The sequence below is a fragment of the Lacinutrix cladophorae genome, from assembly GCF_053604645.1.
In genome coordinates, this window is record NZ_JBSHNR010000110.1 from 1 (window position 1) to 230,686 (window position 230,686).

Annotated in this window: 185 protein-coding genes and 2 tRNA genes (1 of these 187 cut by a window edge); 56 read left to right on the forward strand and 131 right to left on the reverse strand. The window is 31.6% G+C overall.

From position 1 onward, the window contains the following. The 3 genes from ACVC3Y_RS07445 to ACVC3Y_RS07455 form a co-directional block, all read left to right on the forward strand. On the forward strand, positions 1–4,089 hold a 4,089-nt coding region (locus ACVC3Y_RS07445), incomplete at its 5' end, for a T9SS type B sorting domain-containing protein (protein WP_452226533.1). A 49-nt stretch (positions 4,090–4,138) separates the two neighbouring features. Continuing rightward, entirely contained in the window at positions 4,139–5,083 is a 945-nt protein-coding gene (locus tag ACVC3Y_RS07450) for a PorP/SprF family type IX secretion system membrane protein (protein WP_303423189.1), read from the forward strand. Beyond that, the gene (locus tag ACVC3Y_RS07455) at positions 5,034–7,034 is read left to right on the forward strand and encodes an OmpA family protein (RefSeq protein WP_452226534.1); all 2,001 of its coding nucleotides are present in this window, start codon (positions 5,034–5,036) and stop codon (positions 7,032–7,034) included. The genes ACVC3Y_RS07450 and ACVC3Y_RS07455 overlap by 50 nt, the downstream gene beginning before the upstream one ends. Positions 7,035–7,090: 56 nt before the next feature. Here ACVC3Y_RS07455 and ACVC3Y_RS07460 read toward each other — a convergent pair whose 3' ends face one another. Both ACVC3Y_RS07460 and ACVC3Y_RS07465 read right to left on the reverse strand, forming a co-directional pair. Beyond that, a complete protein-coding gene (locus tag ACVC3Y_RS07460; protein ID WP_303423185.1) occupies positions 7,091–7,789 on the reverse strand; it encodes a hypothetical protein in 699 nt (232 codons plus the stop codon). 62 nt (positions 7,790–7,851) lie between these two features. Then, the gene (locus ACVC3Y_RS07465; protein ID WP_452226535.1) at positions 7,852–10,155 is read right to left on the reverse strand and encodes a M28 family peptidase; all 2,304 of its coding nucleotides are present in this window, start codon (positions 10,153–10,155) and stop codon (positions 7,852–7,854) included. Between the two features lie 110 nt (positions 10,156–10,265). Between ACVC3Y_RS07465 and ACVC3Y_RS07470 the strand changes: the two genes are divergently transcribed. Next, a complete protein-coding gene (locus ACVC3Y_RS07470; RefSeq protein ID WP_303423181.1) occupies positions 10,266–10,730 on the forward strand; it encodes a CBS domain-containing protein in 465 nt (154 codons plus the stop codon). 5 nt (positions 10,731–10,735) lie between these two features. Here the strand turns inward: ACVC3Y_RS07470 and ACVC3Y_RS07475 are convergent, their stop codons facing one another. Genes ACVC3Y_RS07475 through ACVC3Y_RS07490 form a run of 4 tightly spaced genes read right to left on the reverse strand, consistent with a single transcriptional unit; the run spans position 10,736 to position 12,687 of the window. After that, entirely contained in the window at positions 10,736–11,086 is a 351-nt protein-coding gene (locus tag ACVC3Y_RS07475; RefSeq protein WP_452226536.1) for a hypothetical protein, read from the reverse strand. A gap of 2 nt (positions 11,087–11,088) precedes the next feature. Then, a complete protein-coding gene (locus tag ACVC3Y_RS07480; RefSeq protein WP_452226537.1) occupies positions 11,089–11,619 on the reverse strand; it encodes a GNAT family N-acetyltransferase in 531 nt (176 codons plus the stop codon). Beyond that, the gene (locus tag ACVC3Y_RS07485; protein ID WP_452226538.1) at positions 11,620–12,114 is read right to left on the reverse strand and encodes a DUF6265 family protein; all 495 of its coding nucleotides are present in this window, start codon (positions 12,112–12,114) and stop codon (positions 11,620–11,622) included. A 12-nt stretch (positions 12,115–12,126) separates the two neighbouring features. Then, entirely contained in the window at positions 12,127–12,687 is a 561-nt protein-coding gene (locus ACVC3Y_RS07490) for an HNH endonuclease (protein WP_303423173.1), read from the reverse strand. Positions 12,688–12,857: 170 nt separating this feature from the next. Between ACVC3Y_RS07490 and ACVC3Y_RS07495 the strand changes: the two genes are divergently transcribed. Together ACVC3Y_RS07495 and ACVC3Y_RS07500 are read left to right on the forward strand one after the other, a co-directional pair. After that, a complete protein-coding gene (locus ACVC3Y_RS07495; RefSeq protein WP_452226539.1) occupies positions 12,858–13,190 on the forward strand; it encodes a single-stranded DNA-binding protein in 333 nt (110 codons plus the stop codon). A gap of 121 nt (positions 13,191–13,311) precedes the next feature. Beyond that, positions 13,312–16,047, forward strand: coding sequence for a T9SS type A sorting domain-containing protein (locus ACVC3Y_RS07500; protein ID WP_452226540.1), 2,736 nt, complete (start codon positions 13,312–13,314; stop codon positions 16,045–16,047). A gap of 66 nt (positions 16,048–16,113) precedes the next feature. Here the strand turns inward: ACVC3Y_RS07500 and ACVC3Y_RS07505 are convergent, their stop codons facing one another. From ACVC3Y_RS07505 to ACVC3Y_RS07605, 21 genes are all read right to left on the reverse strand, one after another. Further along, positions 16,114–16,977, reverse strand: a complete 864-nt coding sequence (locus tag ACVC3Y_RS07505; RefSeq protein ID WP_452226541.1) for a DMT family transporter — start codon at positions 16,975–16,977, stop codon at positions 16,114–16,116. A gap of 19 nt (positions 16,978–16,996) precedes the next feature. Further along, entirely contained in the window at positions 16,997–17,524 is a 528-nt protein-coding gene (locus ACVC3Y_RS07510; RefSeq protein WP_303423166.1) for a LacI family DNA-binding transcriptional regulator, read from the reverse strand. 9 nt (positions 17,525–17,533) lie between these two features. After that, positions 17,534–18,199: a bifunctional 4-hydroxy-2-oxoglutarate aldolase/2-dehydro-3-deoxy-phosphogluconate aldolase gene (locus ACVC3Y_RS07515; protein WP_303423164.1), complete on the reverse strand. Its 666-nt coding sequence runs from the start codon at positions 18,197–18,199 to the stop codon at positions 17,534–17,536. A gap of 11 nt (positions 18,200–18,210) precedes the next feature. Further along, complete coding sequence (locus ACVC3Y_RS07520; RefSeq protein ID WP_303423162.1) at positions 18,211–19,233, reverse strand: sugar kinase; 1,023 nt, start codon at positions 19,231–19,233, stop codon at positions 18,211–18,213. A gap of 316 nt (positions 19,234–19,549) precedes the next feature. Beyond that, complete coding sequence (locus ACVC3Y_RS07525; RefSeq protein WP_303423160.1) at positions 19,550–20,314, reverse strand: SDR family NAD(P)-dependent oxidoreductase; 765 nt, start codon at positions 20,312–20,314, stop codon at positions 19,550–19,552. A gap of 34 nt (positions 20,315–20,348) precedes the next feature. Beyond that, entirely contained in the window at positions 20,349–21,632 is a 1,284-nt protein-coding gene (locus ACVC3Y_RS07530) for an MFS transporter (RefSeq protein WP_303423158.1), read from the reverse strand. A gap of 35 nt (positions 21,633–21,667) precedes the next feature. Then, positions 21,668–22,369, reverse strand: a complete 702-nt coding sequence (locus tag ACVC3Y_RS07535) for a FadR/GntR family transcriptional regulator (RefSeq protein ID WP_303423156.1) — start codon at positions 22,367–22,369, stop codon at positions 21,668–21,670. A gap of 144 nt (positions 22,370–22,513) precedes the next feature. Next, positions 22,514–23,410, reverse strand: coding sequence for a polysaccharide lyase family 7 protein (locus ACVC3Y_RS07540; RefSeq protein WP_303423154.1), 897 nt, complete (start codon positions 23,408–23,410; stop codon positions 22,514–22,516). Between the two features lie 17 nt (positions 23,411–23,427). Further along, the gene (locus tag ACVC3Y_RS07545; RefSeq protein WP_303423152.1) at positions 23,428–24,300 is read right to left on the reverse strand and encodes a PKD domain-containing protein; all 873 of its coding nucleotides are present in this window, start codon (positions 24,298–24,300) and stop codon (positions 23,428–23,430) included. An 18-nt stretch (positions 24,301–24,318) separates the two neighbouring features. After that, positions 24,319–25,767 (reverse strand): RagB/SusD family nutrient uptake outer membrane protein, encoded by a 1,449-nt coding sequence (locus tag ACVC3Y_RS07550; protein ID WP_303423150.1) that lies wholly within the window; start codon positions 25,765–25,767, stop codon positions 24,319–24,321. A gap of 18 nt (positions 25,768–25,785) precedes the next feature. Next, positions 25,786–28,893, reverse strand: coding sequence for a SusC/RagA family TonB-linked outer membrane protein (locus ACVC3Y_RS07555; protein WP_303423148.1), 3,108 nt, complete (start codon positions 28,891–28,893; stop codon positions 25,786–25,788). Between the two features lie 373 nt (positions 28,894–29,266). Then, on the reverse strand, positions 29,267–29,638 hold the full coding sequence (locus ACVC3Y_RS07560; protein WP_303423146.1) for a cupin domain-containing protein: 372 nt from the start codon (positions 29,636–29,638) through the stop codon (positions 29,267–29,269). 23 nt (positions 29,639–29,661) lie between these two features. Then, positions 29,662–31,941 carry an alginate lyase family protein gene (locus tag ACVC3Y_RS07565; protein ID WP_452226542.1) on the reverse strand — a complete coding sequence of 760 codons (2,280 nt, stop codon included), beginning with the start codon at positions 31,939–31,941 and terminating at the stop codon, positions 29,662–29,664. Between the two features lie 2 nt (positions 31,942–31,943). Further along, complete coding sequence (locus ACVC3Y_RS07570; protein WP_452226543.1) at positions 31,944–34,286, reverse strand: polysaccharide lyase 6 family protein; 2,343 nt, start codon at positions 34,284–34,286, stop codon at positions 31,944–31,946. A gap of 165 nt (positions 34,287–34,451) precedes the next feature. Then, positions 34,452–35,219 (reverse strand): SDR family NAD(P)-dependent oxidoreductase, encoded by a 768-nt coding sequence (locus tag ACVC3Y_RS07575; protein WP_452226544.1) that lies wholly within the window; start codon positions 35,217–35,219, stop codon positions 34,452–34,454. A 67-nt stretch (positions 35,220–35,286) separates the two neighbouring features. Beyond that, on the reverse strand, positions 35,287–36,561 hold the full coding sequence (locus tag ACVC3Y_RS07580) for an Nramp family divalent metal transporter (protein WP_452226545.1): 1,275 nt from the start codon (positions 36,559–36,561) through the stop codon (positions 35,287–35,289). A 32-nt stretch (positions 36,562–36,593) separates the two neighbouring features. Then, a complete protein-coding gene (gene gndA / locus ACVC3Y_RS07585; protein WP_452226546.1) occupies positions 36,594–38,477 on the reverse strand; it encodes an NADP-dependent phosphogluconate dehydrogenase in 1,884 nt (627 codons plus the stop codon). 11 nt (positions 38,478–38,488) lie between these two features. Continuing rightward, positions 38,489–39,514 (reverse strand): polysaccharide lyase family 7 protein, encoded by a 1,026-nt coding sequence (locus tag ACVC3Y_RS07590; protein ID WP_452226547.1) that lies wholly within the window; start codon positions 39,512–39,514, stop codon positions 38,489–38,491. A 12-nt stretch (positions 39,515–39,526) separates the two neighbouring features. After that, positions 39,527–41,749: a heparinase II/III family protein gene (locus ACVC3Y_RS07595; protein ID WP_452226548.1), complete on the reverse strand. Its 2,223-nt coding sequence runs from the start codon at positions 41,747–41,749 to the stop codon at positions 39,527–39,529. A 1-nt stretch (position 41,750) separates the two neighbouring features. Further along, entirely contained in the window at positions 41,751–44,057 is a 2,307-nt protein-coding gene (locus tag ACVC3Y_RS07600; RefSeq protein ID WP_452226549.1) for a chondroitinase-B domain-containing protein, read from the reverse strand. 90 nt (positions 44,058–44,147) lie between these two features. Beyond that, positions 44,148–45,083 carry a polysaccharide lyase family 7 protein gene (locus tag ACVC3Y_RS07605; protein ID WP_452226550.1) on the reverse strand — a complete coding sequence of 312 codons (936 nt, stop codon included), beginning with the start codon at positions 45,081–45,083 and terminating at the stop codon, positions 44,148–44,150. A 197-nt stretch (positions 45,084–45,280) separates the two neighbouring features. Between ACVC3Y_RS07605 and ACVC3Y_RS07610 the strand changes: the two genes are divergently transcribed. Continuing rightward, the gene (locus tag ACVC3Y_RS07610; protein WP_452226551.1) at positions 45,281–45,949 is read left to right on the forward strand and encodes a C40 family peptidase; all 669 of its coding nucleotides are present in this window, start codon (positions 45,281–45,283) and stop codon (positions 45,947–45,949) included. A gap of 3 nt (positions 45,950–45,952) precedes the next feature. On the opposite strand, the gene ACVC3Y_RS07615 is transcribed toward ACVC3Y_RS07610, so the two are convergent. The 16 genes from ACVC3Y_RS07615 to metG all read right to left on the reverse strand — a co-directional run bounded on the left by ACVC3Y_RS07615 (position 45,953) and on the right by metG (position 75,101). Continuing rightward, a complete protein-coding gene (locus tag ACVC3Y_RS07615) occupies positions 45,953–46,942 on the reverse strand; it encodes a LacI family DNA-binding transcriptional regulator (RefSeq protein ID WP_452226552.1) in 990 nt (329 codons plus the stop codon). 76 nt (positions 46,943–47,018) lie between these two features. Then, the gene (locus tag ACVC3Y_RS07620) at positions 47,019–48,782 is read right to left on the reverse strand and encodes a T9SS type A sorting domain-containing protein (RefSeq protein WP_452226553.1); all 1,764 of its coding nucleotides are present in this window, start codon (positions 48,780–48,782) and stop codon (positions 47,019–47,021) included. A 516-nt stretch (positions 48,783–49,298) separates the two neighbouring features. After that, on the reverse strand, positions 49,299–50,738 hold the full coding sequence (locus ACVC3Y_RS07625; protein ID WP_452226554.1) for an MFS transporter: 1,440 nt from the start codon (positions 50,736–50,738) through the stop codon (positions 49,299–49,301). A 60-nt stretch (positions 50,739–50,798) separates the two neighbouring features. Next, entirely contained in the window at positions 50,799–52,304 is a 1,506-nt protein-coding gene (locus tag ACVC3Y_RS07630) for a glycoside hydrolase family 30 protein (RefSeq protein WP_303423117.1), read from the reverse strand. 11 nt (positions 52,305–52,315) lie between these two features. After that, the gene (locus ACVC3Y_RS07635) at positions 52,316–53,335 is read right to left on the reverse strand and encodes a glycoside hydrolase family 2 TIM barrel-domain containing protein (protein ID WP_452226555.1); all 1,020 of its coding nucleotides are present in this window, start codon (positions 53,333–53,335) and stop codon (positions 52,316–52,318) included. A gap of 3 nt (positions 53,336–53,338) precedes the next feature. Then, on the reverse strand, positions 53,339–54,607 hold the full coding sequence (locus ACVC3Y_RS07640; RefSeq protein WP_452226556.1) for a glycosyl hydrolase family 17: 1,269 nt from the start codon (positions 54,605–54,607) through the stop codon (positions 53,339–53,341). Positions 54,608–54,619: 12 nt separating this feature from the next. Next, positions 54,620–58,078 carry a hypothetical protein gene (locus tag ACVC3Y_RS07645; RefSeq protein ID WP_303423110.1) on the reverse strand — a complete coding sequence of 1,153 codons (3,459 nt, stop codon included), beginning with the start codon at positions 58,076–58,078 and terminating at the stop codon, positions 54,620–54,622. A 158-nt stretch (positions 58,079–58,236) separates the two neighbouring features. Continuing rightward, complete coding sequence (locus ACVC3Y_RS07650) at positions 58,237–59,850, reverse strand: glycoside hydrolase family 16 protein (protein ID WP_452226557.1); 1,614 nt, start codon at positions 59,848–59,850, stop codon at positions 58,237–58,239. 10 nt (positions 59,851–59,860) lie between these two features. Beyond that, the gene (locus ACVC3Y_RS07655; protein ID WP_452226558.1) at positions 59,861–61,951 is read right to left on the reverse strand and encodes a PKD domain-containing protein; all 2,091 of its coding nucleotides are present in this window, start codon (positions 61,949–61,951) and stop codon (positions 59,861–59,863) included. 11 nt (positions 61,952–61,962) lie between these two features. After that, entirely contained in the window at positions 61,963–63,408 is a 1,446-nt protein-coding gene (locus ACVC3Y_RS07660) for a RagB/SusD family nutrient uptake outer membrane protein (protein ID WP_303423100.1), read from the reverse strand. Positions 63,409–63,421: 13 nt separating this feature from the next. Next, a complete protein-coding gene (locus ACVC3Y_RS07665) occupies positions 63,422–66,502 on the reverse strand; it encodes a SusC/RagA family TonB-linked outer membrane protein (RefSeq protein ID WP_452226559.1) in 3,081 nt (1,026 codons plus the stop codon). A 242-nt stretch (positions 66,503–66,744) separates the two neighbouring features. Next, positions 66,745–69,552, reverse strand: coding sequence for a helix-turn-helix and ligand-binding sensor domain-containing protein (locus ACVC3Y_RS07670; RefSeq protein ID WP_303423094.1), 2,808 nt, complete (start codon positions 69,550–69,552; stop codon positions 66,745–66,747). Positions 69,553–69,659: 107 nt separating this feature from the next. Then, positions 69,660–70,127, reverse strand: coding sequence for a hypothetical protein (locus ACVC3Y_RS07675; RefSeq protein ID WP_303423092.1), 468 nt, complete (start codon positions 70,125–70,127; stop codon positions 69,660–69,662). Positions 70,128–70,374: 247 nt separating this feature from the next. Further along, complete coding sequence (locus tag ACVC3Y_RS07680) at positions 70,375–72,492, reverse strand: Tex family protein (RefSeq protein WP_452226560.1); 2,118 nt, start codon at positions 72,490–72,492, stop codon at positions 70,375–70,377. 79 nt (positions 72,493–72,571) lie between these two features. Then, the gene (locus ACVC3Y_RS07685; protein WP_303423086.1) at positions 72,572–73,039 is read right to left on the reverse strand and encodes a hypothetical protein; all 468 of its coding nucleotides are present in this window, start codon (positions 73,037–73,039) and stop codon (positions 72,572–72,574) included. Between the two features lies 1 nt (position 73,040). Beyond that, complete coding sequence (metG, locus tag ACVC3Y_RS07690) at positions 73,041–75,101, reverse strand: methionine--tRNA ligase (RefSeq protein WP_452226561.1); 2,061 nt, start codon at positions 75,099–75,101, stop codon at positions 73,041–73,043. Positions 75,102–75,175: 74 nt separating this feature from the next. Here metG and ACVC3Y_RS07695 point away from each other — a divergent pair, with 74 nt between their 5' ends. The 3 genes from ACVC3Y_RS07695 to ACVC3Y_RS07705 all read left to right on the forward strand — a co-directional run bounded on the left by ACVC3Y_RS07695 (position 75,176) and on the right by ACVC3Y_RS07705 (position 76,968). Beyond that, complete coding sequence (locus ACVC3Y_RS07695; RefSeq protein WP_452226562.1) at positions 75,176–76,192, forward strand: S66 peptidase family protein; 1,017 nt, start codon at positions 75,176–75,178, stop codon at positions 76,190–76,192. Further along, positions 76,182–76,478 (forward strand): hypothetical protein, encoded by a 297-nt coding sequence (locus ACVC3Y_RS07700; protein WP_452226563.1) that lies wholly within the window; start codon positions 76,182–76,184, stop codon positions 76,476–76,478. Before ACVC3Y_RS07695 ends, ACVC3Y_RS07700 begins: the two co-directional genes overlap by 11 nt. A 130-nt stretch (positions 76,479–76,608) precedes the next feature. After that, on the forward strand, positions 76,609–76,968 hold the full coding sequence (locus tag ACVC3Y_RS07705; RefSeq protein ID WP_452226564.1) for a YraN family protein: 360 nt from the start codon (positions 76,609–76,611) through the stop codon (positions 76,966–76,968). A gap of 6 nt (positions 76,969–76,974) precedes the next feature. On the opposite strand, the gene ACVC3Y_RS07710 is transcribed toward ACVC3Y_RS07705, so the two are convergent. From ACVC3Y_RS07710 to ACVC3Y_RS07725, 4 genes are all read right to left on the reverse strand, one after another. Continuing rightward, on the reverse strand, positions 76,975–77,640 hold the full coding sequence (locus tag ACVC3Y_RS07710; protein ID WP_452226565.1) for a peroxiredoxin-like family protein: 666 nt from the start codon (positions 77,638–77,640) through the stop codon (positions 76,975–76,977). A 14-nt stretch (positions 77,641–77,654) separates the two neighbouring features. Then, entirely contained in the window at positions 77,655–78,299 is a 645-nt protein-coding gene (locus ACVC3Y_RS07715) for a DsbA family oxidoreductase (RefSeq protein ID WP_303423071.1), read from the reverse strand. A 76-nt stretch (positions 78,300–78,375) separates the two neighbouring features. Further along, positions 78,376–78,939: a carboxymuconolactone decarboxylase family protein gene (locus ACVC3Y_RS07720; protein ID WP_303423068.1), complete on the reverse strand. Its 564-nt coding sequence runs from the start codon at positions 78,937–78,939 to the stop codon at positions 78,376–78,378. Positions 78,940–79,004: 65 nt separating this feature from the next. Next, on the reverse strand, positions 79,005–79,568 hold the full coding sequence (locus ACVC3Y_RS07725; protein ID WP_303423065.1) for a TetR/AcrR family transcriptional regulator: 564 nt from the start codon (positions 79,566–79,568) through the stop codon (positions 79,005–79,007). A 160-nt stretch (positions 79,569–79,728) separates the two neighbouring features. Here ACVC3Y_RS07725 and ACVC3Y_RS07730 point away from each other — a divergent pair, with 160 nt between their 5' ends. After that, complete coding sequence (locus ACVC3Y_RS07730; RefSeq protein ID WP_452226566.1) at positions 79,729–80,406, forward strand: class I SAM-dependent methyltransferase; 678 nt, start codon at positions 79,729–79,731, stop codon at positions 80,404–80,406. 16 nt (positions 80,407–80,422) lie between these two features. On the opposite strand, the gene ACVC3Y_RS07735 is transcribed toward ACVC3Y_RS07730, so the two are convergent. Both ACVC3Y_RS07735 and mfd read right to left on the reverse strand, forming a co-directional pair. Further along, positions 80,423–81,805 carry a TlpA family protein disulfide reductase gene (locus ACVC3Y_RS07735; RefSeq protein ID WP_452226567.1) on the reverse strand — a complete coding sequence of 461 codons (1,383 nt, stop codon included), beginning with the start codon at positions 81,803–81,805 and terminating at the stop codon, positions 80,423–80,425. A gap of 32 nt (positions 81,806–81,837) precedes the next feature. Continuing rightward, positions 81,838–85,188, reverse strand: a complete 3,351-nt coding sequence (gene mfd / locus ACVC3Y_RS07740) for a transcription-repair coupling factor (protein ID WP_303423057.1) — start codon at positions 85,186–85,188, stop codon at positions 81,838–81,840. A 303-nt stretch (positions 85,189–85,491) separates the two neighbouring features. Here mfd and ACVC3Y_RS07745 point away from each other — a divergent pair, with 303 nt between their 5' ends. After that, positions 85,492–85,923 (forward strand): tellurite resistance TerB family protein, encoded by a 432-nt coding sequence (locus ACVC3Y_RS07745; protein ID WP_452226568.1) that lies wholly within the window; start codon positions 85,492–85,494, stop codon positions 85,921–85,923. A gap of 51 nt (positions 85,924–85,974) precedes the next feature. Here ACVC3Y_RS07745 and ACVC3Y_RS07750 read toward each other — a convergent pair whose 3' ends face one another. From ACVC3Y_RS07750 to fbp, 5 genes are all read right to left on the reverse strand, one after another. Further along, positions 85,975–87,489, reverse strand: coding sequence for an ATP-binding protein (locus ACVC3Y_RS07750; protein WP_452226569.1), 1,515 nt, complete (start codon positions 87,487–87,489; stop codon positions 85,975–85,977). 4 nt (positions 87,490–87,493) lie between these two features. Next, positions 87,494–87,988, reverse strand: coding sequence for a Rab family GTPase (locus tag ACVC3Y_RS07755; RefSeq protein WP_452226570.1), 495 nt, complete (start codon positions 87,986–87,988; stop codon positions 87,494–87,496). Continuing rightward, positions 87,975–88,793, reverse strand: coding sequence for a cell envelope biogenesis protein OmpA (locus ACVC3Y_RS07760; RefSeq protein WP_452226571.1), 819 nt, complete (start codon positions 88,791–88,793; stop codon positions 87,975–87,977). Before ACVC3Y_RS07760 ends, ACVC3Y_RS07755 begins: the two co-directional genes overlap by 14 nt. An 18-nt stretch (positions 88,794–88,811) precedes the next feature. Next, positions 88,812–89,174 (reverse strand): fructose 1,6-bisphosphatase, encoded by a 363-nt coding sequence (locus tag ACVC3Y_RS07765; protein WP_303423043.1) that lies wholly within the window; start codon positions 89,172–89,174, stop codon positions 88,812–88,814. A gap of 72 nt (positions 89,175–89,246) precedes the next feature. Further along, positions 89,247–90,251 (reverse strand): class 1 fructose-bisphosphatase, encoded by a 1,005-nt coding sequence (fbp, locus tag ACVC3Y_RS07770; RefSeq protein WP_303423040.1) that lies wholly within the window; start codon positions 90,249–90,251, stop codon positions 89,247–89,249. Between the two features lie 119 nt (positions 90,252–90,370). Here fbp and ACVC3Y_RS07775 point away from each other — a divergent pair, with 119 nt between their 5' ends. The 3 genes from ACVC3Y_RS07775 (at position 90,371) to ACVC3Y_RS07785 (ending at position 93,995) form a co-directional block, all read left to right on the forward strand. Beyond that, the gene (locus ACVC3Y_RS07775) at positions 90,371–90,850 is read left to right on the forward strand and encodes a GNAT family N-acetyltransferase (RefSeq protein ID WP_303423037.1); all 480 of its coding nucleotides are present in this window, start codon (positions 90,371–90,373) and stop codon (positions 90,848–90,850) included. Continuing rightward, complete coding sequence (locus ACVC3Y_RS07780) at positions 90,847–92,097, forward strand: aspartate kinase (RefSeq protein ID WP_303423035.1); 1,251 nt, start codon at positions 90,847–90,849, stop codon at positions 92,095–92,097. The genes ACVC3Y_RS07775 and ACVC3Y_RS07780 overlap by 4 nt, the downstream gene beginning before the upstream one ends. Positions 92,098–92,171: 74 nt before the next feature. Further along, positions 92,172–93,995: a GNAT family N-acyltransferase gene (locus ACVC3Y_RS07785; protein ID WP_452226572.1), complete on the forward strand. Its 1,824-nt coding sequence runs from the start codon at positions 92,172–92,174 to the stop codon at positions 93,993–93,995. Positions 93,996–94,028: 33 nt separating this feature from the next. Here ACVC3Y_RS07785 and ACVC3Y_RS07790 read toward each other — a convergent pair whose 3' ends face one another. The 16 genes from ACVC3Y_RS07790 to ACVC3Y_RS07865 all read right to left on the reverse strand — a co-directional run bounded on the left by ACVC3Y_RS07790 (position 94,029) and on the right by ACVC3Y_RS07865 (position 109,337). Next, positions 94,029–94,361: an ArsR/SmtB family transcription factor gene (locus ACVC3Y_RS07790; RefSeq protein ID WP_303423030.1), complete on the reverse strand. Its 333-nt coding sequence runs from the start codon at positions 94,359–94,361 to the stop codon at positions 94,029–94,031. Positions 94,362–94,467: 106 nt separating this feature from the next. Next, the gene (locus ACVC3Y_RS07795; RefSeq protein WP_303423027.1) at positions 94,468–94,926 is read right to left on the reverse strand and encodes a YtxH domain-containing protein; all 459 of its coding nucleotides are present in this window, start codon (positions 94,924–94,926) and stop codon (positions 94,468–94,470) included. Positions 94,927–95,013: 87 nt separating this feature from the next. Then, positions 95,014–95,607, reverse strand: coding sequence for a hypothetical protein (locus tag ACVC3Y_RS07800; protein WP_452226573.1), 594 nt, complete (start codon positions 95,605–95,607; stop codon positions 95,014–95,016). 1 nt (position 95,608) lies between these two features. Further along, positions 95,609–95,995 (reverse strand): VOC family protein, encoded by a 387-nt coding sequence (locus ACVC3Y_RS07805; protein WP_303423021.1) that lies wholly within the window; start codon positions 95,993–95,995, stop codon positions 95,609–95,611. Between the two features lie 55 nt (positions 95,996–96,050). Beyond that, a complete protein-coding gene (locus ACVC3Y_RS07810; protein WP_452226574.1) occupies positions 96,051–96,509 on the reverse strand; it encodes a DUF1801 domain-containing protein in 459 nt (152 codons plus the stop codon). Then, a complete protein-coding gene (locus tag ACVC3Y_RS07815; protein ID WP_452226575.1) occupies positions 96,499–96,924 on the reverse strand; it encodes a hypothetical protein in 426 nt (141 codons plus the stop codon). Before ACVC3Y_RS07815 ends, ACVC3Y_RS07810 begins: the two co-directional genes overlap by 11 nt. A 57-nt stretch (positions 96,925–96,981) precedes the next feature. After that, positions 96,982–97,941: a 2-hydroxyacid dehydrogenase gene (locus tag ACVC3Y_RS07820; RefSeq protein ID WP_452226576.1), complete on the reverse strand. Its 960-nt coding sequence runs from the start codon at positions 97,939–97,941 to the stop codon at positions 96,982–96,984. A 192-nt stretch (positions 97,942–98,133) separates the two neighbouring features. Continuing rightward, positions 98,134–99,504, reverse strand: coding sequence for a magnesium transporter (gene mgtE / locus ACVC3Y_RS07825; RefSeq protein WP_452226577.1), 1,371 nt, complete (start codon positions 99,502–99,504; stop codon positions 98,134–98,136). 34 nt (positions 99,505–99,538) lie between these two features. Continuing rightward, entirely contained in the window at positions 99,539–100,327 is a 789-nt protein-coding gene (gene rsmA / locus ACVC3Y_RS07830; RefSeq protein WP_452226578.1) for a 16S rRNA (adenine(1518)-N(6)/adenine(1519)-N(6))-dimethyltransferase RsmA, read from the reverse strand. A 57-nt stretch (positions 100,328–100,384) separates the two neighbouring features. Further along, the gene (locus ACVC3Y_RS07835) at positions 100,385–100,720 is read right to left on the reverse strand and encodes a DUF4286 family protein (RefSeq protein WP_303423002.1); all 336 of its coding nucleotides are present in this window, start codon (positions 100,718–100,720) and stop codon (positions 100,385–100,387) included. Then, on the reverse strand, positions 100,721–101,236 hold the full coding sequence (locus ACVC3Y_RS07840) for a GNAT family N-acetyltransferase (RefSeq protein WP_303422999.1): 516 nt from the start codon (positions 101,234–101,236) through the stop codon (positions 100,721–100,723). A 70-nt stretch (positions 101,237–101,306) separates the two neighbouring features. Continuing rightward, the gene (locus ACVC3Y_RS07845; protein WP_303422997.1) at positions 101,307–103,076 is read right to left on the reverse strand and encodes a tetratricopeptide repeat protein; all 1,770 of its coding nucleotides are present in this window, start codon (positions 103,074–103,076) and stop codon (positions 101,307–101,309) included. Positions 103,077–103,404: 328 nt separating this feature from the next. Beyond that, a complete protein-coding gene (serS, locus tag ACVC3Y_RS07850; protein WP_303422994.1) occupies positions 103,405–104,676 on the reverse strand; it encodes a serine--tRNA ligase in 1,272 nt (423 codons plus the stop codon). A gap of 88 nt (positions 104,677–104,764) precedes the next feature. Beyond that, positions 104,765–106,081 carry an HTTM domain-containing protein gene (locus ACVC3Y_RS07855; protein ID WP_452226803.1) on the reverse strand — a complete coding sequence of 439 codons (1,317 nt, stop codon included), beginning with the start codon at positions 106,079–106,081 and terminating at the stop codon, positions 104,765–104,767. Continuing rightward, on the reverse strand, positions 106,071–107,009 hold the full coding sequence (locus ACVC3Y_RS07860; protein ID WP_303422991.1) for a bifunctional riboflavin kinase/FAD synthetase: 939 nt from the start codon (positions 107,007–107,009) through the stop codon (positions 106,071–106,073). Before ACVC3Y_RS07860 ends, ACVC3Y_RS07855 begins: the two co-directional genes overlap by 11 nt. 81 nt (positions 107,010–107,090) lie before the next feature. After that, positions 107,091–109,337 carry a M43 family zinc metalloprotease gene (locus ACVC3Y_RS07865; RefSeq protein ID WP_303422989.1) on the reverse strand — a complete coding sequence of 749 codons (2,247 nt, stop codon included), beginning with the start codon at positions 109,335–109,337 and terminating at the stop codon, positions 107,091–107,093. Between the two features lie 214 nt (positions 109,338–109,551). Here ACVC3Y_RS07865 and ACVC3Y_RS07870 point away from each other — a divergent pair, with 214 nt between their 5' ends. Further along, positions 109,552–112,557: a reprolysin-like metallopeptidase gene (locus ACVC3Y_RS07870; RefSeq protein ID WP_452226579.1), complete on the forward strand. Its 3,006-nt coding sequence runs from the start codon at positions 109,552–109,554 to the stop codon at positions 112,555–112,557. A 51-nt stretch (positions 112,558–112,608) separates the two neighbouring features. Here the strand turns inward: ACVC3Y_RS07870 and pth are convergent, their stop codons facing one another. The 3 genes from pth to ACVC3Y_RS07885 form a co-directional block, all read right to left on the reverse strand. Beyond that, positions 112,609–113,244 carry an aminoacyl-tRNA hydrolase gene (gene pth, locus ACVC3Y_RS07875; RefSeq protein WP_303422981.1) on the reverse strand — a complete coding sequence of 212 codons (636 nt, stop codon included), beginning with the start codon at positions 113,242–113,244 and terminating at the stop codon, positions 112,609–112,611. Between the two features lie 81 nt (positions 113,245–113,325). Then, a complete protein-coding gene (locus ACVC3Y_RS07880) occupies positions 113,326–113,946 on the reverse strand; it encodes a 50S ribosomal protein L25/general stress protein Ctc (protein WP_452226580.1) in 621 nt (206 codons plus the stop codon). Positions 113,947–113,972: 26 nt separating this feature from the next. Beyond that, positions 113,973–114,914: a ribose-phosphate pyrophosphokinase gene (locus tag ACVC3Y_RS07885; RefSeq protein ID WP_303422975.1), complete on the reverse strand. Its 942-nt coding sequence runs from the start codon at positions 114,912–114,914 to the stop codon at positions 113,973–113,975. A 144-nt stretch (positions 114,915–115,058) separates the two neighbouring features. Between ACVC3Y_RS07885 and ACVC3Y_RS07890 the strand changes: the two genes are divergently transcribed. The 4 genes from ACVC3Y_RS07890 to ACVC3Y_RS07905 all read left to right on the forward strand — a co-directional run bounded on the left by ACVC3Y_RS07890 (position 115,059) and on the right by ACVC3Y_RS07905 (position 117,999). Next, positions 115,059–115,140 (forward strand) — tRNA-Leu (locus ACVC3Y_RS07890). A 72-nt stretch (positions 115,141–115,212) separates the two neighbouring features. Beyond that, positions 115,213–115,803: a HupE/UreJ family protein gene (locus ACVC3Y_RS07895; protein WP_303422972.1), complete on the forward strand. Its 591-nt coding sequence runs from the start codon at positions 115,213–115,215 to the stop codon at positions 115,801–115,803. 175 nt (positions 115,804–115,978) lie between these two features. After that, positions 115,979–116,410 (forward strand): deoxycytidylate deaminase, encoded by a 432-nt coding sequence (locus ACVC3Y_RS07900; RefSeq protein WP_303422969.1) that lies wholly within the window; start codon positions 115,979–115,981, stop codon positions 116,408–116,410. Beyond that, positions 116,410–117,999, forward strand: a complete 1,590-nt coding sequence (locus ACVC3Y_RS07905) for a S41 family peptidase (protein WP_452226581.1) — start codon at positions 116,410–116,412, stop codon at positions 117,997–117,999. The genes ACVC3Y_RS07900 and ACVC3Y_RS07905 overlap by 1 nt, the downstream gene beginning before the upstream one ends. Here ACVC3Y_RS07905 and ACVC3Y_RS07910 read toward each other — a convergent pair whose 3' ends face one another. The 3 genes from ACVC3Y_RS07910 to ACVC3Y_RS07920 all read right to left on the reverse strand — a co-directional run bounded on the left by ACVC3Y_RS07910 (position 118,000) and on the right by ACVC3Y_RS07920 (position 119,466). Further along, entirely contained in the window at positions 118,000–118,602 is a 603-nt protein-coding gene (locus ACVC3Y_RS07910; RefSeq protein ID WP_452226582.1) for an FAD-dependent oxidoreductase, read from the reverse strand. It lies immediately after the preceding gene. Next, complete coding sequence (locus ACVC3Y_RS07915) at positions 118,602–118,805, reverse strand: hypothetical protein (RefSeq protein WP_452226583.1); 204 nt, start codon at positions 118,803–118,805, stop codon at positions 118,602–118,604. The genes ACVC3Y_RS07910 and ACVC3Y_RS07915 overlap by 1 nt, the downstream gene beginning before the upstream one ends. 79 nt (positions 118,806–118,884) lie before the next feature. Then, the gene (locus ACVC3Y_RS07920) at positions 118,885–119,466 is read right to left on the reverse strand and encodes a MarC family protein (protein WP_303422957.1); all 582 of its coding nucleotides are present in this window, start codon (positions 119,464–119,466) and stop codon (positions 118,885–118,887) included. Between the two features lie 126 nt (positions 119,467–119,592). On the opposite strand from ACVC3Y_RS07920, the gene ACVC3Y_RS07925 reads away from it, so the two are divergent. Further along, positions 119,593–120,162: a DUF3109 family protein gene (locus ACVC3Y_RS07925; RefSeq protein ID WP_303422954.1), complete on the forward strand. Its 570-nt coding sequence runs from the start codon at positions 119,593–119,595 to the stop codon at positions 120,160–120,162. 3 nt (positions 120,163–120,165) lie between these two features. On the opposite strand, the gene ACVC3Y_RS07930 is transcribed toward ACVC3Y_RS07925, so the two are convergent. Both ACVC3Y_RS07930 and ACVC3Y_RS07935 read right to left on the reverse strand, forming a co-directional pair. Next, positions 120,166–122,133, reverse strand: a complete 1,968-nt coding sequence (locus ACVC3Y_RS07930) for a tetratricopeptide repeat protein (protein WP_303422951.1) — start codon at positions 122,131–122,133, stop codon at positions 120,166–120,168. Between the two features lie 4 nt (positions 122,134–122,137). Beyond that, positions 122,138–122,878 (reverse strand): LytR/AlgR family response regulator transcription factor, encoded by a 741-nt coding sequence (locus tag ACVC3Y_RS07935; protein WP_303422948.1) that lies wholly within the window; start codon positions 122,876–122,878, stop codon positions 122,138–122,140. A gap of 742 nt (positions 122,879–123,620) precedes the next feature. On the opposite strand from ACVC3Y_RS07935, the gene ACVC3Y_RS07940 reads away from it, so the two are divergent. After that, positions 123,621–124,895: a ribonucleotide-diphosphate reductase subunit beta gene (locus ACVC3Y_RS07940; protein WP_303422946.1), complete on the forward strand. Its 1,275-nt coding sequence runs from the start codon at positions 123,621–123,623 to the stop codon at positions 124,893–124,895. A 1-nt stretch (position 124,896) separates the two neighbouring features. Continuing rightward, the gene (locus ACVC3Y_RS07945) at positions 124,897–126,690 is read left to right on the forward strand and encodes a ribonucleoside-diphosphate reductase subunit alpha (protein ID WP_303422943.1); all 1,794 of its coding nucleotides are present in this window, start codon (positions 124,897–124,899) and stop codon (positions 126,688–126,690) included. Positions 126,691–126,910: 220 nt separating this feature from the next. Here the strand turns inward: ACVC3Y_RS07945 and ACVC3Y_RS07950 are convergent, their stop codons facing one another. Next, complete coding sequence (locus ACVC3Y_RS07950; protein ID WP_303422940.1) at positions 126,911–129,217, reverse strand: inorganic phosphate transporter; 2,307 nt, start codon at positions 129,215–129,217, stop codon at positions 126,911–126,913. Positions 129,218–129,490: 273 nt separating this feature from the next. On the opposite strand from ACVC3Y_RS07950, the gene ACVC3Y_RS07955 reads away from it, so the two are divergent. Next, complete coding sequence (locus ACVC3Y_RS07955) at positions 129,491–129,847, forward strand: toxin-antitoxin system YwqK family antitoxin (RefSeq protein WP_303422938.1); 357 nt, start codon at positions 129,491–129,493, stop codon at positions 129,845–129,847. 75 nt (positions 129,848–129,922) lie between these two features. Here ACVC3Y_RS07955 and ACVC3Y_RS07960 read toward each other — a convergent pair whose 3' ends face one another. Then, positions 129,923–132,766, reverse strand: a complete 2,844-nt coding sequence (locus ACVC3Y_RS07960; protein ID WP_303422935.1) for a TonB-dependent receptor — start codon at positions 132,764–132,766, stop codon at positions 129,923–129,925. Between the two features lie 133 nt (positions 132,767–132,899). Then, complete coding sequence (locus ACVC3Y_RS07965) at positions 132,900–134,177, reverse strand: autotransporter outer membrane beta-barrel domain-containing protein (RefSeq protein ID WP_303422932.1); 1,278 nt, start codon at positions 134,175–134,177, stop codon at positions 132,900–132,902. Between the two features lie 205 nt (positions 134,178–134,382). Here ACVC3Y_RS07965 and ACVC3Y_RS07970 point away from each other — a divergent pair, with 205 nt between their 5' ends. The 3 genes from ACVC3Y_RS07970 to ACVC3Y_RS07980 all read left to right on the forward strand — a co-directional run bounded on the left by ACVC3Y_RS07970 (position 134,383) and on the right by ACVC3Y_RS07980 (position 139,348). Next, complete coding sequence (locus tag ACVC3Y_RS07970) at positions 134,383–135,729, forward strand: deoxyguanosinetriphosphate triphosphohydrolase (RefSeq protein ID WP_303422929.1); 1,347 nt, start codon at positions 134,383–134,385, stop codon at positions 135,727–135,729. Between the two features lie 58 nt (positions 135,730–135,787). Beyond that, positions 135,788–138,994: a PA domain-containing protein gene (locus tag ACVC3Y_RS07975; protein ID WP_303422926.1), complete on the forward strand. Its 3,207-nt coding sequence runs from the start codon at positions 135,788–135,790 to the stop codon at positions 138,992–138,994. A gap of 225 nt (positions 138,995–139,219) precedes the next feature. Further along, positions 139,220–139,348: a hypothetical protein gene (locus ACVC3Y_RS07980; RefSeq protein WP_303422923.1), complete on the forward strand. Its 129-nt coding sequence runs from the start codon at positions 139,220–139,222 to the stop codon at positions 139,346–139,348. Here ACVC3Y_RS07980 and dxs read toward each other — a convergent pair. Beyond that, on the reverse strand, positions 139,333–141,111 hold the full coding sequence (gene dxs, locus ACVC3Y_RS07985) for a 1-deoxy-D-xylulose-5-phosphate synthase (RefSeq protein ID WP_452226584.1): 1,779 nt from the start codon (positions 141,109–141,111) through the stop codon (positions 139,333–139,335). The genes ACVC3Y_RS07980 and dxs overlap by 16 nt on opposite strands. A 92-nt stretch (positions 141,112–141,203) precedes the next feature. Here dxs and ACVC3Y_RS07990 point away from each other — a divergent pair, with 92 nt between their 5' ends. Beyond that, positions 141,204–141,653 (forward strand): nucleoside deaminase, encoded by a 450-nt coding sequence (locus ACVC3Y_RS07990; protein WP_303422917.1) that lies wholly within the window; start codon positions 141,204–141,206, stop codon positions 141,651–141,653. A 138-nt stretch (positions 141,654–141,791) separates the two neighbouring features. On the opposite strand, the gene ACVC3Y_RS07995 is transcribed toward ACVC3Y_RS07990, so the two are convergent. From ACVC3Y_RS07995 to aspS, 3 genes are read right to left on the reverse strand one after another with little or no spacing between them, the layout of a single operon-like run. After that, the gene (locus ACVC3Y_RS07995) at positions 141,792–142,031 is read right to left on the reverse strand and encodes a hypothetical protein (RefSeq protein ID WP_303422915.1); all 240 of its coding nucleotides are present in this window, start codon (positions 142,029–142,031) and stop codon (positions 141,792–141,794) included. 55 nt (positions 142,032–142,086) lie between these two features. Next, on the reverse strand, positions 142,087–143,865 hold the full coding sequence (locus tag ACVC3Y_RS08000; RefSeq protein WP_452226585.1) for a chloride channel protein: 1,779 nt from the start codon (positions 143,863–143,865) through the stop codon (positions 142,087–142,089). A gap of 45 nt (positions 143,866–143,910) precedes the next feature. After that, entirely contained in the window at positions 143,911–145,665 is a 1,755-nt protein-coding gene (gene aspS, locus ACVC3Y_RS08005) for an aspartate--tRNA ligase (RefSeq protein WP_303422912.1), read from the reverse strand. Between the two features lie 190 nt (positions 145,666–145,855). Here aspS and ACVC3Y_RS08010 point away from each other — a divergent pair, with 190 nt between their 5' ends. Then, a complete protein-coding gene (locus tag ACVC3Y_RS08010; RefSeq protein ID WP_452226586.1) occupies positions 145,856–148,480 on the forward strand; it encodes a TonB-dependent receptor in 2,625 nt (874 codons plus the stop codon). A 61-nt stretch (positions 148,481–148,541) separates the two neighbouring features. Here the strand turns inward: ACVC3Y_RS08010 and ACVC3Y_RS08015 are convergent, their stop codons facing one another. Genes ACVC3Y_RS08015 through ACVC3Y_RS08030 form a run of 4 tightly spaced genes read right to left on the reverse strand, consistent with a single transcriptional unit; the run spans position 148,542 to position 155,241 of the window. Beyond that, positions 148,542–152,066: an efflux RND transporter permease subunit gene (locus ACVC3Y_RS08015; protein ID WP_303422907.1), complete on the reverse strand. Its 3,525-nt coding sequence runs from the start codon at positions 152,064–152,066 to the stop codon at positions 148,542–148,544. A 10-nt stretch (positions 152,067–152,076) separates the two neighbouring features. Beyond that, positions 152,077–153,249 carry an efflux RND transporter periplasmic adaptor subunit gene (locus tag ACVC3Y_RS08020; RefSeq protein ID WP_452226587.1) on the reverse strand — a complete coding sequence of 391 codons (1,173 nt, stop codon included), beginning with the start codon at positions 153,247–153,249 and terminating at the stop codon, positions 152,077–152,079. Positions 153,250–153,271: 22 nt separating this feature from the next. Next, positions 153,272–154,615 (reverse strand): TolC family protein, encoded by a 1,344-nt coding sequence (locus ACVC3Y_RS08025; RefSeq protein ID WP_452226588.1) that lies wholly within the window; start codon positions 154,613–154,615, stop codon positions 153,272–153,274. A gap of 20 nt (positions 154,616–154,635) precedes the next feature. After that, positions 154,636–155,241, reverse strand: coding sequence for a TetR/AcrR family transcriptional regulator (locus tag ACVC3Y_RS08030; RefSeq protein ID WP_452226589.1), 606 nt, complete (start codon positions 155,239–155,241; stop codon positions 154,636–154,638). Between the two features lie 123 nt (positions 155,242–155,364). Here ACVC3Y_RS08030 and ACVC3Y_RS08035 point away from each other — a divergent pair, with 123 nt between their 5' ends. Together ACVC3Y_RS08035 and ACVC3Y_RS08040 are read left to right on the forward strand one after the other, a co-directional pair. Beyond that, on the forward strand, positions 155,365–156,339 hold the full coding sequence (locus tag ACVC3Y_RS08035) for a polyprenyl synthetase family protein (RefSeq protein ID WP_303422893.1): 975 nt from the start codon (positions 155,365–155,367) through the stop codon (positions 156,337–156,339). 78 nt (positions 156,340–156,417) lie between these two features. After that, on the forward strand, positions 156,418–156,768 hold the full coding sequence (locus tag ACVC3Y_RS08040; protein ID WP_303422890.1) for a hypothetical protein: 351 nt from the start codon (positions 156,418–156,420) through the stop codon (positions 156,766–156,768). On the opposite strand, the gene ACVC3Y_RS08045 is transcribed toward ACVC3Y_RS08040, so the two are convergent. Beyond that, positions 156,765–157,310 (reverse strand): alpha-ketoglutarate decarboxylase, encoded by a 546-nt coding sequence (locus tag ACVC3Y_RS08045; protein WP_452226590.1) that lies wholly within the window; start codon positions 157,308–157,310, stop codon positions 156,765–156,767. The two genes, ACVC3Y_RS08040 and ACVC3Y_RS08045, sit on opposite strands and share 4 nt — an antisense overlap. Positions 157,311–157,426: 116 nt before the next feature. Here ACVC3Y_RS08045 and ACVC3Y_RS08050 point away from each other — a divergent pair, with 116 nt between their 5' ends. Together ACVC3Y_RS08050 and odhB are read left to right on the forward strand one after the other, a co-directional pair. Continuing rightward, a complete protein-coding gene (locus ACVC3Y_RS08050) occupies positions 157,427–160,183 on the forward strand; it encodes a 2-oxoglutarate dehydrogenase E1 component (RefSeq protein ID WP_303422884.1) in 2,757 nt (918 codons plus the stop codon). A 21-nt stretch (positions 160,184–160,204) separates the two neighbouring features. Continuing rightward, positions 160,205–161,416 (forward strand): 2-oxoglutarate dehydrogenase complex dihydrolipoyllysine-residue succinyltransferase, encoded by a 1,212-nt coding sequence (odhB, locus tag ACVC3Y_RS08055; RefSeq protein WP_303422881.1) that lies wholly within the window; start codon positions 160,205–160,207, stop codon positions 161,414–161,416. A 1,054-nt stretch (positions 161,417–162,470) separates the two neighbouring features. On the opposite strand, the gene ACVC3Y_RS08060 is transcribed toward odhB, so the two are convergent. The 6 genes from ACVC3Y_RS08060 to ACVC3Y_RS08085 all read right to left on the reverse strand — a co-directional run bounded on the left by ACVC3Y_RS08060 (position 162,471) and on the right by ACVC3Y_RS08085 (position 169,947). Beyond that, positions 162,471–163,103: a response regulator gene (locus ACVC3Y_RS08060; RefSeq protein WP_452226591.1), complete on the reverse strand. Its 633-nt coding sequence runs from the start codon at positions 163,101–163,103 to the stop codon at positions 162,471–162,473. Positions 163,104–163,162: 59 nt separating this feature from the next. Continuing rightward, complete coding sequence (locus tag ACVC3Y_RS08065) at positions 163,163–163,606, reverse strand: retropepsin-like aspartic protease (RefSeq protein ID WP_303422876.1); 444 nt, start codon at positions 163,604–163,606, stop codon at positions 163,163–163,165. Beyond that, positions 163,603–166,176, reverse strand: coding sequence for a CHAT domain-containing protein (locus ACVC3Y_RS08070; protein WP_452226592.1), 2,574 nt, complete (start codon positions 166,174–166,176; stop codon positions 163,603–163,605). The genes ACVC3Y_RS08065 and ACVC3Y_RS08070 overlap by 4 nt, the downstream gene beginning before the upstream one ends. Positions 166,177–166,215: 39 nt before the next feature. Continuing rightward, the gene (locus tag ACVC3Y_RS08075; protein ID WP_452226593.1) at positions 166,216–168,177 is read right to left on the reverse strand and encodes a DUF7849 domain-containing protein; all 1,962 of its coding nucleotides are present in this window, start codon (positions 168,175–168,177) and stop codon (positions 166,216–166,218) included. Between the two features lie 223 nt (positions 168,178–168,400). Beyond that, positions 168,401–169,426 carry a hypothetical protein gene (locus ACVC3Y_RS08080; RefSeq protein WP_303422868.1) on the reverse strand — a complete coding sequence of 342 codons (1,026 nt, stop codon included), beginning with the start codon at positions 169,424–169,426 and terminating at the stop codon, positions 168,401–168,403. Between the two features lie 80 nt (positions 169,427–169,506). After that, positions 169,507–169,947, reverse strand: coding sequence for a hypothetical protein (locus ACVC3Y_RS08085; RefSeq protein ID WP_303422866.1), 441 nt, complete (start codon positions 169,945–169,947; stop codon positions 169,507–169,509). Between the two features lie 152 nt (positions 169,948–170,099). Between ACVC3Y_RS08085 and ACVC3Y_RS08090 the strand changes: the two genes are divergently transcribed. From ACVC3Y_RS08090 to ACVC3Y_RS08135, 10 genes are all read left to right on the forward strand, one after another. Then, a complete protein-coding gene (locus tag ACVC3Y_RS08090) occupies positions 170,100–170,681 on the forward strand; it encodes an RNA polymerase sigma factor (RefSeq protein ID WP_303422863.1) in 582 nt (193 codons plus the stop codon). Positions 170,682–170,685: 4 nt separating this feature from the next. Beyond that, on the forward strand, positions 170,686–171,426 hold the full coding sequence (locus tag ACVC3Y_RS08095) for a tetratricopeptide repeat protein (RefSeq protein WP_452226594.1): 741 nt from the start codon (positions 170,686–170,688) through the stop codon (positions 171,424–171,426). A 41-nt stretch (positions 171,427–171,467) separates the two neighbouring features. Next, entirely contained in the window at positions 171,468–172,235 is a 768-nt protein-coding gene (locus ACVC3Y_RS08100) for a TatD family hydrolase (RefSeq protein ID WP_452226595.1), read from the forward strand. Positions 172,236–172,238: 3 nt separating this feature from the next. Then, positions 172,239–173,270: an asparaginase gene (locus ACVC3Y_RS08105; RefSeq protein WP_452226596.1), complete on the forward strand. Its 1,032-nt coding sequence runs from the start codon at positions 172,239–172,241 to the stop codon at positions 173,268–173,270. 75 nt (positions 173,271–173,345) lie between these two features. Beyond that, positions 173,346–173,433 (forward strand) — tRNA-Ser (locus ACVC3Y_RS08110). A gap of 161 nt (positions 173,434–173,594) precedes the next feature. Then, positions 173,595–174,365 (forward strand): MotA/TolQ/ExbB proton channel family protein, encoded by a 771-nt coding sequence (locus ACVC3Y_RS08115; protein WP_303422852.1) that lies wholly within the window; start codon positions 173,595–173,597, stop codon positions 174,363–174,365. A 30-nt stretch (positions 174,366–174,395) separates the two neighbouring features. Further along, entirely contained in the window at positions 174,396–174,833 is a 438-nt protein-coding gene (locus tag ACVC3Y_RS08120; RefSeq protein WP_303422850.1) for a hypothetical protein, read from the forward strand. A gap of 1 nt (position 174,834) precedes the next feature. Then, on the forward strand, positions 174,835–175,467 hold the full coding sequence (locus ACVC3Y_RS08125; RefSeq protein ID WP_303422848.1) for an ExbD/TolR family protein: 633 nt from the start codon (positions 174,835–174,837) through the stop codon (positions 175,465–175,467). A 15-nt stretch (positions 175,468–175,482) separates the two neighbouring features. Continuing rightward, on the forward strand, positions 175,483–175,968 hold the full coding sequence (locus tag ACVC3Y_RS08130) for an ExbD/TolR family protein (RefSeq protein WP_303422845.1): 486 nt from the start codon (positions 175,483–175,485) through the stop codon (positions 175,966–175,968). Positions 175,969–176,031: 63 nt separating this feature from the next. Beyond that, positions 176,032–176,730 carry a porin family protein gene (locus ACVC3Y_RS08135; RefSeq protein ID WP_303422842.1) on the forward strand — a complete coding sequence of 233 codons (699 nt, stop codon included), beginning with the start codon at positions 176,032–176,034 and terminating at the stop codon, positions 176,728–176,730. Positions 176,731–176,735: 5 nt separating this feature from the next. Here the strand turns inward: ACVC3Y_RS08135 and ACVC3Y_RS08140 are convergent, their stop codons facing one another. The 12 genes from ACVC3Y_RS08140 to rplM all read right to left on the reverse strand — a co-directional run bounded on the left by ACVC3Y_RS08140 (position 176,736) and on the right by rplM (position 189,460). After that, the gene (locus ACVC3Y_RS08140) at positions 176,736–177,344 is read right to left on the reverse strand and encodes a hypothetical protein (RefSeq protein ID WP_452226597.1); all 609 of its coding nucleotides are present in this window, start codon (positions 177,342–177,344) and stop codon (positions 176,736–176,738) included. Next, entirely contained in the window at positions 177,344–178,804 is a 1,461-nt protein-coding gene (gene rpoN, locus ACVC3Y_RS08145; protein WP_303422835.1) for an RNA polymerase factor sigma-54, read from the reverse strand. The genes ACVC3Y_RS08140 and rpoN overlap by 1 nt, the downstream gene beginning before the upstream one ends. 120 nt (positions 178,805–178,924) lie before the next feature. Continuing rightward, complete coding sequence (asnS, locus tag ACVC3Y_RS08150; RefSeq protein WP_452226598.1) at positions 178,925–180,358, reverse strand: asparagine--tRNA ligase; 1,434 nt, start codon at positions 180,356–180,358, stop codon at positions 178,925–178,927. A 28-nt stretch (positions 180,359–180,386) separates the two neighbouring features. Then, complete coding sequence (locus ACVC3Y_RS08155; RefSeq protein WP_452226599.1) at positions 180,387–182,810, reverse strand: efflux RND transporter permease subunit; 2,424 nt, start codon at positions 182,808–182,810, stop codon at positions 180,387–180,389. Positions 182,811–182,930: 120 nt separating this feature from the next. Continuing rightward, positions 182,931–184,208 carry a hypothetical protein gene (locus ACVC3Y_RS08160; protein WP_303422827.1) on the reverse strand — a complete coding sequence of 426 codons (1,278 nt, stop codon included), beginning with the start codon at positions 184,206–184,208 and terminating at the stop codon, positions 182,931–182,933. Continuing rightward, positions 184,208–184,954: a peroxiredoxin family protein gene (locus tag ACVC3Y_RS08165; protein ID WP_303422824.1), complete on the reverse strand. Its 747-nt coding sequence runs from the start codon at positions 184,952–184,954 to the stop codon at positions 184,208–184,210. The genes ACVC3Y_RS08160 and ACVC3Y_RS08165 overlap by 1 nt, the downstream gene beginning before the upstream one ends. Positions 184,955–185,018: 64 nt before the next feature. Further along, complete coding sequence (frr, locus tag ACVC3Y_RS08170) at positions 185,019–185,576, reverse strand: ribosome recycling factor (protein ID WP_303422821.1); 558 nt, start codon at positions 185,574–185,576, stop codon at positions 185,019–185,021. Positions 185,577–185,688: 112 nt separating this feature from the next. Next, entirely contained in the window at positions 185,689–186,396 is a 708-nt protein-coding gene (gene pyrH, locus ACVC3Y_RS08175) for a UMP kinase (RefSeq protein ID WP_303422818.1), read from the reverse strand. Positions 186,397–186,593: 197 nt separating this feature from the next. Then, positions 186,594–187,556 (reverse strand): translation elongation factor Ts, encoded by a 963-nt coding sequence (gene tsf / locus ACVC3Y_RS08180; protein WP_407941802.1) that lies wholly within the window; start codon positions 187,554–187,556, stop codon positions 186,594–186,596. Positions 187,557–187,651: 95 nt separating this feature from the next. After that, positions 187,652–188,425: a 30S ribosomal protein S2 gene (gene rpsB, locus ACVC3Y_RS08185; protein ID WP_303422813.1), complete on the reverse strand. Its 774-nt coding sequence runs from the start codon at positions 188,423–188,425 to the stop codon at positions 187,652–187,654. Positions 188,426–188,616: 191 nt separating this feature from the next. Further along, a complete protein-coding gene (rpsI, locus tag ACVC3Y_RS08190; RefSeq protein ID WP_303422811.1) occupies positions 188,617–189,003 on the reverse strand; it encodes a 30S ribosomal protein S9 in 387 nt (128 codons plus the stop codon). Position 189,004: 1 nt separating this feature from the next. Next, positions 189,005–189,460 (reverse strand): 50S ribosomal protein L13, encoded by a 456-nt coding sequence (gene rplM, locus ACVC3Y_RS08195; RefSeq protein ID WP_452226600.1) that lies wholly within the window; start codon positions 189,458–189,460, stop codon positions 189,005–189,007. A 242-nt stretch (positions 189,461–189,702) separates the two neighbouring features. Between rplM and ACVC3Y_RS08200 the strand changes: the two genes are divergently transcribed. The 8 genes from ACVC3Y_RS08200 to ACVC3Y_RS08235 all read left to right on the forward strand — a co-directional run bounded on the left by ACVC3Y_RS08200 (position 189,703) and on the right by ACVC3Y_RS08235 (position 200,151). Further along, positions 189,703–191,334 carry an ABC-F family ATP-binding cassette domain-containing protein gene (locus tag ACVC3Y_RS08200; protein WP_303422805.1) on the forward strand — a complete coding sequence of 544 codons (1,632 nt, stop codon included), beginning with the start codon at positions 189,703–189,705 and terminating at the stop codon, positions 191,332–191,334. A gap of 111 nt (positions 191,335–191,445) precedes the next feature. Then, positions 191,446–193,152, forward strand: coding sequence for an SBBP repeat-containing protein (locus tag ACVC3Y_RS08205; RefSeq protein ID WP_452226601.1), 1,707 nt, complete (start codon positions 191,446–191,448; stop codon positions 193,150–193,152). A gap of 319 nt (positions 193,153–193,471) precedes the next feature. After that, positions 193,472–194,641, forward strand: coding sequence for a lipase family protein (locus tag ACVC3Y_RS08210; RefSeq protein ID WP_452226602.1), 1,170 nt, complete (start codon positions 193,472–193,474; stop codon positions 194,639–194,641). 166 nt (positions 194,642–194,807) lie between these two features. After that, positions 194,808–196,760, forward strand: coding sequence for a YgiQ family radical SAM protein (locus ACVC3Y_RS08215; RefSeq protein ID WP_452226603.1), 1,953 nt, complete (start codon positions 194,808–194,810; stop codon positions 196,758–196,760). A 75-nt stretch (positions 196,761–196,835) separates the two neighbouring features. Continuing rightward, positions 196,836–198,587, forward strand: coding sequence for a carbamoyltransferase family protein (locus tag ACVC3Y_RS08220; protein ID WP_303422793.1), 1,752 nt, complete (start codon positions 196,836–196,838; stop codon positions 198,585–198,587). Next, a complete protein-coding gene (locus ACVC3Y_RS08225) occupies positions 198,574–198,984 on the forward strand; it encodes an SxtJ family membrane protein (RefSeq protein WP_303422790.1) in 411 nt (136 codons plus the stop codon). The genes ACVC3Y_RS08220 and ACVC3Y_RS08225 overlap by 14 nt, the downstream gene beginning before the upstream one ends. A gap of 2 nt (positions 198,985–198,986) precedes the next feature. Continuing rightward, positions 198,987–199,145: a DUF5989 family protein gene (locus tag ACVC3Y_RS08230; protein ID WP_303422788.1), complete on the forward strand. Its 159-nt coding sequence runs from the start codon at positions 198,987–198,989 to the stop codon at positions 199,143–199,145. An 82-nt stretch (positions 199,146–199,227) separates the two neighbouring features. Next, a complete protein-coding gene (locus tag ACVC3Y_RS08235; RefSeq protein ID WP_452226604.1) occupies positions 199,228–200,151 on the forward strand; it encodes a hypothetical protein in 924 nt (307 codons plus the stop codon). An 18-nt stretch (positions 200,152–200,169) separates the two neighbouring features. Here ACVC3Y_RS08235 and ACVC3Y_RS08240 read toward each other — a convergent pair whose 3' ends face one another. The 7 genes from ACVC3Y_RS08240 to ACVC3Y_RS08270 form a co-directional block, all read right to left on the reverse strand. Beyond that, positions 200,170–201,306, reverse strand: coding sequence for a hypothetical protein (locus tag ACVC3Y_RS08240; protein WP_452226605.1), 1,137 nt, complete (start codon positions 201,304–201,306; stop codon positions 200,170–200,172). A 54-nt stretch (positions 201,307–201,360) separates the two neighbouring features. Continuing rightward, positions 201,361–202,323 (reverse strand): acyltransferase family protein, encoded by a 963-nt coding sequence (locus ACVC3Y_RS08245; RefSeq protein WP_452226606.1) that lies wholly within the window; start codon positions 202,321–202,323, stop codon positions 201,361–201,363. A 2-nt stretch (positions 202,324–202,325) separates the two neighbouring features. Continuing rightward, positions 202,326–202,985: a methyltransferase gene (locus tag ACVC3Y_RS08250; RefSeq protein WP_452226607.1), complete on the reverse strand. Its 660-nt coding sequence runs from the start codon at positions 202,983–202,985 to the stop codon at positions 202,326–202,328. Between the two features lie 11 nt (positions 202,986–202,996). After that, entirely contained in the window at positions 202,997–204,517 is a 1,521-nt protein-coding gene (locus tag ACVC3Y_RS08255; RefSeq protein ID WP_452226608.1) for a B12-binding domain-containing radical SAM protein, read from the reverse strand. After that, entirely contained in the window at positions 204,517–205,227 is a 711-nt protein-coding gene (locus ACVC3Y_RS08260; protein WP_452226609.1) for a class I SAM-dependent methyltransferase, read from the reverse strand. The genes ACVC3Y_RS08255 and ACVC3Y_RS08260 overlap by 1 nt, the downstream gene beginning before the upstream one ends. A gap of 108 nt (positions 205,228–205,335) precedes the next feature. Next, complete coding sequence (locus ACVC3Y_RS08265; protein ID WP_303422767.1) at positions 205,336–206,298, reverse strand: SGNH/GDSL hydrolase family protein; 963 nt, start codon at positions 206,296–206,298, stop codon at positions 205,336–205,338. 2 nt (positions 206,299–206,300) lie between these two features. Then, entirely contained in the window at positions 206,301–207,380 is a 1,080-nt protein-coding gene (locus ACVC3Y_RS08270) for a radical SAM/SPASM domain-containing protein (RefSeq protein ID WP_452226610.1), read from the reverse strand. A gap of 232 nt (positions 207,381–207,612) precedes the next feature. Between ACVC3Y_RS08270 and ACVC3Y_RS08275 the strand changes: the two genes are divergently transcribed. Continuing rightward, positions 207,613–208,701: a hypothetical protein gene (locus tag ACVC3Y_RS08275; RefSeq protein ID WP_452226611.1), complete on the forward strand. Its 1,089-nt coding sequence runs from the start codon at positions 207,613–207,615 to the stop codon at positions 208,699–208,701. Then, complete coding sequence (locus ACVC3Y_RS08280; protein ID WP_452226612.1) at positions 208,698–210,317, forward strand: glycosyltransferase family 39 protein; 1,620 nt, start codon at positions 208,698–208,700, stop codon at positions 210,315–210,317. Before ACVC3Y_RS08275 ends, ACVC3Y_RS08280 begins: the two co-directional genes overlap by 4 nt. 13 nt (positions 210,318–210,330) lie before the next feature. On the opposite strand, the gene ACVC3Y_RS08285 is transcribed toward ACVC3Y_RS08280, so the two are convergent. Continuing rightward, a complete protein-coding gene (locus tag ACVC3Y_RS08285) occupies positions 210,331–211,386 on the reverse strand; it encodes an SGNH/GDSL hydrolase family protein (RefSeq protein ID WP_452226613.1) in 1,056 nt (351 codons plus the stop codon). A gap of 133 nt (positions 211,387–211,519) precedes the next feature. Between ACVC3Y_RS08285 and ACVC3Y_RS08290 the strand changes: the two genes are divergently transcribed. Beyond that, positions 211,520–212,356 carry a 2OG-Fe(II) oxygenase gene (locus tag ACVC3Y_RS08290; protein ID WP_452226614.1) on the forward strand — a complete coding sequence of 279 codons (837 nt, stop codon included), beginning with the start codon at positions 211,520–211,522 and terminating at the stop codon, positions 212,354–212,356. Between the two features lie 3 nt (positions 212,357–212,359). Here ACVC3Y_RS08290 and ACVC3Y_RS08295 read toward each other — a convergent pair whose 3' ends face one another. From ACVC3Y_RS08295 to ACVC3Y_RS08320, 6 genes are read right to left on the reverse strand one after another with little or no spacing between them, the layout of a single operon-like run. Continuing rightward, positions 212,360–213,505: a lipopolysaccharide biosynthesis protein gene (locus ACVC3Y_RS08295; protein ID WP_452226615.1), complete on the reverse strand. Its 1,146-nt coding sequence runs from the start codon at positions 213,503–213,505 to the stop codon at positions 212,360–212,362. After that, positions 213,498–214,547 carry a glycosyltransferase gene (locus ACVC3Y_RS08300; protein WP_303422747.1) on the reverse strand — a complete coding sequence of 350 codons (1,050 nt, stop codon included), beginning with the start codon at positions 214,545–214,547 and terminating at the stop codon, positions 213,498–213,500. Before ACVC3Y_RS08300 ends, ACVC3Y_RS08295 begins: the two co-directional genes overlap by 8 nt. Before the next feature lie 25 nt (positions 214,548–214,572). Next, complete coding sequence (locus ACVC3Y_RS08305) at positions 214,573–215,427, reverse strand: FkbM family methyltransferase (protein WP_452226616.1); 855 nt, start codon at positions 215,425–215,427, stop codon at positions 214,573–214,575. 1 nt (position 215,428) lies between these two features. Then, entirely contained in the window at positions 215,429–216,355 is a 927-nt protein-coding gene (locus tag ACVC3Y_RS08310; RefSeq protein WP_452226617.1) for a GNAT family N-acetyltransferase, read from the reverse strand. 3 nt (positions 216,356–216,358) lie between these two features. Beyond that, on the reverse strand, positions 216,359–217,297 hold the full coding sequence (locus ACVC3Y_RS08315; RefSeq protein ID WP_452226618.1) for a polysaccharide deacetylase family protein: 939 nt from the start codon (positions 217,295–217,297) through the stop codon (positions 216,359–216,361). A 54-nt stretch (positions 217,298–217,351) separates the two neighbouring features. Further along, positions 217,352–218,794, reverse strand: coding sequence for an ArnT family glycosyltransferase (locus tag ACVC3Y_RS08320; protein WP_452226619.1), 1,443 nt, complete (start codon positions 218,792–218,794; stop codon positions 217,352–217,354). 90 nt (positions 218,795–218,884) lie between these two features. Between ACVC3Y_RS08320 and ACVC3Y_RS08325 the strand changes: the two genes are divergently transcribed. Continuing rightward, on the forward strand, positions 218,885–219,625 hold the full coding sequence (locus tag ACVC3Y_RS08325) for a glycosyltransferase family 2 protein (RefSeq protein ID WP_303422733.1): 741 nt from the start codon (positions 218,885–218,887) through the stop codon (positions 219,623–219,625). Between the two features lie 34 nt (positions 219,626–219,659). Beyond that, positions 219,660–221,078 carry a B12-binding domain-containing radical SAM protein gene (locus ACVC3Y_RS08330; protein ID WP_452226620.1) on the forward strand — a complete coding sequence of 473 codons (1,419 nt, stop codon included), beginning with the start codon at positions 219,660–219,662 and terminating at the stop codon, positions 221,076–221,078. A gap of 20 nt (positions 221,079–221,098) precedes the next feature. On the opposite strand, the gene ACVC3Y_RS08335 is transcribed toward ACVC3Y_RS08330, so the two are convergent. The 9 genes from ACVC3Y_RS08335 to polA form a co-directional block, all read right to left on the reverse strand. After that, positions 221,099–222,211: an SGNH/GDSL hydrolase family protein gene (locus ACVC3Y_RS08335; protein ID WP_303422727.1), complete on the reverse strand. Its 1,113-nt coding sequence runs from the start codon at positions 222,209–222,211 to the stop codon at positions 221,099–221,101. A gap of 3 nt (positions 222,212–222,214) precedes the next feature. Further along, complete coding sequence (locus ACVC3Y_RS08340; RefSeq protein ID WP_452226621.1) at positions 222,215–223,300, reverse strand: SGNH/GDSL hydrolase family protein; 1,086 nt, start codon at positions 223,298–223,300, stop codon at positions 222,215–222,217. An 8-nt stretch (positions 223,301–223,308) separates the two neighbouring features. After that, a complete protein-coding gene (locus ACVC3Y_RS08345; RefSeq protein ID WP_452226622.1) occupies positions 223,309–224,067 on the reverse strand; it encodes a methyltransferase domain-containing protein in 759 nt (252 codons plus the stop codon). Positions 224,068–224,069: 2 nt separating this feature from the next. Continuing rightward, positions 224,070–225,455 (reverse strand): B12-binding domain-containing radical SAM protein, encoded by a 1,386-nt coding sequence (locus ACVC3Y_RS08350; protein ID WP_452226623.1) that lies wholly within the window; start codon positions 225,453–225,455, stop codon positions 224,070–224,072. Continuing rightward, positions 225,455–226,255: a class I SAM-dependent methyltransferase gene (locus ACVC3Y_RS08355; protein ID WP_452226624.1), complete on the reverse strand. Its 801-nt coding sequence runs from the start codon at positions 226,253–226,255 to the stop codon at positions 225,455–225,457. Before ACVC3Y_RS08355 ends, ACVC3Y_RS08350 begins: the two co-directional genes overlap by 1 nt. Positions 226,256–226,258: 3 nt before the next feature. After that, positions 226,259–227,197, reverse strand: coding sequence for a hypothetical protein (locus ACVC3Y_RS08360; RefSeq protein ID WP_452226625.1), 939 nt, complete (start codon positions 227,195–227,197; stop codon positions 226,259–226,261). Positions 227,198–227,203: 6 nt separating this feature from the next. Next, the gene (locus tag ACVC3Y_RS08365; RefSeq protein WP_452226626.1) at positions 227,204–228,637 is read right to left on the reverse strand and encodes a B12-binding domain-containing radical SAM protein; all 1,434 of its coding nucleotides are present in this window, start codon (positions 228,635–228,637) and stop codon (positions 227,204–227,206) included. Further along, the gene (locus ACVC3Y_RS08370; protein WP_303422707.1) at positions 228,630–229,535 is read right to left on the reverse strand and encodes a nucleotidyltransferase domain-containing protein; all 906 of its coding nucleotides are present in this window, start codon (positions 229,533–229,535) and stop codon (positions 228,630–228,632) included. The genes ACVC3Y_RS08365 and ACVC3Y_RS08370 overlap by 8 nt, the downstream gene beginning before the upstream one ends. 413 nt (positions 229,536–229,948) lie before the next feature. After that, on the reverse strand, positions 229,949–230,686 hold the 3' end of the coding sequence (gene polA, locus ACVC3Y_RS08375; protein WP_452226627.1) for a DNA polymerase I. 2,112 nt of this gene lie beyond the right edge of the window; 738 of the gene's 2,850 nt are visible here — the last part of the coding sequence; its start codon lies beyond the right edge, outside the window; the stop codon is at positions 229,949–229,951.

A 230,686-nucleotide genomic window follows, 5' to 3' on the forward strand; every position in this document is an offset into this window, starting at 1 on the left:
GATACAGATATCGTAACTATTCCAGATCCTGCAGATCCAAACTATTCTGTTTGGGCAGCAGCAGATTGTGATGGCGATGGTGAAACTAATGGAGACGATCCAGCACCATATGATCCATGTGTAGGAGGAGAATTAGCTAATGTTGATTTATCAGACAATAATACAGACTGGTATAATGCAGATTGTGATGGCGACGGAGTACCAAACGGAACGGAAGTAGATCCTGATATGGACGGTACAGCTGGTCCTGATGGAACAGATCCAAACGATCCTTGTGAATACAATGAAGACGATGTTAGTTTACCACAAGGTGGAGATTGGTCATTAGCAGATTGTGATGGTGATGGAGAACCAAACAGTACAGACACAGATCCATTTGATCCATGTGCAGGCGATACAGATATCGTAAACAATCCAATGCCAGGCGATGAGAACTATGATGTATGGGCAGCAGCAGATTGTGATGGTGATGGTGAAACTAATGGAGACGATCCAGAACCATATGATCCATGTGTAGGAGGAGAATTAGCTAATGTTGATTTATCAGACAATAATACAGACTGGTATAATGCAGATTGTGATGGCGATGGTGTACCAAACGGAACGGAAGTAGATCCTGATATGGATGGTACAGCTGGTCCTGATGGAACAGATCCAAACGATCCTTGTGAATACAATGAAGAGGATGTTAGTTTACCACAAGGTGGAGACTGGTCATTAGCAGATTGTGATGGTGATGGAGAACCAAATAGTACAGATACAGATCCATTTGATCCATGTGCAGGCGATACAGATATCGTAACTATTCCAGATCCTGCAGATCCAAACTATGATGTATGGGCAGCAGCAGATTGTGATGGTGATGGACAAATAAATGGATTAGATACTGAACCATATGATCCATGTGTAGGAGGAAATTTAGCAAACGTAGATTTATCTGATAATACTTCAGATTGGTATACAGCTGATTGTGATGGAGACGGAGTAATCAACGGAACAGAAGTAGATCCAGATATGGATGGTACCGCAGGACCTGATGGAACAGACCCAACTGATCCATGTGATTATAACGTATCGGATGTTACAGTAACTCCAAGTGGAGATTGGTTAACAGCAGATTGTGATGGAGATGGAAATCCAAATGGAACAGATTCTAATCCTTTAGATCCATGTGTTGATGCAGATATTACTATGATCGATCTTAATGATACAACATCAGATTGGTACACCGCGGATTGTGATGGAGATGGCGTAATCAATGGTACAGAGGTGGACCCTGACGGTGATGGTATTGTTGGACCTAATGATACAGACCCTAATGATCCATGTGATTATGATGGTTCTATTCAGGATATTAATAATACAAGTACTGCTTGGTTAGGAATAGATTGTGATGGCGATGGTGTTTCAAATGGTACAGAAATTAATGATGGAACAGATCCTTTAGATACATGTAGTTATTTAGAATCTAGTCAAGATATTTCTACTGTTACTTCAGAATGGGAAGATGCAGATTGTGATGGCGATGGGGAACCAAATGGAACTGATACAGATCCATTCGATCCATGCGCAGGAGATATGGACATTACTACAAACCCACAACCAAGTGATCCAAACTATGAGGTATGGGCAGCAGCAGATTGTGATGGTGATGGACAAATAAATGGATTAGATACTGAACCATATGATCCATGTGTAGGAGGAAATTTAGCCAACGTAGATTTATCTGTTAATACTTCAGATTGGTATACAGCTGATTGTGATGGAGACGGAGTAATCAATGGAACAGAAATAGATCCAGATATGGATGGTATAGCAGGACCAAATGGAACTGATATCAATGATCCATGCGATTACAACGCAGAAGATGTAACTGAAACCCAAACAGGAGATTGGTTATTAGAAGATTGTGATAGCGATGGTAATCCTAATGGAACAGATACAGACCCATTAGATCCTTGTGTGGACGCAGATATTACTATGGTCGATTTACTCGATACAACTAGCGATTGGTATACAGCGGATTGTGATGGTGATGGCGTAATCAATGGAAACGAGGTAGACCCTGATGGTGATGGTATCTTAGGGCCAAATGATACCGACTCAACAGATCCATGTGATTATGATGCCTCTATTCAGGATATCAGTACTACTAGCACAGCTTGGTTAGGCGCTGATTGTGATGGTGATGGAGTTTCAAATGGAACGGAAATTAATGATGGAACAGATCCTCTTGATCCATGTAATTATTTACTAAACAGTCAAGATATAACTATTGTTACTCCAGAATGGGAAGCTTTAGATTGTGATGGTGATGGTGTAACTAATGGAATGGAAGTATTAGATGATACAGATTTATTAGACCCTTGTGATTTTAATATTTTAAGTCAAGACATAACAATAGTTACTTCAGAATGGAATGCTCTTGATTGTGACGGTGATGGTGTTACAAACGGAACGGAAGTAGTAGATAATACAGATGTTTTAGACCCTTGTGATTTCATTGTAACGAGCCAGGATACAACACCAACCACAACTTGGATTAATGCTGATTGTGATGGAGATGGTGTAACTAATGGCGATGAAGTTATTGATGGAACTAACCCTCTAGATCCATGTGAATTTATGCTAGAAAATACAACAGTACCACAAACACCAGAATGGGAAACACTTGATTGTGATGGAGATGGTGTTACAAACGGAATGGAAGTTATTGACGGTACAGATCCATTAGATACATGTGATTTAATTGCTGTTAATCAAGATACTACACCTAGTGTAGCTTGGTTAGATGCTGATTGTGATGGAGACGGCGTAACAAATGGTACCGAAGTATTAGATGGAACCGATCCAACAGATCCATGTGACTTTATTGTAAGCAGTCAAACATCTGGAACAACTGGAATGTGGATGGATGCAGATTGTGATGGCGATGGTGTAACAAATGGTACAGAAGTAACAGATGGTACAGATCCATTGGATTCTTGTGATTTCATTAGCGGAAACCAAACAACAGAACCAACAGTTGAGTGGAATGCTATTGATTGTGATGGAGATGGTGTAATAAATGGACAAGAAATATTGGATAATACAGATCCATTAGATCCTTGTGATTTTGATCCAAGTAGTCAAGATATTACAATAATTACAATGAATTGGGATGAATTAGATTGTGATGGAGATGGTGTTATTAATATTCTTGAAGTGGAAGATGGAACTAATCCTAATGATTCTTGTGACTTTATTTTAGATAGTCAAACGGAAACTCCTTCAAGTGAATGGAATAATGACGATTGTGATGGAGATGGTGTTACTAATGGAGATGAAGTATTAGACGGAACTAATCCATTAGATCAATGTAGTTTAGTAATATCTAGTCAAACACTGCAACCTTCTCCAAGATGGAATTCTACAGATTGTGATGGTGATGGTGTAACCAACGGTGATGAAGTATTAGATGGTTCTAATCCTTTTGATAACTGTGATTATATTTTTACTAGTCAGACTCTAATACCTTCTGATGTATGGAATTCTACAGACTGTGATGGAGATGGTGTTACTAATGGCGATGAAGTTATAGATGGAACAGATCCTACAGACGCTTGTGATTTTGATTTCAATAGTCAAGATATTACAACTGTAAGTGAAAACTGGTTATTAGCAGATTGTGACTGTGATGGTGATGGTGATGGATTTGCTAATGGTTCGGAATTAGCTGATAATAATGCTAATGGAATTCCAGATTATGCAGAATGTAATAATGGGGATCCAGACGCAGAAGACGGTATTAACATCTTTGATATAATGACTCCAAATGAAAATGGATTAAATGATGTATTTGTTATTAGTGGAATTGAAAATTTCCCTAATAATACATTAGAAATTTATAACCGTTGGGGAGTTAAAGTTTATGAAACCGAAGGTTATGGTCAAGGAGATAATTTCTTTAGAGGAGTTTCAGATGGTAGAGTAACTATAAGTAAAGGAGATAAACTTCCTGTAGGTACTTATTATTATGTACTTACTTATGTTAACAACCAAGGAAAGACTGTTAAGAAAGCAGGTCCATTATATATCAATAGAAAATAAAAAAAACACCTAGCGAATTTTCGTTCGCTAGGTTAAATACAATTATCAAATGAAAAATTATTGCATTGTTATTTTTACCCTAATAGTATTTGGAGTAGGTTTTAATAAAACGTACGCTCAACAAGATGCACAGTACACGCAGTATATGTATAATACTCTAAGTATTAATCCAGCTTATGCAGGATCAAGAGACGTACTTAGTTTTGTGGGCTTATACAGAACGCAATGGGTTGGTTTAGATGGAGCACCAGAATCTTTTACAGGTTCTGTGCATTCACCAATTGGTAAAAAAATGGGATTAGGTGTTAATATTACTAATGATCAAATTTTTATTACAAATGAAACCTATATAGATATAGATTTTAGTTACACTTTAGATTTTTCAAATAATTCTAAACTAGCTCTTGGTTTAAAAGCTGGAGGGCATTTTTTAACTATTGATACGAATAGGTTAAATACGGGTGCATTTAATACTGGAGATTCGGAAGCCGAAATTAATATAGATAATAAATTCTCACCTCAGTTTGGTATAGGAGCTTACTATTATACAGATAAATTTTATTTAGGGTTAAGTGTACCTAACATGTTAGAAACAAAACATTTTGATGAAAATTCAGCAAATACAAATTCATTTTCAACAGCAAAAGAACGTGTTAATTTTTATTTGATGACAGGTTATGTTTTTGATATTAATGAAGACTTAAAGTTTAAACCTTCCGGTTTGGTTAAGTTAGTTGATGGAGCTCCATTACAAGTAGATTTATCAGCTAATTTTTTAATAATGGATAAATTTACAGTAGGAGCAGCTTACAGATGGAGTGCTGCTTTAAGTGCTATGGTAGGTTTTCAGATATCAGACAGGTTAATGCTTGGTTTTGCTTATGATAGAGAAACAACAGAAATACAGCAATATAATGATGGCTCTTATGAGGTGTTTTTAAGATATGAATTGTTTAAAAGAAAAGACTCCATGGTATCTCCAAGATTCTTCTAATAAATTAACTAGTACTATTATGAAAAACGTATATAATATATTAATTCTTACTTTGTTTTTTTCTTCAAGCATATTGTTTGCCCAAGAAAAAGTGATTAAAAAAGCCAATAAAGATTATGAAGAATTTGCTTATGTTGATGCAAGAAACAATTATCTAAAAGCAAATAGTGATGGTTTTCAATCGCTAGAACTACTTAAAAAATTAGGAGACTCTTATTACTTTAATGCAGATTATATAAATGCTGTTAAATGGTATGCACAAGTTTTTGAATCTACAGATGATTTAGATCCAGAATATATTCATAGATACGCTTTATCTCTTAAAAGTTTAGAACAGTATGTTGCTTCAGATAAAGTAATGGAAGCTTTTTATGAAGCAAAAGGAGAAGATTATAGAGCAAATTTATTTGTTAATGAAAGAAATTATTTAGAAGAAATAGAATTACAATCTGGTCGATTTGAATTAATTAAAGTGGATTTTAACTCTAAACTTTCAGATTTTGCTCCTGCATTTAATATCGGTAATGTTACTTTTGCTTCTAATAGAAATAATAGAGGAGTTACAAAAATGGTCCATGATTGGAATGAACAACCATTTTTAGATTTATATTCTTTAAATAATGAAAACGGTATTACTAAATTAAGTAACGAGATTAATACGATTTATCACGAATCTACAGCGGTATATACCAAAGATGGTTTAACGATGTATTTTACTAGAAATAACTTTACAGATAAAGATTATAAAAACGATAAAGAAGGGGTTAATCGCTTAAAACTTTATAGCGCAAAACGTACAGAAGAATCTAATGAATGGACTGTAAAAGAATTGCCTTTTAATAGTGATGAATACTCTACTGCTCATCCAGCTTTAAGTGTGGATGAAAAAACACTTTATTTTGCTAGTGATATGCCAGGAACGAAAGGACTTTCTGATTTATATCAAGTTCCAATCTTAGAAACAGGTTTTGGTACTATTACCAGTTTAGGAGATGGTATTAATACCGAAGGAAGAGAAACATTTCCTTTTGTTAGTAAAGACAATAAATTATATTTTGCTTCCGATGGACATGTTGGATTAGGTGGATTAGATGTTTTTGTTTCAGAAATCAGTACAGATTCTTTTGGAGATGTTTTTAATCTTGGTAAACCCGTTAATGGACCATTTGATGACTTTACATTCATTATCAATAGTAGAACAGGTTCTGGTTATTTTGCTTCTAATAGAGATGGAGGAAAAGGAGATGATGATATTTATTCTTTTAAAAGTATACAACCGTTAATTACTAAATGCCAACAGGCAATTGAAGGTGTTGTATTAAATAAAGTAACAGATGCTCCTTTAGCATATGCAGAAGTAACGTTGTTAAATGACAAAAATGAAGTTATTGATGAAATGACATCTAGAGCAGACGGTAGTTTTAAATTCACTTTAGATTGTTCTACATCGTATTCTATTAGAGCACAAAAAGAAACTTATAGTCCTGCTGAAAAAGTATTTAATACTCCAAATAAAACAGGTCTTGTAGAACGTACTTTGTTCTTGAAAAAAGAAGAGTATACGCCTCCTTTACCTTTAGGAACAGATATTGCTCCTTTATTAGGAATTAATATTATCTATTTTGATTTAGATAAAGACTTTATTAGACAAGATGCAGAAGTAGAATTACGTAAAATTATTGATTTTATGAATGTATATTCCAATGTAAATATAGACGTAAGATCTCATACAGATAGTCGTAATACTAGTGAGTATAATATTGATTTATCTAACAGGAGAGCGATTTCTACAATAGATTATCTTGTTAATGTTGGAGGAATAAATAGGGCTAGATTAACAGGTCAAGGTTATGGAGAAACACAATTACGAAATAGATGTAAAGATGGTGTTCCATGTAGCGAGTCAGAACATCAATTAAATAGACGTAGTGAGTTTATTATTGTAAAGTAAAAACTTAAAACAAAAAAAAGGCAACTCTATGAGTTGCCTTTTTTTTATAACTAAAATTAATTCTTCTTATCGTTTTGTGTTTTTTGAGCTAGTAAAGCATTTTTACTTATTAATGCTAAATTGAAATTAGGATTTAAAGCAATAGCTTCCTCTAAAATAGTAACAGCAGCATCTAAATTTGTAGCCTTATTTTCATTAAATTTTAGCATTGCTTTTAAATATAAAAAAGCAGCTTTTAAAGAAACTTGGTAAGGTGTTTTTGTTTCATAATATGCATGTTGCATTTCGCTAGTAGCATTTGTTATTCCATAGGTTATATGCTTGTTTGCTTCAGCAAATTTTTGAGTAGATAAATTAAGTTCTGCTAATTCGTATGCTATATTTACATTTGGAGTACGTTTAAACATTTCATTAAAATGTTGTATAGCAAGCTCTGGCTGGCTGATAGATTTTAAAGAAATAGCTTTTACTTCTAAAGCCATATCCGAATCTGAAGGAACAAAATCTACACCAATGGTATTTAAAGCTTGCATGTATTTGTTTTCACTCATGTATATATAAGCTAAAGTGTCATTTCTAGCAGTAGATGGATCTATTATGTTTAAATGCGTTAAACCATTAATAACACCTTGCACATCACCTTGCAATTTCATTTGTTCGTAATATGCTTCGTAGTGTTTTTTTAATTCGGAATTATTCTGTGCACTTAAAGAATAGCTTGCAGATAAAAATGCGATAAAAAGTAATTTTTTCATTGGTTTTGTTTTTTCTGAGGCTAAAACTAAATAAATTATACAGTTATACTCTTAAAACTATGCTAATTATTTAACGTAATAGTTGTTTTAGTTACGACTGCATCATTTAGAACAAATGGTTTAGGTATCATATTTTCTTCTCTTGGAAGAATATTAAGAGCTTGGTTAGTTAATAAATCATAAGTAGCCTCATAGATTGTGAATGTTGTTTTTTGCGAAACAGGAACGCTTAAAATCATATCTAAAGGTTCATTGTCTGCAACGTAATAACTAAACAATCGATTGTTTTCTCTTTCTTGAAAAGCTTTATTCGAAACTTTGTCTTTTTGGGCCGATATACCATTTATTAAAAAAGCATTAAAAACATTTGTAGTATCTGAAAATACCTCAAAACGGGCAGCATTTCGTTGCGATGTTATGCAAATTGCAATTTGTCTTTCGCCGTTAATTATGGTGTCGTTAGAAATTTCAATTTTTGGTTTCGTAATGTTTTTTACAGCAGCATTTTTGGTAAATGTAAAACTGGATTTGTATTTACTACCAATGGTGTTTTTTGAAAGAGTAGTAGCTGGATCTGGATTATCTGTTAAATAATGTTCTGTCCAAGTATCTAGCATATCATCATACGTTGCCCAAACAGCAGTATTTTCATTAGTGTCTAAAACATATAAAAGACTGTTTGGTTTAGGAGTTTCTTTTGTGAATTTAGAATTGAAATGTGCTTGGATAAGAAATATAATTCCGAAGCATAAAAACAAATACGACCAACGTTTTTTATGTTTTAAAAAACCGAATATAGTAACCAGTAATCCAAAAATTAGGACCACAAATATGGAAGAAACAAACAAGATTTTCAAGCCTAAACCAACCGGAAACATTTTTACCAGAGGCGATATAATAAACAATACCGGAATAGCTAAAATAGCTAAAAGGGTGAGACTAGGCTTTTGCTGTCTTATCATTAAAAATAAGCTACATAAGCCAAAGTATACAGGAATAATAAAAAAGCTAGCTCCTTCTAGTTTTAATGCTACAATTACACAAATAAGTAACCAGAAAAATAATGGAGCAATTAATAAATTCACAGGTTTTTTTGAAGCTTTAAATAAATGATAACTATAAAAGCAGATGGCTACAGTTAAGCAGGTAAATGCAGCAATGTAAGTGTGACCATTATAAGTGAAACCATGAAGCATTTCTTGGTAATTAGGATATAAAAATTTTAAGAATTCCCAACCTAAAAAAGTAATTATACCGCCAAACACAAGACTTGTAAAAAAAGGTACAAACCCTTTAACGATATCTTTATGGTTTAATGCTTTTTGTTTAAATCCGTAGAAAACTAAAGCTATAAATACAATAACAGCAATAACTAGCATAGGCCAAATCCATGAAAAAGGATAAATAACCGTCTTAAATAGAGGAACATTAAAATAGATATAATCTTCGTTGCTTTTTACATTATTAAGATTTGCATTACTAAAATGATGGAGTAAAGGCATAAGGTAAGTGCCTTGGTGTTCAAGTGTGTTTCTGTCTAAACGTTCGTAGGTATCTAGTGCGGTGTGATAATCAAAATGGTCATCAATAAAAGCAAAATTGAAACCATCAATATTTTTGTCTGCTCTAAATCGAGTTAAGTCTGTATCATTAGGCAACATTTTATAAATACTATATGCAAGAGAGTTTGCCACAGGGTATTGGGGGTTAGCTTTTACAAACTCTTTCATTAAGTTGGCATTTCCTTGATTGGTTTCAATAAGCATATAACTTGGTCCACCAGAACCACGAGCTTCAAAATTTAAAACAAGTCCTACATCTTTAGCCCAAGGATGTTTATTTACAAAAATATCAGCGCCATTTAAACCAAGTTCTTCACCATCAGAAATTAGAATAATAATATCATTTTTTGGTGTTTTATTTTCTGCTAAAAAAGCACGAATCCCTTCTAAAATTGTCACTACTCCAGATCCTGCATCACTTGCTCCAAGAGAGGAATGCGGATTGCTATCATAATGCGAAAGTAGGAGTAAAGCTTTACTATTATCATTTCCTTTTATTCTAGTTACTATATTTTTAGGTTTCGATAGGTTACCCCATTGACTCATAGAATAGTCTTCTTGAATTTGAGTTTCTAAACCTAGCTTTTCTAATTCGTTTACAATATAATTTCTAATTTTTTGATGGTTTTTATTCCCTAGAAAATGTGGTTCTTTAGATATTTCTTTTAGTGGTATTAAAGCACGTTGGGTAGAAAACGATGTCTCGGGAGCATCTATAGTAGAAATATTGTTTGGTAATAAAGCATCGAAACTAAAATATATAGCCAAACATATAATGAGTAAAGCAAGAAGTTTTTTAAACATATCTAAAAGGTGTCTTATTTTGTATAAAAATAGGAAATAATAATTAGCCGTTTCTGTTTAGGATAAATCATTTATAATCAGTATATTTAAGTTTACTAAACGCTATTATTATGGGAATAAAAAGTTTTCAAGGAGCTAGGAAACAACAACAAGTTGTAGACCAAACGCAATTAAAGGTAAGTGATTATATGACTAGAAGTTTAATTACTTTTAGACCCGAACAGTCTGTAGAAGAAGTTATAGAAACGCTAATTACAAATAAAATTTCTGGTGGGCCAGTTGTTAATGAAAACAACGAATTGGTAGGTATAATTAGTGAAGGAGATTGTTTAAAGCAAGTAAGTGATAGCAGATATTATAACATGCCAATGGCACAAGATAATGTAGAAAAGCGAATGGCTAAAAATGTAGAAACCATTGATGGAAACATGAATGTGTTTGATGCAGCTAATAAATTTTTAGAGTCTAAAAGGCGTCGTTTCCCTATTGTAGAAGAAGGAAAATTGATTGGTCAAATTAGCCAAAAAGATATACTAAAAGCAGCATTACAATTAAAAGGACAGAGTTGGAAGTAATTATTTTAACTCTCTCGTTTCACTAACGCATAATAATCGCCCTCTAAAGGTAAATAACCTTGATCGTACACAAAGTAATATATGGTTCCTGCTTTTGTGGTGTATATACTTGTAAAGTAATTAAAATCGAAACCTTTTTCTATCAGTTTTGCTCTAGATGTTTTTGTTTTTTGTTCTGGATTGAGCACTTCTAAAATTCTATAATTTTTACGAAGTCTATTATTCGTATTGCGAATTAAATTTTTACTATCCTTATTTACATTGTTGTTATATGCATTTCTGCAAGCATCACTACAAAATTTCTTATCTATTCTGCCAACAATTTTATCGCCACATTCTGGGCATTTTTTTTGCATAGTTATTTGTTTTCCAGTTTATACCATCGTAAGTTCATTTGTTCTTGTTCAAAATAAAAATCTTCTATATAGTGTAATCCAATTTTTAAAAGCGCGTTGTGCGAAGCTTGGTTTCCTATTTCTGTAGTAGCATAAATTTCTGAAAGTTTTAAAACTTTAAAGGCATAATCTATAGCCGCTTTTCCAGATTCGGTTGCATAGCCTTTTCCCCAATATTGTTTAATAAGTCTGTAACCAACATCATAATATTTAGTAAAGCCATTCATGTTGTATTCTGTATTTAAACGCAAACCAGACCAGCCAACAAAATCTCCTGAAGCTTTTTCGATAACTGCAAACCTACCAATACCTCTTTCTTTATATTGAGCGAGTACACTTTCTAGTATTTTTTTAGACTCATCTATTGTTTTAACAGGTTTGTTCCCTAAGTATTTGTGTACATCTGGGTCCGAATCTAAAGCAAACATACCATCTAAATCTGTTAGCCTAAGTTCCCTTAAAAGAAGTCTTTTTGTTTCTATATGAAATTGCATTTAGTGTTTTTTGTACTTAAATTTCACTTCTTCGGTTTCTCCTTTTTCTTCAATAACCACATAAATATTTATTTCTTGATCATTTACTTTTTCGAAAGTGAATTGGTCAAAGTATGCGCGATTATTTTCTATTTTAATCAATTTAGCATCTACGGTTACGTCTTTTTCTTCCCAACCTTTAAAATCATTTCCAAAATGTTTGAATTGTAAAACTAGCGTGTTTTCAACTTGTCTTATTCCTCCAAATTCATAAAAAACAACACGATTATCTATAACTAGTTTAAAAGAAAACATCATCGAATCTCCAAGTGGAGGACTCCAAATTTCTTCAGCAATTCCCCCAAAAGCTTCCCCTTTCCAATGTCCTTCCATCCAATAAATTTGACTTAAATTTGCTTTTGGAGATTGCATTCCATCTTCAAATTTTAACGTGTTAACTTGCGCATTACAAGTAGTAAATATTAATATAAGTACTAATAGATATAGCTGTTTCATTGTTTAAAGAAGTTAAAATTCTGTCACGTGCCCCCAATTTTCTCCAGATTTAATTCTGTATAACTGCATTTCAGAAATACCAAATTGTTTTGCTATTAAACGCATTCTAGTTTTACGATTAGGGTCGAATAATTTTCGTTTAATCATTTTTACTTTACCTTCAGAAAGTTTAAAATGTTTATGGTTTTCTTTTCGTTTTATTTTGCTTTTAATAACTAATGGATTTTTTAAATTATGAGTTGTCACTTCTTGCCGAGTTGCCCAGGCCAAATTAGAAACCACATTGTTTTTCTTATTAAAATCCTTATGAATTACAAAAGGTTTGTTTTCTGGGTTTTCAATAAATAATTCAGCCATAATACGATGTACGTATACTAAATTTGTTTTTTTATTCTTTTTAATTGCTGAAAATGCTTCGTAACCATTAATTTCAGAACATTTAAAGTTTAATTTTAATTGTTGGTGTTTTTCACTATAAATCCTTCCAAGTGAAGATATATGGTACTTCTCATTAGTACGCCAAGTATCTTTTGAAATCGTTTGCCAGTGTTCACCAGATAATTTGGTCAACATATTATTTGTTTTTAGGAGTTTTAAATATACGAAATTTTCCGTTTACAAACGACTACAAGCATTTACAAACGATTTTAAATGTGTAACAACCGAATAGCACTTGTATGTTGTTTCATCTTTGCAGTGTTGAATGGAACTAATGAAATTCAATATAATAAAAACCTTATCTTATGAATACGTTAAGAAACAAAGTACAGTTAATTGGAAACTTAGGAAACGATCCAGAAATCATTAATTTAGAATCTGGTAAAATGCTTGCCAAATTTTCAATAGCTACCAATGAAAGCTATAAAAACGCACAAGGCGAAAAAGTAACAGATACGCAATGGCATAATGTTGTGGCTTGGGGAAAAACAGCAGAAATAGTAGAAAAGTTTGTTACTAAAGGAAAAGAAGTGGCAATAGAAGGAAAGCTTACCACTAGATCATGGGAAGACAAAGAAGGAACCAAACGTTACACAACTGAAGTAGTCTGTAATGAGTTATTACTATTAGGGAAGTAATTTTATTAATTTATTTAAAGAAAAGTGACTTTTGTCGCTTTTTTTTATTGTTTAAAGTGAATAATTGTTAATTGATTAAAAAAAACGTAGTATTAAAAACTATTAATTAATCCATAACTTTATGAAAACAATTGCACACCCAAAGTCTTGCTATTTTTGGTTTTTAGCAGTTTTGTTGCTAACGACCAATGTGATGGCTCAAAAACCCACATTAAAGAAAAATTTTGAAATTGATTTGCCCAAACTGGAGCAAGATTATGAATTTAAAGACAATATAAGGGTAGATAAAAACACTGGTTTTCCCATTGCTATTTATGGAATTGCATACGCATTAGAATCTAATAGTCCAGAGAATATGGCGAAGGCCTACTTACTAAACTTTAAGGAAACCTTTGGTCTTAACAAAGAACAAATAGAACAACTAAAACTTCACGCAGTTCGAACTAGTGTTTCTGGAACAACAGTTAGACTTAGGCAATACGCTTATGGATTACCAGTTAATTCTTCTGAAATTACAATAAACATTAACTCTAAAAACGAGGTTACTTATGTAATGAATGCATTTAATTATAATGTGAAACTGAATAGGACTAATCCATCCCTTTCTTTAAGCCAGGCACAAAATATTGCATATAGATATTTAGGAGTTAATGGTGCTTTTCAATATACAAACAATGCACTGTTTATTTATCACGATACCTCTTCTAGGTTAGCGTATAGAATTAATTTTATCTCTAAAGATATAATTGGAGAATGGGATGTTTTTGTAGATGCAAATAGTGGAGAAATTTTTAAAGCACTTGATATTTCATTTTATTGTAATGATGGAAACGGGAATAAAAACTTAGAAAAAGATAATAATGAAACCTGTAAGGAGGAAAGTATAAGCTACCCATTTGCTACAGGTACAGGTAATGTATTTGATCCAGACCCATTATCTTCTGCAATGGTAGCCTATGGTAGTGGCGGAATTACAGATGGTAGCGATGCAAATTCTACTGCATTAACAGCACAAACATTTAATGTATCTCTTTTAGATATTGAATTTTCGGGTGGAAATTATCATTTAAAAGGGCCTTATGCAGAAGTTGTGGATAGCGAGTCACCTTATAATGGGCTATTCTCACAAGCTAGTTCTAGTTATAATTATCAAAGAGCGGATGATGCGTTTGAAGCGGTAAATGTATATTATCATATAGATGCTTCTATGCGTTATATAAACACTGTATTAAATATTAATTTATTGCCATATCAATATACTACAGGAGTGCGTGTAGATCCACATGGTTTAAGTGGCAGTGATAATTCACACTATTCTAGTGGATCTGGAGAGCTTGCTTTTGGTGAAGGTGGTGTCGATGATGCTGAAGATTCTGATGTGGTACATCATGAGTTGGGTCATGGTCTTCATGACTGGGTAACTAACGGAGGTCTTTCGCAAGTTAATGGACTTAGTGAAGGTAGTGGTGATTATTGGGCGCAATCTTATAATAGAAGTTTAGGGAATTGGAGTGCATCAGATGCTGCATATAATTATGTTTTTAATTGGGATGGACATAATGAATATTGGAATGGAAGAACAACAGATTATGGTGCATCTTACCCAGGAGGGTTAACAGGAGGGATTCATGCCGATGGTCAAATATGGTCTACATGTTTAATGAAAATATATGATATAATTGGTCGTGCAAAAACAGACAAAATATTTTTAGAAGGTCTTGGGATGACTAATGGATCTTCTAGCCAAGATGATGCTGCAAACGCTGCATATCAAGCAGCTATTAATATGGGATATACTGCAAGTGAGTTAACTACAATCCATACCGAATTTACAGACTGTGGTTATACTTTACCTGCTTTAGCTGCTCCACCAGTTGCAGACTTTACAGCAGATAATATTAGCATTTGTTTAGATACCAATAATACCGTTAATTTCACAGATACGTCTACAGGAGTACCAACGTCTTTAGCTTGGACTTTTGAAGGTGGAACTCCAGCAACATCGACAGCAGAAAATCCAACAGTGACTTATGCTGCCCCTGGAACATATAATGTGACATTAGTAGCTACAAATTCTTTTGGTTCAGATACGGAAATTAAAACAGGTTATATAACTACCTTATCAGGTTCTGCTTGCCCAATAATTACTTGTGCTACAAAAGCTAGTACGAATGTTCCATTAGACATTCCGATTACAGGAACAATGGGAACTACAACTTCTACGGTAGCTATTTCTGGAGCCGATGTAATAACAGATGTTAATGTTTTAAATTTAATTGGTACACATACGTATTTAGGTGATTTAGAGGTAACTTTAACGAGTCCTAGTAATACGGTAGTTTCTTTATTTAGTAGTATTTGTGGTACAGATGAGGATTTTGATATTCATTTTGATGATGCTGCAAGTAGCGGAACACTACCTTGTCCATTAACAGGAGGTGGAACCTATCAGCCAACAGGAACTTTGGCAGATTTTAATGGTGAAGATCCTAATGGTACTTGGACTCTAACTATTGTTGATATTTATAATGGAGATAGTGGTCAATTAGCTTCATGGTCTTTAGAAGTTTGTTCAGAATCTACGTTGTCTGTAACAGATACATTAGATGTAGATAGTTTTGTTATCTATCCTAACCCAAATACTGGAACCTTTAATATTAAGATGAATACTATTTTAGACGAGGATATTAATCTTTCGGTATATGATGTTAGAGGAAGAGTAGTCTATGATAAAAAATTCATGAATACTTCTAGTTTTAATGAAACAATAACATTAGATCATGTACAATCGGGATTGTATTTAGTAAAAATTAAATCTGGAAATAAATCTATTATTAAGAAATTAATTATTGAATAATTTTAAAAAAGATTTTATAGGTTAAAAATAAAAGCGGCTTTGGTCGCTTTTATTTTTATAAATAACTTATTTGAGCTCTTTTTTAGTAGAAAAAACTTTTGACTGCTTTACTACTACATTTAATACCAAACCAGTAATAATTAAAAAGATACCAAAAATACTTAGAAGCGAGTAGGTTTCCTGTAACCAAATAGCTCCAATTAGCATCGTGAAAATAACTTCAATATATTTTAATGGAGCAACTAGATTAATTTCGCCAGTTTGTAATGCTTTGGTCATGTAAAGTTGTCCAAAATACCCATAGACGCCAAGACTTAATAGTAATAACCATTCTAATCCTTTTGGGCTCGTCCAATGATTAATACATAAAACGCCACCAATAATAGCAGAGATAATCATAAAATAATTTACAATTACAATAGGATGATCTTTGGCACCAATTTTTCTTATAAAAATATATACTAATCCTGTAAACACAGCAGAAATAATGGCGTAAACTAATCCGATATTATTGATTTGATTATCAAAGCCTTTTAAAATAACAACACCAATAAAAGCGACACCAAAACATAACCATTGTAAATGTTTTATTTTTTCTTTAAGTAAAAACAAAGCGAAGAAAGCAGCAAAAATAGGAGAGATGTATCTAATAGAAACAGCTGTTCCCATAGATAGGTGTTTAATAGACATAAAAAACAATGTCATTGCAATACAGCCAACAATTCCTCTAGAGATAAGTAAAAGTTTTTTGTTTCCTAGAAATGAAATTTTATTTTTAATTAAAAAAGGAATTGTGAAAAACAAGGTTCCAATTGACCTAAAAAAAACAATTTGGTACACATTAAAATAACCGAGTTTTTTTACAAATACATTTAGTAGTGCGAAGGCTAATGCACTAATAGACATATAAAATATAGTTTTTTTGTGCATGAACTAAATTGAATTTACGCTAACTAATTAGATTTTTTAAAGATTTTTTAAAACTCAAAATTACTTCTTCTTTTAGTTTTTTTCTACTTTGAAGATTAGAAATTTCAATATATTCAATAGGTAATTGATTATTAATAAATATGGAAGAATTATTTTGTTTAAAATTAGAAAGCATGATTGCAGCATCTACACTACCATCATTGATGTTTTTTAAACATTCTTCTTCTTTTTCCTTAGATGAAAAAGATTGAAACAATAGCAATCGATAGCCATGTTTAAATGAAAATTTTTGTATTTCAGAGATAATACAACTATAACAAGAGTCTGTTATTTCTGGAACTATTATAGCCAAAGTTTTGGTTCTTTGTTTTCTTAAAGATAAAGCTGTAAAGTTAGGTACATAATTGTTTTCTAAAGCAATATTTTTTATTAACTCTTTAGTTTTAGAACTAATATCGCTTTTGCCATTTAAAGCTTTAGATACTGTAGAAACAGAAAATCCAGATAGATTAGATATACTTTTTAGTGTTATTGTAGATTGATACATTAACAGTCGTTATTTTAACTTTTGAATAATAGTTATTGCAGTTTTGGTAAGCTCTTCAATTTTACTATAATCGTAGTTGCCATCTTTATTTTTAGCAATAAGCTTAGATCCTATTCCTACACAAGTAACACCAGCATTAAACCAAGACTCTAAACTTTCTTGTGTTGGCTCAACACCTCCAGTAGGCATGATACTTGTCCATTTACAAGGGCCTTTTATTGCTTTTACATAGCTTGGGTTATATGCATTACCAGGAAATAATTTAACTATTTCGCAACCTAGTTCTTCAGCTTTAGATATTTCAGTTAACGTTGCACAACCAGGAGACCAAAGTACTTTTCTTCTATTACAAACAATTGCAATATCTTCTCGTAAAACAGGTGTTACAATAAAATTTGCACCTAATTGCATATAAAGAGATGCAGCAGCAGCATCTGTAATAGAACCAACTCCCATTATCATTCCAGGTAGCTCTGCTATTACATATTTATTAAGAGCTGCAAAAACTTCAAAAGCAAAATCACCTCTGCTCGTAAATTCTAGAAGCCTTGCACCACCATCATAGCACGCTTTTATTATTTTTTTGCTTACTTCTATATCTTCATTATAAAACAAAGGAACTAAGCCTGTTTTTTGCATTACTGTTGCAACTTCAATTCTTGAGTATTGTGACATTTTGTGTTTTTTTATCTGGAAACCTTTCCTGAGGCATCACCATTTAATAATTTTTCGATTTCATCTAGTGTAATTAAATTACAATCACCAGAAATAGTGTGTTTTAAGCAGCAAGCGGCAACCGCTATATTTAATGCTTTTTGTTTATTGGTAGCATTGTTTACTAATCCATAAATTAAGCCACCCATAAAAGCGTCTCCACTACCAACTCTATCTACTACAGGAGTAACCTCCTTTACATCTGCGTTGTAAATAGTTTTTCCATCGTATAATATACCTCCAATTCGTTGATGCGATGCACTAACAGAATACCTTAATGTAGTTGCTGTAGTATTTAAATTAGGACATAATTTAAATATTTGATCGTATAAAGAAGGTAAGGATTTTTCGTCTTGGTAGTTAGGATTTACTTTATCTTTTCCTAACATAAAAAATGCGGTATCAATATCTCCTAAAATAACATTACTATACTTTAAAAGTTCTGGCATTACTTGGTTTGGTTCTTTTCCGTATTGCCATAATTTTGACCTATAGTTTAAGTCGGAAGAAATAGTAACCCCCAATTTATGTGCAACTTTAATTGCTTCTAAACATTCGTCTGCAGCAGATTGTGAAATTGCAGGAGTAATACCGCTCCAATGAAACCATGTAGCGTCTTTTAAAACCGATTCCCAATCTATGGAACCTTTTTCTATGGTAGCCATAGAGCTGTTTGCTCTATCATAGACTACATTACTACCACGGGTTCCAGCTCCAGTTTCTAAGTAATAGATACCCAGTCTGTCTCCACCGTAAATAACATTTTTAGATTCTACATTAAATTTGCGCATCTCTTTTAATGCACAAGCTCCCATTTCATTTTTTGGTAGTCTAGTAACAAATTCGGCTGGAATACCATAATTTGCTAAAGATACTGCTACATTAAATTCTCCACCACCATAAGAGGCTGCAAACTTTTTTGCTTGAGAAAATCTTAAATGACGCTCTGTTGAGAGTCTTAACATAATTTCTCCAAATGTGACAATCTTACTCATTATTATTTATTTAATTACAAAACTTCATCTTTTAGAATGATAAATAGTTTTATTCTTAAACATTATCTTAAACGTTGTGTTTAAAAAGGGTTGTGTTTAAAAATAAAACTATTTAGTTTCTGTTAAAAATTTAAATTTATCTAAATGCTAATTCTTCATTAATGTTATTGTTAACTCGTTTTATAAAAGAGGTCTTATAAGAAATTATATATGTTACTAAATCTGTAACTTAACTTCAGTTGCTTGACTTTTCTTTTAATGATGTTATACCAATAACTTCTCTTTTAAATTTAGATATTTATTTTTCGTTTTTAAGTTATATACCTAATGCTTGACCACCACCAATTTGAATAGTTTCAGCCGTTATGAAAGAAGCATCTTTACTTGCTAAGAAAGAAACAACTCCAGCTACATCTTCTGGTTGGCCTAATCTACCTAACATAATATTGTTTGCCCAAGAAGCAAATACTTCTGGTTTTGTTGCTTTAATTTGTGCGTGAAAAGGTGTGTCTATAGTACCTGGAGATACTGCATTTGCTCTAATACCATATTCGGCAAGATCTTTAGCTAAGGCTCTAGTGATAGCATGTACTCCAGCTTTAGATGTTCCGTAGATACCAGCTCCTGGTCCTCCAGCTGTCCATCCTGCATTTGAGGTATAGTTAATTATAGAAGGATGTTCTCCTTTTTTAAGAAACGGTATTGCTGCTCTTGATGCAAAAAATACAGAATCTAAGTTTAATGCCATTACAAATCTATAAAAGTCTGTAGTCATTTCTTCAAATCTAGAACGACCTCCTAAACCACCTGCATTATTTACAAGTACGTCAATTCTACCATATTTTTCACCAATTTTAGTGATGTTATCTGTTACTTGATCTTCTTTAGTAACATCAAATCCATAATATTCTGCACTGATTCCTTCATCGGTTAACTCTTTTAATCTTTTAGCTCCCGCTTCATCATCAATACCATTTAATACTACAGTATATCCATCTTGACCTAATCTTTTTGCTACTTCAAATCCTATTCCTCCAGTTGCTCCTGTAACTATGGCTAATTTTCCTTTGTTTTTACTCATTTTTTTTTTTTTCTATGATGTTATGATAAATATTTTAGTTTTTTGTGTTATCTACTAGCCTTACTTTTTTAATAAAAAAGAAAATGGATAGTACTGCAAGTATAACAGATACTGTAATTGCTATAAATGCTGGTGTATAAGATCCTCCTTTGGTAATTGAACCAATAAACCAGTTCATAATAATAGGAGATACTGCAGCTATTGTACCAGCTAATCCTGCTAATGTGCCAACAGAAGGTCCTTTAAACAAGTCACTAGATAAAGTTTGGATATTACCTATAGCAAATTGGAATCCAAAAAGTGCAATTCCTGCTAAGTATATAAATGTCATATAGTTAGAGTCGGTTACAAATAATATAATAGAAACAAATCCTATTATTATTAAAAGACTTCCTAATACTATACTTGCTTTTCTACCAGTATTTACGTTGGTACGTTTTATTAATTCTTCAGTAAATAAGCCGCCTAGTATCCCTCCAGCTGCAGCCATTAGATAAGATATCCACATGGTTTTCCCAATTTCTTCTATACTAAGTCCAAATTTAGAATTTAAATATATTGGCATCCAACCAGCAAAGAACCACCAAATTGGTTCTATAAAAAATCTGCATAATAAAACACCCCAAGGTTGTTTGTAACTTAGTATTTTACCAACGCTTAAGCTTTTAGATCCTTTAACTGCAACGTCATTGTTTTCAATTCTATCATTCAGGATTAAGTTTTTTTCATCTTCTGTAATCCAAGGATGATCTTCTGGTTTAGATTTGTTTAAAATATACCAAGGAATTACCCATAATAAACCTAATGCGCCTAGTATTAAGTAGGTTGATTTCCATCCAAAATGTGCATATAGAAAAACGATAATAACTGGCGCTATTACATTACCAATAGAAGCACCGGAATTAAAAATACCTTGCGCTAAAGCTCTTTGTTTAACAGGAAACCATTCTCCATTACTTTTTACAGCACCAGGCCATAAACCAGCTTCCCCTAGACCAAGTAAACCACGAACTAAAGATAAGGAAACGACACCTCTTGCAAGTGCATGAAATGCAGCAGCAGCAGACCATACAACAATGGATACAATAAATCCTAAACGAGTTCCTATTTGATCGTATAACCTCCCTGATAAAAATTTACTTGCAGCATAGGTAATCATGAAGATATTAAGCATTAAAGCATAATCGGAATTATCCATGCCAAGGTCTTCACCCATTTGCGGCCAAAGTAATGCAAATGCAGTTCTATCAATATAGTTTATAACAGTGGCTATAAAAATTAATCCTATAATCCACCATCTTAATCCTTTTAGTTTCATGTATATTTTTTAATGTGTTAGTTAGTAATTACAGTTTAATCATTATAACAATATTGGTATAATTCACTAAAATGATCTTTCATTTTTTGTTTGGCTAACTGTGGATTTTTACTTTTAATGGCATTGTAAATTTCTTGGTGTTCTGCAATACCTTGTTTTGCTAAGTCTTTATCACAAACATGATATTTCTCGAAATTTGTAATAATTTCAGGAGTAATAATCAACATGAATGTGTTCATAGTACTATTTCCACTTGCTTTTGCTATTGCTAGATGAAAAAGTAAATCTTCTTGAACAGCATCTTCATTATTTATTACTTTATTTGAGTACGCATCTAGTGCTTCTTTCATTTTTTGCAAATCTTCTTCGGTTCTTCTTAATGCTGCTAGTCGTACCGTTTTTAATTCTAATAAAATTCTAGTTTCAACTAAGGATTTAAATTCTGGCGATTCTAACCTTAGTATATCTTCAATCATCCCATTCATTGCTATTACACCAATATTAGCTACAAATGTTCCACTTTGCGGAATAGATTCTAATAATCCATAAAATTCTAATTTTTGAATTGCTTCTCTTACATTACTTCTAGATACTTCAAATTTTTCTGAAAGAGTTCTTTCTGCTGGTAGTTTATCTCCAGGTTCCAGATTCTTTAAATTTATTAAATCACGAATACTAGCAATGATGTGTTTTTGTATATCAAAATTTTCAGTTTTCGTAAGTATCTCTAATTTCATAAATCAATAATTATATAATGTCTGTTTATATGATAAATGTAATAAATTTCATTTAGAAAGAACTTTATAGTTTAGTTAAACTTAAAGGCCTAATTAAGACCTTCTAAGTTTAACTTAATCACAATAAGACTAATCAAAATATTTTTAATGTGTGACTTCTAATTTATAGTATCTAACTTTTGCATAAGCGCCTTCATCTCTACTTTGAAAATAGTTCCCTGCTTTAAAATAATTTTCAAAGATTCCCCATTTTGCCATATGAATATTTTTATATACTTTATAATCTGTTTTATTTAAAATAATAACCATTTTGCCACTGGATATTTCTACTTCGAGTGTGAATTTTTTAAATCCAACTTCTTGTTCAAAAGTGTAACCATCGTCATTCCCCCAAGCATCTTTATGTAGCATTTCTTCTTGAGTAGCATTTAGGTTTTTTAGTTCTTTGGTTTTTACTCTAATTTTACCTTTATCCCAATAAATTTTTAATATTGGAGGTGCATTATTGTCTTTTTGACCAATTAGATCTCTTTGTTCATTTGTTAATCGACCATGAATTTGCATGATGATTACTTTATGATATTTACCTTCACTATCTTTAGTAACCTTATCCATTGCCAATTCGCCTTTCATATAGGCGCCATCGGCAAAGGTCCAGTTGGTATTATTATCGCCAGGAACCATTTGCTCTCTTAGCTCAGACCTAGAATATTTAGTGTTAGCTGTTGTAGCATTACTAGGATAAGCATAGAAAACTAAAGCTCCTTTAGTGGAGTCGTTATACATATATTTTGTTAAACGCTCGTCTGTTGCATAATTTAAAATTTCAGGTGGTTCAATATTCATCGCTCCACCTTTTGCGTTTAGCTCTGGAGTGGTTACACTCCAGTGACTTAAATCTATCTCAGGAAGTTTGTATTTTTTCTTCTTTTTTTTCCTCTTTTTAACTTCTTTCGTTACAGTATTTTTTTGTGCTTGACAATTGGCACTAACAGAAGAAACTAGAAAAATAAACAAACCAATCTTGAGATATCTAAACATTTATTTAATTTATAGATTTATTGTACATCGATAGTTACATTATCTATCCAAGTGTTATCTGTATTTCCATCATGATCAAAAACAATAGCGATGTCACCATTAGCTCCTGTTTCAAAGGCTAATACATAGTCATCATAATTATCTACACCTAATGCATTTGTTCCTGATCCTTGCGCTAACAAAGTTGCACTTGCAAATTCACTAAAATTGGATAATTGACCATCAACAATACTTGCTCTAATACTATCCCCAGAACCAATAGCTCGGATAGAATATCTAAATCTTAAAACATAACTTGTATTAGGAGATACGGTTATTGCTTGGTATGAAACTCTATTGTCTGCGCTTCCAGCTGTGTATTTAGCAGATCGAGTACCACCATCTCCATTACTTGATGTTTGATGTATAGATGCTCCACTAATTCTCCAACAATCTCTACTGTCTTCACAAAGAGGATCTCCGCTACTTTCAAATTCCCAACCTCCAATTACAGGAACAATAGCTTCTGGTTCTTCTGGTTCTGATACGACAACATCTAAAGTAATAGAATCAGATGCGCCATTAGCGTCACTTGTTGTAAATGTTACAGGGTAAGTTCCTTCAGCATCAAATGTGTATGTTGGATCTTGATCTGTAGAAGTATCACCGTTTCCAAAATTCCAAGAATAGAAAGCGGATTGCGTTGAAAGATCTGTGAAACTTATTAGTCTAAAATTATCTACATCTGCTGAATAAGAAAAATCAGCTGTAGGTAAAATAGTATCTTCCTGAGAATTTGAGTCAGGTAAATCGTCTCTAAAGGCATCTTCACAACTAATAGTAAAACTAGCTGCTACTATACTTAAGAGGAATAATGTTGAATTACGGAAAATATTTACTTTATTTTTCATAGTTTAATTTTTTAAGTATTAATATCCTGGATTTTGAGTTAAAAGACCACCACTAAGATTTATTTCTCTTGCGGGGATTGGTAATAATAAAGCTTTTCTTGGATCATATACATATCCCATTTCATCGGAATGCGCACTAAGTACAGCATCTAAAACACCAAATCTAACTAAATCGAAGTAACGTTGATTTTCGAAAGCAAATTCTACACGTCTTTCACGTAAAAGTTCTTCTTTTGTTACACTTGTAACGATGTTTGGAGCCGTATCTGGAAAAGCTCTATCTCTTACTTCTTTAAAAGAGTTAAGTGCGTTTGAGTTACTTGTTTCAGAACTTTGTCCCATAATAGCCTCTACATGCATTAAAAGCACATCTGCATAACGAATTGCGATATAATCATTACCCGCATTTCTTGCATTAGGACCATAAGGAGTTGGTGAAGCATTAGCATCAAAACCATCTGGTAAGAATTTTGCAACTTCATTAGAACCTAGAACGGTTGTATATGAAATATCTGTTCTTATACCTCCATACATATTAAAATCTGCTATAAGATTATCATTAACAATATTTTGTCCATCTTCTCTACCTGCACGAACTCCTGAAGTAAATTCTGAAGAAAAACTCTGACTTTCATTAGCATCACCCGACAGGTATTGAATTGCAAAGATAATCTCGTTATTTAGTTCGTTATAAAAGACATCATAATAGTTAGATTGTAAAGAATATTGTCCACCAATAATCGATTCGCATAATTGTTGCGCAGCAACATAGTTTGTTCCTTGTGTTAAGTAAACTTTTGCTAATAGCGCTTGTGCTGCAGCTTGTGACGCTCTAGATTTGTACGTGTTATCTAAAGTGTTAGCAGCTTCTAATAAATCTTCTATAATCTGTTCGTATATTAAATCAGAATCAATACGTGTAAAAAGAGCTTGGTCTTCTTCAGGTCCTAAAACAGTGGTTACTAATGGTACATCACCAAATAATCTTACTAAGTTAAAATATGCATAAGCTCTTAAGAATTTAACTTCCGCTGTATATTTGGCACGATTACTATCATCTGCAACATCCATAAAGTTTAAGACATTATTTACTCTAAAAATAACTTCATACATAGATTGATAATAATCTTCAGATTCTACATTGTTTGCAGTAACTACATATCTATGAAAATCGGATTTAGATCCTTCTAGTGTTGCATTTCTTGTATTATCTGTACGGTGTTCTGTTAAAAGGTGTTCAAACTGCACTCCTCTGTTAAAATCCCCTATGTTTGTTTCTGTATTTTCATTCACCCCTTGAAGGGCATCATACACTCCTATTACTCCAGCTAATACATCTGCATCTGTTTCAAAAAACGTATCAACTACAACTACAGTATCTGGTAATGGGTTTAAAAACTCTTCTGTATCACAGGAAATAAAAATACTTCCTGCTAGAGCTACTATTAAAAATTTTATGTTTTTCATAATTTGATGTGTTTATAATTAAAAATCAACGTTTAGACCGAAAGATATTGTACTATATATTGGCGTACCAGCTCTTTGAGAACCATATGCTCTAGGATCTGTACCATCTATATGCTCAGGGTTAAAACCATGGTAATCATCTGCTGTAATATAAATTAAATTCTGACCAGTTGCATAAAGTCTAAGTCCTGATAAACCTAATTTTGATGTTAAATCATCTGGGAAATTATACCCAAGGCTTACATTACGTAATGAAAAGTAGTCTGCACTTGCAATTACTTCACTAGTTAAAACTTTTTCTTGAATAAAAGATTCATGAGGTACTACACCATCTGAAACTGCTTGTGCTTCTCCACCAGCTCTAGTTCTATTACCAAACCAGTTATAGAAGTATTGATCTCCAATGTTATTTACTTGTGCACCTAAGCTACCTTGTAACATGAAAGAAAAATCAAAGTCACCATATTTAAATTCATTAGTAAAACTATATACTAAGTCTGGATAAGGATCACCTAAAATAGTTTTATCCTCATCAGTAATAATACCATCACCATTTAAATCTTTTACGATAGTATCATCAGCTTGACCATTAATTCTGTTCCAAGGGTTGTCTACATAATTAGTTCTAAATTCTGTTTCGTTATATGCTTCTTCGTCTACAACATAACCCCAGAAAGAAGAAATTGGCTCTCCAATTCTATTAATCCATTGTGAATTTCTACCATAGGTATCTTCAATTAATGCATTGTTTGAATCTCCAAAACTAAGTAGTTCGTTTTTATTCGTAGAAGCAATTATAGTAGAGTTCCAAGAAAATTTCTCACTACTAATATTTTTAGTTCTTAATTCAAATTCCCAACCTCTGTTTTGTACTTTTCCTAAGTTTACTATACCTCCAGAAAATCCAGTTACATAAGAAACAGGGTTTTCTAATAGTAATTCATCACTAGTTCTTTGGTAATAATCTACCGATCCAGAAATTTTATTGTTGAATAATCCAAAATCTACAGCAGGGTTAAACTCTTCAGAAGCTTCCCATTGTAATAATGCATTAGCAATATTAAGTGGAGATACACCAGGAGAAATACTGCCATCACTAACCGCATTAGAGTTTTGTAATAAAGCTAAGTAAGGCCATGCATTTACCACTTCGTCACCAACATTAAAGTTTTCAGAACCTGTAAGACCATAACTAACTCTAAATTTTAGTTTGCTTACAACATCACTATCACTTAAAAAATCTTCGTTATGAGCATTCCAACCTATAGAAGCTGCAGGGAAATTACCCCATTTAGTATCAATTCCAAAAACAGAACTACCATCACGTCTAAAAGAAGCAGATAATAAATATTTGTCTGCATACGCATAAGTAACTCTACCAAAGTAACCTACTTTTTGTAGTACGGTGTTGATTTCTTCAAATTCAGAAATACTTGTTGCACCTTGTAAATTTTTAAGTCTATCACTAGTATACCCTGTACCAGTTACATCACTAGTGCTACTTTTTCTTTGTTGTATTGTTGCACCTGCTAATATATTAAGTTCATGGTTTTCACCTATTGTAGTAGAATAATTTAATGTGTTATCTGAAATTAATCTAGTACGAAATCTGTTTTGTAAGTTATATAATGCTCTACTATTCCCAGATGCATGATATTTTGTTCCATCCCATCTTTCTCTTTTTCTTTGGTCTAAAGTTAAACCTAAAGAAGTTTTTGCTGTAAGCCCTTCAATAATGTCATAACTTAAATAAGTAGATCCATATAGTTTTGTATTGTATTCATAATGTTCTCTTTCTACGTATTGTGCATAAGGGTTTGAATCTCCTGAAGTACGTGGTCTTTCTGTATTACCATCATTATCTAAATCTAAATTCATTAAATGATTTTCGTAGAAATAATCACCTGCTTGTACATCTGGGTAAGCCGAAGTATTAACAAACTGAAGTGTTTCTTCTGTATGGTAAATTGGCAACCATGGCGATTGACGTGTTGGGTTATGAATTGAAGTAGGTAATCTTCTTTGTTTTGTATAAGAAGGAGTTGCACTAATTCCAAATTTTAGTTTGTCACTTAATTCAGTGTCAATTTTTATTTTCCCAGTCATTAATTTATAATCATCTGTTATAACAACACCTTCATCATGAAGATATCTTAAAGATGTACTAAATTTTGTTTTTTCAGAACCACCTCTAGCTGCAAAAGAGTGACTTGTAACTGTACCTCCATCAAAAAATACATCTTGCCAATCTCTGTCTACACCTGTAGTTGCAACTAATAACTGCGCGTATAATGTTTCACCAGAAAGTGTTCCAGTTGCAGCTTGCTCTTTTTTAGCCCAATCTGCTACACTTTTTCTATAATCATCACTTCCATGAGCTTCTTTAAATCCAGTGTACGTTTGGTAACTAAATTTAGTTTTTCCAGATTTACCACTTTTAGTAGTAATCATAATTACACCATTAGAACCTTCACTACCATAAATAGCTGCAGATGCTGCATCTTTTAATACTTCAAAAGATTCTACATCATTCATGTCTAAATTTCCAAGAAAATCAGAACTTACAACTATACCATCTACTACTACAGCAGGACCAGAGTCTGCGGTTATAGAACCAACACCTCTAATGGTAATTGTAGGTGCTCCACCAGCTTCTGCATTTGTTGCTTGAATATTTACACCAGATACTTGACCTACTAAAGCGTCATCTACTCTTGAAACAGCAATTTGATCCAGTGTTTCATTTTTTACTTTCGATATAGCACCAGTTAAGTGACTTTTCTTTTGTGTACCATAACCAACTACTACTACTTCATCTAAGCTATTAGCATCTGCTGCTAAAGAAATATCGATAGAGCTTTGGTTATTAACAATCACTGTTTGCGATAGGTAACCAATGTAAGAGAATTGAATTACATCTCCGTTTTTTACTTGTAATTGGTAGTTACCATCAAAATCTGTACTAGTTCCTGTACTAGTACCAACAATAATTACATTTACACTTGGTAATGGCATATTGTCATTTGCATCTACCACTAGCCCTTTTACTGTTACGTTTTCTTGGGCAAAGGCAGAAATGCACATGAAGAGTAATGCAAATAATGCCGATTTAGCTTTTAAATTCATAATTGATTTTTAATTTTTAGTTAATTAATTTGTTTTACTAAAAACACAATCATTAGGCAAGTATCAATATGTTTGTTACTTTTGTAATGTTATGTTTTATTACATAATTACTTCCCGTCAAAGAAGTTTTTTAAAAAAGGATAGGTTATTTTACTTGTCCTTTTTTTGTTTTTTTAAGCCCAAAATTAAATTGGTTTACCAGATTGGTTTACCAAATATATATAAAATTTTGTTAATTCCAACGTTTTCGTAATTTTTATATGTTAAAATAGGTGATATTTAAGTTAAAATAGCAAACATTGGTATTTTGCTTAAGCGCTTTATTTTGTTTTTTTATAAAACTCTCTTTTATAATGTAATTGTCTTTTTGAGTCTATTTATCTCCAAAATAAGAAACAGAATCACCACTTAAGAAATCTTCTCTTACTGGGCTAAATGTATCAATTAGTTCCCCTTCTTCTAGACAAACTGCGCTATGTAATAAATTTGGTTCAATGTAAACGCCATCTCCAGCTTCTACAATTTGCTTTACACCATCAATTTCAAATTCAAATTTTCCAGAAACACAATAGGTAGCTTGTGTATGAAAATGTTGATGCGGTGCGCCTAATGCTCCTTTATCAAATTTGACTCTTACCATCATGATTTGGTTATCGTAACCTAAAAATTTTCTAGATACTCCTCCTCCAAGAACTTCCCAGTCCATGTTTTTTGTGATTACATATTTTTCACTAAATCTTTTCATAATTTTAATTTAAGTTGGTTTATTTATTTGAAATAATAAGAACCAGACCACTCATAATTCTTATTGTTAATTTTTATACTATGTTTTGTCTCTTTTGAAGTGTTTGTATTTGCTGTAATAAATATTTTTGTATTATTATTTATAGTTGTTATCGCAATTGCAGTATAATCTGTTGTGTCTAAAATTACTTGTAAAGCTGCAATAGTACTATTTGAATTTAAAGCAGATTCAGAAATTGGGCTATAACTACCATGCGTTTCTATTGTGGAAACAAAAGTGGTGTTTTTTGTGTTTTTTCTTCTTAAAATTACTGCAGGATCTCTTCTTAGATTAAATTCTGGGTCGTTTGCACCAATTCTGGTAAACAATAATGCATCATTGGCATTAGTTACAGTAGTTAAGGTATAGAATTTATTTTTATTTAGCCATGAGAATTTAGAATTATCTGTATTTGCTTTTGCAGTAGCTTCGACAAATAAATGTTGATACCCATTTTTAGTTCCTAGTGGTTTTAATGTTTCGGATGTTTGGAAATCGAAATTTGTTTGTAAAACTTGTCCGAAATAGTAATACGGAAAATCGTATTGGTTCGCTGAAGCTGAAGTTATCTTCATGATATCTAGCATAAATGGTTTTTCGAAATCTTTTTCTTTAATGATAGCCATTGTGCGAAGCATTTCGGTTCCTGGATATGCGTTTGTTTCTTTAGCGCTCACGATTTGTACGTTTTCATTTTCTGAAGAGAAATAATGTAAATCGGAATGATGTAAACTTCCAATATCATATTTTCCTGTAAAATGAGAGGTTTCATTTTGCGTAACAGTATTATGTGCAATAGTTTGTTTTGCCCAAGTTTTATTTTCTTTAAGATAATTTCCTCCACCTTTTTGTTCAATATTTACAAATCGTGCTAGACCATAATCTTGAATCACTTCTTCTCCTTTTTCATATAACGAATAGGATAACTTATCATAGTGCCCATGGCTGGATCCTTGTGCAGCATATTTAAAAACAAGTTCGATATCTTCGTTTCTTAAAATACCAACACCGCCTTGTGTTCCTTCTGGGCCGTCGGATAAGTTAATGGATTTTTTAAGAAACGGTTTTTCTTTGCCATTTTTTATACCCAGTGCTACTGCCAAACCAGAATCATCTAATAGGACTGTATTTTGTTCTTTTGCAATAGATAGTAAACCAGGATCTTGTTTTCCAAAATGATACGAAATATCTACTGCAGTAACTAAAGCACTATTATAATATGACATACCTTTTTGTCCATCGTTAAGTGGAAAAAATTCCCCATCTGCATCCGATAAATTTAAAAGTGCATTTATAGATTTTAGTAGTACTCCTTCTTTATATTCAAAAATCTTCAATTCTGGCTTTACATTATAAAGACCCTCTGCAAAAATTAAAAAAGGATACATAGCATAACGCTGGTAATATGGCCCTTCATTATAATAGCCATCTGGAGAAAAAGGTTCTTCAATATTTGCTAAAAAGCCAGCTTTTCCATCTTTATTTAAAAATCCACCATCATCATCTTTAGCTTTTGTGTCTAAATCGACACCTTTAATTCCGTATAAAGCACGATCTATTAATTCTTGGTCATTCATTACCAAACCAATCATACCAACAGCTGCATTACCCCAAGTACTGTGGTTGTGAACTCTTTGGTAAAATTGCGGGCTATCTATAGAAATATGATCTGCAAATGGCTTAAATAAATTGTTTTCTAGTTTGTTGCGTTCTTCTTCGGTTAAATAATTGTAGATGCAATCGTACGCTTGACTTACATAAACCAACCAGTTAGAATCGTTTAAGCATTGCCAGAATAATTTCCCTCTAGCATAAGATCTAGTTTTTGGGTGTAGTGGAAGTGTTTTGTATAGTTTTTCGTATTGCATCAACATGTCTTTAACATATTGCGCATATTTTTCATCGTCTAATATTTGATATAAAACACCAGCTTTTTGTAGTACTACCCAATTGCGTTTATGTCTTACGTGTGTATAACCACCGGAATAATCTTTAGGAATTGGAACTTCTATACCTGCTTTAATTTCTGCATCAATTTCTTCTTTAACTGCTTGAAGTGAATTATCGAAAATTGGAATGGACCCTAATTGTTCTCTAATGTTTTTTACACCCTGAGCGGTAAGAATTAATTTTGGATGCTCTTGTGAAATGGATGTTTCTGATTTAGAATTTGTACCAGCTGTATTTTCTTTTTTACAAGAAAATACAGTGAATACAATTGCGACTAAAGCAAATTTAAATATAAAATTTTTAGATTGTGTCATGTTTAGTTATTAGAAATAGGTCCTATGTTTTTATGGTCAGTTCCTTTTCCTCTTAATGAAGAATCCTTTGATAGTTCAAAGGTTCCTTTTTTAAAAGTTGGAGCTATGTTATATAGGTTTTCTATAGTATGTTTTTGATTTCCGGTAACTTCAATTTTTCCAGATTTGTAATAGTTGTTATTTAATACATTTACAATTGGTTCACCTACTACTAAGTGCATGTTTAAACCAGCTGTATTGTTAAAGTTGTTGTTTTCAATATCGTTAACTTGAACGCCATATAAAGACATAGCAGATTTATATTTATTCTTTTTGCCAAAACCTACATTATTAAATACGTTGTGGTCTACTTCTAAAAATGGACCGAAAGTACTTTCGTCTTTTCCGCCTCTATATAAACGTAAAGCAGCACCTTGTAAATCGGTTACTGTATTGTTTTTCATAATAAAGTATTCTACATTATATGCGCCAATGTCATCCGTTTCTTTATCTAATGCAGCAATATGACCAGAGATGTTTTTGAATTTAGAATTTTGAATACTAATAGTATCTGCGAAAGTGCCTTTAGAGACTCTTAGTACATCAAACGAATGGTTAACAACCATATCTTTAAATTCGCAATTGTCAATAAATAGTTTGTAATTATCTAGCATGGAATTTTTACTAGTACTAATTACAGAATTTCCTGCGTAGTCTGGAGATTTAGTGCCATCAAAAGTGATGTTTTCTAGTGACAAACTTCCGCCATTTTGAATTTCTAAAGCCATCATACGTTCAAATAAAATAACAGGCTTTTCTTTTCCTGATGATTTTATAGTTAATGGGTGATTAATTTTTGCTGCTTTAGTTATTAAATAAGTTTTGCTAGATTCTAATACTAAAATATCTCCTGCTTCTGAGTTTTTTGTTGCTTCATATAATGTATTAATTCCTGGAGCAACTTTTGTTGTTTTTCCTGAATTAAAAGCAATGTTTGTGTCTTTTTTGGAATACCAAGTTGTACCAGTATTTTCTTTTGTAGCAATTTCTGGACTGATGTTGATTGCCCTTTTAATTTTATCTGACTTCGGGATGAAGTATCCTTGTTTATTTTTTACTAAGGAGATCTCGGCATTTTCAAAACCTTCATTAATAGAAGTTTTGCCGTTTTTGCTAAGAAGATTATTCTTAAATGTAATGCCGCTAATATCGGCATCGATAGTAAAAATGTCACTTTCGTTTTTATTGTAAATAATATTACCTGAAAATTCTGAAGTTTTTGGAGCTTGACTTCTTTCGGCATCATTACCAGCACCAAAAAGAATATGATTGCAATCAATAAATATATTATTGTTTGCTTTTGAATTTATAACAGGAACATAACGATTTGGTGGTGAATTTGGTACGCCATTCATCATTACAAATGCACCTCTAAAACGGTAACCGGTTAAACCAATATGATAATTATTAATAACCGTTTGTGTTTCGTTAATAATACGAACACCTCCTGTACTTGGTTTGTTGTTTCCAATAAACATATTTCCATCAACTAAGGTTTCATTTCCATGACGCATAGTTAATGTACCAGTACACTCAAAAAAAGTATTGTATTTAAAGGTGTTTTGACAAGCTTTGTTTGAAATAATTTCATGTTCGCCATTTGTTCTGTCAAAATAATTAGACGCTACTAAAGTGTTTGAGTTTTCTAGTGCATGATGACTTGTCCCAATACGTAAAGTTTCTCCTCCATTATTTCCGTAAGTTGGTCTTGGGCCAAAATAGTTGTGATCAATTTTATGGTTGTTTGCTCTACTCGATTTAGTGTCTAATCCAACAATCATAGTTACACCAAGGTTCTTTTTACCAACAATATGGTTGTGGTCTATACGGTTATTTTTTCCGTAAATAGTAATCCAATAATCTTGTACTTGACGCTCTGGATTATTGTAGTTGTCTATAACACATTCGGTTAAACGACTATTGTTTGCTATTTCTTCTCTGTTTTTTCTGAAAGAAATTACTGCGTTAGTAGGAGTGAAACCATTTTTAAAAACCAGACCTTCAACAATTAAATGTTCACCAGCTAATTGCAAGTTTGAATTTCCTTCTAAAGTTACTTTTCCTTTTTCTTCAACGTTAAGTGTAATAGGATCTTCTGCTGTCCCTTTTCCTTCAAATACCAATTCTGCATCTTTCCAAACACCGTTAGCTAGTGTGATAATATCTCCTGGATTTGCGTTTTTTACAGCCTTGTTAAATTCGGATAAATCATTTACTAATAAAGCATTAGTTTCACTTTCATTACATGAAAATACTAGTAAAAAAAGAAAAATTATAGTAGTAAAATGCTTTAGTTGGTTTGTCATAAACAATTGGTTTACCAGATTGGTTTACCAATATACGTGATTTTTATAGTTTTCCAAATAATATATAGACTTTTAACTCAAACCTGTGCTATTTTGATTACAAGATAAAAAATAAGCCATTAAAAAAACACATTAGTATTTTGTTAATGGCTCTGTAATAAACAACTACATGTTGTAAACACCTCCGTTGATGTCAAGTGTAGCTCCAGTAATAAAACCGTCATATTCAGATGCTAGAAATAAAACAGCTCTAGCAACATCTGCAGCATTACCTGCTCGTTGAATTGGGATACCAGCTGTAGTTTCGGCTGCCGATTCTTTTGTAGTATGTGTGTTATGAAAAGAAGTTCCAAGAATAAGACCAGGAGAAACTGCATTAACTCGAATACCTTGACCTCCTAATTCTGTGGAAAGTGCTCTTGTAAATGTTAAAATAGCTCCTTTACTTGTTGCATATACTAGAGATCCTGGGTGTCCACCTTTACGACCTGCTAGTGATGCTAAATTAACAATACTACTGTTTTCGTTTTTTGCTAAATAAGGCGCAGCTGCTCTTGTAACAAACATCATGGAGGTTAGGTTAATGTCCATTACTTTGTGCCAGAATTCTGTTTCTATATCGCCTAGCAATCTACGTGCAACAAGGGAACCTGCATTATTGATTAGTATATCTAAACTTCCAAGTGCATCTACTGTTGTTTTTAACATTGCATTAGCATCTGCCTCTTTGGTTAGATCGCCACTTATAGCTATTGCTTTTTGCCCTTTGCTAGTTGCATATTCTGTCAATTGGTTTGCTGTATCTGCACTAGAAAAATAATGAATTGCCACATTGGCTCCATTATCAATAAAGTGTTTTGTTATAGATTCTCCAATCCCTTGTGCTCCAGCGGTTATTAGAACGTTTTTTCCTGTTAATTTATTCGTATTCATATTGCGTATGTATTGATAGAGTTGATGTTTTTATTGTTGATGTATTTATTTTTTGCGAATTGTTTTATTAAAAATATTCTGTTAGTGCAAGAATCCCGTTGTATGAAATTACTAACGAAAAGAATAAAGCGGCAAATAGCCCAATGTTTACTCCAAGATTGGTTTTGTAATCTTTCATTACTTTCTTATTATTTATCATTAGAATAATTCCTAATACTACTGCAGGTAAAATAAATACATTAAATACTTGGGAAAGAATTTGAACTTCTATAGGATTTGCGCCAAAAGCAGGGCCTATTAAAGCAACTAGGCAAGCTATAAAGGTTATAATTCTAAACTGTTTAGAGTTTGTATCTAATTCGCCAGATTGGTAATCGGCAAGTAATAAAGGAGCAATTAATAGACAAGGGAAAATAGAAGATAAACCAGCACTTAAAGCTCCAAAAAAGAAAATAGTAACGGCCCATTTACCAGCAACAGGTTCTAATGTATTTGCCATATCTAAAACTTGTGTTACTTCTTTTCCTTCATAAAATAAAGCTCCAGCAGACACAGCCATAATAGTTGCACTAATTAAAAAGATTAAAACTGCAGCTGTTATAGAATCCTTTTTTTGTTGTTCTAAGTTTTTAATAGTCCATCCTTTTCCTTTTACAAATAAAGGTCTAGATAAAAATGTAGCCGAAGCCATGGTAGTACCAACAAATGCGGCAACTAACATTTTGCCTCCTGGTACATCTGGAATTGTTGGTATTAATCCTTTAACTACATCTATAGGAAGTGGTTGTACAAAACATAGGGATAGTATAAAGGAGAATCCCATTAAGGTTACAAAAATGACTAGTATTTTTTCAAAAAAAGTGTACTTACCAACTAGCATTAATAAGTAAAATGTTACGATGATGATGATAGCGGTTATTAATACAGTTTCATATTTAAAATCACTTAGTCCATCAAAATTAACAGCCAAAATTTCGTAAATGATATTAGAAGATATCCCTAAAATTCCCATTAAAGAATTCCATTGTCCAAATGTGATTCCTATAATAATTAATATAGCTAAAGCTTTACCGTATTTTAAGTGTTTTTTAAATCCGAAGAGTGCAGTTTCACCAGTTATCAATCCGTAATTTCCATAAGCAAACATCAATACACCAGAGAAGATACAACTTAGTAATAGTACCCAGAGTAATTGCATGTTAAACTTGCTTCCTGCTACAATCATAGAAGTTACACTACCTGTACCAATGGTATAACCAATAGCAAAAATTCCAGGACCAAATCCTAATATAATAGCAATAATTTTTTTAAGAAATGATTTATTAGGTGTTGTTGCATCCATAATATGAGATCGTTTTTATTGTTTTATTTGTTTTAATTCCAGTTCGTGTGATGGCTCTTTCCAGATGCATCATCTAATCTTTGATAGGTGTGTGCTCCAAAGTAATCACGTTGTGCTTGTATTATATTTGCAGAGGTATATGCTGTTGTAATTCCGTTTAAAAATTGGATAGCTTCTGCCAGAGCTGGTGTTGCAACATCATTAAGTATGCATTGTGACACTACTTTTTTTGCAGCTGGTTTGTATTTAATAACCGTGTTTATTAATTCTGTATTGGTTAAAATATTTGATGTCTGTTTAAACACTACAACCAATTCTTCCATTAAAGTAGATCTAATTATACAGCCATTAGTCCATATTCTTGCTATTTCACTTAGGTTTAGATCCCAATCCATTTTGTTTGAAGCTTCAGCAATTAATTTAAAACCTTGATAGTGATTAATAATTCTTGCAAACTGGTAAGCCTCTAAAATTTCGTTAGTTGTTAGGTTTAATTGCGAAGTATTTCCTTTTTCAAAAAGTTTGTTTAATTGTAATCTCTCTTCTTTATAAAACGAAATATATCTTGAAAATAGGGCAGAAGCGATTAATGTGCTAGGGACACCAAGTTCGGCTGAAGCTATGGTTGTCCAGTTTCCTGTGCCTTTATTACCAGCTTTATCTAATATTTTATTTACTAACCAATCGTCTCCTTCTTTTTTTTGAAAAATTGCAGTTGTAATTTCTAACAAATAACTATCTGCAGTTGCTTTCCAGTTATTTAAAGTGTTAGCAATAGCATCTGGATTTTGACCTAAAGATTCTAAAATCGTTGCAACTTCTGCTAGTAATTGCATTTCTACATACTCCACGCCATTATGCACCATTTTAATAAATTGCCCGCTTCCTTCTGGTCCAACGTAGGTACAACAAGGTAGGCCGTTTTTGTCTTTTGCAGATATAGTTTCTAAAAAAGGAGCTATTTTTTTGTAGGCTTCTTTATCTCCGCTGGGCATTATGGATGGTCCTTTTAAAGCACCTTCTTCACCTCCAGAAACTCCAGTTCCAATAAAGTGAATTCCTTTAGTTTTTAAATATTCGTTACGTTGTTTCGTTTTTTTATAATTAGAATTTCCACCATCAATAATGATGTCATTTTTTGACAGATGAGGCAGTAAATCTTCAATAACATAATCTATTGTTTTTCCAGCATTAACCATTAACATAATGCGCCTTGGTTGTTGCAATGAATTAACAAAAGCAGCAATATCATCGTAAGCTTCTGCTTGTGCTAATTCGGGATGTTCTGCTTTAAAGTTTTTAGCAACATCTACCTCAACATCATTAACATGTCTGTTAAACATAGAAATTTTAAATCCGTTATTGGCTAAATTTCTACATAGGCTTTTTCCCATAACGCCTAAACCAAATAATCCAAATTCTGAGGTTTTCATTAATTCTTGTTTTATTTTTTTAATAATATTTTCTGGTGTTATCTTAATGTCTATTTTCATGGCTTCATCTGGTGTTTCTAAGGTTTCAAATTGTGACTTTAGTAACTCGGCAGGCATGAAATGTCCCTCTCTGTTATTTAATCTTTTTAAAACCTGTTCGAAAGAACCAGATAGATGTACCCATTTTGTTTTCTCTTTAATAGTATGACTTAACGTTTCACGATACTTTTGTTTTAAAGCAGAGCAAACAATAACACAACTGTTTTTTGTGAGTTGCTTTATGGCTAAATTGTTTAATGTTTGTAACCAACCTTGTCTGTCTTCATCATTTAAAGCTTGACCGCTAGACATTTTTTTAATATTACTTTCAGGGTGGAAATCATCACCATCAAAAAAAGGAATGTCTAATTCTCGGGCAAGTAATTTTCCTATTGTGCTTTTTCCACAACCAGAAACTCCCATTACAAATATTACTTTATTCAATGATTTTCGTTTTAATAGTTAGGTACTGTTGCTTTACCAACAGTAGCTTCTTTAAACCAAACTTCGGTATAAGCTCCATTTGCATATTGTTTTTCTATATTGCCATCAAATGTTTTAGATCCTGTTTTGCTGTTAGCTTGGTTATAAGCGCCTTGTTTAAAGTAGTTTATTTCTCCTGCATAGGCAATTTCACGTTCTACATTCACTGTTCTTCTGGATGCATATACGTCTATAATTTGTTGCGGAATATCTTCTTTTGTTGAGAAATCTGATTTTAGCAAGTTTTTGGTGAACGTTATCGTTTTGTGACCTTTACTTGAAAATGTTAGATACATAACACCTTTATAAACATTTACTTCGTAGCTAAATTCTTCACCCAATTCAATACCATCTTTTGGTTCTTCGGGCGCTGTAGATGCATCTTTGCCAACAACGGAAAAGTCGTAACCCCAAACCGCTGTTGAGTAATCCCATCTTCCAGAATTATCCTCGCCAACAGTATTTATTTCATAGTTCCAAAATACAGATCCTTTAGTATGACCTGGGAATTTCTTGTAGTATATTTTTAATGGTTCGTTTTCATGACCTTCGTCACTATGAATTTGTCCGATAACTACAGCATATGAGGAAGGTATATTTGCATTTCCTGTTGTAGAAACATGTTGTACTTTTAGTGTGCCAGTTAGTTTTCCTCCAGTTTCAGGAATCCAATGTGCTTTTTCACCTAGTTCGGTTCTTGTATTGCTTGAAGTTCTTGAGGTAATACCAGAATTAGGTGTTTTGTAAACTACCCAGTTTGTTTCTCCGTCATTTTCAACATAAAAGAAATCGTCTTTTTTATAATTTACTAAATCGTCTTTATATGTGCCATCTCCTAAAAGGATTTTCCATTTTTCCATAAAAGGAATCACATCGCTTGGGTATTTTGTAGCATCTTCCGTTTTTCCAGAAGCATCTGTGTTTGTAGTTGTTTTAGAATTGTTTTTACAAGCAACTATTGTTAAAAACGTAACTAATGTAAATATTGCTTTTTTCATTTTCTATTTATTTTAATTATTCTCGAAAGCGCAATTAATAGTTTGAGTAACTCCATTTTTTTCTATAATCGCTTTTCCTTCTTTTTTGTTAAGTAGTTGAAGTATTAAGTCTTCATTTTTAAAATTAACAAGAACATCCACCTCTTTTTCAAAAGTGATTTTGGTGTTTTCAAATTTTAATGTTTTCACCGAAAAGAATATGGAAACATCTTCTTTTGTTAAAGAAATAGCTTCAGGATTGTTTGTTTTCCATTTGGAAGCGTTTAGTTTCCAGCCATTAAATTCTTTTTCTTTTGAAGTTTCGTCTATTCGTTTATCATAGGTTTCAAAAGGAAATAAAACGGTTATAAAGTTAAAGTTTTTCGTGTCTTTTTTTGAAACTACAGCCCATTGTTTTCCTCTTGCTCCATCGGTTAAAACATTGTCTGTTTTGTGCAATTGAAAAATATCTAAACCAGAACCGTTAATAAAAGAAGCGCGTAATAAGTCTGAACCATTTTCTAAACTATAATGACCTTGCCAAACTTGTTTGTATTCGTGATTTGTTTTAGAGGTGAAATTATCTTTTACAATCCAAAAACTATTATCTATAGAAATAACCTGTCTACTATATTGTACACCAATATTTTCAAACCCGTTATGACTTCCTGCGAAAACCTCTAAATTTCCATTAGTTAGAAACGTGATGTTTTTTGTTTCTGGAAGGTTTTTAAATTTACCAAAACCACTTCCTCCTTTGTTACTTGTGTATTGTTTTCCTTGTAATTCATTATCTACTAAAGCAACATTTTTAGTCATAGAGTTTTTAAACAACTCTAAATCTTTAAGGGAATAGCGTACTTGGTAATTAGGTAAAATTACTTGACCATTAGCCATTGCTTGTATGCCTAATATGTCACCATGTTGATGGTCTGGTTTTAGTTCGTCTACATCTGCCGAAATTACTAACATGTTGTCTTTTTTGTTCCAACCTTCACGCATAATATAATAGCCTGTGTCTGGAAAAACGTAGGATAATTCTTTTGGCGGAACAGCTTGTATGTTTTTTAATTTATCTAATTGTGAAGCACTTGCATTCCAATAGAATTTTGTGCTTAATTTATTATTTGCAAAATATCCTATTTCGGGATCTTCAAATAGTAGATATCCTAAAGTCATAGCTCCAGAAATATCATTTTTTTCTGCCCAAGGTGTGTCTGTATCATCAGATAAAACAGGTGCAGATTTATCTGGATAAGCAATTTTTACAAGTGTTCTGAAAAGAGACTCTAATTTGTTTTTCCAAACAGGAAGGATAGGAGTGTTGCTTTTTTTAGCTAATTGATATACATAAAAGTAGGTGCCAATATCACTCATGTGGTAGTGAATTGTGCGTTCAAATTGAAAGCCATCAGGGTTTATTTCTTTATCTAAATGTTCTCCTAAAAGTTTCATGGCATGGTTGTACCAAAGCTCTGTTCCTTCAAAATCTTGCAACATAATAGAAAGCATTGCTAAAGCACATAATCCTCGTGTTTGGTGATTACCAGATTTGAATTCTTGGTTGCGTTGGTACAAATGTTGAGCGTGTTGTAAAAATGTAGCAATAGTAACTAATTGTTCTTTGTCTGAGTAACCAGATTCTCCTAAAAACAAATTATGTAATTGTAACCAATTGATAATGCGGTATCCAGAACGAAAGGCTTCATAAACGCCATTTCCATCTTCAATACTTTCATATTTATTATTGGCTAAAGCAGTATTTAAAGATGCCATTTGATTGGTAAAATAATCTAAATACTGTTCGTCTTTGTTTTGATAGAAATAATAATAACCGATATCTATCATTTTATGTTGCCTTGCTAAATGACGTAAAGCATAAGCGTTTACAGGTACTCCGTTTTGGTAATTAAAAGGCAGTTTCCATTGTGCCTCTGCTGGAAATTTTGCCAAGTGATCTAGTGCTCTTGCTGTATGTTTTGCTTTAGATTCTGGGTATAGCTTTGTGTATTCTTGGAATCGTTTATTGTTATTTTTCCAATTATAGAAATAACGTTCACTAAATTTTGTGCGAAAGTATTTCGCTAGATCTACTTGAGAAGTTGCTCCATTAGATATTAAACTATTTTGGACTGTTTTAGTTAAATAAGAAAATAATTTATCATTATCTATTATTTCATTAGATGGTATTGTTTGTGCATCAACATTTTGAAACCAGACAAGAAAAAACAAAAAAAATAGCGTTAGATTTTTCATATTAATACATGAGTTTCATTACTAAATTTTCTTCGGTTTTTATTTGTCCAGAATCCATTAAGTTGTTTTCTGATGCTACATTATTTTTGGCTCCCCAAAGAATAGATACAAATTGTACTTTATTATTTTTAAATGTGTTCTTCGTAATATTTACATTTACAATACCATTATGATTTAATAGCCTTTTGTTTTTCTCTTTTGCACCACAATTGGTAAATGTGCTATTTGTAACTAAAAGGTTTCCGCCAATGGTAGACTCATCGTATCCGCCTCTATAATAATCTATAACATTTTGTTTTACATTCGTAAATTGACAATTATCGATGGTTAAGTACTCTGTGTTGTAATCTCCTCTATCGTTTGTTTCTTCAGATAATTCAATTCCGTTTTCGCAATTAGAAATCGAGGTGTTTTTAAAGGCAATTTCTTCAGAAAAAGATTGTTTATATACTCTTAACGCATAGTTGAAATTACTGATTTCTGAATCTAGAACATCTAACCCAAAGTGATTAGACATGTTCTTTTTTAAACTTGCAAAAGCATAGTTTGTATTGTTTCCTTTTAGTTTAATTCCTTTTAAGGTTAGCTTTCCGTAAGGTTGCAATGAAAAAGCTGGAGTTTCTGCTGCTCCTGAATAAACAATTTCAGCTTTATTTTTAGATTGAATAGTAATTGTTTTGTTTATTACTAAAGAATTTGAAACTTGAAATACTCCTTCTGTTAAATCAATAATATCTCCACTTTCTGCTTCTTTTAGTTTGGTATTTAATTCCGCAGAATTAGCTACTGTATGTGTTTTTGGGTTTTTTGCTTCCACTTCGTTTGAAAACCAATCTGCACCATATTTAGTTTTATCCAAAAGATCTAAACTAATATTTCCTGTATTTAAAATTGCGCCAATTTGATTTGATTTACTTCTGGAGTTTCCTATTAAATCCTCTGTAATTGTTTCAAAATCAAATCCATTATAAATTTCAATATCATCAAAACCAGATGTTGGTACAGCAAGTGCTGTTCCTATATCTGTTAACGTTAGTTCTTTAGAAATTAAACCATGATTGTTTTCAATTTCGACACCATTATTATCGATAATGTTACTTGCAAAGGTTACGCCATCAGCTTTATCATGTTCTACAATTGGATTAGCATTACCAACAGAATTATATATTATATTATTTACAACTTCTGTTCTTAATGCTCTAGCAGATCTAATTTCTGATTTAGGCAAAACATCTGCTTGCGAAAGGTTTTGTCCAACACCAAATTGCCATGGAGAGTCTGAATCAACAAAGGTATTGTATGCAACTACAACATCTGTAACTTGGTTATATCTGTTTAATGGTGACTTTGGAATTCCGTTCATAATTGCAATAGGACTTCTAAAATTCTTACCTTTTATTTTATAAAACAAGTTGTTTGTAATCCAATGTCCTGTGTTAATAATTCTAATTCCTCCAAATTGATCATTCTCACCATCTCCAATAAAATAGTTTCCATCTACTGCAACATAATTTCCGTGACGCGTTACTACAGATCCTTCACTTTTATAAAAAACATTGTTTTTAATAATATTAAAATTGGTTTTACTTGAAATTATTTCAACTTCACCATTACACTCTTCAAATAAATTATTTGCAATTAAAGTATTACTTGGTGACATGGATGTAAAGCTACTTCCTAACTGAATAGTTTCACCTCTTGCACCACCTTTTCTTGGCCTTGGTCCAAAATGGTTATTTATGATTTTATGATAGTTTCTAATACTTTGATTTCCTTTTAAATCCACTCTTAATGTAGGTCCTCCATTTGTTTTTCCAGCGATATAGCAGTTACTTAACTCGTTATGCTTTCCGTAAAGTTGCACCCAAAGATTATCTTGATCACGTTCTAGATTATTAAAGTCTAGAATCACACAATTTGTAACTTTACAATGGTTTGCTACCTCTTTAGGACTCGTTCTAAATGCTATTACATTTTGAGATGGAGCATGTCCATTTCTAAAAAACAAACCACTTACTTCTAAATAATCTCCACTAATAGCTAGATTAGAAACCCCTTCTATAAAAACTTTTCCAGCTGTTTCGGCCGATAAAGTAATAGGATTTTCTTTTGTTCCTTTTCCTGTAAATTTTATTTCAACATCTTTCCAAATACCATTTGTTAAAACAATGTTGTCTCCTGCTTCACTATTTTTAATGGCAGTATTTAGTTCGTCGATATTGGAGACTCTAGTAGAATTGGTAACTTCTAGATTACTACAGGTCATTAGTAAGAAGCATAAATTGAAACTTAATATTATTTTTTTCATTGCATTGTAATGTGTTAGATGTCTTTAAAATATAAAAGCCTTTTTAAAAATACAAAAGGCTTTTTGATTTGACTACATTCAAATCATTCTTTAGTGAGTAATAGATAAATTATAGTATTTTATATAAGAAAAAGCGTCTGCATGTGTTGAGTTTAAATAATTCCCTGCCTTAAAGTAGTTTTCATAAGGCCATTTGTTTAGACTTACGTCTTGATATACGTGTGCTGCATTGTTATTTAATTGTACTTCTATTTTAGCATCGCTTGCAGTAATTCTAAAATCAAAAGCTTCAAACCCAACATATCCTAAGTTTAATTTAATGTCTGTCCAGGTATTGCTAGAGGTTTCAAGTAAATCATCTCCATCTGTAGATTCGTCTATAAGTGATTTTTTATGCGACCATATATAACCATCTTTCCAATAGATTTTTATAAGTGGAGGGCCATTGTTAGATGAAAAACCATGTATATCCATATCTTCTTGAGAAAGGACACCATGAATTTGCATAACGATTACTTTATGATAGTCATCACTAGATGTAGCATTTGCAGAAACAGCATCTACTTTTAAGCGACCTGTCATTTCACCACCTTCTAATAATGTCCAGTTTTCTCTAGAATTACTTGGGTTTATTAGTTCTCTCAATTCTGTTCTAGAGTACGAGCTATTTGTGGTGGAAACATTTGGAAAAGTATAGAAGACTAAGGAACCATCTGTTATGTCATCATACATATATGGTTGTACCGGTTCTAATGTTTGGTATCCAAGATTTATTAATTGCAAAGGTTGATATTCATCTGGACCACCATTATTATCATTATCTACAGGTAGTGTAACTTTCCAATTAGAGAAATCAATATCTGCATATTCTATAGTTTCTTCTTCTTCTTCTTCTTGATTATCAATAATTTCATCTATTATTTCAGCGTTATCTGATGCATCTTCATTATTCGTACAACTAAAAAAAAGGACCACACATAGAATTGTAGCTAGTTGTAAGGTATAGAATTTGTCTGCTATTCTCATGAAAAATAAATAAATAATAAAAAATTGGTTAACCAGATTGGTTTACCAAAAATATAAATATTTATTTAATTCGCAAGTTTTTATCAAATTAAATTGACATATAGCATTAATTGATATATATTTTTGCTAAATTTATTTCCAGTATTTCTTCCCTAATAGATTTAATAGCATCATATTAATTTTTAATTTTAATAATTATGTTAGGTGATACTTTAAAAATAGCTTTTGGTGAATTAGGCCAAAAAGAAATTAGTGGTTCTGCACACAATGAACGTATTTTAGAATACCAGGAAATGACTGGTTTAGATTTTGGTAATGATGAGGTTGCTTGGTGTAGCATTTTTGCTAATTGGGTTGCTTTGCAGGCTAATTTAGAAATGTCTAATAGTGCAATGGCTAGAAGTTGGTTAAAGGTTGGAAAAAAAACCGATTGGCCGCAGCCTGGAGATATCGTTGTTTTTTGGCGTACAGATATTAATAGTCTTTTTGGACATGTTGGATTTTTTTTAGGATATACTAAAAGTGGAAAATCTATTTATTGTCTTGGAGGAAATCAAAATGATGAGGTGAATATTCAAACCTTTACGTTAGATCGAATTATTGAATTTAGAAGTTTAACAGATGATTTAGAAGAAGACATAGAAATCCCTACTGGTTATTTACGAAAAGGAGATAGTAGTGAAAATGTAAAGCTATTACAGAAAATACTTATTAAACTAAATTACTTAACTGGAAGTGCAGATGGTGTTTTTGGACCTAAAACCGAAACAGCTCTTATTGCATTTCAGAAGGAGAGTAATATTGATGTAGATGGTATTTATGGTAGTCAGTCTAGAGCAACATTTGAAAAAATATTAAATCCATAACAATTAAAAAGATTCTTGTTTTGCAAAAGTTGTTATGATTTTCTCTGTTATAAACTCTTTAGTAATTGTTTTATCTTTTAATCTATTTATCATCAAGTGTATTGCTCTTTTTCCTATTTGTTGTGCATTTTGATTTAAATAGGAAAGTTTTGGTACAGAGAGATTTGAAATTTGCTCATCTGCGAAGCCTATTATAGATAATTCTTTAGGTATTTTATAACCTAAATGATTTGCTACACTTATTACTATAGTACCAGAAATGTTATCTGCAGCTATTATAGCATCTACATGTTTATTGTTTACAAGAAATGTTTTTATTTGTTGTTGTATATCTTTATTAGTGTCAATAAATAGTAAATTAATGTTTTCTTTCATAGCGTTTTCATAGCCTTCTCTTCTTAAGTTTCCAACATTTAGATCGTTAATTGTAGAAATAAACGCAATATTTTTTTTGCCTTGTTTTAATAGTTTTAATGTTAGTTTTTTTGCTTCTTCAAAATCATCAATAATTACCTTGTCGCAATTAAATTCATCAATAACTCTATCAAACATAACAATTGGAATTTTTGCTAATTGCGTTGCTTTAAAATGTGAATAATCTTTGGTTTTTTGAGTTTCTTCAGAAACCGCAATTATAAAACCATCTACACTACCATTGCTTAATAATTGGATGCATTCTTTTTCTTTATCTAATTTTTCATTAGACATACAAGTAATAATATTATATCCTTTTTCTCTGGCTTCTTTTTCAATACCAAATAACACTTTAGCAAAAAATCGGTTCAAAAGGCTTGGTATTATTACACCAAATGTTTTTGTTTGATTTGCTTTTAGGCTTTGCGCTATTTTATTAGGTTGGTAATTATAAAGTTTTGCTACTTCTTTTACACGTTTAATAGTATCTGCACTTATCTCTGGATTATCGTGCAACGCCTTAGAGACTGTAGAAACAGAAACGTTTAATTTTTCGGCTAAATCTTTAAGTGTTATCATAATATAAAGATATAAAAAAAAGTATGCCAACAATTGCAGCATACTCTTTTAAATTAGTTAGATTTCAAATAAGAAATTATTTTCTTACTAGTTTTACTGTTTTAGTGCTAGAACTTGAATTTAATTTAGCAAAATATAAACCACTGTTTAAAGAAGTTGCATCTAGTGCTACTTTCTTTGCATTAGGATTAAGAATTATTACTTGTTTTCCTAAAACGTCATATACTTGAACAGAAGTAATAATTTGATTACTATTAACATTCCAAATGTTCTGCGTAGGATTTGGATATACATTAAATCCTAAATTTTCAATAGAATCCACACTTAATGGCATATTAAAACTTACATCATCAAAGTAATACGTTTTTTCTACACGACGTGCATCTGCACCTGTTGTTCCAAAGTTAAAAAATATAGAGGCTTTGTTGAAAGTGTAAGAAGGGTTTAATGCAGCAGTTCCTGGCGCTTCGTTATTGAAATCAAATTCAATAGTTTCCCATCCTGAAGCAACGGTAGTATTTGTTTCTGTTTCTACAGATCTTGTTGGGTCTGAAGCATCTTCTATTTTTAATCGAATTGGAGTTGCAGCGTCAGGAGACCATACTTTTACATACATTTTTGAAGCTGTAGCTGTAACAGGAATTGCAGTTGCAAAACCAGAAGCAGTTCCAATTGTTGTACCAGCCCATAATTCTGCTCCAGCAGTTTTTATAACTTGAATAACAGTATTATTTGGGTTTGTTGGATCTGCCATTATGGAAGAAGCATTACCTCCAAAATCTGTCATTGTGTAATTTACAGTAGTAGCTTCAAAATCTACAGGAAGATCAATTTGTGATAATCCACCTGTAACATCTATTTGTTCAATATCATCAAAAAGAAATGTAGAACTAGCTGTGCCATCTCCTAAATTACCAAAATCAAACATGAAGACTAAAGTGTTAAAGTTTGCTGGTTGACCAGTAAAATCCCATGTTAATGTTTCCCAAGCACCAGAAACTGTTGTGTAAGTATCTATTTCTGTTTCACCAATACCTTCTAATTTAAATTTAACGGTTGTTCCAATTGGAGCTGTTGTGAACACTTTCATAGAAATACCACCAAGGGTTGAAAAATCAAGATTGTTGGATAAAATTACTTTGCTTCCTCCCCAAATTTGGCCACCATTTCTAACTATTTGGGCTACTGTTGCACTTGTGTTTGAAGCTACAGATTGCGGGTTGCTTATTACGGTTGCAGTTCCTCCATCAAAGTCAATAAAATCGCTTGTTACTGGCTCGGTTTCAAAGTCCATAGGAAGTGATAGAGTAGGTGTAGTTATACCATTATCGTATAAAGTAATATCATCTAAGTAATATGTGAAGTCAGGAGTACCATCTCCCATGGTTCCTAAGTCAAAAATCACAACAATTTTATCATACGTATTAGCTGCGTTAATTGTTGAAAAATCAAAAACTAAAGTTTCCCAAGCATTTACCATGGTCATGGTAACTTCTTGTTCGTAATTAATATTACCATCAGCAGCGTTTTCTACTTTCATTAAGACTTTAGTTCCAGGTTTAATGGAGTAGGCTTTCATTGAAAATGTGTTATTTGCTGTAAAATCCATTGCAGAATTAAGTACTAATGAGCTTCCTCCCCAAACTTGGCCAGCACTTTTAACCATTTGACCAACATTTGCAGAATTGTTATCTGTATTGTTTTGTGGATTTGATATTGTAGTTACAACACCACCATCAAAATCTCCCCAAGTATTTGTTGTTTCAAAATCTATTGGTAGTGTTTGTGAAAAGCCCAAAGAGTAGATTAATAGGGTTAGTAGTAATGTAATTTTTTTCATAATATAAAGAGTTTAATTAATTTTAATTACCAAGTCTAATTTTGCTTATTTGTTAATTTTTTAGCAAAAATTATTTGATATTTATAAATATATAGCATCTTTTTTATGTTTTTGGTATTTATAGCACTACAAGAAACATACAGTATTGAATTGGTTGATAAGCCTAGTGAAATCAGTGTTTTTAGCAGGTTTTATAATTAAATAATTATTAGCATAATTAATTTGTTGTGTTGATGTTGTGGTACTTATAACGCTTGTAGAGCTTTAAGTTTTTTTAATTTTAGCTTTAGAGTAGTTTTGCTAACTTTTTTGTGTTGTTTGAGGTGTTATTTATTAGGGTTTTAAAATTAAGAGGAGGTTTTAATAGTGTTTTTTTGGGAATGAATAACTGTTTGAAAATAGTTATTATATGAATAATGATTAATTAGGGAAGCAATTAAATTAAAATAATGGGAGAAATAGATGAAAGTAATAAACCTAGAGATACATTAGCACAATAATTTTACTGTGGTTAAGCTATGAAGCAACTTCAAGATTTTTTTTGTTTTTCTCTATATTTATTTTTTTTGTTTTTTTCTTTTTGTCTAGTTCTGCACGAATTTCACCAGCACGTTCTTCAGTAATATCATAATCACTCATTACATATATTGCGATTAAAGTTCCAAGAATTGGTAAGCCAGAGAAGAATAATCTTAATCCAATTAGCGCCTCTTCGGTTTGTGTAGGAGCTCCAGATTGAAATCCTATAATTGAAAAAATAAGTCCAGTTAAACCACCAGCTATTCCAAAACCAAATTTTACCATCCACCAATAAATAGCTCCAAAAACACCTTCACGTCTTTTACCTGTGTTTAACTCATCTAAATCGATAACATCTGCTGTCATAGACATCATGATTGTAAATAAACCTCCAATACCAAAAGAGAAAAAGGGAAGCGCAAATAAAAACATGTACGGTTTACCTGGAATAAATAAAAACCATAACATAACATAACCAATAACAGATATGGATTGGGATACAATAAATGCTTTCTTTTTACCCATTTTTTTTGACATTTTAGTAACTAATGGAATTACTAAAAAGGAAGTCACTAATGCGCCAACGCTTCCAAAAAGAGTAGGCCACCACCAAGCTCCATCTGGACCTGTAACTCCATCAAACAAATAATAAACAATAATAAAATAAGTAAAAGCTGCTACAGTATTAAATGCATTAAAAATTAAGAACGTAGCGACACATAACTTTCTAAAAGGTTTCATACTAAGCGCTTGAACAAAATTAACAACAAAAATGGTGTGTAAGTTTTTTAAAACGCTGTTAAAAGTTATACTTTCGTAATCCTCATGTGTAGTAGGTTTTCCTTTAATAAATATAGCAGGAATCATTGCAAAAATAGTGCAAACTACAGCAACCCAAATGGCTAATTCTCGTACTGCTACTTCGCTAGAAGGAAACCAATCTTTATCATCCATTAAAACCCAAAACCAGGGAGCAATTACCCAAGCCCATTGTCCAATAAATTGAGCTATTCCCATAATATTTGTTCGTTCATGAAAGTCTTCACTCATTTCGTAACCCATTGCTACATAGGGCACGCTAAAAATAGTTAAGCCTAAATAAAACACTAAAGACGAAGAAAGAAAGTAGTAAAAATTATAATCAAGACTGTTTTCTTTAAATAATTGCCACATAGTTATAAATGAAATACACATAATTATGGCTCCTATAAAAACATACTGTCTTCTTCTTCCCCATTTTGATTTTGTATTATCGGAGATAAAACCCATAATAGGATCTGTAATAGCATCAAAAAGTCGTGGTACTAATGAAACAACTCCCCACATCCAACCAGGAAACCCCAAACTCTGTACAAGAACCACAATGAAAATACTAATAATAGCAGGAAACATTTGATTGGCAAGCATACCAAAACCAAATGCAACTTTTTGTGACATAGGTACTCTGTTTTTTAAAACTATTTTTTGGTTTGACATCTTGTTATTGGTTGTTATATGTTATTTACCAGAATTTGGTATAACTATAGTTTGAATAGCTTGTGCATTTATTTTTATTGTAATGTTTTTCTCATGTAAAGAAAGGTTGAAGTTTTTGGTTTCTTTCCCTTCGTTAAAAGCTACAATTGCTATAGAACCTTCTGGATTTTTTGCGGCTGTAACTAGTAATGAAGGATCGGAATTTTCAACTCCTAAAACAACAGCTCCTGGTCTAATATATTTGCTAAAATGAGACATAGTATAATACAATGGAGTAAAATAAACCTCATCAGCTTCAGGGTCTACAATTACTGGAGCAACACACCAGTTTTCGAACCAATTAGGGCCACCTTGTTTATCTAAAACCATGTTCCAATCTACCCAGCCATCTACCCAATTATTTAGGCAACCAATAATATCTCTAGCATATCGATTTACTGGAGCATATTTTGGGTGTAAGTATTTCTTTTCTGGTTCTCTCCAGTCGTATCCCCAATCTGTAGCTTCTTTGCTCCAATACCAAACATCATCTTGCCATTTAGGTATTTCAGAATCTATACAACCTTCGGTTTCTATTAAATATTTTTTTGGTGCTTTGTTGTGTGCATATTGTAGTTCTTCTGGAAAAACTTCATACGTACTTTCGTACCAATGTATTGCTAAACCATCATAATATTTAGAGGATGCTTCGTCATTATACATGACATCTACCCATTCTTTTACTCCTTGTCTATTTTGGTCATATCCTAGAATTTTCACGTTTTCAAAGCCGTCTTTTTCTAGTTTTGGACCTAAATGGTTTTGTACAAAATTGGTTTCTTCTTCTGGTGAAAAATGCATGCTTTCCCAGTTGTTTCCATTTCCATGCGGTTCGTTAACAGGAGTAAGTCCCCAAATATCTATTCCTTCTTTTTTATATGCATTTAAGTATTTAGAAAAGTATAAGGCAAAGGCGTCATTATATTTTGGAAGCAATTTTCCGCCAACATATTTTTTGTTGTCTTTCATCCATGGTGGAGATGTCCATGGTGATGCAATAATATTAAAGCCATCTTTTGATATATTCATAGCATCTTTAATCATAGGAATTAAATCCTCTCTATCTTCTTCGATTGTGAAGTTTTTTAATTCCATATCATCAACTACAGGAGCATAGGTATAGTTGTTTAATGAAAAATCACAGGAAGCAATATGTGTTCTTGTTAAAGTATAATTTGCACCTTCTTCAGAAAAATAAGCATTCAGAATTTTTGTTCTGTTTTCTTTGCTTAATTTGTTTATTAGGTATGCTGAAGATTCTGTAAAAGAGCCACCAAAACCAGTTATGGTTTGAAGTTTTTGTTCTGGTATAATGGTAACTGTTGCTGTACTATCTTCTATTTGCGATGGGAATTCTGTAATTTGTGTTAATTTGTTTCCGTTTACAGAAGTTTCAAAAACAGCTACTTCTAAGCTTTCTTTTTTTTGAGTACAGCTCATTAATGTAATAATTAATAAGATAGATAAACTGTAGTTAGGTGTTTTCATAATCTATATTTTTAATGTTCTTGCTTGTTTAAACTCGCATATTTTTCTTTTACTATTGCAAATACTTCTTTTTTCTTTCTGTTTATATCTACAATTCCCCAAAACTCTTCATTTGGTGCACCATCATAAGGAATCCCTGTACTGTTAGGAGCCCAGCCACCAATATCTTGAGTGTCATTATTTCCAGCTTTCCACCAGCCATCCGTAAAAGAAAAAAGGGTCACACCTGAGCAAATTTGTTGGTTGTTAAAGGTTTTTTCTAATATGTTTTTTGTGGCTTCGGCCTGTGCTTTTTGGTTTACCCCTTCGTTATAACCATTTTTAGTGATTTTCATATAACTGTCTGATCCAGTTTCTGATAAATACATTGGTTTGTTGCTAACCGCTTGCCATTCGTTAAAAATTGGTTCCGGATTGTCCCATCGATATACATTCATTCCCCAAACATCTATATTAGGGCACATTGATAGTGCTAATGTATCTGGTAAATCTCCATGTGCAGTAGATACAGGGTGCGTTGTGTCATTTTCATGAATTAAAGTAGCTGCAACATTCATTGCTTTGTACCAGTTTTTGATGTCGTCTTGAAACCATTGTGGGTGATAGTTATATTCGTTACCAAGTTCCCAAAGTAGAATTGCTTTGTGGTTTTTGTATTTATTTATGTAGTTGATAAAAGTGCCAGAATAAATATCATTTTTACCATCTTGTTTATAACCAAAACCGATAATTACTTTTAATCCAGCTTCATGAATCTCATCTAAAACTTTTATATTATCAATTGGTTCATAAACTCTAATCGTGTTTATTCCTGCTTCTACCATTAATGCTAAATCTTGGGTTAGCGTTTTAAAACTTCTATTATTACCACTACCTTTTGGTACTGGATGATAACAAATACCTTTTATTAAATAAGGGTTGTTGTTTACCAGTATTTTTTGATTAGATACAGTTACAATATCATTATTTATTTTGCTTTTACAGGAAACAAAAACAAGCAGAAAAAGGGTTATGTATAGTATTTTTTTCATTTCTTATTTAGAGTAGTTTGTGTTTGGTACGAATACATCTTTCATTAAGGAATCTAATTTCCCATTATAGCTTTTCGTAATTGGGTTTCCATTTCTAGATACATTTTTAAATACTCCTTTATCTACTAGGTTCCAAAGAGGATATTTTGCTTTTCCGTTAATGGTTAATAAACCGAAATGATTTTCTGAGCCTTTTTCGTTTTCAGCATCTTTCCATTGTTCATCAAAAGCTTCAAAATAGAAACAAGAAATATTTTCTTTGTTAGTCCATTCTCGCAAATGGCTGTAGTATAATCCTTGTTTGTACTCGTCTGTTGCACGAGATCCATTTTCGCCATAAAAACCATTAGATGTTGTTGCCCAACCGGTTTCGCCAATATGAATTGGTTTGTTAGCACCAATACTTTTCATATAATTAGAAACGGTATCGTATTGTTTTTTAGCAAAATTTAATGCACGAAGCATTGCTGCATCTACTTTTTCTTTATCTGTTAAAGTGTTTTCGTTTTCTGGAATTTCCCAGAAATCGGAATTGTAATGCGAATTATGAAAAGGGTAGGTATGCATAGAAATATAATCTACTGTATGTATTAATTTTTCTAAATCTTTGGTGTGATAAACGCTATCTCCTCCTCCCCAAGAGGTATAATCATCCGAACTAGTTATCCATAAATCAGCAGGTAAACCCTTCGATTTTTTTAAATCTTGTAAATGAGTTACCCATTTTAATATAACGCTTGGTTGCACATAATAGCTAGCTGCCCATTTAACCATTGCTTCGTTACCAACCGCGATAATTTTTACAATTTCAGGGTATTTGTTGGCCAATGTAACTGCTGTATTAATTTCTACTGTATTTCTCTCGCTTTCAAGATTATGATCTGGCTCTATGTTTTGCTTATTAAAAGCGTTTTTACAATCTATCCAAGCGCCTAACATAACATACATGTTAAAGTTTGGATCTTCTTTTTTTAATTGTTGAATTGCCTCTAACAAGTTGGATGCTTGTTCAAGATGTACATTATAAGTTCTAAGAATTTTAATTCCCATGGCAGACAATATTTTCATATCCTCTTTTAGCTCTTCTAGTGTAGGTTGCACTTCTCTCGATTTTTCTCTATAACCACCATAAGAAATTGCTAGAAAATCGGGATTGCCTAAAATTTCTTTAGCAGAAATCACTTTATTTACTTTCGTTTCACTTTTTTTATTACATGAAAACAAAACAATTACAGTGAGAATACTGAAAATGAGAACTGTTATTTTTTTCATGTTATTCATAAATTATCTTTTAATCGAAACTGTTATTGTATTGATTTTTCCGTTTCTTTCAAACAAAGATTTACTTGTTTCAATATCTAATTGTAACTCGTTAAAGCTTTTTCTTTCATTATTAGATAAAGTGACTTCAACACTATTTTTATTTTCCAATCTATAGATTATAGGTACTTGACAATAGGTGAAACACAAAGCGTTTTTGTTAATTGTAATAACTTTTTCTTCTTTATTGATATTTGTGTATTTGAAAGTTTTGTTATCTGTAAGAAACTCTTCTTGTCGTAACAATCTTGGGTTGAATTGAAGCATTCCGTTTTTAACAAAAACACCTAATTCACCAAATCTACATAACACATCTTCTTTTACTTGTCCCGTCATTCCTGGTTGTTGTGCCCCTTTTCCACCTGGTGTATGTGAATATGGATCTGTTGGAAATGCACCATATAATTTTGGAGATTTATTAACACCAATACCTTCGTTAATTTCGTAATAATGATCTAATATGCCACCAATAACTTTCTCAGAATCTTTATTGTTTATTGCTAATAAAGCATTTTCTTGAACAGCAAGAAGTAGTTTAGAAACCATGTGCCAATAAATAGAACCTAAGCCTTCGTAACCAAAGAATGTTCCTGATCTTCCTGTGAATGCTTTATGGTTAAAAAGGTCTTCAAAGGTTGCCATTAAAAGACTTTTTTCGTCTTTAATTAGTGTGCCGTATTTTTCTTCAGACAAGTTGGATAGTGCTTCTTTTAAACTGTTTGCATTATTAAAGTTTCCGTTAAAATGATAGTTTCCTAAAACATCTTTTTGAATTATTTGTGCGTTACCATCTGCAAGTAATTGTTGTAAAAGTTTTGAGTTTTTAACAGCTTTTTCAGGAATATTGTTTTTGTCTGTAAAGCGAGGTAATACCTTGTTAGGATACAATATATAGCTGTATTGGTCCGGTCTAAATAAGGCGCTGGCTTTTAGTGCGTTTAGCGTTTCTAGAGCAGATTTTGGAGTTAGATATCCAGAACTTAAAACTGCAACTTGACCTTCTAACATTTCTGGTAAATAGGAAATAGAAATTGAGTTGTCACTAGTTACAGTCATTAAATTATAAGCATGATATAAATTATCTGCTCTTTTGTTTGCATTAATAGAATGCTCTAAATAACTGTTAGAAATTTTAATAAATGCTAATAAATCTGCTTTGGTAATTGTTTCTCTATTGCTAGTAAATGCATTGTTGTAAATAGTTTCTCTAAAATTGCTTCCAGCAGAACCAAGTCCGTCTAAAACTGTTTTTCTATCTATATCTGAAATTTTTCCAGAAAGAATATGTTTGTTTGTATTAAAAGTAGCTACTACTTTATTAAAAAACTGTGATAATTCTTCAGAAATTTCAAATTCTTCCGTTTCTAAATTTGTTGTAACAACTTCAAAAAAGTCTAAAAAACGTTTTAAATAATACAGTGTAACCATAGAAACACCATTACCAACTAAAGCATTATTTGCATCGTTCCATTCTGGTCTTTGTGTATTTAACCATATTCCTCCTTCAGGAATAAAATTAGAAAGTTTAGCTAAAACCGTTGCTAATAACTTTTCTACCATATTTACTTTAAGGATAAAGAAGTTTTCGTCTCTTAATAAAGCACCATCTACACCTAATTCTGTTCTTTTTTGACGAATATTAGCATCTAATTCTTCATCAAAATCTATGGTATCTTTTGGATTTGCAAGCAGCTCTTTGTAGCTTTTAATTTTATAAGGCACATTTGCGTAAACAAAAATGTCTTGGTTAAAATAAGCTGCTAATTTATTTGGGTAATGCTTTTCAATAAACTCCAAAAACTTAAGTAAGTAAATAATTTGATGATCTCCCCAATATCCTATATAGGACCAAGGATCGTCTGGTTCAATAGTTTCCCAGTCAAAACCACCTTTGGTAACACGATATGGATTGTAACCATCAAACGTAGATGCGTTTAAAAACTTATGAATCATGTTTTCAATAAACTCAGGGTAGGAATGCGCAAGTGCTTCCCAGTTTTGAAAGATATCTCTCCAGTTACCTTCGTAGTCTAAAATTTTAGATCCATCAATTTCATTTCTTGTATTGATAGAAAATTTGTTCCAAGGTCTACTTGGATCTCCATGTCTTCTACTAAATTTTAATGGTAAATATTCAAAACAAAGGCGTTTAAAATTTTTGTCTACCTCTTTTTCGGCAATCTCTTTTATAGTATTTAGTTGAAAAACTTCAGGTAGTTTGGATAGTAGTTCCTTTTTTTTCTGGAATACTTTTTTATTAGCATTTGCAATATATTTTACAAAATCTTCTTTTTCAATAGTATAATTATTATCAAAAATACCACCTCTCATAATATTGAAAAGCGTGTTTGCAAAATGTCTTGTGTTTCTAAGTGAGCTGTCACTTAGTTGTAAAGCGTCTGCACTTCCTGCTAAAGCAATTAACTGTTTGGTTCCAGCTTCAATATCTTCTTGAATTAATGAAGCAATATTAGTATTGTTTATTTTTTCTGAAATAGCACAAATGTCACTCATAGATTGGTTAACATCTGCAATAAGCATCCAGTTTTTTTCTTTATTAGCTTTTAATTGAATTGTAGAAGAAACAAAATAAGCCCCTTTTTCGGCTTTAATATCAACTTCTTGTTTCAGTTCTTTTCCTTGTCTAAAAGGATCCAATTGTAATGAAGAAAGTAAGTATTTAGGATTATCAATTCCTAAAGACCAAACAATATTAGATTTTAATGCTTCACTAGGTTCTGCTTTATCAACAATAATTGCACTTAAAGCGAAAATACCTAAGCCAGTATCTGCTTCTAATTCACTCTTTTTGTATGCATCAACTAAATTGCTGCTTGCGTTTTGTAAATCGGAACTAACACCATAAGGCATTAAATTTTGTAAACCATCTAAAACATCAATGGTTACCTCTGTATTATTGTTGTTGCTTATGGTGGATTTTTTAATAAAGCCGTATTTATCACTTGAGTTCCATTGGTATCTAAAAGTAAGGTTTAGATCTTCGTTTACTTCTTCAAAAATGACCTTATTACCAAATGCATTTTTATACAGATTCCTTTTAGTAGTGTAAACTCCTTGATATTTATTAGAAAAAGGTTCCCATAAAAAAGTTTTGTCTTCTTTGTTTACTAAAAGAATGGTTTTACTTCCAGTAATTTCAGCAAGTTCTGTTAATTTATCATCTGTGTAATATGGAAATAGCGCATATTCTGCGTTTTTTCTACCAGCAGACAAACCGCCATTACTTGAAATAAACATCCAGTGATTAGAATTGCTAACAATACTCATAAAAAACGGGCGCATTTTATGATTGTTAGAGATTTTATAGTAAACCTCGTTTTCGAAAAGTACTTGTTCTCCTTTAACTTGGTTGTCTTCAAATGAAGCTTTATTGCTTCCTATATATATAGGGTTTTTACTCATTTTAATATTTATAACTATGGTGTCTATAGTATGTTTTAAATAGGTTATTGGTTTAATTTATTCTGGAATCAAAAAATTTACTAAAAAGGTCGAGTAGTGTGCTCGACCTTTAATTTTAAAATTACTAATTCAAAATAATTATAAACTACTTTTATGTTTTATTGATATACTCTTACATAATCAATTTCCATGGTGTCTTCTGTAAATGCAGGGTCAATATCTCCACCAAGAGTTCCTCCCATTGCTATATTAAGTATAAAGAAGAAGTCTGCATTAAATGGTAAATTAGAACTATTAGTTAATGTCATAAATGGAACATCGTCTACCGAAATTTTAACCGATTGTTCACTCCAATCTAGAGAATATACATGAAATTCTGTTGCAGCATTTGCTATAGCTGTGGTTTCTCCATAACTAGCGTTAGTTCCGCTTCCGCTATCTAACCAATGGCAAGTGCCTAAGGAAATATTTTTATCCCAACCTGTTTGTTCCATAATGTCTATTTCACCACAAGTAGGCCAACCTACTGTGCTAAAATTAGAACCTAACATCCAAATAGCTGGCCAAGTACCTTGGGAAGCTGGTAATTTTGCTCTAATTTCCATTTTACCATAGGTGAAACTTTGTAATCCTTCGGATTTTAATCTTGCGGAAGTATAACCACTACCATTTGCTTTAGCGGTTATTATAAGTGAGCCATTATCTACTATTACATTTTCGGCGTTGTCTGTATATGTTTGTAATTCTTGATTTCCCCATCCTCCAGCACCAAGGTCGTAGGTCCAGTTTGCAGGGTTAGGAGTACCATTCGTATCAAATTCATCAGACCAAACTAATTCTAGTTCTGTTCCAGTTTCCTCTTCTTCAGAAGTTATAATAAACCACCAGTCAAAACCATTATTACCATCGGTAGTTCTAAGAAGTAGTTCATTTGCCACTGAACGATCATAAATTTCATAACTATGAGAACCTCCTGTGTAGTAACCAATAAATCCTAATCCACTTAAATTAATAGTTTCGTTACCACCTGGAGCTGTTAAAGTCCAGTTTTCGGAATAGTCACTATACGGATAGTTTTCTATATCATCTCCATTTGGAGTTTCGTTGTGTGGTCCTAATTCTTCAACTAAACCAACACGTCCAAAAATAGTACCAGTAACATCTTCTGTTGGATCGTCATTTACGCTATTTGTGACATGGGTAAATGTTCCATCAGAATGGAAAACATAACGATCATCATACATTCCTGTTGCTGCTTTTTCACTTGGGCCAGCGGCATACCATTCGGTAGGAGCTCCACCAACTGGTCCCAAACCAAAATGACCAGCTTTTTCCGATTTAACTCTCCAAGTTTTTGATTCATTTCCATGAAGTATTGCTAATAAATCTGCAGGAGCAGAGTAGGTTGCTAATACTTCTACTTCAATAGTTGCAGAAGTAGAATTACCTCCTGGGCCTATTGCAATAACTGTAACTGTGTAGGTGTTGATACCTAAATTAGAAAAAGCATATGCAAGTTCACCGTTAGGAGCTATTTCCTGATCTCCATTATATGAATATCTATAGGTAATAGCATTATCTGCAGTAGCTGTAAAATTCACATTACCAGATCCATCACCAAATGGGTTTGCTGTATCCTGACCTATTATTTCAGCCGAAACTTGAAGGTTGGTTGGTGCAGTTAAGTCTCCAAATTGGTAGTTTTCTTCTTCACAGCTTACTAAAAACACAAGGGAGAAGAAAAGAGTTATAATATATTTTATATTTTTCATCTTTTTTTATTTATTGTTTAATCAATTTATAATACCAATACTCTGTACCTCCATTAAATCCAGAAATAGTAATATCTAATGTGTTACCATCTGTTGACAATACATAATCATAGGTAATAGTATCATTATCAGGCATTCCATTTTCACCTGTATTATGCACCTTAGGTAATCCTAGATATGCACCTAAGCCATTTACAGTTACAGTACTTGCTGTGCTTGTATACGATGCTGTATTTGTACCATTATGAGGTGCAATTGGAGCTCCACATCCATCAGCAGCTACTCCTTGCCATGTTTCTAGCCATGTTTCTGTACCTAATACATTTTGAAATGATCCATCTGCATTGAAAATATATGCATCATCAAAATAACAAGCTCTTGCTGCAAGATCAGCATCTGGAATCGACCACCATACCGTTCCAGCTCCATCTCCAACTTCAAGAGCACCTTCTTCAGAAGCTACTTTCCATGTACCAATTAAAGGGGAAACTGGAGCAGAATCTTTAATTAATTTATAGTACCAATACTCTGTACCTCCATTAAACCCTGAAATTGTTATTTCTAAAGTATTACCATCTGGTGCTATTACATAATCATAAGTAATAGTATCATTTACTGGCATACCATCTTCACCTGTATTATGCACTTTAGGTATTCCTAAATAAGCACCAACACCTGAAATGGTTAAAGAATTACCATTATCGATATATGTTGCTGGACTTGATCCGTTATGAGGTGCGATTGGTGCTCCACATCCATCAGCGGCTACTCCTTGCCATGTTTCTAACCATGTTTCTGTACCTAGTACATTTTGGAAGGATCCATCTGCATTAAAAATATATTCATCATCAAAATAACAAGCTCTGGTTGCTACATCAGCAGCTGGAATTGCCCACCATATAGTTCCAGCACCATCTCCAACTTCAAGGGCACCTTCTTCTGGTGCTATTTTCCATGTGCCTACTATTGGAGAAGGACCAGTAGATTCTTTCCAGAAGTAAATATTATCAATAAATACAGTTCCAGCAGCCCAAGGTGTGCCAACAAATTTTAATTGAAAAATTTCATTTACACTTAATCCTTGATCTGTATAGTCGGAAATTGGAATATCTATACTTGTCCAATCGTTTGGATTTAAATTATTTGTTACTGGAGCTTCCGAAGACCCAGCCGGATTATTAATTAATGATGTTTCTATTTGTGTTGTAACATCTGCAGTCCATACATCTATGTGTAGAAACTCCATTGCAGATACATCTGCACTAGTTCCGTCTTCTAGAGCTACCCCTTGGTAACTAAGGTTAATGTATTGAAGCATTTGATCACCAGCTAAATCAAACATAGCCCAAGAACTACCTTGTCCGCCTTGTCCCCAATCTGGGAAGAAATTTGTGTTTTCTAAATCTGTATATGCTGCACTAAATACAGATATAACATCTTGAGCAGCTCTTGCAGGAGGTGTTGGCGCTGAAGCTAAAGGTTGAAGAATCGCAGTAACTTCAAAATCTTCAATTATAAATTGTGTGGTTTCAATAGCAGCTCCCATCGCCACAACAGTTATATTATAAGTTCCTGCGTCTGCATAGATATGAGAAATTATTTCCCCTATGTTTCCAGTTAGTATTTCACTTCCATCTCCAAAATCAACATCGTAACTTACTGCATCATCAGCAGTAGCTAAAACATTTACTTGTTTAGATATGGCAACATCATTTTCTGCGGTTGCAACTAAATTTGAAGGAGCATTAAAAGATACAGCCAATTCTTTTGTGATTTCTGTTTCTAATCCTGTAACTCCAACTGCAACAATTCTTACGGTGTAAGTACCTTCTTCGTATGTGTGCATCGCATTTTCTCCTTGCATGATATTTGCTGGTTCTTCTGTTGCATCACCATAAAAAATATTAAAATTAATTGCATTTTCTGCTGTAGGTGTTATCGTAACCAATCCTGTATTGTCTTGTGTTACATTAAATAATGCCATAACGTTAGTTGGAGCGACAGCAGTATTCACAAAGTCTGTATTATCATCATCATTTACACAACTAATAATTAGTAGTGTAATAATGCACATACTGAATATGTATTTTATTGTTTTCATATAGTTATTTTTTAATATCCTTCGTTTTGAGTTATACCTGAAATATCTCTTTCTAGTTGAGGAATAGGGAATACTTCGTGTTTATTTGTTGTAAAACCATTTATGGTTGATGCAGCTTCACCAGTTCTTACTAAATCGAAGAAGCGGTGCCCTTCCATTGCTAATTCTAGTTTTCTTTCGTTCCAAATTGCTTGAACTAATGTGTTACCTGAAGAGGTTATATCATGATCTAAATCACCAAAAGCTCTTCTTCTAACTTCATTTAAGTATTGTTGTGCTAAACCATCACTAATATTTCCTCTAGCATTTGCTTCTGCAGCCATTAATAAAACATCTGCATAACGAATAGCTCTATAATTATTCAAATAATTAAGTTCTGTTTGGGCGCCACTTTCACCAGCTCTTGGTATGTATTTATGGTTAAAATATCCCGTTTGTTCATAACCAGCTAAGCTACTTGCATCGCCAGAATATGTTAGTATAGTAGCCTCTCTTCTTGTGTCTTCACTATCATAAGCATCATATAAGTCTTGTGTTGGAACATTAAAAGCCCAGCCTCTAGCATAGCCAGCAATGTCTGCTCTTGGACCATTGTGTATTATTCCAAAATTACCTTCTGTCCCTTGCGGTACATAATCCCAATCATACCACTCTGACGTATTTGTGTATTGTACTTCAAAAACAGATTCTATACCATTTTCTCCAGATTTTAAAAACTGGCTTTCAAAGTCATCTACTAAAGTAAAAGCACCAATTACATTATTTAAAGTTGTTGCAGCTTCAGGAAATTTTTCTTGATACAAATATGCTTTACCTAATAATGCTTGTGCGGCATATTTTGTTACTCTTCCTGATTGCGATTGTGTAGTTGGTAACACAGCAATTGCATCTCTTAGGTCTGTTTCTATTTGTGTATAAACATCTGCTTTTGGACTTCTAGGTATGTTTCCTGAATCTGAAGCATCTAATCTTCTATCCACAAATACTGGTACATCTCCAAAAAATTTAACCAATTCAAAATAATAATAAGCTCTTAAAAAATAAACTTCACCATATAAAGCTTCTTTACCATCAAAATCTAATTTGGTTTTGTTTTCTTCTAAATAATTAGCACGATTTACGCCTTCATAACACCATTTCCATAAATTGGTTAAGTTGTCATTATTAGGGTTGTGTGTCATGTCGTCAATTTGTTGTAACCCAATTACATCTGTTGCGCTTTCGCCACCACATAAAGAGTTGTCTGATGCGATATCCCCAATAAGTGTATTTAAATACATCCATTGTAAAGGGTCATAGGTTCCTATAACTGCAGCTTGATAATCTGCTTCTTGTTGAAAATAAACACTATCTTCTATTTCGTGTGTATCTGTTGGTTCTACATCTAAATAATCGGAACAGCCTAATGCTAAAAAGATTAGCATAAAAGGTAAAACGGAGTTTTTAAGTATTTTCATAATTCTTTTTTTTTTAAAAGTTTACATTTAATCCAACAGACCAAATTCTTGGGATAGGATAGGTTCCTCTGTCAACACCTGTATCACTAACACTACCAGAAGATATTTCTGGGTCGTAACCTGAATATTTGGTAAATGTATATACGTTTTTAACTTGTGCGTATAAACGTAGTTTGCTTATACCTGGAACATTTGGTATGGTATAACCAAGCTGTAAGTTTTTAATTTTGAAAAAGCTGCCATCTTCAATATATCTATCTGAAGCTCTTGTGTTGTTGTTGGTGTCTTCAAAAGTAACTCTAGGTTCTGAATCACTAGTTCCTGGACCTGTCCATCTGTCTAAAGTAGAAGCAAAACGGTTTGTGTAGGTGGAGTTTCTTTCATAAGCTCTATAAATATCATTTCCAATAGAAGCATAAGTTCCAATATTAAAATCTACATTTTTATAGTTAATAGAGGCATTCCAACCAAAAGTAAAATCAGGGAAAGGATTTCCTATATTTGTTCTATCTTCATCATTAATTACTCCATCACCATTTATATCTGCAAATCTAATATCTCCTGGTTGTGCACCAGTTTGCGTTGCATGTGTATCAATCTCTTCTTGAGTTTGAAAAATGCCATCGGTTTGATAACCATAAAAATACCAAGGTGTTTCCCCTTCTTCAAAACGACTTATAATGGTATAAGGAATTCCGTATCCAGCTCCTAGAACAAAATCGGCACCTCCATTATCTACTTTGGTAACTTCTGTATTTACGGTGGTAAAGTTAATGTTTGTACTAAAGCTAAAGTCATCTGAAAATTCATTATTATAACCTAATGAAATATCTACACCGTTTGTTTTTGAAGCACCTACATTTCCAGATGGAGCAGCAATATCACCAAGATATAAGCTAGGTGAAGGTCTAAAGATTAAATCTACTACATCCTTTTGGTAATAGTCTGCAGACATGGATATTTTGTTTGTAAACATTCTAATATCAAAACCAGCATTTAATTGTTTTTGTGTTTCCCATGATAAGTCTGGGTTTGGTATAGAACCTAATGTTGAACCACTTACAATATTACCATCGAAGGTGTATTGTGGAAATGTATTAATGGAAGAAAATTGTGCATCTGCATTATCTCCTAGATTATCACTTCCGGTTGCGCCATAACTACCTCTAATTTTTAGGAAATCAATAATTTCAGAATTGAAAAAGTCTTCGTTTGAAGCTACCCAACCTAAAGATGCAGCATAGAATAAACCGTATCTATTGTTATCACCAAATGTTGAAGAACCATCATACCTTCCTAAAATAGAAACTAGGTATTTATTGTTAAAATCATAATTTAATCTTCCAAAGTAGGACATGTTTTTATTAAGATATTGCCATGAACCAGAGGTTTGTGAGGCGTTATCTCCAGTTGCAGCACTTACATCTGCATAACTCCATGAATTAAAAGGTATGTCTTGTGCATTAGCTGTTATGTTTTCTCCAGAATTTCTACTAAGAGATAATCCCAATACTGTTTCAAAATTATGATTTTCGTTTATAAGATTAAAGTCATAATTTCCAAACAATTCATAGGTGTAAGAAAAGTAATTTGTGTTAGACTCTGATACTCTATTGTGTGTAGATGTTTCCTCTCCTGTTTCTGCATCTGTGGTTATTATTGGAGATAAATCTGGATTTGCAGTTGTACCATTATGACCAACACCATAATACACTAAAGGAGTAAAGTTTTTAGTATAAACGTCTACATAATTATAGCCAAAGCGTGAAGTTAATTTTACATTATCTAATATTTTGTATTGTAATTCTAATTTACCAGTGATTTTATTCGTATTCCCTTCGTTATAAGTGTTGTCTAATTGCGTTAACGGGTTAATTATTTCTTGTGTGATAGTTTCACTAATACCAAAACTTCCATCGGAATTATATGGATTTACCATTGGATCGAAATTTAAAGCATTAGATAAAACACTTCCTATATTATTTTCAGACAAAGATTTGTCTTTAATATTTGCATAATTTGTGTTTACTATTAGTTTAAACTTATCGGATAAATCTGCGTTTATTCTACCAGAAAGCGATGTTCTATCAAAATACGATTTATCATTGCCGCCAACAACACCATCTTGTCCTAAAAATCCTCCAGAGAAAAAGTAACTTATTTTTTCTGATCCTCCAGAAACCGAAATGTTATGCGATTGTATAGCTGCAGTTTCGATTACTTCATCTTGCCAATTTGTACCTTTACCTATAGTAGAGAGGTCTGGAAATATAATATCTCCTCCAGAAGCTACACTTGCTTCGTTTAGTATGGCAGCATATTCACTAGCATTTAAAACATCAACCTGTCTTATTACTTCTTGAACACCATAAGAGGAGTCAAAATTAACAGTAACTTTTTGGTTTTTCTTACCAGATTTTGTCGTAACTACAATAACACCATTTCCTCCTTTTACACCATATATTGCAGTTAATGCTGCATCTTTTAAAACATTAATAGATTCCACATCTGATGGGTTTAAGGTATTTAAATCGTCTATACCTTGTATTACGCCATCTACAACTACTAAAGGAGAGCTACCTTGCGCAGACACAACACCTCTGATAGATATTGCTGGTGATTTACCAGGGGAACCATTAGAGACTACATTGATACCAGTTGCAGAACTTTGAAGGGCTTCTTCAACCCTTACTGGTTTTAGAGTTTCAATACTTTCTGAATCTACTTTAGATACAGAACCTGAAACCTTACTAAGTTTTTGAGAACCGTAACCAATTACAACAACTTCGTCTAGGCTTGCTACATCTGTTTCTAATTGAATATTTAGAGTAGTTGATTTATTTATTACAACTTCATAAGTAACAAAGCCAACATAACTAAATTGTAGCGTAGCTCCATTAGGTACTTCATTAATAGTAAAAAGGCCATCAAAATCGGAAACGACTCCATTGTTGGTGTTTTTAACTATTATGTTAGCACCAGGAATAGGCATGCCATTATCTTTCTCTATAATGGTTCCAGAAATAGTATGGTTCTGTGCACTTGCTGTTGTAAACAATAGTAGTGCTAAAAATGTGTAGAGTGTGAGTCTCATAAATATTAGTTTGATTTCTTGATGTTAAAACTATCTATAATAAATGTGAAATTTTTAAAATACACCGCAACAAAAAATATACATAACAAAAAAACAACCATTTTTTTGTTGAATTAGCATTGTATGGTCTTTAAAATAAGGAAAAATATAATATTTTGTTAATAATGTAAATGCTATAAAAAAAAGCATGAATTTAACAATGTTGTGGTAATGTATGGTTAAAAAACCCTCATGTTTGGTAGTTATAGATCTAAAATGTAGCTTGTTAAGCTTGCTTCGTGTGGTAATTCTATTTTTTTACGCAAACGATACCGTTTTACTTCGACGCTTCTTGGGGAGATGTTTAATAAAGGAGCTATTTCTTTTGAAGATAAGTTTAGTCTTAAATAAGCACATAAACGTAAATCATTTGGAGTTAATGAAGGATGAATAGCTTTAATCTTTTTCAAGAAATCTTTATCTGCATTATTAAAAGCTTCTTGAAATAATTTCCAATCATTTGTGTTGTTTAGGTTATTGTCAATAATTTTTATTACTGATTTTAAATTTTTGTTTTCATCTGCATTTTTAAGTTCGTTTTTAATATTGTTTAAAAATTCATTCTTCTTAATTAAGCTCATTGTAGAGATAGCCAGTTCTCTGTTTTTACTATTTACATCTTGTTGTAGTTTTTCGTTTTTAAAACTCATGAGCTGTTGCTCATTTTCTAATTTTTTAAGATCTAATTCTCGTTGTGTATTTTGAAGTAATTTTTCTCTTTGTTTTCTGTAATACCTTTTATATATAGTATGCATCATAAACGAGAAAACTAAAAGTCCAAGAATATATAATGCAATCATTAGATTACTTAAATACCAAGGTTTAGCAATGTTGAAATTGTAGGTGGCAATATTATTAGATTTGCTATTAGCTATTTTGGCTCTAACGTTAAAGGTGTAATCGCCAAAAGGTAAGTTGTTAAAAGATATACTTGAATTAGAAGACCAATTACTCCAGGTGTTATATAAACCTAATAGTTGGTATTGGTATTGTGTTTCGTGAAATTTTTCAAATTCTGTAACGTTATAACTAAATTCAATGTTGTTTTCATTGTTGTTAAAACTAGTGTTTTCGTCGATTTTTACGCGAATAGCAGGTTTATTTATTTCTTGTTTTGTTATTGTGTTTATGTGTATGGTATATTGTTTTTCTTTTAATTTATCTAAATCTATTATGATGTAACCTGTTGAGGTTCCAAATAAATATTTTTCATTTTCTAAATGTAAAATATTTTCATAGCCCGACATTCCTTTTTTAATTGAGTTTGGTAATGAGATTTTACTAATATTAGGTTCGTTACTAAGCTTTCCTGGTGAAATATAGTTAATACTGTTATTTGTAAAACCCCAAAGTTTAGTAGATTTTGTATCGGTTATTAATTTACCAGAAATGTATTGACTACTATCTAGTAATTTACTGTAAACAGTATCTATTTTAAAAGTTTTTGTTGCGGTATTGTATTTGAAAACACCATTTTTATAAGAGTAAAATAAGTTGTCGTTATACTTAATAAGACTTGAACGTAGTCCTTTTTTAATGGTTGTGTCTTTGGTTACTTGAATCGCTTTTGTGAAATCTTCATTAATTATAATTTTAAATACCCCTTTGTATTCGTGGTTTACAAATATTTCATTAGTATTTATTCGTTCAAAGTATTTGGATGAACTATTAAAGCCTTCAATTTTATTTCGAAATTGCCATTTGTTGTTCTTTTTTTCAAGAATGTTTAAGCCATTATAATTTCCTTGTAATAGTAGGTTTTCATGCGAGTCGATGGTTTTTATGTTCCAAGTACCTTGTATGTTTGCTATTTTTTCAACTTGATTGTTATTTACAATAAACGTCCCACTATCATGACCACAAAATAAAATATTATTTATATTTACTAAGGACCAAACTTGCCCTTTAGTGCCTTCAATAAATTTATACGGTTCTTTCGAGTTTTGATTTCTATAAAATAAGCCTTGATTAGTACCTAGATATATGTAGTTGTTTTTTAAAGCAGAAGTGTATATGGTTCCTAGTTCGCCTTTTATGTCATCAAATATACTAAAAGGAGAGGTTATGTTTATGCAGTTAATTCCATTGTCTAAACCCAGCCAAATATTACTGTCTTGATCTTGAAAAAGGGATAATATGGTGTTGTTGCTTAATCCTTTTTCATGATTTATTTGTTGTTTAATGTTTCCTTTTTGATCTATAAGTAAAATACCATTAGAAATAGTGCCAAAAGCAAAGCTGTCATCTTTTAGTTTGATGCTACTATAAACACTTTTGTTAGCTAAAAAGTTATTTATAGGGTTATCCCATTTTATTAATTTGTTATTAGTGAATTGATATAAGCCTTTTTCTTGGGTTTGTATAAGTAGTTCGTCTTTATTGTTAAAGATGTTGACTACTATGTTGTTTTTAACAATTTCTTGATTTGTAACTAACTTTGGTGATCCATTTTCTATTTTATAAATACCATCTTGTAGTTTTTGAAAATAAATTGTCTCATTTACTTTAAATATTTTTGTTAAAGTGGTTTTAGAATCTATAACTTTATAAGAAGCATTGGTTACATCGTAGATAATAATTCTATTTAAGGATTGAAATAATATCCAGTTGTCTAGACTAATTATATTCCAAAAATGCTCGTCTTCAATAACGGGCACCTCTAACTCATTGGATAAAGAAGTGTAAGTTAATGTGCCTTGTTCGTTTCTTTTCCAAAAACCAAACTCCATATAGCATCCAGTATAAATCAAATTATCTACAACATGTACAGTACGAAATATAGTTTCGTTTGGGGAAGGGTATAGGGTCCAGCTAGCACCATTAAACTCTAAAAGACCTTTATTATTAGCAATATATATATGCTTGTCTTTAGATTGTGATATAGACCAATTTTGATTTTCTGCACCAAAATCTTTTGGTGAATAGGTTTCAATAGGAGGGATTTCTTGTGCTATAACTAAACCACACATTAACCCAAACAATAAGAAAATGATGATTTTGTTTTTTTGCATAATAATCACTTAAACGTTAAGTATAATATGCAATATACAAATTTTAGAAGTTTTTTAGCTGTCTTTTTGTTAACTATACAATTTGTGCAAAATGAGTAATGTAGTTCTTATTTTTTTACAAAATTCATCTTTATAGTGTATGGTCTTTTGTTTATCCAGGTAGTGTAGTTCCACTGCATCGAATTGTCTGTAATTTCCGTGATTTTCACTTTAAATTTATCGGCAAGACCATTTTCTTTCTGTATTTTTAAAACAACGTCATACAATCCAGATTTTTTAATCGATTTAGTGACATCAAAAGAAATGTTTCTTTTTCCGAAAGAACAATAAAGGTCATTTATTGCGTAAGTTCCTGTATTATTTAATTCACTAAATCTCCAAAGGCTTTGTTCAAAACAAAAGTTAGTTACATCGTTAAAAAGTGTGATTCTTTCATGCATGTCTGGCTCAACGTAAGATACTTTGTTTAGTAGCCAAAAGTCTTTTAGAATTTTCTCAGAAGAAATATCGTTAGCGCTTTTAAATCCGAATAATAGAATACATGCTAAGGGTACAAGTACAAGTTTTTTAATCATTTTGCTATTAATGTTGCTAGCAATACATTATTCAGATTCAAAAAAATCAGTCCCCTTTTCTGGTAATTTTGTATTCTAATTAATGTTTTAATAATATTCAATAAAAATTAAATTTCATTAAATATATTATTGCTATTGTTAGGGTTTTTAGGGTGTTTTGTCAAACATTTAATCGACAAAGTACGAATATAGCATATTAACGGTAAGTTTTCCAAAATAAAAGTGGTTTTTTTTCGATTTTTTACAATTACTTCTCCAGTTTTAGTTGAATACGTTTTCTAATGATATCTACCTCTAATACTTTTACTATAATTTGTTGGTGTAAATGTACGTGTTCATTAACATCTTTTACAAAACTATCTGCTAAGTTAGAAACATGAATTAAGCCACTTTCTTTAATACCAACATCTACAAAACAACCAAAATTGGTAATGTTATTTACTATCCCTGGAAGTAATTGCCCTACTTTAAGGTCATTAATCGTTTTAATATTTTGATTAAAAGTAAAAACCTTAGCCACCTCTCTAATATCTAAACCTGGTTTTTCTAATTCTTTAATAATATCTTCTAGTGTAAGTAAACCAATAGTTTCTGTGGTGTAGTTTTTAATATTTATTTTTTGAAGTATGGATGCGTTTCCAATTAACTCGTTTAAAGATACCTTTAAATCTTTAGCCATTTTTTCTACTATTTTGTAGCTTTCTGGGTGAACAGCAGAATTATCTAAAGGGTTTTTGCCCTCTTTAATTCTTAAAAAAGCAGCACCTTGCTCAAAAGCTTTTCCACCTAATCGAGGCACTTTTTTAATTTCATTTCGGTTAGTAAAAACACCAATTTCGTTTCTGTAATTAAAAATATTTTCAGCTAGTTTTGGGCCAATTCCAGAGACATAACTAAGTAAGCTTTTACTAGCTGTATTAATATTTACGCCAACGGCGTTCACACAGTTCTCTACTACAACATCTAGTTGTTTTTGAAGCTTGCTTTGGTCTACATCATGTTGGTATTGCCCAACACCAATAGATTTAGCATCTATTTTAACCAGTTCTGCTAAAGGATCTTGAAGGCGTCTCCCAATAGAAACAGAGCCCCTTACAGTAACATCATAATTTGGAAATTCTTCACGAGCTATCTTAGAAGCCGAGTAAATACTAGCTCCAGCTTCACTTACAACAAATACTTGTATGTCTTTTTTAAAATGAATTTTACGTATTAAAGCTTCTGTTTCTCTTGAAGCTGTTCCGTTACCTATTGCAATAGCTTCAATTTTATAAGCATCCGTTAAAGAGCTAATCTTTTTCATAGCTCCAATATTATCGTTTTTGGGAGCATGCGGATAAATGGTTTCGTTGTATTTAAGCTGTCCTTGCGCATCTAGACATACTACTTTACAACCAGATCTAAACCCAGGATCTATTGCTAATACTCTTTTTTCCCCTAATGGAGAACCTAATAGTAGTTGTTTCAAGTTTTTTGCAAAAACAGTAATTGCAGATTCGTCTGCTTTGTTTTTCGCATTTTGTAATGCCTCATTAGATAGTGAAGGAAAGAGCAAACGTTTATAAGTGTCTGCAATTGCAAGTTCTATTTGATACGCACATGCATTTTGCGATCTAATTATTCTGCTTTCTATTTTTTGTAAGGCTCGATCATTATCGATACCAATTTTTACGCGAATATACCCTTCGGTTTCAGCCCTTAAAATAGCGAGTAATCTGTGCGATGGAATTCTGTTTAAAGATTCTTCCCAATCAAAATAATCTCTAAATTTTTGTGCTTTTTCATCATCTTTCATTGATTTTATCACTTTCGTGGAAATCATCGCGAAACGCGCTAGTTGGTTTCTAATCTGGTTTCTAATATCTGTTCGCTCATTAATCCATTCTGCGATAATATGTCTAGCACCTTCTATAGCTGATTCTACAGAAGTAATTTCACCTTTAACATATTTAAAAGCTATCGATTTTATATCATTTGTATTTTGGCTCATGATAATCTTAGCCAAAGGTTCTAAACCATTTTTACGTGCATTTTCTGCCTTGGTTTTTCGCTTTTTCTTAAAAGGTAAATAAATATCTTCTAGCGTGATTAAGTCTTTTGTTTTTTTTATTTTATCTTTTAATTCTTCGGTTAAAAGTTCTTGTTCTTCCATTGCTTTTAAAATAGCAATTTTACGTTTTTCTAACGTTTCATATGCTTCTTTATATTTTACAATTTCACCTATTTGAACTTCATCTAAATTTCCTGTTCGTTCTTTTCTGTAACGCGATATAAACGGAATTGTACAGTCTTCATTTAAAAGTATTATGGTGTTTTTTACAGAAGTTTCTGGTAATTTGGTTTTCGATATTATAAAAGAAATCATAAGGAGAATTTAATTTTAGAAAAGTAACAAAAAAACCTTGTAGTGCTAAATTACAAGGTTTAATATAATGAGTAAATAATTATGCTTTCTCAAATTGCAGGTTAATGGTATGTCTTTTGTTTTTAATGTATACAACATATTGCCATTGCATTGTATTATGAGAAAACGCTGTTATTTTTATTCTATAATGTTTCCACTTTCCTGCTTTATTTTTAGTCTTTAAAACAATATCTGAGTAGCCTGTTTTTTCTTCCGTTTTTAAAAAACGATAAGAGATTTCACGTTTTCCAATTGTGCAATAAAGGTCGTTTATAGAGTATGTACCATCGTTATTTGTGGTGTTAAATTGCCATCGACTATCTTTAAAACATTGGTTTGTAGCATCATTAAAAAGAATGGTTTTATCATGAAAATTAGCCTCTAGGTAAGACACCTTGTTAAGTATCCAACTATCTGAAAGTAAGAAAGTATTGGTCTTTTTTTGAGGTACTTTTGTTTTACAAGAAAACACACTAATGAAAATAAATACTAGAACTAGTTTTTTCATTCTAGCTTATTTGCAACCCATTGCTAATATTTGCATCATCTGGATTTACAAATACTAATTTGCCTTCTGGAGTTTCTGTCATTAAAATCATGCCTTCACTTTCTACACCACGAAGTGCTCTAGGCGCAAGGTTTACTAAAACCGTTACTTTTTTACCAACTACTTCTTCTGCGGTAAAACTTTCTGCAATACCAGAAACAATGGTTCTTACGTCTATTCCGGTGTCTACTTTAAGAACTAAAAGTTTTTTTGCTTTTGGCATTTTTTCGGCTTCCAAAATAGTACCAACACGAATGTCTAGTTTTGTAAAATCTTCGAAAGCAATTGTTTCTTTTTGTGGCTCGACAACTGCATTTGCTATTTCGTTTGCTTTTTTACTAGCTTCTAATTTGTCTAATTGTTTTTGAATGGCTTCGTCTTCTATTTTTGAAAAAAGTAATTCTGCTTTTCCTATTTGGTGATTTGCAGACAGTAAAACTTCTTTGGTAGAAACTTCTTCCCAAGTGGTTTCCGCATCGAGTGTAGAATGCGAAAGAATAGATTTTAATTTTGTAGAAGTAAACGGTAAAAAGGGTTCACTTAATGTAGCTAAAGCCGAAGCAATCTGTAATGCGACATACATGATTGTTTTAGTACGAGACTCATCTAGTTTAATCACTTTCCAAGGCTCTTCGTCTGCTAAATATTTATTTCCTAATCTGGCAAGATTTATTAATTCTTGTCCTGCTTCTCTAAAACGATATCTTTCAATAGAGCTAGAAATCACGTTTGGATATGCTTTTATTGCAGCAAGAGTTTCTTCGTCTATTTTAGAAAAAGTAGCAGGTTCAGGAACAATTCCGTTGTAATATTTATTAGTTAAAACAACTACACGATTGATGAAGTTTCCAAAAATGGCTACTAATTCGTTGTTGTTTCTTGCCTGAAAATCTTTCCAAGTAAAATCGTTATCCTTACTTTCTGGTGCATTTGCTGTTAAAGCATAACGTAAAACATCTTGTTGGTTTGGGAAATCTTCTAAATATTCTGGTAACCAAACAGCCCAGTTTTTTGAGGTAGAAAGTTTTTTACCTTCTAGATTTAAAAACTCGTTTGCAGGCACATTATCTGGTAAAATATAAGAACCTTCTGCTTTAAGCATCGCTGGGAAAATAATGCAATGAAACACAATATTGTCTTTACCAATAAAGTGTACCAATTTGGTATCTTTGTCTTTCCAGTAAGGTTCCCAATCTTTACCAACGCGATCTGCCCATTCTTTGGTTGAAGAGATATAGCCAATTGGTGCATCAAACCATACGTAAAGAACTTTTCCTTCGGCTCCTTCAAGAGGTACCGGGATTCCCCAGTCTAAATCTCTGGTTACAGCACGAGGACGTAAACCATCGTCAATCCAAGATTTAACTTGTCCATAAACATTAGGTTTCCAATCTTTTTTATGGCCTTTTAAAATCCATTCTCTTAAAAATTCTTCATGTTTATTTAAAGGTAAAAACCAATGTTTTGTTTGCTTTAAAGTGGGAACGTTTCCTGTTATTGCAGATTTAGGATTTATTAAATCTGTGGCATTATGGCTTGTTCCGCAGTTTTCACATTGGTCTCCATAACTTTCTTCGTTTCCACATTTTGGACACGTACCAACAACAAACCTATCTGCTAAAAATTGGTTTGCTTCTGCATCATATAATTGTTCGGAAACTTCTTCAACAAATTCATTTTTATTATAAAGTGTTGTAAAAAATTCGGAAGCAGTATCGTGATGAATTTTAGCAGAAGTACGTGAGTAGTTATCGAAAGTAATTCCGAAGTCCTCAAAAGATTTTTTAATAATTGCGTGATATTTATCTACAATGTCTTGCGGGGTTACACCTTCTTTTTTTGCTTTAATAGTAATAGGAACTCCATGCTCGTCACTACCACAAATAAAAGCAACATCGTTTCCTGTTAAACGCATAAAACGCGCATAAATATCTGCAGGAACATAAACACCCGCTAAATGACCAATATGAATTGGTCCATTGGTGTATGGTAAAGCTGCAGTAATTGTATATCTTTTTGACATTATAAATTTCTTTTTTGAAGACACAAAAGTACACATTTTAAGAGGGATTTAGAAAAAAAATGTACATTTACATTATGACTAAAAAACGAATCTTTTTGCAACTATTTTGCGTGGTTTTTTTCTTTGGAAACCTAACACTTTTAGCACAAGATAATAGCATAAAAAACACGACTACTTTGATACAACCAGATTATTTAAAAGCAGGAGATACTGTTGCTATTGTTGCTCCTTCCGGAATACTTAAAAATAGAAATGATGAAGTAGAACAGGCAATAGCATTACTTAAAAGCTGGAATTTAAATGTAGTTGTAGGGGATCATGTTTTTAGTACCGATAACCATTTTGCAGGAACAGATGCAGAGCGTTGTGAAGATTTTCAGAAAGCATTAGACGATCCTAGTATTAGTGCTATTTGGAGTGCAAGAGGAGGTTATGGAACCGTAAGGATATTAGATAATTTGGATTATTCAAAATTCAAGCAAAAACCGAAATGGGTTATAGGTTACAGCGATATAACAGCACTTCACAACCAAATACATAATGAAGGTGTGGAGTCTATTCATGCATTAATGTGTGTGAGTTTAACGAAAGATTTAAGCGAAATAAAAGAAAGTATAGCCACTTTTAGAGATGCTATTTTTGGAGAACTAATTACGTATACTTTAAAAGGCTCTAATTATAATAGAGTAGGAGAAGTAACAGGTCCTGTAGTTGGAGGGAACTTGACAATACTTCATACTATGTTAGGCTCTAATACAAGTATTGATACTTCTGGTAAAATTTTATTTATTGAAGAAATAGGGGAATACAAATACCATATTGATAGAATGTTGCAAAGCCTTAAACGTGCTGGTTATTTTGAAAACTGTAAAGGTGTTATGGTTGGAGATATGAGTAAAATGCGAAAAAATACAACACCTTGGGGTACTTCTGTAGAGCAACTTATTTTAGATGTTTTAGCCGAATACGATTTCCCTATAGTTTTTAATGTTCCTGTTGGTCATGAAAAAGATAATCGTGCATTAATTCTTGGTAGAAATGCTAAAATCAATGTAGGAAAGGATAGGAGTACTGTTGTTTTTGAAGAATAAAGAACTTTACGGGAATGATTTCAATAATCACCTATATATTCAAAATGTAAGATACTTAGCGGTAAATAAGGGTTATGTTGATGATAATGGTACTATTTTAACTTATCAAGGTATAGATTATTTAGAAGATTGGCTTAAATCATTTGAGAACTTAACTGAAGATGAAACTGAAAATCTAAACAAAAAATTACCTAAACCGATATTTGATTTCTTTAAGTTTACAAAAGAAACAACAACTGTATTAAGTTTTGTCAACCAAATACTTAAACTTGCTGAACGATTATAAAAATATTCGTGTATTCGTTGCAAAAATAAAGGAGTAATTAAGGATTCCCGCTTTCCTGTCAGCCGACAGGCTGGCGTGTGGATAAAAATTTAGGTAGACAGGATAAGATTCCTGCCTACGCAAGAACAAGATGGCACAACACAATGAGCTTGGTGAAAAAGGAGAACAGCTTGCAGTAGATTTTCTATTGCAAAATGGGTATCAAATTATGGAACGTAATTATCGATTTCAAAAAGCAGAAGTAGATATTATAGCCAAACAAAAAGAAATTCTTGCTATTGTAGAAGTGAAAACCAGATCGACAAAAGATTTTGGAAATCCCCAAGATTTTTTAAAGCCGAAGCAAATACAACGAATAGTAAAAGCAGTGGATCAATATGTAACCACGAATAAACTAGATGTGGAAGTGCGTTTCGATATTATTGCAATAGTTAAAACAGGGAATACCTTTGAAATAGAGCATTTAGAAAATGCTTTTTATCATTTCTAGTTCCTATTAGTTTAACTTATTTAAGGCAGTTAATATATCTGTTGCTTCTGCTCTTTCTCTATAGTCTGCATCTAAAAATGCATATTGAATAATGCCCTTGGTATCTATAACATAGGTTGCAGCCAAAGGTAATTGGTTGCTGTGATTTCCATTCTTTTCACTTAATCCAAATCCAGCTTCGTAAATAGAAGCAACCTCGTCTGTTAATGTGAATACCACACCATATTTTTTTCCAATGGTGTTACCTACATCACTTAAAACCGTGAATTCTAATTTGTTTTTTTCTGAAGTGCTTAAAGAATTATCTGGTAACTCGGGAGTTAATGCAATAAGTGTAGCACCTGCTTTTTGAAATTCAGGTAGTTTTTCTTGTAAATAGTGTAGCGTTATATTGCAATACGGACACCATCCGCCTCTATACCAAGTTAAAACTACAGGTCCGTTTTGAAGGTTGTTGTATAAAGAAACGGATTTGTTTAGCGCATTTTTAAGTGTAAAATTTGGAGCTTTATCCCCAACGTTTAATGCCTTTTCTAGTATTCCAGAACTTGCTACGCTCGTGATACCGTCTGCGTAAATACGACTTTTTTCTTCGGTGAATTTTCCAGCACCTTCTTTACGTTTTACATCTAGCAATGCATCTAGTTCACCCTTATTTTTATTTGTTGCCATGTTTTGTTTTTATGTTATTCCGCAATTAATTCCGATAGAACTTGTTTAAATACATCTACAGGTTGTGCACCAGTTACCGCATTTTTTCTATTAAAAACTATTGTTGGTACAGCACTTACACCTAGTTGTTGCCAATATTTTTCTTTTGTTTTTACTTCCTTGCGTATTTCTTGATTATCTAATTTAGATAATGCTTCTTCTGCATTTAAGCCAACATCTGTTAATGCTTGTTTTAAAATATTTCTATTAGAAACATCTTTTCGTTCGCTAAAAAAAGCAGTAGTTAATCGCATTTTTAATTCGGTTTGTTTTCCAAAATATTTAGCATATTCTAATAAGATATGTGCTTCAAAAGTGTTAGCCATACGCATTTTGTCAAAATAATCAAAAGTAAAACCAACCGCTTCTCCAGCTTCTATCATTTGTTGTTGCGATTTTTTTTGCTGTTCTAAAGTAGCACCATATTTTTCTGTAATATGTTCTTGTAGATCTTGTCCCTGTGAAGGCATATTAGGGTTCAATTCAAAAGGTTGCCATTCTATTTCTACTTGGTCTTGTAGACCGAGATCTAAAATTGCTTTTTCTAACCTTTTGAAGCCAATGGTGCACCAAGGGCAAACCACATCGGAAACAATATCTATTTTCATTTTTTCTTTCATAATGTTAGATTAAAATAAACCTTCCACATACATGGAAGGCTTATTATTAATAATTAAAAATCTGTGGTTTTAGGGATTATGAAACCACATTCTCTTTAGACCAAGCAAATTTTTCAAATGGCGCATCCACAGGTGTATTTGCAATATGGTTTGTATAGTTACTTATTACTTTTTGCGAAAGCCCTAAAATAATTTCTAGCACTTGTTGTTCTCCATATCCTGCTGCATAAAAAGCATCTAAATCTGCTTGAGTAACATTACCTCTATTTTTAACAATAGTTAAAGTCATTGTACGTAAAGCTTCTAGTTTTGTGTCTTCTAAAGGCGTTTCATTACGTAAGGCTTCTGTAATGCTGTCATCTACTTTCATCATTTTTGCAATTCCTGTATGTGCAGGAACACAGTAATGACAAGCGTGTTCTACATTTATGGTTTGCCATACTACTGTTAATTCTTTTTCATTAAAAGAAGTTTCTGTAAATAACTGATGTAAGGTTTGGTATGCTTCTAATATTTTTGGAGCTCCTGCTAAAACACCGTGTAAACCAGGTATCATTCCGAAAGCTTTTTGAGAATTTTCTAATAGTGATTTGCTTCCTTCTGGAGCTGTTTCAATGTTGTGAATTTTTAAAGTTGTCATAATTTTATTTTTTATTAATGTTTATTATTTCTAAACAATCGTTTAGTTATTGTGTAAAAAAAAGTTTAAAGGTTTTTAAAGGTCATTTCAATATAATCTTCTATTTCTTGTTTTGTGTTTACTCTTGCTGCTGCAGCTAAGCCATGTTTTGCTAGCATTAAGTAATTAGCTTGTTTAGCTATTGTTTCTTTATCTTTTGTAGCATTCATTTGTAATTTTTCTATGATAATTTGTTTTAAGTTATTCATAAAAGAATGCATCTGCTCTTTAATTAATTCGTCTTCATTTTCTGAAAACTCATTATAGGTGTTCGTTATAAAACAACCTTTAATATGGTCGGTTTTATAATTAGAACTTACAGAATTATAGAAAAACTGTTTAATGTCTTCTATGCCATTGGATGCTTTTTTAAAATCTTCAAAAAGGGTTTTAGATTTTGCTTTATAGTATTTTAAACTTTCTAAAAACAAACCATGTTTATTGCCAAAACTAGAATATATAGAAAATTTATTAATTCCCATTTCTTTTTCAAGCATTTGCATAGATGTGTTTTCATAACCATTACGCCAAAACAAATGCATTGCTTTATCAATAACTTCTTCTTCTATATATTGTTTTTTTCTAGCCATTTTATTTTCCGTTAAAACGAAAATATTTTTAATTCCACAACAAATCTAACTAATCGTTTAGAAATGAAAAAAGTTTTAACATTTATTTCTGTTTTGCTTGCGAATAGGATTATATTAGTTTTGTATTAATTATAGTCTGTCGCAGACTTTTTAATGACTTATGCAGAAAGAAAAAAATAAGGGCATCCAAAAAGCTAAAAAACCTTGGCCAACTAAAGCCGCTATGGAACAGGTTTATGAAAAGAAACTTTGGGGAAATAATACGGCCACTTTTTATTCTGGTGAAGGATCTCATCATCCAGAATTAGTACTTCCATATATAGATGTAGTAACTTCATTTTTAAAATCTTTTAATAAACCACTTTCTGTTTGCGATTTAGGTTGTGGAGATTTTAATATTGGCAAACAATTGGTAAAGCATACTAAAAAGTATGTTGCTATAGATATAGTAGACGAACTAATAATATATAATAAAGAAAACTTTATAGTTGAAAATTTAGAATTTCAATGTTTAGATATTGCTGTAGATAATTTGCCAGATGCCGATTGTGTTATAGTAAGACAAGTGTTGCAACATTTATCGAATGCAGAAGTGTTAAGTGTTTTAAATAAATTAAAAAAGTATCCGTTTGTTATATTAACGGAGCACCTACCTAAAGGGGAGTTTATTCCAAATAAAGACATTATTTCTGGTCAAGGAATAAGATTAAAAAAACAAAGTGGGATACAAATATTAGCTGCTCCGTTTTATTTTAAGGTGAGTAAACAAAAGGAATTGGTGTCTATTACATTACATAATAATAAAGGTGTAATTGTAACTACGCTTTATGAGATTTAAAAAGAATTAAATTTTCTTAATCCATATTTATTATTTCACTATCCTCTTCTTCATTTTCTTTCTTTTCTAAAACTATAGGATTTTCTTTATAGAACGCTTGTAAAGCTGGGAAATCATCTGGTTTTTCTATAATATTTTTGTTTGCATCTAGAATGAAATAGGTTGGAGTAGCTGTTACACCATAAGCATCACCAATTGGATTTTCCCATTTACCTTCGCCAAACACATGAATGAATTCTGGAAAATCATAGGTTTTGTCTTTCCATCTATAAATATCGTTTTCTAGTGCAACAGCAATTACTTTTATTTTTCCTTCTTCTAAGTTTTTAATATAAGCGTGTAGTTTAGGTAATTCTTCTAAACAATGCGAACAAGTACTACTCCAAAAAACGACAACATATTGTGAAGCTTCTTTATAGTCGTATAGTTTAACTAGTTCTATTTTTTCGTCTATAGGGATTTCTATGGTAAAATTAGGAGCAAGTTCTCCAATAGAAGTATTTTTGTATACTGTAAGTTTTTGAATTAAAGCATTATCTTTTTTTGCAGTGGCTATTGGTAATAAATAATTGTCTGCGATATGGTTTGCTACTTCTTCTTTTTTAGAGTCTGCAAACTGATTAAAAAGTACTTCTGTAATAATTTCTTTAATTGTAGCATTGTTTCCTATTGCAGCTACTACAGTGTCAATATTCTTTTTATAGCCTAAATTTTCGTCTATAGGATTTGTAAATGTAAATACATAATTTAAAACGGTTTCAATTAAAAAACTAGAGCTTTGTAAGGTAGGATTGCTGAAGTCGATATTTGAAAAATAATTAGCTTTTACGTTTTTTGAAAACGTTTGAGCATCTTCCATTTCTGTTGGGATATATGGCTTACTTGCCTTGATAAAGTGAGAAGCTAGCATACCTTCTGAAGCTTTTTCGAATTCGTTTTGTGTTTCTGCTAACACATCAAAAACTTTATGAAATTCTTTTTTAGTTTGTTTTCCACCGTAGTAAGCATTTATGTTTTTGCTAACTATTTGTAAGCTTTCTGTATATGCATTAAGTAGTTTGTTTTCTTCCGATTTAATAAATTTGGCACCTTCCTCTAAATTAAAAGTAAGTTCAATATCTTCTTTTGCATTATAGATAAGATCAAAATTATACTCGTCTTGGGGAAGCGCATAAACTATTCTGTACATGCCTTTTGTTATTGTAGTATCTAGTTTAAATTGAAAATTACCAATGCTATCAATTTCTGCATTATTTACATATATAGAGGTTGTAGGTGTTACTTTATATAAAATTGCGAATTTAAAGTCGTCGGCAGGAGTAAATTTTCCTTTAATAGTGTGTTGCGCCAATACAATACTTGGCAAAAATGCGATTAAAAATAGTAGTTTTTTAGTCATTATAATTGGTTTTTCTTTAACTATTTCAAAGGTTATGCCAAAATAGGGTTTAATGCGTTTAATGCTTTGTCTACAGTGTTAATTTTATCAAAAGTAAGCAATAATCTTAAACCTGTTCTGGTTTGTTTTTCTTTCATTTTACAAGCTTGTGGATTCGCTTGAATGTATTGCAAGACTTTTGTAAAGCCTTGGCTTTGGTAAAAGGCGCTTTGTTGATCGTTAATAAAATAACCAATTAGTTTGCCTTTTTTCATTATTATTTTTTCTAAACCTAACTTAGTAGCAATCCATTTTATTCTAACCGAATTTAATAAGTCTACAACTTGTGTTGGTAATTCTCCAAATCTATCGATAAGTTGTGTTTCGAATAGGATTAGTTCTTCTTCGGTTTTTATATTGTTTAATTGGGTGTATAGGTTTAATCTTTCGGCTATATTGTTTACATAATCGTCTGGAAATAGTAGCGAGAAATCACTATCAATAGTAATATCTTTTACATATTCTTTTTCTTTTCCATCGTCTTCATAAAGATCTTTAAACTCATTTTCTTTAAGCTCTTCGATGGCTTCATTTAGAATTTTCTGATACGTATCAAACCCAATATCATTAATAAATCCGCTTTGTTCACCACCAAGTAAATCTCCAGCTCCACGAATTTCTAGATCTTTCATTGCAATATTAAAACCACTACCAAGCTCTGTAAATTGCTCTAACGCAGTAATACGTTTTCTTGCGTCTGTGGTCATTGCAGAGTATTCTGGAGTTATAAAATAACAAAATGCTTTTTTATTGCTTCGACCAACACGACCACGCATTTGGTGTAAATCACTAAGTCCGAAATTATTTGCATTATTAATAAAAATGGTATTTGCATTTGGTACATCGAGACCACTTTCTATAATGGTTGTGCTTACAAGAACATCAAAATCACCATTCATAAAAGCGAGCATAAGTTGCTCTAGTTTTTTTCCATCTAGTTGCCCATGACCTATACCAATTTTAGCATCAGGAACAAGTCGTTGTATCATTCCTGCCACTTCTTTAATGTTTTCTATTCTGTTATGAATGAAGAAAATTTGGCCACCTCGTTGAATCTCATAACTAATAGCATCGCGAATCCTTTCTTCACTAAAACGAATTACATTACTCTCAATAGGATAACGATTTGGAGGAGCAGTTGTAATTACAGACATATCTCTTGCAGCCATTAAACTAAACTGAAGCGTTCTAGGTATTGGTGTTGCTGTTAAAGTTAAAACATCTACATTATGTTTTAGTGTTTTTAGTTTTTCTTTTACAGCGACACCAAATTTTTGTTCCTCATCTACAATGAGCAATCCTAAATCTTTAAATTTCACATTTTTATTTACCAGTTGATGTGTTCCGATGATGATGTCTACATGTCCTTTTTCAAGCTTCTCTATGGTTTCCCGTTTTTCTTTTGCTGTTCTAAAGCGGTTTAGATAATCTACAGTTACTGGAAATTCTTTTAAACGCTCTGCAAAAGTTCTAGAATGTTGGTATGCTAAAATGGTAGTTGGTACTAAAACAGCAACTTGTTTCCCATTATCAACTGCTTTAAAAGCGGCACGAATAGCAACTTCTGTTTTACCAAACCCAACATCACCACAAATTAGTCGATCCATTGGTCTTTCGCTTTCCATGTCTGCTTTAATATCTGCAGTTGCTGTGCTTTGGTCTGGAGTATCTTCGTAAATAAATGAAGCTTCTAGTTCGTGTTGTAAATAAGAATCTGGATTATATTGGTATCCTTTTTCTAGTTTTCGTTTTGCATAAACTTTAATAAGGTTGAATGCAATTTCTTTAACTCTAGATTTTGTTTTTTGTTTTAAAACCTTCCAAGCTTTACTGCCTAATTTATATACTTTTGGAGGCTTTCCATCTTTACCATTAAATTTGGTGATTTTATGTAAAGAATGAATGCTTAAATATAATATATCACGTTCCCCATAAACCAATTTTATGGCTTCTTGTTTTTTGCCTTCTACATCAATTTTTTGCAGACCGCCAAATTTACCAATACCATGATCTATATGTGTAACATAATCTCCAATATCTAAGTTTGTAAGTTCTTTTAAGGTAATTGATTGCTTTTTTGCATAGCCATTTTTAAGATGAAATTTATGGTAGCGTTCAAATATTTGATGGTCTGTATAACAAATTATTTTATTGTCATGATCTACAAAACCCTGAAAAAGGGAAAGTACTATGGTTTTATATTTTACCTCTTGATCTACGTCTTCAAAAATATCATGGAAACGTTTTGCTTGTTGTTCGCTAGCACAAGCGATATAATTGGTAAAGCCTTTGTTGTGGTTACTGTTAAGGTTTTCGATTAAAAGCTCAAAATTTTTATTAAAAGCTGGTTGTGGTGTTGTTTTAAACGCTATAAGTTGCGATGTATCGTTGGTTTTAGAGAGGATTGCAGATGTGCCAAATTCGATTACATTAAACTCTAAAAGTTGTTTTTTTAATAGTGTTGCACTACAAAATAGTTCTTTAGGTGCAGCATGTTTGATTTCTGAAGAAAGTGCATCGAAAGCTTCTACTGCTTTTTCAAAAAGCGAATCTACTCTAGAAAAAATAAGATCTGTGTTTTTAGTAAACACCACTGTTTTTTGTGCGATATATTTTAAAAAACTTTGTCTGCTTTCTTCTAGAAATTTATTAGCAACATTAGGAATGATACTTATTTTTTTAATCTGTTCTGTCGAGAGTTGTGTTTCTACATCGAAGGTACGAATGCTGTCTACCTCGTCACCAAAAAACTCAATTCTATAGGGCTCGTCATTACTAAAGGAGAATACATCTACAATACCACCACGCACTGAAAACTCTCCAGGTTCTGTAACAAAATCTACACGTTTAAATTTGTATGTAAATAGTATTTCGTTTACAAAGTCTATAGAAAGGTCATCGTTTACCGAGATTTTTAATGTGTTTTTTTCGAGTTCTCTACGCGTTACTACTTTTTCGAAAAGTGCATCTGGATAGGTAACAATTATAGCAGGTTTTTTACGCGAGTTTATTCTGTTTAAAACTTCGGCGCGAAGCAATACGTTTGCATTATCTGTTTCTTCTATTTGGTATGGTCTTCTGTAGCTTCCAGGATAAAAGAGTACATCTTTTGTATTTAGTAATAGTTCTAAATCATTAAGATAAAATGCAGCTTCTTCTTTATCGTTAAAAATAAGTAGAAACGGTTTGTCTGCTTGTTTAAAAGTTTGTGAAACTATAAAGGAAAGCGAAGAGCCAACAAGTTCTTTAATATGTGTTTTTGTTTCGGTTTGGGCAATAGCATTTTGCAGTTTTTGCGTTTGCAAAGACTGTGCGTAGGTTTGCGAGAGAAGTGTTTTACTCACCTAAATAATTTTTTTGTAAATATACTACTTCCATTTTTTTTTGTTAAGAATTGATGTCTGTTTTTTTCTTCTTTTATATCGTTTGTTTTTTTTATTAGAATCCCTTAACGAAGCGATACATTTTGCATTAGGGATTGTAGTGGTTAGCTTTTGGCGCGTGTGCGCTTTAAGCCAAAACTATTAACGGAAAGCGCGACGTTACGTAGCTTAAGCGAAGTAGCGTAATGCCATAAAAAAAGCTATTAATAATCTTTTAAAAAGTGTTTAGTTTAATTATCTTTGTCGCACTTAAAAAAAGAATATATGTCAATTTCAGATTTATTTGATAGTGGGTTTAAAAAGCGTAATGAAGATCATTTTGCATCAATAGTTAGAGTTGCAATGGATGATGGTGTTATTACTGATGAGGAGAAGGCGTTTTTAGATCGTTTAGCTAGAAATTTAGATATTAGCGAAGGGGATTATGCCACGATTTTAAAGGATTATGCTTCTCATAATATCAATCCTCCAACTTCTTACGATAGACGTTTAGAGCGTTTGTTTGATTTGGCTAGAATGGTACATGTAGATCATATTAAAGGAGATCATGAAGAGATTGTTTTACGCAAAATAGCTGTTGGTTTAGGGTTTTCTGCTGTAAACGTAAAATATGTAGTAGATAAAGCACTTACTTTAGTTAGTAATAAAGTAGATTTAGATACTTTTATGGAAGAAATTAAAACGATGAATAAATAATTTGTTATTGAAGTTTATACAAAAAAGGCGAACTAATTAGTTCGCCTTTTTTTATTTTAAATATTTTGTGATGGTTTCTAGTAAGCTTTTTTCGTCGAAAGGTTTGCTAATAACATCGTTTATTTTTGCTTTTTTATAGCGTTTTAAATCTTCGGGAAATACTTTACCTGTTAATGCTATAATTGGTGTTTTTTTGATTTCTTTTTCTGGAAGCTGTCTAATTTCTCTAGCAAGCAGGTCGCCAGATGTATTAGGTAAATTAATATCCATTAAAATTAGATCTGCATGTTGGTTTTTTAAGCTTTCTATTAAATTTTCTGGGTTAGAAACTATGTCTAAATAAAACCTTCTTTGTGCTGCTAGAATTTTAAGTACAGAGAGTTGTGTTATTTCAGAGTTTTCTACTAAAATTATATGGTATTTATCTTTTTCTAGTTTTTCTTGCGTAGGAGTTTGTACTTTTTTAGATTTCTTTGTATTATCTAATTTAAAGCTTAAGTTTAATGCTAAAGTAGTGCCTTTTTTAAAAGTACTATTAATAGAGATGTTACCTTCCATTAATTTTACTAGGTTTTTAACTATTGCTAAACCTAATCCTGTACCTTTATTTTGTTGACCTTGTTCTATTTGTGTGAAACTATTGAATACTTTTTCTAGGTTTTCTTCTTCAATACCTATTCCTGTATCTGTAATTGCAAAATGAATAGATGCTTTGTTCGCTCTTATTTGATTTAAGGAAATATCTAAATTGATGCTTCCTTTAGTTGTATATTTAATAGCGTTGTCTAGTAAATTGCCAAGTATTTGTTTTAATCTGTATGGATCACCAATAAGTCTTTCTGGTAATTTACTGCCTATGTTATTAAAAAACTCAAGTCCTTTTTCTTCTGCTTTTATTTTATAGGTAAAAATTATTTCTTCTAAAAACTCATTTACATTAAAAGTATCTTCTATTAGATTAAGTTTTCCAACTTCAATTTTAGAGATATCTAAAATGTCTTCAATCATATGTTTTAAATGATTGGAGGATGTATTAATAATGTTTAAGTAATCTTTTTGTTGGGAATCTAGATTTGTTTTACTTAAAATATCTACAAAAGTTCCAATACCAGAAAGAGGTTCTCTAATTTCGTGACTAAAATTTGCAATAAAAGTGTTTTTAAATTCTTCTTTCTCTATTAAATATTTGTTTTTTAATTCAAGTATTTGAGAATTTATAACAGATTCGTTTCTCTTTTGTGCAGTTAGTTGGTAGTTGTTATAATGTGTTGTAAGATCTTGTATTATTAATAAGGGGTTTTTATCTTGAAAAGTTTTAAGTGTAACATCTGCAATAATATCTTTGTTTTCAGTATTTAAATGAATACATGAAAATATAAATTCTTTATCCTTTTTAGTTTCTAATAAGGTAGTAGTACTTTCAAAAAAAGGGTGTAAACTCGTTATGTTTTTTTTTATTATTTTTGAAAAGAACGCATCGTCAGACTCTAAGATATTACCTTTTGTATCTAAAATTAGATATTGAATAATAGCTTTTTCGTGAGCTATTTTGTGTTCTGCAAGCATTATTCTATAGTTTAAGTAGTTGTTTAGCTAAAGTAGAGAATAGATCATTAACTTTAGTATTTGCTTTTGCACTTGTATAAAAATCGACAAACGGTTTAAAAATACCGCTGTTCTGTTTAATAAAGTCTTTTGTAACTAAGTCGTTTTTGTTTCCAACAACTTTTATAGGAATATTTGGGTAGTTTGTTTTAATAAAGTTTAAATCACTTTCTAATTGCTGATAAGTTGCAGGTCTTGTTAGGTCGAAAACGTAAATAATACCACTAGTACCTAACATGTAGGAAGCTCTAGTGTTTGTAATATCGTCGTTACCTTCTAAATCCCAAATGATCAAGGAAACAGTTTCTTTTTCAGAAATTACGACTTCTTTTTTTAATATATGTACACCAATAGTCACTTTATAATTGTCTGTAAAAGTGTCTTCTACAAAACGTCTAATAAGCGAAGATTTACCAACGCCAAAATGACCTAGTAAAACAATTTTTTTAGAGATATTCATTAGCAAAATATGCTTTTAATTTTTTAGTTAAAGATTCTTTATTATTTAAATCTGTTTTGTTAATAATGTTTTGAGCAAAATCTAGAAGTTTATCTTCTAATTCACTTTTATGAGTAGCATTAAATATGCCAGAAATTACAACTGCTATATAATAAGACGAAAAATTTTGAAGATATATAGTATAGGTTTCATACTCAATAAGTTCAAGGTTTTGGTCGTTTTTTTTAAAAGCATCCTCTACAAAACTTTTAATTGCTGTTAGCATACCTGCAACCATATCTTCGTCTATATCATCTGTTTTAGAGTATTTAGAGATAAGTAAACCAGATCCTTTTTCAATAACCATAAACTGGTTTAATCTAGGAGCAAATTGCTGGGCAACAATTAAATCTGCTTCGCTAACCCCTGAAGCTTTAGCTTTAAATTTTCGTTTAAAGCCTTTAAAAGAAAAAGTATTGTCTATTTGTTGGTTTATTTTTTCGGATAAAAGTTTAAATTCATTTTGAATATATTTTTTTATCATTCTACCTAAAATAGGGTACAATACTTCAACTACTGCGTCTTGAGAGTTCTTTATCTCGGTTTTTAAAGCTTCTGTAATCGTTGGTCCTAAGGTGTCTGGTATTTCAAGAACAAATTTATTTAGTTTGTCTTCTATAATAGGGTCTACCTTTTCCGATAAGTTATTTTTTTTATTTAATGTTTCTTCAAGAATTTTAATTTTTTCATGAATAGATAAAGCATATTCTCTTTCATCTGTTAGTAAGATGTCTTTAAGAACTTTAAGTTTATCTTCTTGATTCATAGGTGCTAGTAATTGGTATTACTTGCTTATTTTTTCGCCAAGATTTATTAATAAATCACCAAACAATTTTCTGTCTAATTTTTTATCGTCAAGGCTATCTGCTTTGTCATTAAAAGAATCTTCAATTTCTGTAATTCTAATATTAATGTCGGTACTTAAATTGTCGATGTTTTGAAGTAATTCTTTTCGAACATCATCCATCAAGTTTTCTAACTCTTGTTTCTTGGAAAGAATATCCTTTTTAACGGCTTCAAACTCAATTTCGTAAGCTTGCATATTCTCTCCAAAAATGAGCTGTTTTATTGCGTCAATTTTAGAAGAAGCTTCCACATTAGAATCTTGCGTTGAGGTATTATTATTTTCGTGTTTATCTTTAGCCATGATGGTTTAGCTTTAGTTTAAAAAAGTAATGTACAAAAATAATAAAAAAGGAAGGACTTAAACTAGTATTTTTTAAGCGTTTTGCATAAATTCTTCTGCTTTTTCAACCATATTCTTACTTCCACATAAAAAAGGCACTCTTTGGTGTAATTCTGTAGGTTTAATTTCCATGATTCTGGTAAAACCATCACTAGCTTTTCCGTTAGCTTGTTCTGCTAGAAATGCCATTGGATTACACTCATACAATAAGCGTAATTTCCCTTCCGAATTTTTAGAGCTTTTTGGATACATGTAGATTCCACCCTTAATCATATTCCTATGAAAATCGGAAACTAAAGAACCAATATATCTGCTTGTATATGGTCTGTCTCCTTCTTCCATTTGGCAATATTTGATGTAGTTTTTTACACCTTGAGGAAAATGTACGTAGTTACCTTCATTAACAGAATAAATTTTTCCATCTACAGGGAATTGCATGTCTGGATGCGATAAGTAAAACGTTCCAATAGCTGGGTTAAGAGTAAAACCATTAACACCATCTCCAGTGGTATAAACAATCATTGTTGATGTACCATAAACGATATATCCGGCAGCTACTTGCTCACTTCCTTTTTGTAAAAAATCTTCTAAAGTTACAGGAGTTCCAATTGGTGTTACACGTCTGTAAATAGAAAAAATAGTTCCTACAGAAACATTTACATCTATGTTAGAAGAGCCATCTAGAGGATCTATTAATACAATATATTTGTTTTGGTTGTTTTCGTCTTGGCTATTAATTGCAATAAAATCATCTTCTTCTTCACTTGCAATACCACATACTATATTTCTTTTTGTAAGTGTTTGAATAAATTTCTCATTGGCATAAACATCTAGTTTTTGCTGATCTTCTCCTTGAATGTTTGTATCGCCAGCTGCACCAATAATATCTACTAAACCAGCTTTGTTTACTTCGTGATTAACCACTTTTGCTGCTAAACGAATGGAGTTTATAAGTCTAGATAACTCACCAGAAGTATATTTAAAAGATGTTTGGTTTTCTATAATAAATTCTCCTAATGTTTGTTTTTTTCTAGACATAATAGCTTTATTGTTGTTTTTACAAATATCGTATTTTTTAACAAACTATAACGTTATCGTTTTATAATAATGCATAAAAATTAGTGTCTTTAAACTATATTTGATAATAAAATAAACAAATGAACTATATTATAAGAGACGCTATAAAAAGTGATGTAAAACAAATATTAGATTTAATAGTAGAACTAGCAGTTTTTGAAAAAGAACCAAATGCAGTAGAAGTTACTATTAAAGATTTAGAAGAAGATGGTTTTGGAGACACCCCAGTTTTTAAATGTTTTGTAGCAGAATTTAATAATGAAATTGCTGGAATTGCTTTAGTATATAATAGATACTCCACCTGGAAAGGTAAAATAATTCATCTTGAAGACCTTATTGTAAGTGAAAAACACAGAGGTAAAGGTCTTGGTACTTTACTTTTAAATCAAGTAGTTATTTATGGAAACCAACTAGGTGTTAAAAGAATTAATTGGGAAGTAATTGATTGGAATCAACCTGCTATCGATTTTTATGAACAAAAAGGAGCAAAAGTACTTCGTGATTGGGATGTTGTGCAACTGGATGAAAATGGAATAAAAAACTATTTATTAAATATATGAGGGTTTTTAAATTTGGAGGTGCATCTATTAAAGATGCTCAAGGTGTAAAAAACTTAGTAAAAACATTACAAACAGTTGGATTTAATAATACCTTAATTGTAGTTTCAGCAATGGGTAAAATCACCAATGCTTTAGAACAAGTTATAGATAAATATTATAAGGATAAAACTGCATTACAAAGTGCTATTCAAGAAATTAAAAAATTTCATAATGCCATATTGTTAGATCTTTTTAGTGACGAAAATCATGTTATATATGCTAAAGTTAGTGGTTTGTTAGACGAATTAAATAGCTTTTTTCAAACTAATAAATCACCAGATTATAATTATGTATATGATCAAACTATTTGTTATGGAGAACTAGTTTCTACTACTATTATTAGCGAATATTTTAAAGAAATTGGCATTAAAAATAGCTGGTTAGATGTTAGAGAATATATTAAGACAGACAATTATTATAGAAGAGCAAACGTAAATTGGCAAATTACACAAGAACAAATAAGTAAAAATTTTAATACCAACACTTTAAATATTACTCAAGGTTTTATTGGTAGTGATGCTAATAATTTTACAACCACTTTAGGAAGAGAGGGAAGCGATTATACTGCAGCAATTTTTGCTTATTGTTTAAATGCCGAAAGTGTAACCATCTGGAAAGATGTTCCAGGTGTGTTAAATGCAGATCCTCGTTATTTTGAAAATGCACAATTATTAAGCAAAATATCGTATAAAGAAGCCATCGAGTTAGCTTTTTATGGCGCTTCAGTAATACATCCAAAAACATTACAGCCTTTACAGCAAAAAGAAATACCGTTATTTGTTAAATCTTTTTTAAATCCAGAAGCTGCAGGAACTAAGGTAAGTAAAGGAGTAGATTTAGATCCAGAAATACCTTGTTTTATTGTAAAGAAAAATCAAATACTAATTTCACTTTCTTCTTTAGATTTCTCCTATATCGTAGAAGAAAACATAAGCGAAATATTTAATTTACTTCATTTATATAAAATGAAAGTAGATGTAATACAAAACTCTGCAATTAGTTTTTCTGTTTGTATTGAAAATAATTATGGTAATTTAGGAGAGTTAATACAACATCTTAAAGCAAAATTTAAAGTGAAATATAATGAAAACGTTTCGTTATATACTATTAGACATAGTAATGAGCAGGTTGTTAAACAATTAGAAAAGGATAAAAATGTGTTATTAAAACAAGTAACACAGTCCACCACACAGATTGTTACTAAGTAAACATTTATTACATTTGCGTTTGCCAGTAGATTTTTTCTGTAAGTAAAAAAATAATTTAGTCTAAATAACCAATCATGAGTCTAGTAACAGCAAAAGAAGTAGCAAAAGCCATACATGTTGATAAATATGGTTTTGTTGGTACCTTTTTTGGTTGGCTATTAATGAAAGTTCTAAAAATATCTACTTTAAACCGAATTTATAATAGGAACAAACATCTAGAAGGGTTGCCTTTTTTAGAAGCTATTTTAGATGAATTTCAAATTAAATTTGAAATTCCGGAAGAAGATTTAAAGCGTTTGCCAAAAGACGGAGCCTATATAACTGTATCTAATCATCCACTTGGTGGAATTGATGGAATCTTACTTTTAAAGCTGATGCTAGAGCAAAGAGAAGACTTTAAAATTATAGCAAATTTCTTGCTTCATCGTATTGAGCCAATGAAACCATATATCATGCCTGTTAACCCTTTTGAAGACAGAAAAGATGTAAAGTCTAGCATTGCAGGATTTAAAAATGCAATTACGCATTTACGAGATGGTCATCCACTTGGTGTATTTCCAGCTGGAGAAGTTTCTACCTATAAAGATGGAAAGTTAATGGTCGATAAGCCATGGGAAGAAACTGCCATTAAGCTTATTAAAAAAGCAGAAGTACCTGTTGTACCTATTTATTTTCACGCTAAAAATTCGAAGTTGTTTTACAAGCTTTCTAAAATTAGTGATACGTTTAGAACAGCCAAATTACCATCAGAGCTTTTAACGCAAAAACGTAGAATTATTAAAGTTAGAATAGGAAAACCAATTAGTGTAAACGACCAAAAAGAACACGAAACAATTGAAGGTTTTTCTGAGTTTTTAAGAAAGAAAACGTACATGTTATCGCATGCATTTGAAGATAAACCAAAGATGCTAGATAATCTTTCTAACACTTTAAAAACACCTCCAAAACCACCAAAACGTATAGCAACTCCAGGAAATGCAGAGTCTATGCTAGAAGAAGTTGAAGCATTACGAAATGAAGATTTAAGACTTTTACAAAGTAAGAATTATGAAGTGTTTTTAACTCCAGCTAGTAAAATACCTAATATTCTTCATGAGATAGGGCGTCTACGTGAAATTACATTTAGAGAGGTTGGTGAAGGAACTAATGAAGCGATTGATTTAGATAGCTTTGATAATTATTATCACCATATGTTTCTTTGGGATAACGATGCCAATACTTTAGCTGGAGCCTATCGAATGGGTTTAGGTTCTCAAATATTTGAAAAATATGGGATTGATGGTTTTTACCTTCAAGATTTATTTAGGTTTGAACCGGAGTTATACAAAATGATGAGCCAGTCTATTGAAATGGGAAGAGCCTTCATTATTAAAAGCTACCAACTAAAACCTATGCCTTTATTTTTACTTTGGAAAGGCATTGTACATACTACACTACGCTACCCAGAACATAAATATCTAATTGGAGGTGTTAGTATTAGTAATCAGTTTTCAAATTTCTCCAAATCTTTAATGATTGAGTTTATGAAATCTAATTATTATGATCCTTATGTAGCGCAATATGTGCATCCAAAAAAAGAATTTAAAGTCGTTTTAAAAGATGCTGATAAAGACTTTGTTTTTGATGAAGCGGAAGCAGATTTAAACAAGTTTGATAAAATTATTGATGAAGTAGAACCTGGAGCATTACGACTTCCTGTATTGCTAAAAAAGTACATTAAACAAAATGCTAAATTGGTTGCTTTTAATGTTGATCCTTTATTTAATAATGCAGTAGATGGTTTGATGTATATAAAAATTGCTGACTTACCAGAAAGCACTGTTCGTCCTGTTATGGAAGAGTTTCAAGCTGAATTAGAACGTAAATTTGCTAATGGAGAGAATACAGAAAGCGAATAGTTTATCCTCGTATTTATATATTAAAAAACCAATTTATTTAACGCTACTATTTACTTGAGTCTTTACAAAAAAGTCGTTAATAAGTCTTCTACATGCATTTAGTTTTTCGGTATTAATAGAATAACTTAAACTTTTCCCACTTGCAGATTGATCTAGCAAACCAATTTTTTTTATTTCGCTTAAATGTTGTGATATGGTTGGTTGTGCTAAACCAATTTCTTTTACAATATCATTGCAAATACAACCAGATTGGCTACTGCTAATATATTTTATTATCGCAACTCTAGCAGGATGACTAAAGACTTTAGCGACTTTAGCTAAGTAATTATTATCTGCATCATGAATGTTTGATTTAGTAGATCCCATAAGTGTAATTTATAATTCTATTACAAATATAATAGTAATATTGCAATATTACGATATTGAGTCTCATAAAAAAAGCCAAAATATTAATTTTGGCTTTTTTTATATTTTAAAGCGATTTAAACCAATCTTGAAACATCGCTCCAACAACAGGAGTTGGTTTCTTTTCTCCACTTAATGCGCCTATTAAACTCATAATCCATAATACTAATAATACGATACCAAAAATGCCACCTACAAAAACAGAAACAAAATTTAGCACATAACTAGCAAGTGATAATATTAATAAGCCTAACATTTGTCTAATATAAAATGAACCATATTCCGATTTTTTCTCACCACTATTCATGATTAAGGCTATAATCCATCCAATCCACCAAAAATGTGCAATAATAGCTACGTTTTTACCATCGCTTAATACTTCTTTCGCATCATTTGCAAAGTCTTTCGCTGCTTCTTTTGCGTCATCGGCAAAATCTTCAGCTTTATCTGCTGCTTTTTTTGCACCTTCTTTAGCACTTCCTATCATATCATCAAGGTCGTCGCTTAAATTTTTGTCATCTGACATAATTTCTTGTTTTTAATTAGTTGACTTCTAATTTAATAAAAAAAAGCTAGATTTTCGTCTAGCTTTTTTTTAATCTGATTTAGTTTTTTATTTAGAACCAAAAAGTCTTTGAAAAAAGCTCTTTGTTTTTACTTTCGTTTCTTCCAGTGTTTCTTTTGCAACTTCGGTTAAATCTTCTAGTTTTTCGTTAGCTTCGTTTGCAAACTCTGTGGTTTTATCTGTTACACTATCAAAAGCTTCTTTAGCGTCTTCTGCTAGTTCATTTGCTTTTGCTTTAGCAGCATCTATAGTTTCTTTAGCATCTCCTTCTATAAATTCGTTTGCTTTATCTTTTGCTTTAGAAAAAACTTCTTTAGCGTCTTCTGCTAGTTCACTTGCTTTTACTTTAGCAGCATCTATAGTTTCTTTAGCATCTCCTTCTATAAATTCGTTTGCCTTGTCTTTTGCTTTAGAAAAAACTTCTTTTGCATCCTCGGCTAAGTCTTCTAATTTATTGCTCGCTTCATTTGCAAACGCACTTGCTTTTTCTTTTGCAGCATCTAATGTTTCACTTGCGTTCGTTTTATCTGCAGTTACATCTACAGAATTATTTATTGTTTGTTGCGTATTTTCAGTAGTATCTTTAAGAGTATCTTCTATGTTTTTATTTTCTTCAGACATTGTATTATTTATTAAGTTCATTTTATAGGAAAGGTTGGTCTATAGGTTCCCAAAGTTCAATTTTATTCCCATCGTTATCTAAAATCCAACCAAATTTTCCGTATTCGTATTCCTCCATTTCACCAACAATCGTTACGCCTTCTTCTTTTAATGTAGCTAATAATTCTACTAAGTTTTCTACACGATAGTTAAACATAAAATCTTTTTTAGAAGGCTCGTAATATTTTGTGTCTTCGGCAAACGGACTCCATTGTGTAGTGCAATCTTTTCCGTCTATATCCTTCCACTTAAAAGTACAACCATAATCGTCTGTATTAAAACCAAGATGTTTTTTATACCAATCTTTTGCTGCTTTTGGATCTTTTGTTTTAAAGAATAGACCTCCAATTCCAGTAACTCTTTTTTTCATCAAAATAATTCTTTTGTTCCCTTGAAAAAGGGTGTCTAGTTAAACTTTATTTAATTTACTTCTTTTTAATATTCGTTTCGTAAATATTAATCCACTCCTTAACTGTAAGTTTTGTGCATAGTTCTGCAATTAAATCGAAAGGTATTTCTTCTATCTTTTTAAAGCGAATGCAGCTTTTCCCCATGTCTAATTTGCGTTTACTATGTTTTGGGTATGTAGAAACAAACCAATCGTGAATTTCTTTTTTTGCATAAATACCACTGTGATATAAATTTATGGAATTTTTTTGAGAGGCAAAACTCATAAAAGGCAGTGGTGTTTCTGGATTACAATGGTAGCCATCTGGATATATAGAGTGCGGTACTACATAACCAATCATGCCATACGCAATTCCTTCTTGAAAGCCTTTTGGTAAATTGTCTTTAATGGTTTTACGCAATTTTTTTAAAACCGCTTTTCTTTCTTCAGGTACTTGATTTATGTATTCTTCTGGCGTATCTGCTTTATATTGCATTTTTTTTAGATGTATTAATTACAATTTTCCCTCCTAACCAAGCCATTGGTAGGTATGCTAAAACAATATCGGTAATAGTAAACCACGTAGGTCCTGGTAGCATATAATTTACGGTAATGCCGCCCAATAAAAATAAAAAACCAACAGCTAAAGCAAATTTCATTTTATGATTAAAAGCGATATATCCAGCAATTATTGCACCTACAAAAGTGCCTAAAGCGTGTGCTAGAAAAGGAAAAATAAAAAATTGCGGTTCTAAAGTTGGTATTACTTTTGCTAGTGCATCCATATTATTTGGCTCTACTCCAGGTATAGGTAGTAGCTTGTTACCTAATTGAATAAGTGACATGTTAACTATACTACCAGCAAACCAGCCAAATACTACAGCTAAAATATTTCTAATAATTGGATGCATTGTTGTTTGTTTTATAGATTTAAAAATAGTGATTTTTTTTCTAATATAGAAGCTTCATTAAAGCTTATAAAAATGCTTGATTTTATCTACAATTGTTTGCGCTAATTTTTCTTTACTTTCTATGGTCCAACCAGCTACATGAGGCGAAAGTAGTACATTTTCGGCTTGTATTAAATGTTGGAATGCTTCTGGCATCATGACTGCACTCGATGAGATCTCTTTTTTAAAGAGATTTTCGAACGAAGCTTTTTCATATTCTAAAACATCTAATCCAGCTCCTAATATTTTGCCAGATTTTAAAGCAGAAACTAAATCTTTAGTAACTACACTTTTACCTCGAGCTGTATTTATTAACCAAAAAGGTTTTGTAAATTGACTGATAAAATTAGAATTAATCATATTAATGGTTAGTGGCGTTTCTGGTGTATGTAAACTTAAAACATCTGCTTGTTTTTGTAGTTCTTGTAATGTTACTTGTTTTGCGTTTTTATCGCCAAGATTTTCTTTTACATCGTAACACAAAACAGTTACATCAAAACCACGGAGTTTTTTAGCGAATGCTTTTCCCATGTTGCCATAACCAATTAAACCTATGGTTTTTCCGTCTAGTTCGATTCCTCGATTTTCTTCGCGTAGCCATTTGCCAGATCGTACTTCTTGGTCTGCTTTGTTTAGTTTGTTAAATAGGCTTAGTAACATGGCTAGACTATGTTCGCCAACGGCATTTCGGTTTCCTTCTGGTGCAGAAATTAAATGTATATTTTTGCTTTTTGCATACTCGCAATCTATGTTTTCTAAGCCAGCACCTACACGACCTATAAATTTTAGATTTGTTGCTGCATCTAAAAAGGTTTTATCGATACTAAAACGACTTCTAATAATAAAGCCATCGTAGTTTGCAATTTTATTTTGAATGTCTGCTTTTGAAGCGGTGTAATCTTCATGATTGGTAAAGCCTAAGTTGTTTAATTGATTTATTAAAAGCGAATGGTTGGAATCTATGTGAAGGATTTTCATGAGCCGTTTTTTTTTGAGAAAAAGATAAATTCTAGTTAGTTGCAAAAATGCGTTTTGCAGGACAAAGATAGTCTTTTGTTTGCGTTAGGGATTGTAGTGAAAATCCTTTTGCTTTTTTTGCAAAAGATTGTAGTGAAAAGCGCGACCCTTGTGGTAACGCCCAAGGAGTAAATATAATTACTGGATTGGTAATTAAATATTAAGAATAAGTTTGGCTATCCAGAAGTAAATTAAGATACCAAAAATATCGTTACTCGTGGTAATAAATGGTCCTGTTGCAATGGCTGGATCGATACCTCTTTTGTCTAAAAATAATGGAATGAATGTACCAATAAGTCCTGCAATAATAATAACTGCTACAAGTGAAACGGAAATAGCGAGTGCTATTTTATAGTCTTGATTATAGATCCAAACGAAGAGAAATAGAAAGAGTGCTAAAATGATTCCGTTAAGTGCTGCCAGAAACATTTCTTTAATTAAACGTTTGTTAACGCTTCCTTTTACATCGTCGTTTGCAAGTCCTTGTACTATAATTGCACTAGATTGAACTCCTACGTTTCCTGCCATTGCTGCGATTAATGGTGTGAAAAAGAATAGTTCTTTGTATTTCGCGAATACTCCTTGAAAGCCTTCCATGATTAAAAATGCACCAACACCGCCAACCAGGCCAAGAAATAGCCATGGTAATCGTGCTCTTGTAAGTTGTATAATGCTATCGTCTGCTTCTACATCTTGTGTAATACCTGCTGCTAATTGGTAATCTTTTTCGGCCTCTTCTTTTATTACATCTACAATATCGTCTATGGTAATTCGGCCAAGTAATGTTTTGTTTGCATCTACTACAGGAATTGCTTCGAGGTCGTATTTTTGCATGATTTTTGCGACTTCTTCTACATCTTCATGCACATCTACATAATCTACTTTTGGTATGTAAACGTCTGAGATATGTGCTTTCGTAGAAGCTATTAAGAGGTCTTTTAAAGAAAGTCGACCAATTAGTTTTCCGTCGTTATCTACTACGTAAATAGAGTGCACACGTGTAACATCTTCAGCTTGCGCGCGCATTTCTTTCACACATTTATTTATGGTCCAGTTTTCGTTTACTTTTACTAACTCTTTAGCCATTAGTCCACCTGCAGAGTCTTCGTCGTAGGTTAAAAGTTCTTGAATATCTGCTGCGTGTTCTACGTCTAAAATTTCTGCAATAACGTGTTCTTTACGTGCTTCTGGAAGTTCGGAAATAATATCTGCGGCATCATCTGTATCCAGTTCTTCTAATTCTTCGGCAATTTCTTTTACAGAAAGTGTAGCTAATATTTTTTCTCGATTGTCGTCGTCGAGTTCTAAAAGAATTTCGGAGGTTTTATCGCTATCTAAAAGTTTAAAAATATAGGTGGCTTGTTCTAGATTAATTTCGTCTAGAATTTCGGCAATATCTGCATGGTGGAATTCATTTAATAGATTAGAAAGATCGTCATCACTTCTAGCATCTACTAATTGTGCCACTTGCTCAATAAGTTCTTGACTTATTTTAAACTGAATATTTTCGTTGTTTTCTTCCACTTATAAACTCTTCGATTACGCATCGCGTGCCATTTTAATTGATGTCGTTTTCAATTTTTAAGGTAAGTGCTATAAATGCTTCTACGCTTAATTGTTCTGGACGTTTGCCAAATATAACATCTTCTCTTAAATTATCGGATAAATTAAAAGTTTTTAAACTGTTACGAAGTGTTTTTCTGCGTTGCTGAAAAGCTGCTTTTACTACTTTAAATAGCATTTTTTCATTGCATGGCAACGAGTAATCTTGTTTTCTGGTAAGTCGAAGTACTCCAGATTCTACTCTTGGTGGTGGATTGAAAACTTCTGGAGGAACTGTAAATAAATATTCGGCATCATAGAAAGCTTGTGTTAATACCGAAAGAATGCCGTATACTTTAGATCCTTCTTTAGAGCAAATACGCTGTGCTACTTCTTTTTGAAACATACCAGAAAATTCTGGTATTTGGTCTCGCATTTCTATTGTTTTAAAAACGATTTGTGTAGAAATGTTATAAGGGAAGTTACCAATTATAGCAAAAGATTCTCCTTTAAAAACTTCGTTTAAATCGTACTTTAAAAAATCTTTTTCTATAACTCTAGATGCAAGATTTAAATAGTTATTTTTTAAATATTCTACAGATTCTGTGTCTATTTCTATAACGTGTGTTGTAACTTCTTTTTTAAGTAAATACTTTGTTAAAACACCCATTCCTGGACCAATCTCTAAAACGGTTTTATAGTTTTTTAGGCTTAGTGTATCTGCAATTTTTTGCGCAATGGTTTCATCGTTTAAAAAATGCTGACCTAAATGTTTTTTTGCTTTTACTTGATGATTGTTTGACACGTAATTCGTTTTTTAGGATTAAAGACTCTTCGACTGTGCAGAGCGTTAAAAAATAGTCTATTTAAAAGTTACTGCATATTCGTCTACAATTTGAAGTTCGGTTCTAAAGGCTAGCATTTTGTTTGCGAATTTTTTTAGTCCTTCAGTTCTTAATCGATCTGCATCTTCTTTATAATAGGCATCTAATGCATCTCTAGAATAGCTTGTGTATTGAATAGAATAGGTGTGTCCTTCAATTTTATCTTCTACAAGCACTTTTGTTAGTGTTGCTTTTTCAAATTTACCAGTTCCTAATACTTGTGGAATATGTTCTTTAATCCAGATTAGCCATTCGTCATGAATTTCTTCTTCAAAATTTACGGTTACGTTATAGATGTACTTTTGTTGGCTCATTTATTTGTTTAAAGTTTTTGCAAATAACAGAAGTTCTTCATCATCTTCAAAGGGTTTTACCTTTTTTTGATAAGATAGTCCTAATTTTTCTAATAATTTAATAGAAGGTGTATTTGTTGGTAAGGTTATGGCTACTATTTTTTTTAATTTAAACGTTTCTTTGGCTAGTTTTAAAACTGCTAGAGAAGCTTCATAGCCAAAGCCTTTTTTTTCGTAATCTGGAAGCATTGCAAAACCAATATCTACATGGTCGAGCGTTTCACGTTTAATTAGTCCGCAAGTGCCAATTGGTGTATTGCTTTCATTTAGTCTAAGTACATAGAAACCAAAACCATTGGTATTATAGCTTTTTAAATGGCCTTCTTTAATACGGTTTTCTGCGTCTTGAATGGTTTTTGTATTTCTATCTCCAATATATTTTAACCAATGTGGTGTATTTACTAATTCTAAAAAAAAAGCAGCATCCTCTAGTGTGAATTTAGATAGGGTTAATCTTTGTGTTTTTGCTACCATCATTTTTATATTTGGTTAGAGATTGAATGGAATGATTTCTCGATTTTTCTCGAAATGGCCCATGTTTAAGTGATTAGTTAATAGCATCACCACGAAGCATTCTAAAGTTTTTTCTGGCATCAATAAAATAGATACTATCTTGATGATTAAATATAATTTGTTCGTATAGTTCTTTTGCTTTTTCAGGTTGTGCTAATTGGTCACTGTATAATTTTGCTAGATAAAAAAGCGCATCGTCTGCAAGAATTTCTTCTTTATAATTTTTTATGATTAACAGATAGTTGTCTGCTGCATTTTGATATTGTTTTTTGTTTTCAAAAAGTTGTGCTTGTTTAAATAAGGCTTGATCTATTATGGTTTCTGTTTTATGAGCTTCCAGAATTTTGCCTAATAGATTAATAGCCTCGTCTGTTTTATTTTGAAAGGCAAATAAATCTGCTTTGGCATATAATTTTAAAGCGGTTTGGGTTGAGTCTTCGTATTTATTATCGGAAATAAGTAGTTTTAAATCTAAAGCATCATTTGCTATAAGTTGCGAAGTAGAAGATTTTAAAATTTTTAATTGCGATTCTGCCCATTTAAAATCACCTTTATAGTAACTTGTTTTTGCTACTTTATATCGTGCTTCTTGTGAAATAGTACTGTTTTTTAGACTTCGCTGAATCTGTGTGTAATAAATTAAAGCTTCATTAAATTTTTCTTGAAATACTAAAATATCTGCTAGTTCTAGTTTTACTTTTGCTTCTTGATAGGAGGATAAGCGAAGTTTTAAGCTTTCTTTTAAAAATGTGGATGCTTGTTCTGTATTATTTAAATTAAAGGCAAGGAAGTGTCCATATGCTACTTGTAAATCTATTGTGCCTGGAAATTTACCATAGGTTTCTAATAGATTTATATATTTCTTGTTTAAATCTGCATAGTCTTTTGGTGTTGCGTTTTTTGTTTTAATTTGTAGAATGTTGTTTTCTGCTTCCAATGTAATTTCTGGATCTTGTGCAGTTTTTACAATGTATTCGAAAATTTCAATAGCAATATCGTGTTGGTTTTCATTTGCAGCAATGGATGCTACATTTTCTATTCTACTTAGACTTTCTGGGTTTCTTTTAAATATTGCTTTTTCTTGTGTAAAAGCCTTATAATATTCTTTTTGTTGAATGAATAGCCAACTTAATAAATTATTAAATAGTAAGTCTGGAGTTTCTTGAATCTTTTTTAAAAGTATTTTTTTTAGGAGGATATTATTCTGGTTGTTTTTATCTTCACTAATAAATTCATTAAATGCTCTTTTTATGGTGTTTACATAATTTTCGTTGGTTTGAATAAAATTTATATAGCTGCTAAACATTTTTTCTACATCTCCTTGCTCTCCATAAATTCTAGCTAATTGTATATTAAAATTATATTCCGGTTTTAGCTTCATTGCTTTTTCATAAGTAATGATTGCTTGATCTAGTAGAGAGTGTTCTTCAAAAGCGCGAGCAATAGAGTAGGCTGCATTTACATCAAGATCTATAGTTTCAATAGCTTTATTGTAGTTAATGTTTGTGTTAACTAGATCCTTTTTTAATTGGTAATTATAACCAAGTTCTACATATAATGCTGGGTATTTTAAAATGGATGCTTGAAGTAACTCTTGTGCTTGATCTAATTGTTCAAGTTGTTGGTGTGTTTTTACTAATTGTATTAGATGAAGGTAATTGTTAGGACTTTTGTTGTAAAGTTTATTGTATAGTACTTGTGCTTTTTCAAATTCTCCATTTTTATAATATTCTTTAGCTAAAATTTCTTCTTGAGCGAAAGTAAGAATACTAAAAAGAAAACATATTATATATAAAAGCTTCATAAGGTTATTGCGTGTACTTTGGGTAAATATAAGAAATGTAACTAGTAGATATTGTAAATATTATGATAAAAAAATGCCTGAAATTTTATTTCAGGCATTTACCAATCTTAATAAATGTGCTATTAATCTATGTCAATTTAACAAGATTCAAATATTGGATTGGGGCATTTTTATATTTATAGTCTTTGTTTAAGTGTTGTAAAATTGAGATTTTTTTTTAAAACGGCCTTGTAATTCATCGTAAATTCGTTAAACAGCACAAAATTTTAGCATTTCATCGGTAAAAAATAAGAAAACACTTCTTATTTATAGGAAAAAAACTACAAAGCTAATTAATAATATTAAATCCTGTGTAAGGTACTAATGCCTCAGGAATTACAATACCATCCTCTGTTTGGTAGTTTTCAAGAATCCCGGCTAATACTCTTGGTAATGCTAATGAGCTTCCGTTAAGGGTGTGAGCTAGTTCGTTTTTACCTTCGCTATTTTTAAAACGTAGTTTTAATCGGTTGGCTTGATAGTTTTCAAAGTTAGAAACACTGGATATTTCTAACCATCTGTCCTGTGCAGTAGAAAACACTTCAAAATCGTAAGTCATTGCAGAAGGGAAACCTGTATCTCCTCCACAAAGTCTCAATATTCTGTAGGGTAGATTAAGTTCTCGTAAAATATTTTGAACGTGTTCTATCATACCATTAAAAGCATTGTAAGAATTGTCTGGGTGTTCTACACGAATAATTTCTACTTTATCAAATTGGTGTAATCTGTTAAGTCCTCTAACGTGTGCACCATAGCTACCTGCTTCTCTACGAAAGCAGGGCGTGTAGCCAGTAATGCCAATAGGTAATTCGTTTTCATTTAAAATAACATCTCTAAAAATGTTCGTTCCAGGAACTTCTGCAGTTGGTATTAAGTATAAATCGTCACGAGAATCGTGGTACATTTGTCCTTCTTTATCTGGTAATTGTCCAGTTCCATAGCAAGATGCTTCGTTTACCAAATGTGGTAATTGGTATTCTGTATATCCTGCTTCTGTGTTTTTATCTAAAAAATAAGCAATTAAAGCACGTTGTAATCTAGCTCCTTTTCCTTTATAAACCGGAAATCCAGCTCCAGTAATTTTGTTGCCTAGCTCAAAATCTATGATATCGTATTTTTTTGCAAGTTCCCAATGTGGCATTGCTCCTTCGTGTAAAGTTGGAATGGTTCCTTCTTTAAAAATTTCTTCGTTGTCTTCGTCAGAATTTCCTTTAGGAACAGATTCATGTGGTACGTTAGGAATTTTATATAACAAATCTGTTAAAGCTTCTGTTTTGGCGTTTAGTTTTTCGCTTAATTCTTTAGAAGTCTCTTTTAAATCTGAAGTTTTCGCTTTTAAAACATTTGCTTTTTCTGCTTGCCCAGACTTATATAGCATACCTATTTCTTTAGAGATCGCATTGGATTCTGCAAGCGTATTGTCTAATTCGGTTTGAATTTGTTTACGTGCTTCATCAAAAGTGATTACTTCTTCAATTATTTGTGAAGCATCAAAATTTCTTTTTGCTAAACGTGTAATTACTAAGTCTTTGTTTTCTCTAATAAATGGTACTTGTAACATGTTTTATTTTTTATGTTCTGAAATGTATTCCTTTAGGAAAGCGCAAAAATAAGAAATAGTTTAGATTGCACGTTATGTTTGTTTGGTATTAATCTAGTTTAGAAGGCAAAATCCATTCGCTATGCTTAAAAGTGTTCCATGGAACCGCAGCGATATCTACTTCCGAATTAATGAGTTTCTCATAAGGCCTTCCGTTAACACTAACATTACAAGTTATAAAAACACTAATGTCTTTGCCTTTTTTGGTATATTCTTTTTTTAGTTTTTGTGCAAATTGCCACATTACATCTGGGTGGGTGCTAATTAGACGTTTTTGCTTTCTACTTAAATAATCATCTAATTTTACAAATACGGTTTTGTTTTCTTCTTTATCTCTTACTTTAAAACTTATGTGTGCTTTTTTAGAGCGAAGCATCATACGCCAAGACATTTTGTGTCCTTCTTCGGTCCAGAGTACATTGTCTTTTATAAAATGTTGGCGTAGTGGCAGTGCTAATTGAAATATAAAATAAATGCTAAATACGGCAATTAATGATTTTTTAAATTTTGGTTCTATAATTTCGGCATCCTCATAAAATTCTTTTTTCTTAAAAAAGATATTTTTAATGGTTTTAGGATTGAAAAAGAATAAACTAAAACCTAATGCTAAATATGGAAAAATACCAACTTGAAATACAATGGAATTAAATAGGTGAAAAAATATGGAGCCAAGAAAGGCAATTCTTCGTGTTGGTTTATATAATAAAAAAGGGACAACCAAGCCATCATACAAAATACCTCCATAAGCAAGGAAATAATGCAGCCATTTTTGTTGTAAAAAATCACCAATAATGTGGTAATGTTTTTTTCCTGACATAAAGATTTCCATAACCGAAGCATCTAGCCAATCTGGATATATTTTAGCAATAGAACCGTATGTATACACAATAAACATTTGTAAAATGAACACCCAACTACACCATTGTGGCATGGAGTTACTTTGTATTTCAGGGTTTTGTTTTGCATCTATTGAGTAGTATTTATTTGCCGGAAGAAATGCCATTATTGCACTTAATAAAATCAATAAATAATAATGATTGTTATAGGATGCTTTTTGCATTAAATAAGTAGTTGTCCACATTAAAGTAAACATAATTACACTAAACCTATATTTATAACCAATCATGATTAAAAAACCAAAAAGTCCCATGATTAAATAATAGAAGTACATGCCATTTCCTGGTAACGGCTGTAGCCATTCGAAACCTATGAATGTAAATGTAAATTTAGGTTCAATAAAGGCTCTGTTTACCCAACCGGTAAAAATTGCACCAACAGATTCTAAAAAGCATAATAATCCAAAAATAATTCGGAAGACTATTAATGGGCTATTGTCTATATGTTTAAATAAAAAGCTATTCAATATGTTTTTGGTTTAGAAATTTTTGAGCAACTATTTTATCTTTTTTGATTTGATTTTTTAATGCTTCTAGAGATTCGAATTTTTGTTCATTTCTAATTCTGTTTAAAATTTCTATGGTAAGATTTTCGTTGTAAATATCTTCATTAAAATGAAAGAAGTGTACTTCAATAGTTAGTTTCGTGTTGTTACTAATTGTTGGGTTAGTTCCAATATTCATCATACCATAAAGATCTTGGTTTTTATATTTAGAATGTACCACATAAACCCCTTGTTTTGGTATTAGTTTATAGTCTTCCGAAAGCGAAATGTTAGCAGTAGGAAAGCTAATGGTTTTTCCTAATCCTTTACCTTTGGTGACTTTTCCGTTTAGCATAAAATGATATCCTAAAAATGCGTTTGCAGTTTTAATATCCCCCTCATTAAGTGCTTTTCTTATTTTTGTAGAACTTACTGCTACATCATTTATATCTTGGGCAGAAATTTCTTCGACTTCAAAATTATAAGCTTCACCAAATTTTTTTAAATCCTCAATATTGGCCGATCTATTTCTTCCAAAATGATGATCATAACCAATAATTATTTTTTTAATATTAAGTTGTTTTACTAAAATATCTTTTACAAAGTTTTCTGCTGTTATGCGAGAAAATTCTTTAGTAAAGGTTTTTATGCATAAATAATCAATACCTAATTGGTTCAAAATTTTGGATCTTTCCTCAATGGTATTAATAAGTTTAATATTAGCATCTTTTTGTAAAACCATTCTAGGATGTGGAAAGAAAGTTAATACAACGGATTTTAAATTTTCTTTTTTTGCAGTTTTTGAAAGACGTTCAATTATTTTTTGATGACCAATATGTACACCGTCAAAAGTACCAATAGTAGCAATGGTCTTATGTGATTCTAAATCTTGAAATGATTGAATTATTTTCAACTGTATTTATGTTTTATACAAAAATAAAAAAGAGGATTGATAAAGTATCAATCCTCTTTGTTTAATTATAGTATTACTGTATTATTTTTTTATAAAAGGTAAAGAAATTGTATTTCCTTCTTTTGCTATTTGAATAAAGTACATACCGTTACTTAATGCCGAGGTGTTAATTGATAAATCGGCATTACTTGAAACTGTATTATTCATAATGACTTGACCTAGCATGTTATGAATTTTATAACCGTCAGGTAAATCGTTATTAGATAACGAAATGTTTAAAGTGTTTGTAGTAGGGTTAGGGTATAGGCTTATGCTATTTAGTGCATATTCGTCTATACTTAAACTAGTAAGAACATTTATAGTATAATCTTCAACCTCACCGTCTAAACCTATTTCGCAAGATGTTGGAAATTGATTTTCATCCGGATCTGTATATTTAGTTGTTACTCGCATAGTTGTATTACCAAGAAGAGCTTCGTTAGGAATAGTGACAGTTAATGGAGAATTAGCAGAAAGTAAACTTGTTAATGTTGTATCTCCAGGGTTAGTCCCTAAATTATATTGCTCTCCTGGGTCGTCAAAACTACAGTTTTGATTCCAATCAATCCATACATAAGTTATTGTTTGATAATTGCCATCAGGATTGTAATAAACAGATAAATCATAGTCGCTTTCACGGTTCACATTTGTAGATAAATTAGTAAAATCACTATAGCCAACATCACCAAAAGGGTTATTATTTAAGTTATCAATGGTATTAAAAGTAACTCCAGTTGTACTTGTAAGGTAATTATCTGTTGCATCTCCAGAAGAAGCACAAGCAGAACCTGTAATCGTAAAGTTACCACTATCTGAATTGTTACCCAATTGATCATCCGTAGCACCATTAGGGTTGCTAAGTGTTACATTGAAAACATGTGTGCCAATTGCTGCAGTAATTTGTGGAACATAAATAATTTCCGATTCGTTTAAGTCTAAAGAACCCGTCCAGTTTATTGTTGTGTTTGTACCACTGTCTAAATTATAGTTAATAGTAGCAGATGTTAATGTAATGTTCCCTTTGTTAGTAATAGTTAATTCTGGAGTAATTGAGTAATCAGAGCAGTTAGCTACGTTTAAATTTTCAATTTCAATTTGGCCATCTAAGTCTTCAATTTGTGCTGGTGCACAAGCATTAGATGAATTTAATTCCATTCTGCGAGGAGAAACACTCATTACTGTTTGTATTCTATCCATTTGATCTTGTGTAAAAGTATCCATACAATAATCATAGGAATAATCCATATAGTTTTGGTATTGATCTGCCGAACCACAACTTGTTACTGCAGCACAATCGTAATTTGCGCTATCTGAAGCTGGAGTGTCGTCACAATAGTCATCAGCAGTACATCCGCCATCTCCCCAAATATGACGTAACCCTAGCCAGTGACCAACTTCGTGAGTCATAGTTCTTCCTAAGTTATATTGTGCATTTAAAATAAAAGAACCATCATCTAAATCAATAGTTCCCATTGCGTTATAACCTGCAACAACACCATCGGTATCAGCACCTCCTCCTGAAGTGTTTAGTCCAGCTAATCCTGAATTACTTGGAAATTGAGCATAACCTAAAAGACCGTTTAATCCTCCGTTTTGTAGGCTTAGTCCTCCTGGACGAATTACCCACATATTTAAATATTTTGTAGGGTCCCATTGTGTGTTTGCTTTCATGATTTCTACGTCTGCGGTAGTTTCCCAGTCAGGACCACTCAAAAAACCATCCGTTACATTGTTGCTGTAAGGCGTAATAACATGTCTTACGATTCCTGTGGTTGCAACACCATTTTCATCTTGTACTGCCATACAAAAGTTGATTTCTGTATCTACAGCTAAACCTGTTGTATTAGCACCACCACGAGTACCAGTTAGTTTTCTATAATCTTCATTCATTACTGTGATTTGAGACATTGCTTGCGCATCTGTAATGTTCTCACCAGTACCTAAGGCATCACCATCATGAATAATATGAATTACTACAGGAATGTTGTATACTGTTCTATTGGTTGCTCTATTTGCTTTTGTTTCTAAAATTTTTGGAGCTAACCAAGCTTCAAATTCTTCTGTAGATAAACGTTCTGGGTATTTTTGTTTTAATAAAGCTTCATTTTCTACCGTTAAACATCTTGCAAAACCAGTTTGGCTTAAAGATTCTAGTGTTTCAGGGGTAGGATCAAATACTTGAGATGATCTATTGCTTGCTGTGCTTTTTGATTTTTCTTGAGCATATCCAGTAACAGTAACCTGAAATGTTAAGAACAAAACAAAAAGTTTAAAAGTAATTTTTTTCATTTTTTATTATTAAATAGTTGAATTAAATATCAAGAGATAAAAATAGTGATTTTTTTTTAAGCATGATTATTTCTTCGTGGAAAGTGTGTTTTTTAGTGATTAAAAGTTGTTACGATAAGCCAAAGCATGAATCTTTTTTTTGTTAAAAAAGGGGTATTAATAAAATATATTCCTATTTTTATTCCTTATAGTAATCATTAATTCATTCTTAATCATGAAAATAAAACTACATTATGTATTCTTTCTAGCAATACTTTTTAGTTATTCTTTAAGTTTTGGTCAAAACAACTTTTGGTCCAAAGTTTCTAAAGAAAGCTTAAATAATTCTGAAAAGGTAGACAGAGCATCACAACCAAAAGAATATGAAGTATTCCATTTAGATTTAAATAGTTTAAAAAATGCATTAATAAATGCACCTTTAGCTGAGTCTGTAAGTGGAAGGTCTAACTTAGTTATAGAATTTCCTATGGAAGGAGGGAATTTCGAAAAGTTTAGTGTATCCGAGTCTCCTATAATGGAAGCAGGCCTTGCTGCACGCTATCCAATGATAAAAACATATAAAGCAATAGGGGTAGATGACCCTACAGCTACTATGCGATTTAGTGTAACCCAATTTGGATTACATGCCATGTCATTGTCTGGTAGTAGAAGTTCTGTTTATATTGACCCTTACACGGAAGACAGAGCAACCTATATTGCATATGACAGAGTTTCTTTAGGTCAAGATACACAAAGTTTTGAATGCTTAGTAGAGGAAAATATAGATTTATCATCTTTAAAAATGGATAGAGGTTCAAGTAGAAATGATATCGATGATCGAAAATTAAGAACCTATCGTTTAGCACAGTCATGTAATGGGGAGTATGCACAAATATTTGCTGGAACTGGTACTGAAGCGCAACAAAAAGCAAATGTTCAAGCTCAAATGGCTGTCACAATGAATAGAGTTAATGAAATTTATGAACGTGACTTAGCAATTCGTTTAGTTTTTGTAGCTAATAATGATGAGGTTATTTATTTAAACCCTTTAACAGATCCATGGGGTGGAGAGTTTAATACAACAACTGCACAAACATTAGATAATGTTATAGGAGTAAGTAATTATGATATTGGGCATAATTTTAATACCACTGGAGGTGGGAGTGCAGGTTGTTTAGGCTGTGTATGCGCTAGTACTTCTCAAAGTAGTTTTCATAAAGGGAGAGGATATACAGGAAGGTCTAATCCTACAGGAGATGCTTTTGATATAGACTATGTTGCACACGAAATGGGACATCAATTTGATGGTTGGCATTCTATGAATACGTGTAGTCGTTCTGGAAACGGTACTACAGAAGTAGAACCTGCTTCAGGAAGTTCTATAATGGGCTATGCAGGAATTTGTGCAACCAATGTTCAATCTAATAGTGATGCACATTTTAATTACGTAAATATTAGAGATATTTCTACTAATATCCAAACTGGAGTTAGTAGTTCTTGTGATGTAGAAACGAGCTTAGCTAATCAACCACCTGTTGCAGATGCTGGAGCAGATTATTCTATTCCACCTAGTACGGCTTATGTTTTGCGTGGTGCTGCGACAGATCCTGATGGGACAGCTTCTTTAACATATAACTGGTCACAAAATGACCCAGACAGAGCTCCTGGAGATGGAAGTCCAGAATCTACATGGACAGTTGGTCCTTTATATAGATCTATATTGCCTACCACATCGCCAGATCGTTACATGCCTAGTTGGAGTGATGTTGTTGCAGGTAATTTAACACCAACTTGGGAGGTAACTCCAAGTGTTGGAAGAGAAATGAATTTTTCTTTTATTGTTCGAGATAATGGAAGCGGTTTGGCAGAAGGTATTGGTCAAACAGATGCAGATTTAATGGTTGTTAATGTACAAGACGGACAGCCTTTTACTGTTGTTTCTCCTCCGGCTTGGGGTTCAGGAAGTGCACAAACACTAACATGGAATGTTGCTGGTACTAATACAGCACCTATTAATTGTCAAACTGTAAATATTAAATTCTCTACAGATGGAGGGTTAACTTTTCCAACAACATTAGCTTCAGGGGTTGCAAATGATGGTTCTGAAATAATTAATGTGCCTGCAATTGCTGATACCGATTCTGCAAGGGTAATGGTTGAAGCTGCCGATAATATCTTTTATGCGCTATCCGATACTTTTTCCATATCTAGTGCGCCATCATTTGCAATGAGTAGTCCTGTTGTTAACCAATCTGCGTGTAATATAGATATGGTATCTTACAATGTAGACTTTTTTGTAGTTAATGGGTTTAACGAAACAACAACTTTTAGTGCTGTTGGAAATCCAGCAGGATCTATAGTGACTTTTACTCCAGAAACTTTAAATGCTAACGGGCAAACAGTTATGGAGGTGTCTAATTTATTAGGAGCAGCTGAAGGAGAATATACAATTACGGTTACTGGAACTTCTACTTCAGAAACAAAAACAGTAGAGGTGGTTTTAGATGTTGTAGATGGTTTATGTACTTCTGTTGGTAATATGACAGATAATTATCTTACCAGTACAACAGGTGTTATTTTTAATACCATTAATAATTTAGACAATAATCCGGGAGGAGATGTTGGATATACTGACTTTACAGGATTATCCACCGATGTAAATAGAGATAGTACTTATGATTTGACTGTTAACATGAATACAGATGGAGCGTATACTTGTTATTCTGTAGCATGGATTGATTGGAACCAAAATTGTTTATTTGAAGCTAATGAAGCGTACGATTTAGGTTCTGCATATAATACAGCAAATGGCCCTGCAGGGAATTCTCCTTTAGCAATTACTGTTCCTTCAGATGCTGTTCTTGGTAGTACCACAATGCGTGTAACTACTAAATGGAATGGAGCTGCTACTTCATGTGAAAATAATCATGATGCTGAAGTGGAGGATTATAGTGTTAACGTAATGACTTCTTTAAGTGTTTCTGAATTTACAAGTGATGCTATTCAAGTATTTCCTAATCCTAATAACGGAGCGTTTACAATAAAACTAAACTCTAATTCAGGTAACGCTATTGGTGTTGTTGTTTATGATATTAGAGGAAGAAAAGTGTATAATAATAGTTTTATAAATCATTCTAGTTTTAATCAAACTATTGAATTAGGTAATGTGCAATCTGGTGTGTATTTATTAAATATTACAGATGGTGATAGACGAATTACGAAAAAAGTAATCGTGGAATGATAATTACTGAGGATTTAAAATAAAAAAAGGAAGCCAATTGGCTTCCTTTTTTTATTTTCCGTTAAAAGCATTCATGGTATTATTTATTCCTGCTGTACCAAAGGATTTGATGATTTCATAACCTTTTTCTAAGCGTTCACGAAGTTTGGCGTTTTCTTCATCTGTCCATTCTCCTAGAACATAATCGACTTGTTTTCCTTTGCTAAAGGCATCACTTATACCAAATCTAAATCTGTTATACTTTGTAGTGTTTAATTTGTCTTGTGTGTCTTTTAATCCATTATGACCTCCATCACTTCCTTTGGTTTTAATTCTAATACTTCCAAAAGGTAAGTTTAAATCGTCTGTAATAACCAATAAATTTTCTAAAGGTATTTTTTCTTTTGTTAGCCAATATAATATAGCTTTTCCGCTCAAATTCATATAGGTACTTGGCTTGAGTAAAATAAAGGTTCTTCCTTTAAATTTATAAGTGGTTATATCTCCAAGTTTTTGAGTCTCAAATAATAAATCTTCTTTTTCTGCTAAAAAATCTAATATTTTAAAACCAATATTATGTCTGGTATTGGCGTATTTTTCTCCTATATTACCTAGTCCAACAATTAGAAATTTTTTCATATAATCTATTTCTTCTACTTTATGTGTAGTCGTCTTTTTTTTGAAAAGAGCTTTTAAGAAATTACACATAGTAGTTTTTAGTTTTTTGTAAAAATAAAAAAAGCATTCTGAATACACAGAATGCTTTTAAAATTGTATAAATAAATAAATTTATTCTTGAGCAGTTTCTTCTGCTGGAGCTGCTGCTGCATCCTCATCATCTTCATCTTCATCGTCAACAACTGCAGTTCTAGAAGTCTTAACTTGACAGATAACTGTGTTTTCAGAATGTAATAAAGTGTATTTTTCTTGATTTAAATCTCTTACAGATACTTTATCTCCAATTTTTAAAGGAGTAATATCTATTTCGATTAAATCTGGTAAGTTAGCAGGCAATGCTTTAACACGTAATTTACGGTTGTTTTTTCTTAAAACACCACCATTTTTAACACCTTTAGAATTTCCTATTAAACTTACAGGGATATTTAATGCAATTTCTTTATCATCAAATAATTGGTAGAAATCTATGTGTAAAATTCTATCTGTTACTGGGTGAAATTGAATGTCTTGTAATACCGCATTAAATGTTGTTCCGTTAGCAAGCTCAATCACAACTGTATGCGCATTTGGCGTGTATACTAATTTAGAGAAAGCTAATTCTGGTGCAGAGAAATGCACTGGTTTATCTCCTCCGTATAATACGCAAGGAACCTGACCAGCATTACGTAAGGCTTTTGTTGCTTTTTTGCCTACGCTTTCTCTTTGAGATCCGTTGATTGTAATTGATTTCATTGTTTTGTTTTTATATTAATTATTAATTACATTAAAAATTTGGAGCTAATCGATTTGTTGTGATGTACGTTTTGCATCACTTCGGCAAATAAATTAGCTGCGCCTAATACTTTAATTTTAGAACTTTCTTTTTGAATAGGAATAGAATCTGTTACTATTAATTCTTCAAGTTTAGAGTTTTCAAGCTTTTCGTATGCATTACCAGATAAAATAGGATGTGTACAAATTGCTCTAACGCTTAATGCACCTCTTTCCATCATTAAATCTGCAGCTTTTGTTAAAGTTCCAGCGGTATCTACCATATCATCCACTAATACTACATTTTTTCCAGTAACATCTCCAATGAGTTCCATGTGAGAAATTACGTTCGCTTTAGCGCGTTGTTTGTAACAAATTACAACATCACTTTCTAAAGCTTTAGAATATGCATATGCTCTTTTAGAACCTCCCATGTCTGGAGAAGCAATAGTAAGATTTTTTAAGTTTAGTTCTTTTAAATATGGTAAAAATATGGTGGAAGCAAACAGGTGATCAACAGGTTTTTCAAAGAAACCTTGTATTTGATCTGCATGCAAATCCATAGTGATTATTCTAGTCGCTCCAGCAGTTTCTAGCATTTTTGCCACTAATTTAGCAGCAATAGGCACTCTAGGTTTGTCTTTTCTGTCTTGTCTAGCCCAACCAAAATAAGGAATAACTGCTGTAATGTGTCTTGCAGATGCACGTTTTGCAGCATCTAACATTAATAACATTTCCATTAAGTTTTCTGGACCAGGGTTTGTAGAACCAATAATAAAAACACGAGTTCCACGAATAGATTCTTCATAAGATGGTTGAAATTCTCCATCACTATAGGTGGATGTAATTACATTACCTAAATGTGTACCATAAGCATCAGCGATTTTCTGAGCTAAAACTTTACTTTGCATACAAGAAAAAATCTTAGCTTCAGTAATGGTGTTTGACATGATTAATCTATTATTAATTAGGCTTTTAAATGCCCTGTTTTTTATTGAGGTGCAAATTTAGAGTTTTTTTTCATTCTATAAAGCATTTCTGTGCTATTTTTAAAGGTTTTATAGAAAAATAAATTAGTTTTGCAATTCAAGATTGCTCAAGTGGCGGAATTGGTAGACGCGCTGGATTCAAAATCCAGTTCTTTCGAGAGTGTGGGTTCGATTCCCACCTTGAGTACAAACCTTAACAGAAATGTTAAGGTTTTTTATTTTAAATTGTATATTTACCCACAACCCAAATACTTAATTTATGCTAGATGAATTCTGGTTTAACGTTCAATATGGTGTAAACCATGTGTTAGACATTAATGCTTACGATCATGTACTTTTTTTAATAGTTCTTGCTGTCCCTTATATTTTTAAAGATTGGAAACGAGTATTAATGCTGGTCTCTGTTTTTACTTTAGGACATACATTATCTTTAATTTTGGCTGCCTATAATGTGGTTGCTGTAAATGGTAAGTTAGTAGAGTTTTTAATTCCAATTACAATATTAATAATGGCTATTTTTAATGTGTTTACAGCTGGTAAAACAGCTAAAAGTGATAAGGTTGGTGTTTTGTTTTTCTCTACACTCTTTTTTGGTTTAGTGCATGGTCTTGGTTTTGCAAGAGAGTTTAAAATCATGGTGGGTAAAACAGAAAATAAATTGGTAACACTTTTAGAGTTTGCTCTAGGTATAGAGTTAGCTCAAATAATTATAGTTTTTGTTGTACTCTTTTTAGGCTTTTTAATGCAAACCATTTTTAGGTTTTCTAAGCGCGATTGGGTTATGGTAGTCTCTGCTATCGTAATTGGTTTAGTAATACCAATGATAATTGCAAGTGATCTACTTAGCTAATTACTAAAGTTTTGGTAAAACTTTAACTTACAAGTGTTGTAATTAAAATACATAGCAAGTATCTTCGTTATACGACTTTGCGTGAAGGATTGAGGTATTGTTGGAGCTCATTTTAATAGCGACTACCGAAAGCCTGACCTGAAGTATGCGAAAGGACACGCCCAAAAAATAATATATGTCAGAAAAAAAGAAGCTTAAGTATGATAAAGCGTATTTAAGAATAGCAACAGAATGGGGGAAATTATCTGCTTGCGAACGTAAACAAGTTGGTGCATTAATAGTTAAAGACAGAATGATTATTTCTGATGGATTTAATGGAACACCAACTGGTTTTGAAAACTTTTGTGAAGATGAAGAAGGTTATACAAAATGGTATGTGTTGCATGCTGAAGCTAACGCTATTTTAAAAGTAGCATCTTCTACACAATCCTGTAAAGGAGCTACTTTATATATTACCTTGTCTCCATGTAAGGAGTGCAGCAAGCTAATACATCAAGCTGGAATTGTAAGAGTGGTTTATAACCAAACATATAAAGATGATTCTGGATTGCGCTTTTTAGAAAAAGCAGGAATAGAATTACAATTATTAGAAGATTTAAAAGCATAATGAATAACACAAAAAAATACCTACCATTAATTCTTGGAGTTGCAATTGCGATAGGTATTTTTATTGGTGGAAAATTAAACTTTACAGATTCTTCGGATAGATTATTTACCTCTAATAGCAAAAAAGATAAATTAAACAGACTTATAGATTATATAGATTATGAGTATGTAGACGATGTAAATACAGATAGCATAGTAGATGTAACTGTAAATGGAATTCTTGAAAACCTAGACCCACATTCTATATACATTCCTAAAGAAGACATGCAGCGCGTTAGCGAAAACATGAAAGGAGATTTTGTTGGTATTGGTGTTAGTTTTTACCCTTATAAAGATTCTATAGCAGTTATAAGAGCTGTAAAAGGAGGTCCTAGCGAAAAAATTGGTATTCAAGGAGGAGATAGAATACTCTTTGCAAATGCCGATACTTTGTTTGGGAATAATTTTTCAAATACTGAAATTGTTTCTAAATTAAAAGGAAAAATAAATACAGAAGTAAATTTAAAAGTATTTAGGAAAGGAGAAGAGGAATTACTTGATTTTAAAGTAAAAAGAAGTCATGTGCCAATTGTTAGTGTAGATGCTGCATATATGTTGACAAATACTTTAGGTTATGTAAAAATAAACCGATTTGCAGAGTCTACTTTTAAAGAGTTTAAAACAGAGTTAAGGAAGCTTAAAAACCTTGGGGCTACACAAATTGCTCTAGATTTAAGAAATAACCCTGGAGGTTTTTTAAATATTGCAGAACAAATTGTAGATGAATTTTTAGAAGATGATAAACTCATTTTGTTTACAAAAAACAAACGCGGCACTATAGAAAAAAGTTTTGCAACAAAAAAAGGAGACTTTGAAAAAGCAGATGTTTTTGTGCTTATAGATGAAAACTCTGCATCTGCAAGCGAGATTGTTGCTGGAGCATTACAAGATAACGATAAAGGAATCATTGTTGGTAGACGTTCTTATGGGAAAGGTTTGGTGCAACGCGAAATGCAACTTGGTGATGGTAGTGCAGTACGTCTAACCGTTTCTCGCTATTACACGCCAACTGGTAGGTCGATACAGCGTTCTTATGAAAAAGGGAATAAAGATTATTACGACGAATATTTTTCACGTTTAGATAGTGGAGAATTACTAGATCCAGAAAAAATTGAAGTTGCCGATTCTCTAAAGTTTACTACACCAAAAGGGAAAATAGTGTATGGAGGTGGTGGTATTATTCCAGATGTATTCGTGCCATTAGATTTAAGCATGCAAAATGATACATTTTTATATTTACAGCAAACCGGTTTTTTAAATTATTTTGTTTTCGAGCAATTAGATAAGCAAAGAGAAGCCTACGATAATTTAACACAAGAAGATTATGTAAATGATTTTATTATTACCGAAGATGTTGTGCAAGATTTCCAAGAATATTTAAGAGAACGCTTAAATAGAAATATTACCTTTTTAACGTTTAAAGAAGAAATAAAATTACTTATTAAAGCTGCTTTAGGCGAGCAGTTATTTGGAAAAGGTACTTATCAAGAAGTAATAAACCAACAAGATATTATGATTGAAGAAGTTGTTAAATTAAGCGAAGAAAACTAATTAAATTTTATCATGTACTTTGGTGTGTGTGCCATTGTTCCAAATGGTTAAAATGTCTGTAGCAACATGTGCTCCACTTCCAGAAGCAATAGCAAATTGACTTCTCCATCCAGCTAAAGTTCCTGCAACATATAAATTGTCTTCTATTTTATGGTCTATACTTTTTAGCCAAACTCTGTCTTTTTCTTTTACTGCTCTTGGGTGAGGCTCAATATAGTCTTCTAATCCTTTTATGTTTATTAAATTGGTGTAACCAACAGCAATTACAGCTAACTTCGTTTGATAGGTTTCTTTATTAGTATATATAGTATAGCCAGTTTCAGTTTTTCTAATTTCGCAAACTTTCTCGTTTTCTATTTGTGTGACGTGAGGGTATTGTGAAGTTAGTTGTTTTAAGCCATCTTCTAAAATAGAAGCTCCATTGGTTCCTGGTTTTAAACCTAGTACATTATTAAATAATGCATTTTGTAAATGCGATGTTTTTTGGTGTGTAAAAACACCAATACGCTTGTTATTCGCAAAGGGTTTGTTTTTAGCCGAACCTAAAACTAATGCACAAGACATTCCTGCCGCTCCACCACCAACAATAAGTACGTCAAACATTATTTTCTGTTATTTAGTTGGTTGTTTACTTTTTTAGAAAGTCTTAAAACTTGCAGTAATGCAATTGCACATAATGAAGCAAAAATAGTAATTAGCGCAACTACACTTTGTCCTTCAAATAGGTTGTTAAAATCTATTTGTGTAATATTAAAAATAATTAAGCCAATAGCTATAATGGTGAATATAATGGTAAATACTTTCATGTACTTTTATTTGTTAATAGGCACTATAATATCTGTGATTTTGTTTTTCAGATTAAACTTTTTAACCCTAACATTTCCTCTATATAAAAAGTGCTTTAATATTGTGTGCAAATAACTTTACTGCAATAGCTAAAAGGATAACTCCAAAAACTTTTCTAATAATGCTAATCCCGTTTTGGCCAATTAGTTTTTCAATTCTAGCAGAAGTTTTTAATACAATAAAGATAATTAAAACATTGAATAAAACGGCAACTATAATATTTTCTATTCTGTATTCGGCACGTAAAGATAGTAAAGTGGTTAAACTTCCTGGTCCAGCAATTAATGGAAATGCTAACGGAAAAACAGAAGCTGTCATTGCACTGTTTTCTTCTTCCTTATATAAAGTAATCCCAAGAATCATTTCTAGAGCAATAAAAAATAAGATAAAAGAGCCTGCTACTGCAAAACTATTAACGCCTACACCAATTAGGGAGAGTATATTTTGTCCTAAAAACAAAAAAATAATCATTATTACACCAGCAATAATAGATGCTTTTTCACTTTGGATGTGGCCTACTTTTTTTCGTAAATCAATAATTATTGGAATGTTTCCTATAATATCAATTACAGCAAATAGTATCATAAATGCTGTAAATATTTCTTTAAAATCAAGTTGCATTGTTTTCGCTTTTAAATTTCGGTGCAAATGTCGGTATAAAAAAAGGATTCATAACATTAAATAATCGTAAATTTTATGTGCTTTAATTGTTCGTTTTTTTAGTGTAATATCTAGTATATTTGTAACATGTTTCAACTAGGAAAAACAATTATATCTGAAGATATTGTACAAAAAGATTTTGTATGTAACTTATCTGCCTGCAAAGGTGCTTGTTGTATAGATGGAGATGCTGGTGCACCTTTAGATAAAGAGGAGGTTAAAATACTTGCAGATATTTATTCGAAAGTAAAACCATATTTACGTAAAGAAGGTATTGCTGCTATTGAGGCCCAAGGTACTTCTATTGTTACTGATTTTGGCGATTTAGAAACACCGTTAATTAATGGGGCAGATTGCGCATATGTGATTTTTGATGATAAAAAAACTGCACTTTGTGGAATTGAAGAGGCCTATAATCAAGGAGATATAGATTGGAAAAAACCAGTGTCCTGTCATTTGTATCCAATTCGAGTGAAAGAGTATTCCGAGTTTTCTGCTGTAAATTATGATAAATGGGAAATTTGCGATGATGCATGTACGCTTGGTGCAGAACTTCAGGTGCCAGTTTATAAATTTGTTAAACAGGCTTTGATTAGGAAGTTTGGTGAAGATTGGTATGCCGAATTAGAAAAGGTTGCAGCAACCATGAAAAAATAAGTATTAAGCTGTTCTTAGTTTAATTTCTTCCGTAGGGATTTCTATTATTACTTTTGTTCCGCTAGCTTGATTATTTGCATTGTATAAATCTATTATTTCAAGTGTATAGTCGTTTGTGAATTGTTTCGAGAAATTTTCTAATCGTTCTTTAGTGATAGAGATACCAACAGATTTTCGTTTTAGTGTTTTTTGTTTGTTGATTTTTTCGGAAGCAACTCTACCTATGCCATTATCTGTTATGTAGATAGAAACGGCATTATGTTTTGGTTTTTCAATATGTACATGAATCTCTTTGTTTTTTGTTTTAGAAGATAAACCATGCCACAAGGCATTTTCTAAAAATGGTTGTAAAATAAGAGATGGTACTTTGATGGTTTCGGTATTTACATTTTTATCAATATCTACTTTGTATTTAATTTCATTATCAAATCGTATGTTTTCAATGTTCATGTAAAGTGTCATTGTTTCTATTTCTTCTGCTAAAGAAATCTCTTTTTCTGTAGATGCGACTAAAATTTTTCGAATTAGTTTAGAAAACTTGTTTAAATAGTAAACGGCGTTTTCCTTTTCATTATTTATAATATATAATTTAATAGAGTTGAGAGTATTGAAAATAAAATGTGGATTCATTTGATTGCGCAACATATCTTGCTCCAACATGATGATTTGTTTTTCGCTTTTTAACCTTTTCTGTCTATTTAAAACAAATAAAATTCCTAAGGTTAATACAGCTCCAAATACACTTAATAAAAGGATTCTTCTATTTTGTGCTAAGCGCAGTTTTACTATTTCATTTTCACTGGCTAACTCTTTTATTTGATTGTTTTTCTTTTCGCTTTCATATTTAATTACCAAATCATTTACATATTGTAAATTTCTTTCGTTAGTTACTGTTTGGTCTAGGGCTACATGTGCTTTGTAATATTCGTTAGATTTTTTATAGTCTCTTTTTAATTCGTATACTTTAGAAAGATATTTGTAAGCATCAATTTTTGATGACACTAAATTGTAATCATTCGATGTTTTTAATCCTTTTGTTAAGTTCTTTTCCGAAATTTCAAATTTGTTTTGTTTTAATTGTAGCCATCCTAAATTAATGTAAACTGGTGCAATGTGATATTGATCATTTAATTGTAATGCTTTTTGTAAAGCAAAGTTAAGTGTGGTTTCTGCTTCTTTAAATTTTTCTTGTTTTATATAAATTACACCAATACTGTTGTAGCATATTACACGACCAATATCAGAATTTATCTGACTGTTATAATCTAAAGATGTTTTGTAGTCTGCAAGCGCATCTTCTAGTAAGCCTTTGCTTTCTTTTACGTATCCAATGTTTTGATAGTTAATGGCTAATCCTAGTTTATTGTCTAAAGATTTTTCAATTTCTAAAGATTGGTTAAATTGAATTAGCGCTAAATCATATTGTTTTAATGCTAAATAAATGTTTCCCATACTATTTCTGGAAACAGCAATACTTCGTTTTAAGTTTATGGAAGGTTGTTTTTCGGTTTCAGCAAGATCTAAAGCTTGTTTGTGAAAATCTAACGCATAACGAATTAAGTCTAGCCTTCTGTTTACTACACCAAGCATGTTTAAGCTTATTACTTGTAATTCTAAATTATTCGCTTGTATTGCTAATTCTTGCGCTTGTTTATGAAGCGCTAAAGCTTCATTGTATTTAGAGGTGTTTCTATAAAAAATACCTATCATGTTTAAGGCATAACTTTCCCCTTCTAAGTATTTTGCTTCTTTACTTTTAATAGACAAGTAACGCATTTTAATGGTGTCGTTACTAATGGGGTTAAAAAGAGAATAAAGCTCTTGATAACTACTCGGTTTTCTTTCTAAAAGTTCTTCTATTTGTGCATTAAAATTGGTGTCTACAGGTTGTTGTGCATGTAGATTGTTTGCTAACCAGAAAACTATAATTAGTTTTAAGCACTTTAATATCGTCTTTTTTAGTTTTTGCATGTGCTTAAAGTCTGTCTAAAAAATCTAGTTTACGTTGTCTAGCAACAGGTATTTTATGGTTTGATTGCATAACAACATAACCTTCTGTTTTAATAAATTCTTTAACCTTGTTTAGGTTTATTATATAAGAGTTGTGAATTCTAAAAAACATTCTTTCTGGCAGTAAAGCATTTACTTCTTTTAGTTTTTTTGTAACTACTAGTTTTTGGTTGTCTTTTAAAATAAGTGTGCTATAATTACCATCAGATTCAATAAAAAGTATGTCATCTACATTTAAAAAAATAAGCTTCCCGTCTGTGTTAATAGTAATTTTTTGCTTACTGTTTTCTTCATTAAACTTATAGAATAATTCTTCTAACTTGTCGTAATTGATGTCTTTAGTTTGTAGATTTTTTAATTTGCTAATAGTACTACTTAAGTCATCAGAATCTATAGGTTTTAATAAGTAATCTATAGCTTCATGTTTTATGGCTTTAATAGCATATTCATCATAAGCAGTGGTAATAATTACAGCAAAATCTTTATTGGTTATTTTTGCTAAAAACTGAAACCCATCCATGGTAGGCATTTGTATATCTAAAAACAGGCAGTCTGGTGTGTTTGCTGTTTTATTTAAAAATGTAATAGCCTTTTCAGGGCTAGAAAAAGTTTCTATAACTTCTATGTCTTTGTTAAAATGACCTAGTTCCCAACTTAGACTTTGGATTGCTTTAGGTTCATCATCTACAATTACTGCTTTTATCATAATATCAAATATAATAATATAAAGTGAAGCTTTAACTTTATTATGTATAGCTGGTAACTTTTTTTGTATAATAAGTATCGTTTACTATTTTCTTAGGTTTCAAAAGTATTATAGTTACCAACTATACAAAATAGCTTACCAACTATACATTTGTGTGTGTGTTTTTTGAGAAAAACCTAGATATTAGCATTGCTATTAATTGTAAAAAATAATCAATATCTATTTGCTATTAGTAGACATACATTATTTTGAAATACAAAAATATTGTAAAGATATTGATTGATTTTTTTAGTTATTTCAGTTAGTTATTTTAGGGAGAAAAACGAGTGTTATAAACGCTCGTTTTTTTTGTTTTATAAAATTAACAAATCCTTATTTTACTGCTGTTAACAAAGTGTAGATGTGTTCAACGTATTGGTAGTTAGTTGGTTGTTGTAATTGCTGAAAATCCTTTGAAAAACAACGTGAATACTAGGTTGTTAAAAACTTGTTGACAACGTTTACAAAATACCCTTTCATTTTTAAGCACAATTGTCAATCTTTGTTCAAGGCAAAAAAACAAAATAGATTTTCTGTTTTCTTTAATAAAAAAAAGTAATGGAAAATCAATTTTTTTTAATGAATACGCCCTTTTTTATTCCTTTAAAAGGAAAATATAACAACGTTTTTACAGATTTACTAATACGTTTTTAAATGATGCAAATCATTCTAAATAACTAGCTAGCTATTTAATAAAGAGATTATGGAGATTACGCAAATTATTAAAAGAGATTATGAAACAAGTCCTTTTGTTTTAAATAAAATTTCTAATGCCATTGAAAAGGCGATGCTTTCTGTTGGTAATGGAACTAAAGAAGATGCGAATACCATTTCTATAAATGTTCTTAAAGCGCTTTTAGATCGAAAAGAAAAAGACTACAGATATGTACCAACAGTAGAACAAGTACAAGATCTTGTAGAAGAGAAATTAATGGGAAGCGAATTCCCTAATGTTGCTAAAGCCTATATCTTATATAGAGACGAGCAAACTAGAAATAGAAAAACTAATATTTTTGAAAAACGTATAAATCTTAAGCCTTATGAATATCCAGCGCTTAATGATTATGTGGATGCCATTAGACATTCGTATTGGATTCACTCTGAATTTAACTTTACTAGCGATATACAAGATTTTAAAACAAGACTTACTGTAGTAGAGCAAAATGCAATAAAAAATACCATGCTAGCAATTTCTCAAATTGAAGTTGCAGTAAAGAATTTTTGGGGAGAGATTTATAATAAAATGCCAAAGCCAGAAATTGGTTCTGTAGGAGCAACTTTTGCAGAAAGTGAAGTGCGACATCAAGACGCTTATTCGCATTTGTTAGAAATATTAGGATTGAACAACGAGTTTAAAAACATAAAGAAAAAGCCAGTAATTATGCGTCGTGTGCATTATTTAGAAATGGCTTTAAAAAATTCTAAGAGTGAAGACAATAAAGAGTATGCAGAATCTATTTTGCTATTCTCTTTATTTATAGAACACGTATCTCTGTTTTCTCAGTTTTTAATAATTATGGCATTCAATAAGCATAAAAATATGCTTAAAGGAGTTTCTAATGTTGTAGAAGCAACCTCTAAAGAAGAACAAATTCATGGTGACTTCGGAATTGACATTATTAAAATTATTAAAGCCGAAAACCCAACATGGTTTGACGAAGCACATGCAGCATCTGTACAAGAATTATGTAAAGAAGCATTCGAATCGGAAAGTAAAATTATAGACTGGATTTTTGAAGCAGGGGAATTAGATTTCTTACCAAAAGATGTTATTAACGAGTTTATTAAAAACCGTTTTAATAACTCTTTAGAGAGTATAGGAATTGATAAAGTATTTGAAGTAAACGAAAAATTAATTGCGCAAACCGAATGGTTTGACGACGAGATTATAGGAACAAAACATGGAGATTTCTTCGTGAAACGATCTATAAACTATAGCAAAAGAACAAAAAGTATAACTAGCGACGACCTATTTTAAGATGAACAACCAAACAAAACAAAACACCGAAGCAAACATAAGCCAAGAGGCAAAAGCTTCAAACTATGATGAATTAATTAACGCTAGAAAAGAAGCCAGAAAAGAAGCCAATAAACAACCAGAAATTAAATGGTTAACAGAAAACAGTCGCAAGTTTTTAGCTTCAGGTTACTTAACAGAGAATACAACTCCAGAAGAAAGAATTAGAGAAATAGCCGAAAGAGCCGAAACTATTTTAAAAATAGATGGTTTTGCAGATAAGTTTTATGGGTATATGGCAGAAGGCTATTACTCATTAGCTTCACCGGTTTGGTCTAACTTTGGTAAAAGAAGAGGGCTTCCTATTAGCTGTTTTGGTTCCCATATATCAGATGATATGGGGGATATTCTTTATACACAATCGGAAGTAGGGATGATGTCTAAACTTGGAGGTGGTACCTCTGGTTATTTTGGTAAACTTCGTCATCGTGGTGCTCCAGTTAAAAATAATGGAGAATCTTCAGGAGCAGTACATATCATGCAACTTTTTGAAAAAATGGTGGATGTTGTAAGTCAAGGTTCGGTAAGAAGAGGTCGTTTTTCACCATATTTACCAATAGATCATCCAGATATTCATGAGTTTTTAGAAATTGGAACAGAAGGGAATCCGATTCAAGAATTAACACATGGTGTAACCGTTGGAAATGATTGGATGCAAGAGATGATCGATGGGGATTCCGATAAAAGAGCAATTTGGGCAAAAGTATTACAACGTAGAGGAGAAATAGGATATCCATATATCTTCTTTAAAGATAATGCTAATAATACAGCACCAGATGTATATCAAGATAAGAATCATGAAATTTATGCAAGTAACTTGTGCTCGGAAATCATGTTGCCAACTAACGATAAATGGTCTTTTGTATGCGTACTTTCTTCTATTAACTTATTACATTATGATAAGTGGAAAGATACCGATGCTGTAGAAACGATGGTATACTTTTTAGATGCTGTTTTAGAAGAGTTTGTTACCAAATTAGAAGACTATAGAGACTCTACAAATAGAGACGATAAGCAAACGTTTATGTTTATGGAAAAAGCATATAACTTTGCAAAAGAAAATAGAGCTTTAGGAATGGGAGCATTAGGATGGCACTCGTTACTACAATCTAAAATGTTGTCTTTTGATAGTCAAGAAGCATTTAACTTAAATAGTGAAATATTTAAAACTATTGGTGAAAAGTCTAAAAAAGCATCCGAAGAATTAGCAGGATTATTTGGGGAACCAGAAGTGTTAAAAGGATACGGAAGACGTAATACAACATTAAATGCTGTTGCACCAACAACATCTTCTGCTTTCATTTTAGGACAAGTATCTCAAGGTATTGAGCCAATTTGGTCTAACAGTTATGTAAAAGATATTGCTAAAATTAAAACGACTATTAAAAATCCGTTTTTAGTAGATCTTTTAGAAGAAAAAGGGTTGAACAATATTGATACTTGGAAGAGTATTCGTGATTTTGATGGTTCTGTACAACATTTAGAAGGTCTTACAGAGCATGAAAAAGATGTGTTTAAAACCTATTCTGAAATAGACCAGATGACTATAATCTATCAAGCTGCTAACAGACAAAATCATATAGATCAAGGACAATCTTTAAATATTATGGTGCATCCAGATATGCCTGTAAAAGATATTAATAATATATACGTTACTGCTTGGAAATTAGGAGTTAAATCTTTGTATTACCAACACAGTATGAACGCTGCTCAAAAATTTAAGCAGAAGAAAGAGTGTGCTAGTTGCGAAGGCTAATTAGTGAAATTTAATTAAGTGTTATAAAACCACCTTGAAAGAGGTGGTTTTTTTGTTTTTAAAGATAAAATGAACACTCCTATCATTATTTTTATAGCCAATTTGGCTTCCTAGCAGTAATTGTTTTGTAGTTAAAGTACATCTATAATTATATGTTTGTATACAAAAAACCACTTCATTAGAAGTGGTTTTTTGTGATATAGAAAGCTGTAATTACTATTTACTCTTCTTCTACTTCTCCAATAATAGTAGCAGGTTTTATACTACTATCGTGTGCACCATGATATTCTTCTAGTAAATTCATAGTAGCATTTAATAAATCTTTAGTTTCTAATAACAACCCAAAATAAAGCGTTGTATTCTTCGGGCTTGATTCTTCGGTACGTGTACGTGCAACTTGTGCTTGGATCTTTTGTTTTACTAAATCGTATACTTCTGTTTTTTCATTTAAAATAGCACCAATTTTTTCAAAAGAACCAGAATCGAAAGCTTCTTTAATATCATTAAATAAAATCTCTAACTTATCATCTACTTGTTTTAACTCTTTAATTTGGTTAAATTTAAGTTTCTTGTGGTTATTGTTAATGTGTTTATGGCTTACTCTAGATATATATTCTAAAGACTGTGTCATGTCCTGTAGATAACCTAAAATATTAATGTAAAAATTACTTGCTCCAACACTAGATTCGTCTAAATTTTTAATAAAATAAAAGATGTTGTCTCGTAATTCATCAATTTCATCTGATAGCTTAATAACTTGTTTTTTATTCTTTTTAAGTAAAGTTAAATCTTGTTTTGCAAGACCTCTTACTGCATTCGTGTAAATTCTGTTACCACGTTTTACGACACTTGCTATATTGCTTGCGCTTTCGTGTATCACCCCTTGCACAGAGCTGCTTTCTGCTTTTGTTAAACTATCTTCAGCTTTTTCTTCTTTGCTTTTTTTGTTGTGTGCTAAATAGTTTCTTAGTAATAAACCAAATGCTGCAAAAAGCAAAATAGGAAACATTACCTGTAGGTTTAAGTTTAATAAATAAGCAACTAAAGCAGCGGCAAGAAATGCACTAAAAGCAGTAAAGAACCAACCTCCAATTACATTTATAACACCAGCTACTCGATACACAGCACTTTCTGCTCCCCAAGCTCTATCTGCTAAAGATGTTCCCATGGCAACCATAAAAGTTACATAGGTTGTAGATAAAGGAAGTTTATAGGAAGTGGCTAAAGAGATTAATACAGCAGCAACCATTAAGTTAACAGCCGCACGCACTAAATCGAAAGCAGGTAATTCGTGTATTTTATCTTTAGATACTTTTATTACAGGAGCTTCAAATTGTTTTTCAATTTTTTCTTGCCAAGATTCTGGTAAAATGTACGAGGACATTTGAGACATTCCCATGGCAACTCGTACAAATCCACGAGATAAAAAGTTTGGTTGAAAGCGTTCTTTTGTTGCGCTTTGACTAGATAAGTCTAAAGAGGTTTTTACTACTTTTTTAGCTTTAGTTGAAAACCATATGGTTAATACCATAATTAGTCCCGCAATAAAAAGGAGTAAGTTATTTGTTGGTACTTTTTCGGCCAATACATCCATAGGAAATGCTTCTGCTGCTAATCCAGAGGCAGTCCATTCTGTAAATGCATTATAGGCTGCGATAGGTACACCTATAAAATTCACTAAATCATTTCCAGCAAAAGCAAGAGCTAAAGCAAATGTACCTACTACAATAATTAGTTTGTAAATGTTTGTTTTAAAAAGAATTATTGCTAGATAAGATAATACAGACCAGATTATAGAACTTACTATGATAATATAGAATACTTGGTGTTCTAAAAAGTCCTTCATGGTTTCACCTCCTAAAAGATCAAAAGGTTGGCTAGCGTATGATGTGCCTTTTAAGCCTTTCATGAAAATAAAGTAAGTAATTGCTGTAAGTGCTAATCCACCAAATAAAGCGCCAACCCATTTTGCTTTCTTTTCAAAATTATAAGATAATAATAATCTAGAAACCCATTGTACTAGTGCGCCAATAGAAAAGGCGACAACTACCGAGAGTATGATTCCAAAAATAATTTGAGAAGCCTTAGAAGTGTTTATGTAGTTTACTAAATCATTAAAGCTTCCGCCATCATGACCAATTTTTATTAGCGCCATGGCAACAGCAGCACCTAGTAATTCGAATACAATAGAGACTGTTGTAGAAGTAGGCATTCCTATCGTATTAAAGAAATCTAATAGCAGAATATCTGTTATCATTACTGCCATGAAAATAATCATGATTTCATTAAACATAAATTCTCCAGGATTAAAGATTCCTTTTCTTGCAACTTCCATCATTCCGCTAGAGAATACAGCACCAACTGCTACACCAACACTAGCGACAATCATAATCGTTTTAAACGAAATGGCTTTAGAGCCAATAGCTGAATTTAAAAAATTTACAGCATCGTTACTTACACCAACCACTAAATCGGCAATAGCCAAAATAGCAAGCGCAATAATCATATACAAATAGATATTCTCCATCAAATAATTGGTAAAATTAAAGCAACAAATTTCTTGTTTTAAATTGAACACAATGTTACGAAAATGTTATGTTCTTTAAAGGAAGTTGCTTTCAGTATTATTAAAACCTCTTTTAGTAGCTTTTTTTGTTAAGATTAATAAAATATAATCTTGTAAACTATTGCTAATCAAATAAATAACGCTTCAATGTTAATTTAATGTTACCAAATAGTTTCATAATTGTAAAAATAATTATATATTTGTTACAGAATCATTAATTAAATAAATATACAAATGAAAAAGATAATAACTGTAGCAATCCTATTATTTACAATGGTAAGTTTTGCACAAAATGAAAAAAGTATAAAATTTAACGAAGACACAAGTTTATATGAAGCAACATACTTTCACGATAATGGAACTGTGAGTCAAACCGGTTTTTTCACAAAAGAGGGTAAGCTTCAAGGAGAATGGTTAAGTTATGATACAAAAGGAGTAAAAACAGCTTCTGCTAAATACAATGTTGGTATTAAAGTAGGAAAATGGTTTTTTTGGAACAATAATGTTTTAAAAGAAGTTGATTATAGTAATAATTTAATTACTAGTGTTAACGAATGGTCTAATAAATCTACTTTAGCAATAAGAGATTAATTAGACTGGTAATAGTTTAAATAAAAAAAGCATCCTTTTTTTTAAGGATGCTTTTTTTTATTTCTAAAAATGAAATTAGAATTTATACGAATAGCCTAAAGAAATTTCAGTTCCAGGAGAACGTAATTGATATACTTGGTCGGCTGCTTGATAAGATTCGTAAACACTTTCTCTATCTGAGCCTAAAATGTTTGTCACTTTAAAATCGATAGCAGAGTTTTTGTCTTCACCAAAAGCTTTATTAAATGTAAAGTTTAAACTATGAAAAGGTTTTGAATATACATCTGTAACGTAACCAGTACCTACAACTTCTAGCGTTTTTCCTTGTACGTTATAGAATATACCAGCTCTAAAACCTTTGTCGTCATTACCATAATCTAATCCAGCATTGATTAAATAAGGTGCTTGCCCTTGCATATTTCTAGAGTCTTTAATGTTTTCTCCATTTCTAGCAGCTGCAAGTCTAGTACCATATTCATTATCTGTCATTTTTAAATCTGAATCTATAATAGATACATTTGTTGTAAGGCGTAAGTTTTCAAGGGAATTAGCTATAAAACCTAATGCTTGTCTAAATTCAATTTCTGCTCCAATTACACGAGCATTACCTGTATTGGTAACCGTAATTTGGTTAGAAGCTTGTGGGAAAGATACTAGCTCAATAGGGTCTTTAAAATCTTTATAGAAACCACTTACAGCTATCATTTGTCCTTTTTCTCTAAATACTTCATAACGTAAATCAAAGTTGTTTACATAAGATGGTTTTACGTTGTCAAAAGTATTATTATCTAAACCACCAATAAAGAATCTATTTGTAGTAGGATCGTAAACTTGTGCTGTAGATGCTTCTTTAAAAGAAGGTCTAGCTGTTGTTCTAGAATAAGAACCTCTAAAATTAGTTTTATCGGAAGCGGCATAAATTAAATTTGCTGAAGGGAAAAAGTCAAATTCACTAATTGTGTTTTCACCAACAACAGCACCAGCATTAGTTACCCCTGTATAGTAAAGATCAAAGTTTTCTGTTCTTAACCCAATGATAGCTTTTAATTTTTCGGTAGGATTAAATTCATTAGAAATATATAAAGAACCAACTGTGTATTTTCCTTCGTAAGCATTTTTAGGATCAAAAGCATTGTTAGGATCTAAAAAAGTACCAGATTGTGTGTCTGGTGTCCATAAATTTTCTTCAGCTAATAATGTATTTACATCTCCATTTGCAACATTTTGAGAAGTTACATCAAAGATATATTGGTCGGTACTAAAATCTCGATACTTAAAGGTGTATCCACCACCAACTTTTAATTTAGCAGGTCTATTAAATAATTCGTATTTTTTACTAAAGTTAACATTACCAACCCAGCTTTCTTCAGATAAAGTTCTCCAAACTCTAAGCGGACTTCCAACAGAACTAGCATCAATTTGATATTCTGTTACACCATTATTTTCTAGAATTCTTAAAGGAGTAGTTCTATGGTCTTTATCTAAAACTCTAGAGAATGAAGGAGAGAATACCCATTCTAATTTTGTGTCCGAATTCGAGTCTAACGCGTGATCACCAGAAATTGCAAAGTTTGTAATAGATCTTTCAGTATATAAAAGTACATCATTAGTACCATCTAATAAACCAGAACCATTTTGAGCTTCACTAATTACTTGATTAAATTGACCGGCAGTAGATTCGCCATTTTGAATATGCAAAGCAGTTAATTTGTATTTTGAATTATCTGTTTTATATGCTAACCCAATCAAACCGTTTAATAATACTTCGTTTACACCAATACTTCCTTCAACAGTACGATCTATAACTAACTCATTTAAATCTGCATTAGAGTTTCTAGTATAAGAACCATCTTTAGCATCATCATATAAAGTAGTGTTGTTTTTGTAAGAAAGCGATGCTTGATACCCAAGTTTATTATTACCTACTTCGAATTGATTACCTAAGGTAAAGCCAAAGTCGTAATTTACACCACTGTTTTCTACATCTGCTCCTAATTGAGAGTCAAAACGACTAGTAAGACTTGTAAGCAATTGTCTGTTTTCAAACGTACCTGGAATTGGTTGGTATCTATTAATAGGTCTATTACGAGCTCCATTATCATATCCTAAGAAATCAGATTTACTACCATCGTAGCTTAAATAATTATCTTTAAGGTGCATATTAGGATTGTAAGACATACCAAGAGATACTGAGTATTCCTCTTTTGTTGGAAAATCTTTAGTAACCACATTAACAATTCCACCAGTAAAATCTGCTGGATATTCTGCTGCTGCAGATTTAATAACAATGACATTATCTATTATGTTCGTTGGAAAAATATCCATTGGAATCGTATTTCTATCTGGATCTAATCCAGGAATATCTACACCATTTAATATAGATTTAGTGTAACGATCACCAAGACCACGAACATACACATATTTACCGCCTTCTACAGATACTCCTGGCACACTTTTAACCGCTGAAGCAATATTACTTGCGCCAGTTTTTTTAATGGTTTGTGCAGAAAGACCATCTAATAAGTTAGCCGATTTTTTTTGAAAATTTAATACTGCATTTTCTGTGTTTCTTTTAACAGATGTTGATATAACAACGGTTTCTAACGTATTAGCCGAAAGCGTAACATCTAGAGTTACAACTTCTCCTGCTTTTATTACTACATCTGTAATCTCTTGTGTGTTATACCCAACAAAAGAAAAAATTAAAGTATGCGTTCCTTCACCTAATTCAATATCATACTTACCATCAAAATCGGAAGCAGTACCGGTAGTTGTTCCTTTTACTAAAACATTTGCAAAGGCAAGTGGTTCTGTAAAATCTCCATCAATTACAGTACCAGCAACATGACCTGTTTGCGCTAATGTAATACAGGATATAAAAAAGGTTAGTATGCAGAAAAGATATTTTGAGTATTTCATTTTTGTTTCTATAAAAGCAACTGCTCTATTTTGAGCAGTTGCTATATTTATGTTTTTAATTGTTAAAACAAATTTTTGTTTAATTGTAACAACTAATTAGTTTAGTTATTACTAATTAATACTAAGAAGTAGATTATAGACTTACTCCTCCAGTAGAAATTGCAAATGTCCAGCTTAAAACAGATGCATCTGCACCAACAGTGTTAGCTCCAGCAGAAACAGCTGTTGCTTCAGAACCAAAACCAGTTACGGTTACAGTAGTTGCTTTATTTACAAAAATATCTTCCACAGCAGTAACTCCAGTAGGAAGTACAATTTGCCAATCACTAAAAGTAATAAGACCATTGTTGTAGTTGGTAGCAATACCATCGTTGTCTAATTCAACATCAGAATCATCACCAAAATCAAAAGCATATACATTGTTTGTTGCTATTTGTGCATTGTCTCTATAATCTGCGTATTCAGAGTTTATAGATCCATTACCAATTAAAGTTAAGTCTTGTAAAATACAAGCACCATTAATAGAACCTGCAGGACCATCAATTTCTAATGCGTGATCCGAATTAACTCCTAAAGCTACAACAGCGTTTGTTATTGTTCCAGAGTATGCTTCGTCTATATCTAAACCGTCATCACCTTGTGCCCAAACTAATAAGTTTGAAGCGCTTACTGTACCACCAAAGAATTCAATTCCGTCATCTTTGTTAGCGATAACTTCTATATGATCTAAAGTTGTACCAGAACCAACACCACCTAATGTTAATCCGTTAATTTCATTTCCTTCTCCTAATAAAGAACCACCATGACGAATAGAAACATATCGTATAATACCAGAGTTTTGATCATCAATTGCTCCAGCATCACCAGGACCATATAAACCAAAAGTATCACTAGCAGGAATACCTTCAATTTGTTTTTCAGTAACATCACCAGAAAGAGAACATGTTGCATTCCCTAATACAATGATTCCTCCCCAAAGACCAATATTGTTTTCGTCTAAGTTTGTACCAGCAGTTTCACCAATAGAGATATTATCTGCTTCTGAAGTAAAAATAATTGGTTGAGAAGCTGTTCCTTCTGCGATAAGTACACCACCTCTAGCTACAATTAATGCAGAAGATAAAGATCCAGTTCCTGCACGACCTTTAATAATAGTTCCTGGCTCAATTGTTAAAGTAACACCTTCTTGAACTACTACTTTTCTGTCTAAGATGTAGCAATTGTCAGCTGTCCAAGTTTCATTTACAGCGATACCACCAGCTTTCACTATACATGAATCATCATCACTACTTCCGCTGTTATCGTAATTGTTAGTAACCTCTTCAATTATAATAGGAGTATCATCATCTTCTATACAAGAAGTGAAACCTAAAGCTAATACTGCTACAGCAGATACGAATAATTTTTTCATTAGAATTTGTTTTTAAATTGTAATTATTTTGAGTTAAATATTTTGAGCAAAGAAAGTCCAAGTGTGTAAAGTTGGTGTTAACCAAAGATTAAACAAGCGTAATAAAACGGTTAGCTTAATGTTATGAGATTTACATATTATTTTTATTTGGAAATAATTTCTTAACATTCAAAAATGCTATCTTGCAAAAGATTAAATATATACTATGAACTGGGAGCAATTACTTTCTTTAAAGCGCTTTGGCGATACAAATAAAAGGTTACGAAAAGAACAAGACGAAACACGGTTAGGCTTCGAAGTAGATTATGATCGTATCATATTTTCTTCAGAATTTAGGAGTCTACAAGATAAAACACAGGTGATACCTCTTTCGCAAACAGATTTTGTACACACTCGTTTAACGCATAGTTTAGAAGTAAGTGTAGTTGCAAGATCTTTAGGTAGAAAAGTAGGGTTGAAACTATTAGAGAAGTATCCTCATCTGCAAAATATTCATGGTTATCAAGCAAATGATTTTGGAGCTATAGTAGCATCAGCTGCACTTGCACATGATATTGGTAATCCGCCTTTTGGGCATTCTGGAGAGAAGGCCATAGGAGAATTTTTTAAAACAGGAGAAGGTAAAAAATATAAAGAAGAGCTTACAGCCAAAGAATACCAGGATTTATGTGATTTTGAAGGAAATGCTAACGGTTTTAAAATAGTTACAGAAAATAGAGTTGGTAGACAAGGTGGTTTGCGCTTAAGTTATGCAACTCTTGGTGCATTCATGAAATACCCTAAAGAGTCGTTACCAAAAAAACCAACGAAACATATTGCAGATAAAAAATATGGTTTTTTTCAAAGTGAAAAAGAAGCTTTTTTAGATGTAGCAAATGAATTAGGTTTAATAAGCAGAAGTAAAACAGATATCAGTTTTTCTCGTCACCCTTTAGCTTTTTTAGTAGAAGCGGCAGATGATATTTGTTACACTATTATTGATTTTGAAGACGGAATTAATCTGGGCTTAATTCAAGAAGAATATGCTTTAGAATATTTAATTAATTTGGTTAGAGAAACCATAAACACAAAAAAATACCACCAATTAAGTAATACGCAAGATAGAGTAAGTTATCTAAGAGCTTTAGCAATTAATACACTAATTAATGAAGCGGTAGATGTTTTTATTGCTAATGAGGAAGCAATATTAAAAGACACATTTCATATTGCATTATTAGATAAAAGTAAATATGAAGCACAAATAAACGATATTATTAAAATAAGTGTGGATAATGTATACCAATCTAAAGAAGTTATAGATAAAGAAATTTCAGGCTACCAGGTGTTAAATACACTATTAAAAGTGTATACAAGTGCAATTAATAATAATTATAAGGAAACCCCTACTAATTATGATAAGCTCATACTTAAAAGATTACCTCAAACAATTAATATTAATGAAGACAATTTGTATTTGAGATTGCTAAGTATTTGTAATTATGTTTCCTTGCTTTCCGATAGCAAAGCTATTATGGTTTATAAGAAAATTAAAGGCCTAAGCTTTAACATTTAAGATTTTTTTTTATACCCCTAGTTTTGTTATATTTGCTATTCTACTAAAAAATAATACTATGAAAAAAATTACCTATTTATTAAGCGTGTTTTTTGTTTTCGTGTTAGTTGGATGTAATTCTAACGAAGAAACAAAAAAAGATGTAACACAATTAGATGTAACACAATTAAAAGAATTACATGCTGAAAATTTAAAGAAAAGCCCTTTTACAGAGCAACTTAAGTTAAACAAAAAAGAAAGAAAAGCAGCAGGATTACCTCCTAACAAATACTACGAGGAAATGTGGGAATTAACCATGAATCCAGAATTAGGAAGACCGACCCCAGAAAAAGTATCGGAATTACAAAAAGAACTTTATGAGCAAAGAGCAAATGATTTTGCTTCAAATAGAGTTCCTGGTGATGCTATGGATAATGGATGGATTTCTCGTGGACCTAATAATGTAGGAGGAAGAACTAGAGGAGTAATGTTCGATCCAAATGACGCATCTAGCAATACCGTATTTGCAGGAGGTGTTAGTGGAGGTTTATGGAAAAACTCAAATATATCTAGCGCAAGTACCGTATGGGAAAGAGTAGGAATTCCTGAAAACATTGCAGTTTCAGTAATTACATACGATCCCAATAATACAAATATATTTTATGTAGGAACAGGAGAGTCTTACACATCAGGTGATGCAACAGGAGATGGTGTATGGAAATCTACGGATGGAGGTGCTACTTGGGCTAAGATTTTTGGTGGAAGCACTGGAGATAGCTATTTTGTTTCTGCATCTAATATTACTGTAAACTCACCAGCAAGTATTGCTGGAAATTACCAATCTTTTCCGACAACTAATTTTGGTCCAGAAATTACTGCTGTAATTACAGGGGATTTAATTTTAGCTAATGATACAGCTAGTGATCCTGTAACCGAAGGATGTAATACTTTTGGTCCAAGTGCAACAGGTAAAATAGCATTAATTCGTAGAGGAGATTGTAACTTTACTGAAAAAATAAAACATGCTCAAGATAATGGTGCTATTGGTGCAATAATGATGAACAATGTTTCTGGAGAACCAATTCCAATGGGAGGAGAAGATGCTACTATTACTATTCCTTCTGTAATGATATCTAAAGAAAATGGAGATATTTTAGAAGCAGCTTTAGCTTCAGGAACTGTAAACGCTTCATTAAATCCTGCTGTAGGAGACTTCACAGCAACAGTTGTTCCTGGTGTGCAACTTATTAATGATATTATTGTGGTAGATAATGGAGGGACTTCAGATGTGTATGTTGCCGCTGGAGAAGGTACGTATGCCGATTCTAATGCTGGAACTAGTGTTGGAGGAGAAACTTATGGTTTATATAAATCTTCAGATGCTGGAGCAAACTGGGCAGAAATAGATTTACCTTTAACTGCAGATGGAAATAAACACGAACCTAACGATTTAGATTATGATGTAAATGGAGATGTATGGTTAGCTACAACTGCAAGTGCACTATATGGTGATGGTGGTGGAATTATATTTAAATCAGAAGATAACGGTGCTACTTTTGTTCAAAAATATGCTGTTTCTGACGGATTAAGAACGCAAATAGCAACTTCAAAATTAACCGCAGGTAGAGTTTATGTATTAGCCCAATTAGGTGCTGGTGGAGTTACAATTAAGTATTCGCCAAATGGTTTTAACCTTACTTTCTTAACACAAACAAAACCTTTACCAAACGATATAGATTCTGGTATTCCTGCTACAGATTTTACTAGAGGACAAGCGTTTTACGACTTAACTCTTGCATTAGATCCTACAAATGATAATATAGTATATACTGGTGGAATTGATATATTTAAAACTACTAATGGAACAGGAAGCGCATCGGCAACAACATGGAATCAGCTTTCTCTTTGGTATTCAGGTTCTATTCAATATGTTCATGCAGATCAACACGCCGTAGCATTTTCACCAAATGATCCTACCAAAATGTTATTTGGTAATGATGGAGGGGTTTACTATTCAAGCGATAATGGTACTACAATAGAAGATAGAAATAATGGTTTTGTAACTTCTCAATTCTACACGGTTGGAGTAGGGCCAACAACGGCATTTACAGGAGACACTTTTGCAGGTGGTTTACAAGATAATGGAACACAACTTTTAGAAAATGCTAACCCTACAGGAACAGATAGTGCTACAGAACCTTATGGAGGTGACGGTGCATATACTTTCTTTGATCAAGACGGTACAGATAGATATTTTATAAGAAATTATGTGTATAATGATGCCATTAACCTTTATAATTTTGATGGACCAAATGTTACCATAAATAGTGAAAACTCTAGTATAGGTTCATTTATTAATCCACAAGCATTAGATTCTAACTTAGATATTTTATATTCTAATTATTCTTCGACTGCAGGTGGTGTTATCATTAAAAGATATTCTGGTATTAAATCTACTGCTACATTAACAAAAACAGATTTAACAGATGCAGAAGAATTAACTGCAACGCCTACTGCTTTTACTGTCTCTCCTCATACTACTACATCTTCTAAGTTGTTAGTTGGTACTGTTTTAGGAGATATTATTTTAGTTGAAAATGCGAATACGGCTTCGCCAACTTGGACGAATTTAGATCAAAGACTTATTGTTGGTAGTATTTCGGATGTAGAATACGGACAATCAGAAAATGAAATATTTGTTACTGTACATAATTACGGAGTTAACAACGTTTGGTACTCTGGTGATGCTGGTGTTAGCTGGGAACAAAAAGATGGTAACTTACCAGATTTACCAGTAAAAACGATACTTCAAAACCCTTTAAACTTAGAAGAGGTAGTTATTGGTACTGAGTTAGGTGCTTGGTATACTACTAATTTTTCAGCAGCATCTCCTACATGGACACAAGCATATAATGGTATGAGTAATGTAAGAGTATTGGATCTTGATTTAAGAGATGATAATATGGTTTTTGCTGCAACTTATGGAAGAGGAGTTTTCTCTGGACAATTTACTCCAGATTCATTAAGTATCGAAGAGAACACAGAAAATACATTTAGTATTTTTCCTAACCCTTCTAATGGAAACATAAATATTAAAGTGGCTCAAAATTATGGAAAAGCTATAGCAACTATTTATGATATGAATGGTAGAAACGTATTTTCTTCAGAAATATCTTTAAGCCAACAATCTACAATAAATGCTAATCATTTAGCTACTGGAATGTATATACTAAAAATTCAAGGAACTAATTTTTCACACTCAGAAAAGTTAGTTATCAAGAAATAATTAAAAGATACTTTTAAAAAAATGCCACTTATATTATAAGTGGCATTTTTTTTATGCAATAAATTTCAAAGTAATAAAAACCTTACATATAGCTTCCTGATTTCCTTTTTATAGGTATTTTAAAGGATATAATTGCTTTTTATCGATATTTTTATTAAGTTTGATTTCTATAACATTTTAGTTTAAAGAAATTACTTGCTTGCAATATATTTTAAAACTCAAATTATGAAAAAGAACCTACTTGGAGCACTTGTTATATTTTTTGTAACATTTGCATGTTTATTGGTAATTAATGAAGTATCTAATAACAATGCTTCTGAAGTTGAAAACGATCAATATTACGTTACAGAGTAATTTATTTCCTCTATTTTTTTAGCTAGACTTTTTGCATCTAGTGCTAATAAGTTTTGAAGTTCTAAAATTTTTCCTTGCTCAATAAAATGATCTGGAATTCCTAAAATAGTTATGTTATTTTTATAGTTGTTTTTTGCTATAAACTCTAGAATTTCATTCCCAAAACCGCCTTTTACTGTTCCGTCTTCTATTGTAATTATGTTTTTATATGTAGTACATATATTATGTAATAACGTTTCATCAATAGGTTTAATAAAACGCATATCGTAATGTGCGACTTCGATTTCAGAATGTATTAAATTAATTGCTTCATCAACAGTGTTCGCCATTGTGCCAATGCTTAAAATAGCTATGTCTCTTCCTTTTTTTAAGCAAATGCCTTTACCTATTTCAATTTTAGAGAAAGTTTGTTTCCATTTGGTTATTTTACCTCTTCCTCTTGGGAATCGAATTGCAATTGGAGAATCTAAACCAAGCTGTGCTGTGTACATAATATTACGTAATTCGATTTCGTTTCTTGGAGCAAAAAGAATGAGATTTGGTATACACCTTAAATATGCTAAATCGAAAACACCATGATGTGTTGCTCCATCTTCGCCAACTAAACCTGCGCGATCTAAACAGAAAATTACTGGTAGTTTTTGTAAAGCTACATCATGTATTATTTGGTCGTAAGCGCGCTGTAAAAAAGTAGAATATATATTACAAAAAGGAATATATCCTTGTGTTGCCATTCCTGCTGCTAGGGTTACTGCATGTTGCTCTGCAATACCAACATCTAATGCACGATCAGGAAACTCTTGCATCATATACTTTAAAGAACTTCCAGTTGGCATTGCTGGAGTTATGCCTATTATTTTGTTGTTTAATCTGGCGAGTTCTACGATGGTATGTCCAAAAACATCTTGAAATTTTGGAGGTTGTATTTGATTTGATTTTTTATATAAATCACCCGTTTCTGCATTAAATTTTCCTGGCGCATGATAGGTTACTTGGTTTTCTTCCGCTTGTTTTAACCCTTTTCCTTTTGTAGTTATTACATGTAAAAATTTTGGGCCTTTAATTTTTTTTAGCCGCTCTAACTCTAAAACTAAAGCAGGTAAATCATGACCATCAATTGGGCCAGAATAGTTAAAGTTTAATGCTTCAAAAATATTATCTTGTTTTTGGGTCCCTTTTTTAACGTTGGTTAAATATTGTTTTAAGGCACCAACACTTGGGTCAATACCAATAGCATTGTCATTTAAAATAACAAGAAGGTTTGCCTTGGTAACTCCAGCATGATTTAAACCTTCAAAAGCCATACCGCTAGCAATTGAAGCGTCACCAATTACCGCAATATGTTGTTTGTTAAATTCTTCTTTTAATTGCGACACTAAAGCCATTCCTAAAGCTGCAGAAATAGAAGTGGAAGAATGTCCAACACCAAAAGTGTCATATTCGCTTTCCTCTCGTTTTGGGAAACCAGAAATGCCACCCAGTCTCCTGTTAGTATGAAAAACATTTTTTCTGCCAGTAAGTAATTTATGTACATAAGCTTGATGGCCAACATCCCAAACCAATAAATCTTCAGGAGTATTAAAAACATAATGTAAAGCAATAGTAAGTTCTACAACGCCTAAACTTGCTCCTAAATGGCCTTCTTTGGTTGCAACCGCATGAATAACCGAAGCGCGCAATTCTTTTGCAAGTTCTGGGAGTTGCTCTTGCTTTAAAAGTCGTACATCTTTTGGGTAATTAATATGGTCTAAAATGGTATTCATCTATTGCAAATGTAATATTTGAAAACGATACAATACTAATATCATTTGAAATTGTATTTTTACCATAATTATTTATTTTTAATAATATAACGATGATTAATCCGTACGATGCTACTTATTTTATGAAAAAAGCGCTTCAAGAAGCAGAGGCAGCTTTAGAAAAAGGGGAAGTCCCTGTTGGAGCTGTTATTGTTGTAGAAGATAGAATAATTGCTAGAGCACATAATTTAACCGAGTTGTTAAACGATGTTACTGCACATGCAGAAATGCAAGCTATTACTGCTGCTGCTAATTTTTTAGGTGGAAAATATCTTAAAAATTGCACCTTGTATGTAACCTTAGAGCCTTGCCAAATGTGTGCTGGGGCATTGTATTGGAGTCAGATTTCTAAAATTGTTTTTGGTGCATCAGACGCGCATAGAGGTTGTGGTGTAATGGGAACAAAATTACACCCTAAAACAAAAATTGAGGGTGGTGTTTTAGCAGAAGAAGCTTCGGCAATTATGAAACGTTTTTTTATTGAAAAACGCAATTTAAATTAAACTGCATTGTACTTTTTTATAATGAAATTTGGATGTTAAGCGCATTAGCGATAGCAACGGCATCCTTTTTGTTTTTACAAAAAGATATAGTGTATAGCGCGACGCTTTGTAGTTTTACGGAAAAGGGGAATGCCCTGATTATAACTTTCTATTGTCTCCTTCTCGTTTACGCATTTTTTCTAAATTTTCTTTGGTGAGCATGTAGTCTTTAATGTCTTTGTTTTTCCAGCTATAATAGGTGAAAAGAGGAAAGAAAATTAGAAAAAGCCCTAAAACGCCGAATCCAATAAGTTTTTCGGAATAGTTTATTTCTAAAATGTAGCCAGCAATGATACTGGATATACAAGTGAAAAATAAAATATATAAGAAGTATTTCATGAATTGATTATTTGTTTTTAAAGGTTATATACGATCTCAATCCTATTAGATGAGACTATTTGGTATAGTTAATTAATTGCCGTCTGTAGGCTGTAAGTAGCTTAGATTTTGAAACAAAACCATAATATTTTCCGTTTTTTATTACTGGTAAATTCCATGCGCTGGAGTTTTGAAATTTATCCATAACTTCTTGCATATTGTCTTTATCATAATTTATTATTTCTGGAGCATTATGCATATAATCCTCTACAATAGTAGTATCGTAAAGTTTCTGGTTGAACATAAATTCGCGAATATCATCTAACAAAATAACACCTAAAAATTCTTTTTCTTTATTAATTACAGGGAACAAATTTCGAGTTGATTTGGAAACGCCTTCATGTAGCATTTCGCCTAAAGTCATAGAAGGTTTTAGGGGTTTAAAATTTTTTTCTATTACCGAATCTAGCTTCATTAAAGTAAGTACACTTTGGTCTTTGTCATGTGTTAATAGTGCTCCTTTTGCAGCTAATTCCCTAGTGTAAATATTATGTTCAATGGTGTTTTTAGTAATAATAAACGAAATGGCAACGGTAATCATTAGCGGTACAAAAAGCTCGTAGCCTCCTGTAATTTCAGCGATTAAGAAGATGGCAGTTAATGGAGCATGAATTACTCCAGCAATTAATCCTGCCATACCTATGAGTGTGAAATTGGTTTCGGATACCTGAAAACCTAAACCTATATTATTGATCATTTTTGCAACCACGTTACCTAAAGCACTTCCCATTACCATGGTTGGAATGAATATTCCTCCAACACCACCAGCAGCAAAAGTAGTTGTCATAGCTACAGCTTTAAAAATAGTGATACCTATTAGTAATGCAATGATTACCCAAATATTTTTATTGTACGCATCAAAAGGAGTTGTGCCAAGTGCTTGAAGGTGGTTTCCTGCAAGTAGATTGTTTATAAAGCCAAAGCCTTCTCCATAAAGTGGCGGAATAAAATAAAGCATAACGCCTATTGCAAGTCCACCAATGATTAGTCTTTGAAATTGGTTTTTAAAGTTATCAAAAAACTTCAAAATTGCGAAATACATTTTGGTGAAATATATAGAAGCTATAGCTGTAGAAATACCTAGTAATACATAAAAAAACGTATCTTTTATTTCAAATTTATCCGAAAAATTAAAGTTAAAAAGAAGATCGTCACCTAGAAAGAAATAAGAGGTAATAACAGAAGAAACCGAGGCTAGTAATAATGGTAATAAAGAAGCAAAGGTTAGGTCTAAGCTAAAAACTTCTACTGCAAAAATTATAGCAGCAACAGGAGATTTAAAAATAGATGATATTGCCCCAGCTGCAGCACAACCAATTAATAATGTTTTTGTTTTACTATCTATATGAAGTAGTTTTCCTAAGTTTGAGCTTAAGGCAGCACCCGAGGCTACTGCTGGGCCAAGTAAACCAACAGATCCACCAAAACCTACAGTTAGTGGGGCTGCTATTAAAGGATAGTATATTTTAGTTCTGGCCAATATTCCTCCTTTTTTTGAAAGGGAGAATAATATGGATGGAATTGCGTGTTCTAAAGGTTTTTTAGTAATATATTTAGTAAATAAGTAAACCAATAATAAACCAATTACAGGAAGAATAAAATAGAGTTGGTTTTGTGAAAAAATGATTCCTTTTTCTAAAACAGCTTCAATGGTATAAGTAATATTTTTTATGGTTACCGAAACTAACCCAGCCAGTAAACCAACGAACAAACTTAATATAAAAACAAAGTTTTTTTGAGAGATATGTTTGTATCTCCATTTTAAAAACCGTTTTATTACATGTTGTTTTGGCATGAATTAAAGCTACTAAAAAATCCTGCAATTTGCAGGATTTTTTATTTATGATTTTAAGTTTAATTTTAAACTTAGTTCTGTTAGTTGTTCATCATCAATGGGAGCAGGAGCATCTATCATGACATCACGTCCAGAATTGTTTTTTGGAAAAGCAATAAAATCTCTAATAGTTTCTTGCCCGCCTAAAATAGAAACTAATCTATCAAGTCCAAAAGCAAGTCCGCCATGTGGAGGTGCACCATACTCAAAGGCATCCATTAAGAATCCAAACTGCGCTTTTGCTTCTTCTTCGCTAAAACCTAAATGTTTTAACATGATAGCTTGCGTCTTTTTATCGTGAATTCTAATAGATCCTCCACCAATTTCATTTCCGTTTAAAACCAAATCGTAAGCATTTGCTTTTACCTCTCCGGGATTGGTGTCTAATAATTCTATTTGTCCTGGTTTAGGTGAAGTAAAAGGATGGTGCATAGCATGATAATGCCCAGTTTCTTCATCTAATTCTAATAAAGGAAAATCCATTACCCAAAGTGGAGCAAATACTTTAGGGTCACGTAAACCTAAGCGTTCTGCAAGCTCCATGCGTAATGCACTTAGTTGTGCTCTTACTTTATTTGTTTCTCCAGATAAGATACAAATTAAATCTCCAGGTTTTGCACCTGTAACTTCAGCCCATTTTGCTAAATCTTCTTGGTTGTAAAATTTATCTACAGAAGATTTGAAAGTTCCATCGTCATTAACACGGCAATAAACCATTCCTAAAGCACCAACTTGTGGGCGTTTTACCCAGTCGATTAATTTATCTATTTCTTTTCTTGTGTATACATTTCCGCCAGGAACAGCAATACCTACAACTAATTCTGCATTATTAAAAACGCCAAAATCTTTGTGTTGTGTTGCGGCATTAAGTTCTCCAAATTCCATTCCAAATCTAATGTCAGGTTTATCGTTTCCGTACAAACGCATGGCATCATCATAAAGCATTCTTGGGAATTTTTCAATCTCTACTCCATTTACTTCTTTTAATAAATGACGTGTTAACCCTTCAAAAGCATTTAAAATATCTTCTTGTTCAATAAAAGCCATTTCACAGTCTATCTGAGTAAATTCTGGCTGTCTGTCTGCGCGTAAATCTTCGTCTCTAAAGCACTTTACAATTTGAAAATACTTATCCATTCCACCAACCATTAGCAATTGCTTAAAAGTTTGTGGCGATTGCGGTAATGCGTAAAATTGCCCTTCGTTCATTCTGCTTGGAACCACAAAATCACGAGCGCCTTCTGGAGTAGATTTTATTAAGTAAGGGGTTTCTACTTCTATAAATCCTTCATTAGACAAATAATTTCTAACTGCTTGTGTAACTTTTGCTCTAAAAATCAGATTGTTTTTTACAGGATTACGTCTTATATCTAAATAGCGATATTTCATACGCAATTCTTCACCACCATCTGTTGTGTCTTCAATAGTGAAAGGAGGAACTAATGCTTCGTTTAAAATGTTTAATTCAGAAACAAGAATTTCAATATTTCCTGTAGGCATTTTAGGGTTTTTAGATGCACGCTCAATAACGGTTCCTTTAACTTGTATAACAAATTCACGGCCTAATTTTTGCGCTTGTTCCATCATTGTTTTTGAAGTTCTTTCTTCATCAAACACCAATTGTGTTATTCCATATCTATCCCGCAAATCTACCCAGACAATAAATCCTTTATCTCTAGACTTTTGAACCCAGCCTGCTAGTGTTACCTCTGTGTTTATATGTGATGCATTTAACTCACCACAATTATGACTTCTGTACATAAAATTTTATTTGAAGTGCAAATTTAACATTTATATTTTGACTATAATTGGTATTATGTAAACTAATTCAAAAAGGTGGTATGTTTATTTTTGCGGGCTTTTTATTATTATATTTTCATAAAAACATTTAAAAATTTACATATTTGATAATTTTGTTGTTTTTTTGTTTAAATAAATAAAATTATAAATTATGGTAAAAAGCTACTTTATGTTGTTGTTTCTATTGTTAGGAACATCAAGTTTTATTAATGCACAACAGGTTTCGGGAAATGTTTCTGATGATTCAGGTCCAATACCAGGAGTTTCTGTTGTTGTAAAAGGAACCACAAATGGAACAACCACAGATTTTGATGGTAATTATTCCATAGAAGCCAGTAATGGAGATGTTTTATTATATTCTTATGTTGGCTATGAGTCACAAGAGGCTACTGTTAGTGGTAGTGTTTTAAATATTACTTTACAATCTGGTGTTGCATTAGATGAAGTAATACTAGTAGGTAATAGAGCGAAACCTAGATCTATTTTAGATTCACCTGTTCCAATTGATAATATTGGTGTTGCAGAGTTGAAGAATACTGGTCAACCTACTGTAGATAAAATGTTAACGTATAAAGTACCATCTTTTAATTCTACTACTCAAGCTATTTCAGATGGAACAGCTCATTTTGATCCTGCAGATTTGAGAGGATTAGGCCCAAGTAGGACATTGGTTTTAGTAAACGGGAAACGTAAAAATCAAAGTGCATTAGTGTATATTAATGATACACCAGGTAAAGGTGAAGTTGGAGTAGATTTAAAAAGTATACCAGCAGCTGCTATTGAACGGATTGAAGTTTTAAGAGATGGAGCATCTGCTCAATATGGTTCTGATGCTATTGCAGGAGTAATAAACATGGTCTTGAAAAAGGATGTTGAATTCACTTCAGTAAGTGCTAAAGCAGGAGTTACTACAGAAGGAGATGGATTTAATTTTGGTGTAGATTTAAATACATCTTTGAATCTAGGTAAGGAAGGTAGTTATTTAAATTTCACAGTTGGCTATTACCAACAAGAAGAGACTAATAGAGCAGGGGAACCTGGTAAAGATGATTTGTTTGGTGTAGCAGCAGATGACCCAACTTTTGGAGCTTGGTTAGCAGATAATCCGGATTTAGGTATGACTATTGGTCAACCAGAAATGAAAATAATGGATATTTTTGTAAATGCAGGGGTGCCAATTGGAGATAAAGGAGCTGAGTTTTACACCTTTGGCGGATTAACCTATAGAACAGGAAAGAGTTTTGCTTTATATCGCACACCATACTGGGTTACAGATCCACACAATCTATTACATGAAGCAGGAACAGAATATCAAGGTTTTCAACCAACATTTGAAACAGATGTTAGGGATAATAATATGACTGCAGGTGTTAAATGGGACGTATTAGGTTTTAAAGTAGATTTAAGTGGTACGTATGGAAGAAATGCAGTAGACTATGAGGTGAATAATACATTAAATATAGATTTAGGAGCAAATAGCCAAACAAGTTTTGATGTAGGAGCTTATACTTTTAGTAACACGCTTGCTAATCTAGATTTAAGTAGAGAGCTTGGATCTTTTGTGGTTTCTTTTGGTGCTGAAATAAAAGGAGAACGCTTTACTGCTGAAGCTGGAGATCCAGCATCTTATTTCAATCCTTCTGGATCTGGAGGAGCACAGTCTTTTCCTGGATTGCAACCTAGTAATGCTGTAGAAGCAAAAAGGGATAATTATGGTGTTTATGGAGCTTTAGATTGGGAGCCGACTGAAAAAATTTTAATAGGTGGTGCAGTTCGTTATGAGGATTTTAGCGACTTTGGAGACAATACGTCATGGAAAGTTAATGGGCGTTATTCTTTAGGGGATAAAGGGGCAATTAGAGCGTCGTATAGTACAGGTTTTAGAGCGCCTTCATTACATCAAATATATTTAAGTAATGTGCAGACACTTGTATCTGGAGGGACAATTTCAAACCAAGGTACATTTAATAATGTAGACCCAATAATTAGAGACGGTTTAGGAGTGCCTCAATTAACAGCAGAAACTTCAAAAAATATTTCTGCAGGAATCACCTTTAAACCAGTTAACAACTTATCATTATCCTTAGATTTCTATAATGTAAAAGTAGATAACCGCGTTTTGTTTACCAATGAAATCGGTTTTGATGCCGATGATACAAGTACGAATCCCGTAGAACAGATTCTAGTAGATAATTCTATTACAAGTTTAAAATTCTTTGTTAACGCTGTTACTACTAATACTACAGGTTTAGATTTAGTTGCAAATTACAGAAACATAGAGTTAGGAAATGGTAAGTTGTCGGCAACCTTGGCTGCAAACTTTAACAATACAGATATTGATGGAAAGATTGATACACCTACTTTGCTTGAAGATAACGGTTATGATATTTTTAATAGAAAGGAACAATCTAGAATAACATCTTCTAGACCAAAAACTAAAATTTTATTAGGCCTAGATTATGAGTTAAACAAATGGAGTTTCGCATTAAATAACACTTATTTTGGTGAAGTGACTTGGCAACATGCAACAGATGCAAACAATGACCAAACATTTGGTGGAAAAATTATTACCGATTTAATTTTTGGTTATGAATTTAGTGATCGCCTTTCTGCATCTTTATCTGTAAATAATTTATTAGATGTTTATCCTGATGAAATTGAAACAGGAGGAGATGTTGTTACTGATCTTGGAGGAAGGTTTAAGTATCCTTGGGAAGTAAATCAATTTGGTACTAACGGAACAACTATTAGTGGAGGGTTGAATTTTAAATTTTAATCATGAAAGTTGTTTTAATAAAAAATCCGAAGCATTTGCTTCGGATTTTTTATTCTATAATTTATTCTTCTATATGCTTGTTTGCAATTAAAACTTCTGAATTCATTATATCTTTTGAAGTTGTTTTCTTTCTTAACCACATTTTAAACTTCATAATTAAGAAGAATAAAATTGGCACTGCAATTAAAGTTAAAAATGTTGCAATTATTAAACCGTAAATTACGGTCCATGCTAATGGCCCCCAAAACACAACGTTGTCTCCGCCCATATATATTTTTGGGTCAAAATCTGCAAATAAGGTAAAGAAGTTAATATTAAAGCCAATTGCTAATGGAATTAAACCAAGAATAGTGGTGATGGCTGTTAATAAAACTGGTCTTAAACGTGCTTTACCTGCTTTAACAATTGCTTCAAATAAATCGTTAGTTTCTAGGTAGTCCGTTTGTTCTAAACCTAAGTCGTTTTTCTTTCTATCTATTAAAAGTTGGGCATAATCTAGAAGTACTACACCGTTGTTTACAACAATTCCTGCTAATGAGATAATCCCCATCATAGTCATCATAATTACAAAAGAAGACCCTGTAATTACCATACCACCAAATACACCTATTAAACTTAATAGAATAGAAATCATGATAATAGTAGGTTTAGATATTGAGTTGAATTGAAAGATTAGTATGAAGAAAATTAATCCCAAACCAGTCAGTAAAGCTCCCATTAAAAAAGCCATTTGCTTGTTTTGCTCTTCAATTTGACCAGTATAATCTATTTTGATGTTTTTAGGCATATTTTCAAAAGCTTTCATTTCGTTTTGTACTTGAGCAACAATTGCTCCTGCATCTGTAAACCCTGGAGATAATTGAGAGTATACAGTTACCACACGTTTTACATCTTTGTGTTTAATTGCACTAAACCCAGAATTGTTACTGTGTTCTGCAATTGCAGAAACAGGAACCTCTTTTAAATTACCAGTATTATCTCTAAACGTTATTTTTTGATTAAAAACAGCATTAGGATTGTACCTGTTGGCCTTATTAAAACGAACATAAATATCATAATCTTCACCGTCTTCTTTATAGATTCCTGCTTTAGCTCCAAAGATAGAATTACGAATTTGTTGACCAACTTGTGATGTATTAATACCTAACTCCCCAGCTTTTTTACGGTCTACAACAACCTGCATTCCAGGTTTGTCTTTGTTTACATCAATCTTAATTTCATCTACTCCAGGAATATTCTTTGAGTTAATAAAATCTCTCATTCTTTCTGCAGTAACAATTAACTCACTATAATCATTACCTTCAATTTCAATGTTAATTGGAGCTCCTGCTGGTGGTCCGTTAGCATCTTTTTCTACCGAAATTAAAACTCCTGGATAAATGCCAACCAATGCCGCTTGTACTTTCTGGCGTAATAATTCACTGTCTTCACCACGTCTGTATTTATATTCACGCATAGAAGCAGTAATTTTTCCTTTGTGTGGTAATTCGCCTCCAGAACCTGCGTCTACAGTTGGATTACCTGCTCCTTCTCCAACTTGCGAAACAGCACTTTCTACCATAAAATTGTAGTCGCCATCTGTGTATTGCGATTCGTTTAATACAACATATACTTTCTTTTCAATTTCTTTAGTAATTGTATTCGTTTTTTCGATATCTGTTCCTTGCGGATACTCTATATAAACAATAATTTGATTAGGCTTATTGTCAGGAAAGAATTCTACTTTAGTACGTTGTGAAGCCAATGAAGCTCCAAAAGCAATAAAAGAAATAATTAACAATAGAAAGGTTCCACCTATTAGCCAGTAAGGTCTAGATTTAGATAACGCTTTACGTAATTGACGTTCGTACCAATTTTCTAAACGTGGTAGTACTTTGGTTTGAAAAGCATTTGCCCATTTGCGTAAAAAGAGTCTATACGCCCAAAGCATGATAGCAGTAAAAATCATTAATGACCCTAATGCTCTATTAGTACCGCCAACTAGGTATATTAATACCCCAAGAATTGCCATAATAGTTGTTACTATAATAATTTGTTTTAATGGCATATTTTCATCTTCGGTACTCATAAAGTTAGAGACTAAAACCGAGTTGAAAAAGATAGCTACTATTAATGAAGAACTTAAAACAATAGCTAAAGTAATAGGTAAAAGTTTCATAAACTCTCCCATTACCCCTGGCCATAAACCTAACGGTATAAATGCTGCAACTGTTGTTGCTGTAGAGATAATTATTGGAAAAGCAATTTCACCAATCCCTTTTTTTGCAGCATCTATTCTGTTCATGCCTTCTTCGTCCATAAGGCGATACACATTTTCTACAACCACAATTCCATTATCTACTAACATCCCTAAGCCCATAATTAAACCAAAGAGTATCATTGTATTTAAAGTATAGCCTAACATGTTTAATATCATGAGCGACATAAACATAGACATTGGTATTGCAAAGCCTACAAATATGGCATTTTTAAACCCTAAAAAGAACATTAACACAGTAACTACTAGTATAACACCAAAAAGGATGTTGTTTACTAAATCGTCAACAGCAGCAATCGTTACAGAAGATTGATCGTTAGCAATGGTTACTTCTAAATCTGGAGGAAAAACATTGTCTATTGCATCCTGTACCATAACTTGTATTTGCTCGGCAGCAGCAACCATGTTAGATCCAGCGCGTTTTTTGACATCTAACATTACAACCTGCTCTCCATATTGTCTAGCAAATGTTGTAATGTCTTTTTCTTTAAAGGAAACATCAGCTACATCTTTTAAGTATATAGGGTTTCCGTTTTCTGCTTTTACTACAAAGTTTTCTAATTCGGAAGGCTTTTCTATTTCACCTAAAATACGAATGGTACGTCGTTGACCGCTAGTTATTAAATTACCAGCAGACATGGTAGAATTCCCGCCATTAATAGTGTTAATTATATCGTTAAAGCTAACTTTTGCAGCTTGCATTTTGTAAATATCTACTGCAACTTCTACTTCTTTGTCTTGTACACCGCGAATGTCTACTTGTTTAATTTCTCGAAGGCTTTCAATTTCATCTTGGAGGTATTCACCAAATTCTTTTAATTTTCCAACAGTGTAATCTCCAGAAATGTTAATGTTAAGTATTGGCATTTCTTCACTCATGCTCAATGCAAAAACATTAGGTTCAACTTTTGCTCCATTAAAAGTTGGCCAATCTTCACTAGAGGTTTCTCCTTCTATTTCATCTTTTACTTTTTGCTTGGCTTCTTCAACTTCCAGATGCTCATCAAACTCGACAATTACCATAGAATAATCTTCTTGTGATGTTGAGGTGATTTCTACAACATTACTAACGGTTTTAAGTTTTTCTTCTAGTGGATCTGTTATTAGTTTCTCGATGTCTTCGGCAGTATTACCAAAAAATGGTGTGCTTATGTAAATTTTAGTTTCTTTAATTTCTGGGAAACTTTCACGCGGCATTTCAAAAAAAGCAGAAACACCTAAATAAAAGATAACTGCCATAACTACATACATGGTAGTTTTGTTGTTAATTGCCCAAGAGGATAATCCGAATTCTTTATCGACTTGGTTGTTTTTTTTCTTTTTAATCATGAGGTCTAAATTACTGGTTGATTACTTTAACGGTTTGTCCGTTTTTCACACTACGTGCTCCTTCTTGAATAATTTCAGCACCATCATTAATACCTTTTAAAACTTCAATTACATCACCTTGTGTTTTTCCTGTTTCAATAATTACACGTTCGGCAACTCCTTCTTCGTTTTCATTTTTATCTTTTACTACATAAATGTATTGTTTTCCTTCTGCATTTTCCGAAATAATACTTTGCGGAATTAACAGAGCTTCTTTATTTGTATAGTCGTTAATTTTAAGTTTTGCTGTTAAGTTAGGTTTAATGGTTTTGTCTTTATTAGGAACAGCAACTTCTACCTTAAAGGTTCTATTTGCAGGATTGATGAAATTGCCAGCCTGTCTTATTTTAGCGTCTAAAGTTTTTCCTAAAATTGGAAATTCTACTTCTACATTTTTATTTACAGTTACATTAGAGATATATCGCTCTGGCACATCTGTCTCAATATACATATTGTCTAAATTTACTATACGCATCAATTGCGATTGTCCTGCAGCAACTACACTTCCTTGGTCTGTAATAACATCATCAATAGTTCCTGTGAACGGTGCTTTAACTACCGTTTTTTTAATTTGTTGTTGTATTTGGTTTACTGCTTGTTCTTGAGCTTCGTAACTAGATTTTGCTTGTAGGTATTGAATTTCACTTCCAATTTTTTGGTTCCATAAACGTTCTTGACGTTCAAAAGTAGTTTTAGCAAGGTTTGCTTGAATTTGCACTTGTGCTAATTGCTGACTCATGCCCCCATCATCAATTTTGGCTAAAATTTGACCTTTAGAAACTTTTTGTCCTTCTTTTACGTATACACGAGTAAGAATACCAGAGTATTCTGGAAAAATTAATAGGTTGTTTTTAGTACTTACACTTCCTTGTAATTCTAAAAAGTGATTAAAAATAGTTTGTTTAGCTTTAAAAGTCGTTATTAATGGTACTTTTTTAGTGGTGTCTAATTTTGCGATTTTTGAATCTAATTGCTTTAGTTGTTCTGCAATTTCTTGTTGTTGTGCAACGATTTCTCCACGTTTTATTCTAATGGTTTCTAGGTTATTGCTTTCTAGAACTTTTTCAATAGTATTTTTTTTCTTTTCACCACCACAGGAAGCTAAAAGGAATGCTGCAAGTATTATTGGATATATGTTTTTCATTTTAAAATGGTTTCTGGTTGTTTTAGTTTTTAGGTATTTCGTTTAAAGCAGTTTCAAGTTCTGCTTTGGTATTAATAACATCTAGCATTGCTTGTAATAATTCTTGCTGTGCTGCGTATAACTGTGTTTGTGCTTGACGTAAATCGAAACTAGATGCGATGCCTTCAAAAAATTTAGTTTGATTTTTTTGTTCGATACGCTCTGCAAGATTTAAGTTTTGTTTTTTGTTTTCGTAATCTTCCATAGCAAACTGGTAATCGCTTTTGGCAGCTGCTATTTGTAGTTTTAATTGTTGTTGGGTTTCTGTTAAATCCTCTTCCGCTTTTTCGAGATTTACTTTTGCTCTTTGGGTAGATGCACTACGCATTCCTGAGCTAAATATTGGTATATTTAAACTCATACCAAACATAGAAGAGCCAAACCATTTTTGATTGCTATTTGCAAAATGAAATGTTTCGTTATAAGCAGAATACCCTCCATTTATAAAAGCATTTAATGTTGGTAATGCTTTGCTTTTTTCAAGTTTAAGTAATAGTTCTTTTGCTACTTTATCATTTTCAGCTATTTTGAAATCTATAGTGTTTTCTACATTTTCTTCAGCATTTAATAGGTGTAATGCCGAATTATAATTAGCCAAGCCACTTAAACTATCTGTTAATTTAGAGTTGATGCTTAAGTCTAGACCTAGTGTTATATTAAACATTTGGTATGCTAGTTTTTTTAGCCTCTCAGTATTTTTTAATTGGCTTTTTATTCCAGAAAGAGTAATTTGTAATTGTTCTACACTTTCTTCTTCTTCTAAGCCATTCTCATAAATTTTTGTGGTTTCGAAAATATTTTTTTCTAAAACACTAATATTTCTGTTTAAAACCGCCAGACTTTCTTCTGCAAGTAAAACATTGCCATAAGCATTAATAACAGCTTTGCGCACCTCTAAATCTGTTTTCTCTTTTGCATTTTTAGATATTTCTAGAAATACTTTAGCAGACTGTAATCCTACTAGATAGGAGCCGTCAAATAATTTTTGTGTTAAAGTGGCAGTTGCAGTTGTGCTTTGTTTTGTGCTAAAATTAACAGGTATAAATGTCCCTGGTGTTCCTCCAGTTAGCTCAGCAGGAAGTAATGTAACTTGTTGTTTTAACCAGTTTTGGTAATCTACCGTTGCATTTATTTGAGGTAAACCAGTTGCAGTGGTTTCCCATTTTTGTAATTCTGCTGCTTTAATATCTCGTGCTGCATTTTTTGCAGTCCTGTTGTTTTTTAAAGCATAGTTTATTGCTTCTTGTAAGCTAAAACTCGAAGTGCTTTCTTGCGAAAAAACTACAGAGGTAATTACAAAGAATAGCAGTGTGATACTTTTTTTCATTAGATTGATTTATGATTGATTTATGATTGATTGTTGTTTATAAATTTGTTTAAAGTTTGTAGCCCTTTTTCGCTACAAATTGCTCTTAAATGGTATTCTAGGTAGCTTTCCATTAGATATTCCATGGTGAATTTATTGGAAGGAAAAATACTTTCATCTTTAATTCCCGACATTCCATTAAAGTACATTCTTGAAATAAAATCAACATCTATATTTTTTCTGAATAAATGGGTGTCTACTCCTTTTTGAATACTATCTTTAACCGATTCATGCATTTTTTCAAATTGTTTCATCTGTAAACTTTGATAAATTTGCGGATAGTATTTCTTCAATTGATATTGTGGTGATGTTTTTTCATTTTTTAAATAATTCATCACAAACATTTTAATGTCGTACAATTCTTCAATTGGGTTCTGCGAATCATTACAAATACAATCTATTCCGCCACAAATGTTTTCAAAAACATTTAATGTAGTAGCTTCTATTAATTTGGTTTTATTCTCAAAATGTTGATATATAGTTTTTTTGGATATGCCTAAAGCATTCGCTATATCGTCCATAGTGACACTCTTAAAACCTAAGGTTAAGAATAATTCGGCCGATTTATGTATAATTTTTTCTCTCATAATTTGATGCAAAGATAGTACAGGAAACTTTAAGTACAAAAAAAGTTTCCAAAGTTTTAATCATTTTTTAACTTTTACTTAAAGAATCGCTTTATTATTTTATAAATCCCTTATTTTTGCAGGATGCAAAACATTCTATTTTACCAAGAAGCATTTGTTTCCTATTTAGAGAAATTTGTTTCCAAGAGAGAGCCAGAAACATTATATGATCCGATACATTATATATTAAATATAGGAGGTAAAAGATTACGTCCTGTTTTAACTTTAATGACAGCAGAGATTTTTAATACGGATTATAAAAAAGCTTTAGATGCAGCTTTAAGTATAGAGGTATTTCATAATTTCTCGCTTGTGCATGATGACATTATGGACGATGCACCTTTGCGAAGAGGACAAGAAACAGTTCATGAAAAATGGAATATAAACACAGGTATTCTTTCTGGTGATGCGATGCTTATTTTAGCATATCAACTTTTTGAAAATTATAATCCAGAAACCTTTCAAGCGTTAGCTAAATTATTTAGCAAAACAGCATTAGAAGTTTGTGAAGGCCAACAATATGATGTTGATTTTGAAACACGTGAGGATGTTACAATTACCGAGTATTTAAAAATGATAGAATACAAAACTGCAGTTTTGGTTGGTGCAGCTATGCAAATGGGAGCAATTATTGCAGGAGCAACAAAGGAAGATCAAAATACAATTTATCAATTTGGAAAGAATCTAGGAATTGCTTTTCAATTGCAAGATGATTATTTAGACGTATTTGGAGATCCAGAAACCTTTGGTAAACAGGTTGGTGGTGATATTATTGAAAACAAAAAAACGTATTTATATTTAAAAGCTTTGGAGTTTTCTTCGGAAGCAGACCAGCTTCAATTACAACATTTATTTAGTATAAACCCTACAGATGCTTCTGATAAAATTGAAGCTACAAAAGAAGTTTTTATTACTAGTGGTTCTGCCGAAGCAACAAAGCGAGCTATTGAAACATATACAAATAAAGCATTTCTTGTTTTAGAAACTTTACAGATTTCAGAAGAAAATAAAACAGCATTAAAACAGTTTGGTAAACAATTAATGAACAGAACCGTATAATGCTATTTCTTTGAAATAAGGTAAAGTAGTATAAAAACTAAATTTAAATAGATTTCTGCATTTGCTGGAAGAATAAAAATGAATTCACCTATAACTTTTAACGATTTAATTGAAGAGGCAAATAGTCTTCAGCTTTATAAAAAATTAATAAAACAACTTAATAAAGATTTTTTGTTTGCTAACATTGATTTAGATTTTGACGAAGAAATTTTACCTACAAGTTTAAAGCTGTTACTTCATGAAACGGTTTATAAACTCATACAAGAAAAGTTTGCAGAGTATTTAAATCTTCTTTACATAATAGATGTGCCAGAAAAACAAGTTAAAGAATTAAACGGAGACGATACGGTTCAGTTAGCCGAAGATGTTTCGTTTTTAATTTTAAAACGCGAATGGCAAAAAGTATGGTTTAAAAATAAGTATTCTTAAAAATAAACTCTAACAAAAGGAATCCAGGCACTACCATATACACTTTTGTCGTCATCATATAACACATCGTATCTTATACCAATAGTAAAGTTTTGAGACCTGTAACCAGCACCTAAGAATAATGCGGGTGACCAATATGTTTCATCTAAATTACTAACATAGCTAGAATCAAAATCCCTATTTACGTGTAACTGCTCGAACTCTCCAGAGAGTTGTATTTCTGGAATAGGATTATACAAACCAATAATACCACCACCTAAAATAGTTGATTTGTAAGCATTTTTACGTTTGTTATACGTAGCATTAAGAGTTATACCTAAAGCAAATTGATCGTCAAATTGGTAAATAGCACTTGGCGCTAAAGTCCCACTAAAAAACCCATCACCAAAACCTAATCCAATTCCACCTCCAACACGAACTTTTTGCCAAAAAGCACTCTTTTGTTTTACATTATTTTCTTGTGCTTTTGCAGATATAATAACAAAACAAGAAAAGACTAAAAAAGCAATAATTTTTTTGGTGAAAGGAGCAGATATATTCATAATTGTATAAAATGTTAAAATAGAATGTTATAAATATAATAAAACTACATCTAATTTTAGTAAAAGTTGTATTTTTGAATAAATTTTGTTGAAGCTAGATTCTCTCAAAAAAAATAATGGATAAATATTCCTTTTTAAACGCAGCACATACAGCATACTTTGCTGATCTTTACGACCAATATATAAAAAACCCAGACTCCGTTGAGCCTAGTTGGAGAGCCTTTTTTCAAGGTTACGATTTTGGTTCCGAAACTTTTGGAACAAATGGAGAAATAGTTGAAGGTGTTTCAACTCAAATTCCAGAACATGTTCAAAAAGAGTTTCAGGTAGTAAAACTTATAGATGGTTATAGAACCAGAGGTCATTTGTTTACCGCAACAAACCCAGTTCGGGCAAGACGTAAATACGCACCAACTCTAGAAATTGAAAACTTTGGCCTGTCTCAAGCAGACCTAGACACCGTTTTTAATGCTGGAGATATTTTAGATTTAGGCCCGCAAACACTTCGTGAAATACGTAAACATTTAGAAGCTATTTATTGTAGTTCTATAGGTGTAGAGTATATGTACATTAGAAATGTTGAACGTAAACAATGGGTTCAAAATAAATTGAACTTTAATGATAATCAACCAAGTTTTTCTGCTGAAGAAAAAAAGCACATACTTAAAAAATTAAACGAAGCAGTTTCGTTTGAAAGTTTTTTACATACTAAATATGTTGGACAAAAACGTTTTTCTCTTGAAGGAGGTGAATCTTTAATTCCTGCATTAGATGCACTTATTGAAAAAGCATCTGAATATGATGTAAAAGAATTTGTAATGGGAATGGCACATCGTGGTCGTTTAAGTACACTTACTAATATTTTTGGTAAATCTGCAAAAGATATCTTTAGTGAGTTTGATGGTAAAGATTACGAACAAGAAGTATTTGATGGAGATGTAAAATATCACTTAGGTTGGACTAGTGATAGAGTTACAGACACCGGAAAAAAAATAAATCTAAACATTGCACCAAATCCGTCGCATTTAGAAACGGTTGGCGCTGTAGTAGAAGGTATAACAAGAGCCAAACAAGACGATAAATACCCAGAAAACCCATCGCAAGTACTACCTATTGTAGTTCATGGTGATGCTGCAATAGCTGGACAAGGTTTAGTGTATGAAATTGTACAAATGGCACAATTAGATGGTTACAAAACAAACGGAACCATTCATATAGTAGTAAACAACCAAATAGGTTTTACAACAAATTATTTAGATGCAAGATCAAGTACCTATTGTACCGATGTTGGAAAAGTAACACTTTCGCCAGTATTACACGTAAATGCAGATGATGCAGAAGCAGTAGTTCATGCCGTTTTATTCGCTCTACATTTTAGAATGAAATTTAAACGTGATGTCTTTATTGACTTATTAGGATACAGAAAATATGGACATAATGAAGGAGATGAACCAAAGTTCACGCAACCTTTATTATATAAAGCAATAGCAAAACATAAAAATCCTAGAGATATTTATGCGGAGAAATTAATAGCTGAAGGAGTTATAGATAATAATTATGTTTCTAAATTAGAACAAGATTATAAAAATGCATTAGAAGAGAAATTAGAAGATTCTCGAAAAATTAAAACAACAGAAATCACACCATTTATGAGTAATGAATGGATAGATTTTACTACTGCTCAAGAAGACGGGATGATGCAGCCAGTGGACACTTCGTATGCTGCTGAAGGATTAGCGAAAATAACGAAAGTACTTTCTAATCTTCCTGAAGATAAAAAGTTTATTCGAAAAATTTCTCGCCTTATTGAATCTAGACAAACCATGTTTGATGAAAACAGATTAGATTGGGCAATGGCAGAACATTTAGCATATGGAACCCTTTTAGAAGAAGGTTACGATGTTAGAATTTCTGGTCAAGATGTAGAAAGAGGAACCTTTTCACACAGACATGCTGTTGTAAAAGTAGAAGATAGCGAAGAAGAAATTGTATTACATAATAACATAAGTGATACTCAAGGAAACTTCTATATTTTTAACTCCTTATTATCAGAGTATGGTGTTGTAGGATTCGATTATGGTTATGCTATGGCAAGTCCAAAAACTCTAACCATTTGGGAAGCGCAATTTGGAGACTTTAGTAATGGAGCGCAAATTATGTTAGATCAATATATCACTGCAGCTGAAGATAAATGGAAATTACAAAATGGTTTAGTGATGTTATTACCACATGGTTATGAAGGCCAAGGGGCAGAGCATTCTTCTGCTCGTATGGAGCGATATCTTCAAATGTGTGCTAAAGATAATATGTTTGTAGTAGATTGTACTACACCTGCAAATATGTACCATTTGTTACGTAAGCAAATGAAAGCAAATTTCAGAAAACCACTAATTGTGTTTACACCAAAGAGTTTACTACGTCATCCATTAGTTGTTTCTAGTGTTGATGAAATAGCTAACGGAAGCTTCCAAATGCTAATTGATGATGCAAAAGCAACAGCAGATAACGTAAAGACGTTAGTGTTTGTAACCGGAAAGTTCTACTATGATTTACTAGAAGAGCAACAAAAATTAGAAAGAGAAGATGTTGCATTAGTTAGAATAGAGCAATTATTCCCATTACCAATAGAAGATATTCGAAAAGTATTAAGTAAATATACAAATGCAGACGATATAGTTTGGGCACAAGAAGAACCAAGAAATATGGGAGCTTACAGCCATATGTTAATGCATTTAGAGGAAGCTAAAACTTTTAGAGCAGCAAGTAGAAGACCTTATGGAGCACCAGCAGCTGGTAGTTCTGTACGATCTAAAAAACGTCATCAAGAAGTAATTGATTTCGTGTTTGACAAAACAAAAAACAATCAACGATAATATAAAGTAAAATTATAGAGCATGATTTTAGAAATGAAAGTTCCTTCACCAGGAGAATCTATTACAGAAGTAGAAATAGCAACATGGTTAGTTGAAGAAGGTGATTATGTAGAAAAAGACCAAGCTATTGCAGAAGTAGATAGTGATAAAGCAACATTAGAACTCCCTGCTGAAGCTAGTGGAACAATTACTTTTAAAGCAGAAGAAGGAGATGCTGTTGCCGTTGGAGCAGTGGTATGTTTAATTGATACAAGTGCAGCTAAACCAGAAGGAGGTGAAGCTCCAAAAACAGAAGCTAAAGTAGAAGCACCTAAAGCAGAAGCTCCAAAAGCAGAAACACCTAAAACTGAGACTTACGCAACAGGAACAGCAAGTCCTGCAGCAAAAAAGATTCTAGCAGAAAAAGGAATGCAAGCATCTGCTGTTAAAGGAACAGGAAAAGATGGTAGAGTAACTAAAGAGGATGCTGTACAAGCAGTACCTTCAATGGGGACACCAACAGGTGGAAATAGAGGTTCTTCTAGAAGTAAAATGTCTATGCTTCGACGTAAAGTAGCAGAGCGTTTAGTAGAAGCTAAAAACACAACAGCAATGTTAACTACGTTTAACGAAGTTAATATGACTCCAATTTTTGAATTACGTACTCAATATAAAGAAGACTTTAAAGCAAAGCATGGTGTAGGTTTAGGATTCATGAGTTTCTTTTCTCTTGCAGTAGTAAGAGCATTACAAATGTATCCTGCTGTAAACTCTATGATAGACGGAAAAGAAATGTTAACCTACGATTTTGTAGATATTTCGATTGCAGTATCAGGACCAAAAGGACTTATGGTTCCAGTAATAAGAAATGCAGAAAACTTATCTTTTAGAGGTGTTGAATCTGAAGTAAAACGTTTAGCCCTTCGTGCAAGAGACGGTCAAATTACTGTAGATGAAATGACAGGTGGTACATTTACTATTACTAATGGAGGTGTTTTTGGAAGTATGTTATCTACACCAATTATAAATCCACCACAAAGTGGGATTTTAGGTATGCATAATATTATTCAAAGACCAATAGCTGTAGATGGTAAGGTAGAAATTCACCCAATGATGTATGTGGCATTATCTTATGATCACAGAATTATTGATGGTAAAGAATCTGTAGGATTCTTAGTGGCTGTTAAAGAGGCCCTAGAAAACCCAGTAGAATTGTTAATGAATAACGATATTAAGAAAGCTTTAGAAATGTAACATTTTAAAAGTTTATAAATAAAAAAGCGCGATATCCCTAAAATCGCGCTTTTTTTGTTTAATTAACTAAAATAAAACTAAAAGAAATTTACATAAATGTTAACTAGTATAATTGTAATAACTAAAATAACTAAACCAGCAATAAGTAGTTTGTGTGTGAAATTTAGGTTGTTTTCCATTTCTAGAGTATTTTCCATTTTTTCCTAATTTAAACTCTTTAGATTATGTTATTCTAAAAAGTGATTATAAGTAATTGATTAATAGCACTGTAAATATAAAACAGATAAAGCACAAATGAAATACGTAGATATACGTATTTTTTAGATTTTATTTTTTGAGTAAAAACACTTTAATCTGTTGTTTTTGTAATGGTTAGGTCGTTTTTGGTTAAATAAGTGTAAAAATTAAGTTTAGTAGATGTATGCGTTAAGAGATATAAAAAAGGAAATTTATAGTATCTAAATACGAGAGCTTATATTATTCGCTTTTGTTAAAAAAGCGAAAACTCCACATTATAATAATGTAGAGTTTTCTTGCAAAAATAATTTTCCCTAAAAACTAATTAATAGCATACAGTAAAGATATGTTATGTTATCGATATAAAAAATACGTAGTTCTACGTATTTTTTAATAAAAATAGGCTGTAAAAAATAAAAGGCTCTAGCTTAAAAAACTAGAGCCTTTAACAATTCTCCCTAAGAACTGATTAATAGCAGTGTAAAGGTATGTTATGTTATTGACATGTGAAATACGTAGTTCTACGTATTTTTTAATAAAAAGAGCTGTAAAAAATAAAAGGCTCTAGCTTAAAAAACTAGAGCCTTTAACAATTCTCCCTAAAGAACCGATTAATAGCAGTGTAAAGATATGTTATGTTATCGATATAAAAAATACGTAGTTCTACGTATTTTTTAATAAAAATAGGCTATAAAAAATAAAAGGCTCTAGCTTAAAAAAACTAGAGCCTTTAACAATTCTCCCTAAGAACTGAATTAATAGCAGTGTAAAGGTATGTTATGTTATTGACATGTGAAATACGTAGTTCTACGTATTTTTAAAACTTATCTTTATTTAAATTAGCCCATATAGATAGCGCTGTTGGTTTATTGTCAAGTTTTAGTTTAGCAACAATGTTAGAGCGATGTTTTTCTATTGTTCTAACAGAAATAAAAAGCTTATCAGCTATTTGCTGACTAGTCATGTTTTCGGAGATAAGCAATACAATCTTTCTTTCCGATTTAGTAAGGTTTTCTAATACACTTGTACTATTTACTGTTTCCGATTTGTTGAGGTAGTCTGCAATTTCTTCACTAAAATAAGGTTCATCCATTTCTACATGTGCAATACATGTTTCAATTTCTTCAATAGCAAACTCTTTTAATATATAACCGTAAATACCAAGTGCTTTTGCTTTATCAAAAATTTCTTCCTCTTTATCAAAAGTGATTAAAATGATTTTAGTATCTAGATTGTTTTTTTTGCATTCTGCTGCAACTTCTAATCCCGTCATATATGGCATTCGAATATCTAAAAGCGCAATATCTGGTTTTTCTTTTATAATAAGATTATAAGCTGCTTGTCCATCTGGAGCACTTCCTAATATATTAAAGCCTTTAGAAGCTAAAAAATCTTGAATGCCACGAAGCATTAATGGATGATCGTCTGCTATGATTATAGAAGTGTTCATTAATTTTGAGGGAGTAATAGTTGCTATTACTGGTAAATGTAAGAAAATAGTTTAGTTATTTAGGCCTTTTTTAGATACAAATATTTCTTTTCATAATCAATAATTGCTTTCCCTTTTTTTAATATATCTGCACCAATAATACCATCTACTGGTTTTGCGTTATGGTTGGTAAGTGCCGTATTAACATGTGTGAGATTAAATAGGATAAGCGCTGTTTTTTCGTTTTTCCATCTCCCAATTTTTAATTTGTTTTTTTTAGAAATTTGAGTCAGCATATCTGTTGCTCCAGCTCCAGCTGCTTTTATTTCAGAATCTTTAACTTTAAGCTTAAAGGTTTCTATAGCTTCAAAACCAACACAAGAACTAGAAGCTCCAGTGTCTAAAATAAAAAGCCCTTTCACTCCATTTATTGAGGCCTTAATTTCAAAATGATTTGTTTTAGTGAGTTTCAGTTTTATTTTTAAATACTCTTGTTTTAGTAAAAACTCTTGTAAAGTTTTCATGTGTTCTTTCTATTAAATTTAAGGAATAAAAATACAAGTAATATTAGAGATAGTATAGTTATTAACACATATAATGAAAAAGAGCTTTCTGTTTTTGGTGTTACATTTCCATAATAAACAAAAGCGCTCCAATAATAGGGGGATTTTTTTATATTATTTATTTCATTATTATTTAGGTATTCAATTTTTGAAATATTGTTTGCTATAAATTCGGATTTGTGTTTGCTATAATTTTGGTAAAAGGACGTCATAATTTGCGAAGTAGCTAAATCATTAATTTGCCAAAGTGAAAATAATACATTATTTGCTCCTGCATATTGAAACCCTCTAGCTATACTTAATGCGCCTTCTCCTTTTTGTAATGCACCAACTCCAGTTTCGCAGGCGCTTAAAACAACAAGATTTGCTTCTATTTTAAGGCCATATAGTTCGTTTAAACTTAAGGTTTCATCATAAAAATCAATACTTGCAGGTTCTTTAAAATTACCACTTTTTGCATGTGTAGATAAATGAATAATACTATATTTTGATGCTTTTTCAATAAACTTATTTTTTGTTGCCTCTGCTTGTAAAAGAAAATCTCCATGCAAAATGTCTTCTATGTTTTCAGCTTCTGTTTTAGAATATATTAATTCTAGGTTTGTTCCTTCAAATACTGGAAAAATACCTAGTAGACTTTCTTTTTTCTTTGTTTTGTTTTGATTTAAATATAAGTAAGCATTAGCATTGTAAATCAGTTTGTGTTTTTTAACTAAAAACGGCATCTTTGAAAAGGAGGTGCTTTCTGTTTTTGCAGTTAATAATGCGTCAAATGGAATAAAACTCAATCTACTATCAGGAATAATAATGACATTTTCTTTATCTGTTATTTCATCTAATAATAGCGTTTTATAAGTTGTATATGCATCTTCTGTAAATTTTGAAATATTATTATTTATGATTGCACTCGAATTAAAATAATTAATGAAATTAGAAATATTGTTTTTGTTTTCAGCGTTCAATTTTATACGATTAAAACGAGCTGCTTTGTCTGAAAAAATAAATTGATAGATGTAATGTATTCCATAAAAATACTCAACAAGAACAGCTTGGTCTTCTTGTAGTTTTGCTTTTAAACTTTCCAATCGAATTTTCTCTATTTGTTCAGAAATAGCATACTTTTTATGAACTTTAATATTTACTTCTTTTAAAGCAATACTAATTGCGTTAAGTTCTTCTCTTAATATGTTTTTTTCTGTTGCAGAAGCATTATTAATAGGAGTGTTTATTAATTGGTTGGTGAGTTGTTCTTCTTTTTTAATAAGCAGGTTTTGCTTAATTAGTACGCTGTCTTCTGGGTGTTGATCTAGAAGTGTTTTTTTAGTCTTGATATCTTTTAATATACTTGCTTTTTGATTTTCGGCATAATAAAAAGCACGTTCGGTATATTGAGTGTTGTCTGTATTTTGTTGAAGCTGATAAAGAATATTAAGACATTTTTCGCTACGAATTCTATTGGCATAAAGATTAAAAAGTTGCCCTTTTTGGGAAGTGATATTTTGTTCTATTAAAGACGAAGCATAAAAACTTAAATCATAGCAAGCCAATGCTTTTTCTGGATTGGTTTGCATTTCTGCAAGTAAATCAAAAATATCAATAAAAGTGTTTTCTGGATATAATTGATTTTTGTTTGGAAGCTTTTTTTCTTCTAAACCCGGAAGCAAAATTTTTAATGCATAGTTTACATATTTGTTTGCTTGTAAGGAGTCTTTTAATAAGTAATACAGTTGTCCTTCTTGAAAAGCTAATTTCGCATATTCACGACCGGATTGTAGATTGTTTATGTTGCGGTTTTTAAGTTTGTTGAAGTTTTTTTGTGCTTCTTTATAGTCTTTGTTTTTTAGAGCTTGTTCATATTTTAATGTAATATCTATTTCAGATTCTTTAGTGTGAAATCCAGGAGTAATTACCTTATCTATAATAGTAACTTTGTTTTTTATAAAAAGGGAACTTCTAGATTGTATGGTCTTAAGTGTTTTTTGTTGATAAGGTTTTAGGTTTTTAAAAAGCAACCCTTTACTTGCTGTTGCATATGCTAACTGGTAGCTTCCTATAGATTGATACAGAGTTGCCAAATTAATGGATGCTGTTATTTTTTGACTTGTGTTGTTTTGCTTTTCAGCAAGAAAAAGATATTGTTTAATAATATTTTCAGCATTGGTGTAATCTTTTGTTTTATGGTATAATGTACCCAATGGAATTAAACAATATTCTGTAATATCATAACTAACTACATTTTGTTTTTTGTACAGCGTCCATGCTTTTTCATAGGTAGCAATGGCTTGTTGTTGTTTATTTGAAGCATCTAAATAAAATGCTTTATTTGCTAGAAGATTTATGAAAGCAAAATATTCATCTTCGGTAGTTAAGTTATTTTCAAATGCACTTATTTTTTTATCAAGTGTGCTAAGAGTGGCTTCGCTTTTACTTGCATTAAAAGCTTCTGTTGCTTCATAAATGGCATTTTCTAAATCTTGAGAAAAACCCAATCTAAGAATAAAAAAGCAGAGAATAAATAAGTGTTTTTTCATTAAATACAAGATTGGTTTAGGGATTTCTTATACTTCGTTTTAAAATTTCCAGATGGCATATAATTGCAAGTAATTAAAGTCTTCTTTAAAATTAATAACATATCTAGCTCCTACACTTGGCCCAATTCGTGCAAAACCAGCAGTAGCTTCAAATAATAAACCTGTTCTAAAATTATGGAAAGAATTGCTGGTTTTGTTTGAAGACTCGTTAATAGTAGTGTATGGCCCAAAGTCAATGCCATTAATATTTTCTGCTTGTTCTATTTTTGTGCTGTTTTCTGTTTTTGAACTTAAAGAAAAAGCGCCTTGTAAACCAGCTCCTAAGCCAATGAAATTATTGATGTTATATCTCGCTAAAATGGGGATTTCCCAATCTACATTGTCATAGCTATTATACGTTGTGGTTCGTTCTCTTCCAATAAAAGCAGGAGAATCTATTTCATTTACGGTTACTGTTTTGTTACTATCATAGCTATGAAAACTATTTAGTAATTCTACTTGCCAATACCATCTGTATGATTTGTAAGGAGAAAGTGTGGCTCCAACAAAATAGCTTTTAGAGTTTTCTAAATTAGCATATATGTTATATCCTGCTTTTATTCCTATAGAGTTTCCAGGTAAAAATCTAGTAGTAGAATAATTTGTAATTATTGGATCGTTTTTGTCAAAAATTATTGCCGTTTTACTTTTGGTTTTTTGTTTGTGAAAATCCTTACCAAACTTGATACTGTATTTTACAAATCCTTTCGTAGAATCATATTCTTTTACATTTTTTTGTTCGCTACCAGGAAGGTAAATGTTTTTAAACGTGAATATTGCTTGTTTTTCGGTGAAAGTAGTGTCTAGACAGCTATATTCTACTTCTCGTTTCGGACAAATTTCGCATTTAGGATACATGTCTTCTACTAAAATGGAAGATTTATCAAACATATCTGGAATATCTGTTTCCAATCGAATCGTTCGAGCGGGACCTTCGCCATTATTTTGAAACTTTATTTTAAATTTAGGACGTTTAAAACGAACCAATCTATAATTTAAAAACGTTGCTGAAGTAGACATTTTGTTTGGGTCATGCGAAGTTACAATTTCCATTTCCATGTCTTTTACATTATGGTTGTCAAAATTATCATCAGGAATATATACACCACGTACAGAAATAATAGCGCTTGTGTCTTTAAGCATTTCTGGTGTTGTTTTTAAAGTGTAAAAAACATTTCTTTCTTCGTTTGGTTTCATATTATCAAATTCTAAAACACTAGCATTTTTATAATATGCTTTAGAGGTTTCTAAAGTAAGCGGTAAATTGCTTTTTTCTGTACTGTCTTGAAACTTTAATCGTAATTTAGCGATGTTATCTTCAATGGATGCTACAACACTTTCATGGTCGTCATAATCATAAGTGTATACAAAATCTGTAGCAATGCTTTCTCTTTCGTTATGGTAAGTTCTAGTGTCTGTTAGTTCGAAATTATTGGCTTGGTATTTTTGTTCATTATAAAACAAATGTAGTTTTCCGCTAGTAGCATAATCTTTAGCGTTTTTATAACTCATAATAACCACAATTTCTTCTTCTGGCATTGGTTCGGTATTACGTTGCAGTTCTAGGTTTGCACTCATACTTGCCGTTTCTGTATAGCTTTCAGGATTTGCATCCTTGGTCATACTTAATTTTTTAGGTCTAGAAACTGGAGGTTTTCCGGTGTCGTAATTATTAGTAGACCAGAGTTTAACTTCATAATCTCCAGCTTTTTTATAGGTGTGTTTTGGGTTTGTTTCTTTACTGTATTCTCCATCTCCAAACTCCCAATAGTGCGTGTAAAAAGCTTTTGGTGCTCCTGCTATTTGGTTTAATTCAGGTGCATTAGGAGTAAAGTTTACTTCGTTTCCGTTAGTATTATATTCAATGGTAGCTACTCGTCTTAATGTGTCTATGGTTTGCGTTTGTTGTGCGAACGAATACCAAGAAAAAATTAGGCAAATTAATAATGTAGTAAATTTCATATAAGTTAGATTAAAGCTTTTAAAGATACAAAATAGGATAATTTAATATAACGACCAATATACTTTAAAAAGAGCTATTAAAAATTTATGTTTTTATGAAATGGGAGTTTCAGTCTATTAAAGGCTTTGTCGGTAGTCTAAAAGTGATATTGTTTTTATTGTAAATAATAAAAAGAGCAGAAAATATGTTTTCTGCTCTTTTATTAATGTTTACAATCTTGTTTTATGGTAATGCATTTATTAATGCAGTTAAACTGTTTTCTGTACCTGTATTAGTTTCGCCTAATGTAAATGTAATTATATGGTTAGCAACTATGGTTACAGGTTTTATTGCATATCTCCAAACCCCATTATCTTCGGTAACAAAAATAACATGACATTCTAAGCCAATAGGTATTTGCCCATAATGTTCACTAAAGATATTAGTATTATTATCAAAAGTATCTAGATTTGCTAAAGCTGGAGCTTCACCATCGTACGATAAATATACAGCACTATTTAAATTTGTATAGTTTGCAGGAGGTTGCACTTGAATTTGAGTTTTTGGTCTAGGATCACTATAAAAACGATCTACATTCGTCCATCCAAAATCTAGAAAAGCATAATAGGAATTCTCTTCTACAAAAACATCTTCGTTATTAACAGCGGGGTCTATTTCATTCCAAGTTAAAAGATCTTCATTGTCTATTTCACCTTCCCATAAAGTCATTACTGGATCTGGATCACCAGTTAAATTAGTAGGAATAATAAGTTGTAAACCACAGTTTGTTTCTAATTGGTTTCCGTTTTGTGTAGCTTCTACAAAAAATTCACCGCCTGAAATTAATAAAGCTTTGTCTCCATTTGGTAATTGGCCCATGGTAGGTTTGTTTGTAGTTAGCATGTTTCCTTTTTCAAATAACTCTACAAATTCTAGATCTACCTGTCCTGTTACTGTATTCCCGTTTAAGGTTAAACAATCCCCATTAATGTTTATTTGTACTCCGGCTTCCGAGGTAAGTGATATGTTACCATCGTCTGCATTAAACTGAAAGGTTTGTGTTGCATTTCCTAATGCTTGATCTTTTAATTCTGAAAAAGCTTCTGCATCTGGCACATAATTTTCTGTATTCGAATTGCCATCGTCATCAGGATTACAGCTTGTAAATAAAATGGTAGCCAAAAATAGGCTTCCAAACACTCGCTTTAAAGTGTTATTTACTAAGTTTATAATGTTTAATTGTGAATTGAAATTTCTTGAATTATTCATAATTTATAGATTTATTTGTTATACATGTTTATAAAACTGGGCACAGATTTTGTTACCCAGTTTTTAGATTTGTTTAATTTTTATTTAGGACTGCTAGCAATAATTCTGTAATTGATTATATCTCCTTTTGTAACTAATTGAATCATTCTTTTAGCTGTAAACTCTGAAGAAGCAAATCCTTGAGCTTTTGCATTTTTACTGTCTGCTTCCCAGTAATAAAGTCTTGCTTCTTTTTGGTTTAATTCGCTTGCTAGCATGTAATAACTATTAATTTGTCTTTCTAAAACAACTTCTGCTTGTCCAACAATATTTGCCATTCTTTTTGCATCAAATAAGGTTAATGCGGTTCCAGAAAATTCTCCATTTGTAGTTTTTACTGTCCAATCGTACACCTGAATTAAATCGTCTTTTGCAATTTCTACGTTTTCCATTGTAGTGTTTGGGTTTGTATTACTTGTTGTAGCGTTCATGTTTAATAAGCTAAATACTACTGTTGCGATAATTAAAATTGAATTTCTCATAATTTCTAAATGTTTATTGTTTTATAATTTGTTTTTTAATGTTTGCCATTTTGGCTTTTACAACCTTATATCAAAAGCATTTAAAATTTGTTACCCTTATTTTGTAAAGTTTTTTTAAATTCGTTGGCAACCAACCGAAAACAAAAGGGTTTATGAGTGCAAAAAAAATACACGAAGACCAAAAATATATAGAAGGATTACTTGAAAACAACTCCTTTATTATACAAGCCATCTACGACACCTTTGTACCAAAGGTTATTAATTACATAAAGCAGAATAGTGGAGATGCAGATCAAGCACAAGATGTAATTCAAGAAACACTTATTACTATATATAATCAGGCTAGTCAAAAAAAACTACAATTAACTTGTCCTTTTGATGCTTATTTTTTTCTGTTGTGTAAACGGAAATGGCTAAACGAATTAAAAAAGAAGACTAATAAAGAGGTAACAATAAATGAAGAAGTGCTATCTAAAGATGACGACTCACAAGAATTGGCTTTCGAAACCTCATTATTTGGAGAAAAGCAAGCGTTATTTAATACCATGTTTCAACAATTAGGAACAGCATGTAAAGATTTAATTAAAGCAACTTTTAAAATAAAATCGATGGAAGAAGTTGCTGCAAGTTTAGGTGTAACTTATGCGTATGCTAGAAAAAAGAAATCGCTTTGTATTGGTAAATTAACCAAGATGGTTCAAGAGTCACCACAATTTAACCAACTTAATTATTAGCAAAATGAAAGAAGAAGATTATATATTATTTGAAAACTATTTGGCAGGCGAACTTGCCGTAGAAGAAAAAGCACTTTTTGAAGATCGATTAGAAACAGATGCTGCTTTTCAGGAAAGTTTCAAAACGTACAAAGCAGTCTCCGGGTTTTTAGAACATAAATTTGAAAATGAAGCAACAACAAATGCTTTTAAATCTAATTTAAAGTCTATTTCTAATGCTCATTTTAATGTTACCAAAAATACTTCCGAAGAAAACAAAAAAACAAACCCATTTCGTATTTTAAAATATGCCATTGCAGCATGTGTTGTTTTAATGTTTAGCATTTTTACTTTTAACCAATTTAACAATCCAACATATTCCGACTATAACTCGCATGAACCAATGACGGTTGTTCGAGGTAATGTAAAAGATTTAATAGAAGCTACAAAAGCATTTAATAATGAGGAGTATGAAAAAGCAAATTCATTATTAAAAAAAGTGCTTGAAAACGATCCAGAAAACACAGAGATACAACTATATTACGCAATTACAAATATAGAGTTAGATAATTTTAATGTAGCAGATACCGAATTAAATAAAATTATTACTGGAAAATCGGCCTACAAAGATAAAGCGTTTTGGTATGCAGCTTTAAGCAGATTAAAACAGCGTAAAATTGATGCTACTATAGTTTTATTAAAACAAGTGTCTGAGGAATCGGATGATTATAAAGAAGCTCAAAAACTTTTAAATAAATTAGAATAAAAGCGAAAGTATTAGGCTATTAATTTACTTATTTTTGCTAAATGATAATTACAGACACACATACCCATTTATATAGCGAAGCTTTTGATGTAGATAGAAAAGAAATGATCCAACGTGCTATAGCAGCAAATGTTAGTCGTTTTTTTATTCCTGCAATCGACTCTACATATACAGAGTCTATGTTGCAATTAGAAGCAGATTTCCCAGATAATGTCCATTTAATGATGGGCTTGCACCCTACACACGTAAAAGAAAACTATAAAGAAGAACTTGCACATGTAGAAGAAATGTTAGCTAAAAGAACATTTGTTGCTATAGGTGAAATTGGTATTGATTTGTATTGGGATAAAACTACTTTAGGTATACAGCAAGACGCTTTTAGGTATCAAATTAAATTAGCAAAAAAATATAAATTACCAATTGTTATACATTGTAGAGATGCATTTCATGAAATCTTTGAAATTTTAGAAGAAGAAAAAGACGATACACTCTTCGGGATTTTTCATTGTTTCACAGGGAATTTAGAACAAGCCCGTCAAGCTATTTCCTATAATATGAAGTTAGGAATAGGAGGTGTGGTTACTTTTAAAAACGGTAAAATAGATCAGTTTTTAAATCAAATAGATATAAAACATATTGTTTTAGAAACCGATTCGCCTTATTTAGCACCAAAACCATTTAGAGGAAAGCGTAATGAAAGTAGCTATATTATAAAGGTGTTAGAAAAACTTTCTGCCATTTATGAAGTTTCTGAAGAAGAAATAGCTAAAATTACAACTCAAAACTCGAAAGAAATATTTAGACAATAACGTATGTCAACTAAAAAACCCAACATATTATTAGTTTACACAGGAGGTACTATCGGGATGATAAAAGATTCTAAAACAGGAGCTTTAAGAGCTTTCGATTTTAATAATTTGTCTAAAAGAATTCCAGAACTTAATTTGTTAGATTGTGTTATTGAAACCATATCTTTTGAAGAGCCTATAGATTCTAGTAATATGAATCTAAAATATTGGACGCAAATAGCAAAGATTATAGAAGAAAATTATAACCCGTTTGATGGATTTGTTGTTTTACATGGTAGTGATACTATGAGTTATACAGCATCAGCCTTAAGTTTTATGTTAGAAAACTTAAGTAAACCAGTGATTTTTACGGGATCACAATTACCCATTGGTGATTTACGTACAGATGCCAAAGAAAATTTAATAACTTCTATTCAAATAGCATCCTTACAAAAAAATAATAAACCAGTTATTCAAGAAGTAGGCTTGTATTTTGAATACAAATTATATAGAGCAAACAGGACTACAAAAATAAATGCAGAACACTTTGAAGCTTTTGCATCGCTAAACTATCCAGATTTAGCAGAATCTGGTGTACACTTAAAAGTAAATAACGAGTATTTATTAAAGCCTAAAAAAGCAACGAAGCTAAAAGTCTTTAAAAAATTTAATGAAAATATTGCACTAGTAAAACTATTCCCTAGTATTTCGAAAACCTTACTAGAATGTATTTTTAATACTCCTCATTTAAAAGGAATCATTATTGAAACATATGGAGCAGGAAATTGTTCGACAGAAAATTGGTTTATAGAATTATTAGAAAACACAATTAAAAAAGGGGTGCATATTATTAATGTAACACAGTGTTCTGGAGGAAGTGTTGCGATGGGGCAATATGAAACTAGTGAAAAGTTAAAAAAAATAGGAGTGATTTCAGGAAAAGACATCACAACAGAAGCAGCTATTTGTAAACTTATGTATTTATTAGGACAAAAAATTATTCCTAAAACATTCAAAATCACCTTCGAAACATCTTTGCGAGGAGAAATGGCTTAAAATTAACCTTCAAAATTTTAGCATCTAAACTTTTTTTTGTTATTTGACCCACCGTAATTAAAGATTAAAAATTACAGAGAGGTGGCCGAGTGGTCGAAGGCGCACGCCTGGAAAGTGTGTATACCTCAAAAGGGTATCGAGGGTTCGAATCCCTTCCTCTCTGCAAATGAGTTTTTATAATTAAATTTAAAACTCTTTTGTAATAATAGAATATAGGAACAATTAATAATATTATTTCCTAGTCTATAACTAGTTTTTTATTTTTTAATTGCAATTTTTTTATATCTTTAACACTTTAACTAATAAAATTAAGATCAAGAACTAATGAAAAGATTATTTTCAATTCTAGCCATAGTATGTTTTATGGCATTCGGAACAGCAAATGCAACAACTAATGCAAGTGCTATTGCAACTACAGTTGTAACAACTCAAGATGATGCAGCAGATGCAGCAACAGTTGAATCAGAAGGATTTCACCAAGAACTTAAAAGACGATTTATAGAAGGTGGACCAGGATTCATGGGAATCGTATTATTATGTTTAATTCTTGGATTAGCAATTGCTATTGAAAGAATTATCTTTTTAAACTTATCAACAACAAACACAAAAAAATTAACTCAAAATGTGGAAGACGCATTACAATCTGGTGGTTTAGAAGCTGCTAAAGAAGTATGTAGAAACACAAAAGGACCTGTTGCATCTATTTTCTACCAAGGATTAGATAGAGCAGATGGCGATTTAGAATCTGCTGAAAAAGCTGTTGTAGCTTATGGTGGTGTACAAATGGGTCAATTAGAGAAAAACGTTTCTTGGATTTCTTTATTTATCGCATTAGCACCAATGTTAGGTTTCATGGGAACAGTAATTGGTATGATTCAAGCATTCGATAGAATTGAAGCAGCTGGAGATATGCAGCCTTCACTTGTTGCAGGTGGTATTAAAGTAGCACTTTTAACAACAGTATTTGGACTTGTTGTTGCAATTATTCTTCAAATTTTTTACAATTATATCATTTCAAAAATTGATAGTATCGTTAATGACATGGAAGATTCTTCTATCAACTTAATGGATATGTTATCTAGATATAAGAAGTAATACTAATAATTCTAATTTTTAAATAATATTATGAATTCACAAAAAATAATTACCATAATAGCAGGAGTAGTTGGTGTAATAGCCATGTTCTTCCTAATTAGAATTATTGGAGTAGGTGATGAAGCTATTAAAGCTGGTGAGTCTGATGGTATCGTAAATACATTTATGTATATAGCGTATATTATATTAGGTTTAATACTAGTTTTGGTTGTACTATTTACATTAAAAAACATTTTCACTAACAAAGATACCTTAAAGAGTACTTTAATGGGAGTTGGTGCATTTTTAATAGTAGGTTTAATTTGTTACTTTTTAGCTACAGGAGTAGAGACACCAATGAAAGAAGGTGAAATACTTTCTGCTGGCGATTCTAAATTAGTAGGAGCTGGATTATACATGTTCTATGCACTTGCTATTATAGCGATAGGAACTATGTTACTATCTGGAATTAAAAAAATGATTAAATAAGATGGCAAAAAGAGCAGCACCAGAAGTAAATGCAGGATCGATGGCTGATATCGCTTTCTTACTCCTTATTTTCTTCTTAGTAACAACAACGATCGAAACAGATTCTGGTTTAAACAGAAAGTTGCCTCCAATGGAGGAGTCTGATGAAGATGTTATTATTAAAGAAAAAAATATTTTTCAGTTAGAAGTTAATAGAAAAAATCAATTATTTCTAAAAACTGGAGGAGAAGAAAAGATAATTGAAATTAAAGATTTACGAGAGTCTGCAGTAACTTTTCTTGATAATGGAGGAGGTACTGGAGATAGTGCTTGTAAATACTGCCAAGGTAAAAAGAACCCAAGGTCGTCTGATAATTTTGATAAAGCTATTATTTCTTTACAAAATGACAGAGCGACGGAGTATGACACATACATAGCAGTACAAAATGAAATTATTGCTGCTTATAATGAGTTAAGAAATAGAGAATTTAAAAGAGCATTTCCTACTTTAGATATGAACTTTGTTGAAGCGGAAAACGCTTATGGTGATGCAAGAACAACGCCAGCAACTAAAGCAAAACTTAAAGAGAAATTAGAGCAAATAAAAACTTTAGTACCTCAAAAATTCTCTGAAGCAGAGCCGAAGTCTAATTAGATAAAAAATTTAAATATGTCTAAATTTAAAAAGAAAAAAGGAGGCGAAATGCCAGCAGTTAATACCGCATCTTTACCAGATATTGTATTCATGCTGTTATTCTTTTTCATGGTGGCTACTGTAATGAGACAAAACACCTTAATGATTGAGAATAAATTACCACAAGCAGATCAAATTGAAAAATTAGATAAAAAGAGTTTGGTAATGTATATTTATGCTGGTAAACCAAGTACCAACTATAAAAGTCAATATGGTAATGAAGCTAGAATTCAGTTAAACGATAAGTTTGCTGATGTTAGTGATATTGCTGCTTTTATAGCTGCTGAAAGAGCTGCCAAAAGAGAGGAAGAAGTTCCTTTTCTTACTACTGCTTTAAAAGTAGATAGTGATGCAAATATGGGATTGGTAACAGATATTAAGCAAGAATTGCGTAAAGTAAACGCATTAAAAATTAATTATACAACTAGAAAAGGTAATGCCTTAGAAGGTTTAAAAAAATAATTATAAATCTTAATTTTATTAAAAGGCGTTTTGAGAAATCATAACGCCTTTTTTATGTAACAAATGAAAAATCTTCTTCTAATTTTTATGTGCTTGTTTAGCTTCTTAAGTTCTTTTTCACAAGAAGAAATACTTGTAGAACAAGAAGTAGATTCTTTATATAAAGAAGATCAATTTTATCTAGGTGTTACCTACAATTTATTAGTGAATAGGCCAGAAGACGTTTCGCAAAGCGGTTTTTCTAGTGGATTTCATTTAGGGTATATAAAAGATATGCCAATAAACCTAAAACGTAATATTGCTATTGGTGTTGGTTTAGGGATTTCTAGCAATTCGTATAATCAAAATATGTTAATAGATAAAATTAGTGATGGTACTTATAGCTATACCGTTTTAGATGACAGTGAAACATCCTACACCAAGAATAAGTTTACTACATATATGATCGAAGCACCTATAGAATTTAGATGGCGAACTTCTACTCCTACAGAGTATAAATTCTGGAGAATTTATACAGGATTCAAATTCGGTTATGTACTTTTTAATTCCTCTAAATTTAATGGCGACACTACCATTAAACATCGAAATATTTCCGACTTTAATAAAATGCAATATGGTTTTACTATAAGCGCAGGTTATAATACTTGGAATATTCATTTTTATTATGCATTAAATTCTGTCTTTAGTAAGGATGCCCAATTAGATAGTGCTGGTTTAGACATGCATGCAATTAAAATAGGCTTAATGCTTTATCTTCTCTAACCTAACTAGTTTAACCAGTAATTTAATAAGGTGAGTTGAGGTAAAAAACCGATACAAAAACCAGCTATCAATTCTACATAATTATGTGCTTTTAAATGTAATCTTGAGGTTGCTATTGCTCCTGTTAGTATTGCCATTAAAGCTAGTGTACCATTAATATTTATTCCAAAGTGTATACTTAGAGCTATATAAAACATAAACACACCAGATATAGCAATCATATGTATGCTTGCCTTGAACTTTAGTACAGCTAAAATGAAGCAAGTGAGATTAGATAGTAAAACACCTATAAAGAAATAATAAAGCTCTAAGACCTCACTAGGAGGAAAAACACGCTTTACTATTAAATATATAATAATACAATTAAGACCTAAAGGTAAAATACGTTCTTTGGCTGTTTTTAAATAAATACTATGTGTTTTACCCAATGTTTTTAGCAAATAATATATGAGTATAGGTAGAATTATTGTTAAAATAGAAATAGAAATAAGTTTTGCCTGTATTATTTCTTTTGGAATAAATCTTGGGGATTTAGAAAAATAAAAAAGTATACCAAGTAAAGGCATGATTAAAGGATGAAAAATAAACGATATGCTTTTTAAAAGGTGATTCATTAAATCTTTTTACGCAAACGAGCAACAGGAATATCTAATTGTTCTCTATACTTTGCAACGGTACGTCTTGCAATTGGGTATCCTTTTTCTTTTAATATTTTTGCTAAAGCTTCGTCTGTTAAAGGTTTTTTCTTGCTTTCTTCTTCAATAACGGTTTCTAATATTTTTTTAATTTCTCTAGTAGAAACTTCTTCACCTTTATCGTTAGTCATCGACTCACTAAAGAACTCTTTTATTAATTTGGTGCCGTAAGGTGTATCTACATATTTACTATTTGCAACACGAGAAACAGTCGAAACATCCATTTCAATTTCGTCTGCAATATCTTTTAAAATCATTGGTTTTAAGTTGCGCTCATCACCAGTTAAAAAATATTCTTTTTGGTAATGCATAATGGAGCTCATGGTAACAAAAAGGGTTTGTTGTCTTTGTTTAATTGCCTCAATAAACCATTTTGCTGCATCTAGTTTTTGTTTGATAAACATAACAGCATCTTTCTGTGATTTGCTCTTTTGTTTGGTGTCTTTATAGCCTTTAAGCATATTGTTGTATTCTCTCGATACATGAAGTTCAGGTGCATTCCTTCCGTTTAAAGTGAGTTCCAATTCGCCATTTACAATTTTTATGGCAAAATCTGGTACAACGTGTTCTACCATTCTATTATTTCCAGCATAGCTTCCGCCTGGTTTCGGGTTTAGGCGTTCAATTTCATGTATGGCATCTTTGAGTTGTAACTCACTAATGTCAAATTTTTGTAATAGTTTTTTGTAGTGTTTTTTTGTAAACTGATCAAAAGCTTTATCAATAATATTTGTTGCTAAAGCAACATCTGGATGTTGCTCTTTTCTATGTAATTGTATTGATAAACATTCTTGTAGATTTCGTGCTCCAACTCCTGCAGGGTCTAATTGGTGTACAATTTTTAGTACTTTTTCTATGTTTTCTTCTGTGGTAAAAACGTTTTGCGTAAAAGCTAAATCGTCCATGATATCTGACAATTCTCTACGTATATAACCACTTTCGTCTACACTACCAACAAGAAATTCTGCTATATCACGTTCTTCATCATTGAGTCTATATGTATTTAATTGGTTTACTAAATGTTGTGTAAACGAAGTGCCTGCTGCATACGGCATGGTCTTTTCTTCATCGTCTGCACTATAGTTATTTACTTGAGTTCTGTAATCTGGTACTTCGTCATCGCTTAAATATTCATCTACATTAATTTCTCCAGCATCAATGATTTCGTTGTCGTCATACTCATCTTTGGTATTATCTAGATCGTCATCAAATTCGTTTTCATTTTCTTCTTTGCCACCTTCAAGAGCTGGGTTTTCTTCTAGTTCTTGCTTTAAACGCTGTTCAAATGCTTGTGTTGGCAACTGAATCAATTTCATTAATTGAATTTGTTGAGGCGACAATTTTTGCGATAATTTGAACTGTAAATATTGTTTAAGCATTGTTGTATTTTGATTATACCAATTAGGTTTTAAAAATAGTAGTAGAGATAAAAATAAAAAAAACAATCTAGATAATTGGATAACTAGATTGTTTTATGAAAATATTTTTGATTACTTTTTTTAAAATTCTGCGTTTTGTGGAGTTCTTGGGTAAGGTATTACGTCGCGAATGTTTGTCATTCCTGTTGCAAACATTACTAGACGCTCAAAACCTAAGCCAAATCCTGAGTGTACTGCTGTACCATATTTACGTAAATCTAAATACCACCAAAGTTCTTCTTCTGGTATATCTAAAGCAGCCATTTTTTCTTTTAAAACATCTAAGCGTTCTTCACGTTGACTTCCTCCAACCATTTCTCCAATTCCTGGAAAAAGAATATCCATAGCGCGAACTGTCTTTCCATCTTCATTTAAACGCATATAAAATGCTTTAATATTTGCAGGATAATCAAATAAGATTACTGGGCATTTAAAGTGTTTTTCAACTAAAAAACGTTCGTGCTCACTTTGTAAATCTGCTCCCCACTCTTCAATAATATAATTAAATTTTTTCTTTTTGTTTGGTTTCGAGTTTCTTAAAATTTCAATTGCTTCGGTATAACTTACACGTTTAAAGTTATTGTCTACAACGAATTTTAATTTTTCAATTAAACTCATTTCACTACGTTGGGCCTGAGGTTTTGTTTTTTCTTCATCTAAAAGACGATTTTCTAAAAATTCTAAATCCTCTTTATTGTTTTCTAAAATATAATTTATAACCGATTTCATAAAGTCTTCGGCTAAATCCATATTTCCTGCTAAATCCATAAAAGCAACCTCTGGTTCTATCATCCAAAACTCAGATAAATGACGCGAAGTATTTGAGTTTTCAGCTCTAAAAGTAGGCCCAAAAGTATATACTTTACCAAGTGACATGGCGTACGTTTCTGCTTCTAATTGACCAGAAACGGTTAAGTTTGTTTCTTTGCCAAAAAAATCTTCTTTAAAATCTACTTTGCCTTCTTGGTTTACTGGAGGGTTTTTAGCATCTAAATTTGTTACTCTAAACATTTCTCCAGCTCCTTCTGCATCACTTCCTGTAATAATTGGCGTATGCATGTTGTAAAAACCATTTTCGGTAAAATATTTATGCACGGCAAACGATAAATTAGAACGTAAACGCATTACAGCACTAAAAGTGTTCGTACGTGTACGTAAATGTGCATTTTCTCTTAAAAATTCGAAGGAATGTTTCTTTGGTTGAATAGGATAGTTTTCAGGGTCTGAGTCTCCAAGAATTTCGATGCTTGTTACAACAATTTCTACTTTTTGACCTTTACCTTGACTTTCTACTAATTCTCCTTTTATATGAACAGCAGCTCCTGTTGTTATACGTTTAAGTGTTTCTTCACTTGTGTTTTCAAAATCTACTACACATTGTATATTGTTAATTGTAGAGCCATCATTTAAGGCAATAAAACGTTTAGCTCTAAAAGTTCTTACCCAACCTTTTATTTCTATTTCTAGACCAAATTGGTCTTTTGCTAATAATTGTGAAACGGTATTCGTGTTCATTGTATTTTATTTTGAATGCAAATATAATTTATTGTTGTGTTTTTTCTTCGGAAACCTCTAGATTTTCATCTTCATCGTTTTCTTCAGGAATAATATTTATTGCTGGTTTTCTTAAAACCTCCTTATTCGCTATACTTCTTTCTAATGATAGTAATAAAGAAGGTAAAAGTAATAGGTTAGAAAGCATTGCAAATAATAATGTGGCAGATACTAATGCGCCTAAGGCTACAGTTCCACCAAAACTAGAAAAAGTAAACACTAAAAAGCCAAAGAATAATACGATAGAGGTGTAAAACATACTCACGCCTGTTTCGCGTAAAGCGGCATATACCGATTTTTTAATTTTCCAGTGATTGGCAATTAATTCTTGTCGGTATTTTGCTAAAAAGTGAATCGTGTCATCTACCGAAATTCCAAAAGCAATACTAAATACTAAAATAGTAGATGGCTTAATTGGTACACCTAAATAGCCCATTAATCCAGCTGTAATTAGTAAAGGTAAAAGGTTTGGTATTAAAGAAACAATTATCATTCTAAATGATCGAAACATATATGCCATAAATAATGCAATTAATAAAATGGCTAGCGATAATGAAATGGCTAAGTTTTTTACTAAATATTTTGTTCCTTTTTGAAAAACTAAAGCTTTTCCTGTCATAGTAACATTAAAATTTTCTTTAGGAAAAACTTTATTTATTTTAGTTTGAAGGTTTTCTTCAATACGTTCCATTTTGTCGGTACCAATATCCTTCATAAAGGTTGTTATACGAGCATATTGTCCTGTACTATCTACAAAGTTTTTAAGTAAGTCAACATCTGAAGAAGAGTTTTTTGCATAAGACATGATAAAACTGTTTTCTTGACTAGTTGGTAATTGGTAGTACTTAGGATTGCCATTATAGTAGGCTTGTTTAGAGTATTTAACTAAGCTAACTACAGATATTGGTTTAGAGAGTTCTGGTGTTTCTAGAATTTCTTCTTCTAGTTTGTCCATACGTTTTAAAGTAGAAAGTTTCATAACTCCTTTTTTACGTTTGGTGTCTACTAATACTTCTAAAGGCATAATGCCATTAAACTCTTTTTCAAAGAAACGAATATCTTGAAAGAAGCCTGATTTTTTAGACATGTCTTCTATTAAACTTCCAGATATTTTGATTTGAAAAATCCCTATTAAACTAAGCGTTAAAAGCACTACAGATGTAATATATATAGCAATTCTTCTTTGTTTTACCATACATTCCATCCAATTTACAAAACCACCAATCCATTTTTTATTTAGGTGTTCTAAATGTCTGTCTTTTGGGTAGGGAAGAAAGGTGTAAATAATTGGTATGATTAATAAACATAATATAAAAATAGATATTATACTTAAAGAAGCAACAATACCAAACTCTTTTAAAAGCTGACTCTCTGTTAAAATAAAAGTGGCAAAACCAGAAGCAGTGGTAACATTAGTCATTAATGTAGCATTACCTACTTTGGTAATGACACGCTGTAAAGATCTTACTTTATTACCATGTAATTTTACTTCAGTTTGGTATTTATTAATTAAGAAAATACAATTAGGTATTCCTATTACTATAATTAATGGAGGAATAAGAGCAGTTAAAACAGTGATTTCATATTTGAGTAAACCAATAATACCAAAGGTCCACATAACACCAAAGCAAACTACAATAAGCGATATAAAAGTTGCTCTAAAAGAACGGAAAAACAAAAAGAAGATAAGCGAAGTGACAATTAAGGCTAATGCAATAAATTGTCCTATTTCATCTACAATATTTTGTGCGTTTAATGTTCTAATATAAGGCATTCCAGAAACTCTAACATCTAGATTGGTTTGCGTTTCAAAAGCTACAATTTTTGGAATTAGATTATCAAAAACAAAGTCTTTTCTAGCAGCAGTATTTACAATTTCTTTGTTCATGTAAATTGCTGTACGAACCGTTTTAGTGTCTTTGTTGAATAAAAAATTATCGTAAAAAGGATATTTTTTAAATAGCTCATCTTGTAAAGCGTCTATTTGTGCTACAGAAGTAATAGAGTCTTTTATGAAAGGCTCTAGTGCAAATTTTTCGTTTTGAGTATCTTTTATTAGCTTTTGAAGATCACTAATGGAAACTACAGTTTCTATTTCGTCTATATTTTTAAAGCTTTCAGACAGTTTGTTCCAAGCATTTAATTTTTCGACAGTAAAAAGTGTCGTGTCTTTTACGCCCAAAACAATTAGATTTCCTTCTTCACCAAAAATATCAAGAAAGTTATTATACTCTAAATTTACTTCGTGATCATCTGGTAATAAATTGGCTTCGGTATACGTAAAACGCATATATTTCCATTGTGTAGCAAGTAACCCTGTGGCTATTAAAATACCAAGTATTATAGCGATTTTATTACGAAGTATTAGTCTTGCAACAACGTCCCAAAAACTTTTTGTGAATAGTTTGAACATAGTATAATTAAAAAAAATCCATTTAATTATATAAAAAGGCTATAGATTTAGGCAAAATTACGTAGTTAAATTGGAGTGGCAAAGGTATGGAAAAGGGATGTATTACAAAGGTTAAAAATGTTATAAAGTAACGTTAAAAGTAAATTTTAATGCCATATTATCTTCTAGCTTAGGTAAATGATAAGCTCCATATCTGTAGGTAAAACTTAAACCGAAACCAAAAAACAACTTGTTAATTTCTAATCCAGATTCTGTGAAGCCTTTTTCGAGTGTATTAAAAGTGATTTGTTGGTGTCTATTTATATTGCTCATATTACCAATTGCAAACCTAGATATAAATACTAATTCTGGTTTAAAACGCTTACTTATTTTAAAAGGACTTAAATGGTGTTTAAATTGGAAGGTGCTAATTCTGTCAGAAAAAAATTCGTTAAAAAACATCGTTTCAAAACTAGTAACTCCCGCAACAGAAAAACGCTGCATAATGGTTTCTTTTGTTATATTATTAGGATATGCATGATACATATGTGTTAAAGGAGTTTCTCCACTTGCTAAGCCAGCTGTAATTGTTAATAATGAAAAAGCGTTGTTTGCATATTCTTTTTTAAAAATGGTTCTTAAGTCTAATTTTGAGAAATTAAAATCGCTTTTAAAAACATCGCTAAAACTTTTAGTGTACTGTAATGTGAATTTTGGATAGCCTTCTTTTATTATTTTAAACTTATTATCTACTGTTTCAAAAGAACTAAAAGGACTCCATTGTAATGCTGTTTTAGAAGTGCTTAAGTGTATTTCATTATAGATTTTATTATTAACAACAAAATCGTAAGCATAGGTAGTATTTATATTACTAGTCGCAAATTCTGTTTCGCCAATTAAATTTGGTGTTAGTTGACGCTCTATAGATATCGTTTTGGTTATATGTTTATGAAACAAATTAATGTTTAATAGTCTTGGCTCAAAAAGTTGAAAAAATCGACTGTCTGTTAAAAAAGTAGAGCTCCCAGTTTCGTTTAAATCATCGGTATAAGAAAAATTAAGCCAGGTATTCGTTTTTTCATCTAGTTTAACTCCTGAGCCAAAACTGTATTTAAAAGCATGGTCTCTAAAACCATAAACGGCATATGTGTTGAATCTTATTTTTTCTGAAAATGCATTATTAGTTTGCCCACCAAGCCCATTTCTAGATCCTTCGTATTGATTGTATTTAACAAGATATCTTAAATCTATATCAAAATATTTTGTTGGAAAGTAACCATTGCCTAGTTGTTGAATAAAAGCTTTTCTTTTTAAAGAATCTTTTTTTACAACTTTAGTGGAATCTTTACTTATTGGCGTTTGTGCTTTACTAAAAAAGAAGGATAAACAAAGTAAAATAGTAAAACAGGATTTTTTCATTAATTTAATAATGAAGCATTAATAGAAGTTGCTAACACTTCTTTAATATTTGTTCTATAGCCTAATTCTTTATGAACAATTTCTCCTTTTTTATTAATAACAATACTTGTAGGGTAACTATTAACACCATACATTTTAATTATATCATTAGCGTCTGCTAAAATATTATATTGAAAAGGGTTGCTTTCTAAAAATGCATTTACAACCGATTTTTTATTAAAAGTAAGCGCTAAGAATACCACGTTTTTATTCTTAAAATTGGCGGCTAATGTATTTAGTTGTGGCATTTCTGTTATACATGGTCCACACTTTGTAAACCAAAAATTAAGGACTACTACTTTGCCTTTTAAGTTGGATAATTTGTAATTTTTTCCTTTTAAATCTTTTGCAATAAAATCTATAGCCTTTTCGCCAGGAGTAAAAGCAGCTTCTATATTTTGTTCTATTAAAATAGGTTGATTACTTTTTTTAACAAACACTAAGCTTTTTACTTTTCCTTTATCATTAGCAAAAAAAACGGGTTTATAATCTGTGTTTGTCATTAAAGACAAGCTCTCCATTGTTAGTAGTTTTCCTTGTTCATTAAACAGCAACACATCTGGTGTAATATTAATTTGTGTGCTTGCCATTTGCGTTTCATTAAGTGGATATTGATTGCTAGGAATAAACGGGTATTTATTTTGGGCAATACCAAATGTGCATTGTAATAAACAAACTAGTAAAAAAAGGCATCCTGTTTTTTTCATAATTAAATAAACGAAAAATATGTGTTATTGGTATAAAAAAAGCGACAAGTAAGTCGCTTATTAATTATACGGTCATGATTTCTTTTTCTTTAACAGCAAATAATTCATCAATTTTTTTGATATAGTTATCTGTTAAGCCTTGAACATCTTGTTCTGCATTTTTTTGAAGATCCTCAGAGATGCCATCTATTTTTTTAATGTCATTATTTGCTTCTTTTCTAGCGTTTCTAATCCCAACTTTTCCGTCTTCTGCTTCTGCTTTAGCTTGTTTTGCTAGATCACGTCTGCGTTCTTCGGTTAAAGGTGGTACATTTATAATAATTGTTTCTCCATTATTCATTGGGTTAAAACCAAGGTTTGCATAGGCAATACCGCGTTCAATTTCCTGAAGCATATTTTTTTCCCAAGGTTGTACTGTAATGGTTCTTCCATCTGGAGTATTCACATTGGCAACTTGACTTAATGGTGTTTGCGATCCATAATAATCTACCATAACACTACCAAGCATTGCTGGGCTAGCTTTACCAGCTCTAATGTTTGTAAATTGTTTTTCTAGATGCTTTATGGCATTTGTCATTGCCTCCTTTGTTCCGTCTATTATAAATTGAATGTCTTCGTTCATTTTTTAAAAATTTAATATACTCGTTTGTTTTCAAAAACTAAGCCAAAGTTTAGATTCCGTTTTAAGGAATAAAAATTTTGGATTGCACTAAGTTAAATACTTGTAGTGAGAGTTACAAGTTTACTTTGGTACCAATTTTTTCTCCGGTAACTACTTTTAATAAGTTTCCTTTCTTATTCATATCAAAAACAATAATTGGCAATTCGTTTTCTTGACTTAGTGTAAAAGCTGTGGTGTCCATTACTTTAAGACCTTTACGTAAAACATCATCGAAAGTAATATGATCAAACTTTATTGCTGTGCTATCTTTTTCTGGATCTGCATTGTAGATGCCATCTACACGAGTTCCTTTTAAAATAACATCGGCTTCAATTTCAATAGCACGTAAAACTGCTGCAGAATCTGTTGTGAAATATGGGTTTCCTGTTCCTCCTCCAAAAATAACAACACGCCCTTTACGTAAATGACTCATTGCTTTTCTACGAATAAAAGGTTCTGCTACTTCGTTAATTTTTATGGCAGTTTGCAAACGAGTTTTAACTTCGTGATCTTCTAATGCATTTTGTAATGCTAAACCGTTAATAACAGTTGCTAGCATTCCCATGTGGTCTCCTTGCACACGATCCATACCGTTCATGGCTCCTGCAACACCTCTAAAAATGTTTCCACCACCAATTACAATGGCTACTTCTACGCCTAGTTCAGTGATTTCTTTAATGTCTTTGGCATATTCTGCTAAACGTTCTGGGTCTATACCATATTGGCGATTTCCCATTAATGCTTCTCCAGATAATTTTAAAAGAATTCTTTTGTATTTCATTTTTTGTTTAGCTTTTATACAGATTTCTGCTTATGCAGGAATTTAGGGTTTAGCAAATATAATGAATATCTTTTTTTAGAATTAAAGAATTTTACAAATAAAAAAAACCACTAGTTCTTTTAAAAAGAATAGTGGTTTTTATGAATTATTTTGTCAGAGACCTTTCGACTGTGCTCCAGGTGACAAAATGGAATTTATTATCCTAAAGATACACGTTTAAAAGCAGTAACAGTAAGATTATTAGCTGCTACGTAATCTGCAACGGTTTGTTTTTCATCTTTAATAAACTTTTGATCTAATAAACATTGTTCTTGATCTAAAGTAGTATTATCGCTAATAAAACGCTCCATTTTACCTGGTAAAATATTTCCCCAGATTTTTTCTGGTTTCCCTTCTGCAGCTAATTGTGCTTTAGCATCTTCTTCAGCTTGCGCTAAAACTTCAGGTGTTAATTGTGCCATTGAAATAAATTGAGGTACATTTTTAAGTGTTTTACCTAAACGACCTAATTCGATATTATCTTTTTCAATAACAGCAATTCTTGCTTCTGTTTCACTTGCTACAAATGCAGGGTCAAAATCTTTGTAAGATAATGAAGTTGCTCCCATAGAAGCTACTTGCATTGCTACGTCTTTTGCAACTGCTTCTGCTTTGTCTGTTTTTTCAGATAAACCAACTAAAGCGCCAATTTTATTAATGTGTACGTATGTGCCAACATAAGGTGCTTCTAGTTTTTCGAAAGCGTTGATTTCTAATTTCTCACCAACAACACCCGTTTGTTCTACTAATTTTTCGGCAACTGTCATTCCTCCAAAGTCTGCAGCTAAAAAATCTTCTTTGTTATCAAAGTTGATTGCTATATCTGCAAATTGGTTTGCTAAAGTTAAAAAAGATTCGTTTTTACCAACAAAATCCGTTTCACATCCTAATACGATAGTAACACCAACAGTGTTATCTGCATTAATTTTTGAAACTGCTGCACCTTCGCTTGAATCACGATCTGCTCTTTTTGCTGCTACTTTTTGTCCTTTTTTACGTAATACTTCAATTGCTTTATCAAAATCACCTTCAGCCTCTACTAAAGCTTTTTTGCAATCCATCATACCAGCTCCTGTAGCTTGTCTTAATTTGTTTACTTCTGCTGCTGTTATTTTTACCATAGCTTCCATATATTTTTAATTTAAAAAAGTCGTACCATCAAATTTCTAAAAAGAAAAAGAACGAAACGACTTTTTTATGTTGTGTTAATGTTATTTTATTCTTCCTCTTCTTTTGCTACTTCTGCTACTTCAGCTTTTTTTGCTGGAGCTGCTTTCTTTTCTGCTTTTGGAGCATCTTTTTCAGCTTTACGCTCTGCTAAACCACCAGCAATTGCATTAGTAACGTGCGTTAAAATCTTGTCAATTGATTTTGAAGCATCATCATTTGCAGGTATCACGTAATCTACTTGACGTGGATCAGAGTTAGTATCTACCATTGCAAAGATTGGAATGTTTAATTTTTGTGCTTCTTTAATTGCAATATGCTCACGCTTAATATCTACAACAAATAAAGCTCCTGGTAAACGAGTCATGTCGCTAATAGAACCTAAGTTTTTTTCTAACTTAGCTCTTAAACGATCTACTTGTAATCTTTCTTTTTTAGAAAGTGTCATGAATGTTCCATCTTTCTTCATTCTATCAATAGTAGCCATTTTTTTAACCGCTTTTCTAATAGTAACAAAGTTTGTTAACATTCCTCCAGGCCAACGTTCAGTAATGTAAGGCATATTAACTGCTCCTGCTTTTTCTGATACGATGTCTTTTGCTTGCTTTTTTGTAGCAACAAATAAAATTTTACGTCCGGATGCTGCAATTTTAGCAAGTGCTGCTCCAGCTTCGTCAATCTTAGCTGCTGTTTTATAAAGGTTGATTATATGAATGCCATTACGCTCCATATATACGTAAGGGGCCATGTTTGGGTCCCACTTACGAGTAAGGTGTCCAAAGTGTACACCTGCTTCAAGTAATTCTTTTACTTCTACTGCCATTTTGTAATAGTTTACGTTCTGTTGAATTAGCAATAATTAAGTGGTCATTTAATAAAATTCGCCTTAATCATTTAGATGCTAAACTAAATCCTGCTTGCGCTAGGACAACAATAACTGTTTTATTTTTTTGTTTGTTTTCAACAATATGGAAAAGACTTTTGAAAGCATTCCAATATTGTTGAAGGATAATATTAACGTTTTGAGAATTGGAATTTCTTACGCGCTTTCTTCTGACCGAATTTCTTACGCTCTACCATTCTTGGATCTCTTGTTAATAAACCTTCTGGTTTAAGAATTAATCTGTTCTCTGGATCTAATTCGCACATAGCGCGAGATAAACCTAAACGGATTGCTTCTGCTTGACCTGTAATACCACCTCCATATACATTTACTGTAATATCAAAGTTGCCATCATTGTTAGTCATAACTAAAGGTTGATTTACTTTATACTGTAAAGTTCCAGTAGAAAAGTAATCTGTCATGTCTTTTTTATTTACTGTTATCTTACCAGTTCCTGTAGCAAGATATACACGTGCAACAGCCGTTTTTCTACGACCAATTTTGTGAATTACATCCATGTTATTTGAATTCTTCTAGGTTAATTGTTTTCGGTTTTTGAGCTTCATGTGTATGAGCTGTACCTACAACAACATTTAAATTACGGAATAATGCTGCACCTAATTTGTTTTTAGGAAGCATTCCTTTTACTGATTTTTCCACTAATCTTGCAGGATCTTTTCCATACAATTCTGTAGCAGTTAAACTTCTTTGACCACCTGGGTAACCAGTGTGACGAATATAAGATTTGTCCGTCCACTTGTTTCCTGTTAAGTTGATTTTTTCTGCATTGATAACAATTACGTTATCTCCACAATCAACATGTGGTGTGAAGCTAGGTTTGTGTTTTCCTCTTAAAAGTTTTGCAACTTTAGAAGATAAACGACCCAAAGATTGACCTTCAGCATCCACTAAAACCCACTGCTTATCTACAGTAGCTTTGTTTGCTGAAATCGTTTTGTAGCTTAATGTGTCCACGTTATTAATAATTTTTTACCTGTCTTTGACTAGGTAGATTAAACATTCCTCTCTTAAAAAAGAGTTTGCAAATTTACGATTATATATTTGAATACCAAATAGTGTGACAACTTATTTTTTCAGTGATTCTCAATAGGTTGTAGTTCCTTTTATAGGTTAGCTTTTTTATTATGTATTTTTAAAGCGATACCTATTATCTAATAGGCACTTTTATTAGCTTTGCATTTTTAAAAATAATTATAATGATTTCAGTAGATAATTTAGCAGTAGAGTTTAGTGGTCATACCTTATTTAGTGACGTGTCTTTTACTATTAATGAAAACGATAAGATTGCATTAATGGGGAAAAATGGTGCTGGAAAGTCTACCATGATGAAAATTATTGCAGGTGCTCAAAATGCAACTCGAGGCAACGTAAGAACACCAAAAGATGCTGTAATCGCCTATTTGCCACAGCATTTATTGACGGAAGATAATACTACAGTATTTGATGAAGCTTCTAAAGCCTTTAGTCATGTGTATACCATGCGAGATGAAATGGAGGGCTTGAACAAGCAACTTGAAACTAGAACCGATTATGAATCTGATGAATACATGAAAATCATTGAGCGTGTTTCCGATTTAGGAGAAAAATATTATGCGCTTGATGATGTGAATTACGATTCCGAAGTAGAAAAAGCATTAAAGGGTTTGGGATTTAAGCAAGAAGATTTTAAAAGACTAACTAATGAATTTAGTGGTGGATGGCGAATGCGAATTGAGTTAGCAAAAATTTTATTGCAAAAGCCAGACCTTATATTATTAGATGAGCCAACCAACCATATAGATATTGAATCTGTAATTTGGTTAGAAGATTTTTTAGTAAATAAAGCCAATGCCGTTGTGGTAATTTCTCACGATAAAGCATTTATTGATAATATTACTAATCGTACCATAGAAGTAACCATGGGACGTATTTACGATTACAAAGCAAATTATAGTCATTATTTACAATTGCGAGAAGATAGGCGAGCACATCAAATAAAAGCCTATCAAGAACAACAAAAATTTATTGCCGATAATCAAGCTTTTATTGATAGATTTAAAGGTACATACTCTAAAACAAACCAAGTGTCATCTAGAGAACGTATGCTAGAAAAGTTAGAAATCATAGAAATTGATGATATAGATACCTCTGCTTTGAAATTACGTTTTCCGCCAACACAACGTTCAGGAGATTACCCAGTAACGGTTAAGGATATTTCTAAATCTTATGCAGAGCATGTGGTTTTTAAAGATGCAAGTATGTCGATATCTCGAGGAGAGAAAGTCTGTTTTGTTGGTAGAAATGGTGAAGGGAAATCTACTATGATTAAAGCCATTTTAGGAGAAATTGATGTAGAAGGTGATTGCAGCTTAGGTCATAATGTGAAGGTTGGTTATTTTGCCCAAAACCAAGCAGCTTTGCTAGATGAAGACTTAACTATATTTCAAACGGTTGATGAGGTCGCTAAGGGAGATGTTAGAACTCAGATTAAAAATATTCTAGGTCGCTTTATGTTTAAAGGTGATGAGATTGATAAAAAAGTCAGCGTGTTGTCTGGAGGAGAAAAAACCAGATTAGCAATGGTGAAGCTATTGCTTGAACCTGTAAACTTACTCATTCTTGATGAGCCAACGAACCACTTAGATTTAAAGTCTAAAGATGTGCTTAAAGAAGCATTACAAAATTTTGATGGAACACTAATACTTGTCTCTCATGATCGTGATTTTTTGCAAGGCTTATCTAAAAAAGTTTTTGAATTTAAAGATCAGCGCGTGATTGAGCATTTTGAAACGATTGATGATTTCTTAGTTAGAAATCGTGTGGAGAGTTTAAAAGGATTGGATTTGTAATTTAGAATAGCTAAAATTTTCAAAAAGGTTAACGTAAAAATATACGCAATTTGACGTATTGTATTACGTGACTTCATATAATAAGTTTGACCATATCTTAAATTTATTATTATGAAACTACAATTACACCTATTTAAAAAATTTAAATGTATCCTTTTTTTTCTAATTGGTTTGCATGTGACTGCTCAAGAATTAGAATGGGCAAAACAAATTGGAGGGAATGTAAATCAAGAATCATTAGACATTACACTAGATGCATCTGGGAATATTTATACAACTGGATGGTTTGATGGTACTGTAGATTTTAATCCAAGTGGAGACGTTTTTAACTTGTCGGCAACAGGAAGTAGAGATGTGTTTATTTCTAAATTAGATAGTTCGGGTAATTTTATATGGGCTAAACGTTTTGGGTCATTTGGTTATGATCAAGCATATTCTATTGATGTTGATGCTTCTGGAAATATTTATATTACAGGTTGGTTTGAAAGCACAGTAGATTTTGACCCTGGCTTAGGTGAATTTAATATCACTTCTAATGGTGGTTATGATGCTTTTATTCTAAAATTAGATGCTAATGGTGACTTTATTTGGGCAAAAAACATAGGAGGAAGTTCCTATGATATTGGGTACTCAGTAGTTGGTGATGCAAATGGTGTATACCTAACGGGACGCTTTCAGGGAACAGCAGATTTTGATCCCAATGCTTCTGTGTATAATCTTACTGCTACAGGACTTATAGATGTTTTTACGGTAAAACTTTCAACTGCTGGTGATTTTGAATGGGCAACCCAATATGGTACGACAAATTCTAATATTGGAGAAGCAGTTGAAGTAGATGCTTTTGGAAATGTTTATACCTTGGCACGTTTTAAAGGCACTGTTGATTTTGACCCTAGTGCTACCGAGTTCAATTTAACATCTTTTGGAGCAGATGATATTGCAATCGTTAAACTTAATGCGAACGGTGATTTTGTTTGGGCAAAGCAAATGGGAGGAGCAGGAACTGAAGAACCAACCGAAATGGTTATTGATGCTAATGGAAACATTTATACTACAGGTTATTTTAGTAATGTTGCAGATTTTGATCCTAGTGCTGCACAAAGCATGTTAACCTCTCAAGGTTCTTTTGACGTGTTTGTTTCTAAGTTAGATGCTAATGGTGATTATGTTTGGGCGAAACAACTAGGAGGAACAGGTTCTGATGACGGTAAAGGTCTTGATGTAGATAATCTTGGAAATGTATATCTCTCAGGAATTTTTAATGGGACTTTAGATGCAGATCCTTCTGCAAATGGATTTCCTTTAGCGTCTTATGGAGATGATGATGTTTATGTTGTAAAATTAGATGCTAATGGTGATTTTGTTTGGGCAACTCATTTTGGAGGAGTAGGAGAAGACTTAGGGAGAGCAGTAGTTGTAAATAAAACGACTTTTGATGTCTATGTTACTGGAACCTTTGAAGGTGTGTCTGATTTTGATTCAAGTGTATCAGAAACAACATTGACATCTTTAGGTTTTACAGATGTTTTTATTGCTAAACTTTCTGGAAATAATTTATCTCTAATAGATGATTTAAATGCTTTGAGCTTTGATTTTTATCCAAACCCGGTTGCTAATCAACTTCATGTAAAAAGTGATTCGCCAATAAAAGGATCTATACAAATTTTAGATATTTCAGGTAGAATTATTAACTCATGGCAACTAAATATGACTGGTAATATTTCGGTTCTAAATATGGAATCTTTACCAACAGGGACATATATTTTAAATTTGATAACAGGTACTACTTCATATTCTAGAAAAATATTGAAACTTTAGCTAAACTAAAATTGAATTGTTTAATGTATCCTCGCGTTAGCTATTAAGGTGTTTGTTGAAGCTCTTTTTTGTGCTGTTATATAAGCAGGACAAAAAAGTGATTGCCAGAATTTTCATATTCACGAATTCATTAATATAAATAGTTTTAATGAGTAAAGAACGAGTGTTGGGTAACGTCCAAAATACTTGTCTAATCATGAGTAAGGTAGCATCAAATGATGCTACCTTTAAATTTCATTTGATATAAATTCCATTTTTGGAATCGTTTTTGTATTTAATATAATGCACAATATTTAATTTAACCATTAGTTATATCCTTATGAGAGTATTATTAACCATCCTATTTTTATATAGTTCTTTAAATGTTTCTGCGCAATTTAAATCTGGTTTTAACGCAAACGAAGCAACCTTTACTATTGCTATGAACAATAGTTTTAATTTTATTAAACAATATGGAACTAACGAAACTATAATTCCAGAGCAATTTAATTTACACTATACTTCTAATGTTTTAAGTATGGATAATAAGTTTGAAGTCTATGAAAACAATAACATAGGCATAATTAATTATAGAGGTTCTACAGATAAAATGATTAGTTGGGTAGAGAATTGTTATTCTGCAATGATTCCTGCAAAAGGAACCATTATTATCGATGAAAAAGAACATGATTATGCTTTTGCTACCAGCGAAAATACAGCAATACACGCGGGTTATGGGTTGACTATTGTCATTCTTTCCGAAGCTATTAAAGAACAAATTAAAGCATTAAACAATAAAGGAATCTACCACATCATTATAACCGGACATAGTCAAGGTGGTGCATTGGCAACCATGACAAGAGCATATTTAGAGAATTTACCTAAAGGAGAATTGTCTATAAGGAATAGATATAAAACCTATGCATATGCACAGCCCATGTCTGGAAATAAAGAATTTTCTGAAGAATACAACACAAGATTTAGTGATAAAGGAACGAGTTATTCTATTATAAATGCCGAAGATCCTGTGCCTTATATGCCTTTTAATTATGAAGAAGATAAACTAATTACAAAAGAAAAAATAAGCGGATGGCTTTTCGGGAAAAAAGAATTTAAAGCTAAAAAGTTGGGTCAAGATGCTTTTATCAGATTATTTGAAAGAGGATTAACAGGTTATGTAAAAGGAACTAATTCTTTAATAAATAAGATTCTTGGATTAAAATTCGGGAAAATTGTAATGCCTGAATTTGTAGCAGATATTAATTATTATCCTACAGGAGAACTTAAAGAACTTCCAAAATTTACCTACCCAAAAATAGAAGTAGATACTCGTGATTTAATGGAAGACCAATTAAAGGGTTTAGAACAAGATGCCAACGGGAAATGGTATAAAAAAGAAGCAAAATTTTTTCAACATAAACCGTATAATTATTATGTTGCCGTTTTAAAAAAATGGAACACTCCTGCATATTATTCATTAGATGAAATGTATTTGGTAAGTGATTTGTAAATAGTAAATTATAATTTTGATTGGCTAGGTTTCTTAAAAAAACAAAAAAATGGAATATATTAAATACTGTTTATTAGGATTCATAATCCATCTATTCACATAAAAAAAGGCTAAACCCTTTTATAATAATGTATAAGAGTCTTTTTTTGACTATTTTTGCAGCAATATGCAAGAATTACAACTTTCAGATTGGTTACCTACCACAAACAAAGAGGTTAAAATACGCGGCTGGCAAGAACTAGACGTTATCCTATTTAGTGGTGATGCTTATGTAGATCACCCAACCTTTGGTCCTGCAGTAATTGGGCGTTTGTTAGAAAGTTTCGGATTGCGTGTTGCCATCGTTCCGCAACCAAATGTAAACGATAATCTACAAGATTTTGTAAAACTTGGAAAACCAAGATTGTTTTTTGGTGTTACTGGTGGTTGTATGGATCCTATGATTAGCAACTATAATGCGAACAAAAAGAAACGGGACAAAGATGCATATACCCCAAATGGAGATATTGGTTTTAGACCCGATTATGCATCTACGGTTTATTCTAAAATTTTAAAAGAAAAATGGCCTGATACTCCAGTTTTAATTGGAGGGATTGAAGGTTCTCTTCGACGTGTAACGCATTATGATTATTGGAGTGATAAATTACTGCCAACTATTTTAGAAACCTCTAAAGCAGATATGTTGGTGTACGGAATGGGAGAACAACCATTACGTGAAATTATTCGTTTGTTAGAAAAAGGTGTGCCATTTAGTAGTATAAATACCGTAAATCAAACTGCAGTTCTTTTAAATAAAGAGGATAAAATTCCGAAAAATAGTAATTGGGAAGATGTTGAAATCGCTTCGCATGAAATTTGTTTAAAAGATAAAAAGAAATACGCTTCGAATTTTAAAGTGATTGAACAAGAATCGAATAAGCTTGCTGCAAGACGTATTTTTCAAAAAGTAGGACAAAAGGTGTTGATGATAAATCCACCATATCCAACCATGACAGAGGCAGAAATTGATGCTTCATTCGATTTGCCTTATACACGATTACCACATCCAAAATATAATAAGCGTGGACCAATTCCTGCGTTCGAAATGATTAAGTTCTCTATCAACATTCATAGAGGATGCTTTGGTGGTTGTAGCTTTTGTACTATTTCTGCACATCAAGGAAAATTTATTGCTTCACGTAGCCAAGAATCTATTTTAAAAGAAGTAGATACTGTTGCTAATATGCCAGATTTTAAAGGCTATTTAAGTGATGTTGGAGGTCCAAGTGCCAATATGTATCAAATGAAAGGGAAAGTACAATCCATTTGCGATAAGTGTGTTGCACCTAGCTGTATTTCACCAGTAATATGTAGTAATTTAGATACCTCACATAAGCCGTTAACCGAATTATATCAAGCAGTAGATAAACATCCAAAGGTTAAAAAATCCTTTATAGGATCCGGAATTAGACACGATATGTTAGTTCCAGAATTTAATAAAAATGCAGATCCAAAAGAACTGGACGATTATACTGAAGAAGTGATGACAAAGCATGTTTCTGGACGACTTAAAGTTGCGCCAGAACACACCAGTGATCCCGTTTTAAAACTGATGCGTAAACCATCGTTTAGTTATTTTCATAAGTTTAAAGAACGGTTTGATAAAATAAATATTAAGAAAGGATTAAAGCTTCAGTTAATACCTTATTTTATATCCAATCATCCTGCTTGCGAAGTTGAAGATATGGCTAATCTAGCTGCCGAAACGAAAGATATGGGGTTTCAGTTAGAGCAAGTACAAGGATTTACTCCTACACCAATGACTGTAGCTACTGTAATTTATTATAGTGGTTATCATCCTTATACGCTTAAAAAAGTAAACACACCAAAAACGAGAAAAGAAAAAGACGAACAACATCGTTTTTTCTTTTGGTATAAAGACGAAAATAAAGCATGGATTAAAAAGACTTTAAATAAAGTTGGTCGTCCAGATTTACTACAGGTTTTGCTTCCTGAGAAAACCGAAAGATGGCGTAAAAACAAACCGACTGGTGATGCCAAAAATACCTTTAATGATGCTGTGCCTTTTAATCAAAGAAAAAATAAAGCAAAGTTTAGAGGGAAGAAGAAAAGACGATAATATTTTATATTTACTACTTTATTTTTTAGTTTGTAATATACTTACTTTATATTCGTAAATTATTGATTCTTTTCTATGAATATTATTGGTATTTCTTGTTTCTATCATGATGCAGCTGCTTGTTTAATACACAATGGTAAATTAATTTCTGCAGCTCAAGAAGAAAGATTTTCTAGAATTAAACACGATAAGTCTTTTCCAAAAAAAGCGATAGATTTTTGCTTAAAGGAAAATAAACTTACCATCTCCGATATTGATTTAATTGTTTTTTACGAAAAACCATTTATTAAATTCGATCGCATCATTAATACACTATTAAACCAAGCTCCATTTACATTTAGTTTGTTTAAAAAAACATTGATGTCCTGGTTAAAAAATAAACTTTGGGTTTCTAGTATTATAAAAGACGAATTAAATTACAATGGAGAGATTATTTATAGTGAACATCATGAAGCACATGCAGCAGGTAGTTTTTTTACTTCACCATTTAAAGAGGCTGTAATTGTTACTATTGATGGTGTAGGAGAAAAAGCTTGCACTTCTATTTCTGTTGGTAAAGATAACAACGTAGAAATTATAAAAGAACAACACTATCCGCACTCCATTGGTTTGTTATATTCTGCATTTACTCAGTATTGTGGTTTTAAAGTGAATTCTGGAGAGTATAAATTAATGGGGTTAGCACCTTATGGTAAACCAATTTACAAACAACTTATTTTAGAAAATATTGTTAGTTATGATGCTTCTGGTTTAGTAGAATTAAATTTGAATTGTTTTTCTTTTGAAAAAGGAAAATCGACCATTAACTCTAAGTTCTGTGATGTTTTTGGGAAAAAGCAAAGAGCTTTAGATGGAGAGATGGAAGATTTTTATTGCAATATAGCTTGTTCCATTCAAGCGGTTATTGAAGATATTATATGCACTGTATTAAAGCATGCTAAAGAATTAACAGGTTTAAATAATTTATGCCTTTCTGGTGGAGTAGCTTTAAATTGTAAAGCAAATGGCGAGCTTTTAGGAAAGTATATATTCGATAATATCTGGGTGCAACCTGCTTCAGGAGATTCTGGATGTTCTGTTGGTGCAGCCTATATTGGATGGAATCATCATTTAAAAAAAGAAAGAGTATTTTTAAACGATTCTTTAAATGATCAAGCTTACTTAGGTTCTTCTTATAGTAATAAAGATATAGAGAAATATCTTGGCACCTACAAGTTAACATATCAAAAATTAGATAATGCTACTCTTTGCGATACGGTTTCTTCCGCTTTACAGCAAAAACAAATTGTAGGTTGGTTTCAAGACGAAATGGAATTTGGCCCAAGGGCATTAGGACATAGAAGTATATTGGCTAGCCCATTATTTGAAGACATGAAGAAACATGTTAATTTAAATATTAAATTTAGAGAAGGTTTTAGACCATTTGCTCCCATTGTACTTGAAGAAGATTGTAACGAATGGTTTGATATGAAACATGTAGTTTCAAAATACATGTTGTTTACAGTAAAAAGTGACAAGAAGAAAGAAATTCCGTCGTGTATTCATGAAGATAATACGGCAAGAGTTCAGACTTTAAATAAAACTGAAAATCCGTTATTACACAATTTGATACATAATTTTAAATCTAAAACAAACTGTCCTGTATTAATTAATACTTCATTTAATGTGCGCGGAGAACCAATTGTAGAATCTCCTTTAGATGCTTTAAGGTGTTTCTTTTATACCAAAATGGATTTGTTAGTTTTAGGGAATTTTATTTTGCAAAAAAAGGATAATTTAGAAGTAGATCAACAATTAATTGTAAGTGAAAATTATGAATTGGATTAAAACAACACTTTCTAAGATTATAGAGACAAGTAAATCCCCAAAGAAACAGAAGGAGTTTGGTTATTTGTCTGCGTTTGTAATTTTTATTATTTTAGGAATATCCATTTATAAAAATGGACTTGTATTAAACCAAAGTCAGATTTTTATTGGCAGTAGCCTATTATTAATATTACTTATTACTTTTACTTTAAAGCGTATTTTTTTACCTTTTTTAACTTTATGGTTGTTAGTAGGTGAGCTTTTAGGATTTGTAACAAGCTATTTTATTATGGGTATTGTTTATTTTACTCTTTTTTCACCAATATCACTTCTTTTAAGATTGTTTAAAAAAGAAAAAACATATAAGGCTGCGTGGGTACTTGTGGATAGAAAAATTGATTATAAAAAACTAAGCTAATTATGAGTAAGTACGAAACTTTAAAACAATTAGGAGCTTTTTTAATAGAGCAAAAAAAATTCTGGTTAATTCCTATTATCATTGTGTTAGTTCTTTTAACATTACTTGTTGTTTTTGCGGAGAATTCTGTAATAGCACCTTTTGTGTATACCTTGTTTTAATGGGATGCAGCTATTTAATAAAACTGTTAAACTAATATTTAAGATAGCAATTGTAGCTTTTCTAACCTTGTTTTTGTTTGAAATGGCTTATAGATATCATGTTATTGATTTTTATAGCGCACAAACAAACGGTTTAAATTCCCAAAAGGATTTAGATGCTACAAATATAAATCTCATGGTATTTGGTGATTCTTTTTCTGCAACGTCTAAAGAGATTAATTATGTAGACATGCTCAGGGAAAGCCGACCTGACTCCTCGGTTTTAAATTTTAGTGTTCCTGGATTTGGTATTCGACAGGTTAATACTTTTGCATATAAAAAAATTAAAAGATATACGCCGAAAGCAATTTTATATCAAGTATATGTTGGAAATGATTTGATAGATGTAAATCATTTATGGGATTTAGAAAAGTTTTCTTTTTCTAGAAACTTGTACTGGGAAGCTTCCGATCATTTTTTGAGTTTGGGTTATTTAAATCAGCGATTAGCAATTCTTAATGTAAAGACAGAAACTAGGCTTTCCGGAATATTAAAAAAAGAGTTTGATAGCAGTTTTTATGATATTCGTACAAAACGATTTCTAAAAAGTGACGCTTATTATTTAGATAATATGTTAATGCTAAAAGGCGGTTTTAAGAAACGTTATTTGTCTTGGCTAAAGCATATGCAAGATTTTTTAGATACAGTTCCTCAAGATGTACCTGTTTATATAGTATGGATTCCTCATCAAGCACAAGTAGGTGATTATTATTACCAAAGCATGATAAAACTTGGAGCAGCGTTTCAAGAAAAGGCTGCAATTCAAAATCCAGAGTATCCTTTTTTTAGTGAGGCAAAAAGAGATTTAAGTAACTATAAAAATGTTACACATATAAACCCGTTACCATTTTTTCAATCTAAAGACACAGTAAATAACAGGTTGTATTTTGTAAACGATCCACATATTAATAAGAGCGGAAACACTGTGTTACATAGTTTTTTACAAAGTCAAATACCTTTTAATTAATACCCTTTTTATTGTTTGTTATTCCGTTTTTGGTACTGTTTCGTTTTTATTCATTTTTAGTGTCAATTCCGATTTTATATAGGATAACATTTTTTTAGCAACCAATTTATTTCCAAATTCTCCTGTGTGACAGAAATCGAAATATGTAGTTTTATTTGCGTTATCAAATACATCACTAATATCTACAAACGTTGAATCTGTAATCATTAATGAATCTTTTCTAACAGTTTCATAAGATAACTTGTATAAGTTTTCATAATACTGCTGGCTTTTAAAATATCCTTGTTCTGCTTCTGTTAAATTTTTCTTTGAAAAAATATTCGGTTGCATAAAATTAAACGCTTTAAAACCATAAGCATTCTCTAAATTTTTAGAAATTTTAACGTAACCAATATACGTTTCGGCAATATCAGTAGCCAACGCATCTGGACGAGCAGTTAGCTGTTTGTATGCCGAATTTGTAAATATTTTACGCTGCATTGTAGTAACGAATCTATGTAAATTACTAGAATATACCATTAATGAAATACGCTTTTTGTAACTATGTGCAATTTTAAATTCTTTTCGTCTATTGTATGCATTTGTTGGAGTGCCAGCTTCGTTATTTTGGTGTCCTGAAATAACTTCGTTTACGCCATCATAAAAAATTACAATATCTGGAATATTGTTTTTAATTAATTCTCTTTGTAGCTGAATATTCTCTGTAGCCCGCGTATAACCATGACAACCAAAATTGGTAACTTCTACATTTTGGCTTGGAAAATTATTATGAATTAATTTAGATAATTCGGAGGGTATGGTGTGTTCGTCTCGTGCTCCAGAACTATACATGGTAGAACCTCCAAAACAAAATATTTTTAATGCTGTTGCCGAGTCTTTCAAACTAGGGTTTACTGTTTTACGGAGCCCGTTTTCATAAATTGTATTGTGTTTTCCATTCATTGGTTTAAAACGATAATGCAAGTATGGTTCCCATTTCATGTCTTGTTGACGTAATTCTCTGAAGATTTCTTTAATGGATTCGTTATCCAAATCATCACCTTCATATAAGCCAGAAGCGATAATACGTTCGGTGTTTCCATCAATACCACTTTTGTCGTGGTAATTATAAAAAATGCCCAATCCAATTTCTAAAAAAAGAAAAAGGATTATCATGTTTATGAATAATGTATAGATGACTTTGATTTTGTTTTTCACAGATAAAATAAATTATAAGATATATTTTAATTTCTTATTGAGCAGAATTAAAAGGTGGCTTCCAATTCCAGAAAGTATAATGGTTAGAAAAGCTAAAGGTGTTGATTTTAATTCAAAAAAACTAAGAATCAAAATAATAATTAAAGGATGAATTAAATATAGCGCAATAGAATAGGAGGATAAAACTTTACTATTTATATTAGAATGAAGCGTAAAAGCAAAAGAAGTAATTAATAGTATTGGTCCTAATAATAAAAAGGAAATACTCATATTAAACGATGCATTTGCGTTTATATAATAATTAATTAAACTCTCTGCAGTAAGTAATAAAAAACTTATGGCTAAAAGTATTACCGCTTTCTTTTTATTAAATTTTAAATGAAATTCTGTTCGGTGAATTACATACCCAATACTTAAAAACGGTAATGCGAAAAATAGAAAATTACGGTGTATTGGTGGAAAATCGATTAGTTTTGCTAAAATAGGAGATGTATTAAAAACAGCAAAATTACTTAAAGTTTGAATGGTGTAACCTATTAAATACAAAGTAATAGCAATAACAAGTAAGGTGGTGTTAGAATGTTTACGGATTAAATATAACAATAAGCCACCTAATAAGAGTGCTGCTAAATACCATAAATGATTAAAACCAAATAGCAGTGTAGGAATAATTTTTATGGGATTTTCATGTACGGGAATTATCCAGAAATAAACAAAAATGAGCATCCAAATTGTATATAAAACTCCAACACGTTTTGCCCAGGTTTTTATGCGATTATTTTGAAATACGCCAAAAAGAAAGAATCCATTTATACAAAAAAAGAAGGGAATTGGAATTCGAAACCAGCCGTTGCACGTTACATGATATGCCATTTTATCATAGTCAAATAAAAAACCACAATGCACAGCAATAATAAGTATAGCAGCTATAATTTTTAAAATATCTAACAGTATGTTTCGTGAAGTGTTTTGCAAATCTATTGTGATTTTTGAATACTAAAGATATAGTTTTTCTCTTTTACAACACTCTTTTTTAAAATCAACTCTAAAGATAAACCGTTGTTATTGGCAATTTGTTTGATGTGTTCTATTTGGCAATCTTCCGATAAAATCATCCAAGTGTTTGGAGCAATATGATATTGTAATTGAAAGAATAACTTTTTAAAATATTCAAAATCTTCTCCGCAAAACCAAGCGCGTTCTTTGTCGTTTTTTGGTTTTTTGGGATAATATGGAGGATTTATTAAAATATACTCAAATGTCTTGTCTTCTAAGTTTTCAAACAAATCAGAATATAAAACATTTAATGCGATTTTATTTTTAATGGAAGCTTCTTTTAAGGCGTCAATTGCTACTTGATTAATGTCAGAAGCAGTTACTCTTGCGCCTTTAGAAGCTGCAAATAACGATATGATTCCGGAACCACAACCAAGCTCTAAAAACGATTTGTTTTCCAGATTAATAGGTTTTATATAATCTAAAAGAATTTTTGTACTAATGGTAAAGTGAGGTGGAAATACTTCGGCACTAATAGCTACCTCAATATTTTCATAGCTGTATTTTCTTTGCTTTAAGTGATAGGTGTTAAACGCTAACTTTGCAACTGGAAATATGATTTTTTTTAATTTTTTAAGCATATTTCTATATGTTATTCTGAATAGAAACCTTCAATTTCTGGTTGGCGGTATTTCCAGATTTTATGAAGTAATTTAATTTCATAGGGAAATTTATACCAACCATATTTAAAACGATAACCAGAAACTAGTTTTAGTAAACTTTTTTTGTAACCTTTTATTCTAAAGTCTGAAACAGTAGGGTAGTACCCATTTAAGACCGTTTCAAAATTTTGAATGGTATCGATCATGTATGGTTTTAGCCAAGGTGTTAACGGGTTTTTTCGTAAATCAAATTTCTCCCAACTTGGAGCTATCCATTCTTCTAATGTTTCTGGAAATGAAAAACCAGCATCTACAATTTGTTGGTACAATTCAGAACCTTCTGTAGGAACTGGACTGTATAAATAGATTATTATTTCGGCATCTGGGTTTATGCCTTTTATTTCTTTAATAAAATTAATATCCCATAGAATTTGTTCGTATACCTTTTTTTCATTTTCTCCTGGCAAGCCTAAAACAAAGGAAAGCTCTGGAATGATGTCTGCTTTTTTCATGCGTAAAACAAAATCTTTAATCATTTGACCAGATTGTGTTCCGCCTTTATTCATTTGTTTTAGTACTTCATCATTTCCTGTTTCGGCTCCTAAAAACATCATTCTACAACCAGCTTTTCGCATTAGTTGTAAATCTTCATCCGAATACTTATTAATAGTGTCGATTCTTCCTTCTCCCCACCATTCTATATTATCGTTTAGTACTAGATTAGAAAATTCTAATACACGTTTTTTGGATGTAAAAAAGTTATTATCATGAAACTCAATAGCATCAATATTGTATTTGTTTTTAAAATAACTAAAGTCTTTATAAATAGTAGTTGCCTTTTTCGCTTTCCATTTTGCATTATAAATGGGTACAACAGCACAAAAGGAACAACTAAATGGGCAACCCATACTAGAATGATATGCAAATGTTTTTTTTCCCATAAAAGTTTTAGCTAAGTAATTCTTTAAAGGATAGAAAGTGTTGAAGTATTCGTATGGATATGCTGGTAAGGTGTCTTGATCTAGTAAGGCTTCTTTTACTGTTTCGATGATTTTTCCTTCTTCATTTTTGAAAATTAAGTTTCGAATTAGTAGTAATTTTTCGTCACTTTTTCCTTCTAAAACATCTAATAATTGTGGGAATGTATTATCTCCAGGTCCGTTAATAATATAATCTACGTACCCCGAATTTAAGCATACCTTATGTTGGTTAGAAGCAAAATATCCACCCCAAATATTAATCGATTCAGGATATAATTCTTTAATTTTTTTTGCATAAGGAATAGCTTGCTTCAATTGTGGGCCAGGCATTACTGTAAGGCAAAAATACTTAAATTCTCCCGTGGCAAAATAATTGGAAATAGTTTCCCATGGGTCTGTTTCCATATTACCGTCTACAAAAACATATTCATATTTCCCATGAATTGCCGCACCAACCTGGATGATCGTATTGGGTAAGCGATGCTTTGCATTGGCGCTTCTTGGGTTAAAAATGATAATTTTATTTTCCATTATTTTACTTTTTTAAAAAGGTAATTAGGATTACTATATATTTTTATAAACTGCGGGTTTTTTAAAATCTCAGAAATGAATTTGGCACTGCCAAAATGAGATCCTTTAGCTGAGTCATCAATTAAAACATAGCCGCCAATTAAAAGTTTTTGGTTAACATTATTAAAATCCATTTTTGTTTGATTATAAGAATGATCTCCATCAATATAGCAAAAAGCTATTTTTGAGTTTAAATTAAAATCTCTATTAAAAACATCTGTAAATTGTTTTTTTGTGTTCCAATTATTAAAAAAACTATCGGATGTTGAGTGACATATAAAAGGTAAATGTTTTGGGTTTAGAAAAGTTGTGGCATTTATAAAAGAGTTTTTAATATAATTCATATAATCCGTCCTTTCGATTTCTTTTTTGCCATCTATGTGGTTTTCTACCACTCCAAGATGATCCTTAAACCCTTTGTATATCCATGCGTCACAGCCATAATGTAATACCTCTTTGTTGTGTTTTAATAGAAGATGTAAAATTAAATTTGTCGATAATCCACCGTAAACACCAATTTCAAAAGTGATTCCATTTTCAGGCATATTTCTAATAGCGTGATCTATTAAAAAAACATTTCCTTCATTTAACATTCCTTCTCCAATTACAGAACATCGCAATCTAGCAATAAATGAATCTTCAATTTTTTTTATTTTAGGTCTAAAAATCATGAAACTAATAACATTGTTATAATTTAAAAAGATTCGTTGAGTTTCTATTAAATTTTGAAAAAGCGTATTTCTTTTTTATGGGAACGTTACACATTTTTGTTTTGTAATTTACATATTGCTATTTGCTAAAATATAACTTGAAAGCTTCTCAGCAAAGATTTGATTGGCTTTTCCGTTAGGATGTGGATCTAATTCATTCACAATATATTTAAATAGGTTTTTATTTTGAAAAAATTCAGAAACATCTAAAAACAGTAAATTGTTCTTTTCGGAAAGTTTTTTTATTGTTGCAACTCGAATCGGATCATAAACTAAATCCAGATAAAAAATGAGACCTTTGCTGTTGTTTTGTGATAAAATATTTTGAAGCGTTTTAAACTGCTTGTCTATGTAGTTTATATTTGCTGTGTTGTATGAAACAGGTTCGGTTGCTGTTGCTTTTAACTTGATTTGTAATAGCTTTTTAATATACGAATCCCAAAAAACGTTTTTCTTTGGCTTAATGGTGAAATCTTCTAATGAGAAATCTGTACCAATTTCAAAGTGATCGTTAGATGCGCAAAAGCCAATCACGACTAAATCTGGATTGTAATTTAAGGTATTTCGTTTTAAAATTGTTATGTAGTTTGATAATGCATATCCTGAAACGCCAAAGTTGAACACTTCGTAGTTTTCATTTTTATTGGAGTTGTTTAATGTTCTTTCTGTTTGATATACATATGTTTCCTGTTCTTTTACACCAGTTCCCATGGTGAAAGAATCCCCTAAAACAGCTATTTTAGTAGTATTTGCATTCAATTCATGATCCCGATCTCGAAAACCTTCCGCATTTGTTTTAAAATCGACAAGCTTGTATTTTGTGTCTAAATTTGGAAGTAATTCATATTTTAATTGGTCGGAATTGGAATATTTTAATAATCCAGAATTATCTAAAATACCAAACGAATTTGTACGAGAATAGGAAAAAGCTGCTCCACCAAAAAAATAGACTCTTGCAATAAGTTCTCCCATTAGAAAACTAAGAGAAATGCCAATTAAGATGGATAAAATTTTAAATTTTATTTGTTTCATTATTAAAATGCACTGCAACATCTGCTACAAGCAGGAAATAATCCGCCAGCACTATGTAAGTCTGTTCTTAATTTCTTTAAAATTTGGGCATTCCAAAGTTGTTTTAAATTTTTTTTATAAAGATTTCCAAGCTCTATATTGTAACACCTTCCATGTGAAGGAATAATACTTCCGTCAGATTTAACCATAATACTTGTAAATACATCATTACACATTTTTCCAATAATCTTTTCAGGCTTGTGATAAAACTCGTGAAGTTTTTCTTTAGATGCTATTTCCGGAGAAAAACTTACTGGAAAATTATAAGTAGCAGCTTTAATTGCTGCAATTTCTTCCCAAAGTACATCTAAATCAAAATTATCAATATTAACTTCATCCACGTTAGAGTTAGTTGCAGGGTATGATTGTGACCAAATTTCGTTATGCGTATCTGCAATATGTTGTTTTGTGAAATTAGAATGCATAAATCCAATTTGACCCAATGGGTATGCTTTAAAAAAATCTAAAAACTCCTTTAGATAGCCAATATTCCATTCTGTAATAACACAAAATACGGATACGGAAGCTTTTGGTTGTAAACGGAACAATTCCTCCATGCCCTCTACTGCTTTTTGAAACGATTTTTTATGTCCTCTAATTTCGTTGTGAATGTCTTGTGGTCCATCTAGCGAAATATATAAATTAGTAGCATTGTTTTTCGCTAGAATCTTTGCTTTTTGTTTTAGTACTAGAGCATTTGTTGTAATCGAAGTTTGTATGTTTTTCTTCTTAGCATATTCTAAAGATGCTTCTAGGTGGGGATATACCAATGGTTCTGTAAATGCATATCCCAGTCTTGTTTTAGGAAAATGAAATGCCATTTCATCAATAATTTTTTCAATCAAAGGTAATGGCATATTTATAGGGTGGGTGCCAACTAAATTTTGAGCAAAATTGGTATCTAAACTTTTTGTCCCGACATCACACATTTTACAATGTAGATTACATACATTATTTACACCTAAAATAATCCATTCTGGAGCAAACATATAGTTGTTTGGAAGCAGTTTTTTATTGATTTTTTTTATTGTAGCAGTGTTCATAATGCCTTGTTTCTGTTTTATGTATGCAGGGAATTAAGTGTTGAAATATATGTCGTGTTTTTCAAATTTACATTTTAATTAAAAAAATGAAGTGTATCTATCAAGTATATTTTATTATTTTTTAATTTTTGATGAAGAATCTACGTATAGACGCTGTATATTTGTTTCTTTCATGTCCATTTTAAAAAGATTTAATTTGTTAAAAAAGTATGTTTTTAGACCATTAAAAAGTATGATTGTTATTGTCGGGATTACTTTTTTGTTACTAGAAATTGTTTTGGCTATTTATATTCGTGTTCAGGAAATTAAGATAGAATTGCCCACATATACACTTAAAAACACACAGAATTTTTGGTTTGATTTAAATGAAGATTTTGGAACATTGCATCTGCCTAATGATTCCTATCAACAAAAAAAATATTGCTTTGATGTAGTATATCATTCCAACTCAAAAGGTTTTCGCGATGTAGAACGAGAAGTTAATGCTTCTTCAAACCGTGTTGTTACTTTAGGAGATTCTTTTGTTGAAGGGGTTGGTGTAAATGTAGAGGATCGCTTAACAAATTTACTGGAAAAAGATTTAAATATTCCACATTTAAACTTCGGTTTAGCGGGAAATTTTGGGCCTACACAATATCTGGTAATGTATAATACCTTAGCGAAAAAGTACACGCACGATGCAGTTTTAGTAAGTATTTTGCCTGCCAATGATTTTATTGATGATGATTATGAAATTGGTTTACGTTTTGGTAGCAACAGGTATCGACCATTTTTAAAAGATACCTATCCAAATTATGAATTCGTATATCATACAGATAGCATTCATAAGTCTAAAGCACAACCTAGAAGGCAACGTTTTCTTTATAAAGCACTAAAGAATTACACGTATTCTTATAACATGTATCGCTACTATCGTGTGATGCGAAATGTGCGAGCTATTCCAAAAGATAAATTATTAGCTCCTTCTAAAGTACCTAGTTATTTCAATTTTTCAGAAGCACAACTTTTTAGGATGCGATATTGTATAGAAGAAATTAAACGTTTGGCAGGAGATCGCCCGGTAATGGTGTATACTATTCCTATTGCTAAAGAGATAAAAGCGTATCGAGAACATAAAGAAAATCCGCTTGGTGAGCAATTAAAGAAAGTGTGTGATGCAGTAAATGTAGAATATTTAGATTTATTGCCACAAACAGAAAGTTTTTCAGAGGAGGAGTATGAAGCACTATTTTTATCCTGTGATGGTCATTGGAGTCCATCAGGAAATGCCTTTGCGCAAGAACAGATTTCATCGTATTTTTCATATTATAAAAACAAATGATATTCCTTAAAAAATACCAAGATCAATTCGGGCTTTTATTGTTGTGGCTTATCATTATTTTAGTCATTAATCCGATTGGTGATTTTCCATTAAATGACGATTGGTGTTATGCGAAATCTGTAAAAACATTATATGAAGATGGTTATTTAAAACTGTATAATTGGGGCGAAATGACTTTGGTGAGTCATGTGTATTGGGGTTATTTTTTTACTAAAATCTTTGGTTTTTCGTTTACGATATTGCGTTTTTCTACATTAGTAATGGGATTTGCAACGATATTAGGCGTTTATCAACTTTGTAAACTGGCCAATGTTTCGCGTTGGATCTCGCTATTTACTGCCGTTTTGTGTATGGTGAATCCTATTTTTCTGTCGCTTTCTTTTTCATTTATGACAGATGTACCTTTTTACTGCCTAACTATCTGGATTCTTTATTTTTCCAGTAAAGCTTTAAAAACGAATAAATGGCAACCAATTATTTGGGCATTATTTTTATGTATTTGGGCCTTTTTAATTCGTCAATTAGCAATAGTTTTTCCTATAGTGTGGTTGTTAACAGTAATTTTATCCAAAAAAATAACACTTAAAAACAGTATAAAAGCAGTTGCTCCATTATTCATATTGCTTCTTTTTTCTTTATGGTTTTCCTATTATATGGAAGCTAATGGCTTACTGCAAGAGCGATACAATTCTAAGTTTAATGTGTTAATAACTAGCCTTAAAAATATAAACTTCCAATTAATTAAGCTTACAACAACCTACCTTCTCACAAGTATGGCGTATTTGGGCTTTTTAATGGCACCATTATATTTTATTTATATTCAGAACAATACATTTAAAGGAGTAAAAATAGCAATAACGATTTGGACAGTTTTAGTCATGGTGTTTATTGTAAAAATGAATAAAGTGCTTCCGAGTTTGGATAATATTTGGATAGACTTTGGAGTGGGTCCAACAACTTTAATAGTAGATAATACTAGTGACTTTACGCAAGCACCTTCAAATAAAGCACCACGTCTATTTTGGCTACTAATTACCGCAATTGGTGTTTTTTGTAGTGTAGCTTTATTGTTGAAATCCAGAATAATGCTACTCGCTATTTTTTATAAAAAAACAGTTTCACCTATTGTTATTCTTGCTTTTGTATTTGTAGTTGTGTATTTAAGTCCGTTTCTTATTGTGGGTGTTTATGATAGGTATTTACTGCCTTTATTTCCTGTTACTATTCTATTTTTATTTGGAGATAAGAAACTAGGTCTTAGTAAAACATCTAAATATTTTACAATGCTATTTTTGGGTGTATTAACTTGGTTTTCGGTGTTTGCTACACACGATTATTTATCTTGGAATCGCGTACGTTGGCAAGTATTAGAAGGATTGCAAGAAAAGGGAGTTTCTATCAATCATATTCAAGGTGGTGTAGAATTTACGACTTGGCATCATTTTTCGGAAACACAAGATGCATGGTGGGAAAATATAATTCCTATATATACTTTAGTATTTAATCCAAAAAAAGATGACGTAATTGTTGGTGAACACAGCTATACTAAATGGTTTCCTGGAAAAGGAAAGATATATGTGATTTATGATGCTAGTTTAGATAGTTCATTAAACTAAAAAAAAGGAAAGTCTAGTTTTCTATAATTACTTTATTAAATAAATATTCTCCAATAATACGGTGTCCATTATCATTGATATGAAGATCGTGATCCCAAAAAACTTTTTCATTGGCTTGTTTTAAAACCGGTGTTAAATTGAAGTTTTCAATAGCTTCGGTATTTAGCCATGTAATCAAAGAATTTGTTATATGTAAATTGGTGTTTATGTCTTTTTCGCTAATGGTATAGTTTGCCTTTATTTCTTCTTTAAAAGATGCATTCGTTTCTGTTTTTGAAGGCAATAAAGTAACAATAAGCCTAATATTTTCTTTTTCGCATAACTGTTTAATGGCTAATAGATATTTCTTTGCAATAACTAAAGCTTTTTCTTTATCGGTTGGAAAGGATTTAAAATATAAAGTTTGATCTATTCCTTGTGTTAAAGGAAATTGTTTAGCGCCTATAGCTAATATTCTCTTTTTTAACCGCAAGTTTAAATTTTTATAAATAGTATTAAAACTTGTTCGGTTGTCTTCATATAAAAAAGTTTCCCTAAAATCGTTTCCTGTAAAGATATTAATAAGGTAAATGTCGGGTTTTAAATAACTATATTTTTTGATAAAGCCTAAGTAGTTTCTAAAGGTATAATATGCGGTTCCACCATTAATACCATTATAAATAGTTGCACTATCTGCTTTGTTTAAATGTTTTTCCCAAACATTAATAAAAGACTGATTATTATATCGTAATGCACCATCTGTATGGGAGTCTCCAGTTACTAAAATACGATACTCGTTTTCCTTTTTTTCTAAAATATCATGGTCTTCCCTAAACCCTAAATTGTTGGTTCTGCGTTCTCCATTAAATTTTTGATTAGGTTTCCCCCAGTTTTCATACACTTTAATATTTGGTTTGTGTACAAACATTGCTGTAGAGTCATATTGTAAATAGGCAACATGGTTTTCTCCAGTAAGTTTAAAAAAGGTTTTAATTCTTCTTACCTGAGAATAATAAGCTACCGTTCCAACAATGCTAAGAAGTAGCAGTAATACCAAAGCGTTAATGGATAGTAGACGTAAAAATTTCATCAAAAAAGTTTGCGCAAAGTAAATAAAAATATAACAGAGTCTATACTTAAAGCGAATATTTGTAGCTAAAAGTAATTGTAGCATTATTAATTTATTTAGTACATTTATACACCTAAAAACGCAATATTATTATATGATATTTAATCATCAAAAATGGAAAGGGTCCTTATTAGCCGATCAAGAAAAGTATCAAAAAGCAAGTCCTTATCCACATATTGTATTTGATGATTTTTTAGAGGAAAAAGCAGCAGAAAAAACATTGGCAGTTTTTCCAAAGATAAAGGAGGAAGGATGGATTCATTATGTGCATGTGAATGAAAAAAAGCATGGACTAAATAAACTAGACTTAATACCTGAGTATATTAGAGATGGTCTTATTGCCGAATTGAATTCAAAAAAATTTATAGCTTACCTAGAGGCGCTTACCGGAATTTCTAATCTTATTCCAGATACGACTATTGAAGGAGGTGGTATTCATCAAAGTGAACGTGGTGGTTATTTAAATATTCATGCCGATTTTACGGTACATCCACATAAAAAAACTTGGAGAAGAAGAGTGAATGTATTGGTTTATCTTAATAAAGGATGGGAAGCTTCTTATGGTGGAGATTTAGAATTATGGGAAAAAGACATGTCTGCATGTAAAGTTACCATTGCGCCAATATTTAATAGGATTGCTATTTTTAATACCGATGAAGATTCGTATCATGGTTTCCCAGAACCAATTACCTGCCCAGAAGGAGAAACACGAAAATCGATAGCACTATATTATTTTACCGAAGAAAAGCCGGGTGCATTTAAAAGAAGATCTACAAATTATAAAGCCAGACCAGATGATGGTTTGAAGTCCGTTTTTATATGGTTAGATAAAAAAATGATAGCACTTTATAGTTGGTTAAAAGGACTGTTAGGAATAAATGATGACTTTATTAGTAAAGTTTTACATCTTTTTAGCCGAAAAAAAGAATAGTTATTAGATTGTGCTTTTTTTGTCGGTAAGCTTGTAGATAAACAGTGTTACCCATTGCGAAATACAAACACTTAATAAAACACCATATATTTCATAGGTTCTAATTAGAATTAAGATAAGAATGAAATTAACAACAAATCCGATGCAGTTTACAAGGATTATTTTTCGTTCTTGATGCTTTTTCATGAGTTTCATAATGTCTAAAGTATAAAAGAATGAAGGCAAGGCAATCAGCCCTCCAATACAATAATACCAAGAATGGAGTTGTAATTTCACAAAGTATTCCATTACGATATATATAGCAAAGCAACCAATACTCACCAAAGGTACGGCAATAATATAAAGTTTTTTTTGCATTTTTTTTACAACATCATCCGATAGGCGATAGAGATGTTTTGTAAACGGAATAATTAAATAGGCAGACAAAGCTTGTAGCATTAAAAAAGCAGTAATAAGTAATTGATATTCAGATAAACGTGCTTTAGGAAGATAAAAGTCAATAATATAAATATCTATTTTTGAAGCAAGCCAACCGCTAAGGCCTAATAAGAAGAAAGATGCTCCAGCTTTAAATTCGTTTAAAGAGATGGTAAAAGATAATTTTTCTTTCCAGAGTTTAAGCGCAATAATCAAGCATATTATTTTAGTTAAAAAAGCAAGACAATACCATTGTAAAAAAGATTCTAAGTTAAAGGAGGTGCTTAAAAAGATACCACATATAATTGTGATAAAACTTAAAACTTCGGCAATTAACTGTGCGCTAAATACTTGGTGATATACCACTAGACTATCCATTGCATTGTATAAATGCATCAGTACTACCATTATAACAGCAAGTAAAGCTATGTTTTTTGGGAAAAATATAAACAATAACAATGCATAAGGTAAGAGTAAACTTCTGCTAAATAAATTAGAGTAAAAGGCGTAATATATTTTAGAAGGTTGTTTGCTGTATGCGCGAATTAGATATTCTCTATTACCCCAGCCTATAGAAAATACAATAAAGAAAATCCAAAGCATCACATTAATCAATGTTCCCCAGTTTTCTTTGCCAAAAAACTTAATTCCTAGAATGGCAATCAAAAAATTAAACACAGGACTAGCAAAGCCTCGAGCAGTATTTAGTCCTATTGTTATTATTCTATTCATGATACAAATCTAAATATGAAGATACACAAGCATTTTTTGCGTTTAAAAGTACGCGCTTTTTTTTGTTTTTGGTATTGCGTATTCGTGTACTACAAGCTGTAATTATTTCTGTTTCGGTAGTGCAAATTTCCCATTCAGCCATTGCTGTTGCAATGCCAACATTATTAGATACAATTTGCATTCCTGAATATAATGCTTCAGAGAAAACAAAGCCAAAAGACTCATAAGAGCTTGTATGTAAAAAGAGTTTTGCCTGTGCCATTTTTTGTAAAACTTCCGCTCGTGGTAGCTCCCCAAGAAGTGAAATTGTATTCTCAAGCGCTGCTTCTTTGATTTGCTTGTTTATCTTATTTCGCTCTTCTCCTTCACCAATAATAGATACTTTAAGGTTAGGGAATTCTTGTGTCAATTTAGAAATTATCTTTATAAAACTAGTGTAGTTTTTTACTCTATTAATGGAGCCAACACCTAAAATATCGATGGTGTTTTCTTGCAGTTCAGGAAATGAAGATGTATCAATATCCCAAGGAATACACTTCGATTTTAGCTGGTAGTTTTTAGTTATAAGCTCTTGATGGTTTTTAGAGAGAGAAACCAGTGTTGCGTTAGTGTTTTGTAATCGCTTTGCATACGAGTTGCCCAAACTAGCATCTTGTCCCATTGCAGTTACAATATGTTGAATATTGTATTTGGTTGAAAATTTTGTTCCTATCATTGCGCATTCACCAATCCAAAAGCTATGAATTGTAGTTATAGGATGATGATGATGCATAGTTTTTAATTTCCGTAAAGCTTTTTTCCAAGTCCATAATTTATAAATACGCTTGTTTTTTCCGTGTAAAGGAATCACCGAAATGCCATTCCATTTATAAGGTTTTTTAGTAAAAGGAAATTGAAAGGAAAGCAATGTCATTTTGCTATTAGGCAATGCTTGTTTAATACTTTTAAGATACACTTGTAATGCAGGAATTACCGTAGAGTCGTTTTCAGACCTTGCAAATCCTGGAGTTAAAAAAACGATATGTTGATTTTTTGCCTTCAAAAAAACGTTGCTTATTCTTTGTAAATTAATGTTTTATAGTGTCTAGGGAATGCCATTCTGTATTAGAAAACACTAAGTCCGTTTCTTTAATCAATTTAGGGTTTTGTTTTAAATTTTCAAAAGAGATGCGTGTTCCGTTAGTTTTGTAAATGTAAGTGTATGCTTTTAAATCGTTATAAAGATTAGTTGTTTCTTTACGGATTTTATTTTTAAATAGCGAAAAACCAAATGTGTTTTCCAAGCGTAATAATACTTTATTAAAAAATGCAGAAGGAATATTTTTAAAATACATGTTTTCATTTAAAAAGCTATAATGAAAAGAAATGTATAAGGTTGGATAATTTACTTTTTCTAATGCTTTTTTAATGGTTGGTAAAATTCTAAACTCTGCACCTTCAACATCTATTTTAATGAAATCTATATGTTCAATTTTGGCAGATTCTAAAAAATCAACTAGGGTTGTAGTTTCTATTTCTAGCGAATTTTCTGTATCGCGTTTACGCTCTAAAATACTGCTAGACGAAGCGCCATAAGTTTCACGAGCAGACAAACGCAAGGTTTCTTTTTTGTTTGAAATAGCTGTTTTATAGGTTTTTATTTTTTTAGCAACATCTAGATTTAACGCCACATTATTATTTAATTCCTTAAAGCATACTGGGTCAGGATCTATTGCGTGAACCATTTTTGCAGTTTTTGCAGCATATAAAGTTAATACACCGCTCCAAGCGCCAATATCTAGTACAATAGAATTTTCGTTTATAAAATTATTAAAAATAGCAAAGGTATGAGGTTCCCAGTCTGTAGCATTTATATGCGCCCAATAATGTTTGTTCTGTCCTGGGTCAATTTGAAATGTATGATTTTTAAGCTGTACTTGCATACTAAAAAGTGTCTAAGTCTGAATAGGTAAATATAAAGTCTTTTAAATTGATTTTCGGGTCAAAATCTAAGTATCCAACTAGCCAAGATTCTTTAGGTTGTACAATTGTTTGCAGTTGTTTTGCCATGATAGAATTTGAATCCACTTGAAAAAGGAGTTCGCTAATACCTAAGAGAAATGCTCTTTGTTTTAGTTTTATAATTGCTTTTTGTAGTGCTTTTTCAGAAGGCGCATAAAATTGTCCAACATGAATAATTGCTTGAATTTTCAACCAAAAAACACATCCTTCTAGTACTACGCAATAGTGACTTTTAAAGCTGTTTTTATACTTAATGAAATCTTGTGTAACATGCAGTTGAAATTTTTCTTTGTCATTAGAAGTTAACTTTTTTAAGGCATCTTGTGAAACGTTTTGTTTAAAAAAAGGATTATATAGGTTTGTGGAATTCAATTTGTTTAATAATTTCCCAACAGGTAACGTAAAGATTTTTATATGAAATCGTTGCATGTGTTTGTGCTCTTTCCAACCTAGTTTTTTGGTGCTATAATAAGTGTTTTCACTATGAAAAGCATACACATATTTCATGTTGTTTTCCTTCATAATAGCATAGGCAAGTTTTGCTAGTTCATAGTGCAACCCTTTTCGTTGATGCGCTGCTAATGTATAAGAATCGCAAGCATGAGCTACTAGAATTTCGGAATCCTTATTCTTGAATTTTTGTGGAATTGCACCGTAAAAAGCAACAGGGATTTTGTTGTGATAAGCAATGCTACAGATATATTTTACGCCCAAATATGAAGTATTGTATTTGTTTTGTAAGTAGCTTAAGGATACTTTCTTTTTAAATACTTTCCAAAAAAGCTCCTTAATAGCTGGAAAGTCACTTTTATCTACGCGTTTTAGACGATATATTTCTTTAAATATCATATTTTAAAAATAAGAACCTTTTAATAAACAAGCCAATTGCTGTTCTAAAGTAATGTATGGATTCATAACAAAACGATTTTTTAATGCTTCATTTTCTGCATGAGATTTTATATTATAATCTACCAATAATACTTTTTTATATCCTACTTCAAGACAGTATTTGGCTAATTCTTCGGTGTAATAGCCAAAAGGAAATGCAAATTCTTCAATAGGTTGTTGGCAAATGTTTTCTAAACTTTTTTTGCTTTGTAAAATTTCTTCCTTTGCTGTTGCTACAGAAATATTTATCAAACTTGCATGTGTTTTAGCATGCGAGCCAATGGTGAATAAAGGGTGGTCTGCAATTTCTTTAATTTGATCGGGAGACATTAATTCCCAATATTCGTTTAGTTCTTCTTTGGGCAATGCGTTCCAGTCTTCTTTAAAAATATCATATAGCAATGCAATATCTTTGTATGTAATAGTTTTGGCAATGTTTTTTAAGGAAACATTTTGATGTGTAAATTCGTTTTTCTGGTTTTTTATATATGCTTTATCTTGGAATACTACTTCTTCTTTTTTAGTGTGAATTGAAACTAAATCTAAAAAATCTGCCCATAAATATGGCGCTTTTTCATGAATTGTAGTGATGTAAAAACAGGCAGGGACTTTATATTTTTTTAATATAGGAAGTGCATTTTGGTAATTGTTGAGAAGACCATCATCAAAAGTAATAGCAATATTAAGCGTGTTTTTTTTGAATTTCTTGGCATAAAAATCATCTAAAGAAATTACATTGTAATGGGTTGAAATGTGTTTTATAAAAGCTTCAAAAAAGAATTTAGAAATAAATCGACTATTGTATTTGGTTTCTCCAATACTATCAATACCATGAAAAACTAAAATACGTTCACCATACCTATCTTTAAGCAGCCATTTTTTTAGACCTATTTTAAATAGCAAAATTTTATAAAGTAAACCCAAACGATATTTTATTCGCATCCAAAGCATAAGTGTTTAGTTTTCTTTTTCGGTTATGATTTCATATAATTTCCAACCACTAACATCTTCTTTTAATGTTTTTAATTGGTAATGTTCTTTAATGTAATTCCAGTTTTTTATTGGGTTCTTATCTTTCCATTGTACTTCAAATTTTTCCGGATAAAAAAGCACAAGGTCTTTCGTGTTGAAATCGGTATAACGTTCTAAATATAGATTTTTGTAATTAAAATGCATTCCTCTACCTTGTAAAGAAAGATCAACATCAAAACTATATAAAGTCTTACCTTGATATGGAGCAACCATTGATACGATTTCTTTTTCTAATAAGGTTCTTTTATAAATAGGTGAAAAAGTTCTCATCCAAAATAATAATTGAAGCGCAAATGCTAATCCAGCAAAAGGTAAAGCGTATTTTTTTATCCAATGTATTTTTAAAAGTATAGAGAAGTAAGGATATAGAAATACTAAAACTAACGAAAAAATAAGGCCTAGGATTCTTGGATTTTGAAACGGTATTCCTGCTAAGAAAATTAGATATAAAGCAATGCAAATACCAAGAATTTTCTGCGGGAATTCGATTTGTTTTTTATAGTTTTTTAATGCCACAAACAGTAATGGAACACCTATAAATATAAACCCTGGATGAAAAATAACGTACAGTACATATAATCCATTTGGGAACGGATAGCTTTGAAATCCATCTTGTGTTGTATAACTAGATTTAAAGAAATAAGATGGAGACCACAATTTTAAAAAGTAATTAGAAGTAGCTTCAAAAAGAGCATTCCATTGTAATACTAAAAACGGAATAAATACTAAGCTACTTAATAAAATAGCATATATAACTTGCTTTATAGCTTTTCGCTGTATGGCTAAATACAATGCATAACAAATAACAGGAAAGGTAATCATTAACGATGCATAACGCGTTATTAAAGCACAGGTAGCAAATAAAAATACAGGAACTAAAGACGTTTGTTGTTTATGTGATTTAAAGAAGTAATAAAAGCAAATGGCTATCCACATAGCAGCAGTTACATCCGACATAATAATTAACCCCATTTTAAAAAAGAAAGGGCAAAAAAGCCCAAAAACAAGCACGTATAAAAAAGGATATTGTTGTTTTGGATAGAGTAGTTGTATGGTTTTTAATATATAAATACAACCAATAGAAAGACTAATACTACTTAAAAATTGAAGACCAAAAGTAGCACTACCAAAAATGAAACCAAAAAAAGCTGCAATACAAGGATATAGAATTGGCCAAAAAAACGTTCCAGGATGTTCCCCTCCTAAAAGATAGGATTGAATAGCTTTTGTATAGCGAAGGTATTCATAAGAATCCTGACCATAAAGACCATCAAAATTTAAAAATCGGAGAATTAAAATACCTAATAAAGGAATTGCAATAAATACAATATTTAAATTGGAAGGTTTTGTGATTTTTCGAAATTTCAATGGTAGTTTTGTTTTGCGCATATAAATATAGTTGTTAAATTGACCAGGATAAAAAAAACGACTCTTTTTTTGTCGACTGGATGATATTATATGATTAATTCAAAAAAAATAATTGTTGTTTTACCAGCTTATAATGCTTCGGAAACACTTCAAAAAACATACGAGGAAATTCCTTTTGATATTGTAGATGAGGTGGTTTTAGTAGACGATCATAGCACCGATAAAACACTAGAAATTGCTAAAAATTTAGGCTTAAAACATGTTTTACACCACAAGCATAATAAAGGCTATGGTGCAAATCAAAAAAGTTGTTATGATAAAGCATTGTCTTTGGGTGGTGATATTGTTATTATGTTACACCCAGATTATCAATACACACCAAAGCTTATTCATTCTATGGCATATTTAATTGCTAATAATGTTTACCCTGTAGTTTTAGGGTCTAGAATTTTGGGTAAAGGCGCTTTACGAGGAGGAATGCCAATGTATAAATATATAGCAAATCGTTTTTTAACCTTATTTCAAAATATTGTTATCGGACAAAAATTATCGGAATACCATACCGGTTTTCGTGCATTTTCTAAAGAAGTGATACTAGCATTGTCTTTAGAGAATAATTCAGATGATTTTATTTTCGATAATCAGATGCTTTGTCAAATTTTTAATAAAGGATTCGAAATTGCTGAGATTACTTGTCCTACCAAATATTCCAGCGAAAGCTCCTCTATTAATTTTAATCGAAGTATGACTTATGGATTGGGAGTCCTAAAAGTTTCTCTGCAATATTTTTTACATAAAAAGAAAATAAAGACATTTTTATTATTTAAATAGTAAGTATCTTTAAAAACAAATAAACACGATCATTTTGAAGCGAAAAAAAATTCTTTTATACAATCCAATAGCCGTTTTTTTTGATATGCCACTGGCGTTAATAGCAGTAGGATCTGTATTAGACCCAGAAAAATATGAGGTGATAATTATTGATGGGAGAATTGATGAAAACCCAATGGAAACGATTAAAAGCCATTTGGATGATACGATATGTTTTGGATTAACAGTGCTTACCGGGAAGCCTATAAAAGATGCGGTAACGGTAACACAAGCAGTAAAAAAGCTTAAAAATGATTTACCTATTGTTTGGGGAGGTTGGCATACTTCACTATTTCCAAAGCAAACGTTAATAGATGAGATAAGTATAGATGTAACAGTACAAGGGCAAGGAGAAGATGCATTTAAAGAATTGGTGGATGCCTTCGATAATAATACAGATTTAGCTGCTGTAAAAGGAATATGCTATCGTAATACGGAAGGTGAAATTATTAAAAACCCTCCAAGAACTATTGTGAAAATGGATGCCTTTGCGAATGTTAATTATGAATTGATTGATGTTGAAAAATATTTTGAAAAGAAAGGAAGAAGACAACTAGATTATATTTCTTCTACGGGATGTTTTTTTAGATGCTCTTTTTGTGCTGATCCATTTGTATATAATAGAAAATGGACTGCCGTTTCGCCAGAAATTATGGTGGATAAGTTAGAAGAATTGCACAAGAAATATAAATTCACGGATGTCAATTTACAAGATGAAACGTATTTTACCTATAGGGATCGCGTTATTGAAATATCGGAACGTATTATAGAAAAAGGCTTAAATTTTACTTGGGCAGCTACTATGCGAGCAGATCAAGGCTCGAGAATGACGATTGAAGATTTTAAAATTTGTGCAAAATCTGGATTACGAAGATTGTTAATTGGTGTTGAATCTGGTTCGCAGGTGATGATGGATTGGCTAAAAAAAGATATCAAATTAGAGCAAGTTTATATGTGTGCCGAACGTTGCAGAGATATTGGTATTGCTGTTCAATTTCCTTTTATTGTTGGGTTCCCAGAAGAATCAGACGAGAGTATTACAGAAACGGTTAAAGTTGCTTTAGAGTTAAATAGTATGCATCCTAATTTTAGAACTCCAATTTTTTACTTTAAACCATATCCAGGCACAACCATTACAGATAATGTAGTGAAACAAGGTTATAAATTACCAGAGACAGTGCATGAATGGTCCGATTTTGATTTTGTAGGTTCTACTGGCCCATGGGTTAGTAAAGAGAAGTATGATTTTTTTGAAAAATTTAAATTCTACTTAAAATTTGCCTATTCTAAACAAAAAGTAATTTATTTGCCTTTACAACTATTGGCAAGGTTGCGATGTAAATACAAATTCTTCAATTTCCCAGTCGAGAAGAAGTTAGTAGATACCTTTTTTAAGAAGCAACAATTAGCATAATCTCGATAATTGATTTTATATTATTTTAAAAGCCCTTTTGTTGTTAATGCTGTAAAAACTCGATCGGAAACAAGTCTTGCACCAGATTCATTAAAATGGAAATCGTCATAAAAAGATTCCGTTGTTTTTGGTAAGTCTAAATCTATAAATTCTACGTTGTTTTGCTTACATATGTTTTTTAATTTTTCGTTAAAAATCTCCATACCATGATACAATGCTGTAGTGCTATAAAAACCATTATTGTTTTCAAAACCACTTGTTAGTAGTAGTTTTTCGTATTCTTCTTCTAAATCTGGTTTCCACATAGTAGCTTGTTGGATAAAAATTAAATGTATTCCTTTTGCTTTCGCTAGACGAATTAATTCCAACGTGTTTTTTTCATAATGATTTAAACTTTCTGTTACATCTGGTAGTTCATTAGTTAGTTCCGCATTATGTCTTAAGTTTGTTATAGAAGCTACCGCTTTGGTTAAGTGTTCTTTATGTTTAAGCTGAAATTTTATTTTATTTTTAGCACTTACAGCTAATTTGTATAGCGTTAATTTTTTATGAAAAGGAAGATGATCTTCAGGTGTGTGTTGAAAAGCGAACTTAGTAAGCGTTTTGGTGTCTGAGTTTATATACCTTTCTTTAGAAACTAGTGAGCCTACAAAGTCATTAACCCCTTGCATTATTAAAACGGTTTTAACTTCTTTTAATTCTGGTTTTTCTAATATGTGTTTAAATTGTAATGTATGATGGTTGCTACTGTTTCCTGGTCTACCAAAATTACCAACCCAGTACGTGTCACCTAATTTTTTTTCAAGTAATGCTGGCCATGTTAATTGTTGTGTTAAAGCAAAACATGCAGTAGTACTTCCTCCAAAAACGACTATTTTATTTTTTTTATCTTCTAGGTTAGAAATTGATCGAGCTCCTATTGCATCGAAAGCAATTTCAGAATCCCCTTGAATACCAATAATTTCATTTGGGGTTATAGTCCATGTAAAACCAGAATTTGGAGTCATGGTGTAATAGTCATCAGGAAATATTTTAAGCCAAGAGAGTACTATTTCGGCTATTATTAATAAAATGATAAAAACAAGTCCCATAAATGCTAGTTTTTTAAAGGAAGGAATGGTGATGTATTTCATGTGTTAGTTTTTTAAAAATTGGTATACTTTTTCTGCAACAATTTCTGCTCCAGATTCATTAAAATGCATGTCATCATAAAAGATAGTTTGATTTTTTGGTAATTGTAAATCAAGTACTGGTACATTATAGGTGTCACACACTGTCATTAAACGCTTATTAAAAATTGTCATGATTTTATTTAAAGCTTCGCCTGTATATAAGGGCGTTTTATTGTAATGAGCTCTTGCTGCAAGTAAGGTTTTATATTTGTCGGATAAGTTTTTTTTCCAAATTGTAGGTTGGGTCATGAAAATTATTGAAATATTTCGTTTTCTAGTTTCTTTAATAATTTTTATTAAATTATGTTCATAATGATTTAAACCATCAGTTAATTCTGGAAGTTTAGTAATGGGTTTGGTTTGGTTTTCAAACGTTTCTAAATAATCAAGAGGCCTTTGAGGTTTACTTAAAAAGAGAATTCTCTGTCTTGCTTTTTTAGCCAATTTAAATAAGGTTAGTTTTCTTAAAAAAGGTAATTCAGAATTTGGAATATGCATAAAAGCACTTTTTTTAACTTCTAAATCTGGCATGTGCATATACTTATCTGGAGCGATTAAGTATCCTCGACAATCATTTACTCCAACTAGCATCAATATTGTTTTTGTGTCTTTTAATTCGGGTTTATCCAGAAGGTGTTGTAATTGAAGTATATGATGATTACTACTATTTCCGCTTCTAGCAAAGTTGCCAACCCAATAAGAGTCTCCTAGTTTTTTATCCAATAAAGCAGTCCATGTTTTTTCTTGAGTTAATACAGAGCATATTGTTGTGCTTCCGCCAATAGCAACAATCTTATGTTTTGCCTTTGCATAATCTGAAACAGATCGCGAACCTAGAGCATCGTATCCTATCTCGTAAAATCCTGAAATCCCATCAATTTTACTTGGGTTTTCATTATATTTTTGGCTCGTATTTGGTGTGTTGGTATAATAATCATTAGGTAGTATTTTAAACCAAGAAAGTACAACTTCAGCAATTACTAATAAAATGATAAAAACAAGTCCTGAAAAGGCTAATTTTTTTAAGAATGTTATTTTTAAATATTTCATTTTAGTTATTACTGTTCATGCTTTGATTTAGAATATCGATACCAAGAAAAAGGCGAGTCTTTTTTACCGAGTATCTTGTTTAGAACGTTCGTTTTTTTTTGATATAAGATAGTAAACCGATCTAATTTATCTATTTCATGATGAAAATAATGCGATGCCATTTCTGGAAAGCCTAATTGTGTATAATATTGTATTGTTCGTTTTTTTGCAACGACGAGTTCTTCTTTCTTGTAAAAGGGACTATCTATTATATGAATTTCCCCGTTCGGTTTTAATAGTTGTACTAATGCTTGCAATAATAAATTAAAATCTTGAAAATATTGTATGCATCCATTAAGCGTTATAACATCAAAGCTTGTTTTATAGCTTTTGGAAATCGTAAAAATATCGCCATAAGCAAATTGTAAATTATCTTTTTTAAAAATACGAGATGCTTGCTCAAGCTCTTCTTTGTTTACATCTAAACCTAGAATATTGTTGCTTGCATTTATACATGCTATTTTATGAGAAAACCATCCGTTACCACAACCAAGGTCTAGTATGTTTAAAGGCTTTTTTTTAAGTGAAATATATTGGATAAAGCGCTCGGTAGATTTTTCTCGTAATGGCCATTCGTAACGATTTAAATAGGGTAGAATCGCCACTTCATTGTCGGTAAGAATGCGGTTTTCTTTTTCTCTTACGGCGATGTAAATATTAGAGAAACTAGAAAGTTCTTCTGTTAAATATAGTACCTTGTTTTTTGTTTTTAAAGGAGTGAAATTCATGATTATTTATATAGTTTCATTCCCGTTTTTGCTATAATAGATTTTGTTTTCAGCTTCAAAGAAGAGAGTCTGTTTTTTTCTTTTCCTTTTAGTAATTCTTTATTGTAGTTTACTTCATTAACAATTCGTCTTACGGCAAAATCATAATATTTTCGAGAGTAGGTTCTTTTAAAATCTATTTCTCGATCTGTTGTTGTTTCCCAGTTTGGTTGTACGGTTATTTTGTTTTCAATTTCATTGTATAATGAAGTTCCTTTTATAGGATATGCAATAGTAATTGTAAAATGTGTTGGGTTTGCTGCTTTTAAATAGGAGATGGTTTCTCTAATGTCTTCTTCGTCTTCTCCAGGATATCCAACCATAATAAAAGTACCAGTTTCTATGCCTAAAGCATTGGTTTTTTGAATGGCTTCTTTTACCACATTAACGTCTACACGACGATCCATGGCATCGATAATTTTTTGAGAACCAGATTCGGCACCAATCCAAATTCTAAAACAACCGGCTTCTTTTAGTAATTGCAATATTTCATCGTCTAATCTTTCTGCTCTAGTGATACATTCAAAAGGAATAATTGCATCTTGTTTTAATACTTCTTCGTGAAAATTTTTAATCCATTTATGGCTAACGGTAAATACATCGTCTACAAACCAAATACTATCTGGGCTATAGGTTTCTTTCAGCATTTTTAACTCTTGAGCAACCATGTTTGCAGGTCTTCTTCGGTAACTTTGTCCGTATACCGCAGTGCTACACCATTTACAAGTATAAGGGCAACCGCGTTGTGTGCTAATAGTCATGGAGCTTTTTCCATGATGTGTTTTCCAGGTGTCTAAGTATTTTTCTACTGGAATTGCCGCTCTATTTGGTAACGGTAAAAGCTCGAGACTTTTCATTTTTACTCTTGGTGCGGTTTTTTTAACACTTCCATTTTCTAAATAAGCAATTCCTGGTATGTCGCTATAATTTTTATTATTAGCAATAGCTTGATATAGCTCTAATGTTGTTTGTTCACCTTCCCCAATAATTAAAAAGTCGACTCCTGTGTTGAGGTAGTTTTCGCAATTATAGGTAATATCTGGTCCGCCTAAAATAATTTTTGGGAAACCGTATTTTGCATCCTTTTTTAAGATATTTACTAGTTTGATAACATTAATTTTAGTCATCAAATTGGTGTAAATTGCAATGGATTTCGGCTGTTTTTTTTCAATAAAATTTAATTGTTCTTCTTTGGAGTAAAAGGTAGTGTCATACAAGTGGTTTTCTATATGATTTTCATTTAAATAAGCAGAAATATATAATAGGCCTAACGGTGCATAAGGCCTCATGATTAGTTGCTCTTTTGGGTCTTCTAATAAATAATAGGCATGTGTTAATATAATGCTCATTATGCTTGGTTGTGTTTCGCTTTTGTTGATAGTTCTATATAAAAATGATCTGCATATTTTGCCCAGAATTCTCCTGTAATTACACTATCAATACTTTTAAAAATAGATAATAAAGGATTTTTTGCCAAAATTGAATTTTCAAGATAAGAAGGAGGAATCGTAATTCCAATGGGTTTTATTTTTTCTTTTTTAAATAAAGTGCTTGTTAAAGATAAAATGTCTTTTGGATTGTAGTACCATGTTTTTACAAATATACCATCCACATTCGCATCTACGCTTTTATCTGTATTTCTTCTTTTTGCTTTTTTAAAATCTCCTTTTAATGAAAAATAGATTTGTTCCCAAATGCATTGTTTTGGCATTAATACTAGTATTAATTTTCCGTTAGGATTTAATAATGTATTAGCGGTATTGAAAAAATCTTCCAATTGTATTTTAGATAAACAGTTTAAGCCACCGAAATTAGAAAAAATAATATCAAACTTTTTAGTAAAGGTTTGTTCGGTTATGGTATTAATATCTTGAACAGTAAATGTTATGTTTTTAAGTTTCGTTTTGGCTTTTGCCACATTAATCATCCCTTCAGAAATATCTGTAGCATGTACTTCGTGCTCAAGTTTAGCAAATTGAATAGCATCTTCTCCAGTGCCACAATTAATTTCTAGAATTGAAAGGTTTTTTTCGGAATGAAGATATGGATCTACATTTTTAAATACTAGATTACGTTGTGCTTTACCAATATTGGAAAATGTAAAAATATCATCGTATTTATTTGCTGCTATGTCAAAATCTGCTTTCATTTCTTACTTTGAAATTATTAAAGTTCCTCTTTGGTATTTCATTATATCTTCGATGTTTATTTTAGGATTGTAGTTTCTTAAAATATCGGAATGTATCTGTGTTACCTCTAATTTTATTTTCTCTTTATAATTTTCGCCAATAAAATCCAATACCTTTAAATTCTCTTTTTTACAAAGCTCAAGGTAATATAAATAGGATAGCCTATTGGTATATGCTATCGAGTTTCCTGCCCAAAACTTCCAATATTTATTGGAGTATTTTAAAAAGTTAAACTCAGAAATAGAAGAATCTTGAAAAAAGCCAGGATTTGTAAAGTGATCTATAAAGTTAATAGTATGCACACAAAATTGATCTTTCAGTAAAACTTCTTTTTTGAATTTAAATAGTTGCTCTAAAATCTCTGGAGGAACATGTTCTAAAACAACTTGTGATGCAATATAATCGATTTTTTTAGAATATTTATACAGCGTTTTAAAAGTGTATGGAGCGATATATTCAATATTTCCTAGGTTGAAAACAGCTTCTAATCGAGTGGCTTTTTTAATCGTGTTTATTTTTTCTAGAATTTCTTTTTTTGTGTAAATACTTTTAGACACAATTAATTTTAAAGCTTCTGGATGGTCTAAATAATGGACTTGTTTTTTTAAAGTAGAAAATGAAATGTCTTTTGTAATGTCTACAGTAATAATTTTTTGAAAACCTAATAAGGACAATACAATGGATGAAATTAAAGAATATCCAGTACCAAAATCTAAAGCGGTTTTGTTTTTAGTAAGGTCTATGGAGCAGTAACTAAATTTTCGTATACACTCATAGGTTTGGTATATAGCAACATTGTAGTGATAGTTTTTATTTAAAGTTGCTGGAATATGATTTAGTGCATCACCAAGTTTTGTAAACGATAATGTTTTTTGGAGTAGCGCTTTTACTTTCCAGTTCATAAACCTTTATTTTGCTAGCTTTTTTAAAATTAGCTTATCTATGAAGGCGCTTGGTACATAAAAACCTAACTTAAACATGGATTTGTATTTTTTTAAGTGGAAGTGTTTTAAGTGATGTAAACCTTGGCTTATGCGATATTCTTTATGCACATAACGTTGTAGTTTTTTGTAAAATGCAGAACTATAAGTACCTTTAAAAAGCATGGCAAGATCATCCGAATCTGTCCAATTTGCTTTTAGTTTTAGATCTTCTTTTACCATGTCGTAAAATTTGGTTCCAGGTAAAGGATACGAAACCGAAACGCCAATATTATCTGGAATCAAATCTTTAATCATGCTAATAGTTTTAGCAATATCTTCTCTCGTTTCGTTTAAATAGCCAAACTGAATAAAGAATGCAACACGAATGTTTTTTTCTTTTAATAATCTAGTTGCTTCGTAAATTTGTTCGACTTTGGTGTCTTTATCCATGGCGTCTAAAATCGCTTGTGAGCCACTTTCTGCGCCAACCCAAACTTCTTCTAGGCCACTTTCTGCCAAAGCATCAATAGTATCTTCCTTTAATAATAAATCGACACGACTTTGTATGTAATAGGAAATAGAAAGCTTTTCTTTTTTTAGTGCGATATTAAATTTTTGAACCCAATTTGGTTTCAATCCAAAAATGTCATCACACATCCAAAAGCGCTGCACATCATAAGTTTCGCTAAGGTATTTAATGTGTTTCGTGATGTATTCTGGCGAATGTGAATTATAGCGATTACCATAAATAGGTTTTGCACACCAATTACATTTGTAAGGGCAACCTCTTGTAGTTGCAATGTTTAATGTGAATTTGCTACCGCTTTGTTTCCATACATTTTTATACGCATCTATATCTACCAAGTCCCATGCAGGAAGTGGGAATTCGTCTAGGTTTTTAGTAACTATGCGTTTTGGTGTTTTTACAATTTCATTGTTTTGTTTGTAAACTAGACCTTGAATTGTAGTTGTATCATCGTTTTTAGATAAGGCATCTACTAATTCTTTTAAACTGACTTCACCTTCTCCTTGAATTATAAAATTGGCTCCAGCAGCTAAGTATTTTTCATAGTGATCTGTAGCATCTGAACTACAAACAATCACTTTACAATCTTGATTTTTGGCAATTTTAATCATTTCAAAAGCTGCTTCACGCATTTTGGTTAAGCACATTTTTGTTAGATAATTAAAGCCATCATCGTAAAGTACAAATGTTTTAGCTTGTTGTTTTTCTAAAAATGGTTTTATTGTTTTTGGATCTTCTAAAAGGTTTGCATCAAAAAGACTAACCGAGTACCCATTTTCTCTTAAATAGGAAGCTGCATAAATAGTACCTAAAGGCGGAAAAGGGGTTTTGTTTTTCCATTGTTTGGCATCAAATTTATAATAATACGAATGTGAAAATACAATATCAGTCATGTTCTGGTTCTAGTATTATATCGTGTTGCTCTTGTACTTCTAAATATTTTTTATTTAAAGCATGAATTACTTTTTTCTGAAAGTTCTGCGGATGATGTTTCGATACATCAGTTGTAGATTTCATAGCAATTTCAAGTTCTTTTTTACTTAGAGAAGTAAATTTCTTTTTCCATTTATTTAAAGTTAATTTTCTAAAAAAAGCTTCAAGTGTATTACCTAATTTTGTGTTAAATAAAGCCTCTATACTCTTCGTTAATATAGGTTTTTTCACCTCTTTTATAGTCTCTAAATTAGTAATGGTAATATTAGGTAAATAGGTTTTTGGCCAAGTATTATTAGCTATAAATTTTTTAAAAATTGTTTTACCAGTTACAGGAATTAAAGTCATTAGTTCTGTTGCTGTAAAAAGGTTTTTTTCATGAATTTCTAAATGTGTATTACTTATAAAATAGTTTACACAAAAGTGTTTTTTATTATTACGTAGAAATACTTTTTTATAGATTATTAGTAATGTTCTAGCTATCCATAACCGTTTATCTTTTGTGATAATAAAAAAGTCAAAATCACCATCATCATCATAATACCCTTTAGAAAGTCCACCAGATAAACTCACGCTTTCTACATAGGGGAACTTAGCAATAAATTGCCCTCTTTTAAAAGCTTTTGGTAGTACCTGTTTCGCGTGTTGGTTTCCTTTTAGTCTTCGGTTTACAATACTATTTGGATCTTTGTATATATAATAACCATCTACATTTTTGATTACTTTTTTTATTTCTAAGGCTTGTAAATCTGTTTCTAAATTTTCCTTTTTTTCCGTTTTTGAAAATTTAAAAATCTCGTCTTTAGTCAACGGATAATTAAAAATAGAAAAATATAATATGGCTTTTAAACTTTCCAAAAATGCATTTTTATACGTGTTTAAACGTAGTAGGTTTTATGAAATGCTAAGTTATGGTTTTTAATTGAGAGGGTAAAGAAAGTTTTTGGTGAGAATTAATTTAAGAATAGAAGAACAACTAACTGAAGTAGTTTTTATAAACGTGATAACTGTATTGGATAAAAAAAATGGGAACTAAATGGAGGTTATCTCATCAAAGAATCTTGCAAATTCTCTTATTATTCTCATTTCGTTGCTGTTTTACCCTCAGAGAATTCATGTTTATAAGAAATATAACTTAGTTTATTGTTTTAAAATTATTCATTCATATTTATTTGCGTTAAGGATAGTAGTGGAAAGCCCACAGTGAGGCACGAACGAGGACTTGTAACAAATAGCCTGACCCTTTTTCGGGTAACGCCCAAACTATTAAATTAATGCGCCTCCAGCCAATTCAGCCCAGTATCCACCTCCACATCCAAAGGCACATCCATTACAAATGCATTTTCCATTTCGGTTTTAATTAAAGCAGTCATTGCTTCCAGTTCGGGTTTGTACACATCAAACACCAATTCATCATGTACCTGTAATAGCATTTTAGTTTTATAATTACCAGCCTCTAATTTGTTATAAATATTAATCATGGCAATTTTAATAATATCTGCAGCACTACCTTGAATTGGTGCATTTACCGCATTTCGCTCGGCAGCACTACGTACCATAGCGTTTCTAGAATGAATATCTTTTAGATAACGTCTTCTGTCTAAAACCGTTTTTACATACCCATGATCTCTAGCAAAATCTACCTGAGCACTCATGTATTTTTTTAGTTTCGGGTAGGTTTCATAATAAGTATCAATAAGTTCTTTGGCTTCCCCACGTGATAAATCGGTTTGGTTACTCAACCCAAAAGCAGAAACGCCATAAATAATCCCGAAGTTTACTGTTTTTGCATTGCTACGTTGTTCTCTGGTAACTTCTTCAAGAGGAACACCAAAAACCCTAGAAGCTGTAGAGGCATGAATATCCTCTCCGTTTTTAAAAGCTTCTATCATGGTTTCTTCTTTACTAAGCGCAGCAATAATACGTAGTTCTATCTGGCTATAATCGGCAGCTAATAAGGTGTATTCTTCACTGCGTGGTATAAATGCTTTTCGTACTTGGCGACCACG

Coding starts and splice junctions, on each gene's coding strand:
- ACVC3Y_RS07450 (WP_303423189.1), top strand. CDS start 4,139: ATGAAAAATTATTGCATTGTTATTTTTACCCTAATAGTATTTGGAGTA.
- ACVC3Y_RS07455 (WP_452226534.1), top strand. CDS start 5,034: ATGAATTGTTTAAAAGAAAAGACTCCATGGTATCTCCAAGATTCTTCT.
- ACVC3Y_RS07460 (WP_303423185.1), bottom strand. CDS start 7,789: ATGAAAAAATTACTTTTTATCGCATTTTTATCTGCAAGCTATTCTTTA.
- ACVC3Y_RS07465 (WP_452226535.1), bottom strand. CDS start 10,155: ATGTTTAAAAAACTTCTTGCTTTACTCATTATATGTTTGGCTATATAT.
- ACVC3Y_RS07470 (WP_303423181.1), top strand. CDS start 10,266: ATGGGAATAAAAAGTTTTCAAGGAGCTAGGAAACAACAACAAGTTGTA.
- ACVC3Y_RS07475 (WP_452226536.1), bottom strand. CDS start 11,086: ATGCAAAAAAAATGCCCAGAATGTGGCGATAAAATTGTTGGCAGAATA.
- ACVC3Y_RS07480 (WP_452226537.1), bottom strand. CDS start 11,619: ATGCAATTTCATATAGAAACAAAAAGACTTCTTTTAAGGGAACTTAGG.
- ACVC3Y_RS07485 (WP_452226538.1), bottom strand. CDS start 12,114: ATGAAACAGCTATATCTATTAGTACTTATATTAATATTTACTACTTGT.
- ACVC3Y_RS07490 (WP_303423173.1), bottom strand. CDS start 12,687: ATGTTGACCAAATTATCTGGTGAACACTGGCAAACGATTTCAAAAGAT.
- ACVC3Y_RS07495 (WP_452226539.1), top strand. CDS start 12,858: ATGAATACGTTAAGAAACAAAGTACAGTTAATTGGAAACTTAGGAAAC.
- ACVC3Y_RS07500 (WP_452226540.1), top strand. CDS start 13,312: ATGAAAACAATTGCACACCCAAAGTCTTGCTATTTTTGGTTTTTAGCA.
- ACVC3Y_RS07505 (WP_452226541.1), bottom strand. CDS start 16,977: ATGCACAAAAAAACTATATTTTATATGTCTATTAGTGCATTAGCCTTC.
- ACVC3Y_RS07510 (WP_303423166.1), bottom strand. CDS start 17,524: ATGTATCAATCTACAATAACACTAAAAAGTATATCTAATCTATCTGGA.
- ACVC3Y_RS07515 (WP_303423164.1), bottom strand. CDS start 18,199: ATGTCACAATACTCAAGAATTGAAGTTGCAACAGTAATGCAAAAAACA.
- ACVC3Y_RS07520 (WP_303423162.1), bottom strand. CDS start 19,233: ATGAGTAAGATTGTCACATTTGGAGAAATTATGTTAAGACTCTCAACA.
- ACVC3Y_RS07525 (WP_303423160.1), bottom strand. CDS start 20,314: ATGAGTAAAAACAAAGGAAAATTAGCCATAGTTACAGGAGCAACTGGA.
- ACVC3Y_RS07530 (WP_303423158.1), bottom strand. CDS start 21,632: ATGAAACTAAAAGGATTAAGATGGTGGATTATAGGATTAATTTTTATA.
- ACVC3Y_RS07535 (WP_303423156.1), bottom strand. CDS start 22,369: ATGAAATTAGAGATACTTACGAAAACTGAAAATTTTGATATACAAAAA.
- ACVC3Y_RS07540 (WP_303423154.1), bottom strand. CDS start 23,410: ATGTTTAGATATCTCAAGATTGGTTTGTTTATTTTTCTAGTTTCTTCT.
- ACVC3Y_RS07545 (WP_303423152.1), bottom strand. CDS start 24,300: ATGAAAAATAAAGTAAATATTTTCCGTAATTCAACATTATTCCTCTTA.
- ACVC3Y_RS07550 (WP_303423150.1), bottom strand. CDS start 25,767: ATGAAAAACATAAAATTTTTAATAGTAGCTCTAGCAGGAAGTATTTTT.
- ACVC3Y_RS07555 (WP_303423148.1), bottom strand. CDS start 28,893: ATGAATTTAAAAGCTAAATCGGCATTATTTGCATTACTCTTCATGTGC.
- ACVC3Y_RS07560 (WP_303423146.1), bottom strand. CDS start 29,638: ATGAAAAGATTTAGTGAAAAATATGTAATCACAAAAAACATGGACTGG.
- ACVC3Y_RS07565 (WP_452226542.1), bottom strand. CDS start 31,941: ATGACACAATCTAAAAATTTTATATTTAAATTTGCTTTAGTCGCAATT.
- ACVC3Y_RS07570 (WP_452226543.1), bottom strand. CDS start 34,286: ATGACAAACCAACTAAAGCATTTTACTACTATAATTTTTCTTTTTTTA.
- ACVC3Y_RS07575 (WP_452226544.1), bottom strand. CDS start 35,219: ATGAATACGAATAAATTAACAGGAAAAAACGTTCTAATAACCGCTGGA.
- ACVC3Y_RS07580 (WP_452226545.1), bottom strand. CDS start 36,561: ATGGATGCAACAACACCTAATAAATCATTTCTTAAAAAAATTATTGCT.
- ACVC3Y_RS07590 (WP_452226547.1), bottom strand. CDS start 39,514: ATGAAAAAAGCAATATTTACATTAGTTACGTTTTTAACAATAGTTGCT.
- ACVC3Y_RS07595 (WP_452226548.1), bottom strand. CDS start 41,749: ATGAAAAATCTAACGCTATTTTTTTTGTTTTTTCTTGTCTGGTTTCAA.
- ACVC3Y_RS07600 (WP_452226549.1), bottom strand. CDS start 44,057: ATGAAAAAAATAATATTAAGTTTCAATTTATGCTTCTTACTAATGACC.
- ACVC3Y_RS07605 (WP_452226550.1), bottom strand. CDS start 45,083: ATGAGAATAGCAGACAAATTCTATACCTTACAACTAGCTACAATTCTA.
- ACVC3Y_RS07610 (WP_452226551.1), top strand. CDS start 45,281: ATGTTAGGTGATACTTTAAAAATAGCTTTTGGTGAATTAGGCCAAAAA.
- ACVC3Y_RS07615 (WP_452226552.1), bottom strand. CDS start 46,942: ATGATAACACTTAAAGATTTAGCCGAAAAATTAAACGTTTCTGTTTCT.
- ACVC3Y_RS07620 (WP_452226553.1), bottom strand. CDS start 48,782: ATGAAAAAAATTACATTACTACTAACCCTATTAATCTACTCTTTGGGC.
- ACVC3Y_RS07625 (WP_452226554.1), bottom strand. CDS start 50,738: ATGTCACAAAAAGTTGCATTTGGTTTTGGTATGCTTGCCAATCAAATG.
- ACVC3Y_RS07630 (WP_303423117.1), bottom strand. CDS start 52,304: ATGAAAACACCTAACTACAGTTTATCTATCTTATTAATTATTACATTA.
- ACVC3Y_RS07635 (WP_452226555.1), bottom strand. CDS start 53,335: ATGAAAAAAATACTATACATAACCCTTTTTCTGCTTGTTTTTGTTTCC.
- ACVC3Y_RS07640 (WP_452226556.1), bottom strand. CDS start 54,607: ATGAAAAAAATAACAGTTCTCATTTTCAGTATTCTCACTGTAATTGTT.
- ACVC3Y_RS07645 (WP_303423110.1), bottom strand. CDS start 58,078: ATGAGTAAAAACCCTATATATATAGGAAGCAATAAAGCTTCATTTGAA.
- ACVC3Y_RS07650 (WP_452226557.1), bottom strand. CDS start 59,850: ATGAAAAATATAAAATATATTATAACTCTTTTCTTCTCCCTTGTGTTT.
- ACVC3Y_RS07655 (WP_452226558.1), bottom strand. CDS start 61,951: ATGAAAACAATAAAATACATATTCAGTATGTGCATTATTACACTACTA.
- ACVC3Y_RS07660 (WP_303423100.1), bottom strand. CDS start 63,408: ATGAAAATACTTAAAAACTCCGTTTTACCTTTTATGCTAATCTTTTTA.
- ACVC3Y_RS07665 (WP_452226559.1), bottom strand. CDS start 66,502: ATGAGACTCACACTCTACACATTTTTAGCACTACTATTGTTTACAACA.
- ACVC3Y_RS07670 (WP_303423094.1), bottom strand. CDS start 69,552: ATGCAAAAAAACAAAATCATCATTTTCTTATTGTTTGGGTTAATGTGT.
- ACVC3Y_RS07675 (WP_303423092.1), bottom strand. CDS start 70,127: ATGATTAAAAAACTTGTACTTGTACCCTTAGCATGTATTCTATTATTC.
- ACVC3Y_RS07680 (WP_452226560.1), bottom strand. CDS start 72,492: ATGATTTCTTTTATAATATCGAAAACCAAATTACCAGAAACTTCTGTA.
- ACVC3Y_RS07685 (WP_303423086.1), bottom strand. CDS start 73,039: ATGAAAAAACTAGTTCTAGTATTTATTTTCATTAGTGTGTTTTCTTGT.
- metG (WP_452226561.1), bottom strand. CDS start 75,101: ATGTCAAAAAGATATACAATTACTGCAGCTTTACCATACACCAATGGA.
- ACVC3Y_RS07695 (WP_452226562.1), top strand. CDS start 75,176: ATGACTAAAAAACGAATCTTTTTGCAACTATTTTGCGTGGTTTTTTTC.
- ACVC3Y_RS07705 (WP_452226564.1), top strand. CDS start 76,609: ATGGCACAACACAATGAGCTTGGTGAAAAAGGAGAACAGCTTGCAGTA.
- ACVC3Y_RS07710 (WP_452226565.1), bottom strand. CDS start 77,640: ATGGCAACAAATAAAAATAAGGGTGAACTAGATGCATTGCTAGATGTA.
- ACVC3Y_RS07715 (WP_303423071.1), bottom strand. CDS start 78,299: ATGAAAGAAAAAATGAAAATAGATATTGTTTCCGATGTGGTTTGCCCT.
- ACVC3Y_RS07720 (WP_303423068.1), bottom strand. CDS start 78,939: ATGACAACTTTAAAAATTCACAACATTGAAACAGCTCCAGAAGGAAGC.
- ACVC3Y_RS07725 (WP_303423065.1), bottom strand. CDS start 79,568: ATGGCTAGAAAAAAACAATATATAGAAGAAGAAGTTATTGATAAAGCA.
- ACVC3Y_RS07730 (WP_452226566.1), top strand. CDS start 79,729: ATGCAGAAAGAAAAAAATAAGGGCATCCAAAAAGCTAAAAAACCTTGG.
- ACVC3Y_RS07735 (WP_452226567.1), bottom strand. CDS start 81,805: ATGACTAAAAAACTACTATTTTTAATCGCATTTTTGCCAAGTATTGTA.
- ACVC3Y_RS07745 (WP_452226568.1), top strand. CDS start 85,492: ATGTCAATTTCAGATTTATTTGATAGTGGGTTTAAAAAGCGTAATGAA.
- ACVC3Y_RS07750 (WP_452226569.1), bottom strand. CDS start 87,489: ATGCTTGCAGAACACAAAATAGCTCACGAAAAAGCTATTATTCAATAT.
- ACVC3Y_RS07755 (WP_452226570.1), bottom strand. CDS start 87,988: ATGAATATCTCTAAAAAAATTGTTTTACTAGGTCATTTTGGCGTTGGT.
- ACVC3Y_RS07760 (WP_452226571.1), bottom strand. CDS start 88,793: ATGAATCAAGAAGATAAACTTAAAGTTCTTAAAGACATCTTACTAACA.
- ACVC3Y_RS07765 (WP_303423043.1), bottom strand. CDS start 89,174: ATGGCTAAAGATAAACACGAAAATAATAATACCTCAACGCAAGATTCT.
- fbp (WP_303423040.1), bottom strand. CDS start 90,251: ATGTCTAGAAAAAAACAAACATTAGGAGAATTTATTATAGAAAACCAA.
- ACVC3Y_RS07775 (WP_303423037.1), top strand. CDS start 90,371: ATGAACTATATTATAAGAGACGCTATAAAAAGTGATGTAAAACAAATA.
- ACVC3Y_RS07780 (WP_303423035.1), top strand. CDS start 90,847: ATGAGGGTTTTTAAATTTGGAGGTGCATCTATTAAAGATGCTCAAGGT.
- ACVC3Y_RS07785 (WP_452226572.1), top strand. CDS start 92,172: ATGAGTCTAGTAACAGCAAAAGAAGTAGCAAAAGCCATACATGTTGAT.
- ACVC3Y_RS07790 (WP_303423030.1), bottom strand. CDS start 94,361: ATGGGATCTACTAAATCAAACATTCATGATGCAGATAATAATTACTTA.
- ACVC3Y_RS07795 (WP_303423027.1), bottom strand. CDS start 94,926: ATGTCAGATGACAAAAATTTAAGCGACGACCTTGATGATATGATAGGA.
- ACVC3Y_RS07800 (WP_452226573.1), bottom strand. CDS start 95,607: ATGAACTTAATAAATAATACAATGTCTGAAGAAAATAAAAACATAGAA.
- ACVC3Y_RS07805 (WP_303423021.1), bottom strand. CDS start 95,995: ATGAAAAAAAGAGTTACTGGAATTGGAGGTCTATTCTTTAAAACAAAA.
- ACVC3Y_RS07810 (WP_452226574.1), bottom strand. CDS start 96,509: ATGCAATATAAAGCAGATACGCCAGAAGAATACATAAATCAAGTACCT.
- ACVC3Y_RS07815 (WP_452226575.1), bottom strand. CDS start 96,924: ATGCATCCAATTATTAGAAATATTTTAGCTGTAGTATTTGGCTGGTTT.
- ACVC3Y_RS07820 (WP_452226576.1), bottom strand. CDS start 97,941: ATGAAAATCCTTCACATAGATTCCAACCATTCGCTTTTAATAAATCAA.
- ACVC3Y_RS07835 (WP_303423002.1), bottom strand. CDS start 100,720: ATGAGCCAACAAAAGTACATCTATAACGTAACCGTAAATTTTGAAGAA.
- ACVC3Y_RS07840 (WP_303422999.1), bottom strand. CDS start 101,236: ATGATGGTAGCAAAAACACAAAGATTAACCCTATCTAAATTCACACTA.
- ACVC3Y_RS07845 (WP_303422997.1), bottom strand. CDS start 103,076: ATGAAGCTTTTATATATAATATGTTTTCTTTTTAGTATTCTTACTTTC.
- serS (WP_303422994.1), bottom strand. CDS start 104,676: ATGTTACAAGTACCATTTATTAGAGAAAACAAAGACTTAGTAATTACA.
- ACVC3Y_RS07865 (WP_303422989.1), bottom strand. CDS start 109,337: ATGAAAAAAATTACTTTTAAACTTTTTGTTTTGTTCTTAACATTTCAG.
- ACVC3Y_RS07870 (WP_452226579.1), top strand. CDS start 109,552: ATGAAAATAAAACTACATTATGTATTCTTTCTAGCAATACTTTTTAGT.
- pth (WP_303422981.1), bottom strand. CDS start 113,244: ATGTGTAATTTCTTAAAAGCTCTTTTCAAAAAAAAGACGACTACACAT.
- ACVC3Y_RS07880 (WP_452226580.1), bottom strand. CDS start 113,946: ATGAAATCAATTACAATCAACGGATCTCAAAGAGAAAGCGTAGGCAAA.
- ACVC3Y_RS07885 (WP_303422975.1), bottom strand. CDS start 114,914: ATGTCAAACACCATTACTGAAGCTAAGATTTTTTCTTGTATGCAAAGT.
- ACVC3Y_RS07895 (WP_303422972.1), top strand. CDS start 115,213: ATGCTAGATGAATTCTGGTTTAACGTTCAATATGGTGTAAACCATGTG.
- ACVC3Y_RS07900 (WP_303422969.1), top strand. CDS start 115,979: ATGTCAGAAAAAAAGAAGCTTAAGTATGATAAAGCGTATTTAAGAATA.
- ACVC3Y_RS07905 (WP_452226581.1), top strand. CDS start 116,410: ATGAATAACACAAAAAAATACCTACCATTAATTCTTGGAGTTGCAATT.
- ACVC3Y_RS07910 (WP_452226582.1), bottom strand. CDS start 118,602: ATGTTTGACGTACTTATTGTTGGTGGTGGAGCGGCAGGAATGTCTTGT.
- ACVC3Y_RS07915 (WP_452226583.1), bottom strand. CDS start 118,805: ATGAAAGTATTTACCATTATATTCACCATTATAGCTATTGGCTTAATT.
- ACVC3Y_RS07920 (WP_303422957.1), bottom strand. CDS start 119,466: ATGCAACTTGATTTTAAAGAAATATTTACAGCATTTATGATACTATTT.
- ACVC3Y_RS07925 (WP_303422954.1), top strand. CDS start 119,593: ATGTTTCAACTAGGAAAAACAATTATATCTGAAGATATTGTACAAAAA.
- ACVC3Y_RS07930 (WP_303422951.1), bottom strand. CDS start 122,133: ATGCAAAAACTAAAAAAGACGATATTAAAGTGCTTAAAACTAATTATA.
- ACVC3Y_RS07935 (WP_303422948.1), bottom strand. CDS start 122,878: ATGATAAAAGCAGTAATTGTAGATGATGAACCTAAAGCAATCCAAAGT.
- ACVC3Y_RS07940 (WP_303422946.1), top strand. CDS start 123,621: ATGGAGATTACGCAAATTATTAAAAGAGATTATGAAACAAGTCCTTTT.
- ACVC3Y_RS07945 (WP_303422943.1), top strand. CDS start 124,897: ATGAACAACCAAACAAAACAAAACACCGAAGCAAACATAAGCCAAGAG.
- ACVC3Y_RS07950 (WP_303422940.1), bottom strand. CDS start 129,217: ATGGAGAATATCTATTTGTATATGATTATTGCGCTTGCTATTTTGGCT.
- ACVC3Y_RS07955 (WP_303422938.1), top strand. CDS start 129,491: ATGAAAAAGATAATAACTGTAGCAATCCTATTATTTACAATGGTAAGT.
- ACVC3Y_RS07960 (WP_303422935.1), bottom strand. CDS start 132,766: ATGAAATACTCAAAATATCTTTTCTGCATACTAACCTTTTTTATATCC.
- ACVC3Y_RS07965 (WP_303422932.1), bottom strand. CDS start 134,177: ATGAAAAAATTATTCGTATCTGCTGTAGCAGTATTAGCTTTAGGTTTC.
- ACVC3Y_RS07970 (WP_303422929.1), top strand. CDS start 134,383: ATGAACTGGGAGCAATTACTTTCTTTAAAGCGCTTTGGCGATACAAAT.
- ACVC3Y_RS07975 (WP_303422926.1), top strand. CDS start 135,788: ATGAAAAAAATTACCTATTTATTAAGCGTGTTTTTTGTTTTCGTGTTA.
- ACVC3Y_RS07980 (WP_303422923.1), top strand. CDS start 139,220: ATGAAAAAGAACCTACTTGGAGCACTTGTTATATTTTTTGTAACATTT.
- dxs (WP_452226584.1), bottom strand. CDS start 141,111: ATGAATACCATTTTAGACCATATTAATTACCCAAAAGATGTACGACTT.
- ACVC3Y_RS07990 (WP_303422917.1), top strand. CDS start 141,204: ATGATTAATCCGTACGATGCTACTTATTTTATGAAAAAAGCGCTTCAA.
- ACVC3Y_RS07995 (WP_303422915.1), bottom strand. CDS start 142,031: ATGAAATACTTCTTATATATTTTATTTTTCACTTGTATATCCAGTATC.
- ACVC3Y_RS08000 (WP_452226585.1), bottom strand. CDS start 143,865: ATGCCAAAACAACATGTAATAAAACGGTTTTTAAAATGGAGATACAAA.
- aspS (WP_303422912.1), bottom strand. CDS start 145,665: ATGTACAGAAGTCATAATTGTGGTGAGTTAAATGCATCACATATAAAC.
- ACVC3Y_RS08010 (WP_452226586.1), top strand. CDS start 145,856: ATGGTAAAAAGCTACTTTATGTTGTTGTTTCTATTGTTAGGAACATCA.
- ACVC3Y_RS08015 (WP_303422907.1), bottom strand. CDS start 152,066: ATGATTAAAAAGAAAAAAAACAACCAAGTCGATAAAGAATTCGGATTA.
- ACVC3Y_RS08020 (WP_452226587.1), bottom strand. CDS start 153,249: ATGAAAAACATATATCCAATAATACTTGCAGCATTCCTTTTAGCTTCC.
- ACVC3Y_RS08025 (WP_452226588.1), bottom strand. CDS start 154,615: ATGAAAAAAAGTATCACACTGCTATTCTTTGTAATTACCTCTGTAGTT.
- ACVC3Y_RS08030 (WP_452226589.1), bottom strand. CDS start 155,241: ATGAGAGAAAAAATTATACATAAATCGGCCGAATTATTCTTAACCTTA.
- ACVC3Y_RS08035 (WP_303422893.1), top strand. CDS start 155,365: ATGCAAAACATTCTATTTTACCAAGAAGCATTTGTTTCCTATTTAGAG.
- ACVC3Y_RS08040 (WP_303422890.1), top strand. CDS start 156,418: ATGAATTCACCTATAACTTTTAACGATTTAATTGAAGAGGCAAATAGT.
- ACVC3Y_RS08045 (WP_452226590.1), bottom strand. CDS start 157,310: ATGAATATATCTGCTCCTTTCACCAAAAAAATTATTGCTTTTTTAGTC.
- ACVC3Y_RS08050 (WP_303422884.1), top strand. CDS start 157,427: ATGGATAAATATTCCTTTTTAAACGCAGCACATACAGCATACTTTGCT.
- odhB (WP_303422881.1), top strand. CDS start 160,205: ATGATTTTAGAAATGAAAGTTCCTTCACCAGGAGAATCTATTACAGAA.
- ACVC3Y_RS08060 (WP_452226591.1), bottom strand. CDS start 163,103: ATGAACACTTCTATAATCATAGCAGACGATCATCCATTAATGCTTCGT.
- ACVC3Y_RS08065 (WP_303422876.1), bottom strand. CDS start 163,606: ATGAAAACTTTACAAGAGTTTTTACTAAAACAAGAGTATTTAAAAATA.
- ACVC3Y_RS08070 (WP_452226592.1), bottom strand. CDS start 166,176: ATGAAAAAACACTTATTTATTCTCTGCTTTTTTATTCTTAGATTGGGT.
- ACVC3Y_RS08075 (WP_452226593.1), bottom strand. CDS start 168,177: ATGAAATTTACTACATTATTAATTTGCCTAATTTTTTCTTGGTATTCG.
- ACVC3Y_RS08080 (WP_303422868.1), bottom strand. CDS start 169,426: ATGAATAATTCAAGAAATTTCAATTCACAATTAAACATTATAAACTTA.
- ACVC3Y_RS08085 (WP_303422866.1), bottom strand. CDS start 169,947: ATGAGAAATTCAATTTTAATTATCGCAACAGTAGTATTTAGCTTATTA.
- ACVC3Y_RS08090 (WP_303422863.1), top strand. CDS start 170,100: ATGAGTGCAAAAAAAATACACGAAGACCAAAAATATATAGAAGGATTA.
- ACVC3Y_RS08095 (WP_452226594.1), top strand. CDS start 170,686: ATGAAAGAAGAAGATTATATATTATTTGAAAACTATTTGGCAGGCGAA.
- ACVC3Y_RS08100 (WP_452226595.1), top strand. CDS start 171,468: ATGATAATTACAGACACACATACCCATTTATATAGCGAAGCTTTTGAT.
- ACVC3Y_RS08105 (WP_452226596.1), top strand. CDS start 172,239: ATGTCAACTAAAAAACCCAACATATTATTAGTTTACACAGGAGGTACT.
- ACVC3Y_RS08115 (WP_303422852.1), top strand. CDS start 173,595: ATGAAAAGATTATTTTCAATTCTAGCCATAGTATGTTTTATGGCATTC.
- ACVC3Y_RS08120 (WP_303422850.1), top strand. CDS start 174,396: ATGAATTCACAAAAAATAATTACCATAATAGCAGGAGTAGTTGGTGTA.
- ACVC3Y_RS08125 (WP_303422848.1), top strand. CDS start 174,835: ATGGCAAAAAGAGCAGCACCAGAAGTAAATGCAGGATCGATGGCTGAT.
- ACVC3Y_RS08130 (WP_303422845.1), top strand. CDS start 175,483: ATGTCTAAATTTAAAAAGAAAAAAGGAGGCGAAATGCCAGCAGTTAAT.
- ACVC3Y_RS08135 (WP_303422842.1), top strand. CDS start 176,032: ATGAAAAATCTTCTTCTAATTTTTATGTGCTTGTTTAGCTTCTTAAGT.
- ACVC3Y_RS08140 (WP_452226597.1), bottom strand. CDS start 177,344: ATGAATCACCTTTTAAAAAGCATATCGTTTATTTTTCATCCTTTAATC.
- rpoN (WP_303422835.1), bottom strand. CDS start 178,804: ATGCTTAAACAATATTTACAGTTCAAATTATCGCAAAAATTGTCGCCT.
- asnS (WP_452226598.1), bottom strand. CDS start 180,358: ATGAACACGAATACCGTTTCACAATTATTAGCAAAAGACCAATTTGGT.
- ACVC3Y_RS08155 (WP_452226599.1), bottom strand. CDS start 182,810: ATGTTCAAACTATTCACAAAAAGTTTTTGGGACGTTGTTGCAAGACTA.
- ACVC3Y_RS08160 (WP_303422827.1), bottom strand. CDS start 184,208: ATGAAAAAATCCTGTTTTACTATTTTACTTTGTTTATCCTTCTTTTTT.
- ACVC3Y_RS08165 (WP_303422824.1), bottom strand. CDS start 184,954: ATGAAAAAAACAGGATGCCTTTTTTTACTAGTTTGTTTATTACAATGC.
- frr (WP_303422821.1), bottom strand. CDS start 185,576: ATGAACGAAGACATTCAATTTATAATAGACGGAACAAAGGAGGCAATG.
- pyrH (WP_303422818.1), bottom strand. CDS start 186,396: ATGAAATACAAAAGAATTCTTTTAAAATTATCTGGAGAAGCATTAATG.
- tsf (WP_407941802.1), bottom strand. CDS start 187,556: ATGGTAAAAATAACAGCAGCAGAAGTAAACAAATTAAGACAAGCTACA.
- rpsB (WP_303422813.1), bottom strand. CDS start 188,425: ATGGCAGTAGAAGTAAAAGAATTACTTGAAGCAGGTGTACACTTTGGA.
- rpsI (WP_303422811.1), bottom strand. CDS start 189,003: ATGGATGTAATTCACAAAATTGGTCGTAGAAAAACGGCTGTTGCACGT.
- ACVC3Y_RS08200 (WP_303422805.1), top strand. CDS start 189,703: ATGATTTCAGTAGATAATTTAGCAGTAGAGTTTAGTGGTCATACCTTA.
- ACVC3Y_RS08205 (WP_452226601.1), top strand. CDS start 191,446: ATGAAACTACAATTACACCTATTTAAAAAATTTAAATGTATCCTTTTT.
- ACVC3Y_RS08210 (WP_452226602.1), top strand. CDS start 193,472: ATGAGAGTATTATTAACCATCCTATTTTTATATAGTTCTTTAAATGTT.
- ACVC3Y_RS08215 (WP_452226603.1), top strand. CDS start 194,808: ATGCAAGAATTACAACTTTCAGATTGGTTACCTACCACAAACAAAGAG.
- ACVC3Y_RS08220 (WP_303422793.1), top strand. CDS start 196,836: ATGAATATTATTGGTATTTCTTGTTTCTATCATGATGCAGCTGCTTGT.
- ACVC3Y_RS08225 (WP_303422790.1), top strand. CDS start 198,574: ATGAATTGGATTAAAACAACACTTTCTAAGATTATAGAGACAAGTAAA.
- ACVC3Y_RS08230 (WP_303422788.1), top strand. CDS start 198,987: ATGAGTAAGTACGAAACTTTAAAACAATTAGGAGCTTTTTTAATAGAG.
- ACVC3Y_RS08235 (WP_452226604.1), top strand. CDS start 199,228: ATGGCTTATAGATATCATGTTATTGATTTTTATAGCGCACAAACAAAC.
- ACVC3Y_RS08240 (WP_452226605.1), bottom strand. CDS start 201,306: ATGATAATCCTTTTTCTTTTTTTAGAAATTGGATTGGGCATTTTTTAT.
- ACVC3Y_RS08250 (WP_452226607.1), bottom strand. CDS start 202,985: ATGCTTAAAAAATTAAAAAAAATCATATTTCCAGTTGCAAAGTTAGCG.
- ACVC3Y_RS08255 (WP_452226608.1), bottom strand. CDS start 204,517: ATGGAAAATAAAATTATCATTTTTAACCCAAGAAGCGCCAATGCAAAG.
- ACVC3Y_RS08260 (WP_452226609.1), bottom strand. CDS start 205,227: ATGATTTTTAGACCTAAAATAAAAAAAATTGAAGATTCATTTATTGCT.
- ACVC3Y_RS08265 (WP_303422767.1), bottom strand. CDS start 206,298: ATGAAACAAATAAAATTTAAAATTTTATCCATCTTAATTGGCATTTCT.
- ACVC3Y_RS08270 (WP_452226610.1), bottom strand. CDS start 207,380: ATGAACACTGCTACAATAAAAAAAATCAATAAAAAACTGCTTCCAAAC.
- ACVC3Y_RS08275 (WP_452226611.1), top strand. CDS start 207,613: ATGATTGTTATTGTCGGGATTACTTTTTTGTTACTAGAAATTGTTTTG.
- ACVC3Y_RS08280 (WP_452226612.1), top strand. CDS start 208,698: ATGATATTCCTTAAAAAATACCAAGATCAATTCGGGCTTTTATTGTTG.
- ACVC3Y_RS08285 (WP_452226613.1), bottom strand. CDS start 211,386: ATGAAATTTTTACGTCTACTATCCATTAACGCTTTGGTATTACTGCTA.
- ACVC3Y_RS08290 (WP_452226614.1), top strand. CDS start 211,520: ATGATATTTAATCATCAAAAATGGAAAGGGTCCTTATTAGCCGATCAA.
- ACVC3Y_RS08295 (WP_452226615.1), bottom strand. CDS start 213,505: ATGAATAGAATAATAACAATAGGACTAAATACTGCTCGAGGCTTTGCT.
- ACVC3Y_RS08305 (WP_452226616.1), bottom strand. CDS start 215,427: ATGCAAGTACAGCTTAAAAATCATACATTTCAAATTGACCCAGGACAG.
- ACVC3Y_RS08310 (WP_452226617.1), bottom strand. CDS start 216,355: ATGATATTTAAAGAAATATATCGTCTAAAACGCGTAGATAAAAGTGAC.
- ACVC3Y_RS08325 (WP_303422733.1), top strand. CDS start 218,885: ATGATTAATTCAAAAAAAATAATTGTTGTTTTACCAGCTTATAATGCT.
- ACVC3Y_RS08335 (WP_303422727.1), bottom strand. CDS start 222,211: ATGAAATACATCACCATTCCTTCCTTTAAAAAACTAGCATTTATGGGA.
- ACVC3Y_RS08340 (WP_452226621.1), bottom strand. CDS start 223,300: ATGAAATATTTAAAAATAACATTCTTAAAAAAATTAGCCTTTTCAGGA.
- ACVC3Y_RS08345 (WP_452226622.1), bottom strand. CDS start 224,067: ATGAATTTCACTCCTTTAAAAACAAAAAACAAGGTACTATATTTAACA.
- ACVC3Y_RS08350 (WP_452226623.1), bottom strand. CDS start 225,455: ATGAGCATTATATTAACACATGCCTATTATTTATTAGAAGACCCAAAA.
- ACVC3Y_RS08355 (WP_452226624.1), bottom strand. CDS start 226,255: ATGAAAGCAGATTTTGACATAGCAGCAAATAAATACGATGATATTTTT.
- ACVC3Y_RS08360 (WP_452226625.1), bottom strand. CDS start 227,197: ATGAACTGGAAAGTAAAAGCGCTACTCCAAAAAACATTATCGTTTACA.
- ACVC3Y_RS08365 (WP_452226626.1), bottom strand. CDS start 228,637: ATGACTGATATTGTATTTTCACATTCGTATTATTATAAATTTGATGCC.